Here is a 230,686-nt window from a genome sequence, read left to right on the forward strand (position 1 = left end):
TCTTTATAAAGGTAAGAGAAGTGGATTGGCTCTATTTAGTAATATGCCTGGAATTTGTTTTTCTTGCTGTTGGCTGCTTCTGTTCTCTATCTTTATTATTTTTATAAAAAGAATAAAAATAAGTTGCAATATGCCTTTCAGGTATTAATTGATAAAGGGTATTTGTTAATGAGTGATTATTCATTTTACGACTCGTTGGGGTTTTGGTTTTAAAATTTCTATTTTGAATATGATATTGAAAGGAAAGCACTTTAAAATCAAAGAGGGTCGCTGCATTGATCCTCATGCTAAAAAATATCTTATCGACAATGCTCATAGTGATTTTAAATGGGTGGTTTCTTTTCACGGTATATTTAAATTTCAAATTTTAATAGCAATGCTGTTTCTTGCTTGCATATCTGTCTCTAAATGGATGGGAGTATACTTTATTCCATTTAGCGCGGGAGAATAGCTTTTAAATTTTTATTTTTCCTGGCTTTGACTGTAAAAAATTTGTAGATGGATCTAAGTATGGTAAAGGGAATATCTATCTTACTAATTTGCTTATTTTCACTTGCGGCATTCGCAAAAGAAAGCAAAACTATAAACCACGTCTCTGAGGGATATCTACAATGCCTCAAAACCAGGTTCCCGTTCTCAAAAAATAGGTTATTTGAAATGCAGTGATTTAGACAATGATAGCGACAAGCTCATTAATGAAGACTTGAGTATGAAATTAACGGGTGCTGTTAAAGGTGATTTTAACGTATTGAAATTTACACTCATTTCACAAAGTGAAGATGCTTAAAACGCTTTTGAACAATACAATTAAATTGTGAATGAAAGAGTGATTGTTTACGGAAGAGCTATCATGACTCTGGAAAATTTTACAGCTTATATGTTAATTTTTCTCTTTTTCTTATTGATCATGCTTTATGCTGTTGCCAATATCTGGTTCAAAAAAAAAGAGTCAGATTATGAAGAATTTCTCAGTCAGTTTAGAGGGAAAGACTTGCAGCTTGATACAGCTACCAGGATGGCCTCACTTTGTGGTTCTTACGCAAATTATCAAAAAATAATCTATTTTATCAGATTGTATAAAGGCGTAAGGATGCATTGGGTACGGGGGGAATTGGTACATAAGGAAGCCTATTGCTTTGTGCAAAACCTACCACCTGAAAAGATAGCCTGGATGCTGAGTCTTCATTCTTTCTACAGGGTGATATTTGCTATTACGATATTGTTTTTTATATTTATGGTGATTTTTATATATTGCTTTTATTGATTTTATATTTTTATGCGTTATCGATCTGAATAAAAAGCAATCACATTTAGTGATTTTAATAAAAGAAACGTTGGGCGTATAAAACCCTATCAGGTATTTCAATTTAGCAAAGGAACCAGTATGCGTTGGAAACTAAGTGCTGCGGTTGGTGCAGGGCAGCCAAATCATCGCGATGATGTAAAAAAAGTACAGATATTGTTGAACCGGGCGGCTCATGAGGATCATGGTGCAATCCTGCATGAAGATGGCCTGTTTGGCCCAAAAACCCAGGCCCGCATTGAGCAATTTCAACGGGATTCAGCCCATATGATACATGCCGATGGGGTGGTCGACCGTAATGGCCGCACGCAGCGTATGCTAAGCCATACTGCTCATCAGACGGCGCAACAGGTAAATTCTGCACGCAGTACTGCCAGCCACGAAACTGTTCACATTAAACCTGATAGTGCGGCAGCCAGATACCTACAGCAGCAGGCATCGGCTCGACCGGCAAACCATAAGATTGCCTGGTTCAATCGTGCATTACCCGCTGCAATTAACGTGAAGGCCCGATGGGGCGTGCCGATTGCCGTAACGCTTGCTCAGGGAGCACTTGAGTCGACCTGGGGTACGCGTGCACCCGGCAATATGTTTTTCGGCATAAAAGGTAAATCACCCCACGGAAAGTCTGTTACGGTCACAACTCATGAGAACTACGGCAAAAAGTCAGAGAAAATCACGGATGGCTTCCGCGCCTATGATTCACTTGAGGAAGCGGCTGATGATTATGGTCGCTTCCTTGCAACTAACAGACGTTATGCGGGCGCATTTGCTTTTCGTAATGATCCTGAAAAGTTTATCCATGTTGTGGCAACGGCGGGATATGCGACTAATCCAAAATATGAGAAACTTATTCTGAGTATTATACGTGTAAATGGTCTTAAAGATTATGATGCGCCAGAGATAGCAACCTCAGGTACTTTTAAAAATGCAACGCACCAGTAATGCTTTTTTTCAGGAATAAAAAGAAAATGAAAAATCCAAATTTCAGCATTAAAATTTGTCTGGCCGCCGCTATGCTGACGGTAACGGGGTGTGCACTGGCTACCGATGCGTCATCGTCCATGATTGAAAAAAATCCTGTAGTGAAGCAGGTAAAAACTACCGTTGAAAAAGAACATCTGGTTACCGATCCGGCCTGTACCGACTATCTGCTTACGAAGAATGCTGAGCCGGGACTTGATCTGGTCAGCATCGTTGAAAAACACGGCGGCCGCTGTCCGGGCGATCCGCAAACGCAGCCTCGTTTATTCAACGTTCTGGTCGATCAGGAAACCGGGCAAATGCTGAGTGATAAAGATGATCCTGTCGAGGGAACTATGGTGCCTTTGGCCCCGGCTAAATAACCCCTCTTTTTTAAATAATATACTGACCAATTTAAATGGATTGCCATGCCTGGCAATGTGCTGGCAATCTCGCTCACGGCGGGTTGTTTATAAATACAATATAGAGAAATCCTCAAAACAGGGACTGTCTTAAAATTCAATAATCTTGCGGAAAATATTTAATTTTATCAAGAATGTTAAAAGACAGGTAAGTAATGAATTATAGCGCTGGCTTAGCTGGCGCTGAATAATACAAATAACCCTTCCGGGGCAAAAGGCAGCTCACCAGTTTCAATATGCATACTTAAGAATATCGCGTAGATGAAATATGAATGATCGAGTGAATGTTCTTAGCGAGAGCTATCGTCAGCCCCGTCAGTCTTTGACATTTTTACCGGAATACGACATGAAGCTACTTATCACTCTCCTTGCCTTATTCAGCATCAACATTGCCACGGCCAGCCCGAAACTGGCGGCATTTGATGCTGTACCACTGCAAGATTCTTTAGCAGCTAAAGCGCTCTCGCTTGATATTGCTGGCGCGGAGCCTTTCAGGCAGCAAACTTTCGCCCTAAAAAATAACGGTGAACTGCTGGGCGTGCTGGTTCCGGCAAAAGGATTGCTGCGGGCCGATATGAATGCCTGCTTTATCGGCTGGTCGCGTGAGGGCAAAACCGTTACCCGCACCATTCCGACCATTGGCTTTGCGCAGTGGAAAGGCGAGGCGTGTGAGGATGTGAAAAGCGTCGGCGTGATTTCTCAACCGGGTGATGAAGAGATTAAAGTCGCGCTGATTTACACCGGCACCACCATTGTTGAAACCGCGCTGGTGCCCGTTGTGCTGGCGATCAATCCTCGTACCGGATCGGTGGTGGTGGATAACGCGCTGACGGAAAGAGTGAATTATGCAGTAGTCGATAGCGTCCCTAAAATCCGCCAATTTTATGCTGCCCATCCCGGCACGTCTGAAACCTTCGACAGTAAGAAATATATCGCCCGCATCACCAACTGGTGTTCGGAAGGCAATGTCGGCTGCGATGACGTGACGCTGGATTCAAAGAGTAAACGTACAGGAAATCACATTCTGCTTCAGGGCAAAAGCATTAACGTTAACTGCCCGGATGCCTGTGATTTTCGTGGATACGTATTTAATAATGAAAATTATACGTACTCCTTTATTACCAACGATTTTAAAGTCTGGACTATGAATATCAGCCAGGGCGATCAGGTTCTGGATAGCGAAACCGGAACGCTTAATTAATTTCCCCAAACTAAATAATTTTGGATTTTTTTTAAACGTCCTCAGATTTTTGCCACAAAAGACACTGATATATAAGCGCGAGGGGCATGGGCCGGTAAGAAAGCGTCACGGGCCATGGACGGCCCGTGTCGAGCTGGCAGGGATGCCGCTTTTTGCGTCTTTCTGGACGGCCCATGCCCCTCGCGCCAGTGCCCGGCGCCACGGTAGCAGGCAATGCCCTCGCGCCAGCGCCCGGCGCCACGGTAGCAGGCAACGCCCTCGCGCCAGCGCCCGGCGCCACGGCAGCAGGTAACGCCCTCGCGCCAGCGCCCGGTGCGTCCTTGTTCTGTCTGCAAACTCAGCCGGTTTTACCAAGACCGGCATAGTTTGAACGCCGAATTACCCTGCATCCTTATGCTCCCGGGTAACACTCTAACGCAGGAAAACGTTATGCGATTTACGATAATAGCGACCAAACCGGGTCATCAGCCGCCACAGAGCAGCTGTGACTTTCTGCCGCCAGGCGGCACCATCGGCCGCGGTGCCGATAACAACCTGGTCTTGCCCGACGATGACCGCACCATTTCCCGTCTCCAAGCAATTGTGCATATCACCGCCGATGGTGAATGCCGCATCACCAACCGTGGCAACGTCACGCTGGTGCATCTGAACGACATCCCGCTTGAGCGCGGCCGTCAGGTCGACCTGCAAGAAGGCGATATCCTCAGCATCGACGACTATCGCCTCCAGGTCAGTGAACTGGCGTCGGCAGCTCGTCCAGCACAGCCTGCACACGCGCCGATTGCCCGGCCAGCGCCTGTGGCTAAACCTGCCGCGCCACAGGAAAGCAAGCCTGCCGCCATCCCAACGGAAATCTGGGACAGCCTGGCGCAGGAATTCTCCATCACTGACAGCCTTTCCAGCAGCCGCAGCAAGCCCGCACCAACCGGCGCGAATCCGCTGACCGAAACGGCTCAGGATCGTAACCCGGTCGATCCACTGGCGCAGTTTGCCCGCCAGTCAAACGCGCTGAATCTGGATCGTCGCGATCAAACGCCTGACTCGCTGTTCAACGACGATCCTCTGTTCAATCAGCGCAGCATTTTTGACGACAGCACGCCAGGCACGCTGACGCAGCAGCCTGCCCAGTCCCGGTCGGCGAAAGCGGATGAAGTGGATCCGCTGGCGCTGTTTGGCGGCGGCAGCACCCCGGCGCAGCTTAACAGCGACGACCCGTTGGGCCTGATGACCGGCAGCGCCGTCCCGTTAACGCCGCTGGATGAAAAACCTGCTAATCCACCGCAGTCGGCTAAGCATGATGCGTTTGTTCCGCCCACGCCAAAAGCGCTGGACAGCGACTTTGACGATGAGAGAAGCGCCCAGTCTGCTTCCCGCTCGCAGGACGCCTTCAGCCACTCGCCACTCTGCAATGAGCAGCGAAATGATTCCGGCAACGGCTCACTGTTTGACGGCCTCCCAGAAGACGCCTTCAGCCACTCGCCGCTGTTCGCTGAGCAGAACCCTGCCGATAAATTGCCGCTGCTCGACGAGCAGAACGCTGCTGACAAATCGCCGCTATTCGACGAACCGCCTGCGCAGCCATCCACTGCTGACCACCAGCAGGTGCAGCAGGATCCGGCCAGTTCATCAGGGTTCGATGACGCCTCTACCGCGCCGTTGTCCAGCTCGCCGTTGTTTGATGATCTGCCGGATGATGCGCCTGCGCATCAGCAGGATTACGGCGGTATCACCTTACCCACGCCTCAGGCCGTTGCCCGCAACACTACGCCGCCGCCGAAAGGACGTCTGCGCATCGATCCGGTCTCTAATCCGGCACCGCAGCAGGCAGCCTCTTCCTCCGGTGGCCAGCAGCTGGATGGCGAACTGCTCGAAGCGCTGATGGGCGGCATGGGGCTGAAAGATCTGCAACCCACGCCGCGCTTCGACAGCGAATCAATGCAGGAACTGGGGCAAATGCTCAGCATGTTCTCGCAGGGCACCGTGGCGCTGCTATCATCCCGCTCGATCCTCAAGCGTGGCGTAAAAGCGGAAATGACGGTGATCCTTGACGAAGCGAACAACCCGTTCAAGCTGTTGCCATCGGGCAAATCGGTGCTGATGCAGATGTTCGGCAGCCGCATGCCGGGCTTTATGCCGCCGAAACAGTCGGTACGCGATGCGCTGGTTGATCTTCAGGCGCACCAGCTGGGCATGATCGCCGGGATCCGCGCCATCATCGCCTCTATGCTGCAATCCTTTAACCCACAGCAGCTGGAAGAAGAGGCGAAGCAGCAGGGCGTGACCTCGCGCCTTTCGCTACCGGGCAGCCGCAAAGCCGCGCTGTGGGAACATTTCACCAAACGCTACGACGAGACGGCTGGTGAAATCGAAGATGACTTCCATACCCTGTTTGGCGAAGCGTTTTTGCATGCTTATGACATGGAAGTGAACCAGTACAAAGACTCTCAAATCAGATCGGAAGAATGATGAATATCACCATGGCCTCTATGTCGCACCAGGGAGCGCGCGAAAGCAACCAGGATCAGACCGGAGAGCATATCGGCGATCGATCGGCCTGCTTCGTCGTCTGTGACGGCGTGGCAGGACTGCCCGGCGGTGACGTTGCGGCAGAACTGGCGCGCAATACTATCCTGGACCGTTTCGACGGCGACCAGCATCTGGATGCGCAGCGTATCCGCCAGTACGTTAACGACGCCAACGACGCAATCCGCCAGCAGCAAAAAGCGGTCAGTGACTACAAACGCATGGGTACTACCCTGGTCGGCCTGTTTATCGATCGCGATTACGAGCTGGCCTACTGGGCGCACGCGGGCGACAGCCGACTGTATCTGTTTCGTCGTGGTTATCTGTATCATGTCACCACCGATCACAGCCTGGTACAGCAGATGAAAGATGCCGGTCATCAGACCGAAGGCATCAACAGCAATCTGCTCTACTTTGCGCTGGGAATGGGCGATGAGGAGCGTGATGCCAGCTACAGCGACGTGGTGCCGATTGAAGATGGCGACGCCTTTTTGCTCTGCACCGATGGTTTCTGGCACGCGCTCTCGCGCGACCATATGCAGCAATCGTTACATATGGTCAACACGCCGGATGAATGGCTAACGCTAATGCAGGAAGTGATCCGTAAAAACGAGCAGCAGTCGGACGTCAGTCAGGATAACTACAGCGCTATTGCCGTTTGGGTTGGCGACCCGCAGGACACAACATTGCTGCATTCACTCTCTGAAGCAGCCCAGTTTCTCCCCCTTCGTGATTAATACAGGCCTTAAAAAATTATGAAATATTGGCTACCAGGCGCGCTTTCACTGCTTATCGCTTCCAGTGCGTGGGCGCAGGATTATCGCGTTGTTACCTCTCCAAAGCTTAAGCTCGATATCTGGATTGATAACGTTCGCGATCAGTCAGCCGCCAGCTGGTGTAAAAACGAGCTGCCGCTGCGCATCGTAAGCAGCGGCACCAAAAACCCAGACGTGCTGAAAAACTTCCTGCCGCGCGTAGGCAACCTGCTGGAAACGCGTTGTGCCACGCTGAAAACCGTTCACTGGAAGATGAACGATCAAAACGGCAAAACGCTGGCTCAGGGCAGTGCTGAGAAAGCGCAGGACTGGGCAATTAAGGTTGAGCCAGAGGCGCCCGTCGCCGCAGCGGTTCCTGCTCAGGCTCAGGCTCAGGCTCAGGCTCAGGCTCAGGCTCAGGCTCAGGCTCAGGCTCAGGCTCCGGTCGCCGAAGCGCCGCCAGCCGCGCCGGTGGTGAACGCAGAAGATCTCTCACCGCCTGCCGATACCACACCGTACATCCAGTTCAGCCTGCTTGATGGTTGCCACTTCCGCACCTACTGGCGCAGCAGCGCTGAAACCAGCGCGCTGTTCGTACCGGCGAAAGGCGGCGTGACCTGTGGCGACGACGGCTGGCTGAGCGGCGAAAGCCAGATTGCGCAGATGGGCAAAGGCGCGGCGAAAAATATCCGCGTCAGCTTCCTGCAAGGTTTCCCGGTGGCTGGCCTGAGCAGCAAAGCGTTTGGGCGCAGCATGCAAATCACCACCGTTAATAATGAGCGCATGGTGCTGAGCGACGAAAAATCGCCGCAAAGCTGGATGATTGTTCCTTATGCGCCAGAGATCAACGGCTGGCAGGCTAACGGCACGGTGGTTGTGCAGATCAGCCAGCAGGATGCCCGCGACGAAAGCGGCCTGAAGGCCCGTCTCGACGAAGTGCGTAAAGTCTGGTCGCCCTATCTGAACAACAAAAGCAGTCTGACTATCAAGCTGGTGGATGAAATCCATCCGCAGCTGAAAGATCCGGCTGCCGGTTCGTTCAAAACCCTTTAGTTCACCGCCCGTCACAAGGAAAGCCTATGTACTCTCTTAATCAACTGATGGCCGGTGCGTCACTGAGCGACACGCTGGCTCGTGTCGAAGGCGACATCAAAAGCCGTCCGGCGGATGCCGATCTGCGCGCGGCCTTTGTCCAGCTGCTGTGCGTGGCGGGCAACTGGAAGCGGGCGAACACCCAGCTGAAATCCTGGCTGGCGCTGAAGCCGCAGGCCAAACCGACGGTAACGCTGCTTGAACAGGCTATTGCGGGTGAAGTACAGCGTGCGGCCGTGTTTGCCGGTGAAGCCTCGCCGCGGATGCCCGGCGAAGCCTTTGGCTGGGCGGAAGCGCTGCTGAGCGCGCTGCAAGCGGAGGCAAAAGGGCAGGCTGAGCAGGCCGCCGCGCTGCGTGCAACGGCGTTTGACGCTGCGCCGATCAATCCTGGCCTGATTAACGTGCAGGAGGGTACGCAGGCGGTGGCGTGGCTGATGGATGGCGATGGCCGCCTTGGCCCGATCTGCGAACTGATGGTCAACGGCCAGTACACCTGGCTGCCGTTTGCCGCCATCAGCGAGCTGCATTTTCTGCCACCGGCGAGCGTCACCGATTTGGTCTGGCGCCATACGCGGGTGGTGCTGATCGACGGCAGCGAACAGGTTTGCCAGCTGCCGGTGCGCTATCCGTTTAGCGCAGAGGCGGCGGATAATCTGCGTCTCGCCGCCGTCACCGAATGGTCGCCGCTGGCAGAATCGGCGCAGTATATCGGCCATGGTCAAAAAACCTGGCTAAGCGAAGACGCCGACTACCCGCTGCTCACGCTGGAACAGCTGAGCTTCGCTGAGACAGGCGCGCAAGATGAGTGATATCGATCTTAACAAGCCGCAGGGGCACGATTTGCTGCACGGTGGCTATCGCTATCGCAACAAGCCGGAAGCGCCGAACGTTCGCGACAAAATGCAGCCTTCGCTGCTGGACCGCTTAACGGATAACGAGCCGGACAAAGAGCAGGAGTCCGCCAGCAACCGGGTGATCTCTCACAGCGCGCTGCGTCGCAACGTGCTGCGCGACCTTCAGTGGTTGTTTAACAGCATCAACAACGAAGCGCAGCAGGATTTGTCTCCGTTTCCTCACGTGCAGCGTTCGGCTTACAACTTTGGCGTCTCGCCGCTGGCCGGACAGCGCATGTCCGATATCGAAGTGTCTGATATTCAGCGCAAGTTGACCAACTCGATTCTGCACTTCGAGCCGCGTATTTTGCCCGCCGGGTTGCAGGTGCGCTGCGTGTCGGACACCAGCTCGCTGAGCCTGCACAACGTCCTGTCGATTGAGATCAAAGGGCGACTGTGGTGCGTGCCTTATCCGCTGGAGTTTTTGTTTCGTACCGATCTGGACCTGGAAAACGGCCATTTTGAGCTGAAAGACGTAGGGTAATCATGGACAGCAAACTGCTCGATTATTACAACCGCGAACTGGCCTATCTGCGCGAGATGGGCGCAGAGTTTGCGGAACGTTATCCGAAAGTGGCCGGACGGCTGGGAATGCGCGGCATTGACGTGGCCGACCCTTATGTCGAACGGCTGATGGAGGGGTTTGCCTTCCTGACTTCCCGCGTGCAGTTAAAGATGGACGCGGAGTTCCCGCGTTTCTCCCAGCGTCTGCTGGAGATGATCGCGCCGAACTATCTTGCGCCCACGCCGTCGATGGCGATTGCGGAACTGCATCCCGACAGTAAAAAAGGCGATATCAGCGGCGGTTTTAAGGTGCCACGCGGCACGATGATGGACAGTCAGACGCTGAAAAAAAACGGCGTCACCTGTAGCTATGCGACGGCGCATGACGTAATGCTGCAACCGCTGCGCATCAGCAACGTCGAGCTGGGCGGTGTTCCTGCCGATATTCCGCTGAGCCAGCTGGGACAGCGCGGTGCGGTCAGCGCACTGCGTATCCGTCTGGAATGCTTCAGTGAAGTGGCGCTGAATCACCTGACTTTCGACAACCTGATGTTCTTTCTCAGCGGCCCGGATATCCAGGCGCAGCAGCTGCTTGAGCTGGTGATGCAGCACACGGTTGGCAGCTTCTGCCAGACGGTTGAGGCGCAGCCACAGCGGGTGGTGCTGGGTGACGATGCGCTCCAGCAGGAGGGCTTTGCCGCGGACCAGGCGTTGCTGCCGGACGATCTGCGTAACTTTGACGGCTACCGTCTGTTGCAGGAGTACTTTGCTTTCCCGGCGCGCTTCCAGTTTATCAGCATCAGCCAGCTGCGCGGCCTGTTGGGCAAATGCGGGCCGGACGTGAAAGCCTTCGAGATTGTGCTGTTGCTGGATAAAGCCGATGCGGCGCTGGAGCGCGTGGTGGATAAAAGCCATCTGGCGCTGCACTGTACGCCAGTGATTAACCTATTCCCCAAAACGGCGGAACGGCAAAAAATCAGCGAAAGCGTCCATGAATACCATCTGGTGGTCGATAACATTCGTCCGCTGGACTACGAAATCTACTCGGTGCAAAAGCTGTACGCCACCGGCGACAAGCAGCGCGGCGAGCAGGTTTTCCGGCCATTCTGGAGCACCTTCGGACAGGATGAAGGCGACTACGGGGCCTACTTCTCGCTGCGTCGGGAACAGCGCACGCTGTCGGAACGCGCCCAGCGTTTCGGCACGCGAACCGGCTATATTGGCTCGGAGGTGTTCCTGTCGCTGGTGGACGAGCGCCATTCGCCGTGGCGTGACGATCTGCGTCACCTCACCGCCGAAGTGATGTGTACCAGTCGTGATTTGCCGCTGATGCTGTTGCAGCAGGATCAGGGCAACTTCATGATGCCGGACTCGATTCCCGTAGGAAAACTGTCGTTTAAATGTGGACCGACTGCGCCACGGCCGGCGCTGGCGGAAGGCTTAACGACCTGGCGGCTAATCAGCCATTTACAGATGAATTATCTCAGCCTGATGGATGGTGACGACGGACAGGGCGCATCGGCGCTGCGCCAGCTGCTGGGGCTGTATGCCAATCTGGCGGAGGCGCCGGTGGCGAGGCAGATAGAAGGCATTCGCCACTGCCAGCTGAAAGCGGTCAACCGTCGGGTGCCGGAACCTGGCCCGATCGTCTTTGCCCGTGGCATTGGCATTGAACTGAACGTCGACGAACAGGCGTTTTCCGGTTCCAGTCCGTGGTTACTGGGTAGCGTGCTGGAGCGGGTCTTTTCCCGGCTGGTGGCGATGAACGGCTTTACGGAAATGACGCTGACCAGCCAGCAGCGTGGCGAAGTAGGCTACTGGCCACCGCGAATGGGCAAAAGGGCGCTGATATGACCGACAGCCTGCAAATTCTTAGTGCAAAACGTTTGCCGGCAACGTTCTGGTCTGCGGTCCGGCTTGCGCCCTGGCGCTACGATCTTTTCCAGCTGCTGCGCCGGCTGGACGCGCAGGGCGGCGAACGTTATCCGCTGGGGCGTGCGCCTCAGCCGCGCCACGAACCTCTGCGTATTGGTCAGGAGCCTTCGCTGGCCTTTGCGCCCGCCACGCTAACGAAAGCAAGCGAGCGTGAAAACAGCGCGCTGCACGATATCTCTATCGCCAGCTTCGGCCTGTTTGGCCCTAACGGCCCATTGCCAACGCATCTGACTGAATACGCCCGTGAGCGCATCACGCATCATCAGGATCGCAGCCTGTCGGCCTTTGCCGACCTGTTTCATCACCGCCTGACGCTGCTGTTTTATCGTGCCTGGGCCGATGCGCAGCCAACCGTTTCGCTGGATCGTACCGATAATCAGCAGTTCGAGCGCTATCTCGCCAGCCTGATCGGTATGGGGCAGCCGGGGCAGTTGGCTAAGGGCAGCCTCAGCGACCACTCGCGCTTTGCCGTGGCCGGACATCTCACCCGCCACGGGCGGGATGCAGAAGGGTTACAGAAGATCCTCAGCCACTATTTCAACGTACCGGTGACGCTGGTAGAAAACGTGCCGCACTGGCTGCCGATTGAAGCGCGCGATCGCGCAAGGCTGGGCGCAGGCAGAAGAATGCCGAAGCTGGGCGAATCGATGTTTCTCGGCGTGGCGGTACGCGATGTGCAACACAAAATCCGCATCGAACTGGGGCCGCTGACGCTGGCTAACTACAACCGTTTTCTGCCCCGCGCACCCTGGGCGGTTCAGCTGCGTGACTGGGTAAGGCAGTATCTGGGCATTGAGTACGTCTGGGATGTACGGCTGATTCTGGCAGCGGAAGAGGTGAAAGGCGTCACCCTTGGCGGCCAGGCCCGGCTGGGACAAAGCTGCTGGCTCGGCAAAGCGGCTATTCCGCAGCCGCGCGGGGAAATGGTGTTCAGTCCTGAAACGACCTCAGCGAAGTAAAATCGTTGCGGCGAAGGGTAAGGCTTTGTTGTCTGTTTGAAATCTATACCAAAGGGAAAGGAAGCGGTATAGTGCTCTCAATTTATATAAGATCGTCGAACATTAACAGGGATTATTAAAAACACAAGGAGTGTAAGATGTTGAATGCCAATTCAATTAAAGAAAAACTGAGTCAACAGATTAAAGAAATAAATATCCTGAGCAACACGCTTGGGATGCGTTTTCTATTCAATGCACAATCAAGGCAGCTTTTCCTCCGGGAAATAGATGAGGTTATTGATGACGTTGTCAGAGATATAGGGATAAATTGCTTATCAGTAAGAGGCGGCATCGAAAGGCTGAACAGGGAAATAGCCTATTTAAAAGAGCAGCAATCTAAGGTTTATATGCAAAAAGCCTTGCAGTATGCTGCCGTCGAAAAGAGAGAAAGGGAAGGCAGAAATCAGCTAATTTTAAAACAAATAGGATTTATTGGCGGTGGTACACAAATATTCTCAGGATTTGGCGTTTGCGCCGCATCTTTGGGTACGGCTTGTATAGCCTTTGGTGCTCCGCTTATTACACATGGCTTTAACAACTTTTATGAAAGTGGATATTATTTGCTTTTCCAAAGAGAAAAACAGGGCTTTGCCCGACAGGGATATCACAAGGCCGCACAGCTACTTGGATATAATGGTAAGAATGCTGACTACGCATACGCAGGGGTAGATTTAGCGCTCTCAAGTTATGGTTTGGGTAGACTGGTGCTGAGAGAGGACGCTTTTCGCCTTTTCAAAAATATTAACTCTGATTTTATCCGGGGCTGGCAAACGATGGGCAAAGTCTCTTTGGGGGCTGAGATGTTGACCAATATTGCAACAGTCTATGGTGTTCATCAGCTCAGTAAGGAAACACAATAATGTATAATGAGATCGGCCTTCAGCAGGAAGGCGGTTGGGTCCTGATTTCTTATGTCATCATATCGTTAACCCTTTTCTTTGTTTTTCTCTTTTTAAAGATTAATAACGATAACATCACACCTTATTTCAAGGTCATTGCTTTCTTTACTGTGTTCCTTTGTGCGAGTATTCAATATTGGATATTCCAGTATGGTATGGCAAAAGTCTATGCGTTCTTTTCACTTTTCCCTTTGGATAGCGATTTTTTACGGTTTTGCGCTTTGTTTTTTTGTCTTTCTTATCTCTTTTTTCTGCCCGTCAGAAGCTTTGGTAAGAAAAATAAAAAGTGATGAATATTTCTCTTTTCTGATTTAATTTTAAGACGGCTGGTTCTTATTGATAATAAAAACCAGCCAAAAAAATCCGCGCCGAAAACGACGCGATTTCAGAACTATTCTGCGTCACAGCTATTTTATTCCATCCGCCACCTAATTTGGATTAACCATGTCAGAAATCAGCCGCGCCGTACTGTTCGGCAAACTGGATACGCTGTTATTTACCTCGCTGGAAAGCGCTACCGCCTTTTGTAAACTGCGCGGCAACCCTTATGTAGAGCTGGTGCACTGGCTGCATCAGCTGATGCAGCAGCAGGATGGGGATCTGCAACAGCTGATCCGCCATTTTTCACTGGATGAAGATGCGCTAACCCGCGATATCGTGGCGGCGCTGGATCGCCTGCCGCGCGGCGCAAGTGCGGTATCCGATTTGTCCGAGCACATCGACAGCGCGGTTGAACGCGCCTGGGTCTATGGCTCGCTGAAGTTTGGCGTGCAGCAAATCCGTGGTGGCCATCTGCTGATCGGCATGCTGAAAACCTTTAACCTGGCGAACCTGCTGAAGGGCATCTCATCTCAGTTCAGCCGCATCAGCGCCGACGCGCTGCTGGAACAGTTCGACAGCGTGTTTGCCAACAGCAAAGAGGCGCAGCAGGTTACCGCCGCGCCGCGACAGACCGATGGCGCGGTGCCGCAGCAGCAAAGCACGCTGGCGCAGTATGCTCAGGATCTGACTGCGCGGGCGCGCGAAGGCAAAATCGATCCGGTTGCCGGCCGTGACGAAGAGATCCGCCAGATGGTGGACATCCTGATGCGTCGTCGCCAGAACAACCCGCTGCTCACCGGTGAAGCGGGCGTGGGTAAAACGGCGGTGGTGGAAGGGCTGGCGCTGCGGATGGCAGCGGGCGACGTGCCGGAGCCGTTGCAAAACGTACAGCTGTGGCTGCTGGATATCGGCATGTTACAGGCAGGCGCAGGCATGAAGGGCGAGTTCGAGGCGCGCCTTCAGGCGCTGATCAATGAAGTGCAATCCAGCCCAACGCCAATCATTCTGTTTATCGACGAAATCCATACGCTGGTAGGCGCGGGCGGCCAGCAGGGCACCGGCGATGCCGCTAACCTGCTGAAACCGGCACTGGCGCGTGGCCAGCTGCGTACTATCGGTGCCACTACCTGGGCGGAATACAAAAAGTATATCGAGAAAGATCCGGCGTTAACGCGGCGTTTCCAGACGGTGCAGGTGCAGGAGCCTGACGAAGAAAAAGCGCTGCTGATGCTGCGCAGCACCGTCAGCCCGCTGGAAAAACATCACCACGTGCTGCTGCTGGATGAAGCCGTTGCCGCCGCCGTGAAGCTTTCCCACCGCTACATTCCTGCTCGCCAGCTGCCGGACAAAGCCGTGGCGCTGCTGGATACCGCCTGCGCCCGCGTGGCCGTGAGTCAGAGCGCGCAGCCGCCGCAGCTGGAAGATTGCCTGCACCGCATCCACGCGCTGGAGATTGAAAAAGAGATTGCCGAACGCGAAGCGAAAGTGGCGATTGGCGATGCCGCCCGCGTGACCAGGCTAAACGAGCAGCTCGCCGAACTGGCGGTGCAGCGTGACGAACTGACCCACCGCTGGCAGTCAGAGCGCGAACTGGTCGATGGCATTATCGCGCTGCGCGCGCAGCTACATGGAGACGAAGCGGAAGATATTGCGGCTATCCATCAGCAGCTTGCCGAACGCCAGCAGCAGCTGAAAGCGTTGCAGGGCGAAGCGCCGCTGCTGTTCGCCGCCGTGGAGGCGAACGTTGTTGCTGCGGTGGTCTCCGACTGGACCGGGATCCCGCTGGGCCGTATGGTGAAAAACGAAATTGAAGCGGTATTGAAGCTGGCGGACACGCTGAACGAGCGCGTGATTGGTCAGCGTCACGGTCTGGATCTGATTGCCAAACGCGTTCGTACTTCCCGTGCAAAACTGGACGATCCAAACAAGCCGGTCGGCGTGTTTATGCTCTGTGGCCCTTCCGGCGTGGGTAAAACCGAAACCGCGCTGGCGCTGGCGGAAACGCTGTACGGCGGCGAGCAGAACATCATCACCATCAACATGAGCGAATTCCAGGAAGCCCACACCGTTTCCACCCTGAAGGGCGCGCCTCCGGGCTATGTCGGTTACGGCGAAGGCGGCGTACTGACCGAGGCCGTGCGTCGTCGTCCTTACAGCGTGGTGCTGCTGGATGAAATTGAGAAAGCGCACCCGGACGTGCATGAAATCTTCTTCCAGGTATTTGATAAAGGCTGGATGGAGGATGGCGAAGGCCGGCACATCGATTTCCGTAATACGTTAATTATTCTGACCTCCAACGTCGGCACGCAGCTTATCAGCGCGATGTGCGCCGATCCGGATTTGATGCCGGAGCCGGACGCGCTGGCGGGTGCGCTGCGGGCACCGCTGCTGGAAGTTTTCCCGCCTGCCTTGCTGGGTCGCCTGCTGGTGGTGCCTTACTACCCGCTGAGCGATGAGATGCTGGCCAGCATTGTTCGTTTACAACTGAAGCGCGTTCAGCGACGTCTTGAGCAAAACCACGGCATCACTTCTGAAGTCGATGACAGCGTGATCGACCTTATCGTTCAGCGCTGTACTGAGGTAGAATCCGGGGGCCGTATGGTCGACGCCATCCTTACCAATACGCTGCTGCCGCAGATGAGCCAGATGCTGCTGGTCGCCAGCAGTAACGAAGAACACTACAAACGCCTGCGCGTAAGCCTGCACGACGGCGAGTTCCAGTGTCAGTTTGAGGCGTAAGCCTGTACCTATCAGAGAGTTGTCCATTATGTCAGAACAAGATAAACCGCGAGCGATCCACAATGCGCTGCCGGTGGGCTACCGCTTTAACGAGTTTGAAATCAAGGAAGTGATTGGCGGCGGCGGCTTTGGCATCGTCTATCGAGCCTGGGATCATCAGCTGGAACGCACCATCGCGATTAAAGAGTTTATGCCCGCCTCGCTGGCAGTGCGTAACGATGACCTGACGCTGGTGCTGCGCAGCGAGCGCTTCAGCAAAACTTTCCACGCCGGACTGAACAGCTTTATTCAGGAAGCGCGTCTGCTGGCGCGCTTTAACCATCCGAACCTGCTGCACGTGCTGCGCTTCTGGGTGCAGAACGACACCGCTTATATGGGTACCGCGTTTTACAGCGGCACCACGCTGTCTCAGCTGCACAATCTGCGCCCGGAGATGATCAGCGAAGCCTGGATCCGCTGCCTGCTGCCGCCGCTGTTTGGTGCGATCAACACCATTCATCAGGAAGGGTATCTGCATCGCGATATCTCGCTGGATAACATTCAAATCCAGGAGAATGGCGTGCCGGTGCTGCTGGACTTCGGTTCAGCGCGAAAAGCGATTGGCAACCTGTCCGATGAAACGGAGACCATGCTCAAGCCGGGCTTTGCGCCGATTGAGCAGTACAGCGACGACAACGAGAGCGAGCAGGGGACCTGGACTGACATCTACGCGCTGGGCGCGGTGCTGCATACGCTGATTGTTGGCGCGCCGCCGCCGGTGAGCGTGGTGCGCAGCATCGAAGACAACTATCAGCCGCTGGTTCAGCTGAAGCCGGAAGGCTACTCGCTGCCGCTGCTGCATGCTATTGACCGGGCGCTGGCGCTGCAACCGGAAGATCGTCCGCAGACGGTCGATCAGCTGGCCGCGCTGATGGAGCTTTCTCCTGGCGATATCAACGAGATCTTTGAAGTAAACGTCAGCGGGCCTGGCACGATGCTGGTGCCGGTTGCAGAAGAAGAAGCGGCAGCAGCAAGCAAAACCGCCGGGCTGAAGCGCTTTATGGTGCCAGGGCTGATTGCGGCAGGTGTGCTGGTGGGGATTGGTGTGGGGGCGCTGATCGCCGGTGGCGGTAGCGATGACCAGCCGCAAACGGCTTCCACCACGGAGACGGCCCGGCCGCCAGCTGCCAGCCAGGCACCGGCAGCCACCGCGAGTACGGCGGCACCAGCCGCTCAGCATAACGAACCGGCTGCGCCACCCCCACCGCCGGAACCGGTCGCGCAGATCTATATCAAGCTGCTGCCGGGCGACGAAGTGGCGATGAACGGCAACCCGCAGGCGCTGGTGCCGTCGCCGAACGGTTTCGCCATGCTGCAACTGCCGCCGGGCGACTATCGCTTCAGCATCAGCAACGGTGGCCACACCCGCGCTCAGAGCATCACCGTCGATAAAGAAGGTGTATGGCTGCTTAACCCGCAAAGCTAATTGTTTTCGCCCGGCGCCGCGTCGGGCCACTTCAGGAAATAAACAATGGATGAATATATCTATCATATCGCTAAAAAGCGTATTGCCTTTGACAATATAAAACAGCAGGGCCTGGTTCCGGCTGCCCGTTTATCGGGGGCATCTGTTGCTCAACGTGAAGGGGCTTTCGCCACTGACCGGGCTAAAAATTCAGAAAAGAAAGAAATATTGAAGCTAAGAGGCGCACTTTACTTGGGTGCAACCCGAGGTTATACCCTTGAGGAAATAAAAAATAAGAATTATATGTTCACCGCTATTCCCGTCGATCTGAATAGCGATCGGGAGGAGGCAATGAAAACCCTGACCGATTTTGAAACGAATTTCTATAACGAATATTTTCCAAAGCGCGCCGTAAAAGGCCCAAGGGCAAGGCCACAGGATTTTGAAGAACCCGCGGCAAAAATGCTGCGCGATAATCCTAACCATGCTTTATGCCGGTTTGCCAAAGATTACGTACGATTACATTATGCTATTGAAGAGCGTGTCACCTCTAATCATATTTATTTCTTTGAGACAAAATATTCCTCTGACTGCTACCGGGATTATACCAAACATCATCAGGGCGAAATAAATTGTAGAGTGCTTCGGGTAAGACGTACCGTTATTAATCATCTTGAGCAGGATATGTCGGAGTTCAGAGGAAAAATGACCAGAGAATCGGTCAACCCTGAATTTATTGAAGTATACAATGCTGAGGGAAGCCCGTTTAGTTCTGCGGCAGGCGAACACTGGACCCCGCTCACCGAGGCGCGCGAAAGCTAATTCTGACTTACTGCCGTAACGCTGTCAGGCGAAATTACTTTAGTTATCTTATCTGCAAAGCTAACTGTTCTCTGCCCGGCACCGCGTCGGGCCACTCCGGGAAATCACCATGTTTGATCGCATCACCGTACTCCTGCCGGTTGAGGGGCTGCTGTTCTGGAAACTCAGCGGCCGCGAAGCCCTTTCCACCGCCTTTGAACTCACCGTTGACCTGCTCAGCACCGACGCCCGCATCGACCGCAAGTCGCTGCTCGGCCAGCCGATAACCCTGTGTATCCCCACCCAGGGACTGACGGGCACCCGCTGGCTCAACGGTAAAATCACCCAGGTGAAGGTCAACAGCCAGGAGCTGAACGGCACGCGCTATGCGGTCTACCGGCTGATGATGGAGCCGGACCTGTGGCCGATGAAGCGCGACCGCAACCTGCGCATCTTCCAGAGCCAGACCGCGCCGGCGATTATCAAAACGCTGCTGTCGGAATATGGCGTGACCGTTGAAGACCGGCTGACCGGCCACTACCGCGTCTGGGAATACTGCGTGCAGTACCAGGAAAGCAGCTTTGACTTTATCAGCCGCCTGATGGAGCTGGAGGGGATTTATTATTTCTTCCGCCATGAGCAGGACAAACATACGCTGGTGCTGACGGACAGCGCGCAGCAGCACCAGCCGTACGCGGGCTACGAGGTCATTCCGTATCACGCCACGCCGTCCGGCGGCACCACCAGCGTGGAAGGGATCAGCAACTGGGAGATGGAAGACCGGGTCACGCCGGGTATCTACAGCATCGACGACTACGACTTCCGCAAGCCAAACGCGTGGATGTTCCAGGCGAAACAGAACCCCGCCTCGCCGACGCCGGGGCAGATTGACGTCTACGACTGGCCGGGCCATTTTGTTGACCACGACCACGGCGAGTTCTACGCGAAAATCCGTCAGGAAGTGTGGCAGGTGGAGCATCATCAAATCAGCGCCACCGGCACCGCGCTGGGGCTGGCCCCGGGCAACACCTTTGCGCTGCTGGACGCGCCGTTCTTCAGCGACAACGGCGAGTACCTGACCGTGGGCGCGGAATACGACTTCGAAGAGAACAACTACGCCAGCGGCAACGGCGGCAGCACGAAGCACAATATCGCGATTGACGTTATCCCGTCGGACATCACCTTCCGCGCGCAACCGAAAACCCCGTGGCCACGCACGCACGGGCCGCAGACGGCAAAAGTGGTGGGGCCAAAAGGGGAGTCGATCTGGACCGACAAATACGGCCGCATCAAGGTGAAGTTCCACTGGGACCGTCTGGCGAAAGGCGACGACACCAGCTCGTGCTGGGTGCGCGTGTCCAGCGCGTGGGCGGGCCAGGGCTTTGGTGGGGTACAGATCCCGCGCGTCAACGACGAGGTGGTGATCGACTTTATCAACGGCGATCCGGACCGGCCAATCGTCACCGGCCGCGTCTACAACGAAGCGAGCATGCCGCCGTGGGCGCTGCCGGGCGCGGCGACGCAGATGGGCTTTCTGAGCCGCTCGAAGGACGGCTCGCCGGACAATGCCAACGCGCTGCGCTTTGAGGACAAGGCGGGAGAGGAGCAGGTGTGGATCCAGGCGCAGAAGAATATGGATACTCACGTCAAGGCGGACGCGACGCACGTTGTTGGGAAAAATCATAACCACTATGTGGGTGAGAACGAAGAGCATCGCGTTGTTGAGGATCAGGAAGTCGGTGTAAAAGGTAGTTCCACCATGATTACAGGAAATACCAGAACTGATAATGCCGTTGGGGCTTATATTATTGGTTCCGGTGAATCAATCAGGCTGGAATGTGGTAAAAGCGTTATTGAGCTAACTGAGGATGGCAGTATTAACATGACCGGAGTCAACTTTAATATAACCGTTGATAAATCTGGTGAAATTAATACTGGCAGTGAATTACATCTAAACCCATCAGACGGTATGACTGTAGCAATACCACCAGGTAGCAGTCATAAAGAAAACATCCAATCTCAATTGTCTGCTTTTTTCAAAAAGAATAAATAATCTACAGAGAAACTATATGGCTACGTATCAACTTCAGGAAGCATTTCTTGAATTACCTGATATCTTCAAAGATCGTACAATGAATTTGTTTACTCTCAGTGAAAATAATGCCAGTGAGTTTACCTTTGTTGTTTCACGTGCGTCTGCAAATCTTGGTGATAATTTGCAAAGTATCTCATCGAAATTAATAAAAGAGATGGATATAACGCTACAGGAATTTGTACTGGAATCATCACAGCCAGTTTTAATTGATAATCAGCCCGCGATAGAGATTTTTTACCATTTTAAAAACGGTAATGCAGTAATCTGGCAGAAACAGTCCGTGATCCTGCTAAACGATGAAAATCGGGCAAGGAAAATGGTCTGTTTTATTGGTACCTGCCCTGATAAGTTTGAAGAATATTATCACAACCAATATCACGCCATTATTAACAGTATTCGTTTTCGCTACGACGAGAAAGATGACTTTGTTCCTGAAGCGCTTCCGGCAGCAAGTGAAAAGGTTCACTTTGCGCTGGATAATGACAGCAAAGAGCTATTTGTTTTTGAGACATTAAATGGTCTTTACCAGCATATCGATTTGCAACGGGCTTTGAATGGCGCTTATCTTTTTTACGATGCGGCTGGTAATCCTTTGCACATCGCTCCTTTGCCTAAAGTGATGGAGCAGGAGACAACGCGCTATGCGTTATGGACCACCTCGCCCAAAAGGGCACAACAGATGTCGTCGGTGTTACTGTTGTGCCGTTCAGTAAAAGGTTCGCAGGTGCTTAATACGACTGAAGCCATCGCTGCTTTTATTCAGGCAAACAGGGATGCTTGATCCATGAGTGAGTTCAATGCGGCCCGCGAGCTTGATGATATAGCCCATACTGCATCAAAAACCTGGATGATTGCCGGATTGATCGGCGGGGCCATTTTAGGCGCTGCTGCCGTTGTGGTTACTGGCGGTGCTGCACTGGTTGCTGTCACTGCAGCAGCGGCTGCAGGAGCAACGGCTGCAGGTGGAGTTGGGGAAGTTTTAGGGAGTATGTCTTGGGCTCCGCGCCACGTTACAGGAAAGCTGGCTGATGGTTCTCCGGATGTAATTATTAACGATCGTGCTGCTATCCGGGCCCATTTGTCGACCGGCGAATGTGATGAGCACAGTGGATCAAAGCAATTGGTTGCTGAAGGCTCGATTAAGGTCTACATCAACAATTTCCCGGCTGCACGAATTGGCGATCGTCTTACCTGTAGTGCTGAGATTTTTTCAGGATCTTCAAACGTTTTTATCGGCGGAAGCAAGCGGCAAACGGATGATATAAGTGCGGAAATTCCTGGTTGGGTTAACTGGGTCATGCTGGGCGTAGGGGCTGCTGCGATAGGTGTACTGGCGTCACCTGCTATCGCTCTCCTTAGTACTCTTGGAGCACTAGGTGGCGGTTATGCCGGTAATTACATCGGCGGCAGATTCTTTGGTGAGGGTAGCGATGGCCAGAAATGGTCAATGCTTGCTGGTGGATTGGTTGGCGGTGCTGCGGGCGGCAAAGGCGGGGCTAAATTCGACGGCTGGCGAAGAGGAACTTCAGAAAAGCCATTTTTATCTGTTGAACCTGAGTCGCCATCAATGTCTCTGGCTGATGCGGTAGGACAAAGCATGGCAAAACGTTGGATAGCGAAGGGGCGGGAGTTGGCTGATGCGAAAGCGCCGGAGCTATCGGCTTTATTATCGGACGATCAGATTGGTGCATTATATGGATACACGACGGACCCCGGATATGAAATGATTAACCCGGCATTGCGAGGTAGTACAGAGCTTACGCCTGAAATTGAAGCATTCTCTCAACATGCATCAGCCGGCCTTGATAACCTACCTACTTTTGATGGCATAACATTGAGGGGAATCAAGTCATTACCTTCCGAAGTATTAAATCAATATCAGGTCGGTAGTACCGTTTCAGATAAAACGTTTATGAGTACTGATTCTCTAAATGCTTTCAAAGGGGCAATTCAAATGAAAATAGACGGTTACTCAGGCCGGGATATAGACTTTTTATCGTCTCATAGTGCAACTGAAACTGAAGTCCTGTTTAAACCTGATACCAAATTTGTAGTCACCGAGCGAAGCGAGCAAAATGGCGTAACGCGAATTAGTCTTAAGGAATTGTAATGATTGATCTACACGCAAATGACGACATTGTTAATGAGTATGCCAGAAGATACCATCATCTTCTTCCTGTAAATAAGCGTAAGGCAGCGCATGACGTCGGGCATTCTGAGCGTGCTAAAGAGGCTTTATCCCTGCCTGACTGGGATAACAGTTATCCTCAGCTCAATGACATGGCTGAAGCCCTGGATAAAGCGAAGGGCGCATTTTTAGGGCTGGCCGTCGGCGATGCGGTTGGCACCACGTTAGAGTTTCAGAGCCGTGATGTTGCGCGTGTCAATGATATGGTGGGGGGGGGGCCCTTTAGGTTGAAGGCTGGTGAATGGACTGATGACACCTCAATGGCTCTTTGCCTGGCTGAAGCCTGTATCGAATCAGGGCGGGTAGATGTAAATCTTTTCAGAGATAAGCTCGTCGACTGGTACAGGAATGGCTCTAATAGTGTTAATGGTCGCTGTTTCGATATAGGGTATACCACCCGCTTTGCCCTTGAACAGTATATTAAGCATGGCGCAGCATGGTTCGGTAATACTGAAAGAAATACGGCTGGAAATGCGGCTATTATTCGACAGGCCCCAGCTATCATAATGAACTGGCGTTCGCTTCAGCGTATCTACTTTGCCACTAAATCGCAAAGCAGAGCAACGCATGGCGCAGTCGAGTCTTTCTCTGCCTGTAACTACCATGGTTTTTTACTGCACATGCTGATTAACGGGCATGACAAGCAGAGCGTTTTTTCACCGCATCAATTCCCTCTCACTGCTCGTGTTTTAATCATCAATGCGGGTGAGTATAAGCTCAAGGCTCGTCATCAAATTCGGTCAAGCGGCTATGTAATTGACACTCTTGAAGCCGCAATGTGGGCAGTTTGGAATACGAATAATTTTCGTGATGCAATTTTGCTTGCAGCAAATTTAGCCGATGATGCAGATAGCGTAGCGGCTACCGCGGGACAGATTGCTGGCGCACTTTACGGTGCTTCCGGTATTCCACAAGAATGGCTGAGTAAGCTGGCGCAAAAAGAACGTATTGAAAATATGGCTTGTGATTTGTTCCAGATAGGTATTGCAAATGGTGATACCAGAATTTAACGTCGACAATTATTTCTCGAATCTAATAAAAATATCGCCATTGACCGTTTTTTCAATTAACAAATAATTTTTTCAGGCATACCTTTAACGCCAATCGTTATGAGTCCGTGCCTGAACTGTTAGATTCTATACGGCCCCCTTAATCGCAGAAGAATTATTTAAGCGCGCACCGGGGAATGAATGATATATCCCCTTAGGATATAATGCGTTGCAGTGAGATAGCAGGCGTGCCGTCTGTGTTTGACGCGTAGAAGAGACTTTTGTGGCCGCTGTTGGAAGTCCGCATTACGGGAGCATCACTGCCAAACGCGGGCTGCTTAATCCACCGAGTTAACTGTTTTCGCCCGGCACCGCGTCGGGCCACTCCGGGAAATCACCATGTTTGATCGCATCACCGTACTCCTGCCGGTTGAGGGGCTGCTGTTCTGGAAACTCAGCGGCCGCGAAGCCCTTTCCACCGCCTTTGAACTCACCGTTGACCTGCTCAGCACCGACGCCCGCATCGACCGCAAGTCGCTGCTCGGCCAGCCGATAACCCTGTGTATCCCCACCCAGGGACTGACGGGCACCCGCTGGCTCAACGGCAAAATCACCCAGGTGAAGGTCAACAGCCAGGAGCTGAACGGCACGCGCTATGCGGTCTACCGGCTGATGATGGAGCCGGACCTGTGGCCGATGAAGCGCGACCGCAACCTGCGCATCTTCCAGAGCCAGACCGCGCCGGCGATTATTAAAACGCTGCTGTCGGAATATGGCGTGACCGTTGAAGACCGTCTGACCGGCCACTACCGCGTCTGGGAATACTGCGTGCAGTACCAGGAAAGCAGCTTTGACTTTATCAGCCGCCTGATGGAGCTGGAGGGGATTTATTATTTCTTCCGCCATGAGCAGGACAAACATACGCTGGTGCTGACGGACAGCGCGCAGCAGCACCAGCCGTACGCGGGCTACGAGGTCATTCCGTATCACGCCACGCCGTCCGGCGGCACCACCAGCGTGGAAGGGATCAGCAACTGGGAGATGGAAGACCGGGTCACGCCGGGTATCTACAGCATCGACGACTACGACTTCCGCAAGCCAAACGCGTGGATGTTCCAGGCGAAGCAGAACCCCGCCTCGCCGACGCCGGGGCAGATTGACGTCTACGACTGGCCGGGCCATTTTGTTGACCACGACCACGGCGAGTTCTACGCGAAAATCCGTCAGGAAGTGTGGCAGGTGGAGCATCATCAAATCAGCGCCACCGGCACCGCGCTGGGGCTGGCCCCGGGCAACACGTTTGCGCTGCTGGACGCGCCGTTCTTCAGCGACAACGGCGAGTACCTGACCGTGGGCGCGGAATACGACTTCGAAGAGAACAACTACGCCAGCGGCAACGGCGGCAGCACGAAGCACAATATCGCGATTGACGTTATCCCGTCGGACATCACCTTCCGCGCGCAACCGAAAACCCCGTGGCCGCGCACGCACGGGCCGCAGACGGCAAAAGTGGTGGGGCCAAAAGGGGAGTCGATCTGGACCGACAAATACGGTCGCATCAAGGTGAAGTTCCACTGGGACCGTCTGGCGAAAGGCGACGACACCAGCTCGTGCTGGGTGCGCGTGTCGAGCGCGTGGGCGGGCCAGGGCTTTGGTGGGGTGCAGATCCCGCGCGTCAACGACGAGGTGGTGATCGACTTTATCAACGGCGACCCGGACCGGCCGATCGTCACCGGCCGCGTCTACAACGAAGCGAGCATGCCGCCGTGGGCGCTGCCGGGCGCGGCGACGCAGATGGGCTTCCTGAGCCGCTCGAAGGACGGCTCGCCGGACAATGCCAACGCGCTGCGCTTTGAGGACAAGGCGGGAGAGGAGCAGGTGTGGATCCAGGCGCAGAAGAATATGGATACTCACGTCAAAAATGACGAGACGCACACGGTAGGCGGCAGCCAGACCGTCGCTATCGAAAAAGAGTTCACCAGCTCGGTGAGTGGCGCTTATACGCAAAACACCCAAAAATCGCGTAGCGAACTGGTCGGTGGCGACTATGGGTTGCGAGTGCAGGGCGGCCTTGAACTGGCCTCTGGCGAAGGGATCAGCTTTATTTCAGGCGACAGCGTACTGACGCTCAATCCAAACGGGACTATCTCGCTGCAATGCACCCAATTTGAAATCAATGCGACTGGCAAAGGGCAGATCAATACCGGTGGAACGCTGGATCTTAACATTAGCCAGCCGACCCCAGGCGTGACGCCAGATCCGACGCCAATGACCATTGCCATACAGGTTGAGGAAGCCTTTGATAAAAAAGGGAGCAACTCATGAATTACGTCCTGTCAGAAGGAACCTTACCCTTACCGGAAGCCATTCAGGAGCAGAGCGTTACGCTGCTCAGACTGCCTAAAGCGCGCGCCACGCTGGTGATCACTCGCGCCTGGGACGTAAAAGCTGGCGAGGAAGAGAACTACCTGAAGCAGCAACTGGCAAAAGTGAAGCGCGATATGAAGAAGTTTGCCGCAGAAGAAGCGGAAGAGACGCTGTTCGGTGGCTTAAAAGCGCGGGAAGTGGCAATGCGCTTTGAAAATCAAGGCGTTGTGGTGATGCAAAAGCTGCTGGTCGTTCGAACCGATACCCACCTGATGGCGCTGACGTTCAGTCGTGCAGGCCAGTTCGATCCGGAGTCGCTGGCTATCTGGCAAAATATCAAAGAAGGATTTATTCCTGCTGCGGGCTTGGAGGCCTGATCTATGTCCGATCTGACAGCTGCACGTATCGACGATCCCTTAGTGCACAGCTCGGCGCTGGGCGACCTGGTAAGCGGCCTGGTTGAAGGCGCTATTTATGGTGGCATCCTGGCGGGTGCAACTTTACTGTTTGCCGTCAATCCGTTTGCTGGCGTGGCCGTGGGCGCAGCGGCAATGGTAGGCGCAATGGCCTCAGGCTATCCCGAAAAGCTTGGCAACGCGGCCAGCAGCGCCGTGGATGGATTACTGGACACGCTGGGCATGCGGGGGCCGCCGGATGCGATAATTACCAGCGGCTCGGAAAACGTCAACATCATGGGAAAACCGGCCGCGCGTGCAGCGGGTACGGTTAGCCACGCCTGGCTTAATTCTCCTGCCGCGAGCAGCGAAGAGGAACCTGGCGCACTTGATATCGCCATGGCGATGGCTGGCGGCATCGCTTCGGCCATTCGTCATCCGGGCGATACCCTCAGCGCAGCACTGGATAAGGTCAGCCATATTAGCGGGGAATCGGTAAAAAACTGGTTTGGTGGAGTCTGGGACGATCTGATTCAGCCGACCGTCGCCAGCGCCAGCCCTTACGCCACGCCCGCCAGCAAAGATACCGTCGCCTGCACCAAAGGGCATCTGGCGGAAAGCGTGAACTTCCTGGCAGAAGGCTCGAAAAAAGTGCTGATCAACGGCCATCCTGCCGCACGTAACGGCGATCGCAGCACCTGCGAAGCGACTGTTCAGGTAAGTGAAAACCCACGCGTGCGTATCGGCGGCGACAGCGTAGTGGTGCGCGATATTCGCAGCGGCAAAAACATGCTGGCTTATTTTATTGGTGGGCTGCTGAGCACCGGCGGCATCGCTAAGGAAGGGGCGAAGCTTCTCGAACAGCTGTTTTCCCGCGTCGCTGCCCGCCGCGCTCTGCGGCAGATCGCCTGTACTGTTGCTGCCAGCGCTGCGGGTGAAGCCACCAGTGCAGCCGCGAGTGGAGCCGTTGCCGCCGTTGCCATGCAAAGCGCGCATCCGGTTAATTACGCAACCGGTGCGAAGATCCTCGCGGGCCAGGAGGATCTCGATTTCATGCTGGAGGATCGGATCCCGCTTTTCTGGCAGCGCATTTATCACAGCCGCAATCTGACCACCGGCATGTTAGGCACCGGCTGGATGCTGCCGTTTGAAACCCGGTTAATCCGGTTTAAGCACGATGACGGCACGATCCAGTTTGCCTGGCGTGATGTGACCGGGCAGGAGCTGGGCCTGGGCGAAATCGCGCCGGGTGACGTTGTCCGCTTCGACGAGGAAGGCTTTACGCTTTTCTGCTCGCTTCAGGGCGTGATTGTGATGCAGACCGCACAGGGCGAGTTTCATCTCTACGAGCCGGATCCGGCTCGCGAAGGCGAGTGGCGCATCGGCCGCATTTACGATCGTCACGAGAACTGCCAGCACTTCAGCTGGAACGAGGCGGGGCAGCTGGTCAGCATCTCCGGCGATAACGAAGCGCTGGACGTGCGCCTGAGCTACGAGCCGGTGCACGGCAGGCTGGCGGCGGTCCATCAGGTGGTGGCAGACGAGCTGCGTCCGCTGGTGCACTACGCCTGGAGCCCGCAAGGGCAGCTGATTTCGGTGAAGGATGCCGACGGTATCGAGACCCGCCGCTTCAGCTGGGATCGCGCCAGCGATCTGATGGCCTCGCACAGCTATGCCACCGGCCTGACCGTGGAATATCAGTGGCAGCCTGCCCGCGATCCGCGCTACTGGCGCGTCACCGAATATCAGGTGCTGGACGGGGCGCGCAACTGCCTGGAGCACTGGCTGATCGATGCCGACGAGCAGGATCGCAGCGCGACCGTGACCTGCTTCTCCGGCGGCACCACGCAGCACCGCTGGGACGAACTTTGTCGCATCACCGACTATACCGACAGCTATGGCGCACGCTGGCACTGGCGCTGGGCGGAGCACGGCGAGCTGCTGATGGCCACGCACGAGCCGGGCGACAGGCTCTGGCAGTACGGCTACGACGAGCGCGCTAACCTGACGATGGTGCGCGATCCGGCGGGCCGCACGACGCTGACCACCTGGCATCCGTCGTTCGCCTTCCCGGTGAAGGAAGTGCAGCCCGACGGCGCGGTCTGGCAGTATCAGTACAACGCCGCCGGTGACGTGGTGGCGGTAACCGATCCGCTGAACGGCACCAGCCGGTTTACGTGGAACGATCGGGGCGATCTGCTGACGCGCACCGACGCGCTGGAGAACACGCACCGCTTCTGGTGGAACGAACGCGGGCAGATGACGCGCGACGAGGACTGTTCCGGCAACCCGAGCAGCCGCATTTACGATGACGCAGGCAGGCTGCTGAGCCAGACGGATGCGGAAGGCAACACCACGCGCTGGCGCTGGAGCGCGGCGGGACGGTTGCAGTGCCTGACGCGTCCCGACGGTCGCACAACCGAATATGAATATGATGCCGCCGGGATGCTGACCGGCGAGAACATCGATGGCTTCTCGGAGCGCAGCGTGACGCGCAACGCGCGCGGGCAGATCGTCACCGAAACCGATCCGGCGGGGCACAGGACCCGCTGGCAGTACGATCGTTTTGGCCGGCCGATCGCGCTGATCAATCCGAATCAGGATCGCTGGCAGTTTGAGTACGACAACAGCGAGCGGCTGATCGCGCAGATCGACTGGGCGGGACGGCGCAGGAGCTACGGCTACGACGCGCTGGGCCGCGTGGCGGAGATTGTGCAGCATCCTCTGAGCGGTGACGGCGAGGCTGAGCGCTCTGCCAGCAGCGGTGTTACAGAGAAGGCCGCCTGGCAGTCCGCGCTTTCTGAACCGGCAGCTGACCAGCCTCACGTGACCCGTTTTGAATACGACGCGGTAAACCGCCTGACGGCGAAAACCACCGCGCAGCACCGCACCGAATATCACTACGGCGACCGCGGCGTAACGGTGAAGAAGATGCCGCTGGCGGCGTGGCTGAGCGCGCAGGCGGAAGGACGGGAAGTCACCGACTTCGAGATGCTGAGCTTCACCAGCGACGCGCTGGGTAATCTGCTCGCGGAAGAGAACAGTGGCGGCCTTATCGCACATCAGTACGACGCGCTGGGCAACCTTACCTCGACCACGCTGCCGGACGGGCGCGAGCTGAGCTGCCTGCGCTACGGCACCGGGCATCTGTTGCAGATGAACCTGAAGCACGGCGGCAGGCGCCATGAAATCGCCGGTTATCAGCGCGACAGGCTGCACCGCGAAACCGGGCGTACCCAGGGCGCGCTGCATCAGGAAACGCGCTACGACCCGGCGGGCCGCATCGTGATGCGGCGCAGCGGCTTCAGCGGGCGCAACGCCGTGGTGTTTGAGCGGCGCTACCGCTGGGACCGTCTTGACCAGGTGATGCAGCAGCTGGTGACCGACGGCAGTACGGGGCAGCGCGAGTGGGCGAACCAGCAGCAGCGCTTCGGCTACGACGCGGCGGGCCAGGTGACGCGCGAGGTACGGCCGTTTAAGGAAGAGCACTTCACGTGGGACGCGGCCGGAAATCAGACGGATAAACCGGGCGATATCGTCTGGCACAACCTGCTGAAAAGGCTGAAGGGCGCGCGCTGGCGCCACGACGGCTTTGGCCGGATGACGTGGCGCAGGGCCGCTGAAGGCGCGCCGGAGCAGCACTTTACTTATGATGACGAGCACCGGGTCACGGAGGTGCGCTTTGACGGCGACCGTGAATATATCCGGGCGGAGTACCGCTACGACGCGCTGGGCCGCCGCACGCAGAAAATCCTGCACCGCCACGGGAAAGACGCGGAAACGATAAGCTTCCTGTGGAGCGGATTACGGATGGTGGGCGAAAGCAGCAGCCTTCAGCCTGCACGCAACACGCAGTACATCTACAGCGAGGGCAGCTGGGAGCCGGTTGCAAGAGTCGACAGCATTGGCGGGCAGTCGGAGACCTTCTGGTACCACACCGAACTGAATGGTTTACCCGAACGCATGACCGACGAGCGGGGCGAGGTGGTGTGGCGAGGCCGGTTCTCCACCTGGGGCGAAACGGAGCGGGAAAACAGCACGGGCTTCCAGGCGGTGCAGCAGAACCTGCGGTTCCAGGGCCAGTACCTGGACAGAGAAACGGGCCTTCATTACAATATTTTCAGGTATTACGATCCGGTCGGCGGGCGGTTTACGCAGGTTGACCCTATTGGGTTAGCGGGTGGGTTGAATACTTATGCTTATGTGGGCGATCCGCTGGTCTGGGTTGATCCGCTGGGTTTGAGTCCTTGTAGTTCAGGGAAGAATGGTAATATTGTTTATCGAGCTCTTACACGAGAAGATGCGGAGCGGATTGCCGCAGGGAAATCTATTCAAGGTAAAGCTATGGATGGAACTTGGACTGCGGCAGAACATGTAGCGAATGCATCTACGGACAAGACTCTTACAGGCGGTGCTTTAAAAAATAGCCCTTGGATCTCAACTACTAAACTAGATCATATAGCTAGAGGGTACGATAGCGGTAACGGTATAGTGGCTATTGATTTAGATAAAGTTTCTTCATTCAAGGTACAGGTTTGGGAGCATGCGCCGAGAGTAAATGGTGAAAGTGGGCTACCTTATCATCGTTCGATTTGGGCGCAAGAAGTAACTATTTTCCAAGAAATTCCAAGCTCAGCCATACTAGGATTTTTATGATGATTAATCAAAATGATTTATTGCTAAATCTTAAAAACAAGACTACTGATTTTGCATATCCTTTAACACTTGAGGGAGTTTTCCTTGAGGATAAATACGAAGATCTTTTAAGCTTTGTTATCATTCTAACAACCCAGTTAAAAGATGAAGATTATATTCTTAAAGGGATTCTAATTGAGCTGAGGCTGACTATATCAGCTATGGAAAATTTTCAGGGGCGCTATCAGAAAGATAAAATTGAAAATAAAATATCAAAAGTAGAGAAAATATTTGGATGCCTTGTTTCTGGTGAGGTTTATGGTGATAGAGTTCCAGGAGTTCCAAGGATAATATAATTATGAGCAATATTTTATTTTACCGAGTTTCAGATGATTTCGGATTTTTTTCTAATTTTTCTAAATATGGTTTTGAACTAGAAGGTCACTACTGGCCTACTGTAGAACATTATTTTCAGTCTAAGAAATTTGATGATGAAAAAATAAAGAATAAAATCAGGCTGATGTCTTCACCCATGGATGCTGCGTTAATGGGGCGGAATAGAAAAAATCCATTAGTAAATAATTGGGAATTGATTAAAGATGATGTTATGAGAGCCGCTGTTTTTGAAAAGTTTTTTCAAAATCATGACATTAGAGATTTATTATTGTCTACTGGGGATGTTGAAATAGTGGAACATACAAAAAATGATAGTTACTGGGGTGACGGGGGCGATGGTAAAGGGAAAAATATGCTCGGTATAATTATTATGGAAGTAAGAGGTAAGCTTAGAGGCATATCTTACTAACTTAATAGCCAGTAGATTAAATTAACCCATTGGCTTTTTAAAAAATCGTTCATAAAAAATTATTTTGTATAAAAACATTTGTATATTGGTAAGATTTACAAAGATGAAAGCACCACCGGACATTGATCGCAACACGCAGTATAATTTTGGAACAGCATTAATGTTTCTTCGTAAATGTAGCTGCCAGTATCAGCCAAACAGCATCTTCAGTTTCGTAGCCTCTTGCCAGCGATCATCACGGCAACCTAATCATCGGTAGGCTTTTTCTGATGGTATAGGACGAGTTTCATCTTTACGAGCCGGATCCGGTTCGCGAAGGCGAGTGGTGCACCGTCCTTATTTACGATCGCTATAAGAGCTGCCAGCGCTTCAGTTGGGATCGCGGCAGCGATCTGATGGCCTCGCACAGCTATGCCACCGGCCTGACCGTGGAATATCAGTGGCAGCCTGCCCGCGATCCGCGCTACTGGCGCGTCACCGAATATCAGGTGCTGGACGGGGCGCGCAACTGCCTGGAGCACTGGCTGATCGATGCAGACGAGCAGGATCGCAGCGCGACCGTGACCTGCTTCTCCGGCGGCACCAGTAGCCCGCTGCTGAACAAATTCTGCCGAAGCCAGAACAACACCGTCCTGCGTAACCTCTTCCAGGAAATACATTTAATCGTTACCCGGAATGCGGTGAACCAGCAGGATGTCGCCTTCATTCATCGTCCGATCAAATTTAAGGGCACCGTTAAGATGCCCTTTCTGCTTTTTATTGTTAACCGAATTACTTCGCCAGTTTGTCTTCTGTCTTCAGGTCAAAATCGGAAGCATCGTGACGCTCGCGCAGCTGTTCAGCGGGCTCTCCCCAGGTACGATTCACGATACGGCCGCGCTGTACGGCAGGGCGCTGTGCAACTTCATCTGCCCAGCGTTGCAGATTTTTATACGAACCGGCATCGAGGAACTCAGCGGCATTATACAGCTGGCCTTTAACCAGTGCGCCATACCATGGCCAGATGGCGATATCGGCAATGGTGTAGTCTTCACCGGCAATATAACGGTGTTCGGCCAGCTGGCGATCCAGCAGATCCAGCTGACGCTTGGCTTCCATGGTGAAGCGATCGATAGCGTATTCAATTTTCTCCGGCGCATAGTTATAAAAATGGCCAAAGCCGCCGCCCAGGTAAGGCGCAGAACCCTGCAACCAGAACAGCCAGTTCAGGGTTTCGGTACGACCAGCCGGATCTTTCGGCAGGAAGTGACCATATTTTTCCGCGAGATACAGCAGGATTGCGCCTGACTCAAAGACGCGGGTTGGCGGCGTGGTGGAAACATCCAGCAGCGCCGGGATTTTGGAGTTCGGGTTCACATCGACAAAACCTGAGGTAAATTGTTCGCTCTCGCCGATGCGGATCAGATGGGCATCATATTCCGCATCGTTAACGTTCAGTGCCAATAGCTCTTCCAGCAGGATTGTCACTTTCTGGCCGTTCGGCGTGCCCATGGAATAAAGCTGTAAAGGATGAATGCCTACTGGCAATGTTGCCTCGGTGCGCGCGCCCGCTGTCGGACGGTTGATGCTGCCCCAGGTGCCGCCAGCTTCTTTATTCTCTGACCAGACTTTGGCTGGTTGATAGTCGTTATTGCTCATCAAATTTTCCCTTTCATGGTTAGGTAGCGAATACTGACGTCTCGCCGTTAATGGTCTAAAAATAGCGGTGAATACCGGATAAAACCAAAAGCGGTTGTTACAGCTGATGTCAGATATAGCACTGGCGCACGGTCAACGTTTATCCGCAAAGAGCACACCGCAACAATTGAGAGGGAGCTAACAGATGGACGAGCACTATCTTGCTGACCTGAAACAGGCCGGACTGACCCTGACCGACGATGGTCGGGTTTGCTGTTACTGGCAGCCATCAATGCCGGATTATCATGATAATGAATGGGGCAAGCCGGTGGTGGACGACCGGCGGCTATATGAAAAAGTGTGTCTGGAAGGTTTTCACTCCGGCATGTCCTGGCAGCTGATTTACAACAAGCGAGAGAACTTTCGCCGCGCTTTTCAGGATTTTGATTTTTATCAGGTGGCTAAATTTACCGATGACGATGTCGCCAGGCTGATGGCGGATAAAAGCATCGTGCGTAACCGGGCCAAGATCCTCTCAGCGATTAATAACGCGCAGCGAGCCATTGAGCTGGTGGAAGAGGCCGGATCGCTGGCGGCGTGGTTTTGGCAGTTTGAACCAAAAGAGGAAGATCGTCCGGCGACCGTGGATCTGGAATACTGGCAGAATGCCAAAACCTCCCCGGAAGCAACGCGGTTATCCAAAGCGTTGAAAAAACGAGGGTGGAGCTGGGTTGGCCCTGTCACCATCTACTCGCTGATGCAGGCGCTTGGCATGATCAACGATCATATTGAGGGCTGCCAGTGCCGGGAAAATTTTGAGCAGGCGCGTGAGAATCTGCGCCGCCCGCAGCCAGAAAAGTGAGTACACTGCCGCATAATCATTGCAAAAACCGCAGGAAAAGCGCTGAGCTTTCCGGCACGTCTTCCATTTCCCTGAATCAGGTGGCGTTGTGGATTGTGTATGACGCCCGGATCGGCGAAAATGCGGGCCATTGATGATTAATCGCCTGTGAAAGTCTTTGCGCGGTCTGCGTAACGATGGCACAGCACCACACAGAGTTTGTTCATGTCAAATGCACCTTTTATGCAAGAGGTGGCTCGTCGCCGCACTTTTGCCATTATCTCTCACCCGGATGCGGGTAAAACCACCATCACCGAAAAGGTGTTGCTGTTCGGACAGGCGATTCAGACCGCCGGTACGGTTAAAGGACGTGGCTCTAACCAGCACGCTAAATCCGACTGGATGGAGATGGAAAAGCAGCGTGGTATTTCAATCACTACCTCGGTGATGCAGTTCCCGTATCGCGACAGCCTGGTCAACCTGTTGGATACCCCGGGCCATGAAGACTTCTCCGAAGATACCTATCGTACTCTGACGGCGGTGGACTGCTGCCTGATGGTTATCGATGCCGCGAAAGGCGTTGAGGATCGCACCCGTAAGCTGATGGAAGTTACCCGTCTGCGCGACACGCCGATCCTGACCTTTATGAACAAGCTGGACCGTGATATCCGCGATCCAATGGAAGTGCTGGATGAGGTGGAAAGCGAGCTGAAAATCGCCTGCGCGCCGATCACCTGGCCTATTGGCTGCGGCAAGCTGTTTAAAGGGGTTTATCACCTTTATAAAGATGAAACCTATCTTTATCAGACCGGGAAAGGCCATACCATTCAGGAAGTTCGCATCGTTAAAGGGCTGGATAACCCGGATCTCGACGCTGCAATCGGTGAGGAGCTGGCGGCACAGCTGCGCGAAGAGCTGGAGCTGGTGCAGGGCGCTTCTCACGAATTTGAGAAAGAAGCCTTCCTGGCAGGCCAGTTGACCCCGGTGTTCTTCGGTACCGCGCTGGGTAACTTTGGCGTGGATCATATGTTGGATGGCCTGGTTGACTGGGCGCCTTCACCAATGCCACGTGAGACCGATGTACGTACCGTTACCGCCGCCGACGATAAATTCACCGGCTTCGTTTTTAAAATTCAGGCGAACATGGATCCGAAACACCGCGACCGCGTAGCGTTCCTGCGTGTGGTCTCCGGCAAGTACGAAAAAGGCATGAAGCTGCGCCAGGTTCGTCTGGGCAAGGATGTAGTGATTGCCGATGCGCTGACCTTTATGGCCGGTGACCGTTCGCACGTGGAAGAAGCCTATCCAGGCGATATTATCGGCCTGCATAATCATGGCACCATCCAGATCGGCGATACCTTTACCCAGGGTGAAAACATGAAGTTCACCGGTATTCCGAACTTCGCGCCGGAGCTGTTCCGTCGCATTCGCCTGCGTGACCCACTGAAGCAGAAACAGTTACTGAAAGGGTTGGTGCAGCTGTCAGAAGAGGGCGCGGTGCAGGTCTTCCGTCCGGTTCACAACAACGATCTGATCGTAGGTGCAGTGGGTGTGCTGCAGTTCGACGTGGTGGTTGCGCGTCTGAAAAGCGAGTACAACGTTGAGGCGATTTACGAGTCGGTAAACGTTTCTACTGCCCGCTGGGTAGAGTGCAAAGACGCGAAGAAATTTGAAGAGTTCCAGCGTAAAAACGAAGTGAACCTGGCGCTGGATGGCGGTGATAACCTGACCTACATCGCGCCGACCATGGTAAACCTCAATATTACTCAGGAACGTTATCCTGAGGTGGTGTTCCGCAAAACGCGCGAACATTAATCCTCTGCAAATCGGTGTGGCGCTCTACGGCGCTCACCTTTTGCCCTGTTTTGGAAGCGATGCTCTGGCATCGCTTTTTTTATGCCGTTTTCGCTTCATCCGTGCCTGCGCGTCTTGTTACAGACTCATCTTAAAAAACCTCTGATTTGAGCATTTTTCCAACATATCAATCACAAGCGGCGGTGAAATCCAGATTAGCGTCTATATTTAAATTCAACAGGACGCAATACATGCGGCGCGGTTGCTGCAACGCCTGATTACTGCAGTCACGCCGTTTGTGGCTGAAAGCTCACAGTTGTGAGTGCATCACACATGAAGAAGGATGAGATCGATGAACAAGACTAAGATTGCTAAAACTCTGATGGCTGCTCTGGTAGGTTCTGCACTGATTGGTGGTACTGCTATGGCAGAAGATACCGCTACGCCTAAAGTGCAGTCCACTACTGACTCCGCGGGTTCCAAAATCGATAGTTCTATGAAAAAAGTCGGTGGATACATGGATGACAGCGGTGTTACTGCCAAGGTGAAAGCTGCCCTGGTTGATAACGACGCGATAAAAAGTACGGATATCTCAGTCAAAACCCACAGCGGTGTTGTTACCCTGAGCGGTTTTGTGACGTCGCAGGATCAGGCCGAACTGGCTGTTGATGCGGCGAAAAAAGTTGAGGGTGTTAAATCCGTCAGTGACAAACTACACGTAAAAGACAGCACGAAAGCCAGCGTCAGCGGCTATGCCGGTGATGCAGCAACGACCAGCGAAATCAAAGCTAAACTGTTAGCGGACAGCAATGTGCCATCCCGTCATGTGAAAGTGGAAACCACCAACGGTGTGGTTCAGCTTTCCGGTACGGTGAAAACTCAGGCAGAGTCCGATCGTGCAGAAGGCATTGCTAAAGCTATCGAGGGCGTAAAAAGCGTGAAAAACGACCTTACGGTTAAATAATCGCGCTGGTGCGGGCCGCTTCCGGAGTGAAGCGGTTCGTGTCAAAACATTGCAGGACCATAAAGTCAGCTATGCCGAACTCAGGCAGAAATCAATAACACGAGCTGTTCGATTTTTAATATAGGGTAAGGAGAGGCTTATGTTTCGTTGGGGCATTATTTTTCTGGTTATCGCACTTATCGCTGCGGCGTTAGGTTTTGGTGGTCTGGCAGGTACAGCCGCATGGGCAGCTAAAATTGTCTTTGTAGTGGGTATCATCATCTTCCTGATCAGCCTGTTTACCGGCCGCAAGAAGTTATAGCCGGACGGTTAGCGCCAACCAGCCAACAATAGCCCGGGCCATCCGGTGCTGTTGCAAGGAAAACAAACGGGCTGAATACAGCCCGTTTGCATGCATAAAGCAATTCACAACAAAACCGCAACAAGCGTCAAACGCTGCCGTTTCGATACGCGTATCCTTTTTTTACCTTCTTCCGACAGGATACCAACATTGGGCCAGCGCATTCCCGTTTCACTCGGCAATATTGCGCCGCTGGCGCTCACGCCTTTTCACCCCGGCAAACTGGCGCTGGTCTGTGAGGGCGGGGGGCAGCGTGGTATCTTCACCGCAGGCGTGCTGGACGAGTTTCAGCGAGCCGGCTTCAATCCCTTTGATTTGCTGCTTGGCACCTCTGCGGGTGCGCAAAATCTGTCAGCCTATATTTGCGGCCAGGCGGGCTATGCTCGTCGGGTGATCACGCGTTATACCACCAGTAAACTTTTTTTTAATCCTCTGCGCTTTGTTCGTGGCGGCCATCTGATCGATCTGGACTGGCTGGTAGAAACGACGGCAAAAGAGTTCCCGCTGGCGATAACGGCGGGTGAAAAGAGGTTTGCTGAAGGACGCGAATTCTATATGTGTGCCTGCCGCAGTGATGATTTCACGCCCGGTTACTTTGCGCCGACCGCGGCAAACTGGCTGGAAATCATTAAAGCCTCCAGCGCCATTCCCGGTATGTATCGGCCGGGTGTTGACCTTGACGGCATCAGTTACCTGGATGGTGGCGTCAGCGATGCGATTCCCGTGCGTGAAGCCGCGCGTCGCGGTGCGGAAACGATTGTGGTGATCCGCACTGTTCCTCCACAAATGAATTACATGCCGCAGTGGCTTAAACGCGCCGAGCACTGGCTTAGCGACGGCGCACTCCAGCCGCTGGTAAACATCCTTCAGCTGCACGAAGAAAGCTATCACCAGACACAGCAGTTTATTAACAATCCGCCCGGCAAACTGAATATTATCGAAATCTTCCCGCCACGCGCGCTGGCAAGCAGGGCGCTGGGTAGCCGTATTGCCTCGCTAAATCAGGATTATCATTTGGGACGTCGTTCCGGTCGCTACTTCCTGGCTACAATAGGGCAGTGGCTGAGTCCGGGGGACTCGCTGCTTAAACCGCCTGTCCTGCCCGCCGTTCCCGTGGCAAATGAACCGAGTATCACTCTTGATCCGCTGGCAGGCAGTGATGCAGATTACGATAAAGGATCGCTGGCATGACGACGTTCGTCGATACCCACTGTCATTTTGACTTCGCGCCGTTTAGCGGCAACGAAGCGGAAAGCCTGCGTCTGGCCGCGGCGGCGGGCGTGGAGAAAATCATCGTGGTCGGCGTTGCGGCAGATCGTTTTGCTGGCGTAATGGCGCTGGCCGATCGTTGGGCGCCTTTGTATGCCGCACTGGGCACGCATCCAATGGCGATTGCACAGCATGAAGACGCGCATCTTCAACAGCTGGAAGCTTACCTGAAGCAACAACCGGAAAAGCTGGTGGCGATCGGCGAAATCGGCCTGGATCTTTATATTGAAGATCCGCAGTTTGATAAGCAGCAGGCGGTGCTGGACGCCCAGTTACGGCTGGCAAAGCACTATAACCTGCCGGTAATCCTGCATTCACGCCGTACTCACGATAAGCTTGCTATGCACCTTCGCAAACTCGATCTGCCCGCCTGTGGCGTGGTTCATGGCTTTGCGGGTAGCGAGCAGCAGGCGCAGGCGTTTATCCGTGCAGGCTATGCCATCGGCGTTGGCGGCACCATCACCTATGAGCGTGCGAGCAAAACCCGCAATGCGATTTCGCGTTTGCCGCTTACCTCGCTGCTGCTGGAAACCGATTCGCCGGATATGCCGTTGCAGGGATTCCAGGGCGCGCCTAACCGGCCTGAACGGATACGTAACGTCTGGCAAAGCCTGTGTGAAATTCGTGATGAATCGCCGCAGGAAATTGCCGAAACCCTGCGTGAAAACACCCGCAGGATTTTTCGGATTTAAAACAACGGGCAAATTTCTGAAGCTGCCTTCCGGTTTACGCCTTCCACCCCGACTCTCCTTTCCGCCATCGGTTACAATGAAATGTTACTATCATAACATTTTTGTATGATGGCGTTTATCAGCGTTGTGTAAGCCGCTTTTTAGCGCGCCATTACGACAATCGGTGTGATTGTAGTCACAAATTTTATACAATTCATGCAATAGCTTTTTTATGAGTGTGAAAACCATCACGGATAATCGCCGGGATGGATGTTATTATTTTAACATTGCCAGTAATGTTTGGAGAAAATAATGAGTGATTTAACCGCAGCCGCCGTACGTGCGCTAAAACTGATGGATTTGACCACCCTGAATGATGACGATACTGAAGCGAAAGTTATCGCGCTCTGTCATCAGGCCAAATCTCCGGCTGGCAACACCGCCGCTATCTGTATCTATCCCCGTTTTATTCCCATTGCCCGCAAAACGCTGCGCGAGCAGGGCACGCCAGATATTCGCATTGCTACCGTCACCAACTTCCCACAGGGTAACGACGATATTGATATCGCGCTGGCGGAAACGCACGCGGCCATCGCTTACGGTGCCGACGAAGTGGACGTGGTGTTCCCTTATCGCGCCTTGATTGGCGGCAACGAAGAGATCGGTTTTGAGCTGGTTAGCGCCTGCAAAGAAGCCTGTGCCGATTCGGGTGTGCTGTTGAAAGTCATTATCGAAACCGGCGAGCTGAAATCAGCTGAACTGATCCGCAAAGCGTCGGAAATCGCCATCGCTGCCGGCGCCGATTTCATTAAAACGTCGACCGGAAAAGTGCCGGTTAACGCTACGCCGGAAGTGGCTGAAATCATGCTGCGCGTCATTGCTGACCAGGGCGTGAAGCATCAGGTTGGCTTTAAACCGGCGGGCGGCGTAAAAACCGCTGAAGATGCAGCCATCTACCTGAAGCTGGCCGATGACATTCTCGGTAGCGACTGGGCGGATGCGCGTCATTTCCGCTTTGGCGCTTCAAGCCTGTTAGCCAGCCTGCTGAATGCTGCCGGACATTCCTCCGCCAAAAGCGACTCGGCGTATTAAACGGGCGGTGAGTCAAGTCCACTCAGATTGCTGACACACTCACGGCACGCCACTGTTGGCTATTCAGCCTTGCGCTTTAACTTGCCCGGAGGGTATCCGTCCGGGCTGAAAATGACCAGGGGGCACCATGTTCCTGCCACAAGAAATTATCCGTAAAAAAAGGGATGGGCTGACGCTCACGGAAGAAGAGATCCGCTTTTTCATCAACGGCGTGCGTGACAATTCCGTGTCCGAAGGACAAATTGCCGCGCTGGCGATGACCATCTTTTTTCATGATATGACGCTGCCGGAGCGCGTGGCGCTGACCATGGCAATGCGCGACTCCGGTTCGGTGCTGAACTGGCAGGCGCTGGATCTCAGCGGGCCGGTGGTGGACAAACACTCTACCGGCGGCGTGGGCGACGTGACCTCGCTGATGCTGGGACCGATGGTGGCTGCCTGCGGCGGCTTTGTGCCAATGATTTCCGGGCGCGGTCTGGGTCATACTGGCGGCACGCTGGACAAGCTGGAAGCGATCCCTGGCTTTGATATCTTCCCCGACGACCAGGCGTTTCGCCGTATCATCAAAGAGGTTGGCGTGGCGATTATTGGCCAGACCAACTCGCTGGCTCCGGCCGACAAGCGTTTTTACGCCACGCGTGATATTACCGCGACGGTCGACTCTATTCCGCTAATCACTGCCTCAATTTTGGCGAAAAAGCTGGCCGAAGGGCTGGATGCGCTGGTGATGGATGTGAAGGTCGGCTCGGGCGCGTTTATGCCAACTTTTGAGAAATCTGAGCAGCTGGCGCAGGCGATCGTCGGCGTGGCAAACGGAGCAGGATGCAAAACGACAGCCTTGCTGACCGATATGAATCAGGTGCTGGCTTCCAGCGCCGGTAACGCGCTGGAAGTGCGTGAAGCGGTACGCTTCCTGACCGGTGAATACCGCAATCCGCGCCTGCTGGAAGTGACGATGGCACTGAGCGCCGAGATGCTGGTTTCCGGTGGGCTGGCGGTGGATAACAGCGATGCTGTCAACAAGCTTCAGGCGGTGCTGGATAACGGCCGCGCGGCGGAAGTGTTCGCCCGCATGGTGAAAGCGCAAAAAGGCCCGGCGGACTTTATTGAACGGCTGGACAGCTATCTGCCCGCGCCGATGCTCAGTAAAGCGGTTTACGCTGACAAGCCCGGCTTTATCAGCGCAATGGATACGCGGGCGCTGGGTATGGCGATTGTGACAATGGGCGGCGGTCGTCGTCGCGCCAGTGACGGCATCGACTACAGCGTCGGCTTTAGTGAGATGGCGCAGCTGGGGGATTATGCAGATAACCAGCGTCCGCTGGCGGTCATCCATGCTGCCAGCGAGGCGAGCTGGCAGGAAGCGGCCACGGCGGTAAAACAGGCCATATCCCTCAGCGACAGCACGCCGGCAAAGACGCCAGTTATCTGTCGCAGAATCACCGGATAACCGTCATACTACTCTGATCGATAAAATTTTAGCGCGTCGTAAGACGCAGGAGACCACGATGAAACGTGCATTTATTATGGTGCTCGATTCCTTCGGAATTGGGTCCAGTAAAGACGCTGACAAGTTTGGTGATGAAGGCTCCGATACGCTGGGACATATTGCTGAAGCTTGTTATAAGGGCGAAGCGGACGTAGGGCGCAAAGGGCCGCTGCATCTGCCGAACCTGACCGCTTTAGGGTTAGGCAAAGCGGCAGAAGAATCCACCGGCAGGTTCCCGCTGGGGCTGGATAAAGACGCGCAGATTATCGGCGCTTACGCTTATGCCAGCGAACTCTCATCCGGGAAAGATACGCCGTCAGGCCACTGGGAAATCGCCGGTGTTCCGGTGCTGTTCGACTGGGGTTACTTTACCGAGAAAGAAAACAGCTTCCCGCAGGCGCTGCTGGATGAGCTGGTGGAAAAGGCCGGTTTACCGGGCTATCTCGGCAACTGTCACTCTTCCGGCACGGTGATCCTCGACCAGTTGGGCGAGGAACATATGAAAACCGGCAAGCCGATTTTCTACACCTCTGCTGACTCCGTATTCCAGATCGCCTGTCATGAAGAGACGTTTGGCCTCGAACGCCTTTATGCGCTGTGCGAAATCGCCCGTGAAGCACTGACTGAAGGCGGCTATAACATTGGCCGCGTGATTGCGCGTCCATTCGTGGGCGATAAAGCCGGGCATTTTGAGCGTACCGGCAACCGTCACGATCTGGCCGTTGAACCGCCGTCACCGACCATTCTGAAAAAACTGGTTGATGAGCAGAAGGGTGAAGTGATCTCCGTTGGCAAAATCGCCGATATCTATGCTCACGTTGGCATTACGAAAAAAGTGAAGGCGACCGGACTGGACGCGCTGTTTGACGCCACGATTGAAGAGATGAAAATCGCGCCGGATAACAGCATCGTTTTCACTAACTTCGTCGATTTTGACTCCACCTGGGGGCACCGTCGCGATGTGCCGGGCTACGCGGGCGGTCTGGAACTGTTTGACCGTCGCCTGCCGCAGCTGATGGCGCTGGTGAAGGAGGGCGATATCCTGATCCTGACCGCCGACCACGGCTGCGACCCTACCTGGAAAGGCACGGAGCACACCCGTGAGCATATTCCGGTGCTGATCTACGGCCCGGGCGTTACGCCAGGCTCGCTGGGATATCGTGACACTTTTGCCGATATCGGTCAGACTATTGCAAACTATTTTGGCCTGACCCCCATGGAATATGGCAAAAGCATGCTGTAATCAGCGAAACGTAACATACCGGCGCGTCGACGCCGGTCAGAATAAGATAAGGAAAAAAGATGGCAACCCCTCATATTAACGCTGAAATGGGTGATTTCGCTGACGTTGTGCTGATGCCGGGCGATCCGCTACGCGCTAAACATATCGCAGAAACGTTTTTGCAGGATGCGGTAGAAGTGAACAACGTGCGCGGCATGTTGGGCTATACCGGCACTTATAAAGGCCGCAAGATTTCCGTCATGGGCCACGGTATGGGCATTCCTTCCTGCTCAATCTACGCTAAAGAACTGATCACTGAATTTGGCGTGAAAAAAATCATTCGTGTGGGTTCCTGCGGTGCCGTGCGCGAGGACGTGAAGCTGCGTGACATCGTGATTGGCATGGGTGCCAGCACCGATTCCAAAGTAAACCGTATGCGCTTCAAGGATCACGACTTTGCGGCAATCGCCGACTTCGAGATGGTGCGTAACGCAGTAGACGCGGCTAAAAACCTTGGCGTTGATGCGCGCGTTGGCAATATCTTCTCTGCGGATCTGTTCTACACGCCGGATCCACAGATGTTCGACGTAATGGAAAAATACGGCATTCTGGGCGTGGAAATGGAAGCGGCTGGAATTTACGGCGTGGCGGCAGAGTTTGGCGCAAAAGCGCTGGCAATCTGCACCGTGTCTGACCATATCCGTACTCACGAGCAGACCACGGCGGCAGAACGTCAGACCACGTTCAACGAGATGATCGAAATCGCGCTGGAATCTGTACTGCTGGGCGACAAAGCCTGATTTAATCGTACTCTCAACGCTGGCCGCTCCCTGGTCAGCGTTTCCCCTTCAGTATCTATTCACAACCACCTTAGGTTTTACAAAACTTTCCTTTTTTCTTATTAAGTTAAGTGATAATTATCTATTCACGAATCTATTCAAGAATCTATTCACTATGGCTGAAATTAGCGCACTACTTTTGCAAGGTCCGCTCGATGCGGCAACGCTAATGGCCCGGATCGGTATTAGCCAGGCGACGCTGTCACGCCTGATTTCCGCCCATCCTCAGATTATAAAATATGGCCGTGCACGGGCAACACGCTACGCTTTACTACGTCCATTAAGGCAGGAAAGCAAGGTAACGGTGAGTCTTTCTCCATCAGGTAATGATGCCGTCATCCGGCATCATCATTTCAGGATTTCTCTTTCACCGAAGGCTCGTCGCTCTCTTCGTCTTCTTTCACGGGATTATTGGCGGTCAGCAGGAATGGCGACTGCTGCCAGCGAGTGCGGCGGTCTCTGAGCAGCGTTCGGGTCAGGATAATTCCAATCGCCAACGCCAGCAGCATCATCAGACGCAGAATGTTGGTGGTGTTATCCACCTGTTTAGCTTCCGTGACCAGCACGTGCGTATCCAGCGTGACGCGCAGGAAGCCGCGTGGCCCGTCCGGGCTGTCCAGCGACTGCACCAGCTGATGGTTAAAGTAGCTGCCGGCCCGCTGGCCATCCAGCGCCAGCCTGTCGCGCACGTTAATCGTTTCACCGCTGTGCGCCAGCAGCGCCCCGGCATCGTCATAGACTGAAGCGTCCAGAATACGGCTCTCGCGGGTCAGCTGCGTCAGGATATCGACAATTTTCTGATGGTTATCATCACTGTTCTCCATCAGCGGCGACAGGCTGAATGCTACCTGCCGCGTTAACGTGCGGGCCAGCTCCTCAACCTGTTCGGAACGCGCCATTTGCCGCCCAAGGCTAAACCATGAGGCACCCTGCATCAGCACGACCAGCAGCGTCAGGCAGATCAGTACGATCGCGGTACGATGCAGGCGAAATTTCAGTTTGGCTTTGGCCATCATTACCCTTTAAAAATATCTACAAAACGCAGAGCGGCCCAAAGCTTTATGTTGCCAGAAGCGGGCCTGTCAGGGTAGCCTCTTGCGTGGTTAATATGTCCCTACAGGAGCTGTAATGCCAAATAGTCTGACCTGGTGCGACCTGCCTTCCGATGTCTCTCTCTGGCCGGGTTTACCTCTCTCTCTGAGTGGCGATGAAGTGATGCCGCTGGACTACCATGCGGGCCGAACGGGTTGGCTTCTGTATGGACGGAAGCTGGATAAAGATTGCCTGACGGCGCTACAGCATAAGCTGGGCGCGGCAATGGTCATCGTCAGCGCCTGGCGCGTGGAAGATTATCAGGTGATTCGTCTGGCGGGTTCCCTGACGCCGCGCGCGTTAAAGCTGGCGCATGAAGCTGGACTGGATGTTGCGCCGCTGGGCCGTATTCCGCATCTGAAAACGCCAGGCCTGCTGGTGATGGATATGGATTCCACCGCCATTGAAATCGAATGTATAGATGAAATCGCCAAACTGGCCGGCAGCGGCGAGCTGGTGGCTGAAGTGACCGAGCGTGCGATGCGCGGCGAGCTTGATTTTACCGCCAGCCTGCGCCAGCGCGTAGCTACACTTAAAGATGCCGATGCCAATATTCTCAGGCAGGTGCGCGATGAGCTGCCGCTGATGCCAGGCCTCACTTCGCTGGTGCAGAAGCTGCATGCGATGGGCTGGCATGTCGCGATTGCTTCTGGTGGTTTCACCTACTTTGCCGAGTACCTGCGCGATACCTTGCATTTATCAGCAATTGTCGCCAATACGCTGGAAATCCGCGACGGCAAACTGACGGGCGAAGTGACAGGCGATATCGTCGATGCGCAATATAAAGCGGACACGCTTAAGGCGCTGGCGACGCGATTTGAAATTCCACCTGAACAGACTGTCGCTATCGGCGACGGCGCCAACGATTTGCTGATGATTGGCGCTTCCGCGCTGGGCATTGCTTATCACGCCAAGCCGAAAGTGAATGAAAAAACTGAAGTGACGATCCGTCATGCCGACCTGATGGGGGTGTTCTGCATCCTCAGCGGCAGTCTGATCAATGATGAGCGTTAAGAGGTCAATTTGGCTAAAGCGGTAAAACGTGCCTTTGTTTGTAACGAATGTGGCGCAGACTACCCACGCTGGCAGGGACAATGCAGTGCCTGTCACGCCTGGAATACCATTACCGAAGTGCGTCTGGCGGCGTCGCCGACGGTCGCCCGCAACGAGCGGCTCTCGGGCTATGCGGGCAGCAGTTCTGGCCCCAGCCGCGTACAGAAGCTGTCGGAAATCAGTCTGGAAGCGCTGCCGCGTTTCAGCACCGGCTTCAAAGAGTTTGACCGCGTGCTGGGCGGCGGCGTGGTGCCGGGCAGTGCAATCCTGATCGGCGGCAGTCCAGGGGCAGGGAAAAGTACGCTGCTGCTGCAAACTCTCTGCAAGCTTGCTCAAGGCATGAATACCCTCTACGTCACCGGCGAAGAATCCCTTCAGCAGGTGGCGATGCGCGCGCATCGTCTTGGCCTGCCTACGGAAAACCTCAATATGCTTTCGGAAACCAGCATCGAGCAGATCTGTCTGATCGCCGAGCAGGAACAGCCAAAGCTGATGGTAATCGACTCCATCCAGGTCATGCACATGGCAGACATCCAGTCTTCGCCAGGCAGCGTGGCGCAGGTGCGTGAAACCGCCGCTTATCTGACGCGTTTCGCCAAAACTCGCGGCGTGGCGATCGTGATGGTGGGGCACGTGACTAAAGATGGTTCGCTGGCCGGGCCTAAAGTGCTGGAACACTGTATCGACTGTTCGGTGCTGCTGGATGGTGATGCCGATTCACGGTTCCGTACGCTGCGCAGCCATAAAAACCGTTTTGGTGCGGTCAACGAGCTGGGCGTGTTTGCCATGACCGAACAGGGTCTGCGCGAGGTCAGCAATCCTTCCGCTATTTTCCTCAGCCGGGGTGATGAAATTACCTCTGGCAGTTCCGTTATGGTGCTGTGGGAAGGCACTCGGCCGCTGCTGGTAGAAATACAGGCGCTGGTGGATCACTCGATGATGGGCAATCCACGGCGCGTGGCCGTAGGGCTGGAGCAGAACCGTTTGGCGATCCTGCTGGCCGTGCTGCACCGGCATGGCGGTTTGCAGATGGCCGATCAGGATGTGTTCGTTAACGTGGTAGGCGGTGTAAAAGTGACCGAAACCAGTGCCGATCTGGCGCTGATGCTGTCGATGGTTTCCAGCCTGCGCGATCGACCTTTGCCGCAGGATCTGGTGGTCTTTGGCGAAGTCGGGCTGGCTGGAGAAATCCGTCCGGTCCCAAGCGGCCAGGAACGAATTTCTGAAGCGGCGAAGCACGGTTTCCGACGGGCGATTGTGCCTGCCGCGAACGTGCCGAAAAAAGTGCCGGAAAACATGAAAGTTTACGGCGTGAAAAAGCTGGCCGACGCGCTGGCGATTCTGGACGATCTCTGACCGCCTTCAGGCAGTTAACTTCTGTTGGGGCGGCATGTTCGCCCTGACCAGGCATTTTATCATCTGAAGGGTGCGCCCTTATATGCAGGAGGCATTTGATGTCGTCTTTCGAATATCTGAAAACGGCTATCCGTCATCGGGGCTATACGTTGCAGCAGGTGGCGGAAGCCAGCGGGATGACCAAGGGCTATCTCAGCCAGCTGCTGAATGCCAAGATTAAAAGCCCCAGCGCGCAAAAGCTGGAAGCGCTGCACCGCTATCTGGGACTCGAATTTCCCCGCCGTGAAAAAACCATTGGCGTGGTGTTTGGTAAATTCTATCCGCTGCATACCGGCCATATTTATCTGATCCAGCGCGCCTGTAGTCAGGTTGATGAGCTGCATATCATCATGGGCTACGACGATCCGCGCGATCGGCAGCTGTTTGAAGATAGCGCGATGTCGCAACAGCCTACGGTAAGCGACCGCCTGCGCTGGCTGCTGCAAACCTTCAAATATCAGAAAAATATCCGTATTCACTCGTTCAATGAAGAAGGAATGGAGCCTTATCCGCACGGCTGGGATATCTGGAGTCGCGGCATCAACGACTTTATGGAAAACCACGGCATCATTCCAAACCGGGTTTACACCAGCGAAGAACTGGATGCGCCGCAGTATCAGGAACATCTGGGCATTGAAGCGGTGCTGATCGATCCCAGGCGATCTTTTATGAATATCAGCGGCGGGCAGATCCGCCAGGATCCGTTCCGCTACTGGGAATATATCCCAACGGAAGTGAAGCCTTTCTTTGTGCGTACGGTAGCCATCCTCGGCGGCGAATCCAGCGGAAAATCAACGCTGGTCAACAAGCTTGCCAACATCTTTAACACCACCAGCGCCTGGGAATTTGGTCGTGATTACGTCTTTTCTCATCTGGGCGGTGACGAGATGGCGCTGCAATATTCCGACTACGATAAAATTGCGCTCGGTCAGGCGCAGTACATTGATTTCGCAATTAAATATGCGAACAAGGTCGCTTTTATCGATACCGATTTCGTCACCACGCAGGCGTTCTGCAAAAAGTATGAAGGGCGCGAACATCCCTTTGTGCAGGCGCTGATTGACGAATACCGCTTCGATCTGGTGATCCTGGTGGAAAACAATGTGCCCTGGGTGGCAGATGGCCTGCGTAGCCTGGGCAGCTCGGTGGACCGTAAAGAGTTTCAGTCGCTGCTGGTTTCAATGCTGAAGGAAAACAATATCGAGTTTGTTCATGTCGAGCAGGATAATTATGACGAGCGCTTCCTGCGCTGCGTTGAGCTGGTCAAAGGGATGATGAGCGCGTAACGGATATTCTGACAGGCTCATAAAAGAGGGAAATCGGGTCGGCGTATTCTATATCGTCAGGCCAGTGGAACATTTAGCTGAAAGGTAAGTGCGGCGGTCGTAATACTGCCACGACCGCCTGCAAGAATAACGGATGCTACAGGCTAATTTTGCATTACTTACATCCGGAGATCTCATCAGCAAATACCAGACCGATTATCTGCTTTGCCAGGTTCGGTCTTTATTGTAGCGCTTGTTAAGTTTATTAATTCATTCAAGAGAATGAATGACTTTTTCTCTGAGAAGCCTGAGAAAATCAGTCGGCGTTGTTCCCCATAGTTCGGGTGAAAAATCGAACCCGTAACGGGCTTCAAAGTCTTCCTCAAGATTGTCACACTCGCGGTAAAACTGATCGATATCCCCGATCAAACCGTGCCTGAATGCGTCCGGCGTTTCAGCAATCCAGGCATCAATTTGTGCATCAACACTCTCACCGCTACCGAACATATCGTAATCTTGCCCAAAATAGACCGCAATTAAGCTGTCCAGTCCAAATGTATTGATATTTTTCATAAATTAAACCATTGGAAAAGCTGTAAGAATAAAATAGGGTTTCCCATGCCAGGATTCAAATTTCAGAATTATTCTGACTTGATAGCAGGCTTTAGCCTCTTTTTCCCCCCCTGCTAACAGAGATGCCCGTTTGCTTTGCAAAATTCCTGTCAAAGACCATTTTTAGATTCTGCCCCGAAGGGACATTTTTTGTTAATACGGCAATCTGATTTTTGTTGTCTCGCAGGACTTTTGAAATAAGAGCTTCTGCATCCCGCATTGATTGGAAGCTACTCGACTGGGTGAGTCGTGGAGACGCCTTGAGTCTGGCCAGTAATTCTTCCGAAGTTTTACCGATATGTTTGTCAATTGTATGGCCGCCCGCTCTGCTGCCAGGAAGAGCTTCATGTGCAGACAATTTTAACCGCCCACTTTGAATTGCAATAACTCGCTGAGCGCCGATAGCGAGAGAAAAGGCGACCGGAATTGCCAGATCGACCGTAAAACCGACTTTCAGCGCAGCTTTCCTGTCTGCCCCCAGTGATTCGGCTAATGAAAAGGCAGAATTATAAGTGTCGGTGTCGGTATTGCGACCTGTCCAGACCTACCTGAGTGAAGCCTGTACGGTATCAAGGCTGTGTGTTCCGACGATGATACATCCGGCTTTTGTGAGCATTGTAGGCTCGGGCGCCATACACATCGCTCCGGCGCCGAACATTTCGATAATGCCACCCGCCAGGCCCAGACCTCCATACAGACGATTGCTAAGGGTTTCTCCCTCGCTGACACTTTTATCTGATAGCAAGGCTGCAAGATGTACCGGGGAGAGAATAATTTTAATGCCGTCATTATTATCCATTTAATCTAAAGCTCCTTTTATTAAAAATCATCGGGCAGTTCACTAAGCTGGCAGGCTCTCAGGCAGAGCCTGCCATCAATATCACGCGAGGGAACGCAGTTGGTTAACATTTTGCTGGCGAACAAACAGCGCCAGCAGCGCGATACCGGCGAGTGCCAGCGCGCTGGCCAACAGGAAGGCTGAAGAATAGCCGCCGCCATACTGGATTAAAAATCCGGTAATGCCCGGGGATAAAATCCCCGCCAGGTTTGCCAGCAAATGCACAAATCCACCGGCCGTGCCGATGCGTTCCGCCGGCACAATATCCTGAAGCAGCGACCAGCATGCCTGCGGCGTCATATAGGCAAATACGCTGGCCAGCGTAATCAGCGATATCGCCACCGTAACGCTGCTTGCCCAGGCCGTCAGCATGACGCAAACTGCCGCGACCGCCAGTCCACAAAAAATCACCAGCTTACGCGACAGCAGAAAATTGCCGGTCCGACGGAACAGCGCGTCCGAAATCATGCCGCCGCCGATAAAGCCAATGGTCGCGCCGAGCCACGGCAGAATGCCGATCAGGCTCATGCTTTTGATATCCAGATGCTGGAAATCGGTCAGATAGCTCGGCAGCCACGAGAGAAAGAAAAACTGGATATAGTTGAAGCAAAAGAATGCCGCAGCTACACCCAGTACCGGCAGGGAAAAAACATAACCCCAGAGTTTTGTTGGCTGAGCCGCTGCTGCAGGTGCGCGAGTAGCAGGACGTTGAGCCGCGATGGTTATCCGCTCGCGCTCGCTAACGCGAGGATGTTGCTCCGGCTTATCACGAAACAGCCATAGCCAGAACGCCAGCCAGACGAAGCCCAGCGCAGCAATCACCACAAACGACACGCGCCAGCCGAAGTGCAGCCCAACCAGACCCACTATCGGCGCGGCGACCGCTGCGCCCAGCGGCTGACCGGCATTGGTAAATCCCACTGCGCGGCCCACTTCTTTGCGTGGGAACCAGTTCGAAATTGACTTATTGGTGGTGGTGCCCATCGGGCCTTCGCCAATGCCGAACAGCACCCGCACAATCAGTAAGTGCGTAAAATTGCCTGCCAGCGCGGTCGCGCCGCAAAACAGCGACCAGATAGCGGCAGCCCAGCTAAACACTTTGCGCGGGCCAAAACGGTCTGCGCCCCAGCCGCCGAGAAAACAGAACAGGCAATAGCCGATAAAAAAACAGCTGAACAGAACGCCCATCTGTGCATCATCGATTTGCAGATCCTTTTTCACCAGCGGTGCCATGACGGAGAGCGCGGCGCGGTCGAGGTAGTTCAGCATCCCGGCAAAAAACAGCAGCAGCGCAACGACGCTACGATAATTTTTAAACATGATGAATGCCCTCCGCGCTAAATGTGCTGTGACTCAGGGTGTGGTTGCTCAGTACATTGCTGTCCGGTTGAAAACCCAGGCCGGGCGTCTCCGCGAGGGTGAGCGTCGGGGCAAAAGCCAGCTGCGGATAAAGCAGGGCGGAGAAGCGGATAAAAGGCACTTCCAGCAGAATATCGGCAGGCAGGCTCGCCACGAGGTGCGCGGTTGCCAGTAAACCCGCGCCATAGTAAAAACAGTGTGGAACCACTTTTACACCGTGCAATTGCGCACGTTCAATGACGCGCAATGATGCAGTGATCCCACCGACTTTCGCCACGCTTGGCTGTACAACATCAACAGCCTGACTGGAGTAAAAAGATTCAAACCCCCATTCGCCCGATGCATTTTCACCGGCCGCGATGGGCGTGCCTTCACGTCGCACCTGAGCCAGCCCGTCGATATCGTCTGGCGGCCAGACCGGTTCCTCCAGCCAGCCCAGCTTCAGTTCCGCCAGCTGACGAGCACGGCGGCTGGCTTCGCTGACCGTCCACGGACAGTTCACATCGACCATTAGCGTGGCTTCTGGCGGCAGTGCCGCGCGGGCTGCTGCAATGGCTTCGTATTCCGTTTCGTGCAGCTTAAGCGTGTGGAAACCCGCCTGCCAGGCACGCTGTACCTGACGTGCGACCTCTTCTGGCTGATTGTTATAGCTGACCAGGCTGGCATACAGACCGATCTCACGGCGTCCGCCCAATAACTTCCACAGCGGCTGGCCCAGATGCTGCCCCAGCAGATCCCACAGCGCAATATCGATTGCCGACAGGGCATAGCGTACCGGACCGCTACGGCCAAAAGCATGCAGCGCCTGTTCTGCTTCTGTTGTCAGGGCAACTAACGCTTCACGCGTTTGCGGTACGTTTTTCCCCAGGAACATAGGGATGACCAGATCCTGCAAAGCCTGAGCGGTGACCGGATTACAAAGATGTCCAAAACCTTCTCCCCAACCCTGCAAGCCGCTGTCGGTTTCAATCCTCACCAGCAGCGTTTCCATCTGCTTTAGCGCAGGCGACGCGGCATTCCATGTGGTTTCTTCTTTGATAATGGAATCGCGATCGCTTTCAAAAGGAATGCTGAGGCGAATCACCTCAATATGATGAATTCTCATGCCATAAACCTCAAAGTGTAGGGCGGTCAGTCGCTTGAAGTTATGGTTAAGATGCGTACCGACCGGCGAGATAAGAGACTGCCGGTTCAGTATAAAAAGCAGGATGAGGTGGAGCATCGTTCAGCCGCACAAGGATGGCGGCACGATGCCGGGTTAATTTTGGCATCTGGATAAGCGGCTGCGGGATGGGTCACAAAAATGTCTGCGTAGCGCAAAATGATAGCGGTGAAAGGGACGTTTATTTCTGTGAGTCTGCCCAAACAGCAGGAAGGCGATCATGGTTTGTCAGCCATTCGTTCAGACAAGGATCGATCCAGTTAATGACTGCTACGCCTGTTGCATGCTGAATGGGCAGTAGGGGCGTTAGCCACAGTAAGGGTTCATGATGGAAAATTCTGTTGCGTAAATCCCTGATCCGATTCAGGGCCACCGAAATAGTACGCCGCTGCCGCTGGGGTTTTGGACAGTGTGCAAATACCAGGCGTAGGTCTTTCCAGAGCATATCCTGATAGCGGGTATTAAACAGTGAGCTCCAGAACCCGAATGTCAATTCGGCGATCATTTTGTCCGCGGTTTGCTGCTCATGTCGTCGAAGCAGTTTGGTACTGGCAATGACAATTTCTTTATTTTGCCAAATGAAAGCGGGCTCGTTCGTCCAGGCCTCCCACCAGTCAGCCCGTTGATAAAGCAGACTCAGGCGGTTATGGATCCCATTACGCAGGGCGATTTCTAAAACATTGAGTAGAGGAACCATTGCTTCGGCAAGATGGAGATTATTAGCATAATCGATTGCAGCTTTGTCCTTTTCTCCACTGCGTGCAGCACGATAGCGCCCCAGTCTGGCTGAGGAAAAATGTTTTTCCAAATCGTCCCAGTCCATTTTTATCTCCTTTTAATTATTGTACCGCGCTGTTACTATCGATCCGCAGCCCTGGGCTACGTCCTCTCCCAGCTATCATACTGGTGATGACACCAGGTTCGTTTTGGCCTTGTTGTACAAGGCCGCCTGATTCAACAGTAAACCCGCCCTCAGGCGGGTTTACTGTTTCTGATCCTCTGATCCTCTGATCTGTCCTGGGCGACCATTCCAGCCGTTTATACATAAAGATGCAGCCTGGGCTTACCTGCCACCGTCATCCATTCAGCATTAAATTTTTAAGCAAAAAGAGAATATCTCGCAGAAGAAAAGTTTATTTTTACGAGCGAGCTCGAAGGTAAAATGAAGGGCAGGGAGAAGTAGAGAGAATAAAAATATTGCAGAAATTAACGGGCGGCTCGGCGCCCGTTGCTCATCAGTAAACCATCACCACTTTACCGCGCATATGGCCTTCCAGCACCAGACGGTGCGCTTCGGTCAGCGTTTCCACACTCAGGCCCTGCAACGTTTTGCTTAATGACGTGGTGATTTTGCCTTCGTCCAGCAGCTTCGCCGTTGCATTCAGGATCTCTCCCTGGCGGGCGATATCCGGTGTGGTATACATGCTGCGGGTATACATAAATTCCCAGTGCAGCGCCGCGCTTTTTAGCTTCAGCTGATCCATATTGAGCGGCTTCTCGTTTTCTACAATGGTGCAGATCTGGCCCTGCGGCGCAATCAACTGTGCCAGCGTATCCCAGTGACCATCGGTATCGTTCAGGCAGAAAATGTAATCCACCTGCTTCAGACCCTGTTTATCCAGTTCGGCCGGCATATCCTGATAATTGATCACCAGGTCAGCACCGCGATCTTTACACCACTGAACGGAGTCCGGACGGGAAGCTGTCGCTATCACTTTGACTTTGCTGTGCAGTTTGGCAAAAGGAATGGCCAGCGAGCCAACGCCGCCAGCGCCGCCAACGATCAGCAGCGTTTTATCTTCCGCCGCCTGGTCGATGTGCAAACGGTCAAACAGTCCTTCCCATGCCGTTAGCGCCGTCAGTGGAATCGCTGCGGCTTCCGCCCAGTTCAGCGAGGCTGGCTTATGACCAGTGATGCGGGCATCGATCAGCTGATGCGTGGTGTTGCTGCCCGGACGAGTGATGTCACCCGCATAGTAAACTTCATCGCCTGCCTTGAAACCACTGACTTTACTACCCACATCCAGCACGACGCCACTGGCATCCCAGCCAAGAATACGCGGCTGTTGCAGGCCGCTTTTTTGCACGCCTTTATGCACTTTGGTGTCAACCGGGTTGACCGAAGCGGCTTTCACTTCCACCAGCAGATCGTATTCGCCGGGGGTGGGCTGTTCGGGATGGATTTCGATAAAGCGATCCGGTTTTTCTGGATTAACAGCGATTGCTCTGATTGTCATAACACCTCTCCTGTATGTTGTGTTATTGAGTGTAGAAGCTAAGCAGGCTAATGATAAGCCGTACAATTACTAACGAAGCGTTCGTTTCAGGTGAACAATAATGTTTAAACAGCTGCAGGATATGGCCCTCTTTGCCATGGTGGCCGAATGCGGCAGTTTTACCGGGGCAGCCAAACGCGCGGGGCTGCCCAAGTCCAGCGTCAGTCAGCGTATCAGCCAGCTTGAACAGATGCTGGGACTGCGTCTGATTAATCGCACAACCCGCCAGCTCAATCTGACGTTTGCTGGTGAGCGCTATCTGGTGCATTGCCAGGAAATGTTGCAGGCCAGCGAGCGCGCAACAACGGCGATCGAACGGCTGCGGGATAACCCCAGCGGCCGTTTGCGCATCACTTCACCGGCCGGGATCGGCGCCACGCTGCTGGCGCGTTTTAACACGGCTTTTCAACAAGTATATCCAGGCGTGACGCTGGAGGTCTCGGTTTCTGACCAGCTGCGTGACATCGTGCAGGAGGGTTACGATATTGCCCTGCGTACCGGACAGCCGCAGGATTCGTCGCTGATCGGCAGACGCATTGGCTACTGCGATCGTTTGCTGGTGGCGTCACCGGACTATCTGGCGCAGTTCGGCGCAATCGAACATCCTCAGCAGCTGGCAGAGCATCGCTGCATTGCTCATCAGGCGTGGAACGAATGGTTGCTGAAAAAAGAGGAAGAGTATTACCGCTGGCTGCTGCCGCTGATTCATATGACCGACAATTTGGTCTATGCGCGCGAATGTGCGCTTCAGGGGGCAGGCATCACGTTGCTGCCGCGTTTTTTATGCGATGAATTACTGGCGTCGGGTGAGCTGGTGGAGGTCTTACCGGAATGGAAGGTGGCAGGTAACGAGCTGTGGCTTGTTTATCCCAGCCGCAAACTTAACTCGCCCGCGCTGACGCGGTTTGTTGAATATGCGCTCACGTCACCGGTGTTTCGCGAGTTTTATCAGTAGTTATAAAAAAGGGCGGATTTCTCCGCCCTTAATCATCATCTTACTTGGTCATACGCTTGTACTTGATGCGTTTTGGCTCAAGTGCTTCTGCACCCAGCGTCCGCTTCTTATACTCTTCGTATTCGGTAAAGTTACCTTCAAAGAACTCGATCTTGCCTTCATCCTGATAATCCAGAATGTGCGTGGCAATACGGTCCAGGAACCAGCGGTCATGCGAGATAACCATCGCGCAGCCCGGGAACTCCAGCAGGGCGTTTTCCAGCGCGCGCAGGGTTTCGATATCCAGGTCGTTGGTCGGTTCATCCAGCAGCAGCATGTTGCCGCCAACCTGTAGCAGCTTAGCCAGATGCAGACGACCGCGCTCACCGCCGGACAGTTCGCCTACGCGTTTGCCCTGATCGACGCCTTTAAAGTTAAAGCGTCCAACGTAGGCGCGGCTTGGCATTTCAGTATTGCCGATGCGCATGATGTCCTGGCCGCCGGAAACTTCTTCCCACACGGTTTTGGCATTATCCATGCTGTCGCGGAACTGATCGACCGAAGCCAGTTTCACCGTCTCGCCCAGCACGATCTCGCCGGAATCAGGCTGTTCCTGACCGGACATCATGCGGAACAGCGTGGATTTACCCGCGCCGTTCGGACCGATGATGCCGACGATAGCCCCTTTTGGTACGGAGAAAGAGAGATCGTCAATCAGCAGGCGATCGCCGTAAGATTTACGCAGGTTGCTGACTTCCAGCACTTTATCGCCCAGACGAGCCCCTGGTGGAATAAAGAGTTCGTTGGTCTCGTTACGCTTCTGGTAATCGCTGTTGTTCAGCTCTTCAAAGCGTGCCAGACGGGCCTTGCCTTTAGACTGCTGACCTTTAGCGCCTTTGCGCACCCACTCCAGCTCTTTCTCAATCGATTTACGACGAGCGGCTTCGCTTGAGGCTTCCTGCGCCAGACGCGCGTCTTTCTGCTCCAGCCAGGAAGAGTAGTTACCTTCCCACGGAATCCCTTCACCACGGTCCAGCTCAAGGATCCAGCCCGCTACGTTGTCCAGGAAGTAACGGTCGTGGGTAATCGCCACAACGGTGCCTTCGAAGTCGTGCAGGAAGCGTTCCAGCCAGGCCACGGATTCAGCATCCAGGTGGTTGGTCGGTTCGTCCAGCAGCAGCATGTCTGGTTTTTCCAGCAGCAGGCGGCACAGCGCGACGCGGCGGCGTTCACCACCGGACAGATTTGCAATTTTGGCATCCCAGTCCGGCAGACGCAGCGCATCGGCGGCGCGTTCCAGCTGCGTGTTCAGGTTGTGACCGTCGTGCGCCTGGATAATCTCTTCCAGCACGCCCTGTTCTTTGGCCAGCTTGTCGAAGTCAGCGTCTTCTTCCGCGTACAGTGCGTACACTTCGTCCAGACGTTTCAGCGCGCCGACCACTTCGCTCACGGCTTCTTCCACCGATTCACGCACGGTCTGCTCGAGGTTAAGCTTCGGTTCCTGCTCGAGGTAGCCGATTTTAATGCCGGGCTGCGGACGCGCTTCTCCTTCGATATCTTTATCGATACCGGCCATGATGCGCAGCAGGGTGGATTTACCTGCGCCATTTAAGCCCAGTACGCCGATTTTCGCGCCCGGGAAAAAGCTCAGGGAGATATTTTTCAGAATATGACGCTTCGGCGGAACCACTTTGCCGACGCGATGCATGCTATAGACGAATTGAGCCACGTTAGGATGAGCCTCTTGGTGTCTGTGTAGTAACCGGGGCATTCGCTGCCCACTCAGATCACGAAGTTTAGCTGGTTTCCCCCGGTAATCACAGCCGTACCCGCGTATCTTTAGGGCCAGCGCCCGTCAGTTGTGCGGTTTGCCACAAAGGAAGGTGGCTTTATGACCGGGTTCAGGGCGAGTAATGCGCTACACCCAGCTGTTGCAGCCGCTGCGCCAGCGTTTTTGGGGCGGGCTCGTCGCTAATTAAGCTGCTAAACAGGCTGAGTTCGCCGATTCGTGCAGGCAGCACTTTGCCGAATTTGCTGCTGTCGGCTACCAGAAAAGTGGTGCTTGCGCGTTGCATTGCCTGGTGCTTCATCGGCAGTTCATTCAGGTTGAAACAGGTCGCGCCCTGCTCAATATCTACGCCTGCGGCAGAAATAAACGCTTTGGCCGGGCAGAGATTATCCATGACCGAGCCAGGCCCAAGCGGCGTGAAAATCGCATTGTCGGCATGGTACTCACCGCCGTTGAGGATCACCTTGCAGTGGGGTTTCTCTTTCAGCGCCAGGAAAGTATTTACCGCGCAGCAGATAGCGATAAAGGGCAGCTGGTTATCGATGGCGTCGATGATCCACGGCATGGTGGTGCCGCAGTCAAAAAAGACCGTATCGTCCTTTTGGATCAGGGAAGCGGCCAGCTGACCCAGCCGCCGTTTTTTTTCAATATTATGCGTCTGTTGATCGGACACAAAATAGTGTTGCTGGGTCGTTTTTGGATCGCTGACCAGATAGCCGCCGAGTAATACCACCGCTGAAGGATGTTCGCTGATATCACGACGGATAGTCATTTCAGAAACGCCCAGTAACGAGGCTGCTTCCTTCAGGTGGATCTTGTCGGTGCGCTTCAGCGCCAGCGCCAGTTTTTTTAAACGCTCAACGCGGCGGGTTTCCATGGTCGGTTTCCTGAGTTGGTCATTTTCAACGCCGCTGTGCACCCTAAAAAAACTCATATTTGAATAAGTTGCGAAGAGATCGGCAGGCAGAGCTTAATCTTACCTGCATTGAGAAAGGCCCGCAAACCGGTTGCTAAATCGCCACCAGCCCGCGCACGCCATCGCCTTCCATTGTTTCTCCACGGCCACGCTGTACGATCTCGCCGCGCGACATAACCAAATAGCTGTCGGCCAGTTCGGCGGCAAAATCGTAAAACTGCTCTACCAGCAGGATCGCCATATCACCGCGCTGAGAAAGCTGACGGATCACCGCACCGATTTCTTTGATCACCGAAGGCTGGATCCCTTCAGTCGGTTCATCAAGGATCAGCAGCTGCGGTTTACAAGCCAGCGCGCGGCCAATCGCCAGCTGCTGCTGCTGGCCGCCGGACAAATCGCCGCCCCGGCGCTGTTTCATCTCCTGTAACACGGGAAACAGCTGGTAGATCTCTTCCGGCACCTGTTTCGCTTTAGCGCCGGAAAAGCGGGAGAGCCCCATCATCAGGTTTTCTTCGACCGTCAGGCGTGGAAAAATCTCCCGGCCTTGCGGAACGTAAGCGATGCCCGCCTGTACGCGCTGGTGAGGTTTGCGGCCGTTGATAATCTGCTCCTGCCAGCGGATGGTGCCGGATTTTACCGGGATCAGACCCATCAGGCATTTCAGCAAGGTGGTTTTGCCCACGCCGTTACGGCCAAGCAGGCAGGTGATCTCGCCGGGCTTCGCCTCAAAAGAGAGGCCGCGAAGAATATGGCTGCCGCCGTAATATTGATTCAGTTCAGATACCTGTAACATCTTAGCGCCCCAGATAAACGTCGATAACCTGCTCGTTAGCCTGCACCTGGCGCAGCGATCCTTCCGCCAGAACCTGCCCCTGATGCAGAACCGTTACGCGATCGGCAATGGTTTCCACAAAGCCCATATCATGCTCGACCACCATCAACGAATGCTGACCGGCCAGGCTACGAAACAGCTCGGCGGTGTATTCTGTTTCCGCGTCGGTCATGCCCGCCGCGGGTTCATCCAGCAGCAGCAGATGCGGATCCTGCACCAGCAGCATGCCGATCTCTAAAAACTGCTTCTGGCCGTGCGAGAGCAATCCCGCAGGCCGGTAGCGATCGGCCCCCAGACGCAGCAGTTTCAGCACGTCATCAATGCGATCGCGCTGTTCTCCGTTTAGCCTGCTGCGCAGACAGGCCCAGACGGATTTATCAGTTTTCAGCGCAATCTCCAGGTTTTCAAACACCGTAAGCGCTTCAAAAACGGTCGGCTTCTGGAATTTTCTGCCAATGCCAATCCGGGCGATTTCCACGGGTGAAAGGGTAGTGAGATCGGTGCTCTGATCGTAAAAAACGCGACCGCTATCCGGTCGGGTTTTGCCGGTAATCACATCCATTAACGTGGTTTTTCCCGCCCCGTTGGGGCCGATGATGCAGCGTAATTCGCCCACGCCGATGTGCAGCGACAGGTTGGTCAGCGCCTGAAAACCATCAAACGAGACGTTAATATTCTCCAGCAGCAATACCGGATCGGTTTGCTGACGATGGCGATCCGCAAGGTGAGGCTGGGTAAAAAGTTGATCAGTCATGTTTCCTCCGGCGCAGCAGACCGACCACGCCACGCGGCAGAAACAGCGTCACGAGGATAAACATCAAACCCAGGAAAAACAGCCAGTATTCGGGAAAGGCGACGGTAAACCAGCTCTTGGCACCGTTGACGATCCCGGCACCGAGCAGCGGCCCAATCAGCGTGCCGCGACCGCCTAATGCCACCCAGATTGCCGCTTCAATCGAGTTGGTTGGCGACATCTCACTGGGATTAATAATGCCCACCTGCGGCACGTACAGCGCACCTGCCAGCCCGCACAGCACCGCCGACAGCGTCCAGACAAACAGCTTGAAGCCTTTCGGATCGTAGCCGCAGAACATCAGCCGGTTTTCCGCATCACGCACGGCGGTCAGCACGCGGCCGAATTTGCTGCGGGCCAGTGCAAAGCCAATAGCAAGGCTGGCCGCCAGCAGCAGTACCGTGGCCACAAACAGGCCGATGCGCGTACTGGTGGCGGTAACGGGAAAGCCAAGCAGCGTGGTGAAGCCGGTAAAGCCGTTGTTGCCGCCAAAACCGGTTTCGTTGCGGAAAAACAGCAGCATGCCCGCCCAGGTCAGTGCCTGGGTCATGATCGAGAAATAGACGCCTTTGATTTTTGAGCGGAAGGTAAACCAGCCGAACACCAGCGCCAGCAGGCCCGGCACCAGCACAATCAGGCACAGCGCCCAGGCAAAATGCTGCGTGCCTGCCCAGAACCACGGCAGCTTATTCCATGATAAAAACGACATAAAGGCGGGCAGGGCATCGCCAGCGGCCTGGCGCATCAAATACATGCCCATCGCGTAACCGCCGAGCGCGAAAAACAGGCCATGGCCCAGCGACAGCAGGCCGGCGTAGCCCCAGACCAGATCCAGCGCCACGGCGACAATGGCGTAACAGAGAATTTTACCGACCAGCGTCAGCGTATAGGTGGAAAGCGCCAGCGGGTGATCGGCAGGCAGCAGCGCCAGAAAAGGCAACAGCAGCAGTGCGATCGTCGCCAGCGCGCCGACAGCAATACTGAGGCGCGGCGCTTTGCGGGTGAGTGTAAGCGTTACAGGTTGCGTCATCAGTCGATTACCCTGCCTTTAAAGGCAAACAGTCCCTGTGGCCGTTTCTGGATAAACAGCACGATCAGCGCCAGCAGCAGGATTTTGCCCAGCACGGCACCGATTTGCGGTTCAAGGATTTTATTGAGGATGCCGAGGCCGAAAGCGGCCACCACGGTGCCAGCCAGCTGGCCAACGCCGCCGGTCACAACCACCAGAAACGAGTCGATAATGTAGCCCTGACCGAGTTCCGGGCCGACGTTGCCGAGCTGCGACAGCGCCACGCCGCCCAAGCCCGCTATCCCGGAACCCAGCCCGAACGCCAGCATATCGACGCGGCCGGTAGGCACGCCGCAGCAGTCGGCCATCGCGCGGTTTTGCGTGACCGCCCGTACGTTCATTCCCAGACGCGTTTTGTTCAGCAGCAGCCAGGTGAGGATCAGCACGCCAAACACGAACAGGATCACCGCGATGCGGTTATAAGGCAGCACCAGGTTAGGCAGCACCTGCATGCCGCCCGAGAGCCACGGCGGATTCGCCACTTCCAGGTTTTGCGTGCCGAACAGCACCCGCACCAGCTGGATCAGCATCAGGCTGATCCCCCAGGTTGCCAGCAGCGTTTCCAGCGGGCGACCATACAGGTGGCGCACGATAGTACGTTCCAGCGCCATGCCGATGGCGGCGGTGACAAAAAAAGCCACCGGCAGCGCCAGCAGCGGGTAAAAGGCCAGCCACTCCGGCGCGACGCGCTGAAACAGCGTTTGTACCATCCACGTAGCGTAGGCACCCAGCATCAGCATTTCGCCATGCGCCATATTGATCACCTCCAGCAGGCCATAGGTGATCGCCAGTCCCAGCGCGGCAAGCAGCAGCACCGAACCCAGCGACAGGCCAGAAAAAGCCTGGCCGAGCAAATCCCCCAGCATCAGGCGGTGGCGGATCTGTTGCAGGCCTTCAGTCGCTGCTGCCCGCACGCTGGCATCCGGTTCGTTTTGCGGCTGAGTAAGGCGCTCCAGCGCCGCCTGCGTTTGTGGATCGCTAGTTTCGCCGAGCAGTTTTACCGCCTGCAAACGAACCGCAGCGGCGGGATCGCTGATTTGCAGACCCGCAACGGCCTGAACGAGCACCGCGTGCACATCGGCATCCTTTTCCGCCGCCAGCCTGCGGCTGAGTAGCGGCAGCTGGTCGGCCTGCGCCTCGTTTTGCAGCTGATGGGCCGCCGCAAGCCGCACAGCAACGTTGTTGCTCACTAACTGGTGAGCGGCCAGCGTCGTGGCGATCAGCACGCGCAGGCGGTTATTCATAAACAGTTTTTTCGTGCTGCCAGTGGGTTGAGTGGCAGCGTCGAGCGGCGTCAGCGTGCCGTCATGCAGGCTGAACGGCTGTTTGTTTTCATCCAGCACGACGTTTTCCTGGCGCAGCGCGGTGAGAAAGGGCAGGCGGGCCGCCTCCGGCGCGGCGGCCCAGCTTTGTAGCAACTTAACCTGCTCCGTCCGGCTGGCGGCAGCAAAATCTGCCGCAGGTCCGGCGGACGCTACCCATGGCAGCAGCAGGCACAGCGTAAGGAGTAGCGTGAACAGTTGACGGTTTTTCATCGCAATACCTGTGCATTGAGGTTCAGAAATCAGGACGAAGAAGCTCGTTCCTGAGGATATGCCCCGTACTCAGCCATTCATGGCTGCTCTTGACGGGCCGTCCATGGCCGGTAATGTTTTGCTCCGGGCGCGCTTAAGGTCTGATTACTGCGTTGATTTCACAGGGCTATCTGGCTTCTTATCATTGCCAGCAATAAACGGGCTCCATGGCTGGGCACGGACTGGCTTATCGGTCTGCCAGACCACGTTAAACTGCCCGTTGTCTTCGATCTCGCCAATCATCACCGGTTTGTGCAGATGGTGGTTGCTCTGATCCATGGTCAGCGTAAAGCCATCGGGCGCGTTAAAGGTTTGTCCAGCCATCGCTTTGCGCACCTTATCAACGTCGGTCGTCCCGGCTTTTTCTACCGCCTGCGCCCACATATGGATGCCGACATAAGTCGCTTCCATCGGATCGTTGGTGACGGCCGAATCCGCATTTGGCAGCTTGTGCGCTTTCGCGTAAGCCCGATAGTCGGCGACAAATTTCTTGTTAGCCGGGTTATCAACCGATTCGAAGTAGTTCCATGCCGCCAGGTTCCCCACCAGCGGTTTGGTATCAATGCCGCGCAACTCCTCTTCGCCCACCGAGAAGGCAACAACCGGCACGTCGGTCGCTTTAATACCCTGATTCGCCAACTCTTTGTAGAACGGCACGTTGGAGTCGCCGTTGATGGTGGAGATCACCGCCGTTTTACCGCCAGCGGAGAATTTTTTAATGTTGGCGACAATGGTCTGATAATCGCTGTAGCCAAACGGCGTGTAGACCTCTTCAATGTCGCTGTCTTTAATACCCTTTGAGTGCAGGAACGCGCGCAGAATTTTATTGGTGGTGCGCGGATAGACATAGTCCGTTCCCAGCAGGAAGAAACGTTTTGCGCTGCCGCCATCTTCGCTCATCAGATATTCCACGGCGGGGATCGCCTGCTGATTAGGCGCGGCACCCGTGTAAAAGACGTTTGGGGACATCTCTTCGCCTTCATACTGCACCGGATAGAACAGCAGGCCGTTCAACTCTTCGAAGACCGGCAGCACCGATTTACGGGAAACGGATGTCCAGCAGCCAAAGACTACCGCCGCTTTGTCCTGCGTCAGTAACTGACGGGCTTTTTCTGCAAACAGCGGCCAGTTAGATGCGGGATCGACCACCACCGGCTGGAGTTTTTTGCCCAGTACGCCACCGTTGGCGTTGATCTCATCAATGGTCATTAATGCCACATCTTTTAGCGGCGTTTCCGAAATCGCCATGGTGCCGGAAAGCGAAGAAAGAATGCCGACTTTAATGGTGTCAGCGGCCTGTGCACCCCATGCAAAACCCATACTCACAACCGTCGCAGAAAGCGCAAAAGCCTTCAGCAGTGAACGTCTTTTCATCTGGTGAACCTCTAAAGTAATGAAATCAGGATGGTTGTTCCGGCGCTCGTGCCTGTTGCAGCATATGCAGCGTAATTTTACGGACTTCGGCTTTACTGACCGCAATATGGGCTGTCAGCTTTTGCTGGGCCTCCTCGCTTTGTTGTTGTAATACCGTCTGAAGGATGTCGGCGTGTTCCTGATAAGTCGCCTCGATACGATCGTTACGGGTGAAATCAAGACGACGGATGATGCGAATTTTTTCGGTCAGTTCGCGATGAATACGGGCCATTTCACGGTTGCCCGCGGCGGTCACCAGGGCGATGTGAAAGGCTTCGTCATGCAGCGATACCGTTTTGCCGTCCTCCAGCCGGGGCGCTTCCAGCCAGAAACTGCACGTATCGCTTAACAGCTCGCGGGTCTGATCCGATGGCAGCGAGCAGAGGCGGCGCACCGCTTCACGCTCCAGCACAATGCGTAAGTCATACAGATCTTCGAAGTGGGCGAAGTCGAATGGGCAGATCTGCCAGCCGCTGCGAAACCACACTTCGACATAGCCTTCGCGCTCCAGCCGGAACAGCGCCTGGCGTACCGGCGTGCGGCTGACGTCAAAACGCGCGGCGATTTCGCTTTCGCTGAAGCGATCGCCCGGCATCAGGCGAAAATCGAAAATGTCGTTTTTGATCGTCTGATAGACCTTTTCCGCCAGCGCTTCCGGCCGTTGTGTTCTCTGTCGCTCCGCCATCATCGCCTCTCTATTCCAGCCACAGCAGCGTGTCGCCCGGACGGACCGGGCGTCCCGACTGGCAGCCGAGGCGTTTCACTCTGCCGGCCTGCGTCGCGGTAATCGTCAGTTCCATTTTCATTGCTTCCACGATGATCACCGGTTGCCCCACCGTCACCTCGTCGCCTGGCTGCACGAGGATTTTCCAGATATTGCCGTTAAGATCGGCACTGATGGGCAGCAGGCCATCTTCCTCTTCCTCCAGGCACAGATTCTCTTCACCGGTTAGCGGTGCGCCTTCTTCCTCCTGCGCCCACAGCGCGGCCTCTACGGCGAAAGCGCTGGCCTGTTTTTCACGGAATTCGGCGATGGAAGCGGCGTTGTCGTGCAGGAAGCGGGTGTGTTCGGCGAAATCGAAAATCGTTTCTTCAATCGTGATGGTGGCGCGACCTTCGCGGAAATCGTCGCGCAGCACGTCCAGTTCAGCTTCACTCACCGGATAGAAACGCACCTGATCGAAGAAGCGCAGCAGCCAGGGTTCGCTGGCTGCGAACTGGGCGTTTTTCAGAAACTTGTTCCAGATGGGCAGCGTACGGCCCACCAGCTGATAGCCGCCCGGCGAATCCATGCCGTAAATACACATGTACATGCCGCCAATACCGACGGTGCCTTCAGCGGTAAAGGTGCGGGCCGGATTGTATTTGGAACTCATTAAGCGATGGCGGGGATCGATGGGTACCGCGCAGGGTGCACCCAAATAGACATCGCCCAGGCCGAGGATCAGGTAGCTGGCATCAAACAGCGTCTGGCGCACTTCTTCGCGCGTGCTCAGGCCGTTAATGCGCTGGATAAAATCGACGTTATTTGGCAGCCATGGGGCGCTGGCGCGAACGGTTTGCTGATAGCGCTCAACGGCACCCAGCGTGGCACTGTCTTCAAACGCCATCGGCAGATGCACCACGCGTGACGGCACTCTCATCTGACTGACATCGCCCAGCTTTTTCTCCAGCCCCAGTAGCAGGCTGAGTAACTGTTTCTGGCTGACAAGCCGGCTGTCGTAACGAATTTGCAGTGAACGCACGCCGGGTGAAAGTTCTTCAATGCCGGGCTGGCCGGTTTCCCGTATCGCCACCATCAGCAGGTGCACGCGCAGGCGCAGCGCCAGATCCAGCACGTTGTCGCCATATTCCAGCAGGATATAGTTGTCACCCGCCTGTCGGTAAACGGCGGTTGGCGTCAGGGGCGTGGCGTTGATGGCTGCCAGCACGGTGGCCGAACCATTGGCTGTTGCGGCCAGTGACGTAACCGTAAAGGTGGGCTCCGCTGTCGCGCGCAGGCTTTTCACGCTCTCCTGCTGGGCGTTTTCCAGCGCCAGCGCATCGTCAAAGCTGATGGGATGAAAGCGGATCCGGTCGCCGGGTTTCACCTGGCCCACCTTCCATAGTTCGGCTTTGGCAATCGTCACCGGGCAGACAAAGCCGCCAAGGCTCGGCCCATCACGGGTAAGAATTACCGGGAAATCACCGGTGAAATTTACCGCGCCAATGGCGTATTCACAGTCGTGAACGTTAGAAGGATGCAGCCCCGCCTCACCGCCATCCGGCCGCGTCCAGGTGGGTTTTGGCCCCACCAGCCGTACGCCCAGCCGGTTAGAGTTGTAGTGAACCTGCCATTCGCTGGCAAAGAATTCATCAATGGATGCCTGCGTGAAGAAATCCGGCGCGCCGTGGGGGCCATACAGCACGCCAATCTGCCATTCGTCACCGTAAACGGGGATCAGCGCCGCATCGGGTATTTGAGGTTCACTAACCGGCGCGGGCGTGGTGCAGGCCGCCAGAGTAGGTTGGGAGATGGCCAGCATATCCGCCACGCGCAGCGTGCGCCCGGCGTGACCGCCAAACTGCCCCAGCGCAAACGTTGAACGGCTGCCAAGATATTCAGGCACGTCAAAACCGTTGCGCACGGCCAGATAGGTTCGGCAACCTTTCTGCGCGCGGCCCAGCGTCAGCGTCTGACCGGCTTTCACCTCAACCGGCTGCCAGTACGCCAGCGAGACCTCATCCAGCGTGGCCGGGCACTCTGCGCCGGTCAGCGCAATCACCGTATCGCTGTGAAAGCGTAGGGTCGGGCCTTGCAGCGTAAACTCCAGCCCGGCCGCTTCTTCGGCGTTGCCGACAATGCGGTTAGCCAGGCGAAAGGCGAAATCGTCCATCGGGCCGGAAGGCGGGACGCCAATGTCCCAGTAGCCGAGGCGGCCCGGATAATCCTGAATGCTGCTCCAGGTGCCGGGCTGAATCACCTCAATCACCTGTGCCGCTGGCGTGAAGTCGTCCAGCCAGCGCGTCCATACGTCGCCATGCGTGAAGGCGTCGGTCGCCACGATTTGCCGCAGGTAATCGAGATTGGTCGCAATGCCGTGCAGCCGGGTTTCATTGAGCGCATCGCGCAATTTTGCCAGCGCCGCTTCGCGATTCTCCGCGTGCACGATCAGCTTGGCAATCATCGGATCGTAGAAGGCGGAGACGTCGGTGCCGGTCGAAACCCAGCCATCAACCCGCACGCCTTCGGGGAAGCAAACTTCGGTCAGTACGCCGGGGCTGGGCTGAAAGTGCTTCAGCGGATCTTCGGCGTAGAGACGCACTTCAATTGCTGCGCCCTGTGGCTTCTGCGTCATTTGCGCCCAGTTTGGCTCTTCTCCCGCCGCCACGCGCAGCATGCACTCCACCAAATCCAGCCCCGTCACGCATTCCGTGACCGGGTGTTCCACCTGGAGGCGAGTATTCACCTCGAGAAAAAAGAATTCGTTGCGGCCGGCATCATAAATATATTCAACGGTGCCGGCGCTGCGGTAGTTGACCAGCTCGCCCAGCTTGACCGCCGAAGCCAGCAGTGCCGCACGGGTTTCCGGCGTCAGGCCTGGCGCGGGCGTTTCTTCCACGACTTTCTGATTACGGCGCTGTAAAGAGCAGTCACGTTCACCCAGCGCGATAACCTTGCCTTTACCGTCGCCAAAAATTTGCACTTCTACGTGGCGCGCCCGGTCGATATAACGTTCAAGGAATACGCCCGCGTCGCTAAAAAACTGTTCGCCAAGGCGGCGCACGTTTTCCCACGCGTCACGCAGGGTTTGCTGGTCGGCACAGCGGGTGAGGCCAATGCCACCGCCGCCCGCGGTGCTTTTTAACATCACCGGATAGCCGATTTCCGCTGCGGCGCTCAGTGCCTCTTCCAGCGAGGCCAGCAGAGGGGTACCTTGCGTCATCGGTACGCCAGCCGCGGCGGCCAGCTCGCGGGCACGATGCTTCAGGCCGAATTCGCCAATCTGCTGCGCGGTTGGTCCAACGAAGACGATGCCGGCGTTTTCACAGGCTTCGGCAAAGGGCAGGCTTTCGGAAAGAAAGCCGTAGCCCGGCCAGATAGCCTGCGCGCCGCTCTTCTGCGCCGCTGCGAGAATCTTATCAATGCGCAAATAGCTGTCGGCGGCTTTTTCGCCGCCCAGCGACAGGGCGATATCCGCATCTTTAACGTGTTGTGCGTTTTTATCCGCCTCGGAAAATACCGCCACGCTGGTGATGCCAAGACGCTTCAGCGTACGGATAGCGCGACAGGCAATTTCACCGCGGTTAGCGATAAGAACGGTATTAAACATGAGGGATCTCCTTGCGGTTCAACCAGTTGCGCCAGCCACCAAACTCGGTGATATCTCTTGCCTGCGCCAGCACCGCAGGCTCACAGATAAAGCCCTTTACCTGACGGCCATCCGCCAGTTCCAGCGTACCGATCCCTAATGGCGCAGGGATTTCCGCCACAAATTCGCCAAAGCGGGCCAGCGGGATATCCCATAACTCGACGATAATCGACGCGCCTGAAGCCGCTTTTGCCAGGCCAGGCTTGGGCGGATGGGTGTTCGCCAGGGCATAGAGGCGATAGCAGCCGGCCGTAAGCGTTTCCTCCACCCGCACCGCGTCTCGTGAGGTGAGCTGGTGGTTAAGCGGCATGCCGGTCAGATGGGCACCGACAACGGCGACGCGGACGTGAAGAGGCGAAGCGGGAAGCGCGGCGTGTGTGGCAGGCTGTGGCTTCTGCGTCGCGCCCAGCGGTAGCGCCAGGCTGGCCTGCCAGCGCTGACCAAAAGTCGCCAGCGCCCGATCGTACCAGGCGGGCGCAATCAGGGTGATCCCGGCAGGCAGTCCCTCTTCCCGGAAAGGGCCAGGCAGCGCCAGCGCCGACAAATCAGCAAGGTTGGTGAAATTGGTATAGGTGCCGAACTGCGAGTTGTATCGCACCGGCTCCTGTTTCATCTCATTAATGGTATGGATAGTAGGAGAGGTGGGTACCACCAGCGCATCGAACTGACTGAGGGTTTGGGCGATCTGACGGCTTAGCTCAGCGCGCAGATACTCGGCTTTGTAGGCTTCGACGGCGCTGTACTGCAAGCCTTTGGCGACAATGCTATAAACCACCGGATCCATCTCATCGGGCCGTTCCAGCATGCCGCCAACGGCCACCGTGCGTTCGGCAACCCAGGGACCGTTGTACAGCTGGTCGGCCAGCTGGTGGAATAATGAGAAATCAATGGGATGCAGCGTTGCGCCGCAGGCTTGCAGCGCCGTCAGTGATTTTTCCCATGCGGCTTCAGCCTGAGTATCACTAAAGAATTCCGGGTTAGCGGGAACGGCCAGTTTTGGCGTGGCAGATAAGGCCGCCGGTGCACAGCCTGGATTGACGCGTGAATAAGCGTCGCTGGCGTCATAACCGCCGGCGCAGCTCGCGATCTGGAAAGCATCCTCCACGGTCAGCGCAAAGATGGAAATGGTGTCGTTCAGACGGCAGGCAGGCACCACGCCGGTCGCAGACAGCCACCCTTTGGTCGGTTTGAGGCCAACGATATTATTAAATCCGGCCGGAACGCGGCCCGATCCTGCCGTATCCGTCCCGAGCGCAAAGCCCACCAGGCCGCGAGCGGTGACGGAGGCCGAGCCGGAGCTGGAACCGCCGCTAACATAGTCAGGATTAAAGGTGTTTTGCACCGGGCCAAATGGAGATCGGGTGCCGACCAGGCCGGTAGCGAACTGATCGAGATTGGTTTTGCCAACCACCACGGCCCCGGCCGCTTTCAGCCTGGCAACGACGGTAGCATCGACAGCGGCTTGATGAATGAATGCCGGACAGGCCGCGGTGGTAGGCCAGCCCGCAACGTCAATATTGTCTTTTACCGCAAAAGGCACGCCAAACAGCGGCAGTGCAGCGGGATCCTGCCGCCATGCCGCCAGCAGCGGCTCGACCTGCGCGCGGAGCTGTGCGGGTGAGGCGAGATAGAGCCAGGCGTTGTCATCGGTCGATAATTCAGCCAGCAGCGAAGAGAGCGTAGCCAGCACATCATCCGGATGCTGTTGATAGTGTTGTTGCCAGTCGTTCAGGGTAAAGCCGGTGGTGAAAGCCATAGGTTGAATCCCATCTGGTATACAAGATGGGATTAGATGAGCAAAAGCTGTGCCATAACGTTAATGCTCTGAAAGAGAAGGCTTTATTCAAAGAAGGCTGAATGGTGTGCACTATGGCTGAGCAGGGAGCGAACGAAAGAAGGGCATTTATCAACCAGCTTCAGCCGGGTGGAAATGTTTATCGGCAGCAAACAGCCCGCTTATCTTAACGCGATCCGCCAGCGCCGCCAGGGTGCCGGCGGACAGGATCGCTAATTTTGCCCGTAAACGCGCCAATAAGGATAGTGAGGCTATCGATCCGCGATCACTGATTCATTCTGCCCAGCTCGGTTTCGCTGCCGGTGGCAATAACAATCCCGGTTGCGCGACCAGCACTGACCGTCGTTCCGCAGAAAACCAGGTTATCGCGGTGACCCATCGTCACTTCAGTAGCGATGGTAGCGGTTTGTTTGCTGACCGCCATAGCGCTACCCGTCAGAGCTGCCTGATTCACCAGCAGGCTGTCTGCCTCAAGTAAACGCATATCGGCAGGAACGCCATCGCCTGCTTGCAGGACAACAATATCGCCTTCCACCAACTCGCGGGCATCAATCGTTTGCACCTGACCGTTGCGCATGACCCGGGCCTGGGGGGGCAACAGCTTTTCCTTATCTTGCAGGGCTTCCTGCGCTTTGTTTTCCTCGGTAAAACGCTTCCCTACGTTGAAAATAACGACACCACTAATGACTGCCGCGACAAACCCGTGACCCAATATGACACCCAGCCCTGCCGCAGCCAGCGGCCCGTAAATCAGCACGTTGTTAAAGTGACTGAAAAAGCGTCGTACTGTGCTTTTGTCTTTATCAGAGCAAAGCTGGTTGCGCCCCAGCTCCGTCAGGCGCAGCCGCGCTTCTTCAGCGGACAAACCGGTTTCGCTACTGTGTAATCTCTTTACTACGCAGGCGGCATCAAAGCGGTACCAGGCAAAAGCAGGCTTCAGCCCGGAGGAAGCGAAATTCTGTTGCGTCATGTCATCACCTGCATGAATCGGTAAAAGTAGGATCTCGCCACCTGTTCACCTATTAACGCTTCTGTCGTTGGTGCCGTTTAACAGCCCGAAGCGGTAACGGTGAATCCGGCGAGGATGGCAAGCCGCTATGTTGACGGAAGGCTGATTGGCGATTTTTGATCGGAATTAACCCCGATTGGGAAAGAACAACTATCGTGAAGTGATTGAGTTGCCGTTTAGGCCAGCGGAGTTTAGTAAATTAATGTGTGTAGCATAGCGAGACCGGCCAAGCCTGGTTAGCATGTGTTGAGGCAGCAACAGGACAAAGTGAGGCGTTAACGTGAGGAAAGTCATGGTGGACAAGTGGCAGTTGTGGATAGCAGGCGCCTGTTTAGCAATCGTCGCCGGCACGGCGCAGGCGGATTCGCTGGATGCCCAGCGCAGTCGCTATCTGCAAATTAAGCAGGCGTGGGACAGCAATCAAATGGATACCGTGGCGGCGTTAATGCCCACGTTGCGTGACTATCCTCTTTATCCTTATCTGGAATACCGCGAGCTGGGGCAGAACCTGGATCAGGAAAGCGGTTTTGTGATTAACGATTTCATTAAAAAGTACCCTACGCTGCCGCCGGTGCGCTCGCTTCCGTCCCGCTTCGTCAACGAGCTGGCTCGTCGTGAAGACTGGCGCGGCCTGCTGGTTTTCAGCCCGGCGGTGCCAAAACCCGTCGCGGCGAGCTGCAACTGGTATTACGCCAAATGGGCGACCGGCGAGCAGCAGGTGGCCTGGGATGGCGCAAAAACGCTCTGGCTGCGTGGCACCGCCTTGCCATCCGCCTGCGACAAGCTGATTAACGTCTGGCAGGCGGCCGGAAAACAGACGCCAATTACCACGCTGGAACGTATTCGTCTGGCGATGAAAGAGGGCAATACCAGCCTGGTAAACGCCCTCGCGAAGCAGCTGCCGGAAGATTATCAAACCATTGCCAGCGCGGTAATGGATTTGCAGAACAACCCGCAGAATGTGGAAGCTTTTGCCCGCGCCGTCGGCCCGACAGATTTTACCCGTCAGGCAACCGCCATTGCCTTTGCCAGCGTAGCGCGTGGCGATGCTGAAAATGCCCGTGCGATGATCCCCTCGCTGGTGCGTTTGCAAAAGATGAGCGAAGAAGAGGAACAGCAGCTTAACGAAGCGGTGGCGTGGCGGCTGATGGGCAATGATATCACCCCAGAGCAGGCGCGCTGGCGGGATAATGTAGTCATGCGCAGCGACGCTGTTTCGCTGCTTGAGCGGCGGATCCGCATGTCGCTGGGCAATAACGATCGCCGTGGCCTGAATACCTGGATTGCGCGTTTACCTGTTGAGGCGAAACAAAAGGATGAGTGGCAATACTGGCAGGCGGATCTGTTGCTGGAACGTGGGCGCAAAGAGGAAGCAGAAACGATCCTGCGCAAACTGATGCAGGAACGCGGTTTCTATCCAATGGTCGCGGCTCAACGGTTGGGCGTCGATTTCCCGCTCCAGGTTGATAAAGCGCCGGAGCCGGAAAGTAGCCTGACACAAGGCGCGGAAATTTCTCGCGTGCGGGAACTGATGTACTGGAACATGGATAACCTGGCCCGTACGGAATGGAGCTATCTGGTTGCCAGCAAAACCCGTCCTCAGCAACAGCAGCTGGCGCGTTACGCTTATGAGCAAAACTGGTGGGTGCTGAGCGTGCAGGCGACGATTAGCGGCAAGCTGTGGAACAGCCTTCAGGAGCGCTTCCCGCTGGCTTTCCAGGATCAGTTCCGTCGCTATACCGATGGCAAAGCGATCCCCGTCAGCTATGCCATGGCTATTGCCCGTCAGGAAAGCGCATGGAATCCGAAAGCGCGTTCGCCGGTGGGTGCCGCAGGCTTGATGCAGGTCATGCCAGCCACTGCGCAGCATACGGTGCAAACCTACAGCCTGCCGGGATACAGCAACAGCAGCCAGCTGCTGGACCCGGAAACCAATATTCAAATCGGCACGCAATATCTGGAATCGGTATACCAGCAGTTTGGGCAAAACCGTATCTTCTCATCGGCCGCTTACAACGCCGGGCCTTCGCGGGTGAAAACCTGGCTGGGAAACAGCGCCGGACGGCTGGATTCGGTCGCTTTTATCGAAACCATTCCTTTCTCGGAAACGCGAAACTATGTGAAGAACGTGCTGGCTTATGATGCGTACTACCGTTATTTCATGGATAAACCGGACAACATTTTAAGCGAGAGCGAATGGCAGCGGCGCTACTGATTTGAAGCGGGCTGTGCTATGCTGCTGTACTCGTTAACGAGTATGGGCAACACATGACCGAATCATCCATTCCTGTCACCATGGAACCGCACAACGAAGAGTGGCAGCGGTATGTTACGCTGCTCCAGCGCGCTTTTGACAGTGGTCTGCATTTGCCGCTGTTGCAGCTGATGACCACGCCGGACGAACGCGAAGCGCTGGGTACGCGTCTGCGCATCATTGAAGAACTGATGCGGGGTGAGCTAAGCCAGCGCGAGCTAAAAAACGATCTGGGCGTGGGTATCGCAACGATTACGCGCGGCTCTAACAGTTTGAAAAGCGCGCCGCCAGCGCTGAAAGCCTGGCTGGAGGCGCAGCTAATCCAGGGCTCAGAGAAGATCTGAATCAACGCGCATCTGATAAACCGCATTATGGAACGGACACAGCGCAAGGATTAGCGCCTGATGGTAGACGCTGGTACGCGTCAGCAGCCCGGCGGTAAATGCGCCAATGGCGCCGCCTTTATGTTTGATATTTTCAATGCCGGTCAAACTGGCCATTTCTTCGCCCAGCTCGCGACCTGCGTGAATACCTTTCATCACCACCGCAGGTAAGGTAAAACTGGCAGAACGCGATTCTCCACGCTGCTGAGGGTTTTCAACGACCATCCAGGCAAACGCGCTGTCTTCTTCTATCCCGGCTTCAATCGCCACCCAAAAATCCGCTTCAGGACGAATCTGACGCGCATTTGCCACGCGCTGGCGTGCGCCAGTTCTCGTTTCTGCATTTGTCAGGGGCTGAGGCGAAACGCCGCTGTCGACCTCGACGCCCTCAATATGGCAGGATCCTTCACCAAATATATCGCTGAAAGCCTGAGAAATTGCGTTAATTTTTGCCGGATTGATGGTGGCAGCGATGACATGGTACATAATTGTTTGAACCCTCTACGCAAATTTGTCGCAGTATAACGGAAAATAGCAATGTTACAGGTCTATCTTGTTCGTCATGGGGAAACGCTTTGGAATGCGGCGCGGCGCATTCAGGGACAGTCAGACAGCGAGCTGACGAAAAAGGGAGAGCAGCAGGCACGGCAGGTGGGAGAGCGGGTTAAACACCTTGGCATCACCCACGTTATCGCCAGCGATTTGGGTCGCACCAAACGTACTGCCGAGATTATTGCCGATGCCTGCGGCTGTCGCATCCAGTTGGATCCGCGCTTGCGGGAGCTGAACATGGGCGTGCTGGAGCAGCGGCCGCTGGATTCGCTAACGCCAGAAGAAGAGAACTGGCGCAAAACCCTGGTTAACGGTACCGAAGGCGGCCGTATTCCCGGCGGTGAGTCGATGACTGAAATGGCAGACAGAATGCATGAGGCATTGAACGCCTGCCTGCAATTGCCTGCGGGAAGTCGTCCGCTGCTGGTCAGTCACGGCATGGCGTTGGGCGTGCTGGTCAGTACGTTACTGGGTCTGCCAGCCTACGCTGAACGTCGTTTACGGTTGCGTAACTGCTCTATCTCGCGGATAGATCATCAGCAAAGCGAATGGCTGGCTGCCGGTTGGGTCGTGGAAACGGCGGGGGACGTCGCGCATCTTGATGAGCCAGCCCTCGACGAATTACAGCGTTAGCCGCTCGCGGAAACCGGCGCTTGCTTCATTGCTGCCATTGCGTCATGGCAGCAATGAAGGCATCAGGCCGTCTGCGTATCGGCCGGACGTCGGATAGGGATCAGATATTCACAGCGGATATCCGTAGGTGGCTCGGGACGTTTCTTACCGCCGTGCGTGTAGAAACGTTCAATATCCTGACCCTGTCGGCGCGTCAGCTGTAGGCCCGGCATGCAGGTACCGTAAACCAGCAGAATAAATTCCTGCAAATTGCTGCGGGGGCCTTCGTAAGTGAACTGCACGTATTCGCCGCCTTCCAGTAAGACCGTTTGCGTTGACGAGATCGGCTGGAAAAGCTTGTCGGACGGCACCGCAGTGGTGTAGAGGATCTCCTGCTCATCATCTTTTTCCATGCTTGGGCGCGTCTGATGCAGTCCGTAAAGCACCGGCGGAACCCTGTCCGTTTCGGTCAGGAACTGACGCCAGAAATGCAGACGCATCTCGTCACGATAGCTGGAAATCTGCTCCAGCGTACAGCTATAAACCTGTGTTTGTCCGACCAGAACGGTCTCCGGCAAGGTCACATAAGTTGCCGCAGGCAGGCTAAAATCATCAAGGCGAATAGGCGGACGTAAACCGAACGACTGCCAGTCAGACGCGCGGCGGTAATAAGCAGGCGTCTGGTTGAACTGTTTTTTGAAAGCGCGGGTAAACGTTTGCTGCGAGTCAAAGCGATACTGCAAAGCAATATCCAGAATCGGACGGCTGGTCAGGCGCAGCGCCACTGCTGCTTTTGACAAACGACGTGCACGGATGTAAGCACCGATAGCATGACCGGTGACCTCTTTGAACATTCGTTGCAGATGCCATTTTGAGTAGCCCGCCTTGGTCGCTACGTTGTCCAGCGCCAGCGGTTGGTCAAGGTGGCTCTCAAGCCAGACAAGCAAATCGCGAATGATACCGGCTTGATCCATAAAACGTCCTCATCCTGGTTAATATTGGTGCAATAAGCAATCTGTCGACATGCTAAGGTCACGTATCCGGCTTTTGAGAAGACCGTCTGCGCCGGGGTAGCCCGTAAGACAGGTCGGATTGATTAGGGCAATGCTGCCGGTTAACTTACAATGTCATCTATTTTCTATGCAATGGTAACGTTATGACAATGAAAAAATTGTTAATAGTCACAGCTGTAATCTTCACCTCACTTTCTGTACGGGCCGAGGTGGTCGGCTCAGTTGATACCGTGTTCAAAGTGTTTGGGCCCGATCATAAAATCATTGTCGAAGCTTTCGATGACCCCGATGTAAAAAATGTTACCTGTTATATCAGCCGGGCAAAAACCGGAGGCATCAAAGGGGGACTGGGGCTGGCCGAAGATACCTCAGATGCGGCAATTTCCTGTCAGCAGGTTGGTCCGGTGGAGCTTAGCGATAACATCGCCCAGGGTAAATCAGAAGGCGAGGTCGTGTTCCGCAAGCGAACTTCTCTGGTATTTAAAAAACTTCAGGTGGTACGCTTCTACGATAAAAAGCGTAACGCGTTAATCTATCTGAGCTATTCCGATAAGGTCGTAGACGGCTCGCCGAAGAACGCCCTGAGCGCGGTGCCTATTATGCCGTGGAACAAATAATCCGCAAAGAAAAGGGCCGCCAGAAGGGGCCCTTAAGTATCATTAAGCTTTTACTCAGTCCTGCAAATCACCGCAAAAACGATAACCTTCGCCGTGGATGGTGGCGATGATTTCTGGCGTATCCGGCGTCGATTCAAAATGCTTACGAATGCGGCGAATGGTCACGTCGACAGTGCGATCGTGCGGTTTCAGTTCGCGTCCGGTCATTTTTTTCAGCAGATCGGCACGGGTCTGGATTTTGCCTGGGTTTTCGCAGAAGTGCAGCATCGCGCGGAACTCACTGCGCGGCAGCTTGTATTGATCGCCTTGCGGGCTGACCAGCGAGCGGCTGTTGATATCCAGCTCCCAGCCGTTGAAACGATAGCTTTCTACCAGCTTACGCTCTTCGCTGTGAGGCGCCAGATTCATGGTACGAGACAGCAGGTTACGTGCACGGATAGTCAGTTCGCGCGGGTTGAAAGGCTTGGTGATATAGTCATCCGCACCGATTTCAAGGCCAAGGATTTTGTCGACTTCGTTATCCCTGCCGGTCAGGAACATCAGGGCCACGTTAGCTTGTTCACGCAGTTCGCGCGCCAGCAGCAGGCCGTTTTTGCCGGGTAGGTTTATATCCATAATCACCAGATTGATGTCATTCTCTGTCAGAATCTGGTGCATTTCGGCGCCATCCGTAGCCTCATAAACCATGTAGCCTTCGGCCTCAAAAATACTTTTGAGAGTATTGCGAGTAACTAATTCGTCTTCAACGATAAGTATGTGCGGGGTCTGCATGTGTTCGCTACCTAAAATTGCCTAAAATACGATATGGGGCATACAGCGGTTACCGTACCGGAGAGAACACGGGCGCCTTTCAGACGCGTAACACGAGCTGTACGGAATATGTTCACAAGCCATGTTTGGACCGGAAGATTCATCGTTGTACTGGAATGCTTCCTGTCCCGGCAAGGTCAAAAATGGCGTACATCCTAACCTCATTAACAGCAACATAACAGCACAAGGCCCAGCCAACTGGCAATAAATAAGGCTTAGTTGACTTATATCAAACCAATTGTAGCACGTTAACCTTTTTGTGAAAAACCCTTCGCAGAATGCCGGTTTAGCTCACAAAGTTAGGTTTGCAAACGCGCAAATCGCGTTACGCGTTGCCGTCAGCTATAGCCCTTTTTTAACATTTGTTAATCACTTGAAGTAAATGGGATTATATTGAGATAAATGTATTTATTACTGAATTCAGAGGAAGAAAGTCATAGTTTTGCGTTATGACGGGTTAGCAATGGTTTTTCTATGTTATTGATTTGTTAAAAAATACAATTCGGTATTTCACTTCCGGCTCAGGCCAGATTACTTTCACATTTTTTAACTTCAGAAGGCGGTTATGCGTTTTCCTTTGATACTTGTCGCCCCAGCGCGACCTGAAAACGTCGGTGCGGCAGCGCGGGCTATGAAAACCATGGGATTTGACGAATTGCGTATCGTTAATAGTCAGGCCCATCTCGATCCTGCGGCGCGGCGTGTCGCCCATGGTGCAGGAGAGATCCTGGAAAATGCCACGCAGTGGGAATCGCTTGATGCCGCACTTGCTGACGTGGATTTCAGTATTGCCACGACGGCGCGCAGCCGGGCCAAATTCCGCTATTACGCCACGCCTCAGCAGGTTGAAAGCCTGCTGCAGGAAAAACACCACTGGATTGGCTGCGCGGCGCTGGTGTTTGGCCGTGAAGACACCGGCCTGACAAATGAAGAATTAGAACAGGTCGACGTGCTGACCGGCGTCCCGATGGCTGGCGACTATCCTTCACTGAATTTGGGCCAGGCGGTAATGGTTTACTGTTACCAGCTTTCCGCCCTGCGTCAGGTGACGGCATTACAGGCGGAGCCGGCCGATGAGCAGCAGCTTACCGCTTTGCGCCAGCGGGCAAATACATTGCTGAGCACGCTTAATGTCAATGATGATCAAAAGTTGGCGGACTGGCTGAATCAGCGTATTGGACTGTTGGAACAGCGCGATACGGCGATGCTGCATCGGTTGCTGCACGATGTAGAAAAAAAACTTATAGATAAAAACGCTGGATAATAGTGCGGTTTCAGCAAGTGGTGCTGATGCAAGGGCGCTTTAATAACAGATCTGATCGGGTTGTGGCGTAAATGCTGGCTGAGCGTTTTGCCCGCGCTTTTTGGCGGCCGGATAAATAAATTGACTTAACATAGCGTTTGCTTTACTTCTGGAAGCGGACAAAATTTACAAGACAGACAAGAAATCTAAAATGCGTACTCACAGCCTGATGACAACAATCATTATTACCACCACCATTACCACAGGTAACGGTGCGGGCTGACGCATACAGGAAAAAATAAAAAAAAGCCCGCACCTCAACAGTGCGGGCTTTTTTTTCGGCAAAAATTCAGGAGAATGATCATGCGAGTGCTGAAATTCGGTGGAACCTCAGTCGCCAATGCGGAAAGATTTTTGCGCGTGGCGGATATTCTGGAGAGTAATGCTAAGCAGGGACAGGTTGCTACCGTATTGTCCGCGCCAGCAAAAATCACCAACCATTTGGTGGCGATGATTGAAAAAACCATTAGCGGTCAGGACGCTCAGCCGAACCTGACCGACGCTGAACACATTTTTGCCGCGTTGCTGCAAGGGCTGGCGGAAGCTCAGCCAGGCTTCGACTACGCTAAGCTCTCGCGCGTGGTTGACGAGGAATTCGCTCAGCTGAAGCAGGTGCTGCACGGCATCGCTCTGCTGGGACAGTGCCCGGATAGCGTCAATGCGGCTATCATCTGTCGCGGTGAAAAGCTCTCTATCGCCATCATGGAGGCGCTGCTGCAAGCGCGTGGTCATGGCGTCAGCGTGATCAACCCGGTCGAAAAACTGTTGGCGGTTGGACATTATCTTGAATCGACCGTTGATATTCCTGAATCAACTCGCCGAATCGCCGCCAGTAAAATTCCTCCTGAAAACCAGATCCTGATGGCAGGTTTCACGGCCGGCAACGAAAAAGGCGAGCTGGTCGTGCTTGGCCGTAACGGTTCCGACTACTCAGCGGCCGTGCTGGCTGCCTGTTTGCGTGCTGACTGTTGTGAAATCTGGACTGATGTGGATGGCGTTTATACGTGCGATCCGCGTCAGGTGCCCGATGCCCGCCTGCTCAAAACCATGTCCTATCAGGAAGCGATGGAGCTTTCCTACTTTGGCGCGAAGGTGCTGCATCCACGCACCATCACCCCCATCGCCCAGTTTCAAATTCCTTGCCTGATTAAAAATACCGCTAATCCACAGGCGCCCGGCACCTTAATCGGCGGCGACAGCCCGGATGATGATAATCCGGTAAAAGGCATCACCAACCTGAACAATATGGCGATGTTCAACGTTTCCGGGCCAGGGATGAAAGGCATGATCGGTATGGCGGCCCGCGTGTTTGCCGCCATGTCCCGTAGCGGTATTTCCGTGGTGCTGATTACTCAATCCTCTTCCGAATACAGCATCAGCTTCTGCGTGCCGCAAAGCGATCAGGCGCGCGCCCGTCGCGTGCTGGAAGATGAATTTTTCCTTGAGCTAAAGGATGGCTTGCTTGAGCCGCTGGATGTTATGGAAAACCTCGCGGTGATCTCAGTCGTCGGCGACGGCATGCGCACGCTGCGGGGCATTTCGGCTAAATTCTTCTCCGCGCTGGCACGTGCCAATATTAATATTGTTGCCATCGCCCAGGGATCGTCAGAACGCTCTATTTCGGTGGTGGTCAATAACGAAGATGCCACCACCGGTGTGCGCGTGGTACATCAAATGCTGTTCGCAACCGATCAGGTTATTGAAGTGTTTGTGATTGGCGTCGGTGGCGTCGGCGCGGCGCTGATTGACCAACTGCATCGTCAACAGGCATGGCTGAAAAATAAACATATCGACCTGCGCGTCTGTGGCATCGCGAATTCCAAAGCGTTGTTGACTAACGTTCATGGTATTCCGTTGAATAACTGGCAGGCTGCGTTACAGGAAGCCAGCGAGCCCTTTAATCTCGGGCGCCTCAACCGGCTGGTGAAAGAGTATCACCTGCTGAATCCGGTGATCGTTGACTGTACCTCCAGCCAGGCGGTGGCCGATCAATATGCCGATTTTCTTGCCGATGGATTCCACGTGGTCACGCCAAACAAAAAGGCTAACACCTCTTCCTGGAACTACTATCAGCAGATGCGTGCCGCTGCGGCAAAATCACGTCGCAAGTTCCTGTACGACACCAACGTAGGCGCAGGTTTGCCGGTTATTGAAAATCTGCAAAACCTGCTCAATGCCGGTGATGAGATGCTGCGTTTTTCCGGCATCCTTTCCGGTTCGCTTTCCTTTATTTTTGGCAAGCTGGATGAAGGCGTTTCGCTCTCCGCCGCAACCACAATGGCGCGCGAGCTGGGCTTCACCGAGCCGGATCCGCGTGACGATCTGTCCGGTATGGACGTGGCTCGCAAACTGTTAATTCTGGCGCGCGAAGCCGGCCATCAGCTGGAGTTAAGCGATATTGAAATCGAGGCCGTGTTGCCTGAGGAATTGACGGCTATCGACAATGTTGAAGCCTTTATGGCTCGCCTGCCGGAGCTGGATGACGCTTTTGCGGCACGAGTCAGTAAAGCGGAGCAGGAAGGTAAGGTGCTGCGCTTCGTAGGCGTGATTGAAGAGGGCGGTCGTTGCCAGGTAAAAATTGATGCCGTTGATAGCAACGATCCCCTGTACAAAGTGAAAAACGGCGAGAATGCGTTAGCGTTTTACAGCCGTTATTATCAGCCGATTCCGCTGGTGCTGCGCGGGTATGGTGCCGGTAACGATGTGACCGCCGCAGGGGTGTTCGCCGATCTGTTACGCACCTTGTCATGGAAGTTGGGAGTTTAAGAATGGTCAAGATTTATGCGCCTGCCTCAATCGGTAACGTCAGCGTGGGCTTTGATGTATTAGGCGCGGCGGTTTCGCCCGTTGACGGCTCGCTGTTGGGTGACTGCGTGACGGTAGAAGCTGCCAGCGAATTTAGCCTGCGCAATGAAGGGCGCTTTGTCAGCAAACTGCCTGCCAATCCGCAGGAAAATATTGTCTGGCAGTGCTGGGATCGTTTTTGCGAAGCGATTGGCGAACGCGTACCGGTAGCTATGACGCTGGAAAAGAATATGCCGATCGGTTCCGGTCTTGGTTCCAGCGCTTGTTCAGTGGTTGCGGGCCTGATGGCGATGAATGAGCACTGTGGCAAACCGTTGAACGATACCGAACTATTAGCGTTAATGGGCGAGCTGGAAGGCCGCATCTCCGGCAGCGTACATTATGATAACGTCGCGCCCTGTTTTTTAGGGGGCATCCAGCTGATGCTGGAAGAGAACGGCATCATCAGCCAGTCCGTTCCGGCTTTTGATGACTGGCTGTGGGTGATGGCGTATCCGGGCATCAAGGTTTCGACGGCTGAGGCACGCGCCATTTTGCCTGCGCAGTACCGTAAGGAAGAAATTATTAAACATGGTCGTCTGTTGGGCGGCTTTATTCACGCCTGCCATACTCAGCAACCGCAGCTGGCGGCGAAACTGATGCGCGACGTCATTGCCGAACCTTACCGCACCAAACTTTTACCGGGCTTTGCCGAGGCCCGCCAGGCCGCACAGGATATTGGCGCACTGACCTGCGGCATTTCTGGCTCCGGCCCAACGCTGTTTGCCGTTTGTAATCAAAGCGATACGGCGCAGCGCATGGCAGACTGGCTTCGTCAGCACTATCTGCAAAATGATGAAGGCTTCGTTCACATCTGCCGTTTAGACACGGCAGGCGCACGTAAACTGGGATAACGCATGAAACTGTACAATCTAAAGGATCACAACGAGCAGGTTAGCTTTTCACAGGCTGTAAAGCAGGGGTTGGGCAAGCAACAGGGCCTGTTTTTCCCGCTGGAGCTGCCTGAATTTGAGCTGACCGAGATCGATGAAATGCTGGAAATGGATTTCGTCAGCCGCAGTAGCAAAATTCTTTCTGCCTTTATCGGCGATGAGATCGCGCCACACCAGCTGCATGAGCGTCTGAAAACCGCCTTTGCTTTCCCGGCACCGGTGGCAAAAGTGACCGACGACATTTCCGCGCTGGAACTGTTTCATGGCCCGACGCTGGCATTCAAAGATTTTGGCGGCCGTTTTATGGCGCAAATGCTCTCTTATGTGAGCGGCGCCGATGAAAAAATTACCATTCTGACGGCAACCTCTGGCGACACCGGCGCGGCGGTAGCGCATGCTTTCTACGGCATGGAAAACGTGCGTGTGGTGATCCTCTATCCACAAGGCAAAATCAGCCCGTTGCAGGAAAAACTGTTCTGCACGCTGGGCGGCAATATCCAGACTATCGCTATCGACGGCGATTTCGACGTCTGTCAGTCGCTGGTCAAGCAGGCATTCGACGATGAATATCTGAAAAAGACCATCGGTCTGAATTCCGCAAACTCTATCAACATCAGCCGTCTTCTGGCGCAGATTTGCTACTACTTTGAAGCGGTCGCGCAGCTGCCGCAGGAGAAGCGTAATCAGCTGGTGGTTTCCGTACCAAGCGGTAACTTTGGCGACCTGACTGCGGGCCTGTTAGCCAAATCGCTGGGGCTGCCGGTGAAGCGTTTTATCGCGGCAACCAACGCCAACGATACCGTGCCGCGCTTCCTTACCGGCGGCGAATGGTCGCCGAATACCACGGTCGCTACGCTTTCTAACGCCATGGATGTGAGCCAGCCTAACAACTGGCCACGCGTGGAAGAACTCTTCCGCCGTAAAACCTGGCGCCTGACCGACCTGGGCTACGGCGCGGTAGATGATGAAACCACGAAAGCGACGATGCTGGAGCTGGCGGATCTGGGCTATATCTCCGAGCCGCATGCGGCTATCGCTTATCGTTTGCTGCGCGATCAGCTTCAGGAAGGCGAGTTTGGCCTGTTCCTGGGAACGGCGCACCCGGCGAAATTTAAGGAGAGCGTGGAGGAAATTTTGGGCCAGAAACTGCCGCTGCCAGAAGCGCTGGCCGAGCGTGCTGAGCTGCCGCTGTTGTCGCACAAGATGTCGGCGGATTTCGCCGCGCTGCGCGATTTCCTGCTGAACAAGTAACTGTCAGGCTTAAAGCGTGAGGGATTCGGGCCGGTAAGAAAGCGTCACGGGCCATGGACGGCCCATATCGAGCTGGCATGGATGCCGCTTTTTGTGTCTTTCTGGACGGCTCGTGTCCCTCGCGCCTGTACGGTGTTAATAACAGGCAACCTGGACTTTACTGCTCGCGACGCTTAAATACCCATTCGTTTTCGCTGCTCTCATCAGCGGCAAAAAAGTAGCCGTCCACGGCAAAATCTTTTAGCTGTTCTGCTTTGCCGAGGCGATTTTCAATCACATACCGGCTCATCAGGCCACGCGCTTTTTTGGCGTAGAAGCTGATCACCTTGAACTTACCGTTCTTCTCATCAAGGAACACCGGCTTGATGATGCGACCGTTAATTTTCTTCGGCTTAACCGCTTTAAAATACTCATCCGATGCCAGGTTTATCAGCATGTCGTCGCCCTGTTCCGCCAGCGCCGCGTTCAGCGCCTCGGTGAGTTTATCGCCCCAGAATGCATAAAGATCTTTGCCAGCCGGGTTGGCCAGCTTCGTGCCCATCTCCAGCCGGTACGGCTGCATTAAATCCAGCGGGCGCAGCAGGCCATACAGTCCGGAAAGCATGCGCAAATGCTGTTGCGCGAAAGCAAAGTCCTGCTCGTTAAACGTTTCGGCCTGCAAGCCCGAGTAGACGTCGCCCTTAAACGCCAAAATAGCCTGACGGGCATTTTCCAGCGTGAAGGGCGGGTGCCAGTTCTGGAAACGTCCGACGTTCAAATCGGCCAGCTTGTCGCTGATGCTCATAAGTGCGCCTATTTCAACCGGCGTCAGTTCGCGTGCGACTTCAATCAGTTTTTGGGAATCATCCAGCAACGCAGGTTGGGTAAATGTTTTTGTCGCCAGCGGACTTTCAAAATCCAGCGTTTTTGCCGGAGAGATCACCATCAACATCAAAGAATCCTTAAGTAATACGCCATATCAGGGCAGATAAAACGGAGCCGCTACTTTAACAAAAAAACACGGTGAAAAGACAAATCGCTGCCATCGCCACGGCTTATCCCTCGCAAAACAGGGGAAAACGGGCAGATTTAGCACTCAGTGGCGTCGGGACAAGCTTACCTTGCAAGGCGGTTCTCGCGTGATATTATCCGTGGCAGACAGTTTCAAGAACCCGATAACTCTTCTGAGAGAATGAAAACCATGACGGACAAACTGACTTCCCTGCGTCAACTCACTACCGTAGTTGCCGATACCGGTGACATTGCCGCGATGAAGCTGTACCAGCCACAAGACGCGACCACCAACCCTTCACTGATTCTGAACGCTGCGCAGATCCCTGAATACCGCAAGCTGATTGATGAAGCTGTGGCCTGGGCGCGCGATCAGAGCAGCAAAAAAGAAGAGCAGATCCAGTACGCTTCCGACATGCTGAACGTGAAAATTGGCCTGGAAATCCTGAAGCTGGTGCCTGGCCGTATCTCTACCGAAGTCGATGCGCGCCTCTCTTACGACACCGAAGGCAGCATCAACAAAGCGCGCGCGCTGATCAAGCTGTATAACGATGCGGGTATCAGCAACGACCGCATCCTGATCAAACTGGCTTCCACCTGGCAGGGTATTCGTGCCGCAGAACAGCTGGAAAAAGAAGGCATCAACTGTAACCTGACGCTGCTGTTCTCCTTTGCTCAGGCGCGTGCCTGTGCCGAAGCAGGCGTATTCCTGATCTCGCCATTCGTGGGCCGTATTCTTGACTGGTACAAAGCCAATACCGATAAGAAAGAGTATGCAGCGCATGAAGATCCGGGCGTGGTGTCCGTCTCTGAAATCTACGAATACTACAAGCAGCACGGCTATGAAACGGTGGTGATGGGTGCCAGCTTCCGTAACGTCGGTGAGATCATCGAACTGGCAGGCTGCGATCGTCTGACCATCTCTCCAGCGCTGCTGAAGGAGCTGGCCGAGAGCGAAGGCACGCTGGAGCGTAAGCTTTCTTACACGGGTGAAGTGAAAGCACGTCCGGCAAAAATGACCGAATCTGAGTTCCTGTGGCAGCATAACCAGGATCCGATGGCGGTAGATAAACTGGCTCAGGGCATCCGTAACTTTGCCGTTGACCAGGGCAAACTTGAGAAAATGATTGCCGATCTGCTGTAACCGGCGAGCGTGGCCGGCTTGCCGGCCACGATCCTGCCTCTGCTGTACATCCCACTTTGCAATGGTTTATCCTTCTTTTATCCCGCTATTCTTCTTATAAACCGCGCCCGCACGCTTGAAGCGGCCGGGATCACAGTGATGACACCATGAATACACTACGCATAGGATTGATTTCCGTTTCCGATCGCGCCGCGAATGGCATCTATCAGGATGAAGGATTACCCGCTTTAGAAGCCTGGCTTGCTCAGGCGCTGTCTACGCCTTTTGAGATTGAAAAACGCCTGGTGCCAGACGAGCAACCGATGATCGAGCACGCTATTTGCGAACTGGTCGACGAGCTATTCTGCCACCTGGTGCTGACGACAGGCGGCACCGGCCCCGCAAGACGAGACGTCACGCCGGATGCCACGCTGGCTATCGCCGACCGCGAAATGCCCGGCTTTGGTGAGCAGATGCGTCAGATCAGCCTTAACTTTGTGCCAACGGCTATTCTCTCGCGCCAGGTCGGGGTGATCCGCAAGCAGTCGCTGGTGATTAACCTGCCGGGCCAGCCAAAATCGATCAAAGAAACCCTGGAAGGGCTGAAAGACGCCGACGGGAAAACCCAGGTTCACGGCATTTTTGCCAGCGTACCTTATTGCATTCAGCTGCTTGATGGACCCTATATTGAAACGCATGCCGAAGTGGTAGCAGCTTTTCGTCTTAAGAGCGCGAGACGCGATACAAACAGCTAAAAAATAAATGATTCAGGCATAAAATAGAGTTGCGCTGTTGTAAGAGAAGATGAACGTTATAGTAAGCTCAGCTTTACACTGTTAACGATACTTTTTTCTTATTACTTCTGGATATGCCTGACAATTATGCAAGACGACAGCGCACGCCGACTGAACCGGCAGGACTATAAAACCCTTTCTCTGGCTGCGCTTGGCGGCGCGCTGGAGTTTTATGATTTCATCATCTTTGTGTTCTTCGCCGCCGTTATCGGCGATCTCTTTTTCCCACCTGATATTCCTGACTGGTTAAGACAGGTGCAAACCTTTGCTATTTTCGCGGCAGGCTATCTGGCGCGCCCGTTAGGCGGCATTGTGATGGCGCATTTCGGCGACAGTAAAGGGCGTAAAAAGATGTTCAGCCTCAGCATATTGTTGATGGCGCTGCCGACGCTATTCATGGGTATGCTGCCAACCTATGCTGACTGGGGAATCGCAGCCCCGGTGCTGCTTTTACTGCTGCGCATTGTGCAGGGTGCCGCGATAGGCGGTGAGGTACCGGGCGCATGGGTGTTTGTCGCGGAACATGTACCGGAAAAGCGTATCGGTTTCGCTTGCGGCACGCTGACGGCCGGTTTAACCGTAGGCATCCTGCTTGGCTCGCTTGTGGCAACGCTCATTAATACCGCTTTCGGCCCACAGGGCATTATGGCAGGCGGATGGCGGATCCCTTTCCTGCTTGGGGGCGTTTTCGGGTTGATTGCCCTCTATTTACGTCGCTGGTTACAGGAAACGCCGGTGTTCATTGAGCTGCATACGCGCAAAGCGCTGGCAGCGGAACTGCCGTTGAAAGCGGTCGTGGTGAATCACAAAAAAGAAGTGGCCGTTTGTATGCTGCTCACCTGGCTGCTCTCCGCAGGCGTTGTAGTGGTGATCCTGATGACCCCCGGCTGGCTGCAAAAACAGTATGGCATTGCGGCAACGCAAGCGCTGCAGGCCAACAGTCTTGCGACCATTATGCTCATTGTCGGGTGTTTGAGCGCGGGGCTGGCTGCGGATCGATTTGGTGCCAGTAAAACCTTTATCACTGGCAGCCTGTTGCTGGCCGCCTGTAGCGCATTGTTCTACCACACGGTGGGCGTGCACCCGGACATGCTGCGCCCTTGCTATGCGTTGGTAGGTTTCAGCGTTGGCGTAGTCGGTGCCGTGCCGTATGTGATGGTGCGCGCCTTTCCCGCCGAGGTACGCTTCACCGGTATCTCTTTTTCCTACAATGTTTCGTACGCTATTTTTGGTGGCTTAACGCCCGTCTTTGTCACCTTGATGATGAACGTGACGCCAATGGCTCCCGCCTGGTATGTGCTGGCGCTTTCAGTCATCGGCTTGCTGCTTGGTATTTACCTGAAGCGCGATCTTAAACCCGCAATGGTTGGCAACCAGGCCGATACATTTAGCTAATTAACGCTGCCCTGCGGCTGATGCGCAGGGCAGGGGGATTACGCCGCCTTTCTCTCACCTGTTGGTAATATCTGGCGGCCAAGCTGCTCATTAATCACTTCAGCCATTGCCAGATACATTGCGCTGGCACCGCAAACGATCCCTTCGAAACCGGCTAAAACCAATACGCTGTGATTGCCGGTTAGATTACCGATGGCCAGCAAAACAAACAGCAGCGTCAGGCTGGCAAAAACAAACTGCAAGGCGCGGCTGGCGTGTAACGTGCCGAAGAACATAAACAGCGTAAAAATGCCCCACAGCGCCAGCCAGACGCCAAGAAAAGCAGCATCGGTTGGCTCGGCCAGCCCCAGACGAGGCAGCAGCAAAATGCCAACCAGGCTCAGCCAAAAGCAGCCGTAGGCGGTAAAGGCAGTCATACCGAAGGTGTTGCCCTTTTTGTACTCCAGCAGCCCGGCAAAAATTTGCGCCAGGCCACCAAAGAAAATCCCCATGCTAATGATGACGGACGTTAAGGGAAAAAAGCCGGCGTTGTGCAAATTCAGCAAGACGGTCGTCATCCCGAAGCCCATCAGCCCCAGCGGGCCAGGATTTGCCAGGTTAGTGTTATGCATAAGTCCTCTGCTATAACATAAATGTAATAAAAATAGGGTGTTAACGTAACCAACAGCATCGAAAATTCCGCTGCCGTTCAGTGTGGGCGGCATCATAATCATCCATCAGGCGTGAAACATTGATCTGAAGAAGCGTTTAAAAACGAAAATTTTTTTACTTTGCCCCTTGATGCCTCAGGTTCAGGCCCCATCTTATTTGGCATCCGAGGCTATGTGCCGGAAAAAAAGCGTGGCGCCGGGAGTTGAAACGGCAAAAACAGCCCGCATTAAGTGTGCATAACCTGATTTGAAATGAATTGAATTTAAGTGGGAGACGTTTAGATGGGTAAGATTATTGGTATTGACCTGGGTACGACTAACTCTTGTGTCGCTATTATGGACGGTGGCAAAGCTCGCGTACTGGAGAATGCAGAAGGCGATCGCACCACGCCATCGATCATTGCTTACACTCAGGATGGTGAGATTCTGGTTGGTCAGCCTGCTAAACGTCAGGCAGTGACGAACCCACAAAATACCCTGTTTGCGATCAAGCGCCTGATTGGCCGTCGCTTCCAGGACGAAGAAGTACAGCGTGATATTAAAATCATGCCTTACAAAATCACCGGTTCTGATAACGGCGACGCCTGGATTGATGTAAAAGGCCAGAAAATGGCACCGCCGCAGATTTCTGCTGAAGTGCTGAAGAAAATGAAGAAAACGGCGGAAGATTACCTGGGCGAACCGGTAACTGAAGCGGTTATCACCGTACCGGCCTACTTTAACGATGCGCAGCGTCAGGCAACGAAAGATGCCGGCCGTATCGCCGGTCTGGACGTGAAGCGTATCATTAACGAACCAACCGCAGCCGCACTGGCTTACGGTATGGATAAAGGCCAGGGCAACCGCACCATCGCGGTATACGACCTGGGCGGTGGTACCTTCGATATCTCAATCATCGAAATTGATGAAGTTGACGGCGAAAAAACCTTTGAAGTTCTGGCAACCAACGGTGATACCCACCTGGGTGGTGAAGACTTCGACAGCCGCATGATCAATTACCTGGTTGCGGAATTTAAGAAAGATCAGGGCATCGATCTGCACAACGATCCGCTGGCAATGCAGCGTCTGAAAGAAGCCGCAGAGAAAGCGAAAATCGAACTTTCTTCTGCACAGCAGACTGACGTTAACCTGCCGTACATCACCGCTGATGCAACAGGTCCTAAGCACCTGAACATCAAAGTGACCCGTGCGAAGCTGGAATCGCTGGTAGAAGATCTGGTTTCTCGTTCTATTGAGCCGCTGAAAGTTGCTCTGCAAGACGCTGGTCTGTCTGTTTCTGACATCAACGACGTTATCCTGGTCGGTGGTCAGACTCGTATGCCAATGGTGCAGTCAAAAGTTGCCGAGTTCTTTGGTAAAGAGCCACGTAAAGACGTCAACCCGGATGAAGCGGTTGCAGTCGGTGCTGCGGTTCAGGGCGGCGTACTGGCTGGTGATGTGAAAGACGTTCTGCTGCTGGACGTTACCCCGCTGTCTCTGGGTATCGAAACCATGGGCGGCGTGATGACTTCGCTGATCGGCAAGAACACCACCATCCCAACCAAGCACAGCCAGGTGTTCTCTACCGCAGAAGACAACCAGTCTGCCGTCACCATTCACGTGGTGCAGGGTGAGCGTAAACGCGCAGCAGATAACAAGTCGCTGGGCCAGTTCAACCTTGACGGTATTCAGGCAGCGCCACGCGGTATGCCGCAGATCGAAGTTACCTTCGACATCGATGCCGACGGTATTCTGCATGTGTCTGCGAAAGACAAAAACAGCGGTAAAGAGCAGAAGATCACCATCAAGGCTTCTTCTGGTCTGAACGACGATGAAATCGAAAAAATGGTGCGTGATGCTGAAGCTAATGCTGAATCCGACCGTAAATTCGAAGAGCTGGTGCAGACGCGTAACCAGGCCGATCATCTGTCGCACAGCACCCGTAAGCAGCTGGACGAAGCCGGTGACAAACTGCCAGCAGACGACAAGGCGCCTATCGAGGCAGCCCTGACCGAGCTGAACACCGCGCTGAAAGGCGAAGACAAAGCGGAAATCGAAGCGAAAATGCAGGCGCTGATGGAAGTGTCCAGCAAGCTGATGGAGTTCGCACAGCAGCAGCAGGCCGCTGGCGGCGCAGCTGACGCGGCTGATGCTTCTGCGAAGAAAGATGACGACGTTGTCGACGCTGAATTCGAAGAAGTAAAAGACAAAAAATAATCGCCCTTGAGCGGGCACGGTGGCCTGAGCAAGGCCACTGATGATATCCAGCACGGGCGTCGGAGTTTCTCCACGCCCGTGCACGTATGTTAAGGGCAGGACCAGTACAATGGCGAAGCAAGACTATTACGAGATTTTGGGCGTTTCGCGATCGGCGGACGAGCGCGAAATCAAAAAGGCCTATAAACGCCTGGCGATGAAACATCACCCCGATCGTAATCCGGGTGACAAAGAATCAGAAGCCAAATTTAAAGAGGTCAAGGAAGCCTACGAAATTCTGACCGATGCGCAGAAGCGTGCGGCTTACGACCAGTACGGTCATGCAGCCTTCGAACAGGGCGGCATGGGCGGTGGTGGCGGCGGCTTTGGCGGCGGCGGCGGTGCAGATTTCAGCGATATCTTTGGCGACGTGTTCGGCGATATCTTTGGCGGAGGACGCCGTCAGCAGCGTGCTGCGCGCGGTGCCGATTTGCGCTACAACATGGAGCTGACGCTTGAAGAAGCTGTCCGCGGCGTGACCAAAGAGATCCGCATTCCTGCACTGGAAGAGTGTGAAGTGTGCCACGGTAGCGGCGCGAAAGCCGGGACTCAGCCACAGACCTGTCCGACCTGTCATGGTCAGGGCCAGGTGCAGATGCGCCAGGGCTTTTTCACCGTGCAGCAGGCATGTCCAACCTGCCATGGTCGCGGTTCGGTTATCAAGGATCCTTGTAATGCCTGCCACGGCCACGGCCGCGTAGAAAAATCTAAAACGCTGTCGGTAAAAATTCCGGCTGGCGTGGATACCGGTGACCGCATCCGTCTGACGGGTGAAGGTGAAGCGGGCGAGCATGGCGCACCAGCAGGCGATCTGTATGTTCAGGTTCAGGTGCGTAAACACCCGATCTTTGAGCGTGAAGAAAATAACCTCTACTGCGAAGTGCCAATCAACTTCGCCATGGCGGCATTGGGCGGCGAAATCGAAGTCCCCACGCTGGACGGCCGCGTGAAGCTGAAGGTACCTTCTGAAACGCAGACCGGCAAACTGTTCCGTATGCGTGGCAAAGGGGTTAAATCCGTCCGTGGTGGCGCTCAGGGCGACCTGCTGTGCCGCGTAGTGGTCGAGACGCCGGTTAGCCTCAGCGACAAGCAGAAAGCGCTGCTGCGCGAGCTGGAAGAGAGCTTTGGCGGCGCGGCTGGCGAGAAGAACAGCCCTCGCTCCAAAAGCTTCTTTGACGGTGTGAAGAAGTTCTTTGACGATTTGACGCGTTAATTCTGCTCTCCGTCACAACCAACAAAACGGGCGGCTCAGGCTGCCCGTTTTTTATGGGTAATATCTTTCTCCTGACCGTCTAATTCTTAAACCCTTCTCCCGCCAGAAACTGTTTTTCCCCCGGTCAGAAAAGCGTATCCTGTCAGGCCATTACGCTCATCTCTGTACAGGAAAGACGCCGATGAAAGCCGTTTTAAAGCGATTAATTAAGAACGAAGCCACCGGAGGCGTGGTGCTGATTATCGCCGCCGCTGTCGCCATGTATCTGGCAAACAATCCTTCCACTCAACACGGCTATCAATCGTTGCTGGCGATGCCGGTGGAGTTCCGTTTTGGCGAGCTGGATATCCGTAAAAATCTGCTGCTGTGGATTAACGATGCCATGATGGCGCTGTTTTTCCTGATGATTGGACTGGAAGTTAAGCACGAGCTGATATCGGGTTCACTGGCCACTCGTGAACGCGCTATGTTCCCGCTGATTGCCGCACTGGGCGGAATGCTGGCACCTGGGGCGATTTTTGCCTTACTCAACCACAGCGACCCGCAGGCCATACACGGCTGGGCTATTCCTACCGCGACCGATATCGCTTTTGCGCTGGGTATCCTTGCGTTGTTAGGCAGTCGCGTTCCTCCGGCGCTGAAAATGTTTCTGATGGCGCTGGCGGTGATTGACGATTTGGGTGCCATTGTCATTATCGCTTTCTTCTATACCCAGCACCTGTCCATGATGGCGCTTAGCGTGGCCGCTGGCGCTATCGTAGTACTGGCCCTGTTAAATCGCCTTGGCGTACGCAATATCGCGCTCTACATGCTGGTAGGGCTGGTGCTGTGGGTGGCCGTGCTCAAGTCTGGGGTGCATGCGACATTGGCTGGGGTGATTGTCGGTTTCTTTGTCCCGTTGGAGAAAAAGAGCGGGCACTCGCCGGCTATTCATCTGGCCCACGGCTTAGCGCCCTGGGTGAGCTGGCTCATCCTGCCGCTGTTTGCTTTTGCCAACGCGGGTGTATCCCTGAGCGGCGTTTCTGTCGATGGACTCTTTTCCGCCGTACCTTTAGGGATCATCCTGGGGCTGTTTATCGGCAAGCCGTTGGGGATTACGCTGATTTGCTGGCTGGCGGTAAAGCTGCGCATTGCCGCGCTACCGGAAAGTACCCGCATGCAGGATATTGCCGCTATCGGCGTGCTGTGCGGTATTGGCTTCACGATGTCGATTTTCATCGCGTCGCTGGCGTTTGATGCCGCTCATGAAGAAATGGTGACGCTGGCGAAACTGGGAATTTTGACCGGGTCGGTCGTGTCTGCCGTGGTGGGGTATACGCTGCTACGGGTTAAGCTACGCTAGCGAGCTTCATTCAGCTGGGTAAGGGATTACCTGGCTGACGGAGGAAAATGGACATAAAAAAACCCGCCAGGCGGGTTTCTTTATCAAAGCCGATTAACAGCGTGGCGATTAAGCCAGTTTGTTGATCTGTGCAGTCAGATTTGCTTTATGACGTGCAGCTTTGTTCTTGTGGATCAGGCCTTTAGCTGCCTGACGGTCCACAATTGGTTGCATTTCATTAAATGCATTCTGCGCAGCAGCTTTATCGCCAGTAGCGATAGCCGCGTATACTTTCTTGATAAAAGTACGCAACATTGAACGACGGCTAGCGTTGTGCTTACGACGCTTCTCTGACGTTACGGCGCGTTTCTTAGCTGATTTGATATTAGCCAAGGTCCAACTCCCAAATAGTTCTATGAGGACAATTCAAAGGCCGAGGAATATGCCTCTTTCGCCTGAGGTTGTCAATGGATTTGTGCAAATAAGCGTCGCTAAAACAACGACGCCTGATTACGTTTCGATGGCGCAAGATTCTACCAGCTTCACCCGAATGAATACAGCTTATTCACAAGAAAAATCGTACAGCCCACCCTGACTGGCATAAATTGCGCTGATAAAAACCGTAAAGCCGCATTCGCGGGTTAACCTTCCCGGCGGTACTTGGTATAATCCGCCGATTTCCACAAATTCGAGCCAGCCATGAAGTTTATCCGCGGCATACATAACCTCCGGGAGCAGCATCGCGGCTGCGTACTGACCATCGGCAACTTTGATGGTGTGCATCGCGGCCATCAGGCGCTGCTGGCCCGACTGTGTGAAGAAGGGCGTCAGCGTCATTTACCGGTCGTGGTGATGTTGTTCGAGCCACAGCCGCTGGAGCTGTTTGCGCCTGAAAGAGCGCCTGCGCGACTCACGCGCCTGCGTGAAAAAATTCGCTACCTGAGCGAGGCGGGCGTCGATGCAGTGCTGTGTCTGCGCTTTGACAAGCTTTTCGCTGCACAGACGGCGCAAAGTTTTGTTACCGATTTGCTGGTTGATAAGCTCGGCGTCAAATTTTTGGCGGTTGGCGATGACTTCCGCTTTGGCGCTGGTCGGCAGGGCGATTTCCTGTTATTACAGAAAGCGGGCGCTGATTATAACTTTGACGTCATCAGCACCCAGACATTTTGCGATGATGGCCGACGAATTAGCAGTACTGCGGTTCGTCAGGCGCTGGCAGAGGACAATCTGCCGCTGGCCGCCACGCTTCTGGGACACCCTTTCAGCATTTCTGGCCGGGTGGTGCATGGTGATGCGCTGGGCCGGACCATCGGTTTTCCTACCGCTAATCTGCCGCTCCGCCGTTACGTTTCGCCGGTGAAAGGCGTGTATGCCGTTGAGGTTCATGGCCTCGGCGAGAAGCCGCTTCCGGGCGTTGCCAATATCGGCACGCGTCCCACCGTAGCCGGGCTGCGTCAGCAGTTAGAAGTTCACCTGTTGGACGTTGCAATGAATCTGTACGGGCGCCATATAGAAGTGGTGCTCTGTGAAAAAATACGTAATGAGCAGCGTTTCGCCTCGCTTGACGCGCTTAAAGAGCAAATTGCTAAAGATGTGGTGGCAGCCCGAACGCTTTTTGGGCTGAAAACACCGGTTTAAACAGAACCGAAATACGGAATCGAGAATCTGATGAGTGACTATAAATCTACCCTGAATTTGCCGGAAACGGGGTTCCCGATGCGTGGCGATCTGGCCAAACGCGAACCGGGAATGCTGCAACGTTGGTATGATGACAACCTGTACGGCATCATCCGCGAAGCCAAAAAAGGGAAAAAAACCTTTATCCTGCACGATGGCCCTCCCTATGCGAACGGCAGCATTCATATTGGTCACTCAGTCAACAAGATTCTGAAAGACATTATCGTTAAGTCGAAAGGCCTGGCGGGCTTTGATGCGCCTTACGTACCGGGCTGGGACTGTCACGGTCTGCCTATTGAGCACAAAGTTGAGCAGATGATCGGCAAGCCGGGCGAGAAAGTATCGGCGGCTGAATTTCGTGAAGCCTGCCGTAACTACGCGGCTGAGCAGGTAGAAGGGCAGAAAAAAGATTTTATTCGCCTGGGCGTGCTGGGCGACTGGGATCGTCCTTACCTGACGATGAACTTCAAAACGGAAGCCAACATCATCCGTGCGCTGGGTAAAATCATCGGCAACGGCCATATGCACAAAGGTGCTAAACCGGTGCACTGGTGTCTGGACTGCCGCTCCGCGCTGGCCGAAGCGGAAGTCGAGTACTACGACAAAACCTCTCCGTCCATCGACGTGATGTTCAACGCTGTCGATGCGGATGCCGTGCGTGCCAAATTTGGTGCAGACAAGGTGGAAGGGCCGATCTCTCTGGTGATCTGGACCACTACACCATGGACTATGCCTTCTAACCGCGCGATCTCGGTACATCCGGAATTTGACTATCAGCTGGTGCAGATCGAAGGCCGCGCGCTGATTCTGGCAAAAGATCTGGTTGAGAGCGTAATGAAACGCGCCGGCGTTGCCGAATGGCAGGTTCTGGGCGAAGCGAAAGGCGCTGCGCTAGAGCTGCTGCCTTTCCAGCATCCGTTCCTCGACCTGACCTCTCCGGTGCTCCTTGGTGAGCATGTGACGCTGGAAGCGGGTACAGGTGCGGTTCATACTGCGCCTGCGCACGGTCCTGATGACTATGTGATCTGCCAGAAATACGGTATCGAAACCGCTAACCCGGTTGGCCCGGACGGCAGATATCTGCCTGGCACTTATCCAACGCTGGATGGTGTTAACGTCTTTAAAGCGAACGATATGGTCGTTGAGCTACTGCGTGAAAAAGGCGCACTGCTGCACTTTGAAAAAATGCAGCACAGCTATCCGCACTGCTGGCGTCACAAAACGCCAATCATCTTCCGTGCCACGCCACAATGGTTTATCAGCATGGATCAGAAAGGCCTGCGCGAGCAGTCCCTGAAAGAGATCAAAGGCGTGCAGTGGATCCCCGACTGGGGCCAGGCACGGATCGAAGGTATGGTCGCAACGCGCCCCGACTGGTGTATCTCTCGTCAGCGTACCTGGGGCGTGCCGATGGCGCTGTTCGTGCATAAAGAGACCGAGCAACTGCATCCGGATACGCTTGAGCTGATGGAAAAAGTCGCGCAGCGCGTTGAGCAGGATGGTATTCAGGCCTGGTGGGATCTGGACGCCAAAGATCTGATGGGCGACGACGCAGAAAACTACGTCAAAGTGCCTGACACGCTGGATGTCTGGTTCGATTCAGGCTCAACCAGTTACTCAGTGGTCGATGCGCGTCCGGAATTTGAAGGCCACACGCCGGATCTGTACCTGGAAGGCTCGGATCAGCACCGTGGCTGGTTTATGTCATCCCTGATGATCTCTACGGCGATGAAAGGCAAAGCGCCTTATCGTCAGGTGCTGACGCACGGTTTCACCGTTGATGGTCAGGGCCGCAAAATGTCGAAATCTATCGGCAATACGGTTTCTCCTCAGGACGTGATGAACAAGCTGGGTGGCGATATCCTGCGTCTGTGGGTCGCATCTACCGACTACTCTGGCGAAATGGCCGTTTCTGATGAAATCCTGAAGCGTGCGGCGGATTCCTACCGTCGTATTCGTAACACCGCGCGCTTCCTGCTAGCCAACCTGAACGGCTTCAATCCGGAAACGGACATGGTCAAGCCGGAAGAGATGGTGGTACTGGATCGCTGGGCCGTTGGCCGTGCGAAAGCGGCACAGGACGATATCGTCGCTTCTTACGAGAACTATGACTTCCATGAAGTGATCCAGCGTCTGATGCAGTTCTGCTCGATTGAGATGGGCTCTTTCTATCTGGATATCATCAAAGATCGTCAGTACACCGCGAAGGCCGATGGCCTGGCGCGTCGTAGCTGCCAGACCGCGTTATACTACATCGCTGAAGCGCTGGTTCGCTGGATGGCACCGATCATGTCCTTCACCGCTGATGAGATCTGGAACGAACTGCCAGGCAAGCGTGAGAAGTATGTGTTCACCGGAGAGTGGTTCGACGGCCTGTTTGGTCTGGCAGAAAACGAACCGATGAACGACAGTTTCTGGGCTGAACTGCTGAAAGTGCGTGGTGAAGTGAACAAGGTTATCGAACAGGCTCGCGCCGATAAGCGTGTTGGCGGTTCGCTGGAAGCGACCGTCACGCTGTACGCCGACGCACAGCTTGCTGAAAAACTGACCAGTCTGAGTGATGAACTGCGCTTTGTACTGCTAACTTCCGGCGCACAGGTTGCGGATTACGCGCTGGCGACAGAAGAAGCTCAGCAGAGCGAGCTGGTCAAAGGCCTGAAAATCGCGCTGCATAAAGCAGAAGGCGAGAAGTGCCCGCGCTGCTGGCATTACACCACCGATGTGGGTCAGAATGCTGAGCATGCGGATGTCTGTGGCCGTTGTGTCACCAACGTCAGCGGCGCTGGCGAACAGCGTAAGTTTGCCTGATGAACCGGCCCGTTTTCTCTACCGGATTGCGCTGGCTGTGGCTGGTGCTGGTGGTGATTGCCATCGACTTTGGCAGCAAGCAGTGGATTATGAATACGCTGATGCTGCACGAGTCGATGTCGGTGATGCCATTCTTTAACTTCTTCTATGCGCATAACTATGGCGCGGCTTTCAGCTTCCTGGCCGATAAAGGCGGCTGGCAGCGCTGGTTCTTCGCCGGGATCGCCGTGGCGATTGCCGTGGCGCTGCTGGTGATGATGTACCGCACCGAAGCCAGCAAGAAGCTAAACAATATTGCTTATGCGCTGATTATTGGCGGCGCATTAGGTAACTTGTTCGATCGCGCTTACCACGGTTTTGTGGTCGATTTTATCGACTTCTACGTGGGCGACTGGCATTTTGCTACCTTTAATATTGCTGACTGCGGCATCTGTATCGGTGCTGCACTGATCGTGCTGGAAGGGTTTCTTACGCCCGCGGGCAAAGTGAAAAATAGGGTTGGCCATGACTGATTCTGTACAGGGCAACAGCGCGGTGCTGGTGCATTTCACCTTGAAACTGGATGACGGTTCAACGGCGGAATCGACGCGTAATAACGGCAAACCGGCACTGTTCAGCTTCGGTGACGGCAGCCTGTCTGACGCGCTGGAAGCCGAGCTGCTGGGCCTGAAAGTAGGCGATAAAAAAGCCTTTTCGCTGGCGCCTGACGCGGCCTTCGGTCACACCAGCCCGGATTTGATCCAGTACTTTTCCCGCCGCGATTTTACCCAGGCTGGCGAGCCGGAAATCGGTGCAATCATGCTGTTCAGCGGCATGGATGGCAACGAGATGCCAGGGGTGATCCGCGAGATTTCTGGCGATTCTATCACCGTGGATTTCAACCATCCGCTGGCCGGACAAACTATTCACTTTGATGTAGAAGTACTGGAAATCGATCCGGTGCTGGAGGCAACAAATGCAAATCCTGTTGGCTAATCCCCGCGGCTTTTGTGCCGGTGTCGATCGGGCCATCAGCATCGTAGAGCGCGCGCTGGAGATGTATGGCGCGCCTATCTACGTGCGTCATGAAGTGGTGCACAATCGCTACGTCGTCAACAGCCTGCGTGAACGTGGCGCCATCTTTATCGAAGAGATTGGGGAAGTCCCGGACGGTTCGATCCTGATTTTCTCTGCGCATGGCGTTTCTCAGGCGGTGCGTGCCGAAGCCCGTGCCCGCGATTTGACCATGCTGTTTGATGCGACCTGTCCGCTGGTGACTAAAGTGCATATGGAAGTCGCGCGTGCCAGTCGTAAAGGTACCGAAGCGATCCTTATCGGCCATGCCGGGCATCCGGAAGTGGAAGGCACCATGGGTCAGTACAGTAACCCGAAAGGGGGCATGTATCTGGTGGAGTCACCGGCAGACGTTTATAAGCTACAGGTAAAAGATGAGCAAAACCTGTGCTTTATGACCCAGACCACGCTGTCGGTTGATGATACTTATGAAGTGATCGATGCCTTGCGCGACCGCTTCCCGAAAATCGTTGGGCCGCGTAAAGACGATATCTGCTATGCCACGACGAACCGTCAGGAAGCGGTGAGAACGCTGGCGAAAGATGCGGATGTGGTTTTGGTGGTCGGTTCACGTAACTCGTCCAACTCTAACCGGCTGGCCGAACTGGCACAGCGAGCCGGTAAGCTGGCGCGTCTGATCGACTCAGCGGATGATATTCAGGAAGAGTGGATCAAAGGCGTAAGCTGCGTTGGCGTCACCGCGGGAGCCTCGGCGCCGGATATTCTGGTGCAGGAGGTGATCCAGCGTCTGCGTGAGCTGGGCGGCGAAGCGGCTATTGAGCTAATCGGGCGCGAAGAAAATATTGTCTTTGAAGTGCCGAAAGAGCTGCGTGTGGAAGTACGTGAAATCCAGTAACGCCTGACGTGTTGTCGGTTGCTGAATTTTCGCTCAAGGCGTAAAGAGGGGGTGGCATTTTGCCGCCCCTTTTTTTTGAGTGTTAAAGCCTCTGACGAGTCACGCCACCCGCTTCCTGCTGGTGCCGGGATTTGTTTTACTGATAATCGATCCTGTCTGGCATAAAATTCTAATCATACCTTTTTTATTGTGGCGTGCAGGTTAGCGCGTAGTTAACCTGTTTACGCTTTGCATGCACAGACTTAAAGGGACTCACTATGAAAGATGCACAAATCCGCCTCGCTATCGTTGGCGCCACCGGACGCATGGGGCGTCAGTTAATTCAGGCAGTAAATGAGGCGGAAGGGGTATGCTTAGGCGCAGCGCTGGCACGTGAAGGCTCTTCGCTGACGGGTACCGACGCGGGCGAAATGGCGGGCATTGGCGCGTTGGGCGTAAAAATCAGCGACAACCTGTCAGCCGTGGTTGATGACTTTGACGTGCTGATTGATTTTACCCGGCCGGATGCGGCACTGGCTTATCTGGCCTTTTGCCGCCAGCACCGCAAGGCCATGGTCATTGGCACTACCGGTTTTGATGAAGCTGGTAAAGCGGCCATTAAGGCTGCCGCAGAAGAGATAGCGATCGTCTTTGCCGCTAACTTCAGCGTTGGAGTAAACCTTGTGCTGAAATTGCTGGAAAAAGCGGCGAAAGTGATGGGTGATTATGCCGATATCGAGATTGTCGAAGCGCACCATCGTCATAAAGTTGATGCGCCGTCAGGTACTGCTCTGGCCATGGGCGAGGCAATTGCTGATGCGATGGACTGGGATCTGAACGAACATGCGGTATACGCGCGTGAAGGGCACACTGGAGAGCGTAAAGCGAAAACCATTGGTTTTGCAACGGTTCGTGCTGGCGACATCGTCGGCGAACATACAGCGATGTTCGCCGATATAGGTGAACGTGTAGAGATCACGCACAAGGCCTCCAGCCGAATGACTTTTGCAAAAGGTGCCGTTCGAGCGGCATCGTGGCTGAAATGGAAGAAATCAGGCCTTTTTGATATGAGAAGCGTGCTAAATTTAGACGAACTTTGAGTTGAGTCAGAAGGTTATTTTATATTACTAATGTAAATAACTGAAAAGGATGGCTTTTATTGCATCCTTTTTTGTTTTTGTATTTTAAATTGGTTTCGGTATTTTTTTATCTGCTGGGTGCTGTTTTAATATCTTTAGTATCATAATTTTCGTTGTCGCTAACTGTTTTTGACCATTTGGTCCACTTTTTACCTCCTTCCCGATTTTTTCTGAGTCGATTTATTCACGCAACCGGTTTTATCGTCTACATAGTTGTGGTTTTCAGTGCTGACCGGCCTTTTTTAAGCTCAGTGAGGCATAAAACTAAGAAAAATAGGTGCTCAGGGTAGACAATAAGATGGGCGATCATTAGAATGCGCGCAATTTGCCAAAAATCGAGCAGTCAGGCGGTTTTTGCATTGATTTAAGGGGTCATCCTGAATTAATATGCAAATAATGTGACTGTTTATTCTCTGGAGGACGTTTTGATTAAGTCAGCGCTATTGGTTCTGGAAGACGGAACCCAATTCCACGGTCGGGCCATCGGGGCTTTAGGTTCGGCAGTGGGGGAAGTTGTTTTCAACACTTCAATGACCGGTTATCAAGAAATCCTCACTGATCCTTCCTATTCCCGCCAGATCGTTACTCTTACTTATCCTCATATCGGCAATGTCGGCACCAATACCGCTGACGAAGAATCTTCTCAGGTTCATGCGCAGGGTCTGGTTATTCGCGACCTGCCGCTGATTGCCAGCAACTTCCGTAATGAAGAAGGACTGTCTGCCTACCTGGAGCGCCTGAACATTGTCGCTATTGCCGATATCGATACCCGTAAGCTAACCCGTCTGCTGCGTGAAAAAGGCGCGCAGAACGGCTGCATCATTGCAGGCGACGCGCCTGATGCGGCGCTGGCGCTGCAGAAGGCGAAAGAATTTCCCGGTCTGAAAGGGATGGACCTGGCGAAAGAAGTCACCATTAACGAGAGCTACAGCTGGAAGCAGGGCAGCTGGACGCTGAGCGGACTGCCAGCGCCGAAGGACGATGCTGAGCTGCCTTACCACGTGGTGGCATACGACTACGGTGTTAAGCGCAACATCCTGCGGATGCTGGTGGATCGCGGCTGCCGACTGACTGTTGTACCGGCACAGACCTCCGCTGAAGAAGTACTGAAGCTGAATCCGGATGGCATCTTCCTGTCAAATGGTCCTGGCGACCCGGAGCCTTGCGACTACGCTATCAGCGCGATTAAGTCATTCCTGGAAACAGACGTGCCGGTATTCGGCATCTGTCTGGGACACCAGTTACTGGCTCTGGCCAGTGGTGCAAAGACGGTGAAAATGAAGTTGGGTCATCATGGCGGCAACCATCCGGTAAAAGATCATGACAACAACACCGTGATGATTACCGCGCAGAACCACGGTTTCGCGGTAGACAACAGCAACCTGCCTGCAAACCTGCGCGTAACGCATACTTCGCTGTTTGACCACACTGTGCAGGGCATCCATCGTACTGATAAGCCAGCTTTCAGCTTCCAGGGACACCCTGAAGCCAGCCCTGGCCCGCACGATGCCGCACCGCTGTTCGATCACTTTATCGAACTGATCGACGCTTACCGTTCAACCGCGAAATAATCAGGAGCGAGAAAATGCCAAAACGTACCGACATAAAAAGTATCCTGATCCTTGGCGCTGGCCCGATCGTCATCGGCCAGGCCTGCGAATTCGACTACTCTGGCGCGCAAGCCTGTAAAGCGCTGCGCGAAGAGGGCTACCGCGTTATCCTGGTTAACTCCAACCCGGCAACCATCATGACCGACCCGGAGATGGCCGATGCCACTTATATCGAGCCAATTCACTGGGAAGTAGTACGCAAAATCATTGAAAAAGAGCGTCCGGATGCCGTGCTGCCAACCATGGGCGGTCAGACCGCGCTGAACTGTGCGCTGGAGCTGGAGCGTCAGGGCGTGCTGGCTGAATTCGGCGTCACCATGATCGGTGCCACGGCGGATGCCATTGATAAAGCGGAAGACCGTCGTCGCTTTGACGTGGCGATGAAGAAAATCGGCCTCGAAACCGCGCGTTCCGGCATCGCCCATACCATGGACGAAGCGCTGAAGGTGGCGGAAGACGTTGGCTTCCCCTGCATCATTCGTCCTTCCTTCACGATGGGCGGCACCGGTGGCGGTATCGCTTACAATCGCGAAGAGTTTGAAGATATTTGCGAGCGCGGTCTGGATCTGTCGCCAACCAACGAGCTGCTGATTGATGAATCGCTGATCGGCTGGAAAGAGTATGAAATGGAAGTGGTGCGGGATAAGAACGACAACTGCATCATCGTTTGCTCCATCGAAAACTTCGATGCGATGGGCATTCATACCGGTGACTCCATCACCGTTGCACCTGCGCAAACCCTGACCGACAAAGAATACCAAATCATGCGTAACGCCTCGATGGCGGTACTGCGTGAAATCGGCGTGGAAACCGGAGGGTCGAACGTACAGTTCTCGGTGAACCCTGAGAACGGCCGCCTGATCATTATTGAAATGAACCCCCGCGTTTCCCGCTCTTCGGCGCTGGCGTCAAAAGCCACCGGCTTCCCGATTGCGAAAATCGCCGCCAAGCTGGCGGTGGGCTACACGCTTGACGAGTTGATGAACGATATCACCGGCGGCCTGACGCCAGCGTCGTTCGAGCCGTCTATCGACTACGTTGTCACCAAGATCCCACGCTTTAACTTCGAAAAATTTGCCGGTGCCAACGACCGTCTGACCACGCAGATGAAGTCAGTGGGCGAAGTGATGGCGATTGGCCGTACGTTGCAGGAATCGATGCAGAAAGCGCTGCGCGGTCTGGAAGTGGGCGCGCACGGTTTCGACCCTAAAGTTGACCTGAACGATCCTGAAGCGATGACCCAGATTCGCCGCGAGCTGAAAGATGCCGGTTGTGACCGTATCTGGTACATCGCTGATGCTTTCCGTGCGGGCATGTCAGTTGATGACGTCTTCGCCCTGACCAATGTTGACCGTTGGTTCCTGGTGCAGATTGAGGAGCTGGTGCAGCTGGAGGCGCAGGTGGCTCATGAAGGCGTTAACGGCCTGACGGCAGAATTCCTGCGTACCCTGAAGCGTAAAGGCTTTGCCGATGCACGCCTGTCAGCGCTGGCTGGCGTCGCCGAATCTGAAGTACGTAAGCTGCGTGAACAGTACAACCTGCACCCGGTCTATAAGCGCGTGGATACCTGTGCGGCGGAATTCTCTACCGACACCGCTTACATGTATTCAACTTATGAGGAAGAGTGTGAAGCTAACCCGAACAGCGACCGTGAAAAAATCATGGTGCTGGGCGGCGGGCCAAACCGTATCGGCCAGGGCATTGAGTTTGACTACTGCTGCGTTCATGCGGCGCTGGCGCTGCGTGAAGATGGTTATGAGACCATCATGGTCAACTGTAATCCGGAAACCGTTTCTACCGATTACGATACCTCTGACCGTCTCTACTTTGAACCGGTCACGCTGGAAGACGTGCTTTCAATCGTGCGTATCGAGAAGCCAAAAGGCGTTATCGTCCAGTACGGCGGCCAGACGCCACTGAAACTGGCGCGTGAGCTGGAAGCCGCTGGCGTGCCGGTGATCGGCACCAGCCCGGATGCGATTGACCGTGCGGAAGACCGTGAGCGTTTCCAGCAGGCGGTCGATCGCCTGGGCCTGAAACAGCCAGAAAACGCCACGGTCACCGCGCTGGAGCAGGCGGTAGAAAAAGCCGCGCATATCGGCTATCCGCTGGTGGTGCGTCCCTCTTACGTGCTGGGCGGCCGGGCGATGGAAATCGTTTACGACGAAATCGACCTGAAGCGCTACTTCCAGACGGCGGTTTCCGTTTCCAACGACGCGCCGGTACTGCTGGACCGTTTCCTGGACGACGCAGTGGAAGTGGACGTCGATGCCATTTGCGACGGCGAACGCGTGCTGATTGGCGGCATCATGGAACATATCGAGCAGGCGGGCGTTCACTCCGGTGACTCGGCTTGTTCACTGCCGGCCTATACGCTGAGCAAAGATATCCAGAATGTAATGCGTCAGCAGGTTGAGAAACTGGCCTTTGAGCTCTGCGTTCGTGGCCTGATGAACGTCCAGTTTGCGGTGAAGGATAACGAAGTTTACCTGATTGAGGTAAACCCGCGTGCCGCACGTACCGTACCGTTCGTGTCCAAAGCGACCGGCGTGCCGCTGGCGAAGGTTGCCGCTCGCGTGATGGCAGGCAAAACGCTGGCAGAGCAGGGCGTGACGGAAGAAGTGATCCCACCGTATTACTCGGTGAAAGAAGTCGTGCTGCCGTTCAACAAGTTCCAGGGCGTTGACCCGATCCTCGGCCCGGAAATGCGTTCTACCGGTGAAGTAATGGGCGTGGGCCGCACTTTTGCAGAAGCCTTCTCCAAAGCGATGCTCGGCGCGCAAAGCAACATGAAGAAAAGCGGTCGTGCGCTGCTGTCAGTTCGCGATGGCGATAAAAAACGCATTGTGGATTTGGCGGCAAAGCTGCAAAAACTTGGCTTCGAGCTGGATGCGACTCACGGGACGGCTGTGGTGCTGGGTGAGGCGGGGATCAATCCGCGCCTGGTGAACAAGGTGCATGAAGGCCGCCCGCACATTCAGGATCGCCTGAAGAACGGGGAATATGCCTACATTGTTAACACCACGGCTGGCCGTCAGGCAATTGAAGATTCCAAGCTGATCCGCCGCAGTGCGCTGCAATATAAAGTGCACTACGACACCACGCTGAACGGCGGTTTTGCGACTGCAATGTCGCTGAATGCCGATCCGACCGAGCAGGTTATCTCGGTACAGGAAATGCACGCGCAGATTAACGGCTAAAACCGCTATCTGTTATGACTAAATCCCTGCTCCGGCGGGGATTTTTTTTGCCTTTTTCTGGAATGCTCTGTGATCCGGCGCTCAATCTGTAACCTTCAGGGCAGAGGTCATGCTGACAATCCCTTACTATCTACGCGGCAATTGCTTTTATTTGCAAAGCGGAGCGTTTTGCACACCACTGGATAATGAAAAAGGGATTAAATAATGAAAAAAATCTTACTCGCCTCGCTGACGTGGGCGGTTATTGGGCCTGTTTTTGCCGCTCCTGATGTCACCACCAACCCGGACCTCTTCTTTTTGAAAGAATCCCAGTCGATCGACAGCCTCGCCTTACTGCCGCCGCCACCGGCAGGGGACAGCATCGACTTCCTCAATGACAAAGCCCAGTACGATGCGGCCAAATTGCTGCGTAATACGCCACGCGGTAAGCAGGCGTGGCAGGATGCGCATATTTCCGGTAACGGCGTGGCGGAAGCATTTTCCGGGGCTTTCGGCCACGTGATTTCTAAAGAAAAAACGCCTGAAATCTACCGGCTGTTGATGAAAATGCGTGAGGATGCGGGCGACCTGGCGACCCGCAGCGCCAAGCAGCACTATATGCGTATCAGGCCATTTGCTTATTACAATGAGCCAACCTGTCGCGCCGATGAGGAGGCCACGCTGTCCAAAAATGGCTCATATCCTTCCGGCCATACCACGATAGGCTGGGCCACCGCGCTGGTACTAACGGAAATCAATCCGTCCCGACAGGATGCTATCCTCAAGCGTGGCTACGATCTTGGGCAGAGCAGGGTAATTTGTGGCTATCACTGGCAGAGTGACGTGACGGCCGCCCGTGTGGTGGGCGGCGCCATCGTCGCGCGTCTGCATGCCGATGAAGGATTTACCCAGCAGCTGCAAAAAGCAAAAGAAGAATTCAAACGTCTGAGCGGTTCGTAATCCTTTCCAGTGGCGGTGCGCTGCCACTGGTTTCTACAGCGACAATCCGGCAAGGGTTTGCAGCAGCTGAGGATCTTTTTCAACCATGCGGATAAGCAGAATCGCCTGCTTGTTGGGTTTAGCACGACCCTGCTCCCAGTTTTGATAGGTGGTCAGCCCGGTATGTAAGTACTGGGCAAACAGCGCCTGCGAAAGCTGTAGCGACTCCCTGATCTGCCGTAGCTCAGACGAGGGCAACACAATTTCGCGTTCAACGCTCAGCCGGTGAGTTTTCAGCGTTTTTTTGCCCGCATTCATCTCTCCCCAGGCATCCATCCCTTCAACCAGCTCATTGAACAACTGTCGTTTTTTCATGGTGTTCCTGCCATATGATAATCAAGCAACTGACGCAGCATGCTTTTCTGCGAGACGGTGAGATCGCCCATTTCTCCCTTACTGTAAAGCGTAAAAAGGAGGAACTGGGCGTTTTCCTGCCACCAGTAATAAATCACCCGCAGGCCTGCACGCTTCCCTTTTTGGCGGTTCTCATCGCCTAACCTGACTTTACGCAATCCGCCCGTGTGTTGGATAACGTCACCACACCATGGCGAAAGCATTAAGAGATTTTGCAGGCTGATAAACGCCTCATCGGAGAGATAATCCGCACGATGGCGTGCGAATGGCGGAAGTTCGACAAAGATAGCATCCACTGCTGTGTCTCCTGATTATGCATAATCTATCCCCAAATAAAGGATAGTTCAATGGTATTGCACGATTTTTCGTCAGGTAGTTTGCCGTTATTTAAGTTGAGATGCGCCACTCACTGGCTGAGACTGCGTAACGCCTCGCAAAGAGGTTTTCCTGCCTGTAAAGTTTTAGCCGGTGGAGAGGGAACAAGATATAAAAAGGAAGGGGCTGGAAAGCAGCTGAAGGATAAGCAGAGACTTACCCGTCAGCAGGAGATTTTGCTGACGGGCGCGGACGAGGCTATCAGGAAAGGGCGACTTTAATGCCCAATGCAATCAGCACGCCGCCGAGCAGTTTGTCGATCAGCTTCTGAGCTTTAGCCAGCCCGCGACGTACAGGTGCGCTCTGTATCAGGATCACCAGCGAAGGCCACCAGAGAGAGGAAAGCGTGAGGATAATGCCCGCATACCACACCTTTTCGCTGAAACCGGAGTTAACGCTCAGCACCTGAGTAAACATCGACAGAAAGAACAGCGTTGCTTTTGGGTTTAACAGATTGCAAAGATAGCCCTGCAAAAACGCCTTTTTCAGCGAGGTATTTTCCGGCGCGACATTGGTCAGATCCATCTTGCTGCCGCCGCGCGAAAGCAACGCCTGCACGCCTACGTAAATCAGGTAAGCGGCACCTGCATATTTAAGCAGCATAAACAGCCATGGCGTGGTGGTGATCACCACGGCCAGCCCGGCAACGCAGTAAGTCATGTGCGTCGCCACGGCGCAGTTAACGCCTAAAGCCGTCATCAAAGCCGCGCTGCGGCGATAGCGCGCTGCGTTTTTAACGATCAGAAAAAAGTCCGGGCCAGGGGAGAGCATGCCCAGCGTCGCAATCGTGACGATAAGTAAACTGGTTTCTAACATGATGTTCTTCGATGTCGGTTGGAAAAAAGGATTTTACGTAGCTTGCTGCGCGCATTTTAGCGCGAAGTTCCGCGAAAAGACACGCAAACGATACGCTGAAAAACCTTTACGTATTTCGCCAGGTTTAGCTATCGACGAAAGTTTCACCTTTCCGTATGATGGCGCCAATTTTACACCTTGTGAGTATTATCTGATGATAAGCCTGATTGCGGCCATGGCGGCCGACCGCGTAATTGGAATGGAAAACGCCATGCCGTGGCATCTGCCTGCCGACCTGGCGTGGTTCAAACGTAACACCCTGAGCAAGCCTGTGATCATGGGACGTCGTACCTTTGAATCTATTGGTCGCCCTCTGCCCGGCCGACTGAATATTGTGATCAGTTCTCAGAAAGGTGAGTCAGAAGGCGTGACCTGGGTCAGTTCGATCGAGGATGCGCTGCTGGCGGCAGCCGACGCTGAAGAAATCATGGTCATTGGCGGCGGGCGTGTTTATGAGCAGCTGCTGCCACGAGCCGATCGTCTTTATCTGACGCACATTGATGCAGAAGTGGAAGGCGATACGACCTTCCCGGATTATGAGCCTGACGAATGGCAGTCTACGTTCAGCGAGTTCCATGACGCGGACGAACAGAACACCCACAGCTACTGCTTCGAAATTCTCGATCGCCGTTAAAAGTCAGGGCGGAAAATTTTCCGCCCTGTGCATTATTCCTCTACCGACCGTTCCCGGTTGGAAGGCTGAATAAACCACGCTTGATCTTCCCAGCGCAGCATGGTCAACGTACCGCCCCAGCAGCAACCGGTATCCAGTGCCAGAATGCCTTCCGGCGTGCCTTTTCCTTCCAGTGAAGCCCAGTGACCAAACACAATGGTGTAATCACGGGAAACCGGGCCGGGGATTTTAAACCAGGGCTTTAGCGGCGGCGGGGCAGAGTCTGGTGTATCTTTGCAGATCATATCCAGCTGGCCGTTAGGGAAGCAATACCGCATTCTGGTCAACGCGTTGGTGCTGAAGCGCAAACGGGCCAGTCCGCTGAGTTCTGGCGTCCAGTTATTGGGCATATCGCCATACATAGCGTTAAGAAACAGCGGATAGGTATCGCTGGAGAGCACGGCTTCCACTTCACGAGCACAGCTTTGCGCCGTTTCGATATCCCACTGCGGGGTGATCCCGGCATGGGCCATCACCAACTTTTTCTCTTCATCAACCTGCAACAGCGGCTGACGACGAAGCCAGTTAATCAGCTCATCCGCGTCTTCGGCTTCTAACAGCGGCGTAATTCGATCTTTAGGTTTGTTACGGCTAATCCCGGCGAAAACGGCCAGCAGATGCAAATCATGATTGCCTAATACCACCTTAACCGCATCACCGAGAGAGCGAACGAAGCGTAAAACTTCCAGCGAGCCGGGACCCCGCGCTACTAAATCGCCCGTTAACCACAGGGTGTCCTGAGCGGGGTCGAAAGCAACCTGCGCCAGCAAAGATTGCAGTTCATCGTAGCAACCATGAATATCGCCGATTAGATAAGTGCTCATAAACCTGTCCAGCCATATGCGGTGCGGCGGCAGGGCTTTGCACCGCAATCAGAATTAATGGATTTGAGTGGGGATTGCCAGGCGGAACACCGGGATCTCTACACGGAAGGCTTCGCCCTCGCTGTCGATCATCTCATAGTGTCCCTGCATGGTGCCCATCGGCGTTTCGAGAACGGCACCGCTGGTGTACTGAAACTCGTTTCCGGGCTGAATAAGCGGCTGTTCGCCCACCACGCCTTCACCCTGAACTTCAGTTTCGCGGCCGTTGCCGTTGGTAATGAGCCAGTAACGGCCAAGCAGCTGAGCAGCGGTACGCCCCAAATTGCGGATTGTAATGGTGTAAGCAAAAACGTAGCGCTCCTCTTCAGGATCCGACTGCGACGCAATATAAACGCTCTGCACATTAATACTAACCCGGGGCGTATCGGTCATTGCTTAGTTCTCCTGCTGCTGAACCTGAGGATGCTCGCTCAGCCAGTTAGCCAGCTGGCAGTACTGCGCCACTGAGATATTTTCCGCACGCAGCGTTGGATCGATATTCATCTGCTGTAAAACTTCAAGCGTGAAGAGATGACCAAGGCTGTTACGTAGCGTTTTACGGCGCTTACCGAAAGCTTCGGTGGTGATTCGGCTGAGTAAGCGAATATCGTTAACCGGATGCGGGATCGTCGAGTGAGGGATCAAACGCACCACGGCGGAATCCACTTTTGGTGCCGGGGTGAAGGATTCCGGCGGGACTTCCAGCACCGGGATCACCTGGCAGTAATACTGTGCCATCACCGTCAGCCGACCATACGCCTTGCTGCCAGGCCCGGCAACCAGACGATTGACCACCTCTTTTTGCAACATAAAGTGCATATCGCGAATCGCATCAGTATAGCTGAAAAGGTGGAACATCAACGGGGTAGAGATGTTGTAGGGCAGGTTGCCGAAGACGCGCAGAGACTGGCCTTTTTCACGGGCGTACTCGGCGAAATTAAAGGTCATGGCATCCTGCTGGAAGATCGTCAGCTTAGGCCCAAGGAAAGGATGGGTCTGCAGACGAGCCGCCAGGTCGCGGTCAAGTTCGATGACCGTCATAGCATCCAGACGTTCGCCAACCGGTTCGGTTAACGCGCCGAGGCCTGGGCCGATCTCGACAACCGCCTCGCCTGCCTGTGGATGGATAGCGGAGACGATGCTGTCGATAATGTACTGGTCGTTCAGGAAGTTCTGTCCGAAACGTTTGCGGGCGAAATGGCCCTGATGGACGCGATTATTCATTACTGCTCTTAATCATGGTAATGGCGAGGTTAAGCGCCGTAATAAAGCTGCCCGCATCCGCGTCACCCTGGCCTGCCAGCTCTAAGGCTGTGCCATGATCGACGGAGGTACGGATAAAGGGCAGGCCAAGGGTGATATTCACCGCACGACCAAATCCCTGATATTTTAGCACCGGCAGGCCCTGGTCGTGATACATCGCCAGGACTGCATCGGCATGCTGTAAATATTTGGGCTGAAACAGCGTATCTGCCGGCAGCGGGCCGGTCAGCTGCATCCCCTGGCGTCGGAGTTCATCCAGCGCAGGGATAATGACATCGATCTCTTCACGTCCCATGTGTCCACCTTCACCTGCATGCGGATTCAGGCCACAGACAAAAATATGCGGCTGGGCCAGACCAAATTTGCTTTGCAGATCGGCATGAAGAATATTGATCACTTCGTGCAGGCTGTCGCGAGTGATGGCGGCAGAGACATCTTTAAGCGGCAGATGCGTGGTCGCCAGCGCGACTCTCAGCTCTTCCGTTGCCAGCATCATCACCACGCGTGAGCACATTGCCCGCTCCGCGAAGAACTCAGTATGCCCGCTGAAAAAGATGCCCGCATCATTAATTACGCCTTTATGCACCGGACCGGTAATCAGCGCGGCAAATTCACCGTTAAGGCAACCGTCACAGGCACGCGCCAGCGTTTCCAGCACGTAATGACTGTTGGCCACGCAGAGTTCGCCAGCCTTAACCGGCTGTGGCGTAATCACCGGCAATACCGTCAGCGTTCCCGCAGCCTGTGGCTGTGCGGCTACGCCCGGCTGGTATTCTCGTAGCGTCAAGGGTAAACCCAGCTTTGCCGCACGCCGGCGCAGCAAAGCTGGATCGGCACAGACGACCAGTTCAACTGGCCAGTCGCGCTGGGCCAGTTGCAGGGTGACATCAGGACCAATCCCGGCGGGTTCGCCGGGAGTGATCGCCACGCGCAGGTTACTGAGCATTGGCATCCAGAATTTTCACGTAGGCTGAAGCACGTTGTTCCTGCATCCAGGTCTGTGCTTCTTCAGCAAATTTACGGTTGAACAGCAGACGGTAAGCGCGTTCTTTCTGCGCGGCATCCGTTTTATCAACCTGACGGGTATCCATCAGCTGAATCAAATGCCAGCCGAAAGAAGAGTGAACCGGCGTGCTCAATTGCCCCTTCTTCAATTTCAACAGCGCGTCGCGGAAAGCGGGATCGAAGACTTCCGGAGAGCTCCAGCCCAGATCGCCGCCCTGATTGGCTGAACCAGGATCCTGTGAAAGCTGTTTAGCTGCCTGAGCAAAGCTGGTTTTACCGCTGTTGATATCCGCCGCAACCTGTTCCAGCTTCTGGCGCGCCTGGGCGTCAGTCATCACTGGTGAAGGCTTCAGCAGAATATGGCGGGCATGCACTTCAGTCACCGAAATGCTCTGGTTATCGCCACGAACATCATTCACTTTCAGGATGTGGAAGCCGACGCCGGAACGGATTGGGCCAATGATATCGCCTTTTTTCGCCGTCACCAGCGACTGTGCGAACAGTGAAGGCAGTTCCTGAATCCGGCCCCAGCCCATGTTGCCGCCTTTCAGCGCCTGAGGATCGGCGGAGTAGGTGATTGCCAGCTTACCGAAATCGGCACCGCCTTTGGCCTCGCCTGCCAGCTGTTTCGCCAGGGTTTCCTGATCGTCAACCTGCTGCTGGGTTGGATTTTCCGGCAGCGGGAGCAGGATGTGGCTGAGGTTCAGCTCAGTCGAAGCGGTGTTTTGAGAAGAAACCTGTTTCGCCAGCGAATCCACTTCCTGCGGAAGAATGGTCACACGACGACGGACTTCGTTATTGCGCACTTCGGCAATGGTCATCTCTTTGCGGATCTGCTCGCGATAAGTTGCGTAGTTCATGCCGTCGTAAGCCAGGCGGCTACGCAGCTGATCCACGCTCATTTTGTTTTGCGCAGCAATGTTGGCAATCGCCTGATCCAGCTGTGCATCTGAAATCTGGATGCCCGCCTGTTTTGCCATTTGCAGCAGAATGTTATCCATCACCAGACGTTCAATGATCTGATGACGTAACGTTCTGTCATCCGGCAGCTGCTGACCAGCCTGATGAGCCTGACCTTTTACCGACTGCATCATGCCGTCGACGTCACTTTCTAACACCACGCCGTTATTCACGACGGCGGCGACTTTATCAACAACTTGCGGTGCTGCAAACGCGGTGCTGGCTGTCAGCGCTGCACCGAGGATCAGCATTCTCCAGTTCTTCATACTTTTTCCATTCTTCTATCCGCACTGCGGGTTTGCATACTAAATCACAACATCAGAAAGAGCGCTGATAAGGCAGAATGCCCTGACGCAGCATCTGGCCGGTGCCCAGGTTGTAAGTTGGGCTCAGGCCGCGTAGCTCAATGTTGAACGAGATTTTGTTATCGTACTTACTGCTGTCGTTTTCCCAGCTGGATATTTTACGCTCGTACCCCAGGCGAATGGCATAACAGCAGGAGCTGTACTGCACGCCGAGTAACTGATCGGCCGGCTGCTTCGCTTTCGTATCGTAATACCAGGCACCCACAACTGACCAGGCATCAGCAATCGGCCAGCTTGCCGTTGTACCCACCTGTGAGATCCCCTGCTGATAGCCAGGGTTAGTGATCTGGCTTAGCGTCTGCTGAATATATTCCGGGCTGGTATAGCGGTAGTTCAACTGCACCATCCGGTCTGCATCACGACGGTATTCCAGTATGGCATTACCTTGTGAAACGTCATTGAGGCTGGTGTCATACTGCACACCGCCACGCGCTCCCCAACGGTCGCTAATCTTCCAGTAGGTATCACCTGCCCATACCAGACTGCCACGATCGTCACTGTCTGCGTTCTCCAGTCCGGTACGAGACGGGGTAAACGAGTAGATTTGACCAATGGAAGCGTTAAAACGTTCAACCAGATCGTTATCAAATATTCGGGTAGTAACGCCGGTGGTCACCTGATTGGCAGAAGCAATGCGATCCAGGCCGCTATAAGTGCGGTCACGGAACAGGCCGGTGTAATCACTTTGCAGCAGCGTGGAGTCATAAGCCCGGATAGTGCTCTGGTCACGATAAGGAATGTAGAGGTACTGCATACGCGGTTCCAGCGTTTGCGTGTAGCCCTCTGCCCAATTCATGTCGCGATCGAAGACCATCTTGCCGTCAACTTTGAACTGCGGCATTACGCGGTTCACGCTGCTTTTCAGCTGGTTGACCTTGGTGGTATCAACGTTTTCGTTCCAGTATTCGATGTCATCCTGCTGGTAATGCGTCGCCAGCAGTTTCGCTTCGGTATTCAGGCTGCCCCAACCGTTAGAAAGCGGCAGGTTGATCGTGGGCTCCAGGTGCAGACGCGTCGCATCCGGGTATTCTTCATTAACGTTGGTAAACTTCACCGCCTGTGCATACAGATGGGTGTCGAATGGACCCACGTCGTTCTGATAATAGTTAAAGTCAAACTGCGGTTCGGCGCGATAAACGTCGTTATTGGTTTGGGTGGAGAAAATCTGGAACTGCTTAGTCGACAGCGTAGCATCCCAGTTTTTCTCAGCGTAGCCCACGCTAAATTTCTGCGTCACATAACCGTCGGTTGAGTTAGCGTACGGCGAATCCAGGTCAGTGAAGTAGTAAACATCACTGACTTTGGTGTAGTCGGCGTTAAAGCGCCAGTTCTGATCGTAGACGCCCGAATGCCGCCAGAAGAACAACCAGCGATTGGAATCTTTGTCGTCGGAAAGATTACGAGCCGCCGCATCTTTGTTGTACTGATCGTCGGTTGGCAGGTAGTCGAATTCCATCAGGCCCACACCGGCTTTGGTCAGGTAGCGGAATTCATTCTGCCACTGCATGCCACGCTTGCTCATATAGTGCGGCGTAATGGTGGCGTCGGCCTGCGGCGCGATGTTCCAGTAGTAGGGCAGAATAAATTCAAAGCCGTTGGAACTGCCATATTTAGCGTTAGGGATCAGGAAACCGGAACGGCGTTTGTCGCCGATAGGCAACTGCAAATAGGGGCTGTAAAGTACCGGAACCGCGCCAATTTTAAAGCGGGCATTCCAGATTTCAGCAACCTGTTCTTCGCGATCCTGAATCACTTCTGTACCCGCCACGCTCCAGCTATTGTCGCCAGGCAGACAGGAAGTGAAGGTACCATTTTCCAAAATGGTATAGCGATTTTGCCCGCGCAGCTTCATCTGATCGCCGCTACCGCGTCCCTGACGGCCAACCATTTGGTAGGTGCCATTCCAGACGTTGGTGTCTTTGGTGTTCAGATTGGACCAGGCTTTCGGACCTTTCAGGATGACCTGATTGTCGTCATAGTGCACATTACCTAACGCGTCGACGGTGCGTACCGGCGTCGGCTGGCCCTGCTGCGGCTTCTGGTGCAGCTGCACTTCGTCAGACAGCATGCGGCTGTTGCCCTGCTGAATATCGACGTTGCCGCTAAACACCGCATCATCCGGGTAGTTGCCTTTAGCCTGATCCGCATTAATCGTTACCGGCAGGTTATTGGTGTCTTTGCCCTGAACCAGAGGACGGTTATAGCTTGGTACGCCCAGCATACATTGCGATGCGAGGTCGTCGGCCAGACCTTGCTGGCTGTAAAGCGCTGAACCGATAAGCGTGGCCAGCAAAGTAGGTAGTCGTTTTTTCATACGCGGTATCGAAAATTCCGTGATAGCAGGCATCATGCCGACAAACGGTCAGAGACTAACGTACTCAACTGCGTTGCGCTAGTGTTATACCCTGCATCTTACAAATTACAGCGGTGCTGTAAGGTGAAAGCGGTAGGGCTTGCTCTGGTTGTTTGACCGCGTTGCCGTTAGGCTCTGAGATAAATGACGGGTATGATAATGCAATTTCTGGGCTTCAGCATGGCGAATTGAGGAGTATATGCGCTATTGGGGAAAAGTAATCGGGCTTGTGCTGGGTTTGTTAAGCGGCATCGGCTTTTGGGGAATAGCATTTGGCCTGCTGATTGGTCATCTGGTTGATAAGGCGCAGGCGGTCAGAGGACAGGGCTATTTCGCCAACCAGCAGACCCGACAGACGCTGTTTTTCCGCACCACCTTTCAGGTTATGGGGCATCTGACCAAATCGAAAGGGCGCGTTACGGATGCGGATATTCAGATGGCTTCCCTGCTGATGGATCGCATGCAGCTGCATGGTGAAGCCAGAACGTCGGCGCAGCGTGCCTTTCGCGAAGGAAAAGAGGGAGACTACCCGCTGCGTACTAAACTGCGTGAATTGCGTAGCGCCTGCTTTGGCCGTTTTGACCTGATTAGGATGTTTCTGGAAATTCAAATCCAGGCGGCCTTTGCTGATGGATCGCTTCATCCTAATGAGCGTCAGGTGCTGTATGTGATCGCAGAGGAGCTGGGTATTTCGCATAACCAGTTCGATCAGTTTCTGCGCATGATGGAAGGCGGTCAGCAGTTTGGCGGCGGCGGTCACTATCAGGGCGCGGGTTCGCAGGGTGGTTTTCAATCCGCTCAGCGTGGGCCGACGCTGGAAGATGCCTGTAGCGTACTGGGCGTAAAAAGCAGCGATGAGCCAGCGGTTATAAAACGGGCCTACCGTAAGCTAATGAGCGAGCATCATCCTGATAAGCTGGTGGCGAAAGGCTTACCGCCACAGATGATGGAAATGGCGAAGCAGAAAGCGCAGGAAATCCAGGCTGCTTACGATCTGATTAAGCGGGAAAAAGGCTTTAAATAAGCATTATCCGGCCGGTGGTGCGTTGCTCACCGGCTGGATAGCTTAGCGTAATCAACAGAGTTATTTTATTTATAGTCAAGTGCTAACCTGCAACGGGTTTATTGAATATTTAAAATTATCGCATGATTAACCTAAAGGCTGAGATAAATCAAACTACTGTCATCATGATAAATTATCAATAATTTTTACTCCGGTTGATAATAATGAGGCTTTAGAGGCCTCATTGTTTATGCTGGATTGACAGAGATCCAGATACACTGATACAGAACAGAACGTTTTTATTTTTAAATTCTGAATGTTAATTATCTGTATCACACTGGTTTATTAAATTATGAAAAAAGACAGGTATTCTTTATATCTCTGCATTGCCATTACCGTTGAAATAGTGGCAACCACGCTGTTAGCTTTATCGAAGGGAATGTCGATAATTTTGCCAGCAGGGCTTGCACTGGCGGCGTATGCCGTTTCCTACTTTTTCCTGACGCTTTCACTGAAGAAAATCCCTATTGGCCTTGCCTACGCACTGTGGGCCGGTGTCGGCATTGTCGCCACCTCAATCACCAACCGCGTAGTGTTCGACAAGTTGATCAGCCATGGCAGCATAATTGGCATGTTATTAATTCTTGCGGGAGTAGTGGTGATTAATCTGTTCTCTGGAAAAGACAAGCCCGCTAATTCTGTTTCAGGAGGCAGGTAATCATGCTCAGTACATTAACCGGGTTGCTGTGGCTATTTATTGCCATTGTGCTGGAGGTTGTAGCCACCAGCCTGCTGCCTAAAACCGACAGTTTTCGCCGTTGGGGCATTACCCTTGGGGTAATGACAATTTACGCCTGCTGTTTTTATGCTTTATCAAAAGCGATTCTGGTTTTATCGGTCGGCCTTGCCTATGCCCTTTGGTGCGGTTTGGGCATTGTTATCATCAATTTGGTCGGCGTGGTTATTTATCGTAATAAAATAGATCGGCCCGCTTTTATCGGTATTTCATTAATTGTAGCTGGCTGTGTGATAATGGGAATGTTTCAATGAATAATGTTATGGATCAGCTTTATCCCCGCATTCATCGTCTGCGAACGCGTTATTTACAGGCGAAACCTTTTATCTCCGCAACCCGAGCCAGAGCCGTTACCGAAATTTATCGCCGCTATCCAGGCATGCCAACGCTATTGCTCCGCGCAATGGCATTTCGCCGTGCCTGTCAGCTTGCGCCGCTGGTGATTCAGGACGATGAATTGATTATCAGTCATCCGGCCGGTGCAGCCCGGGGAGGCGAAGTGTCGCCGGAAATCGCCTGGCGTTGGGTGGCGGATGAGCTCGATACCATGTCCACTCGCGCTCAGGATCCGTACGAAATCAGCGATGAGGTTAAGCGCGAACTGCGTGAAGACATTTTCCCTTTCTGGCAGGGGCGCTCACTGGATGAGGTGGCGGAAACGCAGCTGCGTCATGCCGGGCTGTGGGAGTGGAGTACCGATGACGGCATCTGCGACCTCAGCATCAAAACCCAGAACGGCGGCGGTGATACCTGTCCCGGCTACGATATTATTTTGCTGAAAAAAGGGCTGGGCGGCGTGGCGGACGAGGCTCGCGCAGCATTAGGTGGCTTATCGCCAACCTGTCCTGACGATCAGGATAAACAGGTTTTTTACGAAGCGGTGATTGAAACCTGTGAAGGCGTGAAAGATTATGCCAACCGCTATGCCGATTATGCCCAGCAGCTGGCAGAACAGGCAGTGGATGGCCAGCGCAGAGCGGAGCTGATAAAACTGGCGCACATTTGCCGCCGCGTGCCGGAACATCCGCCAGAAAATTTCTATGAAGCATTACAGGCGATTTGGTTCGCTCAGTCGCTGTTCATTCTGGAAGAGAACCAGACGGGGATTTCGCTGGGTCGTGTCGATCAATATCTGTGGCCGCTTCTTGCGGCGGATCTGGCGTCTGGCGAGTTAACCGAAGCAAAAGCGGAAGAGTTGCTGTGCTGCTGGATGATTAAAATGTCCGAATGCATGTGGATTTGCAGCGCCAGTTCCGCCATGTACTTTGCGGGTTATCAGCCTTTCGTCAACCTTGTGGTCGGCGGGCAAAAACGCGAGGGCGGCGATGCGACCAATCCTCTGACCCTGCTGATTATGGACTGTTCCCGCAAGCTGAAAATTTATCAGCCGAGCCTGGCGGTGCGTATTCACAATCAGTCACCGCAGCCGTTTATGCGCAAAATCGTCGAGGTTATTCGGGCAGGCATCGGTTTCCCGGCCTGCCATTTTGACGACGCCCACATCAAAATGATGCTGCGTAAAGGCTTCGATTATGAAGATGCGCGCGATTACTGTCTGATGGGCTGCGTTGAGCCACAGCGATCGGGCCGTATTTATCAGTGGACATCGGTGGGGTATACCACCTTTACCTGCGCAATTGAGCTGGCGCTGAACAATGGCAAAACGGCCAGCGGTTCTCAGGTTGGGCCACTGACCGGCGAGCCGGGCGAACTCACCACCTATGCTGCTTTTGAAGCGGCGGTAAAACAGCAGTTAAGCCATATCGTCCGGCAGGCCGCCAGAGCCACGCTGATGATGCAGAAACTGCACCGGGATCTGGCACCTAAACCACTGATTTCCTGTCTGGTAGAAGGCTGTGTTGAGCAGGGTAAAGATGTGATGCACGGCGGGGCGATGGTCAATAATGGCCCGGGCCTGATCTGGACCGGCATGGCGGACTATGCCAACGCCATGATGGCGATGCGCGAGCTGGTTTACACCCAGCACAAGGTTACGCCTGAGCAAATGGTGGAGGCGCTTCACGATAATTTTGACGGTCATGAATCGCTCCGCTCCGCATGCCTGAACGTAGCGAAATTTGGCAACGATATTGCCGAAGTTGATTACATCGCCCGGGATCTGATCCGCTTTATCGAGCAGCAGCACCGGCAGTACCGGATGCTGTATGGCCCGTTCACTCACGGTACGCTGTCGATCTCTAACAACACGCCATTTGGTCTGGCGACCGGCGCGCTGCCCAGCGGACGTCTGGCGGGCATGCCGCTGGCTGACGGGATCAGTCCTTCCCAGCAGACCGATTATGCCGGACCTACTGCCATCGTGAATTCCGTTGGGCGTATTAACGTCGAAGAGATGGAAATTGGGATGGTGCATAACTTTAAGCTGCTGCATGGCATTCTGGACACTGATGAGGGCGAACAGGGGTTAATTACCCTGCTGCGCAGCGCCAGTATGCTGGGCAATGCGCAGATGCAGTTTAGCTACGTGGATGACGAGACGCTGCGTAAAGCACAGGAAAACCCGGAGGCTTACCGCAATCTGATGATCAGAGTTGCGGGTTACAGCGCATTCTTCGTTGAACTCAGTCGTGAGGTCCAGGATGAAATTATCAGCCGCACCCAGTTGCAGCAGTTCTGAGGTGAACAGCTCAGGCATCGTCTTTAATATCCAGCGCTTTTCACTGCATGACGGACCGGGCGTACGCACGGTGGTGTTTCTGAAAGGTTGCCAGATGGCGTGTGCATGGTGTGCTAACCCGGAAAGCCTGTCGGGCCAGCCGGAAGTCTTATTTGACGGCCAGCGATGTCGCCACTCGCAATGCTGGCAGCGTTGTCCGGGCAAAGCGGCGCAGGGAAAATTTGTGAAGGCGGGCTATGCTGACTGGCCGGATGATGAGGATTGCCCGGCGGCGGCGATCCGTAATATTGGCAACCGGCTAAGCGTGGAGCAGGTCATGCAAACGGTCATTGCCGATGAACTCTATTACCGAACGTCTGGCGGCGGTATGACGCTCAGCGGCGGTGAAATCGCCCTTCAGCCCGTCTTTTCACGCTTGCTATTACAAACGGCCAGGCAGGAAGGGATCCATACCGCGGTGGAGACGTCCGGTTTTGCCTCATGGCCGCTGTTATGGCAGGCCTGTGAGGCCAGCCAGCTGGTATTGTTCGACCTGAAGCTGGCCGACGAGAAACGGCATCAGCGGTATACCGGCGTCAGTAATCGCAGCATTTTAAGCAATTTGCAAAAGATGCTTGATGAAGCAATCCCGCTGCGCATTCGCATCCCGGTGATCCCGGAAGTGAATGACAGTCTGGAAGAAGCGGAGAATATGATGGCGCTGATCGCCAGCATAACCCGCGGAAAGTCTGCTTTTCGCGGTATCGATCTGCTGCCCTATCACAACTTTGGCCTGCGGAAATATACTCTCTCTGGCAAAACCTGTGCTTATGAAGAGATGCATCCCGACCACGGCAAGCCGCAGGTAGAGCGTCTGGTCAACGCGGCGAATAAGTACGGTTTATCCACCGTGACTTTGTCGCACTGCATTGGCTGAAAAGGCAACAAAACCACATGGACGCGAGTCCGGCCTGGCGCCGGACTTTTTTATTTATGGGGGCTAAAACGCGACGGCAGCAGCATTAAAAGTCCGCAGGCTGACGGAAAGTCATGGGCGTTTGGTATTGCGGATGGGTGATGGTGAGCATCTCTGCATGCAGCTGAAGACGGGGTGCCATCGCTCTGGCTTCGTCGTGCGCGTAAAAATTGTCACCCAGAATAGGATGGCCCAGCGCCAGCATATGCACTCTTAACTGATGCGAACGGCCAGTAATCGGCTTGAGCAGAACCCGTGCGCTGTTATCAGCGGCATAGTCCAACACTTCATATTCCGTTTGTGCCGCTTTGCCGGTTTCAAAACAGACTTTCTGTTTTGGTCGCTGCGGCCAGTCGCAAATCAGAGGCAGGTCGATCAGGCCTTTATCTTTCTCAGGATGCCCCCAGACGCGCGCCACATAGGTTTTTTTCGGCTCGCGTTCACGGAACTGGCGTTTCAGTTCGCGCTCGGCGGCTTTGGTCAGCGCAACGATAATCACGCCGCTGGTGGCCATATCCAGCCGGTGCACCGATTCGGCGTCGGGGAAGTCACGCTGGATGCGGGTCATCACGCTGTCTTTATGTTCAGGCAGGCGGCCGGGTACGGACAGCAGTCCGCTGGGCTTGTTGACCACCATAATATATTCATCCTGATACAGAATATGTAGCCAGGGCTCTTGCGGAGGATTGTAGGGTTCCATCTTCATGCCTGTATCAGGGCGGCCTGCGCCGCCCTGAGGTTATTGACACAGTGCCGGTGCGAGGAACACGGGCCTTCCACAAAGGCGCAAAAAGCGGCGTCCATGCCAGCTCGACCTGGGCCTTCCATGGCCCAGGACGCTTTGTTCCAGGTCCGTGTTCCTCTCACTTTAAGTTTGTCAGCTGTCTGAGGGCGGCCTGCGCCGCCCTTTAGGTGTTACTGATGCGTCACAACAATCAGGCGCAGCGCGTCAAGGCGCCAGCCCGCGTCATTCAGCGCTTCCAGCACCTGCTCACGATTGCTTTCCAGCGCGTCAATTTCATCCTGACGAATGTTAGGATTGACCGCGCTTAAGGCTTCCAGACGCGACAGCTCAGCGCTGAGTTTTTCGTTCGCTTCCTGACGGGCAACGTCAATCAGCTTACGGGCTTCTTCCGCCGCCTGATCTTCCGCCAGCTTCAGGATTTCATGGACATCCTGCTGCACGGCGTTCACCAGCTTGCTGCCGGTATGGCGGTTTACGGCATTCAGCTGACGGTTAAAGCTTTCGAACTCCACTTTGCCCGCCAGGTTGGTGCCTTTACGGTCAACCAGCATGCGCACCGGCGTTGGCGGCAGGAAGCGGGTCAGCTGTAAGTGCTTCGGCGCCTGCGCTTCCACCACGTAGATCAGCTCAACCAGCAGCGTGCCGACCGGCAGCGCTTTGTTCTTCAGCAGAGAGAGCGCACAGCTTCCGGTATCGCCCGACAGGATCAGATCCAGGCCGTTGCGGATAATCGGGTGTTCCCAGGTAACGTACTGTGCGTCTTCACGCGACAGCGCCTGACCACGATCGAAGGTGATGGTGCAGCCATCTTCCGGCAGGCCAGGGAAATCCGGCACCAGCATATGGTCGCCAGGCGTCAGGACAATCAGGTTATCGCTGCGATCTTCCTGATTGATACCCACGATATCGAACAGGTTCAGCGCAAAATTAACCAGTTCTATATCGTTATCCTGTTCGCCGATTTTCTCTGCCAGCGCCTGGGCTTTTTCGCCGCCGTTGGAGTTCAGTTCCAGCAGGCGGTCGCGTCCCTGTTCCAGCTGGCTTTTCAGCTCGTCGTGCTGCTTACGGCATTCGTGGATAAACTCGTCCAGCCCTTCGGTATTTTCGGGCGAGGCCAGATAATCGACCAGTCGAGCGCTGACTTTATCGTAAACAGCGCGGCCGGTCGGGCAGGTGTGTTCGAAAGCGTCCAGCCCTTCGTGATACCAGCGTACCAGCACGGACTGCGCGGTTTTTTCCAGATAAGGCACGTGGATCTTAATATCATGTGCCTGGCCGATACGGTCGAGACGACCAATACGCTGTTCCAGCAAATCGGGGTTAGACGGCAGATCGAACATCACCATCTGGCTGGCGAACTGGAAGTTACGGCCTTCGGAACCGATCTCCGAGCAGAGCAGCACCTGAGCGCCATCTTCTTCAGAAGCAAACCAGGCCGAAGCGCGGTCACGCTCGATAATCGACAGTCCTTCGTGGAATACGGCGGCACGAATGCCTTCGCGCTCGCGCAGAACTTGTTCCAATTGCAGCGCAGTGGTCGCTTTGGCGCAAATTACCAGCACTTTATGATCGCGGTTGCTGGTCAAAAAGCCCATCAGCCATTCGACGCGCGGATCGAAGTTCCACCAGGTGCCGCTATCGCCTTCAAATTCCTGATAGATTTGCTCAGGGTAAAGCATGTCGCGCGCGCGCTCATCGGCCGCTTTACGCGCGCCCATAATGCCGGAAACTTTAATGGCGGTCTGATACTGCGTTGGCAGCGGCAGGCGAATCTGATGCAGCTCGCGTTTTGGGAAGCCCTTCACGCCGTTACGGGTGTTACGGAACAGCACGCGGCTGGTGCCGTGGCGATCCATCAGCATGCTGATCAGCTCCTGACGTGCTTCCAGCTTGCCTTCACGATCGCTGTTAGCAACCTGCAACAGCGGCTCGATATCCTGCTCGCCCATCAGATCGTTCAGCATATTCATCTGCTGCTGATCGATAGCCTTGTCGGCCAGCAGGCCGGAAACGGCGTCCGCAATGGGACGGAAGTGCTGCTGCTCTTCAACAAAGGCGTCAAAGTCGTGGAAGCGATCCGGATCGAGCAGGCGCAGACGGGCAAAGTGGCTCTCAAGACCCAGCTGTTCCGGCGTTGCGGTCAACAGCAGTACGCCCGGGATCTGCTCGGCCAGCTGTTCAATCACCTGATATTCACGGCTTGGCTGACCTTCTTCCCACGCCAGGTGGTGCGCTTCGTCGACGATCAGCAAATCCCATTCGGCTTCCGCCAGCATTTCCAGACGCTGCTTGTTACGGCGGACAAAATCGAGCGAGCAGATAACCAGCTGTTCGGTATCGAAAGCATTGTCGCTGTCCAGGCGCGCCTGCGCGTAGCGATCGTCATCGAACAGGGCGAAACGCAGGTTAAAGCGGCGCAGCATTTCAACCAGCCACTGGTGCTGAAGGGTTTCTGGCACCACGATCAGCACGCGTTCGGCGCGGCCTGCCAGCAGCTGCTGGTGGATAATCATCCCGGCTTCGATGGTTTTACCCAGACCGACTTCATCCGCCAGCAGCACGCGTGGTGCATGACGACGGCCCACATCATGAGCAATGTGCAGTTGATGAGGGATCAGACTGGTACGCATGCCGCGCAGGCCGCTGACCGCCAGGCGGTACTGTTCGCTCTGATATTTACGGGCACGAAAACGCAGGGCAAAGCGATCCATACGATCGAGCTGGCCGGCAAACAGGCGATCCTGCGGTTTGCTGAACACCAGCTTACTGTCAAGCATCACCTCGCGCATCAGCACGCCAGACTCGCCCGTATCCAGACGCGTACCAAGATAGGCGACCAGACCATTTTCAGTAATCACTTCAACAACTTCCAGCTGCCAGCCTTCGTGACTGGTGATGGTGTCGCCCGGGTTGAAGATCACACGAGTAATAGGAGAATCATTTCTGGCGTAAAGACGGTTTTCACCGGTGGCGGGGAAAAGCAGCGTCACCATGCGCGTGTCTACCGCGACGATGGTTCCCAATCCCAATTCGCTTTCCGTATCGCTGATCCAGCGTTGACCAAGTGTAAAAGGCATAGATATTCGGCTCGATTCTCGTAGAGGTTGTTTCAGGCAATAGCACTACCGCCCGGCACTCTGTGCCCGGCAAAATACAATTCAGATAGTCAGGAAGGGCGCTATGGTACTGGAAGGTGGCGCGTTCGTCACCTGTCAAAAAAGCCCCAACTGACCAGTTACCAGTGTAGCAAAGTCATCCTGCACAAAAGGAAGAATCCCCTCAGCGACTGGCTGTAGCTGGCGTGAGAGGTAATGTTCGTAGTCCAGTGGCGTGATGCGAACCTCCAGCGGTTCCGGGCCGGACGTTGCCATCACATAGCGAATTTTCCCGCCTTTCTGATATTGCAGAGGCCGTCCCAGCTTCTGATTTTGCTCATCGGCAATCCGCGCAGCCCGCACGTGAGGCGGTACGTTGCGCTGATATTCATCCAGCGGACGTCGCAGCCTTTTACTGTAGGTTAGCTGTTCGTCCAGCTCGCCATCCAGCAGCTGACGAACGGTTTCGCGAATATAATCCTGATAAGGCTGCTGTTTAAAAATTCTGAGGTAGAGTTCCTGCTGAAATTTTTTGGCCAGCGGCGTCCAGTCGGTTCGTACCGTTTCCAGCCCTTTAAACACCATGCGTTCCTGCTGGCCTTCGCGGATCAGTCCGGCATAGCGTTTTTTGCTGCCCTGTTCCGCGCCGCGAATGGTGGGCATTAAAAAGCGGCAGAAATGGGTTTCATACTCCAGTTCCAGCGCGCTGGTCAGGTTTAGCGTTTCCCGCAGATGCGTTTGCCACCAGGCATTCACTTTTTCCACCAGCTGCTGGCCAATGGCTGCCGCTGAAGCCTCATCATGTGGCGTTTTCAACCAGACAAAGGTGGAGTCCGTGTCGCCGTAAATCACGTCATAGCCTTCGGCCTCTACCAGTTCTTTGGTCTGGCGCATGATCTCATGGCCTCGCATCGTAATGGAGGAAGCCAGGCGCGGATCGAAAAAGCGACAGGCGCTGGTGCCCAGCACGCCGTACAGCGCATTCATAATGATTTTCAGCGCCTGAGAAAGCGGCTTGTTGCCCTGTTTTTTCGCCGCTTCACGGCCCTGCGAAATCTGACTGACAATTTCCGGCAGGCAATGCGTAGTCCGGGAAAAACGCGCGCCGCGAAAGCCGTTGACCGAGTCCGCCTCGTCAGGGTGGGCCAGGCCTTCGACCAGCCCGACAGGGTCGATCAGAAAGGTGCGAATAATCGAGGGATAAAGGCTTTTGTAATCCAGCACCAGCACCGAATCGTACAGTCCGGGCCGGGAATCCATCACGTAGCCGCCGGGGCTGGCTTCCGGCGCCACTTCGCCAATACCCGGCGCCACAAATCCGGCGCGGTGCATGCGAGGCAAATAAAGATGGCTGAAAGAGGCCACCGAGCCGCCGTGACGATCGACAGGTAAACCGTTGACGGTTGCGCGCTCAAGCAGAAACGGCATCAGATCGGTGTGCTGAAAAATGCGTGTTACCAGCTCGCAGTCTTTTAAATTGTAATGGGCGAGCGCGGGTTTGTTTTCGGCAAAGCGCTGGTCAATCTCCTGCATTCGGTCCCAGGGATTGTTAATGGCTTTGCCTTCGCCTAACAGCTCGCGCGAGACGGATTCGAGACTGAATGAGGCAAAATTCCAGAAAGCGGATTTGAGGGCGTCAATACCGTCAATAATTAACCGTCCGGTCGCCTGAGCAAAAAAGATCCCCGGCTTGAAGCCGTGCTCGCGCCACTCCAGCGTCTCATTAATACGCCCCAGCCGCAGCGGAATACCGTAGCGATCGGCATGCTTTTGCAACATGCGCAGGTCAAACTGCACCACGTTCCAGCCAATCAGCACGTCAGGGTCATGTTTCAAAAACCATGCATTGAGTTTTTCCAGCAGCTGCGGGCGGCTGGCGACGTATTCCAGATTGAAATCCAGCTTGCTGGCATCGCCATTCTCCGGCCCCAGCATATACACGTCACGCTGGCCGCAGCCTTCCAGACCAATGCAGTAGAGTTCGCCGTGGCGGGTGGTTTCAATATCCAGCGAGACCCATTTCAGCGGCGGACGGTAAGTCGGATTAGGTTTGAGGCGGGCGTCGACCAGGCTGTTACCGCGAGGCTGGCCGCTGAACCACACGGGAGCGGTAATAAACCGTTCCATCAGGAAACGTTCCGGCGGGCGGATATCCGCTTCATACACCATCACGCCATTTTCCCGCAGCAGCTTTTCCAGTTTTTGCAGCTGGCGATACTGTTTACAGTAAATAGCGGTGACCGGACGCTGCCGGAAGTCTTTCAGATTAAGCGGCACCAGCCGATAGTCGCGCTCATGCGTAAGGAGCGCTTCGGCCTGAGCAAGCTGCTGCTGAGGAAGAAAAGCCACCGACTCCTGCACGGGCAATACCACCCGCTGCGGGCCGGCATCGGTCGCCAGCCACAGAACAATCTCCGTCCCGGACGGCGTGTCCCGCCAGTGGCGGGTAAGCAGAAAGCCTGCGCGTGCGTCGTTCACCAGATGCCCTTATTGCTGTCACAATGAACAAGGATAACATGTTCATTTATACAGTGTCTCCCGCCTTATCCATGTCGTTATCGCTTGCGTCAGTATTCGCATACAAATCAGCGCTTGACGCCATTCAGCCAGCTCAGGACAATCCGGGATCCTGTTACAGAAAATGTGAAAAGTATGGAAGCCTGGCTACAACATCTTATTACGCAATCACTTGCCTGGTCGCTGCTGGCTGTTGGGCTGATTACCTTTTTCGAATCGCTGGCGCTGGTAGGGCTGCTGCTGCCCGGCACGGTGCTAATGGCGTCGTTTGGCGCGCTGATCGGCAGCGGCCAGATTGGGCTGTACCCGGCCTGGGCCGTGGGAACGGTCGGCTGCCTGCTTGGCGACTGGATCTCCTACGCTATCGGCTGGCAGTTTAAAGGACCGCTTCACCGCTGGTCGTTTATCAAAAAACATCAGGCGCTGATGGATAAAACAGAACATGCGCTGCATCAGCACAGCATGTTTACCATTATTGTCGGTCGCTTTGTTGGCCCGACGCGTCCGCTGATCCCGCTGGTCGCGGGCATGCTCGAACTGCCAGTGAAGAAGTTTATTCCGCCGAATATTATTGGCTGCATCTTTTGGCCGCCGCTTTATCTGCTGCCGGGTATTCTGGCTGGCGTGGCTATCGACGTGCCAAAAGAGGCCAACAGCGGCCTGTTTAAATGGTTGCTGTTAGCGGTTGCGCTGCTGGTCTGGCTGGGTGTCTGGCTCGGCTGGCGCTGGCTGCGGGCGAAAAAACAGAACGACTGGGCCACGCCTTATCTGCCCGTGTCCCGTTTGCGCTGGCTGGCACCGTTAATGATGCTGGCGGCCATCGCCAGTTTTATTGCTATTCAGTTCCATCCTATGATGCCAATTTTCCGCCATCTGCTGTGGCAAGTATTTATTGGACAGTGATGTGTCGGGGTCGGCCGTTTATCGCAGGCCGATCCCTAACACCGCCGCCTCACTGACCTCACCGTTCAGCAGTGCCTGTGTGCTGCCATCCCAGTAAATGCGACCATCGACAATCAGCACGCTGCGATCCGCGATGCGTGCCGCATCTTCCAGACTGTGCGAGACCATCAGCAAGGTAAGATTACGCTCCCGGCAGACTTCATCGACCAGCTGTAGCATTTCTTTGCGCAGGGCGGGATCTAATGCCGAGAAAGGCTCGTCCAGCAGCAAAAGCGGCTGCTGACGCACCAGACAGCGGGCGAGGGCGGCACGCTGGCGCTGGCCGCCAGAGAGTTCCGCAGGCAGCCGCTGCAAATATTCACTCAGCCCCACGCGCCCGGCAATAGACTGCAACTGTTGCTTTTGGCTGGCATCAAGCTTCATGCCCGGGTGCAGCCCCAGCGCGATATTTTGCGCCACGGTGAGGTGGGTAAAAAGATTGTTTTCCTGAAACAGCATCGAAACCGGGCGCTTTGCCGGAGCACTTTTGACGTGATCTTGACCTGCCAGCAGCAGGCCACCGCTGTCGGCGTGAAGAAAACCAGCGATCAGTGAGAGTAGCGTACTTTTCCCTGCGCCGCTTGGCCCAAGCACCGCGACCCGCTCGCCAGGCTGCATTTGTAAGGCAAAACGCATTGGCAGATGATGATAAAGATAGGTCAGATTAGTCAGCGTTAGCATGGCGTCCCGGCAGTTTTTCAATCAGGGTAAACAGCAAAAAACAGAGTAGCAGCAACAGCAGCGCGCTAACCGCACCGTCCGCGCTGCGATAGGCGCCAATTTGCTGATAAAGATAATAAGGCAGCGTGCGGAAATCATCATTGCCAAACAGCGCTACGACGCCAAAATCGCCAATCGACAGCACGCAGGCAAAGGCCAACGCCTGTGCCAGCGGTCGTTTCAGCGCGCGAATTTCAATCAGACGCACCCGGTTCCAGCCGCGAATATCCAGTGCTGTACACAGGCGATCGTAGCGTTCTGCAATGTCGCGCAGCGGATTTTCCAGCACTTTCATTGCGTAAGGGATGGCCATCAGCGCATTAGTAAAAATGACGATGCCGTCCGCCGACTGCGGTAGCCCGGTGGTTTCATTAAGCAGCAGGAAAAAACCGGTAGCTAATACAATGCCCGGCATCGCCAGGATCAGCATACCGCTCAGCTCCAGCATCTGGCCGGAAAAAGGCCGCTGCCGCAGACGCAGCTCGCGACTGCTCCACAGCAGCATAAAGGTCAGGATCACGCACAGCATGCCCGCACCCAGTGCAATCCGCAGCGAGGTAAACGTTGCCTGCCAGAGTGCAGGCTGTTGCAGCACCCTGGCCATTCCGCCGTTCAGGCCCTCGGCGATAACGGCCACCAGGGGAGGCAGTAGTAACAGCAGCGCCAGCGTTAGCAGCAGGCCGTCAGTGAGTTTTGCGGTCAGACTCTCCTCCGGGTTGCGCCAGCCACTGATATTGGCCGTTCCGGCAGGCAGCGCCTTACTGAGTCGCTGGCTAACCATCACCAGCGCCAGACAACAAACCATCTGGATCAGCGCCAGCAGCGCTGCCCGGCCGGGATCGTAATCAAAATTTAACGCCTGAAAAATAGCCAGTTCAATGGTGGTCGCTTTTGGCCCACCGCCCAACGACAGCACGGTTGCGAAACTGGCAAAGCACAGCATAAAGATCAGCGCGCCCGCGGGCAGGATCTGGCGGCGCAGCCACGGCCATTCCACAATCCGAAAATGGTTCCAGCCAGCCATCCCCAGCTGGGCAGCCAGCTGGCGCTGTTCGCCAGGAATTTGCTCAAGGGCCTGAAGCAGCAGTCGTGCGGCCAGCGGCAGATTAAAAAATACGTGCGCCAGTAAAATACCTTGCAGGCCGTAAGGCGTGAAGCTGTAGTTCAGCCCAAGCAGCGAACAAAGCTGCGCCAGCCAGCCGGTGCGGCCATATACGCTGAGGATGCCGAACACCGCTACCAGCACTGGCAGCACCAGCGTCATCGCGCAAAGGCGTAGCAGCATTTTTCGCCCCGGAAAGCGGCGGCGATATAAAGCCCGCGCCAGAGGAATAGCGGGCAGGACTGAAAGCGAGGCAGAGAGAAAAGCCTGCCAAAAAGAGAAGCGCAGCACGTGCCAGAGATAGTCATCCTGCCAGATGCTGTGCCAGTCGACGGCAGGCGCGCTGCGCCACAGGGCCGTTATTGCCAGCAGTGCAACAGCCACCAGCAGCGTGGCCGCCAGTGCACCCGGCACCAGCGGACCGGCGGTTAGCGGCTGACGGCGCGTTGCCATGCATTGATCCACTGGCTACGTTGGCTGGCGACTTCCTGTGGCGAATACTGAAGCGACACGGTCGGGATGGTCAGCGTCTCAAAGCCTGCGGGCAGCTTGCTCTGCACGACGGGGTACATCCAGTTCCCTTGCGGTATCGCGCTCTGGAAAGGCTTATCCAGCATAAATTGCATAAATTTCTGTGCCAGCTGCGGCTGCTTGCTGCCTTTCAGCTGCCCGGCGACTTCCACCTGCAAATAATGACCTTCGCTGAAGTTTGCCGCAGCGTACTGGGTTTTCTTCTCTTCAATCAGATGGTAAGCCGGAGAGGTGGTGTAGCTCAGCACCATATCGCCTTCCCCTTTCAGGAACAGGCCGTAAGCCTCGCTCCAGCCTTTGGTCACGGTGACGGTTTTCTTCGCCAGTTTTTGCCACGCGTCCGGCGCATTATCGCCAAAGACTTTTTGCATCCACAGCAGCAGGCCAAGCCCCGGCGTGCTGGTGCGTGGATCCTCATAAATCACCTTCAGTGGGCGATCGCTTTCCACCAGTTCCTTCAGGCTTTTGGGCGGATTTTGCAGCCGGGTTTTGTCATAGACAAAGGCGAACCAGCCATAGTCGTAAGGCACAAAGGTGCTGTTGCTCCAGCCACCCGGCACGGTGATTTTGTGAGTATCGACATGACTCGCGGCAAACAGCCCGGTTTTTTCGGCCGCATCCAGCAAGTTATTATCCAGCCCCAGCACCACGTCAGCCTTACTGTTTTTGCCTTCCATCCGCAGACGATTAAGCAGCGAGACGCCATCTTCCAGCGCAACATACTTCAGCTCGCAGCCGCAGCTGGCTTCAAAAGCTTTTTTAATTGCCGGGCCGGGGCCCCAGTCGGCAGAGAAAGAGTCGTAGGTATAAACCGTCAGCGTGGGTTTGGCGGCAAAGGCCGGGAGCGAACAGAGAACCATCAGAGGAAGAACTTTTTTTAACACTTTGCGTTCCTTGTAGAGGGAAGTGACGCATGATCTGAGCAGGCGAGTCATCTCAAATCCCTGGGCCGGTATTAGCCGGGTCAGGTTCGATGGGTTTTTCTCAGCGTAAACGGACTAACAACCCGTTATGCACCCCGTTGAGGTCGGCATAATCATAATGATTTCCGGCGGCTTGCGAAAGCATCACGATTCCGGCGGCGCGAACCAGGCGGATTTGAAGTCGAACCAGCCGAGCGTGTTCATCCGCACATTGCGCATGCTGCGTTCGCCTTTCAGCAACAGCCAGTGGTGAAACAGAGGATGGAGGCTGCCGCTGGTAATCAGCTTCCTGCTCCAGTCGGCCAGCGGTAGCTGCTGTTCACGCCAGCGCTGGGCGTCGCTTTCCCAGTCTACGGTCAGACAGTGGCGCATCAGCGGCATTTCATACAGCAGGGCAAACAGCGAAAATTCCAGCGGCAGCGTAAAGTTGGCGCTGCCCAGCCAGATATCGCTTTCTGCCTCGCCACGATACCAGGTTTCGTAATCGACCTGTCTGGCGATCAGTTCAACGCCTTTCTCAGCCAGCAGCGGCCGTAAGGCATTGGCGATGCCCTGATGTTCAATATGATCGCTATAGAAAGTCAGCGTTAGCGAAGTCAGGCCTTCCGGTTTTTCTACAGGCGTGATGTCATTGCGATGATGCCAACGCGGCAGCAGGCCCCACGCGGGAAACCAGTAGCGCTGATAGCCAACGCCGGACTGGTTCAGCAAGGCAATGGGATTAGCAATGGCGCTGACCCAGCGTCTGATATGCTCATTGCGTCCTGCCTCTGAACGCTGATCGAACAGCAAAAAATAGCAGCCTTCCTCCAGGCGGCTCTCTTCCGACTTTTCGGCCTCGCTGCGGCCTTCCAGCTTCACGCCTGAGTAGACCAGCTCCTCACTGATTTCTGGCAATACCCAGATATTGACCTCATCAATGAGCGCTCTGAAGCCAAAGTAATCATCAAAGGCCTGAATACGCAGCTGGCTTTGCTGATTATGCACCACCGCATAAGGCCCGGTACCAATTGGCTGGCGAGCGAAGTCGGGCAGGGAAGGCCACTCTTTCGGCAGGATCACGGTGCTGACGCTGCCCAGTAGCCAGGGAAGCCAGCTGTCAGGTTGATGCAGATGGATATCCAGCGTCCATGGGGTAGACGACGAAATATGCTGGAAATTGGCATACAGCGGCTGGGCTTTGAGCCTTTCCAGCGAGGCGATAACGTCCACCATCTCCATCTCACGACCGTGATGAAAATGGATCGCCGGACGTAAGAAAAAACGCCAGTGGCAGGGCGAAACCTGCTGCCAGTGATGGGCGATATCCGCTTCGATTTCCCCGTTTTCCTCATTTATCCGCGTCAGGCTGCTGAAGATTTGGCGGGCAAGGTGCGTTTCTGAGCGGCGCAACGGCGTAGCCGGATGCAGGTTGAGCAGTGAACGGTAGTAAAGAACGCGAAGGATATGCCGTCCCTGGCGGAAACTGCGGCCCAGATGCGAGATAAGCATCTGGCGGACGGCATTTTTATCGCCAACCAGCTGCACCAGCTGATCGATGCGATCCTGTTCCAGCAGGTCCTCCGCCCGCTGCTGCTGTAACGCGAGTCCGGTATAAAGAAAACTCAGCGTTGAGCGCTTACCGCGTCCCGCTTCTGCCTGCCACGCCAGCCAGCCTTCCTGCTGCATCGCATTCAGCAGATTACGCATATGGCGGCGTGAACAGCTAAGCTGCACGGCTAAATCGTTGAGCGTGGTTTCCTGTGTCTTGCCCTCACAGCATTGCCACAGCCGGATAAACTGCTGATGTAAACGCTTCGATGTCATAAAAGAGGAACTCTTGGCCAAAAGCTGTCAGTTTTTCTTGCCTTATATTAAGGCAATAATGAAAGCGGATGAAAGAGCGGGAGGCATTCTCTGAATGGCGCTCTGACATTTCATTTTTTTACGATCTGAGTATGGTGCTGTTTCACCAGCCAGCGGGCGTTTTGCCTGCTGGCTTTTTTCATTGCATGTTTTCTTCTATGCTTCGTTATTCCCTGCTGTCGCGATATTTTTCCTTGAAGGATCAGTTATGAAATCGCTTCTCACGCCCGGCCGTCGTATCAATCCTGTGTATCTCGCTTTTATGGCCGTCTCTTTTATGGTCGGGGTTGCGGGTGCGCTTCAGGCACCTACCTTAAGCCTGTTTCTGACTCGCGAAGTGCAAGTGCGTCCGTTTTGGGTTGGGCTGTTTTATACCGTTAACGCTATTGCCGGGATTGTGGTCAGCCTGCTGCTGGCCAAACGTTCGGATAACCGTGGTGACCGACGGATGCTGATCCTGTTTTGCTGTTTGATGGCGGTAGGCAACGCGCTGTTATTCGCTTTTAACCGTCATTACCTGACGCTGATTACCTTCGGCGTACTGCTTTCAGCGATCGCCAGCGTCTCGATGCCACAAATTTTCGCCCTGGCACGTGAATATGCCGACAGTTCGGCGCGAGAAGTGGTGATGTTCAGCTCGGTAATGCGTGCTCAGCTGTCGCTTGCCTGGGTTGTCGGCCCGCCGCTTTCCTTTGCGCTGGCGCTGAATTATGGCTTTACCACCATGTTTGCTATCGCCGCAGGCCTGTTTGTGGTTTGTATTGCACTGATTTGGTTTGCGCTGCCCTCTGTTCCACGGGTTGAGCAATCGCCTGAGGTATTAGTGACCCAGATAAGCGCCTGGAAAAACAAGGATGTGCGCCTGCTGTTTATCGCCTCGCTGCTAATGTGGACCTGCAATACCATGTATATCATTGATATGCCGCTTTATATCAGCAGCGTGTTGAGATTGCCGGACAAACTAGCCGGCCTGCTGATGGGCGTGGCGGCAGGATTGGAGATCCCGGCGATGCTGCTGGCGGGTCATTATGTGAAGCGCTTTGGTAAACGTAAAATGATGCTGTTTGCGGTGCTGTCCGGCGTGGTGTTTTATCTGGGGCTGGTGCTGTTTCATTCGCGGGCGGCCCTGATGGCGCTGCAAATTTTCAACGCCATTTTTATTGGGATTATCGCCGGGATCGGCATGCTCTATTTTCAGGATTTGATGCCAGGCAGGCCGGGCGCAGCAACAACGTTATTCACCAACAGCATTTCAACCGGCGTAATCCTTGCGGGCGTTTTGCAGGGCGCATTAGCCGAAAGCTTCGGCCATTATTCGGTTTACTGGGGCGCGCTGATTCTGTCGCTGGCGGCGCTGGCGATGTCGGTGAAAGTGAAGGATGTTTGAGTTTCTGAATTTTAAGAGGTAAAAAAACGTGCTGTACGCTGGTGCAGCACGCTTTGGGGAGGTTGTTTAAATCCGCTAGCGCAAAAACACGGGCTGCTGCTGCTCGTAAGCGGTGATATCCGCATCGTGCTGAAGCGTCAGGCCGATATTATCCAGCCCGTTAATCAGGCAGTGACGACGGAAGCTGTCGATGCTAAACGCATAACCTTTCTCACCGGCAATGACCTGCTGGTTTTCCAGATCAACGGTGAAGCTGATGCCTGGATCCGCGGCAACCCGCTGGAACAGCTCCTCGACTTCCTCTTCACTCAGCGTCACCAGCAGCAGCTGATTGTTGAAGGAGTTATTGGCAAAGATGTCTGCGAAATCGCTGCCGATAATCGCCTGAATGCCATAGTCGGTCAGCGCCCAGGGCGCATGTTCACGTGAAGAGCCGCAGCCAAAGTTTTCGCGGGTAAGCATAATGCTCGCGCCGCGAAACTCAGGTTTATTTAATACAAATTCCGGGTTAGGGATCTGGCCTTCCGCGTCAAGATAGCGCCAGTCGTAGAACAGATTGCGGCCAAAGCCGGTGCGCGTCACCATCTGCAAAAACTGTTTAGGAATGATGGCGTCGGTATCAACGTTAGCCGCATCCATCGGCACCACGATGCCGGTGTGTTGGGTGAATTTTTTAGCCATAACGATCCCTTAAGTCAGCTCGCGGATATCGGCAAAATGCCCTGCGACCGCCGCAGCGGCAGCCATTGCCGGGCTTAACAGATGCGTGCGCCCGCCGCGCCCCTGGCGACCTTCGAAGTTGCGGTTGCTGGTGGAAGCGCAGCGTTCTCCAGGGCTGAGGCGATCGTTGTTCATCGCCAGGCACATGGAGCAGCCAGGCAGGCGCCATTCAAAACCGGCATCCAGAAAAATTTTATCTAAACCCTCCGCTTCCGCCTGCGCTTTCACCGGACCGGAACCCGGTACGACATAGGCCTGAACGCCCGCCGCAATCTTATGGCCTTTCACCACCAAAGCCGCCGCGCGTAAATCTTCAATACGCGAGTTGGTGCAGGAACCGATAAAGACTTTGTCGATCTTCACATCGGTCAGTCGCGTTCCGGCTTTCAAGTCCATATAAGCTAACGCTTTTTCGGCCGAAGCACGTTCAATCGGATCGCTGAACGAGGCCGGATCGGGGATGCGTTCGTTAACGGCAATCACCTGGCCTGGATTGGTGCCCCAGGTTACCTGTGGTGCAATCTCTTCCGCCTTCAGCGTGACGACTTTATCGTACCGCGCACCAGTGTCGGATTTCAGCGTGCGCCAGTAAGTAACCGCCTGGTCCCAGGCGGCTTCCTTCGGCGCGAACTGTCGACCTTTAACGTAATTAAACGTGGTGTCGTCCGGCGCGACCAGGCCCGCTTTCGCGCCCAGTTCAATCGCCATATTGCACAGCGTCATACGGCCTTCCATACTCAGGGCTTCAACTGCCTGACCGCAAAACTCCACCACGTGACCGTTACCGCCGCCGCTACCGGTTTTACCAATAATTGCCAGCGCAATATCTTTAGCGGTAATCCCCGGCGCGGTCTGACCGATCACCTCAATCTTCATGGTTTTTGCACGAGACTGCTTCAGCGTCTGCGTTGCCAGCACGTGTTCAACTTCCGAGGTGCCGATACCAAACGCCAGTGCGCCAAAAGCGCCATGCGTGGAAGTGTGCGAGTCGCCGCAGACAATGGTCATGCCTGGCAGAGACATGCCCTGCTCGGGGCCAATCACATGCACGATGCCCTGAAAAGGATGCTTGAGGTCATACAGCCGTACGCCAAACTCTTCACAGTTTTTGATGAGCATTGACATCTGGATGCGTGCCATTTCGCCGCTGGCGTTGATGTCTCGCGTCTGAGTGGAGACGTTATGATCCATTGTCGCAAAGGTTTTTGACGGCTGGCGCACCGGGCGGCCATGCGCGCGCAGACCATCAAAGGCCTGCGCTGATGTCACTTCATGGACAAGATGCCTGTCGATGTACAACAGCGGCGTTTCACGGGGTGCTTCATAAACGACATGCGCGTCAAACAGCTTCTCGTATAATGTTTTCATAATCAGGCTTCGCGGATAAACCGGGCAATAATCGAACCCATTTCCTCGGTGCTGGTCGCTTTACCGTTGCCGGCTAAATCGCCGGTACGGTAATTTTCTGCCAGCGCGCGGCTGATGGCCTGCTCGATGGCATCGGCCGCGTCGGCCGCATCGAGGCTGTAGCGCAACAGCAGCGCCAGCGACAGGATTTGGGCAATGGGGTTAGCAATATTTTTACCGGCGATATCGGGTGCGGAGCCACCCGCAGGTTCAAACAGGCCAAAACCCTGCTCGTTCAGGCTGGCCGAGGGCAGCATGCCCATCGAACCGGTGATCATCGCGCACTCGTCGGAAAGAATATCGCCGAACAGGTTAGAGCAGAGCATGACGTCAAACTGGGAAGGTTCTTTGATCAGCTGCATAGTGGCGTTGTCGATATACATATGATGCAGCTCGACGTCCGGATAATCCTGCGCCACTTCGGTTACGATTTGCCGCCACAGAATAGAAGATTGCAGCACGTTGGCTTTATCGATGGAGGTCACTTTTTTGCGACGTTTGCGTGCGGATTCAAAAGCAATACGGGCAATGCGTTCGATTTCAAAGCGGTGATAAATTTCGGTGTCGAAGGCGCGTTCATGCTGGCCGCTGCCTTCGCGGCCTTTTGGCTGGCCGAAATAGATACCGCCAGTCAGCTCGCGGACGACCAAAATATCAAACCCTTTGGCGGCGATATCGCTACGCAGCGGGCAGAACGCGGTCAGCTCCTGATGCAGGCTGGCCGGACGCAGGTTGCTGAACAGGCGGAAATGTTTACGCAGCGGCAGCAGCGCGCCGCGCTCAGGCTGCTCAGCAGGGGGCAAATGTTCCCATTTCGGGCCGCCTACCGAACCGAACAGAATGGCATCGGCCTGTTCGCAACCGGCAATGGTCGCCTGAGGCAGCGGCTCGCCGTGGCGGTCAATGGCAATACCGCCGACGTCATATTCGCTGGTGGTGATGCGCATGGCAAAACGTTGACGCACCGCCTCCAGTACTTTGCTGGCCTGAGCCATCACTTCCGGGCCAATACCGTCGCCGGGCAAAACCGCAATATGATAGGTCCTTGACATAATTACACCGCTTCCTTTTGATCGTTAGCCTGAGATTTTCGTTGCAGTTCCTGCTCGACCTGACGTGCGCGCCAGATGTTGTTCAGCGCATTGATCATCGCTTTGGCTGAGGATTCAACGATATCCGTCGCCAGACCTACGCCATGGAACTTACGGCCGTTGTAATTCACCACGATATCTACCTGGCCCAGCGCATCTTTACCGTGCCCTTTGGCCGTCAGCTGATATTTCACCAGTTCTGCATCGAAGTCAGTAATACGGTTAATCGCCTGGTAAACGGCATCGACCGGACCATTGCCCGTCGCCGCTTCGGACTTCACTTCTTCACCGCAGCCCAGTTTCACCGACGCGGTTGCCATTACGCTGGAACCCGACTGCACGCTGAAGTAGTCCAGACGAAAATGCTCAGGTTCTTCGTTCTGCTTGTTGATAAACGCCAGGGCTTCCAGATCGTAGTCAAACACCTGGCCCTTCTTATCAGCCAGCTTCAGGAAGGCGTCGTACAGGCTGTCCAGGTTGTAGTCATTTTCTTTGTAGCCCATCTCGTCCATACGATGCTTCACGGCGGCACGGCCCGAGCGTGAGGTCAGGTTCAGCTGCACCTGATTCAGGCCGATAGATTCCGGGGTCATGATTTCGTAGTTTTCGCGGTTTTTCAGCACGCCGTCCTGATGAATACCAGAAGAGTGAGCAAAAGCGCCGGTACCGACCACGGCTTTGTTGGCGGGGATCGGCATATTACAAATCTGGCTGATCAGCTGGCTGGTGCGGTAAATTTCGTGATGATTGATGCTGGTCTGCACGTTCATGATCTGGCTACGGGTTTTGATCGCCATGATCACCTCTTCCAGCGCGCAGTTACCGGCGCGTTCGCCCAGACCGTTGATGGTGCCTTCAACCTGGCGAGCACCCGCCTGGACCGCAGCAATCGCGTTGCCGACAGCCATGCCTAAATCATCATGGGTATGGACGGACAAAATCGCTTTATCAATATTTGGGACGCGATTGCGCAACTGGGTAAAGATGTTGCTGTATTCATTTGGCAGGGTGTAGCCGACTGTGTCAGGAATGTTAATGGTGGTCGCACCCGCGTTAATAGCGGCTTCAACAACACGGCACAGATCGTCGATTGGCGTACGTCCACCATCCTCACAAGAGAACTCAACGTCGTCGGTGTAGTTACGAGCGCGTTTCACCATGGTCACGGCGCGCTCAATCACGTCCGGCAGCGTGCTGCGCAGCTTGGTGGCGATATGCATCGGTGACGTCGCCAGGAAGGTATGGATTCGGTAGGCTTCTGCCACACGCAGCGCTTCGTAAGCGGCATCAATATCTTTTTCAACGCAGCGGGCCAGGGCGCAAACACGACTGTTTTTTATCTGGCGGGCGATGGTCTGTACCGACTCAAAATCACCAGGTGAGGAGATAGGGAAACCGACTTCCATCACGTCAACGCCCATCCGCTCCAGCGCCAGCGCGATTTGCAGTTTCTCTTTCACACTCAGGCTGGCCTGTAATGCCTGTTCACCATCACGCAGAGTGGTATCGAAAATAATAACTTGTTGGCTCATGAAGTAATTCCTTGTCGTGTTTGCGTCGCCATTTGCTGCGAGCATAAAAAAACCCGCGCATTTGCGCGGGTTCTTTAGTTTGTAAGCCTGAATCAGTGATTCATTCCGCCCACAAGTCTACCGCGCAGTAAAATGCGTTTAGTAGTAGACCTGGTAGGAGGAGAGTACGAATCATTGAATCAGACCTCATAAATTTGCTGTTCCTTTATTGATACTTGAAAAAAGGGGGCGATGTCAACCCGGATAACAAGGTTATAAACGGCAAATCAATTTTGTTTAGGGGAAAATATTCTGAGGCTGAACGGCCTGACAGAAGAAAAAGGAAGGATGATTGCACTGAAAAAAGCGGGCGTGGGGAAATGTCGTTTTTTTTCACAGGTAATTCTTATGCAACTTGCTGTTTATAATGGTTTTTAAAAGGTTTTTCTTATGGCTTCCCCTCACTGATAATACCGGTGTGTTTAGTTTATTGTTTCAGATAAATATTCGCTATTAGCAGATAAAACTAAAATAGCCCGGATGTTTGAACAGGTACGCTTTAATAAAGCCTGTTCTGATTTTAATAATGAAACGATCACACTGAAAATGAATCTTCCGGCAGTATAAACCGCTTTTCTCAAGGCAATCAGTCAGTGTAATTGTCGATAACTCGGCTAAATGTGCAGTGGCTTGGCTTACCTGTACTTTCTCAGCCGTTCATCAGGCCGTTTGCCTGCCACGTTTTCTGCGGTTATGGTAATCCATTAACTCAAAGCAAAAATAATATGGGCTATGCCCTGTACCTGAATGCTGGAAATATTTTCCAGATGTAAATAAAAACGGGTTTTGAACTTATATGAGCGCAGACCGTTCCGTGGCGATATTTTTTTGCCGCGCGCTTAGATAAATCAGCACCTTAAAGCCTGGAGGCGAAAATGGAGATGTTGTCAGGAGCCGAGATGGTGGTCCGATCGTTAATCGATCAGGGCGTAAAACATGTGTTTGGCTACCCCGGCGGGGCTGTTCTGGACATTTATGACGCTTTGCAAACCGTTGGCGGTATCGATCACGTGCTGGTGCGCCATGAGCAGGGCGCCGTCCATATGGCAGATGGTTATGCCCGCGCTACCGGTGAAACAGGCGTCGTACTGGTCACTTCAGGTCCAGGCGCGACGAATGCGATTACCGGTATCGCGACTGCCTATATGGATTCCATTCCTATGGTGGTGCTCTCCGGGCAGGTGCCTTCGTCACTGATTGGCTACGATGCTTTTCAGGAATGCGATATGGTCGGCATTTCCCGTCCCATTGTGAAACACAGCTTTATGGTTCGGCAGGTGGAAGAGATCCCAACGGTAATGAAAAAAGCCTTCTGGCTGGCCGCCAGCGGTCGCCCGGGGCCGGTTGTGATCGATTTACCGAAAGACATGATGAATCCGGCTAACAAGCTGCCGTATATATGGCCGGAATCGGTCAGTATGCGTTCTTACAATCCGACGACTCAAGGCCACAAAGGTCAAATCAAGCGTGCGCTGCAAACCTTATTAGCTGCCAAAAAACCGGTGATTTACGCGGGTGGCGGCGTCATTAATGCGGCTTGTGATGATGAACTGCGCGAGATAGCGGAAAAGCTCAACGTACCTGTTACCTGTTCGCTGATGGGACTGGGGGCTTTCCCAGGTACGCATCGTCAGAGCGTGGGTATGCTCGGTATGCATGGCACGTATGAAGCCAACATGACCATGCACAACGCGGATGTGATTTTTGCCGTCGGCGTGCGATTTGATGACCGGACAACCAACAATCTGGCCAGGTATTGTCCTGACGCTACCATCTTGCATATTGATATCGATCCTGCGTCGATCTCCAAAACCGTGTCGGCAGATGTTCCGATCGTCGGCGATGCGAAATATGTTCTGAGCCAGATGCTGGAGCTGTTGACGCAGGGTGAAAACCCGCAGGATTTCGACAGCCTGCGTGACTGGTGGCAGAGCATTGAACAGTGGCGAGGCCGTCAGTGCCTCGAGTTCGATCGCCACAGTGAAAAAATTAAACCGCAGGCGGTGATTGAAACGATTTGGCGCCTGACGAACGGTGACGCCTATGTGACATCTGATGTTGGTCAGCACCAGATGTTCGCCGCGCTCTATTATCCTTTCGACAAGCCACGACGCTGGATCAATTCCGGTGGTCTGGGCACGATGGGCTTTGGTCTGCCTGCGGCGCTGGGTGTGAAGCTGGCGTTGCCGCAAGAAACGGTGGTCTGCGTGACCGGTGACGGAAGTATCCAGATGAATATTCAGGAACTTTCTACCGCCCTGCAATATGGTTTGCCGGTGTTGGTATTAAGCCTGAATAACCGCTATCTCGGCATGGTAAAACAGTGGCAGGACATGATCTACTCCGGTCGCCATTCGCAATCCTATATGGAGTCCTTGCCCGATTTCCTGAAGCTGGCTGAAGCCTATGGCCACGTCGGTATCGGCATCAATCATCCTCATGAGCTTGAATCAAAGCTCACCGAGGCGCTGGAAGAATTGAGTAAGGGCCGTCTGGTGTTTGTCGATGTCAACGTAGACAGTACCGAGCATGTATACCCAATGCAGATTCGCGGCGGCGGGATGGACGAGATGTGGTTGAGCAAAACGGAGAGGACTTAATTATGCGTCGTGTGTTATCGGTATTACTGGAAAATGAATCCGGCGCTTTATCGCGCGTGGTGGGGCTTTTCTCACAGCGCGGTTACAACATTGAAAGCCTGACCGTTGCGCCAACTGATGACCCAACGTTGTCCCGCATGACTATCCAGACTGTCGGCGATGAAAAAGTGCTGGAGCAGATCGAAAAGCAGCTCCACAAGCTGGTAGACGTCCTGCGCGTTACCGAACTGGGCCAGGGTGCTTTTGTTGAAAGGGAAATCATGCTGGTTAAAATCCAGGCGACGGGATACGGCCGTGAAGAGGTTAAACGCAGCGCTGAGATCTTCCGCGGGCAAATCGTCGATGTGACACCTTCGCTTTATACGGTTCAGCTTGCCGGCAGTAGCGATAAGCTGGATGCGTTTCTGAGCACCGTGCGTGAGGTCGCTGAAATCGTAGAGGTTGCACGTTCAGGCATTGTTGGCGTGGCGCGTGGCGAACGTATTATGCGCTGATTTCTCCGCGTGATTATTCCGCTTTGCTTCTAACCCGGCGTAATGTCGGGTTTTTTTATTTTTGCCAGAAAGCTCCCGTGTACGATTAAAAGCGGTTGCGGGCTAAACTATTCTGCTGTTAGATGTAGTAGATTATCTTAACCTTAGCCGCGACGTGGCTATTATCTGCGCCGATCGGGTGCCTTAAGCGTGGGGTTATTGTGAAACTGGATGAAATTGCGCGCCTTGCTGGTGTATCGCGCACGACGGCCAGCTACGTGATTAATGGTAAAGCCAGGCAGTATCGTGTCAGCGAAAAAACCGTCGAGAAAGTGATGGCGGTGGTACGCGAGCATAATTACCATCCGAATGCGGTTGCTGCGGGGCTGCGCGCCGGGCGGACACGCTCCATCGGACTGGTTATTCCTGATTTGGAGAATACCAGCTATACGCGTATTGCTAATTATCTTGAACGGCAGGCGCGTCAGCGTGGCTATCAGTTGCTGATCGCCTGCTCGGAAGATCAGCCTGATAACGAAATGCGCTGCGTGGAGCACCTGCTGCAACGCAAGGTCGATGCGATTATTGTCTCGACCTCTCTGCCGCCGGAACACCCTTTCTATCAGCGCTGGATCAACGATCCCTTGCCGATTATCGCGCTTGACCGGGCGCTCGATCGTGAGCACTTTACCAGCGTCGTTGGGGCGGATCAGGATGATTCAGAAATGCTGGCCGCGGAGTTACGTAAACAGTCTGCTGAATCCATTCTCTTTATGGGTGCCTTACCCGAACTCTCGGTCAGCTTTTTACGAGAAATGGGCTTTCGTGAGGCATGGAAAGGCGACGAGCGGAAAATAGATTTCATCTATGCCAACAGTTTTGAGCGTACTGCCGCGGCGGCGTTGTTTGAAAACTGGCTGGAAAACAATGAAATGCCGGATGCGCTTTTTACCACATCCTTTGGTTTGTTGCAGGGGGTGATAGACGCCACCCTAAAGCGCGAAGGGCGTTTACCAAAGGATCTGGCCATCGCCACCTTTGGCGACCACGAGCTGTTGGATTTTCTCGATTGTCCTGTGCTTGCCGTAGGGCAGCGCCATCGTGACGTGGCTGAGCGGGTACTGGAACTGGTGCTGGCCAGCCTGGATGAGCCTCGCAAACCTAAGCCTGGCTTAACCCGCATTCGACGCAATCTTTACCGACGTGGCCGTTTAAGCCGCAAAATAGGGTAAAGGGCCCGTTAAAAAATCAGGCGGCATTCCCCTGTCTGATTTTTTAATGCTGGTTTTAATATCCGCCCGTTCTCTTGAATGGTTATAGCCTGAATGATTTTCAGGCGGTGAGAGCGTAAATAAAAGTAAAGACAAACCCGTTAACCCCTTTTCACTTTCTTAAACCCTCACCAATATTAAGCGGTTAACCCTCCCCGTTTCTCACCAGGCCAGACGTAGCGCGGACAGGGTAGGAAAATTTTAAGAAATACCTTAAAATGCAACCCGCGTCGCAAAGTTGATCAGACCGAATTTGCCGCTTTGAATTGGTATATTTTTGAACAATTTAAATTTGCAGCGGAAATTCCTTTCATTATTCATCAGTTTATTTTTCAAATTTCACCTAAAGCCTGTTCTTTTTCAACTTTTCAGCTATTTAACGCGAAAAGAAAACCTCCTCCGCAGCCCAGCAGCAGCTTGACAATGATTTCCTCCGCTCCGTAAACTCCTCCGGTGGGAAAATGTGGTGAAAAGTGGTGACTGGAGGGTGAGACTGGCATGTTCCGGGGAGCAACGTTAGTCAATCTCGACAGCAAGGGGCGGCTTGCCGTGCCAACGCGCTATCGCGAAACGCTGATCGGGGAATCCGCGGGGCAAATGGTTTGTACCATTGACCTCCACCAGCCATGCCTGCTGCTTTATACCTTGCCCGAATGGGAAATCATTGAACGCAAACTGGCTCGTTTATCCAGCATGAATCCGCAGGAACGCCGCGTACAGCGTCTGTTGCTCGGACATGCCAGTGAATGCCAGATGGATAATGCAGGGCGTCTGCTGATTGCGAATACGCTTCGTCAGCATGCGAACCTGGCCAAACAAGTGATGCTGGTTGGGCAGTTTAATAAATTTGAGCTGTGGGATGAACAGACCTGGTATCAACAAGTCAGGGAAGATATTGACGCGGAGCAGTCGACTCAGGAACCACTCTCTGAGCGTTTGCAGGACTTGTCGTTATAGCTATGCAGGAAAATTACAAACATACCACGGTGCTGTTGGACGAGGCCGTTAACGGTCTCAATATCAAATCTGACGGCATCTATATCGATGGCACCTTTGGACGCGGCGGGCATTCACGACTGATCCTCTCACAGCTGGGAGAACAGGGGCGCTTGTATGCTATTGACCGTGATCCACAAGCTATCGCCGCCGCCGCCGCTATCACCGATCCGCGCTTTACCATTATTCACGGCCCTTTTTCCGCGCTGGCTGAGTATGCCGAAGAACGCGGACTGACGGGACGTATCGATGGTATTTTGCTGGATCTTGGCGTTTCGTCACCGCAGCTGGATGATGCCGAGCGCGGTTTTTCATTTATGCGCGACGGACCGCTGGATATGCGCATGGATCCCACTAAAGGCCTGTCGGCCGCTGAATGGCTCTTGCAGGCAGAAGAAAGCGATATTGCTTTTGTGCTGAAAACCTTTGGTGAAGAGCGCTTTGCTAAACGTATTGCGCGCGCCATCGTTGAGCGCAACCGCGAGCAGCCGATGACGCGTACCAAAGAGCTGGCCGAGGTGATCTATGTCGCGACGCCAGTCAAAGACAAGTTTAAACATCCCGCGACGCGCAGCTTCCAGGCGATCCGTATTTGGGTCAATAGCGAGCTGGACGAGATTGAAAAAGCGCTGAAAGGCGCCCTCTCTGCGCTGGCACCCACGGGCCGTCTGTCCGTGATCAGCTTTCACTCTTTGGAAGATCGCATCGTGAAACGTTTTATGCGTGAACAAAGCCGTGGCCCACAGGTGCCCGCGGGGATCCCAATGACGGAAGCGCAGCTGAGCAAGCTTGGCGGCCGTCAGCTGAAAGCGCTGGGTAAAATGATGCCGGGTGAAGCGGAAGTGGCAGAGAATCCACGGGCGCGTAGCTCTGTATTACGTATTGCCGAGAGGACCGCATCTTGATTGGCAACGAGCGACACAGTTTACCGGCCGTTATTGCAGGCGATATTTTACGCCACGGCAAGTTGCCGATAATCCTGGCTGTCGCCGTGCTGATTTCTGCGGTGTTAGTTGTGACCACAGCGCATAAGACGCGCTTGCTCACGGCACAGCGCGAGCAGTTAGTGCTGGAGCGGGATGCGCTGGACATTGAATGGCGCAACCTGATCCTGGAAGAAAATGCCCTCGGCGATCACAGCCGGGTAGAGCGGACGGCAACGGAAAAACTGCAAATGCAGCATGTCGATCCTGCGCAGGAAAATATCGTGGTACAGCCATAAGAGACGGAATGAAAGCAACGCCTAAGTTAAAACGGCAGGAAGATCAGGCCAGCTTTGTCAGCTGGCGTTTTGCTTTGCTTTGCGGTTGCATCCTGCTCGCGCTGGGCGGTTTGCTGGCGCGTATGGCTTATTTACAGGTTATTAACCCGGATAAGCTGGTGCGGGAGGGCGACATGCGCTCTCTGCGTGTGCAGGCTGTTCCTACTTCACGCGGTTTGATCACCGATCGCGCCGGAAGGCCGTTGGCCGTCAGCGTGCCGGTCAACGCCATTTGGGCCGATCCCAAAGAGCTGCATGATAAAGGCGGCATTACGCTCGACAGCCGCTGGCAGGCACTTTCGGATGCGCTTTCTATTCCCCTCGATCAGCTGGCCGCCCGTGTGAATGCCAACCCGAAAGGACGCTTCGTCTATCTGGCGCGTCAGGTCAATCCTGCCATTGGCGACTACATCAAAAAGCTTAAGCTTCCTGGCATTTTCCTGCGTGAAGAGTCGCGTCGTTACTATCCGGCCGGCCAGGTCACTTCGCATCTGATTGGCTTCACCAATATCGATGGGCAGGGAATTGAAGGCGTTGAAAAAAGCTTCGATAAATGGCTGACTGGCCAGCCTGGCGAGCGTACGGTGCGTAAAGATCGTCACGGCCGCGTCATTGAGGATATCTCTTCCGTCGACAGCCGTGCCGCGCACAATCTGGCGCTGAGCATTGACGAACGGCTGCAGGCGCTGGTCTATCGTCAACTGAACAATGCCGTTGCCTTTAACAAAGCGGAATCCGGTACGGCCGTGCTGGTTGATGTCAACACGGGCGAAGTGCTCGCGATGGCTAACAGCCCGGCTTATAACCCGAACAACCTGACGGGAACCACTAAAGACGTGATGCGTAACCGCGCCATCACTGACATTTTCGAACCGGGTTCGACGGTGAAGCCGATGGTGGTGATGACCGCATTGCAGCGTGGCGTGGTGAAAGAAAACACCGTCCTGAATACCGTGCCTTATCGAATCAACGGCCATGAAATCAAAGACGTGGCGCGTTATAACGAACTGACCCTCACCGGGGTATTGCAGAAATCGAGTAACGTTGGCGTTTCCAAGCTGGCGTTAGCGATGCCGTCCTCAGCGTTAGTAGACACTTACGCGCGCTTTGGATTGGGAAAGGCGACCAATTTGGGACTGGTCGGAGAAAGCAGTGGCTTATATCCCCAAAAACAACGGTGGTCTGACATAGAGAGGGCCACCTTCTCTTTCGGCTATGGGCTAATGGTAACGCCGTTACAGTTAGCGCGAGTCTATGCCACGATCGGCAGCTATGGCGTTTATCGTCCGCTCTCGATCACCAAAGTTGATCCGCCAGTGGCGGGTCAACGTGTCTTCCCGGAAGAACTGGTTCGCACCGTCATGCACATGATGGAAAGCGTGGCGCTGCCTGGCGGCGGCGGCGTAAAAGCGGCCATCAAAGGTTATCGCATCGCCATTAAAACCGGTACCGCCAAAAAGGTCGGGCCGGACGGGCGCTATGTGAATAAATATATTGCTTACACCGCTGGCGTTGCGCCAGCGAGTCATCCTCGTTTTGCGCTGGTGGTGGTCATCAACGATCCCCAGGCTGGCAAATATTATGGCGGTGCGGTTTCCGCGCCGGTCTTCGGTGCCATCATGGGCGGGGTATTACGCACCATGAATATTGAACCTGATGCGCTACCGCCACCGGACAAAAACGAGTTGGTAGATAATAAGTGAGGGATCGAGTGACAGATCGTAACCTGCGCGACTTACTGGCGCCCTGGGTACCCGGCGCGCCTTCGCTGCCGCTTCGTGAGATGATTCTGGACAGCCGCCTTGCGGCATCCGGCGATCTGTTTGTGGCGATAAAAGGCTTTGCTGCAGATGGTCGTCGTTTTATTCCACAGGCTATTGCTCAGGGCGTATCGGCGATCATCGCTGAAGCCGAGGGCGAAGCGGAAGATGGCGAGATCAAAGCCATGCATGGCGTGCCGGTGATTTACCTGGCACAGCTTTCCCAGCGCCTTTCTGCGCTGGCTGGCCGTTTTTACGATCAGCCCGGCGAGAAGCTGCGTCTGATTGGCGTGACCGGCACCAATGGCAAAACCACCACCACTCAGCTGCTGGCCCAGTGGGGACAGCTGCTGGGCGAGACTGGTGCGGTGATGGGGACCGTAGGCAATGGCCTGTATGGTCATCTCACGCCGGCGGAAAACACCACGGGTTCGGCGGTTGAGGTGCAGCATACCCTGAATTCGCTGGTTTCAGCGGGCGCTACGCTGGCGGCGATGGAAGTTTCTTCCCATGGACTGGTGCAGCACCGCGTTGCCGCACTGCCGTTCGCCGCTGCGGCGTTTACCAATTTGAGCCGCGATCATCTTGATTACCATGGCGATATGGTGAGCTATGAGTCCGCAAAATGGCTGCTGTTTGCTGAACATACAGTTGGACAGTCGATCATTAATGCGGACGATGAAACCGGTCGTCGCTGGCTGAAAAAGCTGCCGGATGCGGTGGCCGTCACCATGGAGAACAACCTGGAGCCGGGCTGCCATGGCCGCTGGCTGCAAGCCACGCAGGTCAGTTATCACGATAACGGCGCGTCGATTCGTTTCGACTCCAGCTGGGGCGGGGGTGAGATCGAAAGCCGCCTGATGGGCGCTTTTAACGTGAGTAACTTACTGATTGCACTGGGTACGCTGCTGTCGCTGGGCTACCCGCTGGCTGAACTCATTGCAACGGGTCATCAGCTACAGCCGGTGACCGGCAGAATGGAAGTCTTCACGGCGCCAGGCAAACCGACGGTTGTGGTGGACTACGCACATACGCCGGACGCGCTGGAAAAAGCGTTGGAAGCGGCCCGGCTTCATTGCCAGGGCACGCTATGGTGCGTCTTTGGCTGCGGCGGCGATCGTGATAAAGGCAAGCGGCCGCTAATGGGCGCGATTGCCGAGCAGTTCTCCGACGTAGTAGTGATTACTGATGACAATCCCCGGAGCGAAGATCCCGCTGCGATCGTCGCTGATATCCTTACTGGCTTACTCGATCCGGGTCGCGCTCGCGTCGTATCCGGCAGAGCGGAGGCGGTAACTAATACCGTCATGCAGGCGAAAGAAGGCGACATTGTGCTGGTGGCAGGCAAAGGCCACGAAGATTACCAGATCGTTGGCAATCGTCGTCTGGACTACTCCGACCGCGACACCGTCGCTCGTTTATTGGGAGTGATGGCATGATAGCTCTTTCTTTGCAACAGCTGGCCGAGCTAACGGGCGGCAAACTTTTTGGTAGCGACCTGACGTTTGCTGACGTCACTACCGACACGCGTAAAGTAAGCGCTGGCTGCTTGTTTATCGCGCTGAAAGGCGAGCGTTTCGACGCGCACGACCTGGTTGGCGATGCCATTGCCGCCGGTTCGGCAGCTCTATTGGTAAGTAAGCACTTACCCGTTGCTGTGCCGCAGGTCGTTGTTACTGACACTCGTATTGCGCTGGGCCAGCTCGCTGGCTGGGTTCGGCAACAATCGACGGCTCGCGTCGTTGCGCTGACCGGTTCTTCCGGTAAAACCTCGGTAAAAGAGATGACGGCAGCCATTCTGCGTCAGTGTGGTGAAACGCTCTATACCGCAGGCAACCTGAACAATGATATCGGCGTGCCGCTGACGCTGCTGCGCCTGACGGCTAAGCATCAGTATGCGGTTATCGAACTGGGCGCGAACCACCAGGGCGAAATTGCTTACACCACTGAGATCGCCCGACCTGAAACGGCGCTGGTGAATAACCTGGCCGCCGCGCATCTGGAAGGGTTTGGATCGCTGGCAGGCGTGGCAAAAGCCAAAGGCGAGATTTTTCAGGGGCTACCGCTGAACGGTACCGCCATTCTGAATGCCGACAGCAACGACTGGCCGCACTGGCAGCAAACGCTGCACGGTAAAAAAGTCTGGCGTTTTTCGCCTCAGCCACAGGCCGAAAGCGATTTCTCCGCTACCGATATTCAGATTACCAGCACGGGTACGCATTTCGCGATGACCACCCCTGCGGGCACCATCCCGGTTCAGCTGCCGCTGCCTGGCCGCCACAATATTGCCAACGCGCTGGCCGCCGCCGCGCTGGCGTTGTCGGTAGATGCGCCGCTTAGCGCCATCCAGCAGGGACTGGCCACGCTGACCGCCGTTCCCGGACGTCTTTTCCCGATTCTGCTCGCTCAGGACAAATTACTGCTTGATGACAGCTACAACGCCAACGTGGGTTCAATGACCGCTGCCGCTCAGGTTCTGGCAGAAATGCCCGGCTATCGCGTGATGGTTGTCGGTGATATGGCTGAACTGGGCGACGAAGCGCAGGAGTGCCACCGCGAGGTGGGCGAAGCGGCTCGCCTGGCAGGGATCGATAAAGTGCTGAGCGTCGGCTCACTGAGCAAAATCATCAGCGATGCCAGCGGGACGGGCGAACACTTTACTGACAAGGCCGCTGTCACTGCGCGTCTGAAAGCGCTGCTAAATGAGCAGCCGGTTATTACCGTTTTAATCAAAGGTTCACGTAGTGCCGCCATGGAGCAGGTAGTACAGAGCTTACAGGAGAAAGGAACATGTTAGTCTGGCTGGCCGAACACCTGGTCACTTTTTATTCGGGCTTTAACGTCTTTTCTTATCTGACGTTCCGCGCCATTGTCAGCCTGCTGACGGCGCTGTTTATCTCGCTGTGGATGGGGCCGCGTATGATTGCCCGCCTGCAGGAAATGTCTTTTGGTCAGGTTGTGCGTAACGATGGCCCGGAGTCGCACTTCAGCAAGCGCGGGACGCCGACGATGGGCGGGATAATGATCCTGTTTTCCATCACGGTCTCCGTGCTGATGTGGGCTTATCCGACCAACCCTTATGTCTGGTGCGTATTGGTGGTGCTGGTGGGCTTTGGCATCATCGGCTTCGTCGATGATTATCGCAAAGTGGTGCGTAAAGATACCAAAGGCCTGATCGCCCGCTGGAAGTATTTCTGGATGTCGGTGATCTCGCTGGGCGTTGCCTTTGCCTTATACATTGCCGGCAAAGGGACACCTGCCACCGAGCTGGTGGTGCCGTTCTTTAAAGACGTTATGCCACAGCTGGGTCTGTTCTACGTCGTGCTCGCTTACTTTGTGATTGTGGGAACCGGCAACGCCGTGAACCTGACCGATGGTCTGGACGGGCTGGCGATTATGCCTACGGTGTTTGTCGCGGCCGGTTTTGCACTGGTTGCCTGGGCAACCGGTAACGTTAAGTTTGCTGAATACCTGCATATTCCTTATCTGCGCCACGCTGGCGAACTGGTCATTGTCTGCACCGCGATTGTCGGCGCTGGGCTGGGTTTCTTATGGTTCAACACCTATCCGGCGCAGGTGTTTATGGGCGATGTCGGATCGCTGGCGCTGGGCGGCGCGCTGGGTACGATTGCCGTACTGCTGCGACAGGAATTTTTGCTGGTGATTATGGGCGGCGTATTTGTGGTGGAAACCCTGTCGGTGATCCTACAGGTCGGCTCCTTTAAGCTGCGCGGTCAGCGCATCTTCCGCATGGCGCCTATCCATCACCATTACGAACTGAAAGGCTGGCCGGAACCACGCGTCATCGTGCGCTTCTGGATTATTTCACTGATGCTGGTGCTGATTGGCCTGGCAACGTTGAAGGTACGGTGATGAAGGTTAACTACCAGGGCAAAAAAGTTGTCATTATCGGGCTGGGCCTGACTGGCCTTTCCTGCGTTGATTTCTTTCTGGCGCGTGGCGTAACGCCGCGCGTGATGGATACCCGCATCGCGCCGCCAGGCCTGGACAAGCTGGCGGAAAACGTTGAGCGCTGGTTAGGTTCGCTGAATGACAGCTGGCTGCTGGATGCTGACCTAATCGTCGCCAGTCCCGGCATGGCACTCAGCCATTTGTCGCTGATGGAAGCCGCTGAAGCCGGCGTGGAAATTGTTGGCGACATTGAGCTTTTCTGTCGTGAAGCACAGGCGCCGATTGTCGCCATCACCGGTTCGAACGGCAAAAGCACCGTTACTACGTTAGTCGGTGAGATGGCAAAAGCCGCAGGCTGGCAGGTTGGCGTAGGCGGCAATATTGGTTTGCCCGCCCTGATGCTGCTGGACAAGCCCGCCCAGCTCTACGTGCTGGAGCTGTCCAGCTTTCAGCTGGAGACCACCAGCAGCCTGAAAGCGGCGGCTGCGACCATTCTCAACGTCACTGAAGATCATATGGATCGTTATCCATTGGGTATGCAGCAGTATCGCGCAGCTAAACTGCGCGTTTACGAACAGGCTGGAGTCTGTGTCGTCAATGCTGATGATGCGATGACCATGCCGGTTCGCGGTGCGGATAAGCGCTGCATCAGTTTTGGCGTAGACGTCGGTGATTATCACCTCAACCGCCAGCAGGGCAGCGTCTGGCTACGTGTAAAAGGCGAGAAAGTTTTAAACACCGACGAAATGATGCTGGTTGGCCAGCACAACTATACCAACGCGCTGGCGGCGCTTGCGCTGGCTGATGCCGTTGGCCTGCCACGCAGCAGCAGCCTGAAAGCGCTGACAACGTTTACCGGGCTGGCACACCGTTTCCAGCTGGCTTATGAACACAATGGCGTGCGCTGGATCAATGATTCTAAAGCGACCAACGTCGGCAGTACTGAAGCGGCGCTCAACGGTTTGCAGGTTAAGGGAACGCTTTGGCTGCTATTAGGCGGTGATGGAAAATCGGCGGACTTCAGTTCGCTGGCGAGCTATCTGCAAGGCGACAAGGTACGGATTTACTGCTTTGGCCGCGATGCTGCAGGTCTGGCTGCGCTGCGTCCTGAAATTGCGGTGCAAACGGAAACGCTGGCTGAAGCGATGAAGCAAATTGCGGTTCAGGTACAGCCAGGCGATATGGTGCTGCTGTCACCAGCCTGCGCCAGCCTCGATCAGTTCAGAAATTTTGAGCAGCGCGGTGACGCCTTTACTCAACTGGCGAAGGAGCTTGGCTGATGCGTATTCCTGGTTTAAGCATTGCCAGCTGGCTTTCTGAACGCCTGAAAGAGTGGGTGATGGGCGCACGTGAAAGCGATGCCAGCTCAATGGTGCTTTATGACCGCACGCTGCTCTGGCTGACCATCGGTCTTGCCATCATCGGTTTTGTCATGGTGACGTCGGCATCCATGCCGGTGGGCCAGCGTTTATCGGACGACCCCTTCTTCTTTGCCAAGCGTGATGCGTTTTATCTGGTGCTCGCCTTCGGGATGGGGCTGGTAACGCTGCGTGTCCCCATGGACTTCTGGCAGCGCTACAGCAACATCATGCTGCTGGTGACGGTGGTGATGCTGCTGATCGTTCTGGTGGTCGGCAGCTCGGTCAACGGTGCGTCGCGCTGGATCGCGCTGGGGCCGCTACGTATACAGCCTGCGGAGCTGTCCAAGCTGTCGCTGTTTTGCTATCTGGCCAGCTACCTGGTGCGCAAAGTTGACGAGGTCCGAAACAATTTTTGGGGCTTCTGTAAGCCAATGGGCGTGATGGTTGTCCTGGCGGTACTGCTGCTGGCACAGCCCGATCTTGGTACGGTGGTTGTGCTGTTCGTGACGACGCTGGCGATGCTGTTCCTGGCGGGTGCCAAGCTGTGGCAATTTCTGGCAATCATCGGCTCCGGTATTTTTGCCGTATGCCTGCTGATTATTGCTGAACCCTATCGTATGCGCCGCGTCACCTCCTTCTGGAATCCGTGGGAAGATCCGTTTGGCAGCGGTTATCAGCTGACCCAATCTCTGATGGCCTTTGGACGCGGGGAGTTTTGGGGGCAGGGCTTAGGCAATTCGGTACAAAAGCTGGAGTATTTACCGGAGGCGCATACCGATTTTATCTTCTCCATTATTGGAGAAGAACTGGGTTATATCGGTGTGGTTCTGGCGCTGTTAATGGTATTCTTCGTCGCTTTTCGCGCGATGTCCATTGGCCGTCGTGCGCTGGAGCTTGACCAGCGGTTTGCCGGTTTCCTCGGCTGCTCAATTGGCGTCTGGTTCAGCTTCCAGGCACTGGTAAACGTCGGTGCTGCGGCAGGCATGCTGCCCACCAAAGGCCTGACGTTGCCGCTGATCAGCTACGGTGGTTCCAGTTTGATTATTATGTCGACCGCCATCGTATTTTTGTTACGTATTGATTATGAGACGCGTCTGGCAAAAGCTCAGGCGTTTACGCGAGGTAGTCGATGAAAGGGAAGCGACTGATGGTCATGGCTGGCGGCACCGGGGGACACGTTTTCCCTGGCCTGGCCGTTGCACACCATCTGATAGCGCAGGGCTGGGAAGTGCGCTGGCTCGGCACGGCGGACCGTATGGAAGCCGACCTGGTACCGAAACACGGTATCGACATCGATTTTATTTGCATTAGCGGCTTACGCGGCAAAGGTCTGAAGGCACTGATTGCTGCACCGCTGCGTATTTTTACCGCCGTGCGTCAGGCTCGCGCCATCATGAAAGCCTACAGGCCTGATGTGGTGCTGGGCATGGGCGGTTATGTTTCCGGGCCTGGTGGCTTAGCGGCCTGGAGCTGTGGCATCCCGGTAGTGCTGCATGAGCAAAACGGTATTGCCGGTCTGACCAACAAATGGCTGGCAAAGATCGCGAAAAAAGTGATGCAGGCTTTCCCCGGTGCGTTCCCAAAGGCAGAAGTGGTGGGCAATCCGGTGAGAACCGACGTGCTGGCGCTACCACTGCCGGAAGCGCGTATGGCGAATCGCACGGGGCCTGTACGTGTGCTGGTTATTGGCGGCTCTCAGGGCGCGCGCATTTTGAATCAAACCATGCCGCAGGTAGCCGCAAAGCTTGGCGACAAGATTACGCTCTGGCACCAGGTGGGTAAGGGCGCGCTGGATAGCGTTAACAGCGCCTACCAGCAGGTTGAACAAACCGGACATAACGTCACCGAGTTTATTGATGATATGGCCGCAGCCTATGCATGGGCAGACGTGATCGTATGCCGTTCCGGCGCGCTGACCGTTAGTGAAGTCGCCGCCGCAGGTTTACCCGCCATCTTTGTACCGTTCCAGCATAAAGATCGCCAACAGTATTGGAACGCGCTGCCGCTGGAAAAAGCGGGCGCGGCAAAAATTTATGAGCAGCCGCAGTTCTCTGCGGACACAGTGGCGCAAACGCTGGCGGCCTGGGATCGGGCTACCTTATTGCAGATGGCCCACAAAGCGCGTGCGGTAGCGGTTCCTGATGCGACCGAGCGTGTGGCGGCAGAAGTCTGTAAAGCGGCGTTATAAACAGAATTTCGTGGGGCGAGATGACTCGCCCGGAACCAGGTGCGACAACGCACCGACAGGCAGAAAAGATGAATACACAACAACTGGCAAAACTGCGTTCTATCGTGCCCGAGATGCGTCGCGTCCGGCACATTCACTTTGTCGGCATCGGTGGTGCTGGCATGGGCGGTATTGCCGAAGTGTTGGCCAATGAAGGCTATGAAATCAGCGGTTCAGATCTGGCACCCAATGCGGTGACACAGCATCTGAGCGGCCTTGGTGCCACCATCTATTTTAACCATCGTCCTGAGAACGTCAGTGACGCCAGCGTTGTGGTTGTCTCCACGGCCGTTTCGCAGGATAACCCGGAGCTTGTTGCGGCGCGTGAAGCCCGTATACCGGTCATTCGCCGTGCTGAGATGCTGGCCGAGCTGATGCGTTTCCGCCACGGTATCGCCGTTGCCGGGACGCACGGTAAAACCACCACCACGGCGATGGTCTCCAGCATTTATGCTGAAGGCGGCCTCGATCCAACGTTCGTAAACGGTGGGCTGGTGAAAGCCGCAGGCACCCATGCGCGTCTGGGCAGCAGCCGTTATCTGATTGCCGAAGCGGATGAAAGCGACGCCTCGTTTTTGCATCTGCAACCGATGGTGGCGATTGTCACCAATATCGAAGCCGACCACATGGATACCTACCAGGGCGACTTTGAAAATCTGAAGCAGACCTTTATCAACTTCCTGCACAACCTGCCGTTTTATGGCCGCGCGGTAATGTGCGTTGATGATGCTGTGATTCGGGAACTGATCCCGCGTGTTGGACGTCAGATAACCACCTATGGTTTTAGTGAAGATGCCGACGTTCGCATTGAGCATTATGAACAGCATGGTGCGCAGGGGCATTTCACCCTGGCCCGCCATGATAAGCCGCTGATGCGCGTCACGCTCAATGCGCCAGGTCGCCATAACGCGCTTAACGCAGCGGCCGCCGTGGCCGTGGCGACGGAAGAAGGCATTGAGGATGAAGAGATCCTCAGCGCGCTGGAAAGTTTCCAGGGAACGGGCCGTCGTTTTGATTTCCTGGGCGAATATCCGTTGCAGGAAGTTAACGGCGTAGCGGGGACAGCGATGCTGGTTGATGACTATGGACATCACCCAACCGAAGTTGATGCAACGATTAAAGCGGCTCGCGCGGGCTGGCCGGATAAGCAGCTGGTGATGATTTTTCAGCCACACCGCTACACGCGCACCCGCGATCTTTATGACGATTTTGCTAACGTGTTGTCACAGGTAGATGTGTTGCTGATGCTGGACGTCTATTCCGCGGGTGAAACGCCCATTCCAGGGGCCGACAGCCGTTCGTTATGTCGCACCATCCGCGGCCGTGGCAAAGTCGATCCTATCCTGGTTTCAGATCACGATGCGGTGCTGGAAATGCTGGCACCAAAACTGACAGGCAACGATTTAATCCTCGTGCAGGGCGCGGGGAATGTTGGGCGCATTGCGCGCAAGCTGGCCGATCAAAAGTTACAACCGCAGACAAAAGAAGGAGTTCATCATGGCTGAGAAAGTAGCGGTATTGCTGGGTGGCACTTCTGCTGAACGCGAAGTGTCGCTGATGTCAGGTAAAGCGGTGCTGGCCGGGCTGATCGAAGCCGGTATTGATGCTCATCCTGTTGATATCCGGGACTTCCCGGTAATGCGCCTGAAAGAAGAAGGCTTTGATAAAGCCTTTATCGCACTGCACGGTCGTGGCGGGGAAGACGGCACGCTTCAGGGCGTACTGGAGTTCCTGTCGGTGCCTTACACCGGTAGCGGCGTAATGGCGTCTGCGATCACCATGGACAAGCTACGTACCAAATGCCTGTGGCAGGGTTGCGGCTTGCCGGTATCGCCTTACGTTGCCATCACGCGTAAAGAAATGGATGCCGGTCTGAGTGATGACATTCGCGCTCGTATTGCGGCACTGGGCTTACCCGTTTTCGTCAAGCCAAGTTGTGAAGGCTCCAGCGTAGGCATCTCCCGTGTCAATGAAGCCAGCACGCTTCAGGCTGCACTGGTTGAAGCGTTTCGCCATGACGACGAAGTTCTGGTTGAAGCATTTTTGAGCGGCCCGGAATATACCGTAGCGGTAATTGGCGACGATATACTACCTTCTATACGTATTCAGGTCGTTTCTGAGTTCTATGACTATGAAGCAAAATACTTTTCTGACGATACTGAATACTTCTGTCCAAGCGGTTTATCGGCTGAACAGGAAGCTGAACTGCGTGAAATCGTGCTGAAAGCCTGGCGTTCGCTTGGCTGTAGCGGATGGGGGCGTGTTGATTTGATGATGGGCGGTGACGGGCAGTTTTATCTGCTGGAAGTGAATACGTCGCCAGGGATGACCAGCCACAGCCTGGTGCCGATGGCGGCTAAACAAGCCGGAATGAGCTTCTCCCAGCTGGTAGCGCGCATTCTGGAGCTGGCCGACTGATATGTCCCAGGCCGCTCTGAATGTCCGAAATCGTGAAGCGCAGGAAAAAGTGCGCACTGGCACCGGCCGCAGCAATGGTTCGCGGCTGGCAGGCATTCTCTTTCTGCTCATAGTGCTTGGCGTGATGTCTGCGGGTGGTTTCGTAATTGTGAAGTGGATGAATGACGCTTCCCGGCTACCGCTGTCAAGGCTGGTGGTGACAGGGCAAATGCACTACACCACCAACGATGATATTCGTCAGGCTATTTTGTCGCTGGGCGCACCGGGAACGTTTATGTCGCAGGACGTAGACGTTATCCAGCAGCAGATAGAACGCCTGCCGTGGATCCAGCAGGTCAGCGTGCGTAAGCAATGGCCGGATGAATTAAAGATTCATCTGGTTGAATATGTTCCGGTTGCCCGGTGGAATGATCTGCATATGGTTGATGCCAGTGGAAAATCATTCAGCGTACCGGCTAACCATATGGGCAAAGCGTCAATGCCGATGCTCTATGGCCCTGAAGGAAGCGAATCTGAGGTGCTGGCAGGTTTTCACCAGATGAGCGACATGCTGGCCGCCAGTAAATTTAAGTTGAAAGCCGCGTCAATGACCGCAAGACGGTCCTGGCAGCTGGTGTTGGACGATGATGAGCGTCTGGAATTAGGACGCAATGAAGATATGAAGCGACTAAAACGCTTCATCCAGCTTTATCCAACGCTGCAACAGCAGGCGCAGACGGAAAATAAGCGTATCAGTTATGTGGACCTGCGATATGACTCTGGCGCGGCAGTAGGCTGGGCGCCGCCACTCATTCCGACCACTGACGGTAATAAGCAACAGAATCAGGCACAGGTTAAACAACAATGATCAAGGCGACGGACAGAAAACTGGTAGTTGGACTCGAAATCGGCACCGCTAAGGTCGCTGCTTTGGTAGGGGAAATTCTGCCCGATGGCATGGTCAACATCATCGGGGTGGGCAGCTGTCCTTCGCGCGGTATGGATAAAGGCGGCGTAAACGACCTGGAATCCGTCGTAAAGTGCGTACAGCGCGCGATTGACCAGGCAGAACTGATGGCGGATTGCCAGATTTCATCCGTTTACCTTGCATTATCAGGCAAACATATCAGTTGCCAGAACGAAATAGGGATGGTTCCTATTTCGGAAGAAGAAGTGACACAGGAAGATGTGGAAAATGTGGTGCATACCGCTAAATCCGTCCGTGTTCGTGATGAACACCGCATTCTGCACGTTATTCCGCAAGAGTACGCGATTGATTATCAGGAAGGGATCAAAAATCCGGTAGGGTTATCCGGTGTGCGCATGCAGGCGAAAGTGCATTTGATTACCTGCCATAACGATATGGCAAAAAACATCGTAAAAGCCGTTGAACGATGCGGCCTGAAAGTTGACCAACTGATCTTTGCCGGTCTGGCCGCCAGTTTTGCCGTACTGACCGAAGATGAACGTGAGCTGGGCGTTTGCGTCGTGGACGTCGGTGGCGGCACAATGGATATCGCGGTTTATACTGGCGGCGCATTGCGTCACACTAAGGTTATTCCGTATGCGGGTAACGTGGTCACCAGCGATATCGCTTATGCGTTCGGGACGCCGCCAACGGATGCCGAAGCCATTAAAGTGCGTCATGGCTGCGCTTTAGGCTCGATTGTTGGTAAAGACGAAAACGTCGAGGTACCGAGCGTTGGCGGCCGTCCGCCAAGAAGTTTACAGCGTCAGACGCTGGCCGAAGTGATTGAGCCGCGTTACACCGAGCTGCTAAACCTGGTTAACGACGAAATCCTGCAGCTGCAGGAACAGCTGCGCCAGCAGGGTGTGAAGCACCACCTTGCCGCTGGCATTGTCCTGACGGGCGGCGCGGCACAGATTGAAGGTCTGGCGGCCTGCGCCCAGCGTGTGTTCCACACGCAGGTACGCATTGGGCAGCCGCTGAACATTACCGGATTAACGGATTATGCGCAGGAGCCGTATTACTCAACGGCGGTTGGCCTGCTGCATTACGGAAAAGAGTCTCATCTTAACGGTGAGGCGGATGTCGAAAAAAGAGCCTCAGTGGGTAACTGGTTCAAACGAATCAACAGCTGGCTGAGAAAAGAGTTTTAATTTTGAGAAAAGGAGATCATGCTAGGCTTATTTATGATCTCCAGGCGACAGGCACATAACGGAGAGAAATTATGTTTGAACCTATGGAATTAACCAATGACGCGGTGATTAAAGTCATCGGCGTCGGCGGCGGCGGCGGTAACGCCGTAGAGCATATGGTGCGTGAGCGCATCGAAGGCGTTGAATTCTTTGCCGTGAACACTGACGCTCAGGCGCTGCGCAAAACGGCAGTGGGCCAGACTATCCAGATTGGTAACGGCATTACCAAAGGTCTGGGAGCCGGCGCAAACCCGGAAGTGGGTCGCAACTCTGCAGAAGAAGATCGTGAAGCACTGCGTCAGGCGCTGGAAGGGGCGGATATGGTGTTTATCGCAGCCGGCATGGGCGGCGGTACCGGTACCGGTGCAGCGCCAGTGGTTGCTGAAGTGGCAAAAGATTTAGGTATTCTGACCGTTGCTGTCGTCACTAAGCCTTTCAATTTTGAAGGCAAAAAGCGTATGGCTTTCGCGGAGCAGGGTATTGCCGAGCTGTCTAAGCATGTCGACTCACTGATTACTATTCCAAACGACAAGCTGCTGAAAGTTCTGGGCCGTGGCATTTCTTTGCTGGACGCATTTGGTGCAGCTAATGACGTGCTGAAAGGCGCGGTGCAGGGTATTGCCGAACTGATTACGCGTCCAGGCCTGATGAACGTCGACTTTGCTGACGTGCGCACCGTTATGTCCGAAATGGGCTATGCGATGATGGGTTCTGGCGTAGCCTGCGGCGAAGATCGCGCAGAAGAAGCCGCAGAAATGGCTATTTCCAGCCCGCTGCTGGAAGACATCGATCTGTCTGGCGCGCGCGGCGTACTGGTTAACATCACCGCTGGCTTCGATCTGCGTCTGGACGAGTTCGAAACCGTGGGTAACACCATTCGTGCCTTTGCTTCCGACAATGCCACCGTGGTTATCGGTACCTCGCTGGATCCGGAAATGAACGACGAACTGCGTGTAACCGTTGTCGCTACCGGTATTGGTATGGACAAGCGCCCGGAAATCACCCTGGTGACCAACAAGCAGCAGCAGACGCAACCGGCTATCGATCATCGCTACCAGCAGCATGGTATGGCACCGCTGCCACAGGAACAGAAGCCTGCGGCGAAAGTGGTTAACGATCCGGCCACGCAAACAAACAAAGAGCCTGACTATCTGGATATTCCAGCCTTCCTGCGTAAGCAGGCGGACTAAGAATTTCCTGAGAATTAGGATTCTCCGCTCTTTGTGTTAAAATGTTCGCCCGTCAGTGATATACACTGGCGGTCGGATGAGTAATTTTGCGAGATAATGCGATGATCAAACAACGGACATTAAAACGTATTGTTCAGGCGACTGGCGTCGGTTTGCATACCGGCAAAAAAGTCACCCTGACATTACGCCCTGCGCCGGCTAATACCGGGGTCATCTATCGTCGCACTGACTTGAATCCACCGGTTGATTTCCCGGCTGATGCCAAATCCGTGCGTGATACCATGCTCTGTACTTGCCTGGTCAATGAGCATGACGTGCGTATTTCGACAGTCGAACACCTGAACGCAGCTCTGGCTGGCCTCGGCATTGATAATATTGTGGTTGAAGTTAACGCGCCTGAAATTCCTATTATGGATGGCAGCGCCGCTCCCTTTATTTATCTGCTGATGGATGCCGGTATTGAAGAACTGAACTGCGCGAAAAAGTTTGTGCGCATCAAACAACCGGTCCGGGTTGAAGATGGCGACAAATGGGCTGAACTGTCTCCGCACAACGGTTTTACACTGGACTTCACCATTGACTTCAAGCATCCGGCGATTGATTCCAGCTCTCAGCGCTACTGCATGGATTTTTCTGCAGAATCCTTTACGCGTCAGATCAGCCGTGCTCGTACCTTCGGTTTCATGCGTGACATCGAAGCGTTACAGTCACGGGGCCTTTGCCTGGGCGGCAGCTTTGACTGCGCCATCGTGGTCGATGACTATCGCGTGCTGAACGAAGACGGTCTGCGCTTTGAAGATGAGTTTGTTCGCCATAAAATGCTTGATGCTATTGGCGATCTGTTTATGTGTGGTCATAACATCATTGGTGCGTTTACCGCATACAAAGGTGGTCATGCACTGAACAACAAACTGCTCCAGGCCGTGCTGGCTAAGCAGGAAGCCTGGGAATGGGCAACCTTCGAAGATGAAGCAGAGCTGCCGGTGAAATTCAGGGCACCAAACCTGGTTCTGGCATAAGCCAGAGCTATTTATTACGACTGGTTGAGCGGGTACTCTCTCCGGCCAGCGAGGCCAGTCGTTCTATTGTTTGTCTCAGCTTCTCCGGGCTACGGCTCGCCACGCTCCGCAAAATTTCCGCACTCTGTTCGCTAAGCTGACGTCCAGCTGATTTCTCTTCGGCCGCTGACTGACTGCTGCTTTCCTGCGCGCTTTCCTGTGCTTTTGCCGCTAACGTTGGATTTATCCTGATGTCGATTGCCGTCAATGATGGTAGTATTTGCGCTCGTAAAGCTGACAGCAGGCTGGATTGTTCGTAGCGTAAACGCATCATCCAACTGGCATTAGCGGTTTCGAGCACCAGAATGCCCTGGCGAAAATTCGCCACGCGGCACCAGGGATGCAGCTGTGCAGGGATAACGCCCTTTACTGCACGGTTCAGCTTATTCAGCGCAATGGCGCGTTGCTGAATGGACTGCAGCATGTTCTGGCCTTCGGTGGTTTCGAATAAATATTCTATAGATTGCGGGCGACTATCGCGCATAGCAGGCTCCGGCGGAAAACAGTGGGTATTCTAAATCGTTGGCGACAATTTGGCAGACGTTATTTCTGGCCGCATCTCCTGTTGGGGATGGTCGCGGCGAGTCTCGGCCTGCCTCACGCCTCAAGTGGCGATCGTGCAACCATACCAGAAACCGCCTCCAGAAGCCTCAATATCAGCAGTGTCGTACGCTTTGATGGCCTGGCACTGTTGCAGGAAAGCGCCCGTCGGCCTAATTTTAACGTCGATTACTGGCACCAGCATGCGATCCGCACCGTTATTCGCCATCTTTCTTTCTCACTGACGCCCGCCAGTACTCCAGATATTGAGCAGGCAATGCCGCTTGAAGTCCAGAAGCTGGCGCTGCTCGACACGCTAAATGCATTACTGACGCATGAAGCGAAGCCGCCAACGATTATTCGTCAGACGCAGCAGCGTCAGGTGGCCGCCAAACCTCACCATCAAACCGGTCTCTGGCTGGCCCAGGTTCAGGGCATTCGTGCCGGGCCTGCTTCTCTCGCGTAACCTCTGGCGTTTCATTTTTTAATATCTACGTTTAGGTTTTCACCACATATGTGGTGGCTGAGAGAATATTTTTATTATGTTAATCAAATTATTAACCAAGGTTTTTGGTAGCAGTAACGACCGTACCCTACGCCGCATGCGTAAAGTTGTTGAGCAGATCAACAAGATGGAACCCGATTTCGAAAAGCTCACTGATGAGCAGCTGAAAGCGAAAACCGTTGAGTTCCGTGCTCGCCTGGAAAAAGGTGAAGTGCTGGAAAATCTGATCCCGGAAGCGTTCGCTACGGTGCGTGAGGCGAGTAAACGTGTGTTTGGCATGCGTCACTTTGACGTCCAGCTGCTGGGCGGTATGGTGTTGAACGATCGCTGCATCGCTGAAATGCGTACCGGTGAAGGTAAAACCCTGACCGCGACGTTACCCGCCTACCTGAACGCGCTGAGCGGCAAAGGCGTTCACGTCGTCACGGTGAATGATTACCTCGCACAGCGTGATGCGGAAAACAACCGCGGGCTGTTTGAGTTCCTGGGTCTGTCAATCGGCATCAACCTGCCTGGCATGCCTGCACCAGCTAAACGTGAAGCCTATGCGGCAGATATTACCTACGGCACCAACAACGAATATGGCTTTGACTACCTGCGCGACAACATGGCGTTCAGCCCTGAAGATCGCGTCCAGCGTAAGCTGAACTATGCGCTGGTGGATGAAGTTGACTCAATCCTGATCGATGAAGCACGTACGCCGCTGATCATTTCTGGCCCGGCAGAAGACAGCTCGGAGCTTTATATCCGGGTCAACAAAATCATCCCACACCTGATCCGTCAGGAAAAAGAAGATTCCGACACTTTCCAGGGTGAGGGACATTTCTCCGTGGATGAAAAAGCCCGTCAGGTGCATCTTACCGAGCGCGGTCTGGTGGTAATTGAAGAACTGATGGTCAGTGAAGGCATTATGGAAGAGGGCGAGTCGCTCTATTCGCCAAGCAATATCATGATGATGCATCATGTGACGGCTGCACTGCGCGCCCACGTTCTCTTTACTCGTGATGTGGATTACATCGTTAAAGATGGCGAAGTTATCATCGTTGATGAACACACCGGCCGTACTATGCAGGGGCGTCGCTGGTCTGATGGCCTGCATCAGGCGGTAGAAGCCAAAGAAGGCGTGGAAATTCAGAACGAAAACCAGACGCTGGCTTCAATTACCTTCCAGAACTACTTCCGTCTGTATAACAAGCTGGCCGGGATGACCGGTACGGCCGATACGGAAGCCTTTGAATTCAGCTCGATTTACAAGCTGGAAACCATTGTTGTGCCAACCAACCGCCCGATGGTGCGTAAAGATCTACCGGATCTGGTTTATATGACCGAGAAGGAAAAGATCGATGCGATCATTGAAGATATCCGCGAGCGTACCGCTAACGGTCAGCCGGTACTGGTAGGGACCATCTCAATTGAGAAATCCGAAGTTGTTTCGGAAGAATTGACGCGTGCAGGCATCAAACATGCGGTATTGAACGCCAAGTTCCATGCTCGTGAAGCTGATATCGTTGCTCAGGCTGGTCAGCCTGGCGCGGTAACTATCGCGACTAATATGGCGGGACGTGGTACCGATATCGTGCTGGGCGGTAGCTGGCAGGCTGAAATTGCCGATTTGGCTGAACCGACTCCAGAACAAATTGACGCGATCAAAAGTGCCTGGAAAATTCGCCATGACGCGGTACTGGCTTCGGGCGGTCTGCATATCATTGGTACAGAACGTCATGAGTCGCGTCGTATCGATAACCAGCTGCGTGGCCGTTCTGGTCGTCAGGGTGATAACGGTTCATCCCGTTTCTACCTGTCGATGGAAGATGCGCTGATGCGTATCTTTGCTTCCGATCGCGTCTCCAACATGATGCGTAAACTGGGCATGAAGCCTGGCGAAGCGATTGAGCATCCATGGGTGACGAAGGCTATCGCTAACGCGCAGCGTAAAGTTGAAAGCCGTAACTTTGATATCCGTAAGCAGCTGCTGGAATATGACGATGTGGCTAACGATCAGCGCCGGGCAATTTATACCCAGCGTAACGAGCTGCTGGACGTTTCTGACGTGTCTGAAACTATCGCCAGCATCCGTGAAGACGTATTTAAAGCGACTATCGATACCTACATTCCGCCGCAGTCTCTGGAAGAGATGTGGGATGTGGCTGGCCTGCAGGAACGCCTGAAAAACGATTTCGACCTGGAAATGCCGATTGCAGAATGGCTGGATAAAGAGCCTGAACTGCATGAAGAAACCCTGCGCGAACGTATTATGGAGCAGGCGAGAGAGCAGTATCAGCGTAAAGAAGAAATTGTTGGCATTGACATGATGCGCAACTTCGAGAAAGGCGTGATGCTGCAAACGCTGGATTCACTGTGGAAAGAGCATCTGGCGGCGATGGATTATCTGCGTCAGGGTATCCATCTGCGTGGCTACGCGCAAAAAGATCCTAAGCAGGAATATAAGCGCGAATCTTTCGCTATGTTCGCAGCTATGCTGGAGTCGCTGAAGTATGAAGTCATCAGCACGCTGAGCAAGGTACAGGTTCGTATGCCGGAAGAAGTGGAAGCGATGGAAGAGCAGCGCCGTGAGGAAGCTGAGCGCCTGGCACAGCAGCAGCAGCTAAGCCATGTCGATACCGAAACGGAAGCCGCGCTGGCGCTGGCTGAGCAAACCGGTGAACGCAAAGTCGGCCGCAACGATCCATGCCCATGTGGCTCGGGTAAAAAATACAAGCAGTGTCACGGTCGTCTGGCGTAACTGCCAGCGTGAGGGTCCGCTAACTTTGCGGTCCGGATAAGTCGACTGAGGATACCCTGTCAGCACTGGCTGACAGGGTATTTTTTTATCCATGTTGCCAGAGAAAAACTGCCCAACCAGCGAAAGCCAGTGCGGGACCAAAAGGGAAAGGTTTACTCAAATCGCGGCCGGTAAACATCCAGCTTGCCAGCAGCATAACAATGGCAATGGATGAAGCGATCAGGATGATTGTCGGCAGTCGGTAAACCCCAAGCCACGCGCCCAGAGCGGCCAGCAGCTTGGCATCTCCCAAACCTAATCCTTCTTTCTTTGCGAAAAATCGATAGCTACGTGAAAGCAAAAAAAGCGAGGTATAGCCAACAGCAGCGCCAGAGACTGCCCAGGCCAGCTGCACAGAAGGAAGCAGCCCCGCGGCATTACTTATCAGTCCGAGCCACAGTAATGAGAGCGTCAATCTATCGGGTAACAGCATATATCGCAGGTCTGTCAGCGACAGAGACAGCAGCATCCAGCTCAGCAACAATGTAGCAGGTAGCAATATTCCTGAAGGTATCCGCCAGATTACCAGCGACGTCACGCCAACGATGGCGACAGCAACCAGGATCTTTTGCCTGATATTCCAGAACGGTTGGTCCATTTTCCACCTCTTGCATTATCCTTCGCTGTTAAAGTCCGGGAACGTCTTTGCCAAAAGCACTTTACGCCTGTACATATTGAGTGTCGTGGTGCAGAAACGATTTCATCGTATTGCATAACAAATTTTCGAGGCATTACGCACTGTTGCGTTTGCGGCTTGTCATTGCGCCTTAACGCTGGAATAGTGACGAGGTGTGTTGTTATTCAGAGTGAGAGTTCATGAAACATCTGCAAGTAGCGGTGGGTATCATCCGCGATCGGAATAAAAATATCTTTCTTACCCAGCGATCGGCGAAATCGCATATGGCTAATATGTGGGAATTTCCTGGCGGAAAAATCGAAGCGGGGGAAACGCCTGAGCAGGCGTTAAAGCGTGAGCTGTGTGAAGAAGCCGGCATTGAAGTTTTGCAGCTAAATGCTTATGGCCAGGCAGAGCACGCTGATAGCGAGCTGAAAGTGACGCTGCATTTCTTTATTGTCGATAGCTGGAAGGGCACACCCTATGGCCGTGAAGGGCAGCCTGAACGTTGGGTCGCACAGAAAGCGCTAGTGGCGGAGCAGTTTCCCCCCGCTAACGCTGGCGTCATTACCCGTTTAAAAGCGGAAGCGCTTGAATAGCGGTTGCTCACAGAAGCTGGAAAACAGAATAAACCGCACTTCTGTTTTCCCTTCATTACCGATCTGATGGATTAATCGCGATCCGGCTGCTGTTCACTCCAGTCGTCGCTTTCTGAGAACTCACCTTCGCTGGCAATGCGCTTCTCTTCATTCGCCCATTCACCCAGATCGATCAGCTGGCAGCGCTTGCTGCAAAACGGGCGCCAGGGGCTGAGCTCATCCCAAATCACCTCTTTTGAGCAGGTTGGGCAGTTAACAATCGTCACTTCATTCATCGGTAAAAACCTTAACAGCAGGCAAGTTGAAAATCGAGGCGGGCCGGCACTTCGCCGTGCTCGCTGTCGAGCGGTAAGAAACGGATGGCATAGCGGCTTTTATGCCCGGATATTTGCGGATATAGCGAATCTTCCAGCATCAGCTGGAGACGCAGTAAGTCCGCGCCCTCCGCATTATCCTGATAAAATCCGTTCAGGCTGGTCTGGTTGCGGAAGTTAACAGACTGACGCAGTAAATCCAGGATCAGCGTCAATGCTTCACGAATGGGTGCCAGTGAATTCATCCACTGCGCAACCTGTAGATCACGTTTTTCCTGTGCGATATGCAGCCAGATATGTAGCGTAGGCAGATCAAAGCTACAGCAGCCGCCAGGTATGCTCAGACGCTGACGAACAAGGCTTATCAGGCGATCTTCGCGCAGCAGCTGACCCATACGCGGGGCAGCCATCAGCTCAGTGGATCGCGCTTTAAGATTCTCGCGCAACGTGTTTACCAGCTCCATATCAACGCCCGGCACCTCTACCCATGAGCGTAATTTCTGCTGCTGTTTTTCCAGCTCTTTAACAATCTCAGTACGCAGTTCACCCCGCTCGAAAACATCAAGCAGTTCCGCCGCATTGCGGAAAAAAGTCAACGCGCTGACAGGATTAGTAATGCTGCGGCTGCTTTCTAACTGACTCAGTAAAAATTCAATTCGCAGCCAGGTGCGCATTTTTTCGTTTAAAGGGTGCTCAAATAAAACCGTTGTGCTCATGCTTTTAATCCTGATTTGTTGCTCCGGCGAGCTGGCGATAGCGCTGATCCAGCAGGGCAACCTGGGCGGCTACATCGTCAGGCGATCCGCCGTTATCAATAATATCGTCTGCCACAGCAAGTCGCTCTTCGCGAGTGACCTGCGCAGCCAGAATATGTTCAGCCTGTTCACGGCTAATCCCATCTCTGGCGATAGTACGCGCCAGTTGAGTATCACGGTCTACGTCGACCACCAGCACCCGGTTCGCCAGATGCTGTAAATTATTTTCGACCAGTAAAGGCACCACCCATAAACACCAAACCGAGCGGGCAAGCGCCAGCTGACGACGGGTTTCAGTATGGATCAGCGGATGCAAAAGGGCGTTCAGCCAGGCCTTATCGGGCGCAGAACTGAAAATGCGTTGGCGTAAGGCTGCGCGATTAAGCGTGCCGTCTTTCGGGACGATCCCGGTGCCAAACCGCTGTCGAATAGCCTCGAGAGCAGGCTGCCCCGGTTCGACTACCTGGCGGGCAATCACATCGGCATCGATAATCTCTATGCCCCTGGCGGCAAAGGCATTGGCGATGGTTGTTTTTCCGCTGCCAATGCCACCGGTCAGCGCAACAGTATAGCTCATAAGCCTCGGCTCTTACGGCTCTGGTGTGAATGCATCGTAGCCGCGTTTAAAACACTGGGGCTAAGGGGCCTAAATGAGGCGCAGATCACATCAGAGGATGTCAGATAAATTTATCGGATTGTAGCGTAAATAAACCTGCTTTCGCAGTCTTGTTACGGCGTTTTTAGTGCGTATGATGACTACACTGGAGCTGGCCGCAGTGCCCGCGCTCAAGACTTGCGCCATCAACCAGGAAGAGAAATATGCGTATTGAAGAAGATATCAAGTTGGGCTTTAAAGATGTGTTGATCCGTCCTAAGCGGTCTACGTTACAAAGCCGTTCACAGGTTGAGTTAACTCGCGAATTTACCTTTAAACATTCAGGTGTGGCCTGGTCAGGCGTGCCGATTATTGCCGCCAATATGGATACCGTGGGCACCTTTAGTATGGCGGAAGCACTCGCCTCATTCGACTTGCTCACCGCAGTACATAAACACTACAGCGTAGCGCAGTGGCAGCAATTTGTTTCCCGTGTTCCCGAGAGCGTGCTTAAACACGTTATGGTTTCAACCGGGACTTCAGATGCCGACTTTATCAAAATGCAGCAAATTCTGGCGCTTTCACCCGCGCTGAATTTTATCTGTATCGACGTAGCCAATGGCTATTCCGAACATTTTGTCGCTTTCCTGAAGCGCGCGCGGGAAGCCTGCCCGGGTAAAACGATCGTTGCCGGTAATGTGGTAACGGGTGAAATGGTAGAAGAACTGATTCTGTCCGGTGCGGATATCGTTAAGGTTGGCATCGGTCCAGGCTCGGTCTGTACAACCCGAGTAAAAACAGGGGTAGGTTATCCGCAGCTTTCTGCCGTTATCGAGTGTGCCGATGCGGCTCATGGCCTGGGAGGGCAAATTGTCAGTGACGGCGGTTGCTCGGTGCCTGGCGATGTGGCTAAAGCATTCGGCGGCGGTGCCGATTTTGTCATGTTAGGCGGTATGCTCGCTGCGCATGATGAATGTGAAGGCACAGTCGTGGAGGAAAATGGCGAACAGTTTATGTTGTTCTACGGCATGAGTTCTGAATCCGCCATGAATCGCCATGTAGGCGGAGTAGCAGGCTACCGTGCAGCAGAAGGCAAAACCGTTAAGCTACCCGTTCGCGGGCCTGTAGACAACACTGCCAGAGATATCCTCGGAGGTCTGCGTTCGGCCTGCACCTATGTCGGTGCAGAACGCCTGAAAGAGCTGACTAAACGCACGACGTTTATTCGCGTTGCGGAGCAGGAAAACCGGGTTTTCAATCGTTAGAACGTCGTTGCCCACTGCACATTTTTGCAGTGGGCCTGTTACCCCAATGCCTCCCCAAGGTTAAAAATGGGCAGATACATGGCGACAACCAGCGTTCCTACTAAAATCCCCGTGACTAACATCATCAGAGGTTCCAGGGCCGCAGCCAGATTATCGGCCAGCTCATGCGTGCTGCTTTCGTGCCATTCTCCCAGTCTGATTAGCAGCGTATCCAGCGCGCCGGCCTCTTCCCCAACCTTGATTAATTGATAACAGAGCGGGGTAAAAAGGCGGTGATGAGCCAGGGCCTGATGCAGGGGATAACCTGAGGCGATGTGCTGCTGCAATACCGCTATGGCTTCACGCCAGATCCGCTGGCTCAAAATTTTCTCAGCAGCCTGTAAGCCCTGAAGCAAGGTTAGCCCGGATTGTTGAGTCAGAGAGAGGGTCATAAATATTGCGCAGAGCTGGCCGCCACGATAGAGCCTGCCGATTAAAGGCAGGCGAAGTAACCCTTGTTGCTCCGCCCGTTGCCAGGCTGGCAATCTGTGGCTTTGCCAGCGCCAGAAATAGCCCAGTGCGCACAGTAAGGGAAGCAGCAGCAGGCCGTATTTTTGCAGTCCTGCCGACAGCGCAATAATGGCTGCGGTAAATGCCGGAAGCGGAGCATCGAAAGCCTGATAAACAGCGACAAATTCGGGCAGCACAAAAACCAACATACCGATACTGACTACCAGCGCGATAGCCACCACAAACAGCGGATAGCGCAGCGCCTTAATGACTTTCTTTTGCAGTAGCCGCTGGCGCTCCTGCTGTTCAGCGAGCCGCAGACAGCATTCGTCCATTTTCCCGGTGAGTTCGCCGACTTTGATTAGCGCAGGAAACAGAGAGGGAAATACCGCAGGCCAGCTTGCCAGTGCATCGGAAAACGGTGTTCCTTCCGCGACGCTTTGCTGTATTTGCGTCAGCAATGCCTGCCAGCCGGGATCGCTGTGTCCTTCAGCAATCAGCTGTAGGCTGGCAGACAACGTCATGCCTGCTCGCAGTAAGGTCGCCAGTTCGCGAAAAAAAGTAATTTTATGCTGCCATTGCCAGTCTCTGGCCCGATATTTACGCCCTTTGATCAGCTTTAGCGGATGCAAATTCAGTAATATCAGGCGCTCCATAACCTCCTGTTGGTTCAGACAGAAGAACGCGCCCTGATGAAAATGACCTTCTCCGTCAGTCGCCTGCCAGCGGAACAGCAAAGGATCAGCCATCTTCTTTGCCCACTATTCTGTTTAGCTCTTCGAGAGTGGTCTCGCCGCGATTAACGCAATGCAATCCTTCAACAAACAAAGAGTTCACTTTTTGCTGATGCATGATTTCTACCAGCTCCTCTTGTGAACGGTTTGCCGCAATCGCATTTTGTAGTCGGGCGGTAACCGGGAGAAGTTCAAACAACGCTAACCGGCCATAGAAACCGGAATAGCAGCGTTCGCAGCCTGGAGCACGCCAGTTTTGTATCGTGCCGGGCCAGAGCGACCGCGGGAAATGCGCGACGGCTTCAGCGGGCTCCCGGCAGTGCGGGCAGAGCCGGCGAACCAGCCTTTGGGCAATAACCAGCTTTAAGGCTGAAGCCAGCAAATAACCGGGAATACCTATTTGCCCCATCCGGGTTAAGGTTTCGAGGGTAGAGTTGGTGTGCAGCGTTGAAAGTACCAGATGGCCCGTCTGAGCCGCATTAATCGCAATTTCTGCAGTTTCCCCGTCGCGAATTTCGCCAATCATGATGATATCGGGATCCTGGCGCAGGAGCGCACGTAATACGTGGCTGAACTCCAGACCCGCCCTGGGATGGATTTGCGTTTGATTAATGCCCGGCAGCGGAATTTCAATGGGATCTTCAACGCTGCACAGGTTGCGGCCCGGCGTATTTAGCGAGCTTAATCCGCTATAGAGCGTAAATGTTTTGCCACTGCCTGTTGGACCGGTGACTAAAATCAATCCCTGTGGCCGCGCCAGAGCCTCTTTAAAATGCCTGAGTGCAGTCTGAGACATACCCAGGTTTTCCAGCGCGATGGATTGGGCATCATTTTGCAACAGGCGGATAACCGCTTTCTCGCCACAGCGTGTGGGTAATGTGGAGAGGCGGAACGACGCGGCCTTTTCCTGAAGCAACAGTGTGAACTGACCATCCTGCGGCATTCTGCGTTCAGCGATATCCAGATTGGCTAAAATCTTCAGTCTTGCCACCAGCGCCGCCACGTTCTCCCTCCCGTTAAGAGGCACTTCCTGTAAGACCCCATCGACACGAAAGCGAATCCGCAGGGAATCCGTCTGCGGTTCAATATGGATATCAGAAGCGCGCTGCTGCACTGCCAGCGTCAGTATACCGTCGATACGTTGAACCGCTGTTTCGCCGTTGTCTGCCGATGCCTGAATACCGGAAGCCGGCGCGAGATTGCGCTCCTGCCTGAATTGTTCCAGACGTGCTGGCGGCCAACACTCCACATCAATAGTCGTGTGGGTGGCAAAGCGTAGCGCTTCCATCATCTCCTCAGAAGGCGGTGCAGCAACGGCAAGATGTAAGCGTTGCGGCGTGAAAGAGAGTATGACGGCCTGGTAGCGTTGACAAAGGGCCTCAACGGCCCGATGGGAAGAGGATGAGATCATTCGGCAACCTCATCAGAATCATCAAAGCGGAAGACATTTTCACAGGCTTCTTTCAGGCTGGACTGTGATGTCGAACAGCTTCGTTGCCAGCTCATCTGGCCTTCCAACCCGTCCCATTGGGGGATCATCATAACCGTGAGTCCGTTAAGGCTTTCCTGGCCGCTCAGCGTGAGCGTGCCTGATTTGACCGTCACGGCGGAAACATAGCGGGAGCCTTTTCCAGCGGGAACACCATTGCTTCCTTCGCTACAGTTTGCAGCACCGCCGTGCTCAATAGCGCAAAGTTCGACAGCGGTTTTAAACGGCATTGCCGTTTGCAACATGTCGGTTAGCGCGGCCTTTTGCAGATAGTTTTGATAAGCCGGCAAGCCTATGGCGCTGAGAATAGCGATGATGGCGATTACGATCATCAGTTCGATTAGGGTAAAACCTTGTTGTGTTTCCATTTTTCCAACCTCCTTGTGGTGAAGAGGACTGCACGTTAGCGCCTTAGAGAAAGGATGCGCCAGCAGCAAAACAGGATTTTTGGAGAAGGATTCAGCAGGTTTTATTCCGTTTCAGCGATTGCTAAAAAGTCTGGAAGACGGCTCGCACAATCTACCTGAAAGCGGAAAAACGCCATCACAGAACGGATGGCGCATGCTATAAACAACGCAGTTAACGGAAACGCATGGAGAGGTCTAATGCACGGATATGCTTGGTTAGCGCACCGACAGAGATGTAATCAACACCGGTTTCGGCGAAGGTTCGCAGCGTTTCGTCAGTCACATTGCCAGAAACTTCCAACAGTGCGCGGCCCTGAGTTTGTTGCACGGCTTCGCGCATCTGTTCGACGCTAAAATTATCCAGCATGATAATGTCTGCACCGGCATCAATTGCCTGAGTTAGCTCATCCAGGGACTCAACTTCGACTTCGACAGGCACGTCGGGATGCAGCCAGGAAGCTTTTTCGACAGCCTGACGAATAGAACCAGTGGCAATAATATGATTTTCTTTAATCAGAAACGCGTCTGACAGGCCAAGGCGATGGTTCGCCCCGCCGCCGCAAAGTACGGCGTACTTTAGCGCGGTACGCAGGCCCGGCAGCGTTTTACGGGTGTCCAGCAGTTGGGTGTTCGTTCCGGCAAGCAGCGCAACATAACGGCTGACTTCTGTGGCCACACCCGAGAGCGTTTGAACAAAATTAAGCGCCGTCCGCTCAGCGGTGAGGATCAACGATGACGGGCCAGTGACCTCAAACAACGGCTGATTAGCAACAATCGCATCGCCATCGTTAACATGCCAGGCGATCTGCGTTTTATTGCCCAGCTGGATGAAAACTTCCTCAACCCAGCGTTTGCCGCAAAAAATGCCGGGCTCACGAGTAATGACCACGGCGTGAGACTGGTTTTCGGCTGGCAGCAGGCTGGCAGTGATGTCATTGCCGGGATCGATTTCGCCACCCAAATCTTCCCGTAACGCCTGGGCGACGGCAGAAGGAATATCATCTTCAATACGCTGCAACAATGCGTCACGGCGGCTGTTGGGATCGTAGCGGCGGGTTGTCATGGTCGAACTCCGAAAGGGCGGATAAGAGTGCGACCATGCTAGCTTTTTACCGCTTTGTTGCCAACCAGACTGATTTTTACAGGGAAAACTAACCGGCAGAGACCTGCCCGCTGTACATCACCGGCCCGGTAGGCTGACCTGTTGGCGAACCGCCTTTTGGCTCAAGGCTGATAGCCAGCGTTGGTTCAGCCGTAAGCCGTTCGGCGGCTAGCGCGATGCGGGTTTTACCTGAAGCCTGGATTAAACCCAACGACTGAGGTTTTTGGCCTGGAGGTATTAGCCACAGTTCAAAGCTGTGGTCCGCGGGTAAACTTCCGGCATTGAGCGACTGTATCGTCAGTTCACTTTTGCTGCGGTTTAGTGCGACTACCCATGAGCCTTGTTGCACATTACTGCTGTTCAATACCGCAATGGCCTGGAGTTCAGGCGGCTGCTGAGAGATTTGGAACAGGAGCGCACCGGCGAAAGAAGCCGCCATCGCCCAGCCGAGATAGTGCCAGCGGAAAGTTTTTTGTTCTCGTTTTTCTGCCGGTAAACTTTGGGTGATTTTTTGCCATACCCGGTCGGGCGGCGCTACGGGCTGGGTTGAATTATCAAGATGGCCGAGGACGGTTTGCCAGCGGTTCACTTCCTGCCCAAGGGCAGATTCCCGCTCCAGCCGCCGCTCAAACTGTCGCCGTGCCGGTCCGCGCAGCGTACCAAGAGCATATTCCGCAGCCAGAGCCGTATCATAATGGCTTCTTGCTTTCATATTCCCACACACTCCTTCAGGTGGGCCAGCGCACGACGGATCCAGCTTTTAACCGTACCGGTGGGCTGCTGTAAATGCTCAGCCACCTCGCTGTGCGATAACCCCTGATAATAAGCCAGTACTACGCTTTGTTTTTGGTCCCCCGGCAGGCTATTAAGGCATTCTGACAGCCTGCGGGCTTCTGAGGTCGTTGGTAAACCGTCAGCAAAGGTGCTGGAAAGAGATTGCAGTTCGTCGTCTTCTGGTGCATCGAAATCTGTCGACTCCAGTGACGTAGTCTGATTGGCCCGCAATCGGGCGTAATCAATAGCACGGTGGCGAACAATAGTCGTCATCCACGTTTTTGGCGCACTCTGCAACGGGTCGTAATTGCCCGCTTTTTGCCAGATGGCCAGCATAGCGTCATGGAGGACTTCTTCAGCCCAGCCTCGCCGACGAAGTATTCGTAAAGCGATGGCAAAAAGATAAGGTGACATCTGGCGATAAAGCTGCTCGAAAGCACGCCTGTCGCCTCGTCCTGCCGCCTGCAATAAAAGAATCTGACTATCAATAATCGTGTCTGTCATGCCGCGTCCCATGAGAAAGGTGCAATGGATTCAAACGGATCCACTGCACCTGGTATAACGCGTTTCTGACGTTTCGGCCTCTGGTCGGGAGCAATTTCTTGATCCCGCCTTGGCTCTTATTCACTGCATAAAACTGGTGTTGGCAATATTTTCCCAGGTGCTGCGTGGGCTGTTCTTCTTTATCCGTCGTCGCGGTCATCAGCCTCACATAACTACATACGGATGAACGATGAAACTGGATGCAAAAAAAAATGGAAAATTTTTTTCCCGTGTTCCTTTTTCGGGTAACGCATTGGGCTTTCTGAAAAAAAAATTCATGTTACTCTGGAAAAATTGACACTACAGGAGAGCAGAGTATGCAGCTGCAAGCAGGCTGGCTAACGGGCGTAAGAAGGGTGCCTTCCCCCCATTTCAACGAGCGGCCCCTACTGGAAACGCCAACGCTTTTGGTGATCCACAATATCAGCCTGCCTCCGGGCGAGTTTGGCGGTCCCTGGATTGATGACCTGTTTATGGGCACTCTGGATCCCTCCGCTCATCCTTATTTTGCCGGGATTGCTCACCTGCGGGTCTCGGCACACTGCCTGATTCGACGTGATGGCGAAATCGTCCAATATGTTCCTTTTCATCTTCGGGCCTGGCATGCCGGCGTTTCCCGCTATCAGGAGCGAGAAGCCTGCAATGACTTTTCCATTGGTATTGAGCTGGAAGGCACCGATTGCCTGGCCTATACCGATGAGCAATATCAGGCTTTGCAAAACGTTACCCGGCTACTGGCGGAGCATTATCCGCAAATAGCGGAAAATATTACCGGGCATAGTGATATCGCGCCGGAAAGAAAAACCGATCCCGGTCCGGCGTTTGACTGGGTGCGATACCGGGCCGGTTTACGCTCAGGTAATGTTACAAAGCAGGAGTAGCAGGCATGACGCTTTTTAGTTTGTTGTTAGTTTTAGGCTGGGAACGGTTGTTCAAATCAGGCGAGCACTGGCAGCTGGATCATCATCTGAGCAAGGTATTTCGCCGGCAGCAGCGCTTTTCTATGGGGCGGACGCTGGCGATGATGCTGATTGCTATGGCGCTGGTTGCGCTATGTTTGCTGGCCTTGAAAGGCCTGTTTTTTGGCTTATTACAGCTGCTGTTCTGGATTGGCGTTGGCTTACTTTGTATTGGTGCCGGTTCGGTGCGCCTGCACTATCACGCTTATCTGAAAGCCGCGAGCCGCAACGATATTGATGCCCACACCGCACTGGCGGAAGAACTGACCTTGATTCATGGCCTGCCGATAGAATGCAACGAGCGTGAATACCTTTGCGAGCTGCAAAATGCGCTGCTGTGGATTAACTACCGTTTTTATCTTGCGCCGCTGTTTTGGTTTGTTGTAGGTGGCGCGTGGGGGCCGGTATTGCTGGTGGGATATGCTTTTCTGCGCGCCTGGCAAAGCTGGATGGCGCGTCATCATACGCCGCTGGAGCGCTCGCAGTCTGGCGTGGACGCGCTTCTGCACTGCATCGACTGGATACCGGTGCGCCTGGTGGGCGTTGCTTATGCCTTGCTGGGACACGGCGAGCGTGCATTACCCGCCTGGTTTGCCTCGCTCGGCGATCGTCATACTTCACAATATCAGGTGCTTACCCGACTCGCGCAATTCTCGCTGGCTCGCGATCTGCATACGGATAAAGTCGAAACGCCTCGTATTGCGGTCGCGTTGGCAAAAAAAGTTTCTCTGGTGATTGTGGTGGTAGTAGCGCTGTTAACTATATACGGCACGCTGGTCTGATTTAGGGTAGTGAAGCCGGTGAGTTAATAGCAATAGATCATACGAAAGACATCCGGCATGGCCGGATGTCTGCTTAATCAGGGCTAATAAAATACTCAGGCAGAAGCGTGACTGTTGTCGGTGCTGCTAAACCATCCTTCGACCCAATTACCGAAGGCGCTACCAATAAAGCTGCCAATCTGTTTACCGACATAACCTGTAGCTTTAGAAACCACGGTTGAAATGACCGGGATAGCGACCAGGCTGCCAATGGAGCTGCCAATAAAGTCACCTGCTGTGCTGCCCATCCAGGTGGTCATATCCGCAAATACGCCCGCCCCGCTGACATTTTCGATCTCCATAACGGATAGCTCTCTCATCTTAATCTCCTTATTTAGTATCAATGAGCAAGACGAGTTATAAGCTAACGTAATAGCGTTCTCAATCTTTGCGCATTTTCAGCAAGAAAATAAATACATTTTGTTGATTTTAATCAATTTCATCAGCTTTTTTGGACTCACCTGAAGGAGCGTTGGCAGGCGGGATGCCAAAGACCGGCATGCCGTCGTTATCCCAGCTAAAGGTCTTAATACAGGTATGGCGATTAGGGTCGTACAGCGGGTCGCCCTCAATTTCCGTGTAATTACGGGCATGATAAACCAACACATCTTCACCCGTTTCCGCTACGGTAAAACTGTTATGACCAGGGCCAAACTGACGATTTTCACGGCTGGTTTTGAACACCGGAACGGGTGATTTCTGCCAGTTATTCGCCGCCATTGGATCGGCATCAATATCGATCCACAGCAGGCCCATGCAATAATTCTCATCGGTAGCGCTTGCCGAATAGCTGACAAAAAGGCGATTGCCGTGTCGTATTACCGCTGGCCCTTCATTCACGCTAAAACCCACGCATTCCCAGTCATATTCCGGGCGGCTTAGCATTACCGGTTTGCTCTTAAGCGACCAGGGATTCGCCAGCTCTGCCAGATAAAGATTTGAGTTACCGGGGATGGCCGGATCTTTTTGCGCCCATAAATACCAGTTCTTACCCTGGTGAACAAAATGCGTGGCATCCAGTGAGAAGCTGTTCAGCGGCGTCTCTACACGGCCACATTCGCGCCACTCTCCCGTAAGAGGATCGTCGGCAGTGCAGGTAAGCGCAAACATTCGATGCTGAAATAAACCGTCTTTAATTTCCCGTGTGGGCGCGGCAGCGAAATAGATAACCCACGTGTTATCAATGCGGTGCAGTTCCGGCGCCCAAATCAGCTCACTCATTTCACCGCGATCTGGTTTTTGCCAGATGACCACAGGTTCAGCTTGCACGAGCGCTGCCAGCGTCTCGCTACGGCGCAGCTCCAGCCGATCGTATTCCGGTACGGAAGCAATAAAGTAATAATAATTATCATGAAGCAAGATAAACGGATCGGCGCGTTGCTCAATCAAAGGGACTGCCCAGTGCGAAGTGCTCATGCTTCGGTTCCTTCTGGTTTAACCGGCGCTTTGCCGTGATGATAATCGTTCAGTTCGCGGAAGTTATGGCAACGCTGCTCAAGCTCCAGCTGGATTTTTTGCATCGTTGGGCGATCGACTTTCAGCAGTCTCACGACGCCAGCGGTGATCAAATAGCCCACGCCTGGGATCACGGTAAACAGCAGTACGATGCCGTTAATCGCCACTGGCGACTGAGTTTTCGCGCCTGCGTTATAACCATAATAAGAGAGCAGGAAACCGACCATTGCACCCGCAACGGCCAGACCCACCTTCAGGAAAAACAGATTGCCGGAAAAGCTGATGCCCGTGATGCGCTTGCCGGTTTTCCATTCGCCGTAATCATCCACATCGGCCATCAGCGACCAGTGCAGCGGTGAAGGGATCTGATGCAGGATGTTCAGCAGGAAGTACATCACCACCACCAGTACGGTAGCGTGAGGATCGAGGAAGTAAAAGCCGCTGGAAAATAGCGCCAGAACGATATTAGTCCAGAAAAAGACTTTCAGTTTGCACCAGCGATCGGTCAGGATTTTAGCCAGCGTGCTGCCCAGCATCATGCCTACAACGCCGAGGCTGATGAAAAGCGTGGCGAAATGTGTTGATTGTCCCATTACCCAGGTGACGTAATACATGGTGGCGGCCATGCGAATAAAGCCGGGGCAGACGTTGCAGAAAGTGAGCAACAAGATGCGCACCCATTGATCGTTTTTCCATACGTCTCGCAAATCAGATTTCAAATCGCTGTTGCTGGGTACGGCGGGATGAATCCGCTCGCGCACCGTCGCAAAACAGAACAGAAACATGCACAGGCCGATGAATGCCAGCACGCTCATGGCCATTTGATAGCCGCGCGCACGGTCTTCTCCGCCAAACCATTCGGCCAGCGGCAGCAGCGAGAGTGATAAAATTAAGGTCGCCACGCCTACCATAACAAATCGATAAGACTGGCAGGAGACACGTTCGCCGGGATCGTTAGTGATTACGCCGCCCAGCGAACAATAGGGAATGTTAATCGCCGTATAGGTTAGCGACATCAGAAAATAGGTAGCGAAAGCGTAGATAACTTTGTTGTCATAGCTCCAGTCTGGCGTGGTGAACATCAGCACGCTGAACAGCACATAAGGCAGCGAAATCCATAATAGCCAGGGACGAAAACGCCCCCACCGGCTTTGAGTCCGGTCGGCGATGGCGCCCATAATGGGATCGGTAACCGCGTCGATCACCCTGACGGAAAGCAGTAATACCCCAACCAGCGCCGGTGCCAGTCCGTAGACATCGGTGTAGAAATAGTTAAGGAAAAGCATGATAGCGCCGCCAATCATATTGCAGCCTGCATCCCCCATGCCGTAGCCGATCTTCTCTTTAACCGAAAGCGCCATGCCCTTCATGGATTATTCTCCGACACTGGATGAAGCCCACAGTATTATTGGTTTAGCGTCATATTGCGCGGGTGGGAAACGTCGCAGAGATGGACAAAATAGCTGTCAGCAGGAAAGTGTGATTTGCACGGCAATTCGCCACGCTGATGAATCAATAAGGTGAAAGGATTGAAGATTGTTAAGCAGGAAAGGAATGAAAAGCATAAAACAGGGGCGCCGAAGCGCCCCGAACAATCAGGCTTTTTGCATGCGGTTTTTTACTGCGTAACCGACAGCCAAAACAGCCACCCAGACAGGGATCAGCCAGACGGAGATTGCCATACCCGGCGTTAGCGCCATGATCACCAGAATGGCGACCATAAACAGCAGGCAGATCCAGTTGCCCGCAGGGTAGAACATCGCTTTAAAGCGAGTTTGCACCCCTTGCTGATCTTTCTTACGGCGGAATTTTAAGTGCGCGTAGCTGATCATCGCCCAGTTAATGACCAATGCCGATACCACCAGTGCCATAAACAGGTTTAGCGCTTCGCCCGGCATCAAATAGTTTACCAGCACGCAAATTGCGGTGGTCAGCGCAGAGAAGCCCAGCGCCACATAAGGCACGCCGCGACGGTCAACCTTCAGCAAAGCTTTCGGTCCATTGCCCTGACGAGCCAGGCCATAAAGCATGCGGCTGTTAGAATAAACGCAGCTGTTATAAACCGAGAGCGCCGCAGTCAGGAAGACCAGGTTGAGGATATTCGCCGCCAGCGTTTCGCCAAGATCGTGGAAAATCATCACGAACGGGCTGCTGTGCTCGGTGACCTTGGTCCACGGATAGAGCGAAAGCAGCACGATAATGGAGCCGACATAGAAAATCAGGATGCGCCAGATCACCTGATTGGTGGCCTGAGGAATGCTTTTTTCCGGATTATCCGCTTCCGCAGCGGTAATGCCTACCAGCTCAAGACCGCCAAAGGAGAACATGATGATCGCCATCGCCATTACCAGTCCGCCCAGGCCGTGGGGGAAGAAGCCGCCAATCGCCCAGATATTGCTAACGGCTGCATCCGGCCCGCCGTTGCCGCTGAACAGCAGCCAGCAGCCAAAGACAATCATCGCCACAACGGCAACAACTTTCACGATCGCCAGCCAGAACTCCATTTCACCGAAGATTTTCACGCTGCTCAGATTGATGGCGTTAATTAAGACAAAAAAGATGGCTGCTGCTGCCCAGGAAGGGAATTGCGGATACCAAACCTGAATATAATTGCCTACTGCGGTCAGTTCGGCCATTGCCACCAAAACATACAGCACCCAGTAGTTCCAGCCGGAAGCGAAACCAGCAAAGTTACCCCAGTATTTATAAGCGAAATGGCTGAATGAACCGGCTACCGGCTCCTCAACAATCATTTCGCCCAGCTGACGCATAATTAAGAAGGCGATAAAGCCGCCAATGGCATAGCCCAGTAATACGGACGGGCCGGCCATTTTGATCGTTTGTGCAATCCCCAGAAACAGGCCGGTGCCGACAGCACCACCCAACGCGATCAGCTGAATATGGCGGTTTTTAAGCCCGCGCTTCAGCATTTCGCCCTGCTGTTGTTCCATAATAAACCTCGTGATGTCGTTATTTTTTTCATTGAGGGCGAGCCTGTGTCATTCTTTTTTTACGTCCAATGTATGGGTTTGTTTACAGTGAGTGATGTAAGAAAAAGAGGTCAATGCTACCTTCGCGTCAAGAATAATGATAAGCGCCTGCCAATGCACTCGCTTTCTCTGTTTCTGCCTGGAGAACGCGCAAAAAAGCGTCGTCATGGCGGCCTTACTGTTTTTTACATAAATCACAAATGATGACGAATAGTTTTCTCTTATGACCCTTGCTCGCTAACTTTGACGTAAGCGGTTGCCCTGCTTAAAAAAGTTAAAAAAATTAACATTTGTTCTTTTTTTGACTGGTCTTTTCTGCCAGCAAGGCATGCGGCAAAAACGAGACATGGGTCTGGTTTTGCCCGGATGCCATATAGACATCAGGTGAATACTTTGTTACTTTACGGGCAACTTTTTGCAATTGGTATTACCAATTTACTCAGGCTTCTGGAAACAAGAAGGGATGATGGCTTACAGCAAAATCCGCCAACCAAAGCTGTCCGATGCTATTGAGCAGCAGCTCGAATCCCTGATCATGGAAGGGACGCTGCGTCCCGGTGAAAAGCTGCTTCCTGAACGCGAACTGGCAAAACAGTTCGATGTCTCTCGTCCCTCCCTGCGTGAAGCTATTCAGCGCCTTGAAGCAAAAGGCCTGCTGCTGCGCCGCCAGGGTGGCGGCACTTTCGTCCAGACCAGCCTGTGGCAAAGCCTGAGCGACCCGCTAGTTGAGCTGCTGGCTGGCCATCCTGAATCCCAGTTCGATTTACTCGAAACGCGCCATGCGCTGGAAGGCATTGCTGCCTACTATGCGGCGCTGCGGGGAACGGATGACGACATTGAGCGGATCCGCCATTGCCATGTACAGATTCAAACGGCTCAGGACAGCGGCGATCTTGATGCGGAAGCCGATGCCGTTATGCAGTATCAGATCGCTGTCACAGAAGCTGCCCATAATGTGGTTCTGCTGCATCTGCTTCGTTCAATGGGGCCGATGCTGAAGCAAAACGTTCGACAGAATTTTGAATTGCTCTACTCGCGCCGCGAAATGCTGGCAAAAGTAGGCGGTCACCGCGCCAGAATTTTTGAGGCGATTGTGGCACGCGAGCCTGAAAAGGCACGTGAAGCCTCACACCGCCATCTGGCGTTTATTGAGGAAATATTGCTGGACAGAAGTCGGGAGCAGAGTCGTCGAGAGCGCTCCTTACGCCGTTTACAGCAACGTAAGGAATAACGCGTAAAAATAACGCGGCAATTCGACCCAAAATTAAAGGGTACAACGAAGGGCCTGTCTCCTTGTGCTTTGGAATGAATCAGAGCACAAGGAGACAGGCTCCAGACAATTCAACGTATTAGACACAGATAAGGAATACCCCCATGTCAGAACGTTTACACAATGACGTGGATCCGATTGAAACTCGCGACTGGCTACAGGCGATCGAATCGGTCATCCGTGAAGAAGGTGTTGAGCGCGCGCAGTTCCTGATCGATCAGGTAATGAGTGAAGCACGCAAAAACGGCGTGAAGGTAGCGGCAGGCGCTGGGGCCAGCAACTACGTTAACTCAATTGCTGTTGAAGATGAACCCGACTACCCGGGCAATACCTCACTGGAGCGTCGTATTCGTTCCGCAATCCGCTGGAACGCGATCATGACCGTTCTGCGCGCGTCGAAGAAAGATCTGGAGCTGGGTGGCCATATGTCATCCTTCCAGTCTTCCGCGACTATTTATGAAGTGTGCTTTAACCACTTCTTCCGCGCGCGCAGCGAAAAAGACGGCGGCGACCTGGTTTACTTCCAGGGCCATATTTCTCCAGGCGTTTACGCACGTGCGTTCCTGGAAGGGCGTCTGACCGAAGAGCAGATGAACAACTTCCGTCAGGAAGTTCACGGTAAAGGCCTGTCTTCTTACCCGCATCCGAAGCTGATGCCTGACTTCTGGCAGTTCCCGACTGTGTCAATGGGCCTGGGTCCAATCGGCGCGATTTACCAGGCTAAGTTCCTGAAATATCTTGAGCATCGTGGTCTGAAAGATACCGCGCAGCAGACCGTTTACGCCTTCCTGGGCGACGGCGAAATGGATGAACCGGAATCCAAAGGTGCGATCACCATCGCCACCCGTGAGAAGCTGGACAACCTGGTCTTCATCATCAACTGTAACCTCCAGCGTCTGGACGGACCGGTAACAGGTAACGGCAAAATCATCAACGAGCTGGCCGGCATTTTTGGCGGTGCAGGCTGGGAAGTGATCAAAGTTATCTGGGGCGCTCGCTGGGACGAGCTGCTGAGAAAAGATACCAGCGGCAAGCTTGTTCAGCTGATGAACGAAACCGTTGACGGTGACTATCAGACCTTCAAATCTCGTGATGGTGCCTACGTGCGTGAGCACTTCTTCGGCAGATACCCGGAGACGGCAGAGCTGGTCAAAGACATGACCGACGACGAGATTTGGGCGCTGAACCGTGGCGGCCACGATCCGAAAAAAATCTATGCGGCACTGAAAAAAGCGCAGGACACCAAAGGCAAACCTGTGGTGATTCTGGCGCATACCATCAAAGGCTATGGTATGGGTGACACCGCTGAAGGTAAAAACATCGCGCACCAGGTGAAGAAAATGAACATGGATGGCGTGCGCTATATCCGTGATCGTTTCAACGTGCCGGTGGACGACGCCAACATTGAAAATCTGCCGTACATCACCTTCGACAAAGCGTCGGAAGAGTACAAATACCTGCACGGTCAGCGTGAGAAGCTGGGTGGCTACCTGCCAACCCGCCAGCCAAACTTCAGCGAGAAGCTGGAAATGCCTGCGCTGGAAGATTTCCGTCAGCTGCTGGACGAGCAGAACAAAGAAATTTCCACCACCATCGCTTTCGTTCGTGCGCTGAACGTGATGCTGAAGAACAAGTCGATCAAAGATCGTCTGGTTCCGATCATCGCCGACGAAGCGCGTACTTTCGGTATGGAAGGCCTGTTCCGTCAGATTGGTATTTACAGCCCGAACGGCCAGCAGTACACGCCGCAGGACCGTGAGCAGGTTGCTTATTATAAAGAAGACGAAAAAGGTCAGATCCTACAGGAAGGGATTAACGAACTGGGCGCAGGCGCATCCTGGCTGGCGGCGGCAACGTCTTACAGCACCAACAACCTGCCGATGATCCCGTTCTACATCTACTACTCCATGTTTGGTTTCCAGCGTATCGGCGATCTGTGCTGGGCAGCCGGCGATCAGCAGGCTCGCGGCTTCCTGGTTGGTGGTACCTCCGGTCGTACTACGCTGAACGGCGAAGGCTTGCAGCATGAAGATGGTCACAGCCACATTCAGTCACTGACCATCCCTAACTGTATCTCTTACGATCCCGCTTACGCCTACGAAGTGGCGGTCATCATGCATGACGGTCTGGTGCGGATGTATGGCGACGCGCAGGAAAACATTTACTACTACATCACCACGCTGAATGAAAACTACCACATGCCTGCCATGCCAGAGGGTGCGGAAGAGGGTATCCGTAAGGGTATCTACAAGCTGGAAACGATTGAAGGTAGTAAAGGGAAAGTGCAGCTGCTGGGTTCAGGTTCAATCCTGCGTCACGTACGCGACGCCGCGCAGATTCTGGCGAAAGACTACGGCGTAGGTTCCGATGTATACAGCGTTACCTCGTTCACTGAACTGGCTCGTGATGGTCAGGATTGTGAGCGCTGGAACATGCTGCATCCAACGGATGAGCCGCGCGTACCTTACGTTGCGCAGATCATGAACGATGCACCAGCAGTGGCATCTACCGACTATATGAAACTGTTTGCCGAGCAGATCCGTACCTTCATGCCAGCCAGCGATTACCGCGTGCTGGGCACCGATGGTTTCGGCCGTTCCGACAGCCGCGAGAACCTGCGTCATCACTTCGAAGTGGATGCGTCTTACGTGGTGGTTGCAGCTCTGGGTGAACTGGCTAAACGTGGTGAAATCGATAAGAACGTGGTGGCGGAAGCCATCACCAAATTCAATATCGATGCCGACAAAGTCAACCCACGTCTGGCATAAGAGGTAAAGATTAATGGCTATCGAAATCAAGGTACCGGATATCGGTGCAGACGAAGTGGAAGTCACCGAGATCCTGGTCAAGGTGGGCGATAAGGTTGAAGCGGAACAGTCACTGATCACCGTGGAAGGCGACAAAGCCTCCATGGAAGTGCCATCGCCGGAAGCTGGCGTGGTGAAAGAGATCAAAATCGCCACCGGTGACAAAGTAGAAACCGGCTCGCTGATTATGGTCTTCGAATCGGCTGACGGCGCGGCTACAGAAGCGGCACCGGCGAAAGCGGAAGAGAAGAAAGAAGCTGCGCAGCCGCAGACCGCAAGCGCAGAAAATAAAGAAGTGAACGTGCCGGATATCGGTTCCGACGAAGTGGAAGTCACTGAGATTTTGGTCAAAGTGGGCGACACCGTGGAAGCCGAGCAGTCGCTGATCACTGTGGAAGGCGATAAAGCCTCCATGGAAGTGCCTGCGCCATTTGCCGGCACGGTTAAAGAGATCAAAATCGGTACGGGCGACAAAGTTAGTACCGGCTCACTGATTATGATCTTCGAAACGACCGGTTCTGCGCCAACCGCAGAAGCGAAACCGGAAGTGAAAGAAGAAGCGGCAGCCACACCGGCAGCAGCCAGCGGTGCAAAAGATGTAGAAGTGCCTGACATTGGCGGCGACGAAGTCGAAGTCACCGAGATCATGGTGAAAGTGGGCGACAAAGTGGCTGCCGAGCAGTCGCTGATCACCGTAGAAGGCGATAAAGCGTCTATGGAAGTCCCTGCGCCATTCGCGGGTACGGTTAAAGAGATCAAAATCGCTACCGGCGACAAAGTTAGCACCGGCTCGCTGATTATGGTCTTCGAAGTAGAAGGCGCTGCGCCAGCAGCGGCTCCTGCGGCGAAAAAAGAAGACGCTGCCCCTGCGCCAAAACAGGCCGCAGCGGCTCCGGCGCCAGCGCCGGCTAAAGCCGAGTCGAAAGGCGACTTCACTGAGAACGACGCTTACGTTCACGCAACGCCGGTTATCCGTCGTCTGGCCCGTGAATTCGGCGTTAACCTGGCGAAGGTTAAAGGTTCCGGTCGTAAGGGCCGCATCCTGAAAGAAGACGTTCAGGCTTACGTGAAAGACGCAGTAAAACGCGCGGAAACTGCCCCAGCGGCAGCGGCCGGCGGCGGATTGCCTGGCATGCTGCCATGGCCAAAAGTGGACTTCAGCAAGTTTGGTGAAATTGAAGAAGTCGAGCTGGGTCGCATCCAGAAAATTTCTGGTGCTAACCTGAGCCGTAACTGGATCGTGATCCCTCACGTTACCCAACACGACAAAGCCGACATCACGGAAGTTGAAGCTTTCCGCAAGCAGCAGAACGACGAAGCAGCGAAAAAGAAACTGGATCTGAAGATCACCCCGCTGGTGTTCATCATGAAAGCGGCTGCCAAAGCGCTGGAAGAGTTCCCACGTTTCAACAGTTCGCTGTCGGAAGATGGTCAGAAGCTGACGCTGAAAAAGTACATTAACATCGGTGTGGCGGTCGATACGCCAAACGGCCTGGTGGTTCCGGTCTTTAAGGACGTGAATAAGAAAGGCATCATTGAACTCTCCAACGAACTGTCGGTGATTTCGAAGAAAGCCCGCGACGGCAAGCTGACGGCCAGCGATATGCAGGGCGGCTGCTTTACCATCTCCAGCCTGGGCGGCATTGGCGGCACGTCATTTACGCCAATTGTTAATGCACCGGAAGTGGCAATCCTTGGCGTGTCTAAATCGTCGATGGAACCTGTCTGGAACGGCAAAGAGTTCGTTCCACGCCTGATGCTGCCACTGTCGCTCTCCTTCGATCACCGTGTGATTGATGGTGCAGCAGGCGCGCGCTTTGCGGCCTACATCGCAACCATCATGGCGGATATCCGCCGTCTGGTGATGTAAAGAGTCTGAGGCCGGCGAACGCCGGCCTTCTTATCGCCGACTTGCGATGTTTTAAGTCGACAAGGTAGTTGAAAACGTTTCTTATCAAGTGGTTTGCAGTTCATTAACAATTCTGTAAACTCTTGCGATGCAAACGTACCGGTGGATGAATGAATATCCCAGCGGTTAACTAAGAGGTCATGATGAGTACAGAAATCAAAACTCAGGTCGTGGTACTTGGGGCAGGTCCTGCAGGTTATTCTGCAGCCTTTCGCGCTGCTGATTTAGGTCTGGAAACCGTCATCGTTGAGCGTTTCAGCACCCTGGGCGGGGTTTGTCTGAACGTCGGTTGTATCCCTTCCAAAGCGTTGCTGCACGTCGCGAAAGTGATTGAAGAAGCTAAAGCGCTGGAAGAGCACGGTATCGTGTTTGGCAAGCCGCAGACCGATATCAACAAGATTCGTTCCTGGAAAGAAAAAGTCATTAACCAGCTGACCGGCGGTCTGTCTGGCATGGCGAAAGGCCGCAAAGTTAACGTGGTCACCGGTCTGGGTAAATTCACCGGCGCTAACACGCTGGTTGTTGAAGGCGAGGAGGGTACTACCACCATCAACTTCGACAATGCCGTTATCGCGGCGGGCTCGCGCCCAATCCAGCTGCCTTTCATTCCACATGAGGATCCTCGCGTATGGGATTCCACCGATGCGCTGGAGCTGAAAGAGGTCCCTGAGCGTCTGCTGGTTATGGGCGGCGGTATTATCGGTCTGGAGATGGCGACGGTTTATCACGCGCTGGGTTCTCAGATTGATGTGGTAGAGATGTTCGATCAGGTGATTCCTGCGGCTGACAAAGACGTGGTGAAAGTCTTCACTAAGCGTATTTCTAAGCAGTTCAACCTGATGCTGGAAACCAAAGTCACGGCCGTTGAAGCCAAAGACGACGGTATCTACGTTTCGATGGAAGGCAAAAAAGCGCCAGCGGAACCACAGCGTTATGACGCGGTGCTGGTTGCGATTGGTCGCGTGCCGAACGGTAAAGGTCTGGATGCAGGTAAAGCGGGCGTGGAAGTTGATGACCGCGGCTTTATCCGTGTCGATAAGCAGATGCGTACCAACGTGCCGCACATTTTTGCTATTGGCGATATCGTTGGTCAGCCTATGCTGGCGCACAAAGGCGTTCATGAAGGTCACGTCGCGGCAGAAGTGATTTCCGGTAAGAAACACTACTTCGACCCGAAAGTGATCCCATCTATCGCTTACACCGAGCCAGAAGTTGCCTGGGTTGGTCTGACCGAGAAAGAAGCGAAAGAGAAGGGCATCAGCTACGAGACGGCGACCTTCCCATGGGCAGCGTCCGGTCGTGCTATCGCTTCCGACTGCGCAGACGGTATGACCAAACTGATTTTCGACAAAGAATCCCACCGCGTGATTGGTGGTGCGGTTGTCGGTACCAACGGCGGCGAGCTGCTGGGTGAAATTGGTCTGGCAATTGAGATGGGTTGTGATGCGGAAGACATTGCGCTGACCATCCACGCTCACCCGACGCTGCATGAGTCTGTAGGCCTGGCTGCTGAAATCTTCGAAGGCAGCATTACCGACCTGCCAAATGCGAAAGCGAAGAAGAAGTAAGTTTCTTTGCTGATGAAAAGCCTCCTCGCTGGAGGCTTTTTTTTTGGATTTTTTGGGACAGGCAGCAATTTTCCCGCCCCGCTCCTGTTGTGCTTAATTCACTCAAGATTAACGTTTATGCTTAAGGCGTTAATGGCAATGCTTTACTGGCGTTCGCTGAAAGCGCATTGTAAAAAATGCTTAAGTCAGATAAAAAAATCCGTAGCATTTAGGCGTGATGAAAATTTTTTATTTTTCAGCTGGATAAATTTTGGGTGTTCCCCACATGCGTGGGGATAAACCGCACACCAAGGCGACTGGTGGAGCGGAAAGAAAGTGTTCCCCATATGCGTGGGGATAAACCGTCCATCCGACCCATTTTCCGGTGGGGTGCTGAGTGTTCCCCGCGCCAGCGGAGATAAACCGGTATAACCACCAGTACAGTCCGCCGTTGCGCAGTGTTCCCCACATGCGTGGGGATAAACCGAGTGTAGTTGGCGGGTTTGTCGTTACCGACAAGTGTTCCCCACATGCGTGGGGATAAACCGGTGGCATTCCAGTGTGTTGGGTAAAGCGGCGAATCAAGTAATATTTGCTTAAATTAGTAACCTGAGCCAATACCTCCAGCTGCGGTTTTACGGTCAAGTGCTCACGCAGAAACTCGATTACAATCCTAATTCTGTTTCCGTTACTTTCTGGAGATCCGGGGTGCGTTTCAAGCAATTCACCACATAACAACATCCGTTCCTGCTCCTGACTGCAGTCATTATCCTGCCGCGCTGAAGCTGCATAGAAACATATTGCTCTGAATAAACGTGGGCCGTTAATGATCCCTTCACGCAAAAACCGGCGCGTTACAATCGCTACGCAGATTATCTTCCTCTGCCAAATTTTTTCAGAACAGACTGAGGTGGATGGATACTGATAAATTCCACATTTTTATTATCAATGCCGGATGCCTGGATAGTACCGAGGTTATATAAGATTAACTGACTACTTTCGACGTTCGAGTTTTTTCCCGCGAGCCAGATTTCTTCTATTCCCGACAGATTTGCACTAATGACATATTCGTCATGCAAATACTTAGGAAGTCAGGCATTACAGGTCTTTACTCGGGGGAATTCAATACCATTCCGGCTAAACCATTCTGAAGGATATAGCGCCACTTCATCATACCTTTGTGCATGGTTTGTGAATAAATATTTATATGAACAATTACTGATTGTGATCTCAAATCACATCAAAAATATTGATAATTTAGTCCGGTATATAAACGTATGCCAGAGCGTAGGGGCAGGCTGGATGAGGGAACAATCCGCCAGATTTTTTACATCAGGTGTAGAAAATGATTTCTGAAAAGGTAGAGTTGCCACAGAGCTAACAGCCAAATACCTGGTGTCGTTCTTGGGGAGAATAGTGATGCCCTTACGTTAAAAACTGCTTCTTAAGGCACATACTCTAAGGTGCGTTAGGTGCATCTAAGGGAGAACGCAGCAACATGAAAAAACTGAGGGATGGCTGAGGCTAAACAGGGGGTTACCCCTGTTTCATCAGTATATCCTGACGGTCGGGCAGCAGGTTTAGCAGTAAATTATCAATGGCGGATTTGCGCCAGATCGTCTTCAGTTAACCCGGTCATCTTCATGACGGTATTGCGATCCAGGCCGTTCTGCAACATGGTGCTGGCAACTTCGAGTTTACCTTTCTCAATGCCACGCTTTTCACCAAGCTGTATGCCTTTCTCAATGCCCTTCTCAAGACCTTTCTCAAGACCTTTTTCAATGCCCTTCTGTTCAAGCTGTTGTGCGATGGTCATCAAAGCGTCTCCATGTTGCGGCACACGCTGTGCCAGTTCGCGTACAAACGCCTCTGCGTCTGCCGTTTCACCCGTCTGTATCAGGTAGTTTATCAGCGATGTCAGCTGTTGTCCCGTAACCGGTTCTCTCAGCAGCAGGGTCGCCAGCCTGTCCAGCAGCTCTGCCAGGTCGCGCCGGTGAATATGCTTTTGCAGCAGCGTCAGGGCAGCCATGCTGCGGTGGCCCATTATCTCGTCGTCGGAAATCACCGTGACGTCAACCAGCGGAAACTCACCGCCGTAAAGCTTACCGGCCAGCCCGGGATGATTAAATTCATCCAGCCAGCGGGTTGAATAGGGATAGGGAGTGCGCTTTCCCGTATAAAACAGCACCGGTATCACCAGCGGCAGCTTTTTGTGCCCGGCGTCAAGGTGGCGCTGCATGGCCGCCACCGCGTAGCGAAGAAGCCTGAACGCCATGTGCCTGTCCGGCGTGGACTGGTGTTCGATAAGAACGTGGACGTAGCCATCATCGCCGGCCGTGGTTTTCAGGCTGTAGAGCACGTCGCTGAAATAGGGGCGAAGCGTTTCCTCAACAAAGCTGCCGGACTCCAGCTTAAGAGTGCTGAAATCGCAGACGGCCTGCAGCTCCGCGGGCAGATGCAGCTGCATAAAATCCCGTGCGGTAGCGGGATGGGTCAGAAACTGTTTAAAGGCGAGATCGTGCGGTGTCGGGTTCGCGTTCCTGCGGCCCTTTGCTTTCCTGTCAGACATTCCCTGCTCCGTTGTCCTTGGAATTCTCTTTTCGAGAAGGGGAATTATAACGAAATCCGGGCCTGCATACCCGCAGTTTATCGGGAGCGGTATGTGTCCCCCACGTCAGCAATAACAAACCAATGTTGTCGCTAGCATGCCATCCTTCGTCAATGCGTTTTTGCAAACAGCGAAGTCTTAACGCTATTGCATCTATTTTAGGATTCACATGCCCGGTTAAACGCTCTCAGCCACGCAATAAAGCAGCTTAGTGCGGTGGAATGATATTTCCGGCTCGGGTAATAAAGCGAAAAGCCTTCTGACGGTGCCGCGAAATCTGCCAGTACTTCCACCAACTCACCGCTTTTTAGCTTTGAACGCACCAAATCCCTGATGACAAACGCCAGGCCCGCACCTGCACCAACGGCTTCAATCATAATGTAATCACTGTCCAGCGTCAGGCCGCCTGCAACCGCGATATTGAGCGGTCGGCCGTTTTCGCAGAACTCCCATTTGTAGTTTATCCCGCTGGGGAAACGGCGCTGAATGCAGGGGAAATCCACCAGTTCCAGCGGATGCTGCGGAACGCCGAAACGTTCAATAAAATCCGGGCTGGCAATCACCGCACCCTGTAATCGGGGGCCAAAAGGAATGGCAACCATATCCTGCGGGATAGCTTCGCCAAAGCGCACGCCGGCATCAAAACCCGTTTCGACAATATTGATCAGGCCATCGCTGGTCGTCACTTCCAGCGCGATATCAGGATAGCGTTCACGAAAGGGGAGTAGCACCGTGCGAAGGTAAAGCGCTTCGGCGCTGCGCGGCAGATTCAATCTCAACGTGCCGCGTGGCGCTATGCGCCAGTCATTCAGCTCATCTACAGCCAGCGAAAGATCCTGGATTGCGGGTTCAATGCGTTGCAAAAAAGCCTGCCCGGCTTCGGTTAGCGAGACGCTACGGGTAGTACGGTTAAGCAACCGGACGCCGATCCGCTGTTCGAGATTGGAGATCGTATGGCTAAGGGTGGAAGGCGTAACGTTACGTTCCTCTGCCGCTTTACGAAAATTACGATGCCGCGCAATAGCGGTAAAAATTTCCAGTTCCTGTAACGTAGCCCGTGATTTCATATTAGTGAAAACTCTTCATTAATCCGCTTTAAAAACGTCAATTGTTGATTTTAACCGGGCAAAGTATAACGACTTTATCGCAAATCAACGGAGATAATTATGAAGCGCAGAACATTAGGTCATCAGGGGTTGGAAGTATCCACTATCGGTCTGGGCTGCATGGGAATGACCTTTGCCTATGGCAAAAGCGATGAGCAGCAGGCCATCAATACTCTGCATCGCGCTTTTGATTTGGGTGTCGATTTTCTGGATACGGCAGAGGTTTATGGGCCTTTCGATAACGAAGAACTGCTGGGCAAAGCGCTGAAAGGCCGGAAAGAACAAATTAAAGTCGCTACAAAATTCGGCTTTAACATCCTGCCGCAAGGTGAGGGCTGGGAAAGGATTAAAGGCGTTAACAGTCAGCCTGCTAATATCCGTAAAGTCGCAGAAGCGTCGCTGAAAAGATTAAATATTGAGGCCATCGATCTCTTTTATCAGCATCGCCCGGATCCTGCCGTGCCTGTAGAAGAAGTCATGGCAACGCTGGCCGATCTGGTGCGGGAAGGAAAAATTCTACACGTAGGGTTATCAGAAGTTTCCAGCGAGACGCTGCGTCGCGCCCATGCTATTCATCCCGTTAGTGCTTTACAGAGCGAATATTCACTATGGAGTCGGGACGTTGAGCGCGATGTGCTGGCAACCTGCCAGCAACTGAACATTGGTTTTGTGCCATACAGTCCCTTAGGTCGCGGTTTTCTGACCGGAAAACTGGCGGCGCCGTCTACGCTGGATGAGAGGGACTACCGCCGCACGCTACCGCGCTTTCAGCCGGATGCCCTGGCCCATAATGAAAAGTTGCTCGGTCAGCTGGGTGAGATGGCAGCAGGCTACAACAGTACAACAGCGCAGCTCGCTCTGGCCTGGGTGCTGGCAAAATGGCAGCACATTGTTCCCATTCCTGGCGCACGGAAAATCGCTCATCTGGAAGATAACTGCCGGGCGGCAGATATCGTGCTGATGGCGGAGGATGTCGCGTTACTTGACCAACTTTTCAGCCCGGAAAACATCGCCGGAGAGCGTTACAGTGAAAACGAGTTCGCGCTGGTGGAAAGGTAACAGCACGATAAAACGCATAACGCCATTCTGACCCTTTTTCTACGTTTCTTTCTAATTTGTTGATTATTAATCACCTAAAACAGCAGCCCGGGAAAAGGGTTTTTTAACGCTATGCGTCAACTTTCTTCTTAAAACGCTGGCTTATGATGCAGCCGCTACTGTTCACTGCCGTCCAGGCCGCTTAGAAAGTAGCGCCATCATGTTTAAATACACAGGATCGGTTTCCGGCGTGAAATTTATCCCCGTTTCCATAACTTTTCCTGAATCAGCGTTGATAACACATTCATATCATTCACTGAAGTGATAAACCGGTAAGGGGTTATTTAACAACTCGCTGCTCTTCACCATTTTGCTCGCGTTCAGGAGGAAACCGCATTACGCCATAAAAAAACCGGAAATATTTGTCCAGCTAATTTGTACGCGTTAGGGGCTTAACTTAGCGGTAGCCGTAACGAAACAATAAGCAATTAAACGTGCTGTTGCTTTTGCATCAACGGCTTATCGTCGTATTAAATCCCCTGTAAAAAGAAGGCTAATCGAGGCTGTGTGCGCTTTTCAACAGGTTGGGGCAGCATCTAAAAAAACAGCGCATGCGCCGCCTGAACCGGCTTTTTATTACGCAATTAGTCCATGTTGTTGACCCTGTGGTGATGTTGCTTTTTTGTAAACAGATTAACAACCCACCAAAATCCTGCTATGCTGGCCCACGCAAAACCGGGCACCTTACCCTACAGAAAAGCGCAGTTTGCCTGAGGGCGCCCGGTCATTACAATGTGAGCGAGGAGAACGTCGTGCTAGAAGAATACCGTAAGCACGTTGCCGAGCGTGCTGCCCAGGGGATCGTTCCTAAACCGTTAGATGCTTCCCAAATGGCCGCGCTGGTTGAACTGCTGAAAAACCCGCCAGCGGGTGAAGAAGAATTCCTGTCTGATCTGTTAATCAATCGAGTTCCGCCGGGCGTAGATGAAGCGGCGTATGTCAAAGCCGGATTCCTGGCTGCCGTCGCAAAAGGCGAGGCGACTTCTCCTCTGGTTACTCCTGAAAAAGCGATTGAGCTGCTGGGCACCATGCAGGGCGGCTACAACATTCATCCGCTGATCGATGCGCTTGATGATGAAAAGCTGGCACCCATTGCGGCGAAAGCGCTGTCCCATACGCTGCTGATGTTCGACAGTTTCTACGATGTAGAAGAAAAAGCGAAAGCCGGTAACCCACACGCACAAAAAATCCTCCAGTCGTGGGCCGATGCTGAATGGTATCTTTCCCGCCCGGAACTGGCTGAAAAAATTACCGTTACCGTCTTTAAAGTCACTGGCGAAACCAACACCGACGACCTTTCTCCTGCGCCTGATGCCTGGTCCCGTCCTGATATCCCGCTGCACGCTCTGGCGATGCTGAAAAACGATCGTGAGGGCATTGAGCCGAATGAGCCAGGTAACGTTGGCCCAATCAGGCAGATTGAAGCGCTACAGGCGAAAGGTTTCCCGCTGGCCTATGTTGGTGATGTGGTCGGTACGGGTTCATCGCGTAAATCCGCAACCAACTCCGTCCTGTGGTTTATGGGCGACGATATTCCTTACGTGCCGAACAAAAAAGGCGGCGGCGTGGTGCTGGGTAACAACATTGCGCCAATCTTCTTCAACACCATGGAAGATGCTGGCGCACTGCCGATTGAAGTGGACGTGCAGAACCTGAATATGGGCGATGTTATCGACATCTGGCCGTACAAAGGCGAAGTGAAAAACCATGAGACTGGCGAAGTGCTGGCGAACTTCTCGCTGAAAACCGACGTGCTGCTTGATGAAGTGCGTGCAGGCGGTCGTATTCCGCTGATTATCGGTCGCGGTCTGACAACCAAAGCCCGTGAAGCTTTAGGTCTGCCACACAGCGACGTGTTCCGTCAGGCAAAAGATGTAGCGGCAAGCACGCGTGGCTACTCGCTGGCGCAGAAAATGGTAGGTCGCGCCTGCGGCACCGAAGGTGTTCGTCCGGGCGCCTATTGCGAACCTAAAATGACCTCCGTCGGTTCTCAGGACACCACCGGGCCGATGACCCGTGATGAACTGAAAGATCTGGCGTGTCTGGGCTTCTCTGCCGACCTGGTGATGCAGTCTTTCTGCCATACCGCCGCCTATCCGAAGCCGGTTGACGTCTCCACACACCACACGCTGCCGGACTTCATTATGAACCGAGGCGGCGTCTCGCTGCGTCCGGGTGATGGTATTATCCACAGCTGGCTGAACCGTATGCTGCTGCCGGATACCGTGGGCACCGGCGGCGATTCGCATACCCGTTTCCCAATCGGCATCTCCTTCCCGGCGGGTTCTGGTCTGGTGGCCTTTGCTGCCGCGACGGGCGTAATGCCGCTGGACATGCCGGAATCGGTGCTGGTGCGCTTCAAAGGCAAAATGGAGCCGGGCATTACGCTGCGCGATCTGGTCCATGCTATTCCGCTGTATGCGATCAAAGCGGGCTTGCTGACCGTTGAGAAAAAAGGGAAGAAAAACATCTTCTCTGGCCGCATCCTGGAAATCGAAGGACTGCCGGATCTGAAAGTTGAGCAGGCATTTGAGCTTTCCGATGCTTCTGCCGAGCGTTCTGCGGCGGGCTGTACCATTAAGCTGGGCAAAGATCCGATTATCGAATACCTCAACTCCAACATCGTTCTGCTGAAATGGATGATTGCTGAGGGCTATGGCGATCGCCGTACGCTGGAGCGCCGTATCCAGGGCATGGAAAAATGGCTGGCGGATCCGCAACTGCTGGAAGGCGATGCGGATGCAGAATATGCAGCGGTCATTGAGATCGATCTGGCGGAAATCAAAGAGCCGATCCTGTGCGCGCCAAACGATCCGGACGACGCTCGTCTGCTGTCGGACGTGCAGGGCGAGAAGATTGATGAAGTCTTTATCGGTTCCTGCATGACCAACATTGGGCACTTCCGCGCCGCCGGTAAGCTGCTGGACAGCCATAAAGGCCAGCTGCCAACCCGTCTGTGGGTTGCGCCGCCAACCAAGATGGATGCGGCTCAGCTGACCGAAGAGGGCTACTACAGCGTGTTTGGCAAAAGCGGTGCGCGTATTGAAATCCCAGGCTGCTCATTATGTATGGGTAACCAGGCGCGCGTGCAGGATGGCGCGACGGTGGTTTCAACCTCAACCCGTAACTTCCCGAACCGTTTAGGGACGGGTGCCAACGTGTATCTGGCTTCAGCAGAGCTGGCGGCGGTTTCCTCGCTGCTGGGCAAGCTACCGACACCGGACGAGTATCAGCAGTTTATGAATCAGGTTGATAAGACGGCGGTGGATACCTATCGTTATCTGAACTTCGATCAGCTGGCTCAGTACACCGACAAAGCTGACGGCGTGATCTTCCAGACTGCGGTATAACGGCTGATTCGGCGATGCTCAACGCTCGCCGGATCCTGTCGACTGGCTTAAACCGGGGTTATCCAGCTCCGGTTTTTTTATGGGCAATTTGCAGGCATTCAGTAACGGCTCCAGTCATTGTGCACGCTGGCAACATCACCGGCGCTATTGATCTTTTTTCTCACAATCATACGAACCAGAAATGCGGATCCCGCTGCGGCTGCTACGCACGATCTCGACGTCCAGCGTCGGCTTGCCTTTTTGCTTCACGTAATGCATGGCGTAATCTCCCTGAAACTTAGTCGCGGCAACGATCCATCGCATCGACACGTTGTTGTAGTCTTCCTTGCGCTCCAAAAAATCGATCTTCTGTTTTCTCACTTTGACGCCGTTAACGCTGGATACTTTTCCCTCGGCAGAAGATTGAAGATGAAAAGGGCCACACTGCGTATCCGCCAGGCTGGTCAATGGGATTGATGAAAACAGGCAGGTTGTGACTGCCAGAATGACGTTAAATTTCACCTGTCGTTGGCCTTTCGTAAAGTGGCGTTAGCCTGGAATTTAGCGAGATATCAGCCATGAACGGTTAAGGTCTCTCTGTCTCGCGCCTGGCTATCAGTATAACGAAGGGGCAGGAAAAGGTGGTTGTTATCGATGGCTGGATTAATAAAATCTATGTCAACGAGCCTCTGTTGTCGCGGGAACTGAGTCGTATCGTCATTGACAATATAGTTTGAAGCTTCTGAATAATCATTTCTTCTTAAACAAAAGAACAATGGGCTGGTGGATGTGCGAGAGTCCGGAAATATATTTGATTTAAGTCAAACCGAGTAAGGGGGTTATCATTGATCTTAACCAGGTGGAAAATTAGATCTCTGCCGTTAAAAATAAATCAAAACGATAAGTTATAGCGTGGCTGAAAAATAAAAGCGGTAGATGAAATTATTTTCATAAATGAAACTCCCTTGTTACCCTATACCTCATTTTAAAGAGGCTTTAAATGAAAAGTAAAACTATTATTTCAGGCTCGGGTATTATTTTATGCTTACTGATCCCTTTTAGCGGAACGGCTCGCGCTGAGAATATAAAATTTTCAGATTCAGCTATCAAAGCAGAAGGCCACTGTAATCCAGGAGATGATATTCATACCTTATTCCCCTCTGGTTACAGTCTTCCCTCGGTAGTTATGATCTACGTCAATGATTCCTCTGGTAAACCCGCAGACTGGGGAACGGGAACGTTTATTAGCCCTGACAAAATACTGACCGCAGGGCATGTTGCATATAATATGCAGCAGTATCAAGAAAAAGGTAAAAAGGTTTACATCACGGCCGGACTCCATGAACCCGAACCTGGAACTGCCTATGAGATTAAAAGTATCGCCATACATCCAGAGATGAATTTAGACAATTCCGATCATGACATTGCAGTGATAACGACAACCAAAAATTATCCCACTCGAACTTATCCAATTACAGAGATTACAGCAGACCTTCCTGATGCTTTTTTTGGTAGTGTGAGCTATCCGAGTGGATTAATAGAAAAAATTGGGAAGTTTAACCAATATACAGCTCGCTTTAAAATTGATGGGCATCTGTACTCATCTGCTGTTGCTTTGACTAAATGCCTTACTTATGGAGGGGAATCGGGAGCTGCACTAATTGGTTATCAAAATGATAGTCCTCTCAATGGAAAGATAGTGGGGGTTTTATCAAGTGGTTCTGGAGATGATCCGGGTGATCCGACAACCTTGACTTATTACACCACACTGAGCGGCAGTAATTATAAATTTATTACTGATAACTTATAGTGTTCCAGACAGGGGCGGGATCTTTCAATTTCGGCCCCTGCATACCGATCGGGACTGATAATACGATCGCCGCTCTTTTTCTCAAGTGCCGGCAGGTTTGGGCAAGAGCACGGTGCAGCAGACCATCCTGGCCTCAGCGCTGGCAAGGTTTGCCCGATGCAGCATCAGCAGGCATTAGCCTTCCGGGGCCGGCAAAAGATCCGCCAATTTTGAATCAACAATCATTTCCCCAATACCGCTATCCACTCGCTGTTTTTTTCCGACAGGTTGCGATAATGCCCACTATCCGCCATCATTCGCGCCCGGCGCATCAGCACACGCAATCAGGTTTGAGGTAAACAACATGGAATACGAATTTTTACGGGATATCACCGGCGGCGTGAAGGTGCGCATGTCGATGGGACATGAAGCCGTCGGCCACTGGTTTAATGAAGAAGCGGCAGACAATCTGGCCCTGCTGGATGAGGTTGAAGCCGCCGTCGCTGAAGTTAAAGGCAGCGAGCGTCAGTGGCAGCGCGTAGGGCGTGAATACACGATCTGGCTGGATGAAGAAGAAGTGATTATTCGCGCCAACCTGCTCAGCATCGAAGGCGACGAGATGGAGGAGGGCATGAGTTACTACGACGAAGAAAGCCTGTGCTTCTGCGGCGTGGAGGATTTTCTGGCGGTGATTGCTGCCTACCGTGCTTTCTTGCAGGGAAGATAGTTCCGGGCAAGGCAGGCCGGGCAACGTTCATTGCGGTTTTCGTCTCAGGCAACCGTTGTGCAGATTGCGCGTAAACGCCTGCCGATAGGGAGTCGAGCTGGCGGTTTCTATCCCGCCTGCCGCATTCATTCGTCCATCAACGTTCGTAAGTATCGTTTTCCGTCAGCGTCATCGCTGGCGCATCCACATTAACCTGTTCAAAACGCAGATGGGTAACGCCAGCAATTTTACCAAACTCCTGCGCCTGCAAGTGAAGATGGCTGAAGGTAAGATTCTTGATCGGGCATTCTGCGGCACCTTCAATAAAAAATGCGCGGGAGAAATTCTGCGGCTGAGTAAGCTGGCTGGTGATATGTGAAATAGTGATATTTTCCACCCGCGTTAATCCTTCAATGCCTTCCACACCCTCGCTGAGTTTACGCCAGTGCAGCGGCCGATCGTCGCTGATTTTCTGGCCATAGCTGTATTGCGGAAACCAGTTCAGCTGCATCATAAAAGGATAACAGACATCTTTCAGCGTCAGATGACGCACGATAATGTCTCGGATAAAGCCGCCGCGATTGCGGGCAGACTTGATGCGAAAGCCCACGCCGGTACCGAAGAAACGATTATGCTCAATAATCACTTTTTCGATGCCGCCAGAGGTTTCGCTGCCCAGCGTAATCCCGGACCCTTTATGCAATTCACAATCACGAATGATGATCTCACTGGCCGTTCTTGCCAGCGTCTGTGCTTCAGCGCCACGGCCTGATTTGACGCAGATATTGTCATCGTTGCAGGAAACCATGCAGCGCTCGACGCGCACATGCTGACAGGAGTCGATATCAATACCGTCGGTGCTTGGGCCTGTGGAGTTGCTGACTTTTACGTTTTGCAAAATAACGTGTTTTGAATAGCAAAGATGAATATTCCAGAAGCCCGATTCGCGCGAAGTGAAACCGCTCAGTTCGACTTCATCGCTCTGATAAACCACCACGTTTCGCGGGCGCTCACATTCGTAATCCACTACCCAGCGCAGCCCTTGCTCGCTGTATTCCGCCAGCACACCGCTTTTTTCGTCATCGCCCCAGAATCGTTGCCACCAGACCGCGCCCTGGCCATCGACAGTGCCCGCGCCGGTGACTTTAACATTCCGACATTGATTGATATTGATGATTGCCGCAGGCCAGGGCATGTCAATTCCGGCGATACGAGTCTCGATTCTGCGGTAATCGACTAATTGCTGGCTGCCCAGCAACACTGCGCCTTCGGCCAGTTCCAGCGTCATATGGCTTTTTAAAAACAGTGAACCGGTGAGGAAACGGCCCGCCGGGATCAGGACGCTGTCGCCAGGCGCAGCCCGGTCGATAGCGCGTTGAATGGCCTGGGTGGATAAAGTTGTTGCATCAGGAACCGCATCAAAATCTAAAACGTTTAAGACGGCCATTTTTCCTGCCTTAAGGTAGATGAAACAGAGGAGAAACAGGTTCTGAATTTATCATTTTTAATACGCCGCGTTCTTGTGCAGGATCAGAGGAGACATTTTCGAATTGTCATCAGTCGAAAGTTCGATAAGGAGGAGAAAGCAGGATGAATAAATGGAATTTCAAACCTGAAAAGGTGGCACAAGGCAGGCAGGTGCCCCTCTTTTTTTAGCTCGCCATATCAGCGCCAAAGAGATTGGCATTTCGGATTAACACGTCCATTTCTCTTTTATTCGCACCGCTCTGCAATATATCAATGGGTGAGCGACGAACGCCATTTCCATATATATCAATCGGAGTCTTCAGTAGGTTCAAAATCATCATCGGATGAATGGCAGGATCGAAAGCACCCATAACCTCTTCGAACCCCGGCAGTAGTCCAGAATCGGTGAACTGAAAACGTGGATAGATAAAGTCGCCGTTCTGCTTAAAGGCAAGCAACTTGTTTTTTTTCACACGCGCGTGAACGCCCTGGCGAGAGATGCCAGGGATGTTTGCAACGTCATGTACCTTGAGCGTTCCTCCCATCTCCTGAAGCTGGTCGTAGAACTTCTCAAGATGCTCACGGCGACGGCGATTCTTGCGTAACTCGCTGTCAGGCACGCGTGTATTTTGCTCCAGCATCGTGGTGTACAAGCGCTGAAACAGAGTCTTGTCATCCAGGCTGACAGCACCCATAGCCTCTGATTTATCTTCAAACTCAGGCATCAAGCCCAGAGCGATATTATTAATACGTTTGAGAAGATTCAGCTGGTATTCGTTTAAGCCAGTAGTAGCAGCCCGATCTTTAGCGATAGTTGCATTGCTCATATGGCACCTCCATTTGACCACTATCACATGCTCAGTTGACCAGTTTGTAAATTTAATTATCAATACTGGTAAAGCGGGGTTGAGCCTGGTCGCCCAGCTGCACAGTAAATGACGTCATGGCTCGCTGTTCAATGAGATAGATATTAAAATTAGCAATAACAAAGGATTACAACGATGCTCCCCCACACAGCACCAGCTCCTGGCCGGTCATGGCATCGGCGGTGGGGGAGAGTAAAAAACTGACCAGTGCGGCAACCTCCTGCGGCTGGATGTAGCGCCCAATCGGCGGGAGTTTAGGGGGGGAGCTTTCGCGTCCAGGCTTAGTCAGCATCGGCGTTTCCGTTGCACCTGGCGCAACAATATTGGCCGTAATGCCGCGAGGAGCCAGCTCGGCCGCCCAGCTTCTGACCATACCTTTCATCGCCGATTTGGTGCTGACATACTGACTACGACCCGCCGCGCCGGTCGACGTGCGGCTGCCCAGTAAAACAATACGTCCTCCTTTTGGTAACTGCGCCACCAGCTCGTTAGCGAGGATCTCCGCGACCCGGATATGCAGGTGCCAAAGCTGTTCGCTAACGCCATCATCCAGCTCGCCCAGCTGCGCGGCCGTCATCATGCCTGCTGCATGAATAATGGCATCGACCGGCGGCAGCGTGGCCAGCGTCTGTTTTAATGCAGCAGTATCGAAAAGATCGACCGAACGCGAGGCAAAATGTGGATTATCGCGCTTAACCGCTGTACGACTGAGACCGGTCACGCGCCAGCCTTCAGCCAGCAGCTTATCGGTGACGGCCGCGCCAATACCGGAGCTGGCTCCGGTGACCAGGGCATGACGGTTCATCGCTTTTCCTCTTCCAGCACCACCTGAATATCCAGGTACTGGCGGTGAAATTCCGTATGGGGGCTTTCTGAGGGCGCGGTCTGCGCCACGCCGATTGTGCAGAACCCTGCTTCACCGACCGGCTGGATTTTGCCGTCATCATGCGCTTGTAATATGGCAAGCTGGTACCCTGGCCTTGCCGGCAGATTGCTAAGCAGATGTGGCAAGGTTGCCAGCGGCAGCGTCGTTAAATGCCCGGTGATCATTGCTCCTCCTTTGCTGCCAGCACCCATGCCTCGCTGACGCGAACATATTTGATCGCCTGGCGGAAATACGTGTAAGCAATATGCAGCTCGCCGTTCACACCCTCTTTGATGGTCGGATAGGAGAATTCGCGGTTCAGCTTCTGCTGTGAGTTATTGGTCATACAGTAGCCGTCGCCTTCATCCAGATTGCGCTGCCACGGCCAGCTCTGGCCACCATCTTTCGAAATCGCCAGCGTCATTGGCGCTCGCGGCGCCCCCCAGAAAGCGGTCTTACCGCTGTGCACAACGGGCTGCGTTGCGACGGCGACATCATCCTCATCTTCTATCTCATCGTATAAGGAGAGGCGGCGTTCACTGGCGCCTTCGGCGCTCATGGCATTGAATACCAGCGCCAGATCGCCATTCGCCAGCGTCGTCACCTGGATCGACGAGTTGTTATTCGGCAGATCGGTTGGCTGCGGAACCGACCAGCTCTCGCCCCGATCGAAGGAGCGGCTGAGATAAATATGATCCGCCCAGCGGCTGCGGTACAGTGCCAGCAGGGAGCCATCCTTCAGCAGCGTAATGTTCATATGCACGCAACCGGTACTTTCCGGTACGGCAACATCCCGCCAGGTTCTGCCCTTATCGGAGGAGATTTTTACCGCGCTGGTGTCCGCGTTGCCGACCCATTTTTCACCGGGCTGCGTCAGGCAGTAAAACACCGGCAGCAGCCAGTTGCCGTTATCCAGCACCACCACCGGCTGGCGGATAAAGGTGCCGGGCTTATCCAGCAGCGTGGCGATGGGCCCCCAGGTTTTGCCCAGATCGCCGGACTGGCGGAAGCGAACAATAGCGGTATCCTGATTGCCTGACTTCTGCGCGGTGTACATTAGCCACAGTACGTTTTCGGGATCGAGAAACAGCACCGGGTTCTGCTCAGAACGGCTGCTGTCGTCGGAAAGCTTCAGCGGTTCGCTCCAGCGCTGGCTGCCTTTCGCCAGCCGTGAACACCAGACGGAAATATCCGCAATGCCTTCCTGAGTGCCGCCAAACCAGGTACAGAGCAGATCGCCATCCGGCAGCGGCAGCAGATTAGCCGCATGATTTTGTGGGCAGACGGAAGGCAGCATCGCCACTTGCAGGGCCGCATCATTGTCTGCGGGATGTACCAGGCCATCGCGTTCCACGGTTTGCTGAGTCATATCAGGCTCCACTTTTTTGCAGCGTGTTTTCGGTTTCTTTAACGGTTACGCGACGCGGGATCAGGTGGTCGATAACCATAATCACCGCTGGGGTGATCAGCGCGATATACATGTTGTTAATGCCAAAGGGATCGCCGAGCACAAACCAGACGGAGGTCATTACGCAGGCGCCAATCAAGCCCCAGTTGGCTCCACGCGCGCTTTTGAACATCGGCAGATAGAAGGCGATGATCGCCACCACGGAAATCGAAAGACGAATGGCGCGCGTAAAAAACGACAGCTTCAGCACTTCCGGGACGAACAGCACAAAAATCAGCGGCGCAAAGCCAATCGCCAGCGACAGCAGACGCGTCATTTTAAATTCGCGCTCCGGTGTAGGATGACGATACGGCACGTAAAAATCTTTCACGATCAATGACGTAATGGCCAGCGCGACGGTGCCGACGCTGACAAAGATCGAAGCCACCAGCGAAGTCGTCACGATGCCCGCCAGCCACGGATTCATATCCTGCAAGAATACCGGCAGCGCATACAGGCTGTTGATTTCAGGATGAAGGTACTTGGCCGCCACGCCAATTAGCGCAATCGCGAGGCCAATCGGCAGGCAGAAAAAGAACGCCACCCAGGTGGCACGGCGCGCGGCTGCCGGGCTTTTTGTCGAGGAGATCGCCTGAATCACGAACTGGGTACAGAAGATCGACCCGATCGTGCCGATCAGCCAGGCCATAATGGTGCTGGCACCGACATGACCGTCCCACGTCCAGTAGAAATCCGGCATTTTTTGCACCATTGGCGTAATGCCGCCGGTCATTTTCAGCGCCACACCAAGAATAATCAGAATGCCAATATATTTCAGCGCACTGTGCAGCATGGTCACCCATGCCATTCCTTTCATGCCGCCAAAAGCAAAATAGAACGTGCTGACGATAGCGGTAATAAAAGCGGCCACCGGCAGGTTTACTTTCAGCACGGTGGAAATCGCTGCCGCGCCGCTGACGTAGTTACCGACGTTCACCAGTAGCAGGGCGTAAATCATGATAAGGGAGATGATGTTTTTCGTGGTGCTACCGTACTTCTCGGCAATTGCGCCAGAAATGGTGATTTTTCCGGTGTTATAAATGCGTTTTACCAGCAGCAGGCCGAAAATCGGGAAGCCGATAGCGGCACCAATTACCGACCACGAGGCGGCAAAACCGTCTTCAAACGCCGCCTGGGCGGTACCCACGGTAGATTTGGCACCGATATATTCCGACATCAGCATTATCCCAACGATAAAGGCCGGCATGGAGCGCGCACCTTCCATAAAATCGCCGGAGCTTTTACTTCTTAACCGGAACGTTAGCCAGGTAGTAAACAAAATGTAGCCCACGACCATTACAATAATGATCAGCGTGCCCTGGTTGGAAAACTCTTTCATAGTGATGCCTCACAAAGAGTGTAAGCGCGCCGACCTTCAGGTTCTGTTCGCGCTTGTGTAGGGTTTAAGGAAAAGGGGTTAAACGCGCCCCATCGACACCTGGTGAGCCGGCAGTGAGTCGTGGTCGTCAATGGGTTCGACTTTGCCCATCAGGAACAGATAGTTAAGGATGCCAATCACCACCAGCACGGCGGAGAAGACCAGCGCCCAGGTAAAGGAACCGGTCGCCGCAACGATAGCGCCGGTGACGATCGGCCCCACCGCGCCGCCCATATTCGAGACGGTATTTTGCAAACCGGCGACGATAGAGACGCTGTTTTTCGGCGCAACGTCGCCGGGCAGCGCCCAGACTTGCGAAGCAGCGACCGTAGTGCCGGATTTCGCGACGCAGAGCAGAAAAACGGTCATAAAGACGGAGTCAGTAAAAGGCGCAAAACCAATACACAGCGCCATCAGCAGGCCAATGGTCAGGAACAGCTTGCGGGTGGCGGTCAGCGACAGCACTTTTTTATGCACTATCCGATCGGATGCCCAGCCAGCCGCGACCTCAATAATCATTCCGCACAGCAGCGGCAGGGCGGCAATCATTCCCATTTTGATAAAATCCATGCCTTTTTCTTTTACCAGGTAAGTCGGCAGCCAGGTAATAAAGAAATAGGAGGTGTAATTGATGGTGAAGAAGCCGATGCACATCGCCCAGATATTGCGATAGCGCAGCAGCTTGTACCATTTCATCGGCTTCACGTTTTTGTCGCCGTGCTGGCGGGCCTGGCCCTGACGGATCAGATTTACTTCCTGCGGGCTGATGTACTTGTGATCTTCCGGGTTTTCCGAGTAGATAAAGTACCAGGCAATGACCCAGAACAACCCGACGCCACCGATGACCAGGAAGGTCAGACGCCAGTCGAACAGATAAATCATCCAGACGATCAGCGGCATTGCCACCGCGCCGCCGAATTTTGAGGCGCTGTCGAACAGGCCGGAAACGGTAGCGCGCTCTTTATCCGGGAACCAGCGGGCGGTGATCCCGGCATTGCTCGGATAAGCCGCCGCTTCGCCCACGCCTAATGCCAGACGCAGTGCCAGCAGGGATTTAAAACCGGTCGCCAGCCCCATCATTGAGGTGGCGATAGACCACCAGGCGACTGCCAGACCCAGCCCTTTTTTCTGCCCGAAACGGTCGGCAAACCAGCCCGCCGGAATTTGTAGCAGCGAATAGGACCAGAAAAACGCCGCCATAATAAAGCCCATCATTTCAGGCTTGAGGCTTAGTTCGTCGATCAGATGGGGGGCGGCCGCAGACAGCACGGTGCGGTCGATATAGTTGATGGCAATCGCCAGCCACATCAGGCCAGCAATCCACCAGCGGATACGGGTGTTTCCTGCAACAGTATTCATAGTCATCGCCCGGTACAGAGGTTGTTATTATCCGGATCGCTGTCCGGCTTTTTAGTCGGGGCGGAAACGGCGCCCCGGGCTTTATTACAATGAATTCATAATATTAACTGGTCGCTGATGCTGGCAGACGCACTGGATAATCTGCTGCACGCAACGCTCGCCAATCGCGCTGATGGCGCCATCGGTATAGCCTGCGATATGCGAGGTAGGTATGAAATTCGCCAGCGAGAACAGCGGATGGGTCTCCAGAGGTTCACGATCGAAAACATCGGCGGCGGCACCCGCTATCACGTTATCGGTCAGCGCGTGGTACAGCTGCTCTTCGTTCACCACGCCGCCGCGCGAGACGTTAATCAGAAAGGCAGATTTCTTCATCATTCTGAGGCGTGAGCTATCAAACAGATTGCGCGTTTCAGGCGTCAGCGGGGTATGCAGCGTAATAAAGTCGCTCTGCGCGGTGAGCTCGTTGAGCGAAACAAACTCGATATTGTGCTCGGCGGCGAACTTCTCGTCGGGATAAAAATCGAAGGCCAGTACGCGCATATTGAAACCGCTGGCGCGCAGGGCAACCTGTTTGCCGATATTGCCCAGCCCAATAATGCCAAGCGTTTTGCCATAGACATCCGTAGCGAAAATACGCGGCCACTGTCCGGCACGGGTTGCTGTTGCGGCGGTGGTCACCTGACGGGCAATATTGAGGATCAGCGCGAACGCAAAATCCGCCACCGCATGCTTGTTGGCATCCGGCACGTTGGTCACAAAAACGCCGCGAGCCTGGGCGGCGATCAAATCGATATTGTCCACGCCGACGCCATGCTTGCAGACAATTTGCAGCTTTGGTGCTCGCGACAGCAGCTCTTCATTGACGTCGGTAAAGGCGACAATCATCGCTACGGTTTCTGCCAGATGTGGTTCCAGCGCGCTTAGCGGCGCGTCGGCGGGTAGCATGATCGGCTCCAGGCCCTGTTCTTTCAGTGCGGTAACAGGTCGGGCGTTATATTTTGCAAACGAGGGTGAAGTACAGAGAACTTTCATCGTGCTTGTCCCGGTATTGGAGCAGGCGGCAGCAGGCCGCCGCAAAATTATTGGGTGTACTGATTGACGATCTGGCGGATACGCTGCGCGTCGTCGTCGCTGAAGCGTACGGCATAGCGGCTTTCACCCACGTCATAGCCCATCAGCGCCACGGCTTTTTTCACGGCGGCGGGCGAGAAGGCCACGCTGTAGAGATCGGTGCGCAGGCCGGTGACGTTTTCCTGTGCCTTGCGCGAACCGTCGATATCACCAGCATAGAAACGCGCCCAGATAGCGTTGATCTCTTTCGGCGCGACGTTTGCCAGCCCGGAAATACAGGCGGAGCAGCCGTCGACAAAACCCTGATGGATCAGCGAGTCAGGTCCGTTCAGCACGTCAAAGTTTTGCTGGCCTTCTGCCGCCTGTAGAAAACCGCTCAGGCTTTCATAGCTGCCCGCGCTGTCTTTAATACCAATGATATTCGGGTGAGCGGCCAGTTTGCGGACGGTTTCCGGTTGCAACGTATTGCCGGTACGCGCCGGGATGTTGTAGAGGAAAACCGGCACGTCGAGTGCATCCGCCACGGCTTCGTAGTGGACGATCAGTTCCGCCTGCTTCAGCGGCACAAAGTAAGGCGTGATCACCGAAACAGCATCCACGCCGAGGGCCGCGACCTGTTTGCCAAGCCGGATTGTTTCGCGAGTAGAGATTTCGCCGACGTGGGCCACCACATGCGCTTTGCCTGCTACTTCGTCCACGCAGGTTTGGGTCACCGCCAGCTTCTCCTGCTCGTTGAGCACGAAAAATTCGCCGTTGGTACCGCCACAGAAGATACCGTTGCCCGCCGCCAGCTGACGGCGGATCTGCTCGCGCATCGCGCGCTCAAAGTAGTCGCCGTCGCGGGTAAAAGGCGTCACGATGGCGGTTAATACACCGGTAATTTTTTTCATCATATCCTCGGTTGTCATTAATGATTCAGTGCCGGAAACAGCGTCAGATAGACGTTGCGAACGTCGCTGGCGCTGACGGGAGCAGGAACGTTTTTCATCAGGCGCTGTACGTCCAGCGCAGCATCCACCAGATAGGGAAGATGGTCGGCATTAATGCCCAGCTCATCGAGGCTGGCGGGCAGCTTGAGGCGTTTGACCAGCGCGGCGAAGTAATCGACCAGCGCGAAAGATTTCTCTTCTTCGCTAAGCGTAAAGTCGGCATCTGGCAGCAGGTCATACGCCTGAGCGAATTTACTGACTGCCGCCGGGCGCACAAAGCGCATACAGGGTGCGAGCAGGATGGCGTTCGCCACGCCGTGGGGAAGGTGATATTTGCCGCCCAGCGGATAAGACATGGCATGCACCAGATGCGTCCCGGCATGCGCAATCGCCGCGCCGCCGTAATAAGAGGCCCAAAGCATATCGAGACGAGCCGCGAGGTTGTCGGGTTCGGCCAGCGTTTTTTCCAGGCTGGCAAACAGCTTTTTCAGGCCGATCAGCGCATAGTTATCGCTGACCGGATTCGCTACGGTTGCCGTGAAGCACTCAATCAGATGACACAGCGCATCGATTCCCGTAGAGGAGGCGATGTGCGCGGGCATGCTGATGGTCAGTTCAGGCGCCAGCACCACATAGTCCGGCAGCATCACCGGCGAAATAATACCGACCTTGGTCTCTTTTTCCGGGATCGCCAGGATGGCGTTTGGCGTGGCTTCTGAACCGGTGCCCGCAGTGGTTGGGATCAGCAATGAGGCGATGCGGCGCTGCGGTTTTTCGCCCTGAAGCAGCGCGTCCAGCGACGGCGCATCTTCCACACAGAGCACGGAGAGCAGTTTAGCGACGTCCAGCACGCTGCCGCCGCCAATACCAATAACCCTGTCGATGCCCTTGATAGCCAGCGGTGCAACAATCGCCGCCACGTCATGCTGGCTTGGTTCCGGCGGCACCGAATCGATGATGTTGACGGTCGGTACCTTACTGGCAATGTGTTTAATCAGCGTTTGTACCGCTGCAATCCCCGCAATATTTTTATCCGTTACCAGCAGCACGTGCTGGCAGTCATGCAGCAGATAGCCAATGTCATGAAGGGTTCCACTGATTACGGTGCTGTTGATATTCATTCGCCTTACCCTGTTTCTGCCCGCGCTGTCGCGAGTGATTTTAATTAGTCATTTACTCACGACTGTGAGCGAGTGGTGGCTAATTTTATAGGGTAAATTGATTTTTATTAATTTGATCGTGCTCACATATAATCAATCATGATTGAATATAATCATTACCGGTCGAAGCGAACCGCTTCCGTTCTTTTAGCCAGGAGAAAAGATGACGCGCTTGCAGTGGAAAACGCCGGTATTGGTGATCGCTGATGACTTTACCGGTGCCAATGATGCCGGCAGCGGGTTGGCCAGAGCCGGTGCGCGGGTCAATGTGCTGTTCAATGCACGACGGGATCAGGACGCCGATGTTCACGTCATCAACACCGACAGTCGTGCGGTCAGCGCCGGACTGGCCGCCCGCCTTACGACGGCGGCAATCCACAGCCATGCAGACATTGCGGCCAGCGGCTGGGTTTTTAAGAAAATGGATTCGACGCTGCGTGGAAATCCCGGGGCGGAAATTGAGGCGGCGCTGCTGGCAAGCGGCGCACCGGCCGCGCTAATCGCGCCTGCGGTGCCGACGCTGGGCCGCGTCACGCGGGAAGGCTGCTGTTTTATTCACGAGCAGCTGTTAACGACAACCGAATATGCCAGCGATCCAAAAACGCCCGTTACGCAAGCCAGCGTGCTGCTGCGGCTGAAAGAACAAAGCTCGCTGCCTGTCGGACTCATTCCCTTATCTGCGGTACGCGAAGCGGATCTCGTTGAAAGGATCCATGCGGCCATCGACCAGGGGCAGTTGCTGATCGTGGTTGATGCAGAAACCGATGACGATTTGCAGCGCATTATGCGAGCGGCTTCGCAGCTGGCTCAGCGACCGCTGCTGGCGGGCGCAGCCGGTCTCAGTGACGCGTTGGGAAACCTGCTGGCGCAAACCGCCAGGGCAGGGTTGTGCTCCACGGACAACGGCGACGGCAGCTATGCCGAAACCGAAGCCGAAACCGAAGCCGAAACCGAAGCCGAAACCGAAGCCGAAACCGTTGCAGCCACCGCGCACGGCAGAGCCTCGCAGTTCAGACCCGTGCTGGCCGTTGTTGGCTCAATGAGCGAAATCACCCAGCGCCAGCTAACCCAACTCCAGCAACATAAGCCGCTCTGCCTGATTGACGTTGATATCACCCAGCTGTTTACCGGCTGGCAGGACAGCGATAAGTGGTTACAAACGGCACGGCAGGCTTTGCTGCAAGGACGACACTGCGTCATCCGCACCTGTCAGCAGGCCGATCAGCGTCGGGCCATTACCGCCTTGTGCGAACGATACGATCTCTCTCGCCAGCAGCTTGGCGAAAGCATCTGCCTTTTTCTGGCAGAACTGACAGGTGACATTCTGAGCGAGGCGACGCCCGCCGGGCTGTATCTTTCGGGCGGCGACGTGGCGATAGCGGTGGCGCATAAGCTCGGTGCTCAGGGCTTTCATATTGTCGGACAGGTGGCGGGCTGCGTGCCTTATGGCCAGCTGCTGGCGTGTAAAAATGACCTGCTGGTGCTCACCAAGGCTGGCGGTTTTGGTGATGACAACACCCTGGTAGAGGTTTTTCGTTTTATTGAGGAGAAAGCGAGTGAGTAAAATTATTGCAGTTACCATGGGCGATCCGGCGGGTATTGGTCCGGAAATTATCATCAAATCTTTGGCTGAGGGAGAACTCTCCGGCGCGCCAGCGATTGTGGTGGGATGTGCGGCGACACTACGTCGGATTCTGGCGATGGGCATCACGCCGCAGGCTGAGCTGCGCGTGCTGAACAGCGTAGCCGATGCGCATTTTGCGCCAGGCATCATTAATATTATCGACGAGCCGCTCACCGATCCCGAGGCGTTAAAGCCGGGTGTGGTGCAGGTTGATGCAGGCGATCTGGCTTACCGCTGCGTCAAACGCGCCACCGAACTGGCAATGGCGGGGGACGTTCACGCTATCGCCACCGCGCCGTTAAATAAAGAAGCGCTGCATTCTGCCGGGCATCTCTATCCGGGGCATACTGAATTGCTGGCAAAGCTGACCAACAGCAAAGATTACGCCATGGTGCTGTACACCGATCGCCTGAAGGTCATTCATGTCACCACGCATATCGCCCTGCGCAAGTTCCTGGATACGCTGAACCGCGAACGTGTAGAAACGGTAGTCAGCATGGCAGATACTTTCCTTAAACGCGTCGGTTTTGAAAAACCACGTATTGCCGTGGCGGGCGTCAATCCGCATGCCGGAGAAAATGGCCTGTTCGGCGACGAAGAGATCGGGATTGTCGGTCCGGCAGTTGAGGCGATGAAAGCGCAGGGCTACAGCGTGTTCGGCCCCTGCCCGCCGGACACGGTTTTCCTGCAATGCTACGAAGGCCAGTACGATATCGTGGTGGCGATGTATCACGATCAGGGACACATCCCGCTGAAGCTGCTGGGCTTTTATGACGGGGTGAATATCACCGCCGGACTGCCGTTTATCCGCACTTCTGCCGACCACGGCACGGCTTTTGATATTGCCTGGACAGGTAAAGCGAAGTCTGAGAGCATGGCGATTTCCATTCAGCTAGCGATGCAGCTGGCATAAGGACATATGAAGGGACAAAGTCGCCTCGATCAGATTATGGATTATCTGAAAAGCCATAATCTCGTTACCGTCGATCAGCTGGTGGCTGCTATTGAAGCGTCACCCGCGACCATTCGCCGGGATCTTATTAAGCTCGATCGGGAAGGGGTGATCAGCCGGACGCACGGCGGCGTCACCCTGAATCGTTTTATTCCTGCGCAGCCGACCACGCTGGAGAAAATGCAGCGCAATCTGGCCGAGAAGCAGGCGATCGCTGTTGCTGCCGCCGGCCTGGTGAAATCTGGCGACTCCGTGGTGCTGGATGCGGGCACGACCATGCTGGAGCTGGCTCGTCAGTTAACGCATCTGCCGCTGCGGGTGATCACTGCCGACCTGCACATTGCGCTGTTTCTGTCGGCGTTTAAACAGATTGAAGTGACGATCATCGGCGGGCGGATTGATGATTCCAGCCAGTCCTGTATCGGCGAACATGGTCGCCGACTGCTGCGGAATATCTACCCTGATATTGCTTTTGTCAGCTGTAATTCCTGGAGTCTGGAGAAGGGGATCACCACGCCGACGGAAGAGAAAGCGGGGCTGAAAGAGGATTTGCTGGCCAACGCCCGGCAACGCGTATTGCTGGCAGACAGCAGCAAATACGGTTCCTGGTCGCTGTTTTGCGCCACGCCGCTGCAAAACCTTACCGACGTCATTACGGATAAGCATTTGAGCAGTGACGCTCATCTTCAACTGAGTGGTCAGGCATTCAACCTGATCCTGACGTAATGCCTGAAAGCAAAACGGGTGACCATTGGCCACCCGTTTCTGCTGTTACAGCGTTTTAAACCCCACGGACGGGATATTGCGTCCGTAGTAAATCTCACGCATCTCTTTCCACAGCAAATCGGTGATCCGCTTGTGCTCTTGCGGGCTGAGATCTTCCGGTTTGGTGTTAAATAAGTAGTGCTTCAGATCGAACTCTTTCAGTAACATCTTGGTATGGAAGATGTTTTCCTGATAAACGTTCACATCCATCATGTCGTACATCGATTTCATGTCTTCCGACATAAAGTTCTGAATGGAATTGATTTCATGATCGATAAAGTGCTTCACGCCTTTCACATCACGGGTAAAGCCCCGCACGCGATAGTCGATGGTGACGATATCGGATTCCAGTTGGTGGATTAAATAGTTCAGCGCTTTTAGCGGCGAAATGACGCCACAGGTAGAAACCTCAATATCCGCACGGAAGGTGCAAAGGCCGCCCTGAGGATGACTTTCCGGGTAAGTGTGCACACAGATGTGGCTCTTATCCAAATGGGCAACGACCGAACCCGGCAGCGGGCCTGGGTGTTCTGATGTATCGATATCTTTCGGGTCGATTGGCTCCTCGCTAACGAGGATGGTGACGCTGGCACCCTGCGGCTCGTAGTCCTGGCGAGCGATGTTCAGCACGTTAGCGCCGATAATCGAGCAGGTTTCGCTGAGGATCTCAGTCAGGCGGTTAGCATTATACTGCTCATCAATGTACGCAATGTATCCGTCACGCTCCGCATCGGTGTTTGCGTAACAGATATCGTAGATACAAAAACTCAGGCTTTTCGTCAGGTTGTTGAAGCCATGTAGTTTAAGCTTTTGCAATTTCGTTCACCCCCTTAAAATGCGCGGTCATTCGGCCAGCGCATTCAACAGATATTGTGGCAGGGCAAAGCTGCCAGTATGGATCGCCGGATTGTAGTAACGGCACGTCAGGCCAGCCGCATCGAAACGCGCCTGTAACGTTGTCGCATCCAGCTGACGCAGCGTTGGGTTATCGCTGGCCCAGGCAAAGGTCATGATGCCGCCGTAATAGGTCGGGATCGCCGCCTGGTAAAAGCTGACGTCGCCAAAATAGTGGCTCAGCTTGCGATGGCTGTTAATTGCCTCTTCCTGTTGCAGGAAGCAGACGCCGTTCTGCGCCACGAAAATGCCGTTCTCATTAAGGCAGCGTTTGCATCCGGCGTAAAACGCTGAGGTAAACAGGCTTTCACCCGGTCCGATAGGATCGGTACAATCGGAGATGATCACGTCGAATTTATCGCTACAGGTCGCGACAAAATTCACGCCGTCGTCAATCACCAGATTAAAGCGGGGATCATCATAAGCGCCCGCGCTGTGGTTCGGCAGATACTGCTTACAGAAATTGACCACGCCCGCGTCGATTTCCACCATGGTGATCTGCTCAATGGCTTTATGTCGGCTGACTTCACGCAGCATGGCACCGTCACCGCCGCCAATAATCAGCACGCGTTTTGCGGCGCCGTGGGCCAGCAGAGGGACGTGGGTCATCATTTCATGATAGATGAACTCGTCACGCTCGGTAGTTTGTACCACGCCGTCGAGCGCCATAACGCGACCCAAAGCGGCATTTTCGAAAATCACCAAATCCTGGTGTTCCGTCTTCTCACGGTACAGCACGTTGTCGACAGAAAAATACTGTCCAAACCCGGCATGAAGCGTTTCATACCACATTTCTTTCTCGGCCATGATGGGCTCTCCTGTCATTACAGCCACGAAAAATGGGGGCGATATCATAGCTAACTCTGACCGTGGTTGCACGGTCAAATTATCAGCAGGGGAAACGGTAAAACGGCGGGATTACTTCACGTAGGCGAGCAGGCTGAGAGAATCGCGAGCCAGTGATTTGCACTTCTTGTCGTTCGGGACGGCAATGCCGCTGAGGTCTTTGTAGCTGTCTGCGCCCAGCGACTTCATATTAAAGCTGCCGTAGTTGCTCAGATCCCAGCGATTTTGTCGGGCAAAAAAGACCAGTGCACGACGAATTTGCCCGTCCGGCAAATCCTGATAGCCACAGTCATTTTTCAGATACACAAAAACGGCGGTCAGATCCGCCAGATCTTCCGCTTCAGACTCGCTTAACGCAAAACTTGCCGACGAGAAGCTAAACAGACCCAGTAACAACAGAGCCCTGATGCTTTTCTTCATAATTGTTCTCAACCAATTGCAATACCCAGACGTTAGCACAGTTATCGGCAGGCTACAGGCAAAATTGCCAAAGAAATGTCCGGAATTCGCCATTTATTTACCGCGGCCAGCGGGTGGGCGTCGGGGAAACTTGACCTTGCTCCCGGGTAAGGGTTTATGCTGCGGGCGACAAACGATTGCCCGATTAAGGAAAGGCCGATGCAACGCCGTGATTTTATTAAGATGACTACCGCGATGGCCGCTGCCAGCGCGCTGCCGTTATGGAGCCGTTCGCTGATGGCCGCGCAGGCACGCCCGGAGCTGCCCATTCCAACGTTACTGTCGCCAGACGTGCGCGGTGTAGTGAATATCTCGGCTCAGCAAGGTCAGTCGGTCTGGGCGGGGCAGTCGGTGCCGACCTGGGGCTATAACGGGGGGCTTCTCGGCCCGGCGATTCAGCTTGAACATGGCAAACCCGTGACGCTGAATGTGCATAACATGCTGCCCGAAGCGACCACTCTCCACTGGCACGGTCTCGAACTGCCGGGAGAGGTTGATGGCGGGCCGCAGGCACTGATTGCGCCAGGCCAAACGCGTAGCGTCAGCTTCACGCCTGACCAGCCTGCGGCCACCTGCTGGTTCCATCCTCATCAGCATGGCCGTACGGGATATCAGGTTGCACAGGGGCTGGCAGGATTAGTGCTGGTCAAAGACGATACGGCTGAAAAACTGCTGCTGCCTAAACTGTGGGGCGTCGATGACATCCCCGTTATTCTTCAGGATAAAAGGCTGAGCATGGACGGCGGCAAGATAGATTACGAACTTGACGTGATGAGTGCCGCCGTCGGCTGGTTTGGTAACACCCTGCTGACGAATGGCGCGATTTATCCGCAGCATCCGGTTCCGCGTGGCTGGCTGCGGCTACGGTTGCTGAACGGCTGCAACGCCCGTTCGCTGAATATCTCTACCTGTGACCGCCGCGCCATGTACGTCATCGGCAGCGACGGCGGCCTGCTGGCCGAACCGGTAAAGCTAACCGAGCTTGCGATGTTGCCTGGGGAACGTTTTGAAGTGCTGATTGACACCCTGGACGGCAAACCTTTCGATTTACAAACGCTGCCGGTCAGGCAGATGGGCATGACGCTGGCGCCGTTCGACCAGCCGTTGCCGGTGCTCAGCATCAAGCCGCTACAGATCATGGCCAGCGGCTCGTTGCCGGACAAATTAGTCGACGTTCCGGCGCTTCCTGCACAGGACGGGCTGAAGACGCGCTGGCTACAGCTGTCGATGGATCCCGAGCTGGACCGCCGCGGCATGCTGGCGCTGATGGAAAGATACGGTCACGCGGCGATGGCAGGCATGAGCGGCGATGCTCATGATAATGATAATGAGATACCTCACGACACGCATCATGAGATGGCCGGCATGAAACCGTCAGCCACGCCGCAAGATTATGATTTCAGCATGGGCAATAAGATTAACGGCGTCGCTTTTGATATGAATAAGCCCGCTTTTGACGTTAAACAGGGCGTAACGGAGAAGTGGACGATTTCGGGCGAGGGTGACGCGATGCTGCATCCTTTCCATATTCACGGCACGCAGTTCCGTATTCTGTCGGAAAACGGCAAGCCGCCGGCCGCGCACCGTAGCGGCTGGAAAGATACGGTTCACGTTGAAGGCTGGCGTAGCGAAGTGCTGGTGCGCTTTGATCATCTGGCCGCCAAAGAGCAGGCGTATATGGCGCACTGCCATCTGCTGGAACATGAAGATACCGGCATGATGCTTGGGTTTACGGTGAGTGCCTAGCTAACATTGCACGCCAGGTTTACTGGATGTGTTTACGCTTTAAAGCCGCGCATCGTTGCTAAGCAGCGGCGCTATTAACAAAAAAGTGCCTGCTTAATTTACGTTTTGCAGGCGCTTTTTGCTTACAGGATATTTTTGTGAGAAGAACTGGCAAATAAGCCGTTCCGTTACCTGAATTTTATTGCCTCATACCGATAGCCAGTCGGTTAAAGGCGGACATAAGAGAAACGGCAAAAGTAAGATCGGATATCTCGCTATCTGAAAAATGTTCTTTCAGCGCTGCAAAATAGTCATCAGACGCAAAAGTATCCCCGACGTTAACTAATGCTTCTGTCCACTGCAAAGCCGCTGTTTCTTTATCGTTAAAATGATGACTCACTCGCCAGCCTGCAAGTGCATCAATCTTAGCGTTTTCCACGCCCGAGCTCCTGAGCGATTTGGCGTGCATTTCCAGACAAAAAGCACATCCATTCATTTGGGAAGTGCGAAGATAAACCAGCTCAATAAGCACTTTACCCAACGTGCTTTTTTCTAACGCTTTTTTAGTCGCCGCGAGTCCGGCATAAGCGTCGTTTGATAACTGAAAGTAAGGCAGGCGAAGATGGCTCATCGTAATTCCTCAACGTTATTCGTTTTTAGATAATACCTGTTTTTATAAACAGCCATTTTCTTGTTGGTGCTGTGCGGGATGGGATAAGCGGCCTGATGTCATCGGCAAAAAACGTCTGCAAAGCGGGTATAAAAGTACAACCCGGCGGAATCTCTATTCCGCCGGAGCTTCGGTCTGTGCAGTTGCGTTAGCTAAAAGAGGGCAGCGTAGTAATGAAAGTAAATGAGTGAAAATATCAGCCCGAAATGCCGCGCTTTACACCTCTGCCAGCGCCAGCCGCAAATCCTCAATTAAATCGTCTTTGTTCTCAATACCAATCGAGACGCGAACCGTCGCTTCGTTGATACCGATCCGGGCACGCACGTCGGCCGGTACGCCGGAGTGCGTGGTGCTGGCTGGATGGCTGGCCAGCGACTCCGTACCGCCAAGACTCACCGCCAGTTTAAAGAGTTGCAGCGTATTCAACAGCTTGAATGCAGCTTCCTGACCGCCGACCACATCAAATGAGAAAGTCGACCCCGCGCCACTGCACTGATTTTTAAACGTTTGCGCCGCAGCTGAATCCGCTGCCAGGAACGACAGATAATGCAGCTTTTCGATTTTGCTATGTGTCCGCAGAAACTCAGCAACGGCCGCAGCGTTGTCGTTCGCTTTCTCCATCCGCAGCGACAGCGTTTCCAGCGAGCGGCCAATCATCCAGCAAGAGTGCGGATCGAGCTGGGTGCCAATAGCGCTGCGAAGTGATTTAATCTGTTTAATCAGTGTCTTATTTCCCATGACCGCGCCAGCGATCAGATCGGAATGGCCGCCCACATATTTGGTCAGAGAGTAGAGCGATAAATCAGCCCCATGTTCAGTCGGGCGCTGGAAAACAGGCCCGAGCAGCGTGTTATCGCAGGCAATCACTGGCCGGTGCTGCTGCTGTTTTTCAATGGCATCAGCAACCCGTTTAATCAGCGCAATATCCACCAGGCTGTTGGTCGGATTGGCGGGGGATTCAATCAAAATGACCGATACGCGCCCTTGTTGCATCGCCTCAGCGGCGGCAGCCTGCACCGACGCTTCGTTGACGCCGTCGGCAAAACCGACCGTCGCCACGCCCAGCTTGCGAAAAGTTTTGGTCAGCAGCGTTTCCGTCCCGCCATACAGCGGCTGCGAATGCAAAATAGCATCGCCTGGCTCGACAAAGGCCAGCAGGGTGGTAGAGATCGCCGACATCCCCGAGGAAAAAAGGGCGGCGCTTTCGGTGCGTTCATAAATTGCCAGGCGATCCTCAACGATTTCGCTGTTGGGATGGTTAAAGCGGGAATAGACCAGGCCGTTGCCTTCACCTTCGGGCGGTTCGCGCCTGCCGGAAACATAATCAAAAAAATCACGGCCTTCTTCTGCCGTATTAAAAACGAAGGTCGACGTCAGAAATACTGGCGGTTTTACCGCACCTTCAGACAGCGCCGGATCGTAGCCATAATTCAGCATTTGTGTTTCAGGTTGCAGCTCACGAGTACCGAGGTGGGTTTTTTTGGAATGCGGGGTAGCCATGCAATCTCCTGCCGGTCAGGCATGTTGACACAGAGTAAGTTGAGCCTAGGCTAGCATGCCGACAAACCGGCGATTAAATAAATTATTCATCTATCGTTAAAACCAATTGCATTATTAAATGATGTAAAACAGCCATTTGGAAGTCTATATGTCTGACTGGTGAATATGACGCCGGTTGAGCCGCAACGGGTAAAAGCACGAGTGAAGTGTGATAAACTTGGCTGCTTCCGTTAAGCCATCGACAATATCGACATAACTATGAAACACACTGTAGAAGTCATGATCTCTGAAGAAGAGATTGCCAAACGCATTGCTGAGCTGGGCCAGCAGATTAGCGAAAACTATCGTGACAGCGGCAGCGAAATGGTGCTGGTTGGCCTGTTACGCGGCTCCTTTATGTTTATGGCAGATCTCTGTCGCAAAATCGATGTGTCACACGAAGTCGATTTTATGACGGCTTCCAGCTACGGCAGCGGTATGTCTACCACGCGCGATGTAAAAATCCTGAAAGATCTGGATGAGGATATTCGCGGCAAGGATGTATTAATCGTGGAGGACATCATCGACTCCGGCAATACGCTGAGCAAAGTGCGGGAAATTCTCAGCCTGCGTCAGCCAAAATCGCTGGCGATTTGTACGCTGCTGGATAAGCCTGAACGTCGTGAAGTGGAAGTGCCGGTAGAATACGTCGGCTTTACGATCCCGGATAAGTTCGTGGTGGGTTATGGCATTGACTACGCCCAGCGCTATCGCCATCTGCCTTACGTAGGCCACGTGGTAATGCTGGACGAGTAAGACTGACCGCACAATCGACTAAGGCCGGATTTTCCGGCCTGTTATATTATGCAGCCCGGAAATCAGTTCGGGTTTTGTAAGTCTTTCAGCGCGTTAGCCATACCGGCATGATAACGCTGCTCAAGGTCATCCATGCTGGACGAGGCGACTTCCAGATCGTGCAGATGACCATCCTGAATGCCGTAAACCCAGCCGTGAATTTTGACATCCTGACCACGCTTCCATGCAGACTGCATGATCGTTGAGTGGCCCAGGTTATAAACCTGCTCAATCACGTTGATTTCACAAAGTTTATTAAAACGCTGTTCCGGCGTCGGCAGCTGTTTCAATGACGAACTATGCTTGTACCACAGATCGCGAATATGTAGCAGCCAGTTGTTGATCAGGCCCAGTTCCGGGTTTTCAACCGCAGCCTGCACACCGCCGCAACCATAGTGGCCACAAATGATGATGTGTTCGACTTGCAGCACTTCAACAGCGTACTGCACAACGGACAGGCAGTTCAGATCGGTATGAATAACCAGGTTTGCGACGTTGCGATGAACGAACAGCTCGCCCGGTTCCAGACCGGTCAGGCGTTCGGCAGGTACGCGGCTGTCGGAACAGCCAATCCAGAGAAAACGAGGTTTCTGCGCCAGTGACAGACGCTCAAAGAACTCCGGGTTTTCTTCTTTCAGCAGGCGAGACCACTCGCGGTTGTTACTGATGAGAGTTTCAATGTCTTTCATTTTTTATATCGCCATAACTTGATATGCGTCGCAGTAATATAGGCCATCAAACTGTGATTTAAAACGCTAAACAAGAAAACCATACAAAACAGGGCAATCCTTTACCTATGACTTATGCACTGGAACTCGAAAAACTGACCAAAACCTATGCGGGTGGCGTTCAGGCTTTGAAGGGAATCGATCTCAGCGTGGAGGCCGGCGATTTTTACGCACTGCTTGGCCCTAACGGCGCGGGCAAATCCACCACCATCGGTATTATCAGCTCGCTGGTTAATAAAACGGCTGGCAAAGTGCGGGTGTTTGGCTATGACCTGCAACAGGATGTGGTCAATGCCAAGCGTCAGCTGGGTTTGGTGCCTCAGGAATTCAACTTCAATCAGTTTGAAACCGTCTTGCAGATTGTGGTCAGTCAGGCTGGCCTGTATGGCGTTGAGAAGCCTGAAGCGCTGAAACGAGCTGAAAAATACTTGAAGCAGCTGGACTTATGGGACAAACGCAACGAACGTGCGCGGATGCTATCTGGCGGGATGAAACGACGCCTGATGATTGCACGTGCGCTGATGCACGAGCCTAAGCTGCTGATTTTGGATGAACCCACCGCAGGCGTGGATATTGAGCTGCGTCGCTCAATGTGGACGTTTTTGCAGGATCTGAATGCCAGAGGCACCACTATCATTTTAACCACCCACTATCTGGAAGAAGCTGAGATGCTGTGCCGCAATATCGGCATTATTCAGCACGGTAAGCTGGTGGAAAACACCACCATGAAAGGGCTGCTGTCGAAACTGAAGTCCGAGACTTTTATTCTCGATCTGGCCCCCAAAAGCGCGCTGCCGCAGCTGGAAGGTTTCCAGTATCGGCTGGTGGACACCTCAACGCTGGAAGTGGAGGTGCTGCGCGAGCAGGGGCTAAACAGCGTATTTAGCCAGCTCAGCCATCAGGGCGTGCAGGTATTGAGTATGCGTAACAAGGCGAACCGTCTTGAGGAGCTGTTTGTCGACCTGGTAAACGGTCGCAAAGGAGGAAAAGCATGACACATTTGTATTGGGTCGCCCTGAAGAGCATCTGGGGAAAAGAGATTAACCGCTTCGCGCGCATCTGGATCCAGACGCTGGTGCCGCCAGTGATCACCATGACGCTCTATTTTATTATCTTCGGCAACCTGATCGGTTCGCGGATTGGCGATATGCATGGCTTCAGCTATATGCAGTTTATCGTGCCGGGCCTGATCATGATGGCGGTCATCACCAATGCTTACGCCAACGTCGCCTCTTCCTTCTTCAGCTCGAAGTTCCAGCGCAATATCGAAGAATTGCTGGTCGCACCGGTGCCTACGCATGTCATTATCGCAGGCTATGTCGGCGGTGGCGTGGCACGTGGCATCTGCGTTGGCGTGTTGGTGACGGCCATTTCGCTGTTCTTCGTGCCGTTCCATGTTCACTCATGGCTGATGGTCGCGGTGACGCTGCTGCTGACGGCGATCCTGTTCTCGCTGGCTGGCCTGCTGAACGCGGTCTTTGCGCGTACGTTTGACGATATCAGCCTGATCCCGACCTTTGTGCTGACGCCGCTGACTTACCTGGGCGGCGTGTTCTACTCGTTAACGCTGCTGCCGCCTTTCTGGCAGATGGTCTCTAAGCTGAACCCTATCGTCTATATGATCAGCGGTTTCCGCTTCGGATTCTTAGGCATTTCCGACGTGCCGCTGGTGTTTACGCTGGGCGTACTGATTGCCTTTATTGTGGTGTTCTATCTTCTGGTCTGGGTGCTTATCCAGCGCGGGAGAGGGTTGAGAACCTAACCCTGGCGTTAATTATTTGAAAGGCCGCTAACGCGGCCTTTCAGACTGCTGACAAATCTGAAGCGAAGGGAGCCTACTGCGCAGACTCAGGCAACCTGTACCGGCACCGCTTTTGCCAGACGCTTCATCACGTTATCGCCTTCAAAATAGGCCACTTTCGGCTGCCATTCCCGCGCTTCAGCATCCGGCATCTCTACGTAAGAACAGATAATCAGAATATCGCCTTCGCAGGCGCAGCGCGCGGCGGCACCGTTAACCGAAATGATCTTCGATCCGCGCTCGGCGGCAATCGCGTAGGTGGAAAAACGCTGGCCGTTGGTCACGTTATAAATATCAATCGCTTCGTACTGCAAAATGCCAGAAGCGTCGAGGAAGTCCTGGTCGATAGCGCAGGACCCTTCATAATTAAGATCGGCCTGAGTCACTTTGACCCGGTGAAGTTTGCCCTGCAACATAGTACGGTTCATCACTTGCTTACCTTTCAAATAGCCATAACGAACGCCAGCGAGGCGTGACCACTTTACTGCGTTAAATCTACCTGCTTGTTATCAATCAGACGGGCTTTGCCTAACCAGGCCGCCATCAGGATCACCGCTCGCTGGCTGTCGACGTTAAGCGGCAGCAGCGTGTCGGCGTCGCAAATCGCCAGGCCGTCAGCTCGCAGCCCTTTTACCGCCAGCGCGGCGTCAGCATCGGCAATGATTTCGTCAACGTGCCGTTCACCATTGGACAACCGCTCGGCCATGCTGTTCATGACTTCGCTTAGTACTGGCGCAATTTTACGCTCGTCTGCGGTTAAATAGCCATTGCGGGAGCTGAGTGCCAGGCCATCTTTAGCACGAATGGTCGGCACGCCGACAATGTCGATGTCATAGCCCATATCCGCCACCATTTTGCGGATCAGCGCCAGCTGCTGATAATCTTTTTCGCCAAAGCAGGCGAGGTCCGGCTGCACCAGGTTGAAAAGCTTACTGACGATGGTTGAGACGCCGCGAAAATGCCCCGGACGGCTGGCACCTTCCAGCAGCGTGGACAGGCCAGGCACATCAACAAACGTCTGTTCGCTCAATCCTTTTGGATAGACATCGCCAGGCGCTGGTGCAAAAACCAGATCGACCTTGCGGCGGTTCAGCTTTTCGCAGTCTTCCTGTAGCGTGCGCGGATAGCGCGCCAGATCGTCAGGACGCTCAAACTGCATCGGGTTAACGAAAATGGACGTCACCACGATGTCAGCTCTCGCCCGGGCTTCGTCGACCAGCGTCATATGCCCTTCGTGCAGATTGCCCATCGTCGGCACCAGCGCAATACGTTTACCCTCCTGCCGCCAGCGGCGGATCTCGCGACGCAGCATGGGCAAGGTTTCAATAATTAGCACGGTGCTTCTCCTGGTTTAATAAAAACTGTGTTCATCGGCCGGGTAGGTTCCCGCTTTGACTTCTGCATCATATTGCCTCACGGCTGCCCGCATATCACCTGTTTCAGCCAGGAAGTTTTTGGCGAATTTGGGGATATGACCGCCGGTAATGCCAAACGCGTCGTGCATCACTAAAATCTGGCCGTCGGTAACGTTGCCCGCACCGATGCCGATAACCGGGATGGTGAGGGTGTCGGTAACACGCTGCGCCAGCGCAACGGGAACGCATTCCAGCACCAGCATCTGCGCGCCTGCGGCTTCCAGCGCCAGCGCATCCGCCAGCAGCGCATCCGCCGCCTCGCTGCTGCGTCCCTGAACCTTATAGCCGCCAAAGATATTAACCGATTGCGGCGTCAGGCCAAGGTGGCCGCAAACCGGCACCGCACGTTCGGTCAACTGCTTTACCGTCTCGCACAGCCATTTGCCGCCTTCAAGCTTGATCATATTTGCGCCTGCGCGCATCAGTTCTGCCGCGCTGGCAAAGGTTTGTTCCGGCGTGGCATACGTCATAAACGGCAGGTCGGCGAGCAGTAAGGCGGAAGGTGCGCCGCGACGTACGGCCTGGGTATGATAAACAATATCAGCCAGCGTGACGGGCAGGGTGGAATCGTGTCCCTGGACCACCATTCCCAGCGAATCGCCCACTAACATCACCTGAATCCCTTCATCGGCAAACAGGCGGGCAAAGCTGAAATCGTAGGCGGTAATAGAGGCAAACTTTTGCCCACTTTTTTTCCACTGGAGAAGGGTAGAGACCGTAGTCGGTTTCATCACAACCTCTTGGTAAGGGTTTTTGTGGACGTATAGTAATCGATGGAAAGGGGGTTTGCACTACCAGGGAAGGATGGCGCTCGAATCAAGGCCTGAGAGTAGATCGCGGGCGCGAGTCCCGTCCGGTAGCACGATGTCCGGCACGATTTCCAGCAGCGGAACCAGCATAAAAGCACGGTTGTGCATATCATAATGCGGCACGATCAGACGCGGCGTATTCAGCGTCAAATCACCAAACAGCATGATATCCAGATCCAGCGTGCGCGGTCCCCAACGTTCATCTTTGCGTACGCGGCCCTGTTCCAGCTCAATACGCTGCGTCAGATCAAGCAGCGCTTCCGGGGCCAGTTCGGTATCCAGCGCAACGGCTGCGTTAAGGTAATCCGGCTGATCGGGCGGGCCGTAAGGAGGCGTGCGATATAAAGAGGACGTGGCGACGAGTCTCGTGTCGGGCAGGGCGGCCAATGCATCAAGTGCAGCCTGCACCTGATGCAATGGATCGGCAAGATTACTGCCTAAAGCGAGATAAACGCGGGTCATACGTTGTTGCTGTTGCCGTCGCGGCGCGGGCCAGGAACGCGCTTGCGCGGACGGCGAGTGCGGCGGCGCGGAACGGGATCGTCTCCCAGCGTATTCAGCATCGTTTTCTGCTGTGGCGGCGCGGCCACCTGGAATTCGCCCCACCAGGCAGACAGGCGCAGCAGCTCCTGGTTGTTCTCAACTTCAGCACGCAGCGCCAGCAGATCGTAAGCCGCACGGAACTTAGGATGCTCCATCAGCTTCCAGGCGCGTTTACCGTGACGGCGAGACAGGCGCAGCTGCAGCTGCCAGATATCCCGTACCAGCGTGGTAATACGCTTTGGAATGGCCAGCGAGCGGCAGGCTTCGTCCAGCACGTCATTCATCGCCAGTGCGAAAGCGTCGTAATAGGCGAGCCCGCTTTCCTGCGCAATTTTCTGCGCCGCTTCCAGCTGCGGATACCAAAACATCGCTGCGAACAGGAAGGCCGGATTAACGCGCATCTGGTTATGGATCCGGTTGTCGGTGTTTTTCAGCACCTGCACAATCATCCGTTCCATATTGCTGTCGCCCTTTTCCGTAAAGTAACGGGTAATGGTCGGGAACAGCGGCTGGAACAGCTGATATTCACGCAGCTGCAAATAAGTGCTGTAGCCGTAACCGGCCTGCAGCAGCTTCAGCGTTTCTTCAAACAGACGAGCGGGCGGAATATCGTGCAGCAGCGTAGCCAGACGCGGAATTGGCTCAGCCGTTTCGGCCGCAATCGACATATCCAGCTTGGCGGCGAAACGGATCACGCGCAGCATTCGCACCGGATCTTCACGGTAGCGGGTTTCCGGCACGCCAATCAGACGAATAATGCCCTGTTGCAGATCGTTCAGGCCGCCAACGTAATCGCGCACGCTGAAATCGGCCACGCTGTAATAAAGGCTGTTGATGGTCAAATCGCGGCGCTGGGCGTCATCTTCAATCGAACCGAAAATGTTGTCGCGCAGCAGCATACCGTTCTGGCCACGCTGAGAACTGTTGCGATCGTCCGCCAGCTGTTCCGCTTCGTGATGACCACGAAAGGTGGCAACCTCGATAATTTCGGGGCCAAACATCACGTGTGCCAGGCGGAAGCGACGGCCAACCAGACGGCAGTTGCGGAACAGTTTACGCATCTGCTCCGGCGTGGCGTTGGTGGTCACGTCAAAATCTTTTGGTTTTTTGCCCAGCAGCAGATCGCGGACGCCACCGCCGACAAGGTAGGCTTCATAGCCCGCTTTGTTCAGGCGGTACAGTACCTTGAGGGCATTTTCACTGATATCTTTGCGCGAAATAGTATGACGATCGCGAGGGATAACGGTCATCTGTTGCACTTCAGCAATTTCGGCTGGTGCCTCGCCTTCGCGGCTCAAAACTTTTCGGCAAAAATTAGCAACTCGGGTAAAAATGGGACACCTCGATAGTGATTTTAAGCTGGGCGATAAAAAAACAGCGGCTAATCATAGCTCAGTGCGGCTCATTTGAGAATGCTCATCTCAAATACCTTCGATATCATTGACGCCTCAGGCTGTCCAGTTTGCTATGAAATGAGCAAACCGTTGTCTGTTATCGTCTCACTGACGCTTAAAATTAATCCGCTACAGTGTTAGCAGCGAAGCATCCTTTTGCGGGATCTTCGCAACATCCCACTGCATCACCGCCTGCTGTAATAATGCCAAAAGCGGTCGATCCCGCCATCCCTGTTCCACCGGCTGACCCAGAAAGTGCAGCGCTTTTACCAATGCAGGACGCGGATCGCCTTCCGGCAACGGCGGCGCGTGATTCTGTTTGGAAAGCTTATTGCCATCTGGATTAATCACCAGCGGCAAGTGCAGATAGCCCGGTGCCTGCCAGCCAAACTGCTGATAAAGCGCAATCTGCCGGACCGTTGGCTCAATCAGGTCGGCGCCCCGTACAACTTCCGTCACGCCCTGAAAATGATCGTCCACCACTACGGCCAGATTATAAGCAAACAATCCGTCGCGCCGGTGAATAATAAAATCCTCACGCGCCAGCCCGGGATCTGCCGTTATCAACCCACGCAAGTTATCATGAAATTGCTCAACTGGCTGATCCAGTCGTAGCCGTAAGGCCGCGTTGGCCGGGCCACAATGTCGGTTTCGGCAATAGCCGTCATAAAGACCGCCAATTTGCTGAATACGGCTACGCGGACAGGTGCAGTAATAGCTACGATTGTGCTGCTGAAGAAATGCCAGCGCGTCGCGATAGGCCTCATGACGTTGAGACTGCCAGAGAACCTCACCATCCCAGTGCAAACCGTGCTGTTCCAGCTGGGTGAGGATGCGTTTGGCCGCGCCGGGCACTTCGCGAGGCGGATCGATATCTTCAATGCGAACCCACCATTTGCCCTGATGCGCGCGAGCCTGTAGATAGCTACCGAGCGCGGCAATCAACGAGCCGAAATGCAGTTCACCGGAAGGAGAGGGGGCGAAACGCCCAACGTAAGCGTTGTACATAGAGGATGAGACAGGCAGTGAAGCAGGCGCCTCACTGCACAATCCATTAGCCATTAACCGGCCATTTGTTTTTCGCGGATTTCCGCCAGCGTTTTACAGTCGATACAAAGATCGGCAGTAGGACGTGCTTCAAGGCGGCGAATACCAATTTCTACACCACAAGAATCGCAGTAGCCGAAATCGTCATCTTCCACTTTCTTCAGCGTCTTCTCGATCTTCTTAATCAGTTTGCGCTCACGGTCACGGTTACGCAGTTCAAGACTGAACTCCTCTTCCTGTGCAGCCCGGTCAACCGGATCGGGGAAGTTGGCAGCTTCGTCTTGCATGTGCGACACGGTGCGGTCAACTTCATCCCGGAGCTGATTGCGCCAGGCTTCAAGGATCTTCTTGAAATGCTCCAGCTGGGCGTCATTCATGTACTCTTCGCCCGGCTTCTCCTGATAAGGCTCCACGCCAGCAATGGCGAGAATACTCAGGGACGAGGTTTTACGGTTTTGCCCTTCTTGCATGCTGTTTCTCCTGGATAACACGCACTATCGATCCCCAGCGGGGATAAAAACAGGTCGCTATAAATAGCAGAAGCGATAAAGGTTGGCAATTATTCCTGAACATCCCTTGACAAGGCTGTGAGTAAAAGCGTATTTGGCACAATATAGAGATCGTTCCAATTACAGCAGTTTATCCCTCAACGGCCACGCTCTTTTGCAGGATAATTTCTTCAGGTGATAACTGCGCTTTATAACAAAGCACTTCAACCCCGCTTGCACGCGCCTGTGCCATGAGTTCTGCGTATCGTGCATCAATATGACGCGCCGGGGTAACGTCCTCAATCCCCGAGTGCAGAACGGCAAATAACATCACCGCGCGCTGGCCATTTTCAGCAATTTTCGCCAGTTCACGCAAATGCTTCTGGCCCCGCACGGTAACCGCATCCGGAAAATACCCTTTACCTTGGTGTAAAAGCGTCACGGATTTGACTTCAATATAGCAGTTGACGCGGTCGTCTGCCTTTAACAGGAAATCAATACGGCTTTTTTCTGCGCCGTATTTCACTTCACTTTGCAG

198 protein-coding genes, 4 pseudogenes, 1 riboswitch and 1 other annotated feature (1 of these 204 only partly in view) are annotated in these 230,686 nt (G+C 54.2%); of the genes and pseudogenes, 113 read left to right on the forward strand and 89 right to left on the reverse strand.

Annotated elements, in window-relative coordinates; genetic code table 11:
• Positions 1-172: 172 nt before the first annotated feature.
• From AAGQ96_RS03125 to AAGQ96_RS03145, 5 genes are all read left to right on the forward strand, one after another.
• Entirely contained in the window at positions 173-451 is a 279-nt protein-coding gene (locus AAGQ96_RS03125; protein WP_342754821.1) for a hypothetical protein, read from the forward strand.
• 399 nt (positions 452-850) lie between these two features.
• A complete protein-coding gene (locus tag AAGQ96_RS03130) occupies positions 851-1,264 on the forward strand; it encodes a hypothetical protein (RefSeq protein ID WP_342754822.1) in 414 nt (137 codons plus the stop codon).
• A gap of 120 nt (positions 1,265-1,384) precedes the next feature.
• Positions 1,385-2,248 carry a glucosaminidase domain-containing protein gene (locus tag AAGQ96_RS03135; RefSeq protein WP_147194917.1) on the forward strand — a complete coding sequence of 288 codons (864 nt, stop codon included), beginning with the start codon at positions 1,385-1,387 and terminating at the stop codon, positions 2,246-2,248.
• Between the two features lie 26 nt (positions 2,249-2,274).
• The gene (locus AAGQ96_RS03140; RefSeq protein WP_254446304.1) at positions 2,275-2,649 is read left to right on the forward strand and encodes a hypothetical protein; all 375 of its coding nucleotides are present in this window, start codon (positions 2,275-2,277) and stop codon (positions 2,647-2,649) included.
• A gap of 385 nt (positions 2,650-3,034) precedes the next feature.
• Positions 3,035-3,889: a hypothetical protein gene (locus AAGQ96_RS03145; protein ID WP_342754823.1), complete on the forward strand. Its 855-nt coding sequence runs from the start codon at positions 3,035-3,037 to the stop codon at positions 3,887-3,889.
• Positions 3,890-3,994: 105 nt separating this feature from the next.
• Here the strand turns inward: AAGQ96_RS03145 and AAGQ96_RS03150 are convergent, their stop codons facing one another.
• Positions 3,995-4,252 carry a hypothetical protein gene (locus AAGQ96_RS03150; RefSeq protein ID WP_342754824.1) on the reverse strand — a complete coding sequence of 86 codons (258 nt, stop codon included), beginning with the start codon at positions 4,250-4,252 and terminating at the stop codon, positions 3,995-3,997.
• 66 nt (positions 4,253-4,318) lie between these two features.
• Between AAGQ96_RS03150 and tagH the strand changes: the two genes are divergently transcribed.
• The 21 genes from tagH (at position 4,319) to AAGQ96_RS03255 (ending at position 32,267) form a co-directional block, all read left to right on the forward strand.
• Positions 4,319-6,355, forward strand: coding sequence for a type VI secretion system-associated FHA domain protein TagH (tagH, locus tag AAGQ96_RS03155; protein ID WP_342754825.1), 2,037 nt, complete (start codon positions 4,319-4,321; stop codon positions 6,353-6,355).
• Positions 6,355-7,149 (forward strand): protein phosphatase 2C domain-containing protein, encoded by a 795-nt coding sequence (locus AAGQ96_RS03160; RefSeq protein WP_147200510.1) that lies wholly within the window; start codon positions 6,355-6,357, stop codon positions 7,147-7,149. Before tagH ends, AAGQ96_RS03160 begins: the two co-directional genes overlap by 1 nt.
• Positions 7,150-7,167: 18 nt before the next feature.
• Positions 7,168-8,220, forward strand: a complete 1,053-nt coding sequence (locus tag AAGQ96_RS03165; RefSeq protein WP_342754826.1) for a hypothetical protein — start codon at positions 7,168-7,170, stop codon at positions 8,218-8,220.
• Positions 8,221-8,246: 26 nt separating this feature from the next.
• A complete protein-coding gene (locus AAGQ96_RS03170) occupies positions 8,247-9,068 on the forward strand; it encodes a type VI secretion system accessory protein TagJ (RefSeq protein ID WP_147194931.1) in 822 nt (273 codons plus the stop codon).
• Positions 9,061-9,636, forward strand: a complete 576-nt coding sequence (gene tssE / locus AAGQ96_RS03175) for a type VI secretion system baseplate subunit TssE (protein ID WP_342754827.1) — start codon at positions 9,061-9,063, stop codon at positions 9,634-9,636. The genes AAGQ96_RS03170 and tssE overlap by 8 nt, the downstream gene beginning before the upstream one ends.
• A gap of 2 nt (positions 9,637-9,638) precedes the next feature.
• Positions 9,639-11,510 carry a type VI secretion system baseplate subunit TssF gene (tssF, locus tag AAGQ96_RS03180; RefSeq protein ID WP_342754828.1) on the forward strand — a complete coding sequence of 624 codons (1,872 nt, stop codon included), beginning with the start codon at positions 9,639-9,641 and terminating at the stop codon, positions 11,508-11,510.
• Positions 11,507-12,550 carry a type VI secretion system baseplate subunit TssG gene (gene tssG / locus AAGQ96_RS03185; protein ID WP_342754829.1) on the forward strand — a complete coding sequence of 348 codons (1,044 nt, stop codon included), beginning with the start codon at positions 11,507-11,509 and terminating at the stop codon, positions 12,548-12,550. Before tssF ends, tssG begins: the two co-directional genes overlap by 4 nt.
• 137 nt (positions 12,551-12,687) lie before the next feature.
• The gene (locus AAGQ96_RS03190) at positions 12,688-13,449 is read left to right on the forward strand and encodes a DUF4225 domain-containing protein (RefSeq protein WP_342754830.1); all 762 of its coding nucleotides are present in this window, start codon (positions 12,688-12,690) and stop codon (positions 13,447-13,449) included.
• Positions 13,449-13,778, forward strand: a complete 330-nt coding sequence (locus tag AAGQ96_RS03195) for a hypothetical protein (protein ID WP_342754831.1) — start codon at positions 13,449-13,451, stop codon at positions 13,776-13,778. Before AAGQ96_RS03190 ends, AAGQ96_RS03195 begins: the two co-directional genes overlap by 1 nt.
• Before the next feature lie 154 nt (positions 13,779-13,932).
• Entirely contained in the window at positions 13,933-16,548 is a 2,616-nt protein-coding gene (gene tssH / locus AAGQ96_RS03200) for a type VI secretion system ATPase TssH (RefSeq protein ID WP_342754832.1), read from the forward strand.
• 28 nt (positions 16,549-16,576) lie between these two features.
• Positions 16,577-18,013, forward strand: a complete 1,437-nt coding sequence (locus AAGQ96_RS03205; RefSeq protein ID WP_342754833.1) for a serine/threonine-protein kinase — start codon at positions 16,577-16,579, stop codon at positions 18,011-18,013.
• A 45-nt stretch (positions 18,014-18,058) separates the two neighbouring features.
• The gene (locus AAGQ96_RS03210) at positions 18,059-18,814 is read left to right on the forward strand and encodes a hypothetical protein (protein ID WP_147194955.1); all 756 of its coding nucleotides are present in this window, start codon (positions 18,059-18,061) and stop codon (positions 18,812-18,814) included.
• Between the two features lie 109 nt (positions 18,815-18,923).
• Positions 18,924-20,846, forward strand: coding sequence for a type VI secretion system tip protein TssI/VgrG (gene tssI / locus AAGQ96_RS03215; RefSeq protein WP_342754834.1), 1,923 nt, complete (start codon positions 18,924-18,926; stop codon positions 20,844-20,846).
• Between the two features lie 16 nt (positions 20,847-20,862).
• Positions 20,863-21,669 carry a DcrB-related protein gene (locus tag AAGQ96_RS03220; RefSeq protein ID WP_342754835.1) on the forward strand — a complete coding sequence of 269 codons (807 nt, stop codon included), beginning with the start codon at positions 20,863-20,865 and terminating at the stop codon, positions 21,667-21,669.
• A gap of 3 nt (positions 21,670-21,672) precedes the next feature.
• Complete coding sequence (locus tag AAGQ96_RS03225; protein ID WP_342754836.1) at positions 21,673-22,998, forward strand: PAAR domain-containing protein; 1,326 nt, start codon at positions 21,673-21,675, stop codon at positions 22,996-22,998.
• Complete coding sequence (gene tri1 / locus AAGQ96_RS03230) at positions 22,998-24,086, forward strand: ADP-ribosylarginine hydrolase Tri1 (protein ID WP_342754837.1); 1,089 nt, start codon at positions 22,998-23,000, stop codon at positions 24,084-24,086. The genes AAGQ96_RS03225 and tri1 overlap by 1 nt, the downstream gene beginning before the upstream one ends.
• A gap of 378 nt (positions 24,087-24,464) precedes the next feature.
• A complete protein-coding gene (gene tssI, locus AAGQ96_RS03235; RefSeq protein WP_342754838.1) occupies positions 24,465-26,390 on the forward strand; it encodes a type VI secretion system tip protein TssI/VgrG in 1,926 nt (641 codons plus the stop codon).
• Positions 26,387-26,809 carry a DcrB-related protein gene (locus AAGQ96_RS03240; protein ID WP_147194984.1) on the forward strand — a complete coding sequence of 141 codons (423 nt, stop codon included), beginning with the start codon at positions 26,387-26,389 and terminating at the stop codon, positions 26,807-26,809. The genes tssI (AAGQ96_RS03235) and AAGQ96_RS03240 overlap by 4 nt, the downstream gene beginning before the upstream one ends.
• Before the next feature lie 3 nt (positions 26,810-26,812).
• Entirely contained in the window at positions 26,813-31,483 is a 4,671-nt protein-coding gene (locus tag AAGQ96_RS03245) for an RHS repeat-associated core domain-containing protein (RefSeq protein WP_342754839.1), read from the forward strand.
• On the forward strand, positions 31,480-31,818 hold the full coding sequence (locus AAGQ96_RS03250) for a hypothetical protein (protein WP_342754840.1): 339 nt from the start codon (positions 31,480-31,482) through the stop codon (positions 31,816-31,818). Before AAGQ96_RS03245 ends, AAGQ96_RS03250 begins: the two co-directional genes overlap by 4 nt.
• A 2-nt stretch (positions 31,819-31,820) precedes the next feature.
• Entirely contained in the window at positions 31,821-32,267 is a 447-nt protein-coding gene (locus tag AAGQ96_RS03255; protein WP_342754841.1) for an NADAR family protein, read from the forward strand.
• A gap of 245 nt (positions 32,268-32,512) precedes the next feature.
• Here the strand turns inward: AAGQ96_RS03255 and AAGQ96_RS03260 are convergent, their stop codons facing one another.
• Together AAGQ96_RS03260 and yghU are read right to left on the reverse strand one after the other, a co-directional pair.
• Positions 32,513-32,926 (reverse strand): hypothetical protein, encoded by a 414-nt coding sequence (locus AAGQ96_RS03260; protein ID WP_342754842.1) that lies wholly within the window; start codon positions 32,924-32,926, stop codon positions 32,513-32,515.
• Between the two features lie 112 nt (positions 32,927-33,038).
• Positions 33,039-33,905, reverse strand: coding sequence for a glutathione-dependent disulfide-bond oxidoreductase (gene yghU, locus AAGQ96_RS03265; RefSeq protein WP_147194994.1), 867 nt, complete (start codon positions 33,903-33,905; stop codon positions 33,039-33,041).
• A 184-nt stretch (positions 33,906-34,089) separates the two neighbouring features.
• Between yghU and AAGQ96_RS03270 the strand changes: the two genes are divergently transcribed.
• From AAGQ96_RS03270 to AAGQ96_RS03320, 11 genes and pseudogenes are all read left to right on the forward strand, one after another.
• On the forward strand, positions 34,090-34,746 hold the full coding sequence (locus AAGQ96_RS03270) for a DNA-3-methyladenine glycosylase I (RefSeq protein WP_147194996.1): 657 nt from the start codon (positions 34,090-34,092) through the stop codon (positions 34,744-34,746).
• A 204-nt stretch (positions 34,747-34,950) separates the two neighbouring features.
• Positions 34,951-36,540 carry a peptide chain release factor 3 gene (gene prfC / locus AAGQ96_RS03275; RefSeq protein WP_342754843.1) on the forward strand — a complete coding sequence of 530 codons (1,590 nt, stop codon included), beginning with the start codon at positions 34,951-34,953 and terminating at the stop codon, positions 36,538-36,540.
• Between the two features lie 331 nt (positions 36,541-36,871).
• Entirely contained in the window at positions 36,872-37,483 is a 612-nt protein-coding gene (gene osmY / locus AAGQ96_RS03280; RefSeq protein WP_147195000.1) for a molecular chaperone OsmY, read from the forward strand.
• Between the two features lie 139 nt (positions 37,484-37,622).
• Positions 37,623-37,784 carry a DUF1328 domain-containing protein gene (locus AAGQ96_RS03285; protein ID WP_071995405.1) on the forward strand — a complete coding sequence of 54 codons (162 nt, stop codon included), beginning with the start codon at positions 37,623-37,625 and terminating at the stop codon, positions 37,782-37,784.
• Positions 37,785-37,973: 189 nt separating this feature from the next.
• Positions 37,974-39,014 carry a patatin-like phospholipase family protein gene (locus AAGQ96_RS03290; RefSeq protein WP_342754844.1) on the forward strand — a complete coding sequence of 347 codons (1,041 nt, stop codon included), beginning with the start codon at positions 37,974-37,976 and terminating at the stop codon, positions 39,012-39,014.
• Positions 39,011-39,784 (forward strand): TatD family hydrolase, encoded by a 774-nt coding sequence (locus tag AAGQ96_RS03295; RefSeq protein ID WP_147195003.1) that lies wholly within the window; start codon positions 39,011-39,013, stop codon positions 39,782-39,784. The genes AAGQ96_RS03290 and AAGQ96_RS03295 overlap by 4 nt, the downstream gene beginning before the upstream one ends.
• Before the next feature lie 291 nt (positions 39,785-40,075).
• Positions 40,076-40,855, forward strand: coding sequence for a deoxyribose-phosphate aldolase (gene deoC, locus AAGQ96_RS03300; protein ID WP_147195005.1), 780 nt, complete (start codon positions 40,076-40,078; stop codon positions 40,853-40,855).
• Positions 40,856-40,982: 127 nt separating this feature from the next.
• On the forward strand, positions 40,983-42,305 hold the full coding sequence (gene deoA, locus AAGQ96_RS03305) for a thymidine phosphorylase (protein WP_147195007.1): 1,323 nt from the start codon (positions 40,983-40,985) through the stop codon (positions 42,303-42,305).
• Positions 42,306-42,363: 58 nt separating this feature from the next.
• Complete coding sequence (deoB, locus tag AAGQ96_RS03310) at positions 42,364-43,587, forward strand: phosphopentomutase (protein ID WP_147195009.1); 1,224 nt, start codon at positions 42,364-42,366, stop codon at positions 43,585-43,587.
• A 59-nt stretch (positions 43,588-43,646) separates the two neighbouring features.
• Positions 43,647-44,366: a purine-nucleoside phosphorylase gene (gene deoD / locus AAGQ96_RS03315; protein ID WP_147195012.1), complete on the forward strand. Its 720-nt coding sequence runs from the start codon at positions 43,647-43,649 to the stop codon at positions 44,364-44,366.
• 154 nt (positions 44,367-44,520) lie between these two features.
• A pseudogene (locus tag AAGQ96_RS03320) lies at positions 44,521-44,703 on the forward strand (transcriptional regulator); the annotation flags it as partial.
• Positions 44,704-44,758: 55 nt separating this feature from the next.
• On the opposite strand, the gene AAGQ96_RS03325 reads toward AAGQ96_RS03320, so the two are convergent.
• Entirely contained in the window at positions 44,759-45,418 is a 660-nt protein-coding gene (locus tag AAGQ96_RS03325) for a YtjB family periplasmic protein (protein WP_147200512.1), read from the reverse strand.
• 115 nt (positions 45,419-45,533) lie between these two features.
• On the opposite strand from AAGQ96_RS03325, the gene serB reads away from it, so the two are divergent.
• The 3 genes from serB (at position 45,534) to nadR (ending at position 49,231) form a co-directional block, all read left to right on the forward strand.
• A complete protein-coding gene (gene serB, locus AAGQ96_RS03330) occupies positions 45,534-46,511 on the forward strand; it encodes a phosphoserine phosphatase (protein ID WP_147195014.1) in 978 nt (325 codons plus the stop codon).
• 9 nt (positions 46,512-46,520) lie between these two features.
• A complete protein-coding gene (radA, locus tag AAGQ96_RS03335) occupies positions 46,521-47,906 on the forward strand; it encodes a DNA repair protein RadA (RefSeq protein WP_147195015.1) in 1,386 nt (461 codons plus the stop codon).
• A gap of 98 nt (positions 47,907-48,004) precedes the next feature.
• Complete coding sequence (nadR, locus tag AAGQ96_RS03340; protein WP_147195017.1) at positions 48,005-49,231, forward strand: multifunctional transcriptional regulator/nicotinamide-nucleotide adenylyltransferase/ribosylnicotinamide kinase NadR; 1,227 nt, start codon at positions 48,005-48,007, stop codon at positions 49,229-49,231.
• Positions 49,232-49,480: 249 nt separating this feature from the next.
• Here the strand turns inward: nadR and AAGQ96_RS03345 are convergent, their stop codons facing one another.
• The 6 genes and pseudogenes from AAGQ96_RS03345 to AAGQ96_RS03370 all read right to left on the reverse strand — a co-directional run bounded on the left by AAGQ96_RS03345 (position 49,481) and on the right by AAGQ96_RS03370 (position 55,418).
• Positions 49,481-49,783: a contact-dependent growth inhibition system immunity protein gene (locus AAGQ96_RS03345; protein ID WP_147195019.1), complete on the reverse strand. Its 303-nt coding sequence runs from the start codon at positions 49,781-49,783 to the stop codon at positions 49,481-49,483.
• 3 nt (positions 49,784-49,786) lie between these two features.
• Positions 49,787-50,621 (reverse strand): annotated as a pseudogene (locus tag AAGQ96_RS03350) (RNase A-like domain-containing protein).
• 81 nt (positions 50,622-50,702) lie between these two features.
• Positions 50,703-51,980 (reverse strand): MFS transporter, encoded by a 1,278-nt coding sequence (locus AAGQ96_RS03355; RefSeq protein WP_342754845.1) that lies wholly within the window; start codon positions 51,978-51,980, stop codon positions 50,703-50,705.
• A complete protein-coding gene (locus tag AAGQ96_RS03360) occupies positions 51,973-53,124 on the reverse strand; it encodes a mandelate racemase/muconate lactonizing enzyme family protein (protein WP_342754846.1) in 1,152 nt (383 codons plus the stop codon). Before AAGQ96_RS03360 ends, AAGQ96_RS03355 begins: the two co-directional genes overlap by 8 nt.
• A gap of 238 nt (positions 53,125-53,362) precedes the next feature.
• Positions 53,363-54,004, reverse strand: coding sequence for a hypothetical protein (locus AAGQ96_RS03365; RefSeq protein ID WP_342754847.1), 642 nt, complete (start codon positions 54,002-54,004; stop codon positions 53,363-53,365).
• 412 nt (positions 54,005-54,416) lie between these two features.
• Entirely contained in the window at positions 54,417-55,418 is a 1,002-nt protein-coding gene (locus tag AAGQ96_RS03370; RefSeq protein ID WP_342754848.1) for a zinc-binding alcohol dehydrogenase family protein, read from the reverse strand.
• 97 nt (positions 55,419-55,515) lie between these two features.
• Here AAGQ96_RS03370 and AAGQ96_RS03375 point away from each other — a divergent pair, with 97 nt between their 5' ends.
• A complete protein-coding gene (locus AAGQ96_RS03375; protein WP_147195036.1) occupies positions 55,516-56,412 on the forward strand; it encodes a LysR family transcriptional regulator in 897 nt (298 codons plus the stop codon).
• 40 nt (positions 56,413-56,452) lie between these two features.
• Here AAGQ96_RS03375 and ettA read toward each other — a convergent pair whose 3' ends face one another.
• The 11 genes from ettA to AAGQ96_RS03430 form a co-directional block, all read right to left on the reverse strand.
• Positions 56,453-58,120, reverse strand: a complete 1,668-nt coding sequence (ettA, locus tag AAGQ96_RS03380) for an energy-dependent translational throttle protein EttA (protein WP_147195039.1) — start codon at positions 58,118-58,120, stop codon at positions 56,453-56,455.
• Between the two features lie 172 nt (positions 58,121-58,292).
• Positions 58,293-59,057 carry a DNA-binding transcriptional repressor DeoR gene (gene deoR / locus AAGQ96_RS03385; protein WP_147195041.1) on the reverse strand — a complete coding sequence of 255 codons (765 nt, stop codon included), beginning with the start codon at positions 59,055-59,057 and terminating at the stop codon, positions 58,293-58,295.
• A gap of 133 nt (positions 59,058-59,190) precedes the next feature.
• Positions 59,191-59,889: an urea ABC transporter ATP-binding subunit UrtE gene (urtE, locus tag AAGQ96_RS03390; RefSeq protein WP_342754849.1), complete on the reverse strand. Its 699-nt coding sequence runs from the start codon at positions 59,887-59,889 to the stop codon at positions 59,191-59,193.
• 1 nt (position 59,890) lies between these two features.
• On the reverse strand, positions 59,891-60,682 hold the full coding sequence (gene urtD, locus AAGQ96_RS03395) for an urea ABC transporter ATP-binding protein UrtD (RefSeq protein WP_147195047.1): 792 nt from the start codon (positions 60,680-60,682) through the stop codon (positions 59,891-59,893).
• On the reverse strand, positions 60,675-61,751 hold the full coding sequence (urtC, locus tag AAGQ96_RS03400; RefSeq protein ID WP_147195049.1) for an urea ABC transporter permease subunit UrtC: 1,077 nt from the start codon (positions 61,749-61,751) through the stop codon (positions 60,675-60,677). Before urtC ends, urtD begins: the two co-directional genes overlap by 8 nt.
• Positions 61,751-63,325 carry an urea ABC transporter permease subunit UrtB gene (gene urtB, locus AAGQ96_RS03405; RefSeq protein WP_342754850.1) on the reverse strand — a complete coding sequence of 525 codons (1,575 nt, stop codon included), beginning with the start codon at positions 63,323-63,325 and terminating at the stop codon, positions 61,751-61,753. The genes urtC and urtB overlap by 1 nt, the downstream gene beginning before the upstream one ends.
• A gap of 144 nt (positions 63,326-63,469) precedes the next feature.
• Complete coding sequence (gene urtA, locus AAGQ96_RS03410; protein ID WP_147195053.1) at positions 63,470-64,738, reverse strand: urea ABC transporter substrate-binding protein; 1,269 nt, start codon at positions 64,736-64,738, stop codon at positions 63,470-63,472.
• A gap of 25 nt (positions 64,739-64,763) precedes the next feature.
• The gene (locus tag AAGQ96_RS03415; RefSeq protein ID WP_147195055.1) at positions 64,764-65,465 is read right to left on the reverse strand and encodes a GntR family transcriptional regulator; all 702 of its coding nucleotides are present in this window, start codon (positions 65,463-65,465) and stop codon (positions 64,764-64,766) included.
• Positions 65,466-65,472: 7 nt separating this feature from the next.
• Positions 65,473-69,090, reverse strand: a complete 3,618-nt coding sequence (uca, locus tag AAGQ96_RS03420) for an urea carboxylase (protein WP_342754851.1) — start codon at positions 69,088-69,090, stop codon at positions 65,473-65,475.
• Complete coding sequence (atzF, locus tag AAGQ96_RS03425; RefSeq protein WP_342754852.1) at positions 69,083-70,885, reverse strand: allophanate hydrolase; 1,803 nt, start codon at positions 70,883-70,885, stop codon at positions 69,083-69,085. Before atzF ends, uca begins: the two co-directional genes overlap by 8 nt.
• A gap of 304 nt (positions 70,886-71,189) precedes the next feature.
• Positions 71,190-71,894: a cation-transporting P-type ATPase gene (locus tag AAGQ96_RS03430; RefSeq protein WP_342754853.1), complete on the reverse strand. Its 705-nt coding sequence runs from the start codon at positions 71,892-71,894 to the stop codon at positions 71,190-71,192.
• Between the two features lie 331 nt (positions 71,895-72,225).
• On the opposite strand from AAGQ96_RS03430, the gene sltY reads away from it, so the two are divergent.
• Both sltY and trpR read left to right on the forward strand, forming a co-directional pair.
• Complete coding sequence (gene sltY, locus AAGQ96_RS03435; protein ID WP_147195063.1) at positions 72,226-74,148, forward strand: murein transglycosylase; 1,923 nt, start codon at positions 72,226-72,228, stop codon at positions 74,146-74,148.
• Positions 74,149-74,201: 53 nt separating this feature from the next.
• Entirely contained in the window at positions 74,202-74,531 is a 330-nt protein-coding gene (gene trpR / locus AAGQ96_RS03440; RefSeq protein ID WP_342754854.1) for a trp operon repressor, read from the forward strand.
• Here the strand turns inward: trpR and yjjX are convergent.
• Positions 74,517-75,056, reverse strand: a complete 540-nt coding sequence (gene yjjX, locus AAGQ96_RS03445) for an inosine/xanthosine triphosphatase (protein WP_147195067.1) — start codon at positions 75,054-75,056, stop codon at positions 74,517-74,519. The two genes, trpR and yjjX, sit on opposite strands and share 15 nt — an antisense overlap.
• A 51-nt stretch (positions 75,057-75,107) precedes the next feature.
• Between yjjX and gpmB the strand changes: the two genes are divergently transcribed.
• Entirely contained in the window at positions 75,108-75,755 is a 648-nt protein-coding gene (gene gpmB, locus AAGQ96_RS03450; RefSeq protein WP_342754855.1) for a 2,3-diphosphoglycerate-dependent phosphoglycerate mutase GpmB, read from the forward strand.
• A gap of 62 nt (positions 75,756-75,817) precedes the next feature.
• On the opposite strand, the gene robA is transcribed toward gpmB, so the two are convergent.
• Positions 75,818-76,708: an MDR efflux pump AcrAB transcriptional activator RobA gene (gene robA, locus AAGQ96_RS03455; RefSeq protein WP_147195071.1), complete on the reverse strand. Its 891-nt coding sequence runs from the start codon at positions 76,706-76,708 to the stop codon at positions 75,818-75,820.
• 182 nt (positions 76,709-76,890) lie between these two features.
• On the opposite strand from robA, the gene creA reads away from it, so the two are divergent.
• A complete protein-coding gene (creA, locus tag AAGQ96_RS03460; protein WP_147195073.1) occupies positions 76,891-77,364 on the forward strand; it encodes a protein CreA in 474 nt (157 codons plus the stop codon).
• A gap of 54 nt (positions 77,365-77,418) precedes the next feature.
• Here creA and arcA read toward each other — a convergent pair whose 3' ends face one another.
• Positions 77,419-78,135: a two-component system response regulator ArcA gene (gene arcA / locus AAGQ96_RS03465; protein WP_147195075.1), complete on the reverse strand. Its 717-nt coding sequence runs from the start codon at positions 78,133-78,135 to the stop codon at positions 77,419-77,421.
• A gap of 604 nt (positions 78,136-78,739) precedes the next feature.
• Between arcA and AAGQ96_RS03470 the strand changes: the two genes are divergently transcribed.
• The 5 genes from AAGQ96_RS03470 to thrC all read left to right on the forward strand — a co-directional run bounded on the left by AAGQ96_RS03470 (position 78,740) and on the right by thrC (position 84,465).
• On the forward strand, positions 78,740-79,438 hold the full coding sequence (locus AAGQ96_RS03470; protein ID WP_147195077.1) for a tRNA/rRNA methyltransferase: 699 nt from the start codon (positions 78,740-78,742) through the stop codon (positions 79,436-79,438).
• A 190-nt stretch (positions 79,439-79,628) separates the two neighbouring features.
• Positions 79,629-79,700 (forward strand): thr operon leader peptide, encoded by a 72-nt coding sequence (gene thrL, locus AAGQ96_RS03475; protein WP_147200513.1) that lies wholly within the window; start codon positions 79,629-79,631, stop codon positions 79,698-79,700.
• Positions 79,636-79,757: a sequence feature (Thr leader region), on the forward strand. Its footprint overlaps the gene before it by 65 nt.
• A gap of 23 nt (positions 79,758-79,780) precedes the next feature.
• Positions 79,781-82,243 (forward strand): bifunctional aspartate kinase/homoserine dehydrogenase I, encoded by a 2,463-nt coding sequence (thrA, locus tag AAGQ96_RS03480; protein ID WP_342754856.1) that lies wholly within the window; start codon positions 79,781-79,783, stop codon positions 82,241-82,243.
• A gap of 2 nt (positions 82,244-82,245) precedes the next feature.
• Positions 82,246-83,175 carry a homoserine kinase gene (gene thrB, locus AAGQ96_RS03485; protein WP_147195084.1) on the forward strand — a complete coding sequence of 310 codons (930 nt, stop codon included), beginning with the start codon at positions 82,246-82,248 and terminating at the stop codon, positions 83,173-83,175.
• A gap of 3 nt (positions 83,176-83,178) precedes the next feature.
• Positions 83,179-84,465 carry a threonine synthase gene (thrC, locus tag AAGQ96_RS03490; protein WP_147195087.1) on the forward strand — a complete coding sequence of 429 codons (1,287 nt, stop codon included), beginning with the start codon at positions 83,179-83,181 and terminating at the stop codon, positions 84,463-84,465.
• 157 nt (positions 84,466-84,622) lie between these two features.
• On the opposite strand, the gene yaaA is transcribed toward thrC, so the two are convergent.
• Positions 84,623-85,396 (reverse strand): peroxide stress protein YaaA, encoded by a 774-nt coding sequence (yaaA, locus tag AAGQ96_RS03495; protein ID WP_342754857.1) that lies wholly within the window; start codon positions 85,394-85,396, stop codon positions 84,623-84,625.
• A 249-nt stretch (positions 85,397-85,645) separates the two neighbouring features.
• Between yaaA and tal the strand changes: the two genes are divergently transcribed.
• From tal to AAGQ96_RS03510, 3 genes are all read left to right on the forward strand, one after another.
• A complete protein-coding gene (gene tal / locus AAGQ96_RS03500) occupies positions 85,646-86,599 on the forward strand; it encodes a transaldolase (RefSeq protein WP_342754858.1) in 954 nt (317 codons plus the stop codon).
• Positions 86,600-86,745: 146 nt separating this feature from the next.
• A complete protein-coding gene (mog, locus tag AAGQ96_RS03505; RefSeq protein ID WP_342754859.1) occupies positions 86,746-87,333 on the forward strand; it encodes a molybdopterin adenylyltransferase in 588 nt (195 codons plus the stop codon).
• 126 nt (positions 87,334-87,459) lie between these two features.
• Positions 87,460-88,767, forward strand: a complete 1,308-nt coding sequence (locus AAGQ96_RS03510; protein ID WP_342754860.1) for an MFS transporter — start codon at positions 87,460-87,462, stop codon at positions 88,765-88,767.
• A 38-nt stretch (positions 88,768-88,805) separates the two neighbouring features.
• Here the strand turns inward: AAGQ96_RS03510 and satP are convergent, their stop codons facing one another.
• Positions 88,806-89,378 carry an acetate uptake transporter gene (gene satP, locus AAGQ96_RS03515; RefSeq protein WP_342754861.1) on the reverse strand — a complete coding sequence of 191 codons (573 nt, stop codon included), beginning with the start codon at positions 89,376-89,378 and terminating at the stop codon, positions 88,806-88,808.
• Positions 89,379-89,699: 321 nt separating this feature from the next.
• On the opposite strand from satP, the gene dnaK reads away from it, so the two are divergent.
• The 3 genes from dnaK (at position 89,700) to nhaA (ending at position 94,207) form a co-directional block, all read left to right on the forward strand.
• Positions 89,700-91,613: a molecular chaperone DnaK gene (gene dnaK / locus AAGQ96_RS03520; protein WP_342754862.1), complete on the forward strand. Its 1,914-nt coding sequence runs from the start codon at positions 89,700-89,702 to the stop codon at positions 91,611-91,613.
• A 109-nt stretch (positions 91,614-91,722) separates the two neighbouring features.
• A complete protein-coding gene (gene dnaJ, locus AAGQ96_RS03525; protein WP_147195104.1) occupies positions 91,723-92,865 on the forward strand; it encodes a molecular chaperone DnaJ in 1,143 nt (380 codons plus the stop codon).
• Positions 92,866-93,046: 181 nt separating this feature from the next.
• On the forward strand, positions 93,047-94,207 hold the full coding sequence (gene nhaA / locus AAGQ96_RS03530) for a Na+/H+ antiporter NhaA (RefSeq protein ID WP_342754863.1): 1,161 nt from the start codon (positions 93,047-93,049) through the stop codon (positions 94,205-94,207).
• Positions 94,208-94,315: 108 nt separating this feature from the next.
• Here nhaA and rpsT read toward each other — a convergent pair whose 3' ends face one another.
• Positions 94,316-94,579, reverse strand: coding sequence for a 30S ribosomal protein S20 (gene rpsT, locus AAGQ96_RS03535; protein ID WP_025901190.1), 264 nt, complete (start codon positions 94,577-94,579; stop codon positions 94,316-94,318).
• A gap of 306 nt (positions 94,580-94,885) precedes the next feature.
• Between rpsT and ribF the strand changes: the two genes are divergently transcribed.
• From ribF to AAGQ96_RS03580, 9 genes are all read left to right on the forward strand, one after another.
• On the forward strand, positions 94,886-95,824 hold the full coding sequence (gene ribF / locus AAGQ96_RS03540; protein WP_342754864.1) for a bifunctional riboflavin kinase/FAD synthetase: 939 nt from the start codon (positions 94,886-94,888) through the stop codon (positions 95,822-95,824).
• A gap of 30 nt (positions 95,825-95,854) precedes the next feature.
• Positions 95,855-98,671, forward strand: a complete 2,817-nt coding sequence (gene ileS / locus AAGQ96_RS03545; protein ID WP_147195110.1) for an isoleucine--tRNA ligase — start codon at positions 95,855-95,857, stop codon at positions 98,669-98,671.
• Complete coding sequence (gene lspA, locus AAGQ96_RS03550) at positions 98,671-99,183, forward strand: signal peptidase II (protein WP_342754865.1); 513 nt, start codon at positions 98,671-98,673, stop codon at positions 99,181-99,183. The genes ileS and lspA overlap by 1 nt, the downstream gene beginning before the upstream one ends.
• Complete coding sequence (gene fkpB / locus AAGQ96_RS03555; RefSeq protein WP_147195114.1) at positions 99,176-99,646, forward strand: FKBP-type peptidyl-prolyl cis-trans isomerase; 471 nt, start codon at positions 99,176-99,178, stop codon at positions 99,644-99,646. The genes lspA and fkpB overlap by 8 nt, the downstream gene beginning before the upstream one ends.
• The gene (ispH, locus tag AAGQ96_RS03560) at positions 99,627-100,580 is read left to right on the forward strand and encodes a 4-hydroxy-3-methylbut-2-enyl diphosphate reductase (protein ID WP_147195116.1); all 954 of its coding nucleotides are present in this window, start codon (positions 99,627-99,629) and stop codon (positions 100,578-100,580) included. The genes fkpB and ispH overlap by 20 nt, the downstream gene beginning before the upstream one ends.
• A 257-nt stretch (positions 100,581-100,837) precedes the next feature.
• Positions 100,838-101,659: a 4-hydroxy-tetrahydrodipicolinate reductase gene (gene dapB / locus AAGQ96_RS03565; protein ID WP_342754866.1), complete on the forward strand. Its 822-nt coding sequence runs from the start codon at positions 100,838-100,840 to the stop codon at positions 101,657-101,659.
• 464 nt (positions 101,660-102,123) lie between these two features.
• Positions 102,124-103,269 carry a glutamine-hydrolyzing carbamoyl-phosphate synthase small subunit gene (carA, locus tag AAGQ96_RS03570; RefSeq protein WP_342754867.1) on the forward strand — a complete coding sequence of 382 codons (1,146 nt, stop codon included), beginning with the start codon at positions 102,124-102,126 and terminating at the stop codon, positions 103,267-103,269.
• A gap of 14 nt (positions 103,270-103,283) precedes the next feature.
• Positions 103,284-106,508 (forward strand): carbamoyl-phosphate synthase large subunit, encoded by a 3,225-nt coding sequence (gene carB / locus AAGQ96_RS03575; protein WP_342754868.1) that lies wholly within the window; start codon positions 103,284-103,286, stop codon positions 106,506-106,508.
• A 204-nt stretch (positions 106,509-106,712) separates the two neighbouring features.
• Positions 106,713-107,447, forward strand: a complete 735-nt coding sequence (locus AAGQ96_RS03580) for a phosphatase PAP2 family protein (protein WP_147195123.1) — start codon at positions 106,713-106,715, stop codon at positions 107,445-107,447.
• Between the two features lie 33 nt (positions 107,448-107,480).
• On the opposite strand, the gene AAGQ96_RS03585 is transcribed toward AAGQ96_RS03580, so the two are convergent.
• The 3 genes from AAGQ96_RS03585 to AAGQ96_RS03595 all read right to left on the reverse strand — a co-directional run bounded on the left by AAGQ96_RS03585 (position 107,481) and on the right by AAGQ96_RS03595 (position 109,031).
• Positions 107,481-107,801, reverse strand: coding sequence for a type II toxin-antitoxin system MqsA family antitoxin (locus tag AAGQ96_RS03585; protein WP_147195124.1), 321 nt, complete (start codon positions 107,799-107,801; stop codon positions 107,481-107,483).
• Positions 107,798-108,136 (reverse strand): toxin, encoded by a 339-nt coding sequence (locus tag AAGQ96_RS03590; RefSeq protein WP_342754869.1) that lies wholly within the window; start codon positions 108,134-108,136, stop codon positions 107,798-107,800. Before AAGQ96_RS03590 ends, AAGQ96_RS03585 begins: the two co-directional genes overlap by 4 nt.
• 280 nt (positions 108,137-108,416) lie before the next feature.
• Complete coding sequence (locus AAGQ96_RS03595; RefSeq protein WP_342754870.1) at positions 108,417-109,031, reverse strand: LysE family translocator; 615 nt, start codon at positions 109,029-109,031, stop codon at positions 108,417-108,419.
• Positions 109,032-109,224: 193 nt separating this feature from the next.
• On the opposite strand from AAGQ96_RS03595, the gene folA reads away from it, so the two are divergent.
• On the forward strand, positions 109,225-109,704 hold the full coding sequence (folA, locus tag AAGQ96_RS03600; RefSeq protein WP_147200514.1) for a type 3 dihydrofolate reductase: 480 nt from the start codon (positions 109,225-109,227) through the stop codon (positions 109,702-109,704).
• Between the two features lie 32 nt (positions 109,705-109,736).
• Here folA and apaH read toward each other — a convergent pair whose 3' ends face one another.
• The 6 genes from apaH to lptD are packed head-to-tail and all read right to left on the reverse strand — an operon-like array spanning position 109,737 to position 116,549.
• Positions 109,737-110,567, reverse strand: a complete 831-nt coding sequence (gene apaH, locus AAGQ96_RS03605; protein WP_342754871.1) for a bis(5'-nucleosyl)-tetraphosphatase (symmetrical) ApaH — start codon at positions 110,565-110,567, stop codon at positions 109,737-109,739.
• A gap of 54 nt (positions 110,568-110,621) precedes the next feature.
• A complete protein-coding gene (gene apaG / locus AAGQ96_RS03610; protein ID WP_147195131.1) occupies positions 110,622-110,999 on the reverse strand; it encodes a Co2+/Mg2+ efflux protein ApaG in 378 nt (125 codons plus the stop codon).
• 3 nt (positions 111,000-111,002) lie between these two features.
• Positions 111,003-111,830 carry a 16S rRNA (adenine(1518)-N(6)/adenine(1519)-N(6))-dimethyltransferase RsmA gene (rsmA, locus tag AAGQ96_RS03615; RefSeq protein ID WP_342754872.1) on the reverse strand — a complete coding sequence of 276 codons (828 nt, stop codon included), beginning with the start codon at positions 111,828-111,830 and terminating at the stop codon, positions 111,003-111,005.
• On the reverse strand, positions 111,823-112,815 hold the full coding sequence (gene pdxA, locus AAGQ96_RS03620; RefSeq protein WP_342754873.1) for a 4-hydroxythreonine-4-phosphate dehydrogenase PdxA: 993 nt from the start codon (positions 112,813-112,815) through the stop codon (positions 111,823-111,825). Before pdxA ends, rsmA begins: the two co-directional genes overlap by 8 nt.
• On the reverse strand, positions 112,805-114,100 hold the full coding sequence (gene surA / locus AAGQ96_RS03625; protein WP_147195142.1) for a peptidylprolyl isomerase SurA: 1,296 nt from the start codon (positions 114,098-114,100) through the stop codon (positions 112,805-112,807). Before surA ends, pdxA begins: the two co-directional genes overlap by 11 nt.
• Before the next feature lie 52 nt (positions 114,101-114,152).
• Positions 114,153-116,549, reverse strand: a complete 2,397-nt coding sequence (gene lptD, locus AAGQ96_RS03630; RefSeq protein WP_147195145.1) for an LPS assembly protein LptD — start codon at positions 116,547-116,549, stop codon at positions 114,153-114,155.
• Between the two features lie 202 nt (positions 116,550-116,751).
• Between lptD and djlA the strand changes: the two genes are divergently transcribed.
• From djlA to AAGQ96_RS03655, 5 genes and pseudogenes are all read left to right on the forward strand, one after another.
• Positions 116,752-117,576, forward strand: a complete 825-nt coding sequence (gene djlA, locus AAGQ96_RS03635; RefSeq protein ID WP_147195147.1) for a co-chaperone DjlA — start codon at positions 116,752-116,754, stop codon at positions 117,574-117,576.
• 331 nt (positions 117,577-117,907) lie between these two features.
• Positions 117,908-118,273 (forward strand): multidrug efflux SMR transporter, encoded by a 366-nt coding sequence (locus AAGQ96_RS03640; protein ID WP_342754874.1) that lies wholly within the window; start codon positions 117,908-117,910, stop codon positions 118,271-118,273.
• A 2-nt stretch (positions 118,274-118,275) separates the two neighbouring features.
• Positions 118,276-118,605 (forward strand): SMR family transporter, encoded by a 330-nt coding sequence (locus AAGQ96_RS03645; RefSeq protein ID WP_147195151.1) that lies wholly within the window; start codon positions 118,276-118,278, stop codon positions 118,603-118,605.
• A gap of 8 nt (positions 118,606-118,613) precedes the next feature.
• A pseudogene (cutC, locus tag AAGQ96_RS03650) lies at positions 118,614-120,989 on the forward strand (choline trimethylamine-lyase); the annotation flags it as partial.
• 1 nt (position 120,990) lies between these two features.
• Complete coding sequence (locus tag AAGQ96_RS03655) at positions 120,991-121,905, forward strand: glycyl-radical enzyme activating protein (protein WP_168199588.1); 915 nt, start codon at positions 120,991-120,993, stop codon at positions 121,903-121,905.
• 85 nt (positions 121,906-121,990) lie between these two features.
• On the opposite strand, the gene rluA is transcribed toward AAGQ96_RS03655, so the two are convergent.
• The 3 genes from rluA to polB all read right to left on the reverse strand — a co-directional run bounded on the left by rluA (position 121,991) and on the right by polB (position 128,262).
• Positions 121,991-122,650 (reverse strand): bifunctional tRNA pseudouridine(32) synthase/23S rRNA pseudouridine(746) synthase RluA, encoded by a 660-nt coding sequence (gene rluA / locus AAGQ96_RS03660; RefSeq protein WP_147200515.1) that lies wholly within the window; start codon positions 122,648-122,650, stop codon positions 121,991-121,993.
• A gap of 209 nt (positions 122,651-122,859) precedes the next feature.
• A complete protein-coding gene (gene rapA / locus AAGQ96_RS03665) occupies positions 122,860-125,766 on the reverse strand; it encodes an RNA polymerase-associated protein RapA (protein ID WP_147195157.1) in 2,907 nt (968 codons plus the stop codon).
• Positions 125,767-125,901: 135 nt separating this feature from the next.
• Complete coding sequence (gene polB, locus AAGQ96_RS03670) at positions 125,902-128,262, reverse strand: DNA polymerase II (protein ID WP_342754875.1); 2,361 nt, start codon at positions 128,260-128,262, stop codon at positions 125,902-125,904.
• 174 nt (positions 128,263-128,436) lie between these two features.
• Between polB and AAGQ96_RS03675 the strand changes: the two genes are divergently transcribed.
• Complete coding sequence (locus AAGQ96_RS03675) at positions 128,437-129,204, forward strand: DedA family protein (protein WP_342754876.1); 768 nt, start codon at positions 128,437-128,439, stop codon at positions 129,202-129,204.
• An 18-nt stretch (positions 129,205-129,222) separates the two neighbouring features.
• Here the strand turns inward: AAGQ96_RS03675 and thiQ are convergent, their stop codons facing one another.
• The 4 genes from thiQ to sgrR form a co-directional block, all read right to left on the reverse strand.
• Positions 129,223-129,924, reverse strand: a complete 702-nt coding sequence (gene thiQ, locus AAGQ96_RS03680; protein WP_342754877.1) for a thiamine ABC transporter ATP-binding protein ThiQ — start codon at positions 129,922-129,924, stop codon at positions 129,223-129,225.
• A complete protein-coding gene (gene thiP / locus AAGQ96_RS03685) occupies positions 129,908-131,518 on the reverse strand; it encodes a thiamine/thiamine pyrophosphate ABC transporter permease ThiP (RefSeq protein ID WP_342754878.1) in 1,611 nt (536 codons plus the stop codon). The genes thiQ and thiP overlap by 17 nt, the downstream gene beginning before the upstream one ends.
• Complete coding sequence (thiB, locus tag AAGQ96_RS03690; protein WP_147195167.1) at positions 131,494-132,480, reverse strand: thiamine ABC transporter substrate binding subunit; 987 nt, start codon at positions 132,478-132,480, stop codon at positions 131,494-131,496. Before thiB ends, thiP begins: the two co-directional genes overlap by 25 nt.
• A gap of 39 nt (positions 132,481-132,519) precedes the next feature.
• A riboswitch (TPP riboswitch) is annotated at positions 132,520-132,627 on the reverse strand.
• 36 nt (positions 132,628-132,663) lie between these two features.
• Positions 132,664-134,325, reverse strand: a complete 1,662-nt coding sequence (sgrR, locus tag AAGQ96_RS03695) for an HTH-type transcriptional regulator SgrR (RefSeq protein ID WP_342754879.1) — start codon at positions 134,323-134,325, stop codon at positions 132,664-132,666.
• Positions 134,326-134,572: 247 nt separating this feature from the next.
• Here sgrR and AAGQ96_RS03700 point away from each other — a divergent pair, with 247 nt between their 5' ends.
• The gene (locus AAGQ96_RS03700) at positions 134,573-135,751 is read left to right on the forward strand and encodes a sugar efflux transporter (protein WP_342754880.1); all 1,179 of its coding nucleotides are present in this window, start codon (positions 134,573-134,575) and stop codon (positions 135,749-135,751) included.
• Positions 135,752-135,826: 75 nt separating this feature from the next.
• Here the strand turns inward: AAGQ96_RS03700 and leuD are convergent, their stop codons facing one another.
• From leuD to leuA, 4 genes are read right to left on the reverse strand one after another with little or no spacing between them, the layout of a single operon-like run.
• Positions 135,827-136,432, reverse strand: coding sequence for a 3-isopropylmalate dehydratase small subunit (leuD, locus tag AAGQ96_RS03705; protein WP_147195173.1), 606 nt, complete (start codon positions 136,430-136,432; stop codon positions 135,827-135,829).
• Between the two features lie 9 nt (positions 136,433-136,441).
• Positions 136,442-137,839, reverse strand: coding sequence for a 3-isopropylmalate dehydratase large subunit (gene leuC, locus AAGQ96_RS03710; RefSeq protein WP_342754881.1), 1,398 nt, complete (start codon positions 137,837-137,839; stop codon positions 136,442-136,444).
• Between the two features lie 2 nt (positions 137,840-137,841).
• Positions 137,842-138,930, reverse strand: a complete 1,089-nt coding sequence (gene leuB, locus AAGQ96_RS03715) for a 3-isopropylmalate dehydrogenase (protein WP_147195177.1) — start codon at positions 138,928-138,930, stop codon at positions 137,842-137,844.
• 2 nt (positions 138,931-138,932) lie between these two features.
• Positions 138,933-140,501, reverse strand: coding sequence for a 2-isopropylmalate synthase (leuA, locus tag AAGQ96_RS03720; RefSeq protein ID WP_342754882.1), 1,569 nt, complete (start codon positions 140,499-140,501; stop codon positions 138,933-138,935).
• Between the two features lie 914 nt (positions 140,502-141,415).
• On the opposite strand from leuA, the gene ilvI reads away from it, so the two are divergent.
• The 19 genes and pseudogenes from ilvI to lpxC all read left to right on the forward strand — a co-directional run bounded on the left by ilvI (position 141,416) and on the right by lpxC (position 163,167).
• Positions 141,416-143,140 (forward strand): acetolactate synthase 3 large subunit, encoded by a 1,725-nt coding sequence (gene ilvI, locus AAGQ96_RS03725; protein ID WP_342754883.1) that lies wholly within the window; start codon positions 141,416-141,418, stop codon positions 143,138-143,140.
• A gap of 2 nt (positions 143,141-143,142) precedes the next feature.
• A complete protein-coding gene (gene ilvN, locus AAGQ96_RS03730; protein ID WP_147195182.1) occupies positions 143,143-143,634 on the forward strand; it encodes an acetolactate synthase small subunit in 492 nt (163 codons plus the stop codon).
• A gap of 200 nt (positions 143,635-143,834) precedes the next feature.
• A complete protein-coding gene (cra, locus tag AAGQ96_RS03735) occupies positions 143,835-144,845 on the forward strand; it encodes a catabolite repressor/activator (protein ID WP_147195184.1) in 1,011 nt (336 codons plus the stop codon).
• 537 nt (positions 144,846-145,382) lie between these two features.
• Positions 145,383-145,841 carry a division/cell wall cluster transcriptional repressor MraZ gene (gene mraZ, locus AAGQ96_RS03740; protein WP_147195188.1) on the forward strand — a complete coding sequence of 153 codons (459 nt, stop codon included), beginning with the start codon at positions 145,383-145,385 and terminating at the stop codon, positions 145,839-145,841.
• Between the two features lie 2 nt (positions 145,842-145,843).
• Complete coding sequence (gene rsmH, locus AAGQ96_RS03745) at positions 145,844-146,785, forward strand: 16S rRNA (cytosine(1402)-N(4))-methyltransferase RsmH (protein WP_342754884.1); 942 nt, start codon at positions 145,844-145,846, stop codon at positions 146,783-146,785.
• Positions 146,782-147,102, forward strand: a complete 321-nt coding sequence (ftsL, locus tag AAGQ96_RS03750) for a cell division protein FtsL (RefSeq protein ID WP_147195194.1) — start codon at positions 146,782-146,784, stop codon at positions 147,100-147,102. The genes rsmH and ftsL overlap by 4 nt, the downstream gene beginning before the upstream one ends.
• 8 nt (positions 147,103-147,110) lie before the next feature.
• Positions 147,111-148,866 (forward strand): annotated as a pseudogene (locus tag AAGQ96_RS03755) (peptidoglycan glycosyltransferase FtsI).
• Positions 148,853-150,340 carry a UDP-N-acetylmuramoyl-L-alanyl-D-glutamate--2,6-diaminopimelate ligase gene (gene murE, locus AAGQ96_RS03760; protein WP_147195199.1) on the forward strand — a complete coding sequence of 496 codons (1,488 nt, stop codon included), beginning with the start codon at positions 148,853-148,855 and terminating at the stop codon, positions 150,338-150,340. The pseudogene AAGQ96_RS03755 and the gene murE overlap by 14 nt, the downstream one beginning before the upstream one ends.
• Positions 150,337-151,698, forward strand: a complete 1,362-nt coding sequence (murF, locus tag AAGQ96_RS03765; protein WP_147195203.1) for a UDP-N-acetylmuramoyl-tripeptide--D-alanyl-D-alanine ligase — start codon at positions 150,337-150,339, stop codon at positions 151,696-151,698. Before murE ends, murF begins: the two co-directional genes overlap by 4 nt.
• Positions 151,692-152,774 (forward strand): phospho-N-acetylmuramoyl-pentapeptide-transferase, encoded by a 1,083-nt coding sequence (mraY, locus tag AAGQ96_RS03770; RefSeq protein ID WP_147195205.1) that lies wholly within the window; start codon positions 151,692-151,694, stop codon positions 152,772-152,774. The genes murF and mraY overlap by 7 nt, the downstream gene beginning before the upstream one ends.
• Positions 152,774-154,093, forward strand: a complete 1,320-nt coding sequence (gene murD / locus AAGQ96_RS03775; RefSeq protein ID WP_342754885.1) for a UDP-N-acetylmuramoyl-L-alanine--D-glutamate ligase — start codon at positions 152,774-152,776, stop codon at positions 154,091-154,093. The genes mraY and murD overlap by 1 nt, the downstream gene beginning before the upstream one ends.
• Complete coding sequence (gene ftsW / locus AAGQ96_RS03780; RefSeq protein ID WP_147195209.1) at positions 154,093-155,307, forward strand: cell division protein FtsW; 1,215 nt, start codon at positions 154,093-154,095, stop codon at positions 155,305-155,307. The genes murD and ftsW overlap by 1 nt, the downstream gene beginning before the upstream one ends.
• Positions 155,304-156,362: an undecaprenyldiphospho-muramoylpentapeptide beta-N-acetylglucosaminyltransferase gene (gene murG / locus AAGQ96_RS03785; RefSeq protein ID WP_342754886.1), complete on the forward strand. Its 1,059-nt coding sequence runs from the start codon at positions 155,304-155,306 to the stop codon at positions 156,360-156,362. The genes ftsW and murG overlap by 4 nt, the downstream gene beginning before the upstream one ends.
• Positions 156,363-156,430: 68 nt before the next feature.
• The gene (murC, locus tag AAGQ96_RS03790; protein ID WP_147195213.1) at positions 156,431-157,906 is read left to right on the forward strand and encodes a UDP-N-acetylmuramate--L-alanine ligase; all 1,476 of its coding nucleotides are present in this window, start codon (positions 156,431-156,433) and stop codon (positions 157,904-157,906) included.
• Complete coding sequence (locus AAGQ96_RS03795; protein WP_342754887.1) at positions 157,899-158,819, forward strand: D-alanine--D-alanine ligase; 921 nt, start codon at positions 157,899-157,901, stop codon at positions 158,817-158,819. Before murC ends, AAGQ96_RS03795 begins: the two co-directional genes overlap by 8 nt.
• Position 158,820: 1 nt before the next feature.
• Positions 158,821-159,666 (forward strand): cell division protein FtsQ, encoded by an 846-nt coding sequence (gene ftsQ / locus AAGQ96_RS03800; RefSeq protein WP_147195217.1) that lies wholly within the window; start codon positions 158,821-158,823, stop codon positions 159,664-159,666.
• Entirely contained in the window at positions 159,663-160,919 is a 1,257-nt protein-coding gene (gene ftsA, locus AAGQ96_RS03805; protein WP_147195218.1) for a cell division protein FtsA, read from the forward strand. Before ftsQ ends, ftsA begins: the two co-directional genes overlap by 4 nt.
• A gap of 71 nt (positions 160,920-160,990) precedes the next feature.
• Positions 160,991-162,148, forward strand: a complete 1,158-nt coding sequence (ftsZ, locus tag AAGQ96_RS03810) for a cell division protein FtsZ (protein ID WP_147195220.1) — start codon at positions 160,991-160,993, stop codon at positions 162,146-162,148.
• Positions 162,149-162,249: 101 nt separating this feature from the next.
• Positions 162,250-163,167, forward strand: a complete 918-nt coding sequence (lpxC, locus tag AAGQ96_RS03815) for a UDP-3-O-acyl-N-acetylglucosamine deacetylase (RefSeq protein ID WP_147195222.1) — start codon at positions 162,250-162,252, stop codon at positions 163,165-163,167.
• Positions 163,168-163,174: 7 nt separating this feature from the next.
• On the opposite strand, the gene AAGQ96_RS03820 is transcribed toward lpxC, so the two are convergent.
• On the reverse strand, positions 163,175-163,690 hold the full coding sequence (locus AAGQ96_RS03820; RefSeq protein WP_342754888.1) for a DciA family protein: 516 nt from the start codon (positions 163,688-163,690) through the stop codon (positions 163,175-163,177).
• 21 nt (positions 163,691-163,711) lie between these two features.
• Between AAGQ96_RS03820 and secM the strand changes: the two genes are divergently transcribed.
• Positions 163,712-164,212 carry a secA translation cis-regulator SecM gene (secM, locus tag AAGQ96_RS03825; protein ID WP_147195226.1) on the forward strand — a complete coding sequence of 167 codons (501 nt, stop codon included), beginning with the start codon at positions 163,712-163,714 and terminating at the stop codon, positions 164,210-164,212.
• A gap of 76 nt (positions 164,213-164,288) precedes the next feature.
• On the forward strand, positions 164,289-166,994 hold the full coding sequence (secA, locus tag AAGQ96_RS03830) for a preprotein translocase subunit SecA (protein ID WP_342754889.1): 2,706 nt from the start codon (positions 164,289-164,291) through the stop codon (positions 166,992-166,994).
• 85 nt (positions 166,995-167,079) lie between these two features.
• Here the strand turns inward: secA and AAGQ96_RS03835 are convergent, their stop codons facing one another.
• Positions 167,080-167,631 carry an A24 family peptidase gene (locus AAGQ96_RS03835; protein ID WP_342754890.1) on the reverse strand — a complete coding sequence of 184 codons (552 nt, stop codon included), beginning with the start codon at positions 167,629-167,631 and terminating at the stop codon, positions 167,080-167,082.
• 218 nt (positions 167,632-167,849) lie between these two features.
• Between AAGQ96_RS03835 and mutT the strand changes: the two genes are divergently transcribed.
• Positions 167,850-168,248, forward strand: a complete 399-nt coding sequence (gene mutT / locus AAGQ96_RS03840) for an 8-oxo-dGTP diphosphatase MutT (RefSeq protein ID WP_342754891.1) — start codon at positions 167,850-167,852, stop codon at positions 168,246-168,248.
• Positions 168,249-168,319: 71 nt separating this feature from the next.
• Here mutT and yacG read toward each other — a convergent pair whose 3' ends face one another.
• From yacG to coaE, 3 genes are read right to left on the reverse strand one after another with little or no spacing between them, the layout of a single operon-like run.
• Positions 168,320-168,523, reverse strand: a complete 204-nt coding sequence (gene yacG, locus AAGQ96_RS03845) for a DNA gyrase inhibitor YacG (RefSeq protein ID WP_147195234.1) — start codon at positions 168,521-168,523, stop codon at positions 168,320-168,322.
• 11 nt (positions 168,524-168,534) lie between these two features.
• On the reverse strand, positions 168,535-169,278 hold the full coding sequence (gene zapD, locus AAGQ96_RS03850) for a cell division protein ZapD (protein ID WP_342754892.1): 744 nt from the start codon (positions 169,276-169,278) through the stop codon (positions 168,535-168,537).
• A 4-nt stretch (positions 169,279-169,282) separates the two neighbouring features.
• On the reverse strand, positions 169,283-169,894 hold the full coding sequence (coaE, locus tag AAGQ96_RS03855; RefSeq protein ID WP_342754893.1) for a dephospho-CoA kinase: 612 nt from the start codon (positions 169,892-169,894) through the stop codon (positions 169,283-169,285).
• 242 nt (positions 169,895-170,136) lie between these two features.
• Here coaE and AAGQ96_RS03860 point away from each other — a divergent pair, with 242 nt between their 5' ends.
• A complete protein-coding gene (locus AAGQ96_RS03860) occupies positions 170,137-171,177 on the forward strand; it encodes a GMP reductase (protein WP_342754894.1) in 1,041 nt (346 codons plus the stop codon).
• A gap of 38 nt (positions 171,178-171,215) precedes the next feature.
• On the opposite strand, the gene hofC is transcribed toward AAGQ96_RS03860, so the two are convergent.
• From hofC to AAGQ96_RS03890, 6 genes are all read right to left on the reverse strand, one after another.
• Positions 171,216-172,415: a protein transport protein HofC gene (gene hofC / locus AAGQ96_RS03865; RefSeq protein ID WP_147195242.1), complete on the reverse strand. Its 1,200-nt coding sequence runs from the start codon at positions 172,413-172,415 to the stop codon at positions 171,216-171,218.
• Positions 172,408-173,808: a type II secretion system protein GspE gene (gspE, locus tag AAGQ96_RS03870; protein WP_342755517.1), complete on the reverse strand. Its 1,401-nt coding sequence runs from the start codon at positions 173,806-173,808 to the stop codon at positions 172,408-172,410. The genes hofC and gspE overlap by 8 nt, the downstream gene beginning before the upstream one ends.
• On the reverse strand, positions 173,808-174,257 hold the full coding sequence (ppdD, locus tag AAGQ96_RS03875) for a prepilin peptidase-dependent pilin (RefSeq protein WP_342754895.1): 450 nt from the start codon (positions 174,255-174,257) through the stop codon (positions 173,808-173,810). Before ppdD ends, gspE begins: the two co-directional genes overlap by 1 nt.
• A gap of 211 nt (positions 174,258-174,468) precedes the next feature.
• On the reverse strand, positions 174,469-175,359 hold the full coding sequence (gene nadC, locus AAGQ96_RS03880) for a carboxylating nicotinate-nucleotide diphosphorylase (protein WP_342754896.1): 891 nt from the start codon (positions 175,357-175,359) through the stop codon (positions 174,469-174,471).
• Positions 175,360-175,447: 88 nt separating this feature from the next.
• Entirely contained in the window at positions 175,448-176,110 is a 663-nt protein-coding gene (locus AAGQ96_RS03885; RefSeq protein WP_342754897.1) for an anti-sigma factor, read from the reverse strand.
• Entirely contained in the window at positions 176,107-176,676 is a 570-nt protein-coding gene (locus AAGQ96_RS03890) for a sigma-70 family RNA polymerase sigma factor (RefSeq protein WP_342754898.1), read from the reverse strand. The genes AAGQ96_RS03885 and AAGQ96_RS03890 overlap by 4 nt, the downstream gene beginning before the upstream one ends.
• 356 nt (positions 176,677-177,032) lie before the next feature.
• Between AAGQ96_RS03890 and ampD the strand changes: the two genes are divergently transcribed.
• Positions 177,033-177,596 (forward strand): 1,6-anhydro-N-acetylmuramyl-L-alanine amidase AmpD, encoded by a 564-nt coding sequence (gene ampD, locus AAGQ96_RS03895; RefSeq protein WP_342754899.1) that lies wholly within the window; start codon positions 177,033-177,035, stop codon positions 177,594-177,596.
• Positions 177,597-177,601: 5 nt separating this feature from the next.
• Positions 177,602-178,456, forward strand: coding sequence for a beta-lactamase regulator AmpE (ampE, locus tag AAGQ96_RS03900; protein ID WP_147195260.1), 855 nt, complete (start codon positions 177,602-177,604; stop codon positions 178,454-178,456).
• Positions 178,457-178,551: 95 nt separating this feature from the next.
• On the opposite strand, the gene AAGQ96_RS03905 is transcribed toward ampE, so the two are convergent.
• The 4 genes from AAGQ96_RS03905 to AAGQ96_RS03920 form a co-directional block, all read right to left on the reverse strand.
• Entirely contained in the window at positions 178,552-178,815 is a 264-nt protein-coding gene (locus AAGQ96_RS03905; RefSeq protein WP_147195263.1) for a hypothetical protein, read from the reverse strand.
• 109 nt (positions 178,816-178,924) lie between these two features.
• On the reverse strand, positions 178,925-179,911 hold the full coding sequence (locus AAGQ96_RS03910) for a family 43 glycosylhydrolase (protein WP_342754900.1): 987 nt from the start codon (positions 179,909-179,911) through the stop codon (positions 178,925-178,927).
• The gene (locus AAGQ96_RS03915; RefSeq protein WP_342754901.1) at positions 179,908-181,320 is read right to left on the reverse strand and encodes an MFS transporter; all 1,413 of its coding nucleotides are present in this window, start codon (positions 181,318-181,320) and stop codon (positions 179,908-179,910) included. Before AAGQ96_RS03915 ends, AAGQ96_RS03910 begins: the two co-directional genes overlap by 4 nt.
• A 225-nt stretch (positions 181,321-181,545) precedes the next feature.
• Positions 181,546-182,901 (reverse strand): amino acid permease, encoded by a 1,356-nt coding sequence (locus tag AAGQ96_RS03920; RefSeq protein WP_342754902.1) that lies wholly within the window; start codon positions 182,899-182,901, stop codon positions 181,546-181,548.
• A gap of 505 nt (positions 182,902-183,406) precedes the next feature.
• Here AAGQ96_RS03920 and pdhR point away from each other — a divergent pair.
• From pdhR to lpdA, 4 genes are all read left to right on the forward strand, one after another.
• Positions 183,407-184,171 (forward strand): pyruvate dehydrogenase complex transcriptional repressor PdhR, encoded by a 765-nt coding sequence (gene pdhR / locus AAGQ96_RS03925; RefSeq protein WP_147200517.1) that lies wholly within the window; start codon positions 183,407-183,409, stop codon positions 184,169-184,171.
• A gap of 143 nt (positions 184,172-184,314) precedes the next feature.
• Positions 184,315-186,978 carry a pyruvate dehydrogenase (acetyl-transferring), homodimeric type gene (gene aceE, locus AAGQ96_RS03930; RefSeq protein ID WP_147195271.1) on the forward strand — a complete coding sequence of 888 codons (2,664 nt, stop codon included), beginning with the start codon at positions 184,315-184,317 and terminating at the stop codon, positions 186,976-186,978.
• Positions 186,979-186,991: 13 nt separating this feature from the next.
• A complete protein-coding gene (gene aceF / locus AAGQ96_RS03935; protein WP_342754903.1) occupies positions 186,992-188,887 on the forward strand; it encodes a pyruvate dehydrogenase complex dihydrolipoyllysine-residue acetyltransferase in 1,896 nt (631 codons plus the stop codon).
• Between the two features lie 182 nt (positions 188,888-189,069).
• Positions 189,070-190,494, forward strand: a complete 1,425-nt coding sequence (gene lpdA, locus AAGQ96_RS03940; protein WP_168199670.1) for a dihydrolipoyl dehydrogenase — start codon at positions 189,070-189,072, stop codon at positions 190,492-190,494.
• A gap of 1,573 nt (positions 190,495-192,067) precedes the next feature.
• Here the strand turns inward: lpdA and AAGQ96_RS03945 are convergent.
• Both AAGQ96_RS03945 and AAGQ96_RS03950 read right to left on the reverse strand, forming a co-directional pair.
• A complete protein-coding gene (locus AAGQ96_RS03945; RefSeq protein ID WP_342754904.1) occupies positions 192,068-193,042 on the reverse strand; it encodes an Rpn family recombination-promoting nuclease/putative transposase in 975 nt (324 codons plus the stop codon).
• A 197-nt stretch (positions 193,043-193,239) separates the two neighbouring features.
• Positions 193,240-194,148, reverse strand: a complete 909-nt coding sequence (locus AAGQ96_RS03950; protein WP_342754905.1) for a LysR family transcriptional regulator — start codon at positions 194,146-194,148, stop codon at positions 193,240-193,242.
• Between the two features lie 99 nt (positions 194,149-194,247).
• Here AAGQ96_RS03950 and AAGQ96_RS03955 point away from each other — a divergent pair, with 99 nt between their 5' ends.
• Both AAGQ96_RS03955 and acnB read left to right on the forward strand, forming a co-directional pair.
• Positions 194,248-195,246, forward strand: a complete 999-nt coding sequence (locus tag AAGQ96_RS03955; RefSeq protein ID WP_342754906.1) for an aldo/keto reductase — start codon at positions 194,248-194,250, stop codon at positions 195,244-195,246.
• Positions 195,247-196,037: 791 nt separating this feature from the next.
• Positions 196,038-198,635, forward strand: a complete 2,598-nt coding sequence (acnB, locus tag AAGQ96_RS03960; protein WP_342754907.1) for a bifunctional aconitate hydratase 2/2-methylisocitrate dehydratase — start codon at positions 196,038-196,040, stop codon at positions 198,633-198,635.
• Positions 198,636-198,779: 144 nt separating this feature from the next.
• Here acnB and AAGQ96_RS03965 read toward each other — a convergent pair whose 3' ends face one another.
• A complete protein-coding gene (locus AAGQ96_RS03965; protein WP_342754908.1) occupies positions 198,780-199,136 on the reverse strand; it encodes a hypothetical protein in 357 nt (118 codons plus the stop codon).
• Positions 199,137-199,614: 478 nt separating this feature from the next.
• Between AAGQ96_RS03965 and AAGQ96_RS03970 the strand changes: the two genes are divergently transcribed.
• On the forward strand, positions 199,615-200,424 hold the full coding sequence (locus tag AAGQ96_RS03970; RefSeq protein WP_342754909.1) for a trypsin-like serine protease: 810 nt from the start codon (positions 199,615-199,617) through the stop codon (positions 200,422-200,424).
• 343 nt (positions 200,425-200,767) lie between these two features.
• Positions 200,768-201,130 (forward strand): protein YacL, encoded by a 363-nt coding sequence (gene yacL, locus AAGQ96_RS03975; protein WP_147195288.1) that lies wholly within the window; start codon positions 200,768-200,770, stop codon positions 201,128-201,130.
• Positions 201,131-201,266: 136 nt separating this feature from the next.
• Here the strand turns inward: yacL and AAGQ96_RS03980 are convergent, their stop codons facing one another.
• The 10 genes from AAGQ96_RS03980 to AAGQ96_RS04025 all read right to left on the reverse strand — a co-directional run bounded on the left by AAGQ96_RS03980 (position 201,267) and on the right by AAGQ96_RS04025 (position 211,615).
• Entirely contained in the window at positions 201,267-202,556 is a 1,290-nt protein-coding gene (locus AAGQ96_RS03980) for a glycoside hydrolase family 28 protein (protein ID WP_342754910.1), read from the reverse strand.
• A 205-nt stretch (positions 202,557-202,761) separates the two neighbouring features.
• Positions 202,762-203,403 carry a DNA-binding protein gene (locus AAGQ96_RS03985; RefSeq protein WP_342754911.1) on the reverse strand — a complete coding sequence of 214 codons (642 nt, stop codon included), beginning with the start codon at positions 203,401-203,403 and terminating at the stop codon, positions 202,762-202,764.
• A gap of 166 nt (positions 203,404-203,569) precedes the next feature.
• The gene (locus tag AAGQ96_RS03990; protein WP_147195293.1) at positions 203,570-204,247 is read right to left on the reverse strand and encodes an SDR family oxidoreductase; all 678 of its coding nucleotides are present in this window, start codon (positions 204,245-204,247) and stop codon (positions 203,570-203,572) included.
• Positions 204,244-204,492 (reverse strand): YhcH/YjgK/YiaL family protein, encoded by a 249-nt coding sequence (locus tag AAGQ96_RS03995; RefSeq protein ID WP_147195294.1) that lies wholly within the window; start codon positions 204,490-204,492, stop codon positions 204,244-204,246. Before AAGQ96_RS03995 ends, AAGQ96_RS03990 begins: the two co-directional genes overlap by 4 nt.
• Entirely contained in the window at positions 204,489-205,676 is a 1,188-nt protein-coding gene (locus tag AAGQ96_RS04000) for an exo-alpha-sialidase (protein ID WP_342754912.1), read from the reverse strand. The genes AAGQ96_RS03995 and AAGQ96_RS04000 overlap by 4 nt, the downstream gene beginning before the upstream one ends.
• Position 205,677: 1 nt before the next feature.
• Positions 205,678-207,093 carry a sodium:solute symporter family protein gene (locus AAGQ96_RS04005; protein WP_342754913.1) on the reverse strand — a complete coding sequence of 472 codons (1,416 nt, stop codon included), beginning with the start codon at positions 207,091-207,093 and terminating at the stop codon, positions 205,678-205,680.
• Between the two features lie 78 nt (positions 207,094-207,171).
• Complete coding sequence (locus tag AAGQ96_RS04010; protein ID WP_342754914.1) at positions 207,172-208,491, reverse strand: MFS transporter; 1,320 nt, start codon at positions 208,489-208,491, stop codon at positions 207,172-207,174.
• Between the two features lie 84 nt (positions 208,492-208,575).
• A complete protein-coding gene (locus AAGQ96_RS04015; RefSeq protein ID WP_147195303.1) occupies positions 208,576-209,526 on the reverse strand; it encodes a phosphoglycerate dehydrogenase in 951 nt (316 codons plus the stop codon).
• A 47-nt stretch (positions 209,527-209,573) separates the two neighbouring features.
• Positions 209,574-210,458: a dihydrodipicolinate synthase family protein gene (locus tag AAGQ96_RS04020; protein WP_147200519.1), complete on the reverse strand. Its 885-nt coding sequence runs from the start codon at positions 210,456-210,458 to the stop codon at positions 209,574-209,576.
• A gap of 14 nt (positions 210,459-210,472) precedes the next feature.
• A complete protein-coding gene (locus tag AAGQ96_RS04025) occupies positions 210,473-211,615 on the reverse strand; it encodes an iron-containing alcohol dehydrogenase (protein ID WP_342754915.1) in 1,143 nt (380 codons plus the stop codon).
• 202 nt (positions 211,616-211,817) lie between these two features.
• Here AAGQ96_RS04025 and AAGQ96_RS04030 point away from each other — a divergent pair, with 202 nt between their 5' ends.
• The 3 genes from AAGQ96_RS04030 to AAGQ96_RS04040 are packed head-to-tail and all read left to right on the forward strand — an operon-like array spanning position 211,818 to position 214,956.
• Positions 211,818-213,218: a four-carbon acid sugar kinase family protein gene (locus tag AAGQ96_RS04030; protein WP_342754916.1), complete on the forward strand. Its 1,401-nt coding sequence runs from the start codon at positions 211,818-211,820 to the stop codon at positions 213,216-213,218.
• Entirely contained in the window at positions 213,211-214,191 is a 981-nt protein-coding gene (locus tag AAGQ96_RS04035; protein WP_342754917.1) for a D-threonate 4-phosphate dehydrogenase, read from the forward strand. The genes AAGQ96_RS04030 and AAGQ96_RS04035 overlap by 8 nt, the downstream gene beginning before the upstream one ends.
• Before the next feature lie 6 nt (positions 214,192-214,197).
• Positions 214,198-214,956, forward strand: a complete 759-nt coding sequence (locus AAGQ96_RS04040; RefSeq protein WP_147195313.1) for a DeoR/GlpR family DNA-binding transcription regulator — start codon at positions 214,198-214,200, stop codon at positions 214,954-214,956.
• 45 nt (positions 214,957-215,001) lie between these two features.
• Here the strand turns inward: AAGQ96_RS04040 and speD are convergent, their stop codons facing one another.
• The 3 genes from speD to AAGQ96_RS04055 form a co-directional block, all read right to left on the reverse strand.
• On the reverse strand, positions 215,002-215,811 hold the full coding sequence (gene speD, locus AAGQ96_RS04045) for an adenosylmethionine decarboxylase (RefSeq protein ID WP_147195315.1): 810 nt from the start codon (positions 215,809-215,811) through the stop codon (positions 215,002-215,004).
• A 27-nt stretch (positions 215,812-215,838) separates the two neighbouring features.
• A complete protein-coding gene (speE, locus tag AAGQ96_RS04050) occupies positions 215,839-216,696 on the reverse strand; it encodes a polyamine aminopropyltransferase (protein ID WP_342754918.1) in 858 nt (285 codons plus the stop codon).
• 111 nt (positions 216,697-216,807) lie between these two features.
• Positions 216,808-217,155, reverse strand: a complete 348-nt coding sequence (locus AAGQ96_RS04055; RefSeq protein WP_147195321.1) for a YacC family pilotin-like protein — start codon at positions 217,153-217,155, stop codon at positions 216,808-216,810.
• Positions 217,156-217,353: 198 nt separating this feature from the next.
• On the opposite strand from AAGQ96_RS04055, the gene cueO reads away from it, so the two are divergent.
• Positions 217,354-218,940: a multicopper oxidase CueO gene (gene cueO, locus AAGQ96_RS04060; RefSeq protein WP_342754919.1), complete on the forward strand. Its 1,587-nt coding sequence runs from the start codon at positions 217,354-217,356 to the stop codon at positions 218,938-218,940.
• 178 nt (positions 218,941-219,118) lie between these two features.
• Here cueO and AAGQ96_RS04065 read toward each other — a convergent pair whose 3' ends face one another.
• Together AAGQ96_RS04065 and AAGQ96_RS04070 are read right to left on the reverse strand one after the other, a co-directional pair.
• Positions 219,119-219,550, reverse strand: coding sequence for a carboxymuconolactone decarboxylase family protein (locus tag AAGQ96_RS04065; RefSeq protein WP_342754920.1), 432 nt, complete (start codon positions 219,548-219,550; stop codon positions 219,119-219,121).
• Positions 219,551-219,805: 255 nt separating this feature from the next.
• Positions 219,806-221,089, reverse strand: coding sequence for a cystathionine gamma-synthase family protein (locus AAGQ96_RS04070; protein ID WP_342754921.1), 1,284 nt, complete (start codon positions 221,087-221,089; stop codon positions 219,806-219,808).
• 258 nt (positions 221,090-221,347) lie between these two features.
• Between AAGQ96_RS04070 and hpt the strand changes: the two genes are divergently transcribed.
• Positions 221,348-221,884 (forward strand): hypoxanthine phosphoribosyltransferase, encoded by a 537-nt coding sequence (hpt, locus tag AAGQ96_RS04075; RefSeq protein ID WP_147195331.1) that lies wholly within the window; start codon positions 221,348-221,350, stop codon positions 221,882-221,884.
• Positions 221,885-221,946: 62 nt separating this feature from the next.
• On the opposite strand, the gene can is transcribed toward hpt, so the two are convergent.
• Positions 221,947-222,612 carry a carbonate dehydratase gene (can, locus tag AAGQ96_RS04080; RefSeq protein ID WP_147195333.1) on the reverse strand — a complete coding sequence of 222 codons (666 nt, stop codon included), beginning with the start codon at positions 222,610-222,612 and terminating at the stop codon, positions 221,947-221,949.
• A 107-nt stretch (positions 222,613-222,719) separates the two neighbouring features.
• Here can and AAGQ96_RS04085 point away from each other — a divergent pair, with 107 nt between their 5' ends.
• Together AAGQ96_RS04085 and AAGQ96_RS04090 are read left to right on the forward strand one after the other, a co-directional pair.
• Entirely contained in the window at positions 222,720-223,646 is a 927-nt protein-coding gene (locus AAGQ96_RS04085; protein ID WP_147195335.1) for an ABC transporter ATP-binding protein, read from the forward strand.
• Complete coding sequence (locus AAGQ96_RS04090; RefSeq protein ID WP_147195337.1) at positions 223,643-224,413, forward strand: ABC transporter permease; 771 nt, start codon at positions 223,643-223,645, stop codon at positions 224,411-224,413. The genes AAGQ96_RS04085 and AAGQ96_RS04090 overlap by 4 nt, the downstream gene beginning before the upstream one ends.
• Positions 224,414-224,499: 86 nt before the next feature.
• Here AAGQ96_RS04090 and panD read toward each other — a convergent pair whose 3' ends face one another.
• The 8 genes from panD to sfsA all read right to left on the reverse strand — a co-directional run.
• Complete coding sequence (panD, locus tag AAGQ96_RS04095) at positions 224,500-224,880, reverse strand: aspartate 1-decarboxylase (protein WP_147200520.1); 381 nt, start codon at positions 224,878-224,880, stop codon at positions 224,500-224,502.
• Between the two features lie 53 nt (positions 224,881-224,933).
• Positions 224,934-225,788, reverse strand: coding sequence for a pantoate--beta-alanine ligase (gene panC, locus AAGQ96_RS04100; protein ID WP_342754922.1), 855 nt, complete (start codon positions 225,786-225,788; stop codon positions 224,934-224,936).
• Between the two features lie 15 nt (positions 225,789-225,803).
• Complete coding sequence (panB, locus tag AAGQ96_RS04105; RefSeq protein WP_342754923.1) at positions 225,804-226,598, reverse strand: 3-methyl-2-oxobutanoate hydroxymethyltransferase; 795 nt, start codon at positions 226,596-226,598, stop codon at positions 225,804-225,806.
• A 60-nt stretch (positions 226,599-226,658) separates the two neighbouring features.
• Positions 226,659-227,138: a 2-amino-4-hydroxy-6-hydroxymethyldihydropteridine diphosphokinase gene (gene folK / locus AAGQ96_RS04110; RefSeq protein WP_147195342.1), complete on the reverse strand. Its 480-nt coding sequence runs from the start codon at positions 227,136-227,138 to the stop codon at positions 226,659-226,661.
• Positions 227,135-228,553, reverse strand: coding sequence for a polynucleotide adenylyltransferase PcnB (gene pcnB, locus AAGQ96_RS04115; protein ID WP_147195344.1), 1,419 nt, complete (start codon positions 228,551-228,553; stop codon positions 227,135-227,137). The genes folK and pcnB overlap by 4 nt, the downstream gene beginning before the upstream one ends.
• 189 nt (positions 228,554-228,742) lie before the next feature.
• Positions 228,743-229,621: a tRNA glutamyl-Q(34) synthetase GluQRS gene (gluQRS, locus tag AAGQ96_RS04120; RefSeq protein ID WP_147200521.1), complete on the reverse strand. Its 879-nt coding sequence runs from the start codon at positions 229,619-229,621 to the stop codon at positions 228,743-228,745.
• 53 nt (positions 229,622-229,674) lie between these two features.
• Positions 229,675-230,130 carry an RNA polymerase-binding protein DksA gene (gene dksA, locus AAGQ96_RS04125; RefSeq protein ID WP_147195346.1) on the reverse strand — a complete coding sequence of 152 codons (456 nt, stop codon included), beginning with the start codon at positions 230,128-230,130 and terminating at the stop codon, positions 229,675-229,677.
• A gap of 169 nt (positions 230,131-230,299) precedes the next feature.
• A protein-coding gene (gene sfsA / locus AAGQ96_RS04130) for a DNA/RNA nuclease SfsA (protein ID WP_147195348.1) crosses the window boundary here: on the reverse strand, positions 230,300-230,686 show its 3' portion. Its footprint extends 318 nt past the window's final position; the window shows 387 of its 705 coding nt (coding positions 319-705); its start codon lies beyond the right edge, outside the window — the gene reads right to left on this strand; it ends in the stop codon at positions 230,300-230,302.

This window comes from Pantoea sp. MBD-2R (assembly GCF_039134845.1).
GTDB lineage: Bacteria > Pseudomonadota > Gammaproteobacteria > Enterobacterales > Enterobacteriaceae > Erwinia.

What these genes read in the sequence shown, in the direction of transcription:
- AAGQ96_RS03130 (WP_342754822.1), top strand. Translation starts at nt 851, where the DNA reads ATGACTCTGGAAAATTTTACAGCTTATATGTTAATTTTTCTCTTTTTC.
- AAGQ96_RS03135 (WP_147194917.1), top strand. Translation starts at nt 1,385, where the DNA reads ATGCGTTGGAAACTAAGTGCTGCGGTTGGTGCAGGGCAGCCAAATCAT.
- AAGQ96_RS03140 (WP_254446304.1), top strand. Translation starts at nt 2,275, where the DNA reads ATGAAAAATCCAAATTTCAGCATTAAAATTTGTCTGGCCGCCGCTATG.
- AAGQ96_RS03145 (WP_342754823.1), top strand. Translation starts at nt 3,035, where the DNA reads ATGAAGCTACTTATCACTCTCCTTGCCTTATTCAGCATCAACATTGCC.
- AAGQ96_RS03150 (WP_342754824.1), bottom strand. Translation starts at nt 4,252, where the DNA reads ATGCCGGTCTTGGTAAAACCGGCTGAGTTTGCAGACAGAACAAGGACG.
- tagH (WP_342754825.1), top strand. Translation starts at nt 4,319, where the DNA reads ATGCGATTTACGATAATAGCGACCAAACCGGGTCATCAGCCGCCACAG.
- AAGQ96_RS03160 (WP_147200510.1), top strand. Translation starts at nt 6,355, where the DNA reads ATGAATATCACCATGGCCTCTATGTCGCACCAGGGAGCGCGCGAAAGC.
- AAGQ96_RS03165 (WP_342754826.1), top strand. Translation starts at nt 7,168, where the DNA reads ATGAAATATTGGCTACCAGGCGCGCTTTCACTGCTTATCGCTTCCAGT.
- AAGQ96_RS03170 (WP_147194931.1), top strand. Translation starts at nt 8,247, where the DNA reads ATGTACTCTCTTAATCAACTGATGGCCGGTGCGTCACTGAGCGACACG.
- tssE (WP_342754827.1), top strand. Translation starts at nt 9,061, where the DNA reads ATGAGTGATATCGATCTTAACAAGCCGCAGGGGCACGATTTGCTGCAC.
- tssF (WP_342754828.1), top strand. Translation starts at nt 9,639, where the DNA reads ATGGACAGCAAACTGCTCGATTATTACAACCGCGAACTGGCCTATCTG.
- tssG (WP_342754829.1), top strand. Translation starts at nt 11,507, where the DNA reads ATGACCGACAGCCTGCAAATTCTTAGTGCAAAACGTTTGCCGGCAACG.
- AAGQ96_RS03190 (WP_342754830.1), top strand. Translation starts at nt 12,688, where the DNA reads ATGTTGAATGCCAATTCAATTAAAGAAAAACTGAGTCAACAGATTAAA.
- AAGQ96_RS03195 (WP_342754831.1), top strand. Translation starts at nt 13,449, where the DNA reads ATGTATAATGAGATCGGCCTTCAGCAGGAAGGCGGTTGGGTCCTGATT.
- tssH (WP_342754832.1), top strand. Translation starts at nt 13,933, where the DNA reads ATGTCAGAAATCAGCCGCGCCGTACTGTTCGGCAAACTGGATACGCTG.
- AAGQ96_RS03205 (WP_342754833.1), top strand. Translation starts at nt 16,577, where the DNA reads ATGTCAGAACAAGATAAACCGCGAGCGATCCACAATGCGCTGCCGGTG.
- AAGQ96_RS03210 (WP_147194955.1), top strand. Translation starts at nt 18,059, where the DNA reads ATGGATGAATATATCTATCATATCGCTAAAAAGCGTATTGCCTTTGAC.
- tssI (WP_342754834.1), top strand. Translation starts at nt 18,924, where the DNA reads ATGTTTGATCGCATCACCGTACTCCTGCCGGTTGAGGGGCTGCTGTTC.
- AAGQ96_RS03220 (WP_342754835.1), top strand. Translation starts at nt 20,863, where the DNA reads ATGGCTACGTATCAACTTCAGGAAGCATTTCTTGAATTACCTGATATC.
- AAGQ96_RS03225 (WP_342754836.1), top strand. Translation starts at nt 21,673, where the DNA reads ATGAGTGAGTTCAATGCGGCCCGCGAGCTTGATGATATAGCCCATACT.
- tri1 (WP_342754837.1), top strand. Translation starts at nt 22,998, where the DNA reads ATGATTGATCTACACGCAAATGACGACATTGTTAATGAGTATGCCAGA.
- tssI (WP_342754838.1), top strand. Translation starts at nt 24,465, where the DNA reads ATGTTTGATCGCATCACCGTACTCCTGCCGGTTGAGGGGCTGCTGTTC.
- AAGQ96_RS03240 (WP_147194984.1), top strand. Translation starts at nt 26,387, where the DNA reads ATGAATTACGTCCTGTCAGAAGGAACCTTACCCTTACCGGAAGCCATT.
- AAGQ96_RS03245 (WP_342754839.1), top strand. Translation starts at nt 26,813, where the DNA reads ATGTCCGATCTGACAGCTGCACGTATCGACGATCCCTTAGTGCACAGC.
- AAGQ96_RS03250 (WP_342754840.1), top strand. Translation starts at nt 31,480, where the DNA reads ATGATGATTAATCAAAATGATTTATTGCTAAATCTTAAAAACAAGACT.
- AAGQ96_RS03255 (WP_342754841.1), top strand. Translation starts at nt 31,821, where the DNA reads ATGAGCAATATTTTATTTTACCGAGTTTCAGATGATTTCGGATTTTTT.
- AAGQ96_RS03260 (WP_342754842.1), bottom strand. Translation starts at nt 32,926, where the DNA reads ATGTATTTCCTGGAAGAGGTTACGCAGGACGGTGTTGTTCTGGCTTCG.
- yghU (WP_147194994.1), bottom strand. Translation starts at nt 33,905, where the DNA reads ATGAGCAATAACGACTATCAACCAGCCAAAGTCTGGTCAGAGAATAAA.
- AAGQ96_RS03270 (WP_147194996.1), top strand. Translation starts at nt 34,090, where the DNA reads ATGGACGAGCACTATCTTGCTGACCTGAAACAGGCCGGACTGACCCTG.
- prfC (WP_342754843.1), top strand. Translation starts at nt 34,951, where the DNA reads ATGTCAAATGCACCTTTTATGCAAGAGGTGGCTCGTCGCCGCACTTTT.
- osmY (WP_147195000.1), top strand. Translation starts at nt 36,872, where the DNA reads ATGAACAAGACTAAGATTGCTAAAACTCTGATGGCTGCTCTGGTAGGT.
- AAGQ96_RS03285 (WP_071995405.1), top strand. Translation starts at nt 37,623, where the DNA reads ATGTTTCGTTGGGGCATTATTTTTCTGGTTATCGCACTTATCGCTGCG.
- AAGQ96_RS03295 (WP_147195003.1), top strand. Translation starts at nt 39,011, where the DNA reads ATGACGACGTTCGTCGATACCCACTGTCATTTTGACTTCGCGCCGTTT.
- deoC (WP_147195005.1), top strand. Translation starts at nt 40,076, where the DNA reads ATGAGTGATTTAACCGCAGCCGCCGTACGTGCGCTAAAACTGATGGAT.
- deoA (WP_147195007.1), top strand. Translation starts at nt 40,983, where the DNA reads ATGTTCCTGCCACAAGAAATTATCCGTAAAAAAAGGGATGGGCTGACG.
- deoB (WP_147195009.1), top strand. Translation starts at nt 42,364, where the DNA reads ATGAAACGTGCATTTATTATGGTGCTCGATTCCTTCGGAATTGGGTCC.
- deoD (WP_147195012.1), top strand. Translation starts at nt 43,647, where the DNA reads ATGGCAACCCCTCATATTAACGCTGAAATGGGTGATTTCGCTGACGTT.
- AAGQ96_RS03325 (WP_147200512.1), bottom strand. Translation starts at nt 45,418, where the DNA reads ATGGCCAAAGCCAAACTGAAATTTCGCCTGCATCGTACCGCGATCGTA.
- serB (WP_147195014.1), top strand. Translation starts at nt 45,534, where the DNA reads ATGCCAAATAGTCTGACCTGGTGCGACCTGCCTTCCGATGTCTCTCTC.
- nadR (WP_147195017.1), top strand. Translation starts at nt 48,005, where the DNA reads ATGTCGTCTTTCGAATATCTGAAAACGGCTATCCGTCATCGGGGCTAT.
- AAGQ96_RS03345 (WP_147195019.1), bottom strand. Translation starts at nt 49,783, where the DNA reads ATGAAAAATATCAATACATTTGGACTGGACAGCTTAATTGCGGTCTAT.
- AAGQ96_RS03355 (WP_342754845.1), bottom strand. Translation starts at nt 51,980, where the DNA reads ATGTTTAAAAATTATCGTAGCGTCGTTGCGCTGCTGCTGTTTTTTGCC.
- AAGQ96_RS03360 (WP_342754846.1), bottom strand. Translation starts at nt 53,124, where the DNA reads ATGAGAATTCATCATATTGAGGTGATTCGCCTCAGCATTCCTTTTGAA.
- AAGQ96_RS03365 (WP_342754847.1), bottom strand. Translation starts at nt 54,004, where the DNA reads ATGGACTGGGACGATTTGGAAAAACATTTTTCCTCAGCCAGACTGGGG.
- AAGQ96_RS03370 (WP_342754848.1), bottom strand. Translation starts at nt 55,418, where the DNA reads ATGACAATCAGAGCAATCGCTGTTAATCCAGAAAAACCGGATCGCTTT.
- deoR (WP_147195041.1), bottom strand. Translation starts at nt 59,057, where the DNA reads ATGGAAACCCGCCGCGTTGAGCGTTTAAAAAAACTGGCGCTGGCGCTG.
- urtE (WP_342754849.1), bottom strand. Translation starts at nt 59,889, where the DNA reads ATGTTACAGGTATCTGAACTGAATCAATATTACGGCGGCAGCCATATT.
- urtD (WP_147195047.1), bottom strand. Translation starts at nt 60,682, where the DNA reads ATGACTGATCAACTTTTTACCCAGCCTCACCTTGCGGATCGCCATCGT.
- urtC (WP_147195049.1), bottom strand. Translation starts at nt 61,751, where the DNA reads ATGACGCAACCTGTAACGCTTACACTCACCCGCAAAGCGCCGCGCCTC.
- urtB (WP_342754850.1), bottom strand. Translation starts at nt 63,325, where the DNA reads ATGAAAAACCGTCAACTGTTCACGCTACTCCTTACGCTGTGCCTGCTG.
- urtA (WP_147195053.1), bottom strand. Translation starts at nt 64,738, where the DNA reads ATGAAAAGACGTTCACTGCTGAAGGCTTTTGCGCTTTCTGCGACGGTT.
- AAGQ96_RS03415 (WP_147195055.1), bottom strand. Translation starts at nt 65,465, where the DNA reads ATGATGGCGGAGCGACAGAGAACACAACGGCCGGAAGCGCTGGCGGAA.
- uca (WP_342754851.1), bottom strand. Translation starts at nt 69,090, where the DNA reads ATGTTTAATACCGTTCTTATCGCTAACCGCGGTGAAATTGCCTGTCGC.
- atzF (WP_342754852.1), bottom strand. Translation starts at nt 70,885, where the DNA reads ATGGCTTTCACCACCGGCTTTACCCTGAACGACTGGCAACAACACTAT.
- AAGQ96_RS03430 (WP_342754853.1), bottom strand. Translation starts at nt 71,894, where the DNA reads ATGACGCAACAGAATTTCGCTTCCTCCGGGCTGAAGCCTGCTTTTGCC.
- sltY (WP_147195063.1), top strand. Translation starts at nt 72,226, where the DNA reads ATGGTGGACAAGTGGCAGTTGTGGATAGCAGGCGCCTGTTTAGCAATC.
- trpR (WP_342754854.1), top strand. Translation starts at nt 74,202, where the DNA reads ATGACCGAATCATCCATTCCTGTCACCATGGAACCGCACAACGAAGAG.
- yjjX (WP_147195067.1), bottom strand. Translation starts at nt 75,056, where the DNA reads ATGTACCATGTCATCGCTGCCACCATCAATCCGGCAAAAATTAACGCA.
- gpmB (WP_342754855.1), top strand. Translation starts at nt 75,108, where the DNA reads ATGTTACAGGTCTATCTTGTTCGTCATGGGGAAACGCTTTGGAATGCG.
- robA (WP_147195071.1), bottom strand. Translation starts at nt 76,708, where the DNA reads ATGGATCAAGCCGGTATCATTCGCGATTTGCTTGTCTGGCTTGAGAGC.
- creA (WP_147195073.1), top strand. Translation starts at nt 76,891, where the DNA reads ATGACAATGAAAAAATTGTTAATAGTCACAGCTGTAATCTTCACCTCA.
- arcA (WP_147195075.1), bottom strand. Translation starts at nt 78,135, where the DNA reads ATGCAGACCCCGCACATACTTATCGTTGAAGACGAATTAGTTACTCGC.
- AAGQ96_RS03470 (WP_147195077.1), top strand. Translation starts at nt 78,740, where the DNA reads ATGCGTTTTCCTTTGATACTTGTCGCCCCAGCGCGACCTGAAAACGTC.
- thrA (WP_342754856.1), top strand. Translation starts at nt 79,781, where the DNA reads ATGCGAGTGCTGAAATTCGGTGGAACCTCAGTCGCCAATGCGGAAAGA.
- thrB (WP_147195084.1), top strand. Translation starts at nt 82,246, where the DNA reads ATGGTCAAGATTTATGCGCCTGCCTCAATCGGTAACGTCAGCGTGGGC.
- thrC (WP_147195087.1), top strand. Translation starts at nt 83,179, where the DNA reads ATGAAACTGTACAATCTAAAGGATCACAACGAGCAGGTTAGCTTTTCA.
- yaaA (WP_342754857.1), bottom strand. Translation starts at nt 85,396, where the DNA reads ATGTTGATGGTGATCTCTCCGGCAAAAACGCTGGATTTTGAAAGTCCG.
- tal (WP_342754858.1), top strand. Translation starts at nt 85,646, where the DNA reads ATGACGGACAAACTGACTTCCCTGCGTCAACTCACTACCGTAGTTGCC.
- mog (WP_342754859.1), top strand. Translation starts at nt 86,746, where the DNA reads ATGAATACACTACGCATAGGATTGATTTCCGTTTCCGATCGCGCCGCG.
- AAGQ96_RS03510 (WP_342754860.1), top strand. Translation starts at nt 87,460, where the DNA reads ATGCAAGACGACAGCGCACGCCGACTGAACCGGCAGGACTATAAAACC.
- satP (WP_342754861.1), bottom strand. Translation starts at nt 89,378, where the DNA reads ATGCATAACACTAACCTGGCAAATCCTGGCCCGCTGGGGCTGATGGGC.
- dnaK (WP_342754862.1), top strand. Translation starts at nt 89,700, where the DNA reads ATGGGTAAGATTATTGGTATTGACCTGGGTACGACTAACTCTTGTGTC.
- dnaJ (WP_147195104.1), top strand. Translation starts at nt 91,723, where the DNA reads ATGGCGAAGCAAGACTATTACGAGATTTTGGGCGTTTCGCGATCGGCG.
- nhaA (WP_342754863.1), top strand. Translation starts at nt 93,047, where the DNA reads ATGAAAGCCGTTTTAAAGCGATTAATTAAGAACGAAGCCACCGGAGGC.
- ribF (WP_342754864.1), top strand. Translation starts at nt 94,886, where the DNA reads ATGAAGTTTATCCGCGGCATACATAACCTCCGGGAGCAGCATCGCGGC.
- ileS (WP_147195110.1), top strand. Translation starts at nt 95,855, where the DNA reads ATGAGTGACTATAAATCTACCCTGAATTTGCCGGAAACGGGGTTCCCG.
- lspA (WP_342754865.1), top strand. Translation starts at nt 98,671, where the DNA reads ATGAACCGGCCCGTTTTCTCTACCGGATTGCGCTGGCTGTGGCTGGTG.
- fkpB (WP_147195114.1), top strand. Translation starts at nt 99,176, where the DNA reads ATGACTGATTCTGTACAGGGCAACAGCGCGGTGCTGGTGCATTTCACC.
- ispH (WP_147195116.1), top strand. Translation starts at nt 99,627, where the DNA reads ATGCAAATCCTGTTGGCTAATCCCCGCGGCTTTTGTGCCGGTGTCGAT.
- dapB (WP_342754866.1), top strand. Translation starts at nt 100,838, where the DNA reads ATGAAAGATGCACAAATCCGCCTCGCTATCGTTGGCGCCACCGGACGC.
- carB (WP_342754868.1), top strand. Translation starts at nt 103,284, where the DNA reads ATGCCAAAACGTACCGACATAAAAAGTATCCTGATCCTTGGCGCTGGC.
- AAGQ96_RS03580 (WP_147195123.1), top strand. Translation starts at nt 106,713, where the DNA reads ATGAAAAAAATCTTACTCGCCTCGCTGACGTGGGCGGTTATTGGGCCT.
- AAGQ96_RS03585 (WP_147195124.1), bottom strand. Translation starts at nt 107,801, where the DNA reads ATGAAAAAACGACAGTTGTTCAATGAGCTGGTTGAAGGGATGGATGCC.
- AAGQ96_RS03595 (WP_342754870.1), bottom strand. Translation starts at nt 109,031, where the DNA reads ATGTTAGAAACCAGTTTACTTATCGTCACGATTGCGACGCTGGGCATG.
- folA (WP_147200514.1), top strand. Translation starts at nt 109,225, where the DNA reads ATGATAAGCCTGATTGCGGCCATGGCGGCCGACCGCGTAATTGGAATG.
- apaH (WP_342754871.1), bottom strand. Translation starts at nt 110,567, where the DNA reads ATGAGCACTTATCTAATCGGCGATATTCATGGTTGCTACGATGAACTG.
- apaG (WP_147195131.1), bottom strand. Translation starts at nt 110,999, where the DNA reads ATGACCGATACGCCCCGGGTTAGTATTAATGTGCAGAGCGTTTATATT.
- rsmA (WP_342754872.1), bottom strand. Translation starts at nt 111,830, where the DNA reads ATGAATAATCGCGTCCATCAGGGCCATTTCGCCCGCAAACGTTTCGGA.
- pdxA (WP_342754873.1), bottom strand. Translation starts at nt 112,815, where the DNA reads ATGCTCAGTAACCTGCGCGTGGCGATCACTCCCGGCGAACCCGCCGGG.
- surA (WP_147195142.1), bottom strand. Translation starts at nt 114,100, where the DNA reads ATGAAGAACTGGAGAATGCTGATCCTCGGTGCAGCGCTGACAGCCAGC.
- lptD (WP_147195145.1), bottom strand. Translation starts at nt 116,549, where the DNA reads ATGATGCCTGCTATCACGGAATTTTCGATACCGCGTATGAAAAAACGA.
- djlA (WP_147195147.1), top strand. Translation starts at nt 116,752, where the DNA reads ATGCGCTATTGGGGAAAAGTAATCGGGCTTGTGCTGGGTTTGTTAAGC.
- AAGQ96_RS03640 (WP_342754874.1), top strand. Translation starts at nt 117,908, where the DNA reads ATGAAAAAAGACAGGTATTCTTTATATCTCTGCATTGCCATTACCGTT.
- AAGQ96_RS03645 (WP_147195151.1), top strand. Translation starts at nt 118,276, where the DNA reads ATGCTCAGTACATTAACCGGGTTGCTGTGGCTATTTATTGCCATTGTG.
- rluA (WP_147200515.1), bottom strand. Translation starts at nt 122,650, where the DNA reads ATGAAGATGGAACCCTACAATCCTCCGCAAGAGCCCTGGCTACATATT.
- rapA (WP_147195157.1), bottom strand. Translation starts at nt 125,766, where the DNA reads ATGCCTTTTACACTTGGTCAACGCTGGATCAGCGATACGGAAAGCGAA.
- AAGQ96_RS03675 (WP_342754876.1), top strand. Translation starts at nt 128,437, where the DNA reads ATGGAAGCCTGGCTACAACATCTTATTACGCAATCACTTGCCTGGTCG.
- thiQ (WP_342754877.1), bottom strand. Translation starts at nt 129,924, where the DNA reads ATGCTAACGCTGACTAATCTGACCTATCTTTATCATCATCTGCCAATG.
- thiP (WP_342754878.1), bottom strand. Translation starts at nt 131,518, where the DNA reads ATGGCAACGCGCCGTCAGCCGCTAACCGCCGGTCCGCTGGTGCCGGGT.
- sgrR (WP_342754879.1), bottom strand. Translation starts at nt 134,325, where the DNA reads ATGACATCGAAGCGTTTACATCAGCAGTTTATCCGGCTGTGGCAATGC.
- AAGQ96_RS03700 (WP_342754880.1), top strand. Translation starts at nt 134,573, where the DNA reads ATGAAATCGCTTCTCACGCCCGGCCGTCGTATCAATCCTGTGTATCTC.
- leuD (WP_147195173.1), bottom strand. Translation starts at nt 136,432, where the DNA reads ATGGCTAAAAAATTCACCCAACACACCGGCATCGTGGTGCCGATGGAT.
- leuC (WP_342754881.1), bottom strand. Translation starts at nt 137,839, where the DNA reads ATGAAAACATTATACGAGAAGCTGTTTGACGCGCATGTCGTTTATGAA.
- leuB (WP_147195177.1), bottom strand. Translation starts at nt 138,930, where the DNA reads ATGTCAAGGACCTATCATATTGCGGTTTTGCCCGGCGACGGTATTGGC.
- leuA (WP_342754882.1), bottom strand. Translation starts at nt 140,501, where the DNA reads ATGAGCCAACAAGTTATTATTTTCGATACCACTCTGCGTGATGGTGAA.
- ilvI (WP_342754883.1), top strand. Translation starts at nt 141,416, where the DNA reads ATGGAGATGTTGTCAGGAGCCGAGATGGTGGTCCGATCGTTAATCGAT.
- ilvN (WP_147195182.1), top strand. Translation starts at nt 143,143, where the DNA reads ATGCGTCGTGTGTTATCGGTATTACTGGAAAATGAATCCGGCGCTTTA.
- mraZ (WP_147195188.1), top strand. Translation starts at nt 145,383, where the DNA reads ATGTTCCGGGGAGCAACGTTAGTCAATCTCGACAGCAAGGGGCGGCTT.
- rsmH (WP_342754884.1), top strand. Translation starts at nt 145,844, where the DNA reads ATGCAGGAAAATTACAAACATACCACGGTGCTGTTGGACGAGGCCGTT.
- murF (WP_147195203.1), top strand. Translation starts at nt 150,337, where the DNA reads ATGATAGCTCTTTCTTTGCAACAGCTGGCCGAGCTAACGGGCGGCAAA.
- mraY (WP_147195205.1), top strand. Translation starts at nt 151,692, where the DNA reads ATGTTAGTCTGGCTGGCCGAACACCTGGTCACTTTTTATTCGGGCTTT.
- murD (WP_342754885.1), top strand. Translation starts at nt 152,774, where the DNA reads ATGAAGGTTAACTACCAGGGCAAAAAAGTTGTCATTATCGGGCTGGGC.
- ftsW (WP_147195209.1), top strand. Translation starts at nt 154,093, where the DNA reads ATGCGTATTCCTGGTTTAAGCATTGCCAGCTGGCTTTCTGAACGCCTG.
- murG (WP_342754886.1), top strand. Translation starts at nt 155,304, where the DNA reads ATGAAAGGGAAGCGACTGATGGTCATGGCTGGCGGCACCGGGGGACAC.
- murC (WP_147195213.1), top strand. Translation starts at nt 156,431, where the DNA reads ATGAATACACAACAACTGGCAAAACTGCGTTCTATCGTGCCCGAGATG.
- AAGQ96_RS03795 (WP_342754887.1), top strand. Translation starts at nt 157,899, where the DNA reads ATGGCTGAGAAAGTAGCGGTATTGCTGGGTGGCACTTCTGCTGAACGC.
- ftsQ (WP_147195217.1), top strand. Translation starts at nt 158,821, where the DNA reads ATGTCCCAGGCCGCTCTGAATGTCCGAAATCGTGAAGCGCAGGAAAAA.
- ftsA (WP_147195218.1), top strand. Translation starts at nt 159,663, where the DNA reads ATGATCAAGGCGACGGACAGAAAACTGGTAGTTGGACTCGAAATCGGC.
- ftsZ (WP_147195220.1), top strand. Translation starts at nt 160,991, where the DNA reads ATGTTTGAACCTATGGAATTAACCAATGACGCGGTGATTAAAGTCATC.
- lpxC (WP_147195222.1), top strand. Translation starts at nt 162,250, where the DNA reads ATGATCAAACAACGGACATTAAAACGTATTGTTCAGGCGACTGGCGTC.
- AAGQ96_RS03820 (WP_342754888.1), bottom strand. Translation starts at nt 163,690, where the DNA reads ATGCGCGATAGTCGCCCGCAATCTATAGAATATTTATTCGAAACCACC.
- secA (WP_342754889.1), top strand. Translation starts at nt 164,289, where the DNA reads ATGTTAATCAAATTATTAACCAAGGTTTTTGGTAGCAGTAACGACCGT.
- AAGQ96_RS03835 (WP_342754890.1), bottom strand. Translation starts at nt 167,631, where the DNA reads ATGGACCAACCGTTCTGGAATATCAGGCAAAAGATCCTGGTTGCTGTC.
- mutT (WP_342754891.1), top strand. Translation starts at nt 167,850, where the DNA reads ATGAAACATCTGCAAGTAGCGGTGGGTATCATCCGCGATCGGAATAAA.
- yacG (WP_147195234.1), bottom strand. Translation starts at nt 168,523, where the DNA reads ATGAATGAAGTGACGATTGTTAACTGCCCAACCTGCTCAAAAGAGGTG.
- zapD (WP_342754892.1), bottom strand. Translation starts at nt 169,278, where the DNA reads ATGAGCACAACGGTTTTATTTGAGCACCCTTTAAACGAAAAAATGCGC.
- coaE (WP_342754893.1), bottom strand. Translation starts at nt 169,894, where the DNA reads ATGAGCTATACTGTTGCGCTGACCGGTGGCATTGGCAGCGGAAAAACA.
- AAGQ96_RS03860 (WP_342754894.1), top strand. Translation starts at nt 170,137, where the DNA reads ATGCGTATTGAAGAAGATATCAAGTTGGGCTTTAAAGATGTGTTGATC.
- hofC (WP_147195242.1), bottom strand. Translation starts at nt 172,415, where the DNA reads ATGGCTGATCCTTTGCTGTTCCGCTGGCAGGCGACTGACGGAGAAGGT.
- ppdD (WP_342754895.1), bottom strand. Translation starts at nt 174,257, where the DNA reads ATGGAAACACAACAAGGTTTTACCCTAATCGAACTGATGATCGTAATC.
- nadC (WP_342754896.1), bottom strand. Translation starts at nt 175,359, where the DNA reads ATGACAACCCGCCGCTACGATCCCAACAGCCGCCGTGACGCATTGTTG.
- AAGQ96_RS03885 (WP_342754897.1), bottom strand. Translation starts at nt 176,110, where the DNA reads ATGAAAGCAAGAAGCCATTATGATACGGCTCTGGCTGCGGAATATGCT.
- AAGQ96_RS03890 (WP_342754898.1), bottom strand. Translation starts at nt 176,676, where the DNA reads ATGACAGACACGATTATTGATAGTCAGATTCTTTTATTGCAGGCGGCA.
- ampD (WP_342754899.1), top strand. Translation starts at nt 177,033, where the DNA reads ATGCAGCTGCAAGCAGGCTGGCTAACGGGCGTAAGAAGGGTGCCTTCC.
- ampE (WP_147195260.1), top strand. Translation starts at nt 177,602, where the DNA reads ATGACGCTTTTTAGTTTGTTGTTAGTTTTAGGCTGGGAACGGTTGTTC.
- AAGQ96_RS03905 (WP_147195263.1), bottom strand. Translation starts at nt 178,815, where the DNA reads ATGAGAGAGCTATCCGTTATGGAGATCGAAAATGTCAGCGGGGCGGGC.
- AAGQ96_RS03910 (WP_342754900.1), bottom strand. Translation starts at nt 179,911, where the DNA reads ATGAGCACTTCGCACTGGGCAGTCCCTTTGATTGAGCAACGCGCCGAT.
- AAGQ96_RS03915 (WP_342754901.1), bottom strand. Translation starts at nt 181,320, where the DNA reads ATGAAGGGCATGGCGCTTTCGGTTAAAGAGAAGATCGGCTACGGCATG.
- AAGQ96_RS03920 (WP_342754902.1), bottom strand. Translation starts at nt 182,901, where the DNA reads ATGGAACAACAGCAGGGCGAAATGCTGAAGCGCGGGCTTAAAAACCGC.
- pdhR (WP_147200517.1), top strand. Translation starts at nt 183,407, where the DNA reads ATGGCTTACAGCAAAATCCGCCAACCAAAGCTGTCCGATGCTATTGAG.
- aceE (WP_147195271.1), top strand. Translation starts at nt 184,315, where the DNA reads ATGTCAGAACGTTTACACAATGACGTGGATCCGATTGAAACTCGCGAC.
- aceF (WP_342754903.1), top strand. Translation starts at nt 186,992, where the DNA reads ATGGCTATCGAAATCAAGGTACCGGATATCGGTGCAGACGAAGTGGAA.
- lpdA (WP_168199670.1), top strand. Translation starts at nt 189,070, where the DNA reads ATGAGTACAGAAATCAAAACTCAGGTCGTGGTACTTGGGGCAGGTCCT.
- AAGQ96_RS03945 (WP_342754904.1), bottom strand. Translation starts at nt 193,042, where the DNA reads ATGTCTGACAGGAAAGCAAAGGGCCGCAGGAACGCGAACCCGACACCG.
- AAGQ96_RS03950 (WP_342754905.1), bottom strand. Translation starts at nt 194,148, where the DNA reads ATGAAATCACGGGCTACGTTACAGGAACTGGAAATTTTTACCGCTATT.
- AAGQ96_RS03955 (WP_342754906.1), top strand. Translation starts at nt 194,248, where the DNA reads ATGAAGCGCAGAACATTAGGTCATCAGGGGTTGGAAGTATCCACTATC.
- AAGQ96_RS03970 (WP_342754909.1), top strand. Translation starts at nt 199,615, where the DNA reads ATGAAAAGTAAAACTATTATTTCAGGCTCGGGTATTATTTTATGCTTA.
- yacL (WP_147195288.1), top strand. Translation starts at nt 200,768, where the DNA reads ATGGAATACGAATTTTTACGGGATATCACCGGCGGCGTGAAGGTGCGC.
- AAGQ96_RS03980 (WP_342754910.1), bottom strand. Translation starts at nt 202,556, where the DNA reads ATGGCCGTCTTAAACGTTTTAGATTTTGATGCGGTTCCTGATGCAACA.
- AAGQ96_RS03985 (WP_342754911.1), bottom strand. Translation starts at nt 203,403, where the DNA reads ATGAGCAATGCAACTATCGCTAAAGATCGGGCTGCTACTACTGGCTTA.
- AAGQ96_RS03990 (WP_147195293.1), bottom strand. Translation starts at nt 204,247, where the DNA reads ATGAACCGTCATGCCCTGGTCACCGGAGCCAGCTCCGGTATTGGCGCG.
- AAGQ96_RS03995 (WP_147195294.1), bottom strand. Translation starts at nt 204,492, where the DNA reads ATGATCACCGGGCATTTAACGACGCTGCCGCTGGCAACCTTGCCACAT.
- AAGQ96_RS04000 (WP_342754912.1), bottom strand. Translation starts at nt 205,676, where the DNA reads ATGACTCAGCAAACCGTGGAACGCGATGGCCTGGTACATCCCGCAGAC.
- AAGQ96_RS04005 (WP_342754913.1), bottom strand. Translation starts at nt 207,093, where the DNA reads ATGAAAGAGTTTTCCAACCAGGGCACGCTGATCATTATTGTAATGGTC.
- AAGQ96_RS04010 (WP_342754914.1), bottom strand. Translation starts at nt 208,491, where the DNA reads ATGAATACTGTTGCAGGAAACACCCGTATCCGCTGGTGGATTGCTGGC.
- AAGQ96_RS04015 (WP_147195303.1), bottom strand. Translation starts at nt 209,526, where the DNA reads ATGAAAGTTCTCTGTACTTCACCCTCGTTTGCAAAATATAACGCCCGA.
- AAGQ96_RS04020 (WP_147200519.1), bottom strand. Translation starts at nt 210,458, where the DNA reads ATGATGAAAAAAATTACCGGTGTATTAACCGCCATCGTGACGCCTTTT.
- AAGQ96_RS04025 (WP_342754915.1), bottom strand. Translation starts at nt 211,615, where the DNA reads ATGAATATCAACAGCACCGTAATCAGTGGAACCCTTCATGACATTGGC.
- AAGQ96_RS04030 (WP_342754916.1), top strand. Translation starts at nt 211,818, where the DNA reads ATGACGCGCTTGCAGTGGAAAACGCCGGTATTGGTGATCGCTGATGAC.
- AAGQ96_RS04040 (WP_147195313.1), top strand. Translation starts at nt 214,198, where the DNA reads ATGAAGGGACAAAGTCGCCTCGATCAGATTATGGATTATCTGAAAAGC.
- speE (WP_342754918.1), bottom strand. Translation starts at nt 216,696, where the DNA reads ATGGCCGAGAAAGAAATGTGGTATGAAACGCTTCATGCCGGGTTTGGA.
- AAGQ96_RS04055 (WP_147195321.1), bottom strand. Translation starts at nt 217,155, where the DNA reads ATGAAGAAAAGCATCAGGGCTCTGTTGTTACTGGGTCTGTTTAGCTTC.
- cueO (WP_342754919.1), top strand. Translation starts at nt 217,354, where the DNA reads ATGCAACGCCGTGATTTTATTAAGATGACTACCGCGATGGCCGCTGCC.
- AAGQ96_RS04065 (WP_342754920.1), bottom strand. Translation starts at nt 219,550, where the DNA reads ATGAGCCATCTTCGCCTGCCTTACTTTCAGTTATCAAACGACGCTTAT.
- AAGQ96_RS04070 (WP_342754921.1), bottom strand. Translation starts at nt 221,089, where the DNA reads ATGGCTACCCCGCATTCCAAAAAAACCCACCTCGGTACTCGTGAGCTG.
- hpt (WP_147195331.1), top strand. Translation starts at nt 221,348, where the DNA reads ATGAAACACACTGTAGAAGTCATGATCTCTGAAGAAGAGATTGCCAAA.
- can (WP_147195333.1), bottom strand. Translation starts at nt 222,612, where the DNA reads ATGAAAGACATTGAAACTCTCATCAGTAACAACCGCGAGTGGTCTCGC.
- AAGQ96_RS04085 (WP_147195335.1), top strand. Translation starts at nt 222,720, where the DNA reads ATGACTTATGCACTGGAACTCGAAAAACTGACCAAAACCTATGCGGGT.
- AAGQ96_RS04090 (WP_147195337.1), top strand. Translation starts at nt 223,643, where the DNA reads ATGACACATTTGTATTGGGTCGCCCTGAAGAGCATCTGGGGAAAAGAG.
- panD (WP_147200520.1), bottom strand. Translation starts at nt 224,880, where the DNA reads ATGAACCGTACTATGTTGCAGGGCAAACTTCACCGGGTCAAAGTGACT.
- panB (WP_342754923.1), bottom strand. Translation starts at nt 226,598, where the DNA reads ATGAAACCGACTACGGTCTCTACCCTTCTCCAGTGGAAAAAAAGTGGG.
- folK (WP_147195342.1), bottom strand. Translation starts at nt 227,138, where the DNA reads ATGACCCGCGTTTATCTCGCTTTAGGCAGTAATCTTGCCGATCCATTG.
- gluQRS (WP_147200521.1), bottom strand. Translation starts at nt 229,621, where the DNA reads ATGTACAACGCTTACGTTGGGCGTTTCGCCCCCTCTCCTTCCGGTGAA.
- dksA (WP_147195346.1), bottom strand. Translation starts at nt 230,130, where the DNA reads ATGCAAGAAGGGCAAAACCGTAAAACCTCGTCCCTGAGTATTCTCGCC.